Origin of the sequence: Flavihumibacter rivuli (assembly GCF_018595685.2) — a bacterium.
In the GTDB taxonomy this organism is placed as follows: domain Bacteria; phylum Bacteroidota; class Bacteroidia; order Chitinophagales; family Chitinophagaceae; genus Flavihumibacter; species Flavihumibacter rivuli.
This window is the reverse complement of record NZ_CP092334.1, coordinates 2,858,234-3,088,919: the sequence shown is the minus strand read 5'-3', so window position 1 is coordinate 3,088,919 and position 230,686 is coordinate 2,858,234. Positions and strand designations below refer to the sequence as shown.

The 230,686-nt window shown below is 47.4% G+C and carries 196 protein-coding genes and 1 pseudogene (2 of these 197 cut by a window edge); 109 read left to right on the top strand and 88 right to left on the bottom strand.

Annotation, left to right across the window (positions count from 1 at the left end; all coding sequences use genetic code 11):
* From KJS94_RS13150 to uvrB, 7 genes are all read right to left on the bottom strand, one after another.
* A protein-coding gene (locus KJS94_RS13150; RefSeq protein ID WP_214447943.1) for a 1-phosphofructokinase family hexose kinase crosses the window boundary here: on the bottom strand, positions 1–176 show its start. The gene continues 754 nt to the left of window position 1, outside the view; the window shows 176 of its 930 coding nt (coding positions 1–176); its start codon is at positions 174–176; its stop codon lies off the left edge, out of view.
* A 5-nt stretch (positions 177–181) separates the two neighbouring features.
* A complete protein-coding gene (locus KJS94_RS13145; protein ID WP_214447942.1) occupies positions 182–835 on the bottom strand; it encodes a DsbA family protein in 654 nt (217 codons plus the stop codon).
* A gap of 66 nt (positions 836–901) precedes the next feature.
* Positions 902–1,654: a sterol desaturase family protein gene (locus tag KJS94_RS13140; RefSeq protein ID WP_214447941.1), complete on the bottom strand. Its 753-nt coding sequence runs from the start codon at positions 1,652–1,654 to the stop codon at positions 902–904.
* A gap of 86 nt (positions 1,655–1,740) precedes the next feature.
* Positions 1,741–4,572, bottom strand: a complete 2,832-nt coding sequence (gene polA, locus KJS94_RS13135) for a DNA polymerase I (protein ID WP_214447940.1) — start codon at positions 4,570–4,572, stop codon at positions 1,741–1,743.
* A 720-nt stretch (positions 4,573–5,292) separates the two neighbouring features.
* Positions 5,293–6,468, bottom strand: coding sequence for an ATP-binding protein (locus tag KJS94_RS13130; protein ID WP_214447939.1), 1,176 nt, complete (start codon positions 6,466–6,468; stop codon positions 5,293–5,295).
* A gap of 266 nt (positions 6,469–6,734) precedes the next feature.
* Entirely contained in the window at positions 6,735–7,478 is a 744-nt protein-coding gene (locus tag KJS94_RS13125; RefSeq protein WP_214447938.1) for a ParA family protein, read from the bottom strand.
* A gap of 15 nt (positions 7,479–7,493) precedes the next feature.
* Positions 7,494–9,533 (bottom strand): excinuclease ABC subunit UvrB, encoded by a 2,040-nt coding sequence (gene uvrB, locus KJS94_RS13120; RefSeq protein WP_214447937.1) that lies wholly within the window; start codon positions 9,531–9,533, stop codon positions 7,494–7,496.
* A gap of 132 nt (positions 9,534–9,665) precedes the next feature.
* On the opposite strand from uvrB, the gene KJS94_RS13115 reads away from it, so the two are divergent.
* Positions 9,666–9,986: a DUF3817 domain-containing protein gene (locus tag KJS94_RS13115; RefSeq protein WP_214447936.1), complete on the top strand. Its 321-nt coding sequence runs from the start codon at positions 9,666–9,668 to the stop codon at positions 9,984–9,986.
* A gap of 19 nt (positions 9,987–10,005) precedes the next feature.
* On the opposite strand, the gene KJS94_RS13110 is transcribed toward KJS94_RS13115, so the two are convergent.
* A complete protein-coding gene (locus KJS94_RS13110) occupies positions 10,006–10,458 on the bottom strand; it encodes a methylglyoxal synthase (protein WP_214447935.1) in 453 nt (150 codons plus the stop codon).
* A gap of 132 nt (positions 10,459–10,590) precedes the next feature.
* Here KJS94_RS13110 and KJS94_RS13105 point away from each other — a divergent pair, with 132 nt between their 5' ends.
* Positions 10,591–11,220, top strand: coding sequence for a T9SS type A sorting domain-containing protein (locus tag KJS94_RS13105; RefSeq protein WP_214447934.1), 630 nt, complete (start codon positions 10,591–10,593; stop codon positions 11,218–11,220).
* A gap of 241 nt (positions 11,221–11,461) precedes the next feature.
* Here the strand turns inward: KJS94_RS13105 and KJS94_RS13100 are convergent, their stop codons facing one another.
* Positions 11,462–11,755 carry a hypothetical protein gene (locus KJS94_RS13100; RefSeq protein WP_214447933.1) on the bottom strand — a complete coding sequence of 98 codons (294 nt, stop codon included), beginning with the start codon at positions 11,753–11,755 and terminating at the stop codon, positions 11,462–11,464.
* Between the two features lie 99 nt (positions 11,756–11,854).
* Positions 11,855–12,370 carry a GNAT family N-acetyltransferase gene (locus KJS94_RS13095; protein ID WP_214447932.1) on the bottom strand — a complete coding sequence of 172 codons (516 nt, stop codon included), beginning with the start codon at positions 12,368–12,370 and terminating at the stop codon, positions 11,855–11,857.
* A gap of 433 nt (positions 12,371–12,803) precedes the next feature.
* On the opposite strand from KJS94_RS13095, the gene KJS94_RS13090 reads away from it, so the two are divergent.
* From KJS94_RS13090 to KJS94_RS13075, 4 genes are read left to right on the top strand one after another with little or no spacing between them, the layout of a single operon-like run.
* Complete coding sequence (locus KJS94_RS13090) at positions 12,804–13,244, top strand: thioredoxin family protein (protein ID WP_239804164.1); 441 nt, start codon at positions 12,804–12,806, stop codon at positions 13,242–13,244.
* Complete coding sequence (locus tag KJS94_RS13085) at positions 13,231–14,196, top strand: FAD:protein FMN transferase (RefSeq protein WP_214447931.1); 966 nt, start codon at positions 13,231–13,233, stop codon at positions 14,194–14,196. Before KJS94_RS13090 ends, KJS94_RS13085 begins: the two co-directional genes overlap by 14 nt.
* Positions 14,187–14,417, top strand: coding sequence for a DUF4266 domain-containing protein (locus tag KJS94_RS13080; protein ID WP_214447930.1), 231 nt, complete (start codon positions 14,187–14,189; stop codon positions 14,415–14,417). Before KJS94_RS13085 ends, KJS94_RS13080 begins: the two co-directional genes overlap by 10 nt.
* A gap of 18 nt (positions 14,418–14,435) precedes the next feature.
* Complete coding sequence (locus tag KJS94_RS13075; protein ID WP_214447929.1) at positions 14,436–15,644, top strand: DUF3570 domain-containing protein; 1,209 nt, start codon at positions 14,436–14,438, stop codon at positions 15,642–15,644.
* Between the two features lie 66 nt (positions 15,645–15,710).
* Here the strand turns inward: KJS94_RS13075 and mqnC are convergent, their stop codons facing one another.
* Positions 15,711–16,835 (bottom strand): cyclic dehypoxanthinyl futalosine synthase, encoded by a 1,125-nt coding sequence (mqnC, locus tag KJS94_RS13070; RefSeq protein ID WP_214447928.1) that lies wholly within the window; start codon positions 16,833–16,835, stop codon positions 15,711–15,713.
* A gap of 193 nt (positions 16,836–17,028) precedes the next feature.
* Here mqnC and KJS94_RS13065 point away from each other — a divergent pair, with 193 nt between their 5' ends.
* Positions 17,029–18,237: an aspartyl protease family protein gene (locus KJS94_RS13065; RefSeq protein ID WP_214447927.1), complete on the top strand. Its 1,209-nt coding sequence runs from the start codon at positions 17,029–17,031 to the stop codon at positions 18,235–18,237.
* A 67-nt stretch (positions 18,238–18,304) separates the two neighbouring features.
* Positions 18,305–19,606 carry a M16 family metallopeptidase gene (locus tag KJS94_RS13060; RefSeq protein ID WP_214447926.1) on the top strand — a complete coding sequence of 434 codons (1,302 nt, stop codon included), beginning with the start codon at positions 18,305–18,307 and terminating at the stop codon, positions 19,604–19,606.
* A gap of 555 nt (positions 19,607–20,161) precedes the next feature.
* Here KJS94_RS13060 and KJS94_RS13055 read toward each other — a convergent pair.
* Positions 20,162–22,387 (bottom strand): multiheme c-type cytochrome, encoded by a 2,226-nt coding sequence (locus tag KJS94_RS13055; protein WP_214447925.1) that lies wholly within the window; start codon positions 22,385–22,387, stop codon positions 20,162–20,164.
* Positions 22,388–22,620: 233 nt separating this feature from the next.
* Here KJS94_RS13055 and KJS94_RS13050 point away from each other — a divergent pair, with 233 nt between their 5' ends.
* The 3 genes from KJS94_RS13050 to KJS94_RS13040 all read left to right on the top strand — a co-directional run bounded on the left by KJS94_RS13050 (position 22,621) and on the right by KJS94_RS13040 (position 27,252).
* Positions 22,621–23,913, top strand: coding sequence for a helix-turn-helix domain-containing protein (locus KJS94_RS13050; RefSeq protein ID WP_214447924.1), 1,293 nt, complete (start codon positions 22,621–22,623; stop codon positions 23,911–23,913).
* Positions 23,914–24,180: 267 nt separating this feature from the next.
* Positions 24,181–25,737: an arylsulfatase gene (locus KJS94_RS13045; RefSeq protein WP_214447923.1), complete on the top strand. Its 1,557-nt coding sequence runs from the start codon at positions 24,181–24,183 to the stop codon at positions 25,735–25,737.
* 234 nt (positions 25,738–25,971) lie between these two features.
* Positions 25,972–27,252 (top strand): M16 family metallopeptidase, encoded by a 1,281-nt coding sequence (locus KJS94_RS13040; protein WP_214447922.1) that lies wholly within the window; start codon positions 25,972–25,974, stop codon positions 27,250–27,252.
* A gap of 69 nt (positions 27,253–27,321) precedes the next feature.
* On the opposite strand, the gene KJS94_RS13035 is transcribed toward KJS94_RS13040, so the two are convergent.
* A complete protein-coding gene (locus tag KJS94_RS13035; protein ID WP_214447921.1) occupies positions 27,322–27,930 on the bottom strand; it encodes a hypothetical protein in 609 nt (202 codons plus the stop codon).
* Between the two features lie 243 nt (positions 27,931–28,173).
* Here KJS94_RS13035 and KJS94_RS13030 point away from each other — a divergent pair, with 243 nt between their 5' ends.
* The 17 genes from KJS94_RS13030 to KJS94_RS12950 all read left to right on the top strand — a co-directional run bounded on the left by KJS94_RS13030 (position 28,174) and on the right by KJS94_RS12950 (position 46,023).
* Positions 28,174–28,905, top strand: a complete 732-nt coding sequence (locus tag KJS94_RS13030; RefSeq protein ID WP_214447920.1) for a porin family protein — start codon at positions 28,174–28,176, stop codon at positions 28,903–28,905.
* A gap of 74 nt (positions 28,906–28,979) precedes the next feature.
* The gene (locus KJS94_RS13025) at positions 28,980–30,104 is read left to right on the top strand and encodes a BamA/TamA family outer membrane protein (protein ID WP_239804163.1); all 1,125 of its coding nucleotides are present in this window, start codon (positions 28,980–28,982) and stop codon (positions 30,102–30,104) included.
* A gap of 243 nt (positions 30,105–30,347) precedes the next feature.
* Positions 30,348–32,546, top strand: coding sequence for a hypothetical protein (locus tag KJS94_RS13020; RefSeq protein ID WP_214447918.1), 2,199 nt, complete (start codon positions 30,348–30,350; stop codon positions 32,544–32,546).
* Between the two features lie 10 nt (positions 32,547–32,556).
* Positions 32,557–33,351, top strand: coding sequence for a bestrophin-like domain (locus KJS94_RS13015; protein WP_214447917.1), 795 nt, complete (start codon positions 32,557–32,559; stop codon positions 33,349–33,351).
* Positions 33,352–33,545: 194 nt separating this feature from the next.
* Entirely contained in the window at positions 33,546–34,202 is a 657-nt protein-coding gene (locus KJS94_RS13010; protein ID WP_214447916.1) for an acyloxyacyl hydrolase, read from the top strand.
* A 41-nt stretch (positions 34,203–34,243) separates the two neighbouring features.
* Positions 34,244–34,726 carry a hypothetical protein gene (locus tag KJS94_RS13005; RefSeq protein ID WP_214447915.1) on the top strand — a complete coding sequence of 161 codons (483 nt, stop codon included), beginning with the start codon at positions 34,244–34,246 and terminating at the stop codon, positions 34,724–34,726.
* Between the two features lie 22 nt (positions 34,727–34,748).
* Complete coding sequence (locus KJS94_RS13000; RefSeq protein ID WP_214447914.1) at positions 34,749–35,402, top strand: DUF4136 domain-containing protein; 654 nt, start codon at positions 34,749–34,751, stop codon at positions 35,400–35,402.
* A 5-nt stretch (positions 35,403–35,407) separates the two neighbouring features.
* Positions 35,408–36,016: a hypothetical protein gene (locus KJS94_RS12995; RefSeq protein WP_239804162.1), complete on the top strand. Its 609-nt coding sequence runs from the start codon at positions 35,408–35,410 to the stop codon at positions 36,014–36,016.
* 74 nt (positions 36,017–36,090) lie between these two features.
* Positions 36,091–36,576, top strand: a complete 486-nt coding sequence (locus KJS94_RS12990) for a DUF4251 domain-containing protein (protein ID WP_214447912.1) — start codon at positions 36,091–36,093, stop codon at positions 36,574–36,576.
* Positions 36,577–36,851: 275 nt separating this feature from the next.
* Complete coding sequence (locus tag KJS94_RS12985; protein WP_214447911.1) at positions 36,852–37,625, top strand: hypothetical protein; 774 nt, start codon at positions 36,852–36,854, stop codon at positions 37,623–37,625.
* A gap of 20 nt (positions 37,626–37,645) precedes the next feature.
* Positions 37,646–38,926, top strand: coding sequence for a BamA/TamA family outer membrane protein (locus KJS94_RS12980; protein WP_214447910.1), 1,281 nt, complete (start codon positions 37,646–37,648; stop codon positions 38,924–38,926).
* 39 nt (positions 38,927–38,965) lie between these two features.
* A complete protein-coding gene (locus KJS94_RS12975) occupies positions 38,966–40,069 on the top strand; it encodes an AI-2E family transporter (protein ID WP_214447909.1) in 1,104 nt (367 codons plus the stop codon).
* 27 nt (positions 40,070–40,096) lie between these two features.
* Complete coding sequence (locus KJS94_RS12970; RefSeq protein ID WP_214447908.1) at positions 40,097–40,792, top strand: LOG family protein; 696 nt, start codon at positions 40,097–40,099, stop codon at positions 40,790–40,792.
* A gap of 214 nt (positions 40,793–41,006) precedes the next feature.
* Positions 41,007–42,602 carry a tetratricopeptide repeat protein gene (locus KJS94_RS12965; protein WP_214447907.1) on the top strand — a complete coding sequence of 532 codons (1,596 nt, stop codon included), beginning with the start codon at positions 41,007–41,009 and terminating at the stop codon, positions 42,600–42,602.
* A 252-nt stretch (positions 42,603–42,854) separates the two neighbouring features.
* Positions 42,855–43,463, top strand: a complete 609-nt coding sequence (locus KJS94_RS12960; protein ID WP_214447906.1) for a hypothetical protein — start codon at positions 42,855–42,857, stop codon at positions 43,461–43,463.
* An 83-nt stretch (positions 43,464–43,546) separates the two neighbouring features.
* A complete protein-coding gene (locus KJS94_RS12955) occupies positions 43,547–43,891 on the top strand; it encodes a phage holin family protein (protein WP_214447905.1) in 345 nt (114 codons plus the stop codon).
* A 152-nt stretch (positions 43,892–44,043) separates the two neighbouring features.
* On the top strand, positions 44,044–46,023 hold the full coding sequence (locus tag KJS94_RS12950) for an alpha-ketoacid dehydrogenase subunit alpha/beta (protein ID WP_214447904.1): 1,980 nt from the start codon (positions 44,044–44,046) through the stop codon (positions 46,021–46,023).
* Positions 46,024–46,026: 3 nt separating this feature from the next.
* On the opposite strand, the gene KJS94_RS12945 is transcribed toward KJS94_RS12950, so the two are convergent.
* On the bottom strand, positions 46,027–47,766 hold the full coding sequence (locus tag KJS94_RS12945; protein WP_214447903.1) for an ABC transporter ATP-binding protein: 1,740 nt from the start codon (positions 47,764–47,766) through the stop codon (positions 46,027–46,029).
* Positions 47,766–48,959, bottom strand: coding sequence for a dipeptidase (locus tag KJS94_RS12940; protein ID WP_214447902.1), 1,194 nt, complete (start codon positions 48,957–48,959; stop codon positions 47,766–47,768). The genes KJS94_RS12945 and KJS94_RS12940 overlap by 1 nt, the downstream gene beginning before the upstream one ends.
* Before the next feature lie 256 nt (positions 48,960–49,215).
* Here KJS94_RS12940 and KJS94_RS12935 point away from each other — a divergent pair, with 256 nt between their 5' ends.
* The gene (locus tag KJS94_RS12935; RefSeq protein ID WP_214447901.1) at positions 49,216–49,422 is read left to right on the top strand and encodes a YgaP family membrane protein; all 207 of its coding nucleotides are present in this window, start codon (positions 49,216–49,218) and stop codon (positions 49,420–49,422) included.
* A gap of 63 nt (positions 49,423–49,485) precedes the next feature.
* Here KJS94_RS12935 and KJS94_RS12930 read toward each other — a convergent pair whose 3' ends face one another.
* The 9 genes from KJS94_RS12930 to purN all read right to left on the bottom strand — a co-directional run bounded on the left by KJS94_RS12930 (position 49,486) and on the right by purN (position 58,695).
* Positions 49,486–50,028, bottom strand: a complete 543-nt coding sequence (locus tag KJS94_RS12930) for a DUF8685 domain-containing protein (RefSeq protein WP_214447900.1) — start codon at positions 50,026–50,028, stop codon at positions 49,486–49,488.
* 42 nt (positions 50,029–50,070) lie between these two features.
* A complete protein-coding gene (locus tag KJS94_RS12925; RefSeq protein WP_214447899.1) occupies positions 50,071–51,594 on the bottom strand; it encodes a serine hydrolase in 1,524 nt (507 codons plus the stop codon).
* A 117-nt stretch (positions 51,595–51,711) separates the two neighbouring features.
* A complete protein-coding gene (locus KJS94_RS12920) occupies positions 51,712–52,881 on the bottom strand; it encodes a hypothetical protein (protein ID WP_214447898.1) in 1,170 nt (389 codons plus the stop codon).
* Complete coding sequence (locus KJS94_RS12915; protein ID WP_214447897.1) at positions 52,871–53,581, bottom strand: ABC transporter ATP-binding protein; 711 nt, start codon at positions 53,579–53,581, stop codon at positions 52,871–52,873. The genes KJS94_RS12920 and KJS94_RS12915 overlap by 11 nt, the downstream gene beginning before the upstream one ends.
* A 3-nt stretch (positions 53,582–53,584) precedes the next feature.
* Positions 53,585–54,799 (bottom strand): ABC transporter permease, encoded by a 1,215-nt coding sequence (locus KJS94_RS12910; protein ID WP_214447896.1) that lies wholly within the window; start codon positions 54,797–54,799, stop codon positions 53,585–53,587.
* A 1-nt stretch (position 54,800) separates the two neighbouring features.
* Entirely contained in the window at positions 54,801–56,021 is a 1,221-nt protein-coding gene (locus KJS94_RS12905; RefSeq protein WP_214447895.1) for an ABC transporter permease, read from the bottom strand.
* A complete protein-coding gene (locus KJS94_RS12900) occupies positions 56,018–56,764 on the bottom strand; it encodes an outer membrane lipoprotein-sorting protein (RefSeq protein WP_239804161.1) in 747 nt (248 codons plus the stop codon). The genes KJS94_RS12905 and KJS94_RS12900 overlap by 4 nt, the downstream gene beginning before the upstream one ends.
* Positions 56,765–56,887: 123 nt before the next feature.
* Positions 56,888–57,664, bottom strand: a complete 777-nt coding sequence (locus KJS94_RS12895) for a peptidase associated/transthyretin-like domain-containing protein (protein WP_214447894.1) — start codon at positions 57,662–57,664, stop codon at positions 56,888–56,890.
* A 59-nt stretch (positions 57,665–57,723) separates the two neighbouring features.
* The gene (gene purN / locus KJS94_RS12890; protein WP_239804160.1) at positions 57,724–58,695 is read right to left on the bottom strand and encodes a phosphoribosylglycinamide formyltransferase; all 972 of its coding nucleotides are present in this window, start codon (positions 58,693–58,695) and stop codon (positions 57,724–57,726) included.
* A gap of 19 nt (positions 58,696–58,714) precedes the next feature.
* Here purN and KJS94_RS12885 point away from each other — a divergent pair, with 19 nt between their 5' ends.
* The 16 genes from KJS94_RS12885 (at position 58,715) to KJS94_RS12810 (ending at position 75,457) form a co-directional block, all read left to right on the top strand.
* Positions 58,715–59,035, top strand: a complete 321-nt coding sequence (locus tag KJS94_RS12885) for a hypothetical protein (RefSeq protein ID WP_214447893.1) — start codon at positions 58,715–58,717, stop codon at positions 59,033–59,035.
* Positions 59,032–60,279: a c-type cytochrome gene (locus KJS94_RS12880; protein WP_214447892.1), complete on the top strand. Its 1,248-nt coding sequence runs from the start codon at positions 59,032–59,034 to the stop codon at positions 60,277–60,279. Before KJS94_RS12885 ends, KJS94_RS12880 begins: the two co-directional genes overlap by 4 nt.
* Before the next feature lie 95 nt (positions 60,280–60,374).
* Entirely contained in the window at positions 60,375–63,518 is a 3,144-nt protein-coding gene (locus tag KJS94_RS12875) for a TAT-variant-translocated molybdopterin oxidoreductase (protein ID WP_214447891.1), read from the top strand.
* A 95-nt stretch (positions 63,519–63,613) separates the two neighbouring features.
* Positions 63,614–65,059, top strand: coding sequence for an NrfD/PsrC family molybdoenzyme membrane anchor subunit (gene nrfD / locus KJS94_RS12870; protein WP_214447890.1), 1,446 nt, complete (start codon positions 63,614–63,616; stop codon positions 65,057–65,059).
* A 56-nt stretch (positions 65,060–65,115) separates the two neighbouring features.
* Entirely contained in the window at positions 65,116–65,691 is a 576-nt protein-coding gene (locus tag KJS94_RS12865) for a DUF3341 domain-containing protein (protein ID WP_214447889.1), read from the top strand.
* A 39-nt stretch (positions 65,692–65,730) separates the two neighbouring features.
* Complete coding sequence (locus KJS94_RS12860) at positions 65,731–66,366, top strand: c-type cytochrome (protein WP_214447888.1); 636 nt, start codon at positions 65,731–65,733, stop codon at positions 66,364–66,366.
* Between the two features lie 42 nt (positions 66,367–66,408).
* The gene (locus tag KJS94_RS12855) at positions 66,409–67,626 is read left to right on the top strand and encodes a quinol:cytochrome C oxidoreductase (RefSeq protein WP_214447887.1); all 1,218 of its coding nucleotides are present in this window, start codon (positions 66,409–66,411) and stop codon (positions 67,624–67,626) included.
* Positions 67,627–67,698: 72 nt separating this feature from the next.
* Entirely contained in the window at positions 67,699–68,763 is a 1,065-nt protein-coding gene (locus KJS94_RS12850) for a cytochrome c oxidase subunit II (protein WP_214447886.1), read from the top strand.
* 49 nt (positions 68,764–68,812) lie between these two features.
* Complete coding sequence (locus KJS94_RS12845; RefSeq protein ID WP_214447885.1) at positions 68,813–70,633, top strand: cytochrome c oxidase subunit I; 1,821 nt, start codon at positions 68,813–68,815, stop codon at positions 70,631–70,633.
* Positions 70,634–70,789: 156 nt separating this feature from the next.
* Positions 70,790–71,692: a heme o synthase gene (gene cyoE, locus KJS94_RS12840; RefSeq protein ID WP_214447884.1), complete on the top strand. Its 903-nt coding sequence runs from the start codon at positions 70,790–70,792 to the stop codon at positions 71,690–71,692.
* A 56-nt stretch (positions 71,693–71,748) separates the two neighbouring features.
* Complete coding sequence (locus tag KJS94_RS12835) at positions 71,749–72,315, top strand: cytochrome c oxidase subunit 3 (RefSeq protein WP_214447883.1); 567 nt, start codon at positions 71,749–71,751, stop codon at positions 72,313–72,315.
* Between the two features lie 75 nt (positions 72,316–72,390).
* The gene (locus tag KJS94_RS12830) at positions 72,391–73,062 is read left to right on the top strand and encodes a cytochrome c oxidase subunit 3 (RefSeq protein WP_214447882.1); all 672 of its coding nucleotides are present in this window, start codon (positions 72,391–72,393) and stop codon (positions 73,060–73,062) included.
* An 18-nt stretch (positions 73,063–73,080) separates the two neighbouring features.
* The gene (locus tag KJS94_RS12825) at positions 73,081–73,551 is read left to right on the top strand and encodes a cytochrome C oxidase subunit IV family protein (protein ID WP_214447881.1); all 471 of its coding nucleotides are present in this window, start codon (positions 73,081–73,083) and stop codon (positions 73,549–73,551) included.
* A 93-nt stretch (positions 73,552–73,644) separates the two neighbouring features.
* On the top strand, positions 73,645–74,364 hold the full coding sequence (locus KJS94_RS12820; RefSeq protein WP_214447880.1) for an SCO family protein: 720 nt from the start codon (positions 73,645–73,647) through the stop codon (positions 74,362–74,364).
* Positions 74,365–74,374: 10 nt separating this feature from the next.
* Positions 74,375–74,920: a DUF420 domain-containing protein gene (locus KJS94_RS12815; protein ID WP_214447879.1), complete on the top strand. Its 546-nt coding sequence runs from the start codon at positions 74,375–74,377 to the stop codon at positions 74,918–74,920.
* A 63-nt stretch (positions 74,921–74,983) separates the two neighbouring features.
* A complete protein-coding gene (locus KJS94_RS12810) occupies positions 74,984–75,457 on the top strand; it encodes a hypothetical protein (RefSeq protein ID WP_214447878.1) in 474 nt (157 codons plus the stop codon).
* A 138-nt stretch (positions 75,458–75,595) separates the two neighbouring features.
* Here the strand turns inward: KJS94_RS12810 and KJS94_RS12805 are convergent, their stop codons facing one another.
* From KJS94_RS12805 to trmB, 3 genes are read right to left on the bottom strand one after another with little or no spacing between them, the layout of a single operon-like run.
* Positions 75,596–75,997 carry an MGMT family protein gene (locus KJS94_RS12805; RefSeq protein WP_214447877.1) on the bottom strand — a complete coding sequence of 134 codons (402 nt, stop codon included), beginning with the start codon at positions 75,995–75,997 and terminating at the stop codon, positions 75,596–75,598.
* Complete coding sequence (locus tag KJS94_RS12800; protein ID WP_214447876.1) at positions 75,963–76,184, bottom strand: C1orf53 family protein; 222 nt, start codon at positions 76,182–76,184, stop codon at positions 75,963–75,965. Before KJS94_RS12800 ends, KJS94_RS12805 begins: the two co-directional genes overlap by 35 nt.
* Positions 76,165–76,875: a tRNA (guanosine(46)-N7)-methyltransferase TrmB gene (gene trmB, locus KJS94_RS12795; protein WP_214447875.1), complete on the bottom strand. Its 711-nt coding sequence runs from the start codon at positions 76,873–76,875 to the stop codon at positions 76,165–76,167. The genes KJS94_RS12800 and trmB overlap by 20 nt, the downstream gene beginning before the upstream one ends.
* Before the next feature lie 192 nt (positions 76,876–77,067).
* Between trmB and KJS94_RS12790 the strand changes: the two genes are divergently transcribed.
* The 3 genes from KJS94_RS12790 (at position 77,068) to KJS94_RS12780 (ending at position 80,154) form a co-directional block, all read left to right on the top strand.
* Positions 77,068–78,168, top strand: a complete 1,101-nt coding sequence (locus KJS94_RS12790) for an alkaline phosphatase family protein (RefSeq protein WP_214447874.1) — start codon at positions 77,068–77,070, stop codon at positions 78,166–78,168.
* 951 nt (positions 78,169–79,119) lie between these two features.
* A complete protein-coding gene (locus KJS94_RS12785; protein WP_214447873.1) occupies positions 79,120–79,587 on the top strand; it encodes an Lrp/AsnC ligand binding domain-containing protein in 468 nt (155 codons plus the stop codon).
* Between the two features lie 147 nt (positions 79,588–79,734).
* Positions 79,735–80,154, top strand: a complete 420-nt coding sequence (locus tag KJS94_RS12780; RefSeq protein WP_214447872.1) for a hypothetical protein — start codon at positions 79,735–79,737, stop codon at positions 80,152–80,154.
* A 77-nt stretch (positions 80,155–80,231) separates the two neighbouring features.
* Here KJS94_RS12780 and KJS94_RS12775 read toward each other — a convergent pair whose 3' ends face one another.
* From KJS94_RS12775 to KJS94_RS12765, 3 genes are read right to left on the bottom strand one after another with little or no spacing between them, the layout of a single operon-like run.
* On the bottom strand, positions 80,232–81,314 hold the full coding sequence (locus KJS94_RS12775) for an ABC transporter permease (protein ID WP_214447871.1): 1,083 nt from the start codon (positions 81,312–81,314) through the stop codon (positions 80,232–80,234).
* A gap of 31 nt (positions 81,315–81,345) precedes the next feature.
* Positions 81,346–82,488 carry a glycosyltransferase gene (locus tag KJS94_RS12770; protein ID WP_214447870.1) on the bottom strand — a complete coding sequence of 381 codons (1,143 nt, stop codon included), beginning with the start codon at positions 82,486–82,488 and terminating at the stop codon, positions 81,346–81,348.
* Positions 82,485–83,300: an alpha/beta fold hydrolase gene (locus tag KJS94_RS12765; protein WP_214447869.1), complete on the bottom strand. Its 816-nt coding sequence runs from the start codon at positions 83,298–83,300 to the stop codon at positions 82,485–82,487. The genes KJS94_RS12770 and KJS94_RS12765 overlap by 4 nt, the downstream gene beginning before the upstream one ends.
* A 154-nt stretch (positions 83,301–83,454) precedes the next feature.
* Here KJS94_RS12765 and KJS94_RS12760 point away from each other — a divergent pair, with 154 nt between their 5' ends.
* The 3 genes from KJS94_RS12760 (at position 83,455) to KJS94_RS12750 (ending at position 86,247) form a co-directional block, all read left to right on the top strand.
* Complete coding sequence (locus KJS94_RS12760; RefSeq protein WP_214447868.1) at positions 83,455–83,895, top strand: MarR family winged helix-turn-helix transcriptional regulator; 441 nt, start codon at positions 83,455–83,457, stop codon at positions 83,893–83,895.
* 40 nt (positions 83,896–83,935) lie between these two features.
* Positions 83,936–85,732, top strand: a complete 1,797-nt coding sequence (locus KJS94_RS12755; RefSeq protein ID WP_214447867.1) for an acyl-CoA dehydrogenase FadE — start codon at positions 83,936–83,938, stop codon at positions 85,730–85,732.
* A 101-nt stretch (positions 85,733–85,833) separates the two neighbouring features.
* Entirely contained in the window at positions 85,834–86,247 is a 414-nt protein-coding gene (locus KJS94_RS12750; RefSeq protein ID WP_214447866.1) for a Dabb family protein, read from the top strand.
* A gap of 12 nt (positions 86,248–86,259) precedes the next feature.
* Here KJS94_RS12750 and pgl read toward each other — a convergent pair whose 3' ends face one another.
* From pgl to gnd, 3 genes are read right to left on the bottom strand one after another with little or no spacing between them, the layout of a single operon-like run.
* Positions 86,260–86,991, bottom strand: coding sequence for a 6-phosphogluconolactonase (gene pgl, locus KJS94_RS12745; RefSeq protein ID WP_239804159.1), 732 nt, complete (start codon positions 86,989–86,991; stop codon positions 86,260–86,262).
* Positions 86,992–87,045: 54 nt separating this feature from the next.
* Positions 87,046–88,563, bottom strand: a complete 1,518-nt coding sequence (zwf, locus tag KJS94_RS12740) for a glucose-6-phosphate dehydrogenase (RefSeq protein WP_214447865.1) — start codon at positions 88,561–88,563, stop codon at positions 87,046–87,048.
* 39 nt (positions 88,564–88,602) lie between these two features.
* Positions 88,603–90,012 carry an NADP-dependent phosphogluconate dehydrogenase gene (gene gnd / locus KJS94_RS12735; protein WP_214447864.1) on the bottom strand — a complete coding sequence of 470 codons (1,410 nt, stop codon included), beginning with the start codon at positions 90,010–90,012 and terminating at the stop codon, positions 88,603–88,605.
* Between the two features lie 171 nt (positions 90,013–90,183).
* On the opposite strand from gnd, the gene KJS94_RS12730 reads away from it, so the two are divergent.
* On the top strand, positions 90,184–91,413 hold the full coding sequence (locus KJS94_RS12730) for a TCR/Tet family MFS transporter (protein ID WP_214447863.1): 1,230 nt from the start codon (positions 90,184–90,186) through the stop codon (positions 91,411–91,413).
* Positions 91,414–91,588: 175 nt separating this feature from the next.
* Positions 91,589–91,900, top strand: coding sequence for an RNA-binding regulator (gene rbp / locus KJS94_RS12725; RefSeq protein WP_214447862.1), 312 nt, complete (start codon positions 91,589–91,591; stop codon positions 91,898–91,900).
* A gap of 256 nt (positions 91,901–92,156) precedes the next feature.
* On the opposite strand, the gene KJS94_RS12720 is transcribed toward rbp, so the two are convergent.
* Positions 92,157–94,307 carry a S9 family peptidase gene (locus tag KJS94_RS12720; protein ID WP_214447861.1) on the bottom strand — a complete coding sequence of 717 codons (2,151 nt, stop codon included), beginning with the start codon at positions 94,305–94,307 and terminating at the stop codon, positions 92,157–92,159.
* Between the two features lie 213 nt (positions 94,308–94,520).
* Between KJS94_RS12720 and KJS94_RS12715 the strand changes: the two genes are divergently transcribed.
* Both KJS94_RS12715 and KJS94_RS12710 read left to right on the top strand, forming a co-directional pair.
* On the top strand, positions 94,521–94,874 hold the full coding sequence (locus KJS94_RS12715; protein ID WP_214447860.1) for a carboxymuconolactone decarboxylase family protein: 354 nt from the start codon (positions 94,521–94,523) through the stop codon (positions 94,872–94,874).
* A 146-nt stretch (positions 94,875–95,020) separates the two neighbouring features.
* A complete protein-coding gene (locus KJS94_RS12710; protein WP_214447859.1) occupies positions 95,021–96,379 on the top strand; it encodes a Gfo/Idh/MocA family protein in 1,359 nt (452 codons plus the stop codon).
* Positions 96,380–96,509: 130 nt separating this feature from the next.
* Here the strand turns inward: KJS94_RS12710 and KJS94_RS12705 are convergent, their stop codons facing one another.
* Positions 96,510–97,532 (bottom strand): LacI family DNA-binding transcriptional regulator, encoded by a 1,023-nt coding sequence (locus tag KJS94_RS12705; RefSeq protein ID WP_214447858.1) that lies wholly within the window; start codon positions 97,530–97,532, stop codon positions 96,510–96,512.
* A 497-nt stretch (positions 97,533–98,029) separates the two neighbouring features.
* Here KJS94_RS12705 and KJS94_RS12700 point away from each other — a divergent pair, with 497 nt between their 5' ends.
* The 4 genes from KJS94_RS12700 to KJS94_RS12685 are packed head-to-tail and all read left to right on the top strand — an operon-like array spanning position 98,030 to position 104,452.
* Entirely contained in the window at positions 98,030–101,218 is a 3,189-nt protein-coding gene (locus KJS94_RS12700; protein ID WP_214447857.1) for a SusC/RagA family TonB-linked outer membrane protein, read from the top strand.
* Between the two features lie 14 nt (positions 101,219–101,232).
* Positions 101,233–102,726, top strand: a complete 1,494-nt coding sequence (locus KJS94_RS12695) for a RagB/SusD family nutrient uptake outer membrane protein (RefSeq protein WP_214447856.1) — start codon at positions 101,233–101,235, stop codon at positions 102,724–102,726.
* Between the two features lie 19 nt (positions 102,727–102,745).
* Positions 102,746–103,435 carry a fasciclin domain-containing protein gene (locus tag KJS94_RS12690; RefSeq protein WP_214447855.1) on the top strand — a complete coding sequence of 230 codons (690 nt, stop codon included), beginning with the start codon at positions 102,746–102,748 and terminating at the stop codon, positions 103,433–103,435.
* A 12-nt stretch (positions 103,436–103,447) separates the two neighbouring features.
* Positions 103,448–104,452 carry a hypothetical protein gene (locus KJS94_RS12685; RefSeq protein WP_214447854.1) on the top strand — a complete coding sequence of 335 codons (1,005 nt, stop codon included), beginning with the start codon at positions 103,448–103,450 and terminating at the stop codon, positions 104,450–104,452.
* A gap of 128 nt (positions 104,453–104,580) precedes the next feature.
* Here KJS94_RS12685 and KJS94_RS12680 read toward each other — a convergent pair whose 3' ends face one another.
* Positions 104,581–106,362 carry an adenylate/guanylate cyclase domain-containing protein gene (locus tag KJS94_RS12680; RefSeq protein ID WP_214447853.1) on the bottom strand — a complete coding sequence of 594 codons (1,782 nt, stop codon included), beginning with the start codon at positions 106,360–106,362 and terminating at the stop codon, positions 104,581–104,583.
* Between the two features lie 9 nt (positions 106,363–106,371).
* Complete coding sequence (locus KJS94_RS12675) at positions 106,372–106,749, bottom strand: hypothetical protein (protein WP_214447852.1); 378 nt, start codon at positions 106,747–106,749, stop codon at positions 106,372–106,374.
* 217 nt (positions 106,750–106,966) lie between these two features.
* Here KJS94_RS12675 and KJS94_RS12670 point away from each other — a divergent pair, with 217 nt between their 5' ends.
* Positions 106,967–107,392 (top strand): DoxX family membrane protein, encoded by a 426-nt coding sequence (locus KJS94_RS12670; RefSeq protein WP_214447851.1) that lies wholly within the window; start codon positions 106,967–106,969, stop codon positions 107,390–107,392.
* Between the two features lie 28 nt (positions 107,393–107,420).
* On the opposite strand, the gene KJS94_RS12665 is transcribed toward KJS94_RS12670, so the two are convergent.
* The 8 genes from KJS94_RS12665 to KJS94_RS12630 form a co-directional block, all read right to left on the bottom strand.
* Complete coding sequence (locus tag KJS94_RS12665) at positions 107,421–107,978, bottom strand: pyridoxamine 5'-phosphate oxidase family protein (protein ID WP_214447850.1); 558 nt, start codon at positions 107,976–107,978, stop codon at positions 107,421–107,423.
* A 9-nt stretch (positions 107,979–107,987) separates the two neighbouring features.
* Complete coding sequence (locus KJS94_RS12660) at positions 107,988–108,266, bottom strand: hypothetical protein (protein WP_214447849.1); 279 nt, start codon at positions 108,264–108,266, stop codon at positions 107,988–107,990.
* Between the two features lie 27 nt (positions 108,267–108,293).
* Positions 108,294–108,959, bottom strand: coding sequence for a hypothetical protein (locus KJS94_RS12655; protein WP_214447848.1), 666 nt, complete (start codon positions 108,957–108,959; stop codon positions 108,294–108,296).
* A gap of 169 nt (positions 108,960–109,128) precedes the next feature.
* Complete coding sequence (locus KJS94_RS12650) at positions 109,129–110,061, bottom strand: hypothetical protein (protein WP_214447847.1); 933 nt, start codon at positions 110,059–110,061, stop codon at positions 109,129–109,131.
* Positions 110,062–110,541: 480 nt separating this feature from the next.
* On the bottom strand, positions 110,542–112,008 hold the full coding sequence (locus tag KJS94_RS12645; RefSeq protein WP_214447846.1) for a serine hydrolase domain-containing protein: 1,467 nt from the start codon (positions 112,006–112,008) through the stop codon (positions 110,542–110,544).
* Positions 112,009–112,085: 77 nt separating this feature from the next.
* On the bottom strand, positions 112,086–113,468 hold the full coding sequence (locus tag KJS94_RS12640; RefSeq protein WP_214447845.1) for a serine hydrolase: 1,383 nt from the start codon (positions 113,466–113,468) through the stop codon (positions 112,086–112,088).
* 48 nt (positions 113,469–113,516) lie between these two features.
* Positions 113,517–114,989, bottom strand: coding sequence for a serine hydrolase domain-containing protein (locus KJS94_RS12635; RefSeq protein WP_214447844.1), 1,473 nt, complete (start codon positions 114,987–114,989; stop codon positions 113,517–113,519).
* Between the two features lie 235 nt (positions 114,990–115,224).
* Positions 115,225–116,046 carry a helix-turn-helix domain-containing protein gene (locus KJS94_RS12630; RefSeq protein WP_214447843.1) on the bottom strand — a complete coding sequence of 274 codons (822 nt, stop codon included), beginning with the start codon at positions 116,044–116,046 and terminating at the stop codon, positions 115,225–115,227.
* A gap of 359 nt (positions 116,047–116,405) precedes the next feature.
* Between KJS94_RS12630 and KJS94_RS12625 the strand changes: the two genes are divergently transcribed.
* Positions 116,406–116,945: a DUF2975 domain-containing protein gene (locus tag KJS94_RS12625; RefSeq protein WP_214447842.1), complete on the top strand. Its 540-nt coding sequence runs from the start codon at positions 116,406–116,408 to the stop codon at positions 116,943–116,945.
* Positions 116,946–116,948: 3 nt separating this feature from the next.
* On the top strand, positions 116,949–117,167 hold the full coding sequence (locus KJS94_RS12620; protein WP_214447841.1) for a helix-turn-helix domain-containing protein: 219 nt from the start codon (positions 116,949–116,951) through the stop codon (positions 117,165–117,167).
* Between the two features lie 109 nt (positions 117,168–117,276).
* Here KJS94_RS12620 and KJS94_RS12615 read toward each other — a convergent pair whose 3' ends face one another.
* From KJS94_RS12615 to KJS94_RS12570, 10 genes are all read right to left on the bottom strand, one after another.
* Positions 117,277–119,046, bottom strand: a complete 1,770-nt coding sequence (locus KJS94_RS12615; RefSeq protein ID WP_214447840.1) for a WG repeat-containing protein — start codon at positions 119,044–119,046, stop codon at positions 117,277–117,279.
* Between the two features lie 179 nt (positions 119,047–119,225).
* Positions 119,226–120,467: a DUF418 domain-containing protein gene (locus KJS94_RS12610; RefSeq protein WP_214447839.1), complete on the bottom strand. Its 1,242-nt coding sequence runs from the start codon at positions 120,465–120,467 to the stop codon at positions 119,226–119,228.
* Positions 120,468–120,582: 115 nt separating this feature from the next.
* A complete protein-coding gene (locus tag KJS94_RS12605) occupies positions 120,583–121,203 on the bottom strand; it encodes a hypothetical protein (protein WP_214447838.1) in 621 nt (206 codons plus the stop codon).
* A 227-nt stretch (positions 121,204–121,430) separates the two neighbouring features.
* Positions 121,431–121,874 carry a DUF4864 domain-containing protein gene (locus KJS94_RS12600; RefSeq protein ID WP_214447837.1) on the bottom strand — a complete coding sequence of 148 codons (444 nt, stop codon included), beginning with the start codon at positions 121,872–121,874 and terminating at the stop codon, positions 121,431–121,433.
* 68 nt (positions 121,875–121,942) lie between these two features.
* Positions 121,943–122,539 (bottom strand): Crp/Fnr family transcriptional regulator, encoded by a 597-nt coding sequence (locus KJS94_RS12595; RefSeq protein WP_214447836.1) that lies wholly within the window; start codon positions 122,537–122,539, stop codon positions 121,943–121,945.
* Between the two features lie 134 nt (positions 122,540–122,673).
* Complete coding sequence (locus KJS94_RS12590; protein WP_214447835.1) at positions 122,674–123,768, bottom strand: DUF695 domain-containing protein; 1,095 nt, start codon at positions 123,766–123,768, stop codon at positions 122,674–122,676.
* A 143-nt stretch (positions 123,769–123,911) separates the two neighbouring features.
* Positions 123,912–124,619 carry a hypothetical protein gene (locus KJS94_RS12585; protein WP_214447834.1) on the bottom strand — a complete coding sequence of 236 codons (708 nt, stop codon included), beginning with the start codon at positions 124,617–124,619 and terminating at the stop codon, positions 123,912–123,914.
* 303 nt (positions 124,620–124,922) lie between these two features.
* Entirely contained in the window at positions 124,923–125,459 is a 537-nt protein-coding gene (locus KJS94_RS12580; RefSeq protein ID WP_239804158.1) for a DapH/DapD/GlmU-related protein, read from the bottom strand.
* 259 nt (positions 125,460–125,718) lie between these two features.
* Positions 125,719–126,159, bottom strand: a complete 441-nt coding sequence (locus KJS94_RS12575; protein ID WP_214447832.1) for a GNAT family N-acetyltransferase — start codon at positions 126,157–126,159, stop codon at positions 125,719–125,721.
* A gap of 1,292 nt (positions 126,160–127,451) precedes the next feature.
* Entirely contained in the window at positions 127,452–130,025 is a 2,574-nt protein-coding gene (locus tag KJS94_RS12570; protein WP_214447831.1) for a hypothetical protein, read from the bottom strand.
* A gap of 1,160 nt (positions 130,026–131,185) precedes the next feature.
* Here KJS94_RS12570 and KJS94_RS12565 point away from each other — a divergent pair.
* Positions 131,186–131,341 (top strand): lmo0937 family membrane protein, encoded by a 156-nt coding sequence (locus KJS94_RS12565; protein ID WP_214447830.1) that lies wholly within the window; start codon positions 131,186–131,188, stop codon positions 131,339–131,341.
* A gap of 257 nt (positions 131,342–131,598) precedes the next feature.
* Here the strand turns inward: KJS94_RS12565 and KJS94_RS12560 are convergent, their stop codons facing one another.
* From KJS94_RS12560 to KJS94_RS12545, 4 genes are all read right to left on the bottom strand, one after another.
* Positions 131,599–132,405: an SDR family NAD(P)-dependent oxidoreductase gene (locus KJS94_RS12560; protein ID WP_214447829.1), complete on the bottom strand. Its 807-nt coding sequence runs from the start codon at positions 132,403–132,405 to the stop codon at positions 131,599–131,601.
* Positions 132,406–132,687: 282 nt separating this feature from the next.
* Complete coding sequence (locus tag KJS94_RS12555) at positions 132,688–133,266, bottom strand: Crp/Fnr family transcriptional regulator (protein ID WP_214447828.1); 579 nt, start codon at positions 133,264–133,266, stop codon at positions 132,688–132,690.
* Between the two features lie 774 nt (positions 133,267–134,040).
* Positions 134,041–134,742, bottom strand: coding sequence for a VIT1/CCC1 transporter family protein (locus KJS94_RS12550; RefSeq protein ID WP_214447827.1), 702 nt, complete (start codon positions 134,740–134,742; stop codon positions 134,041–134,043).
* 676 nt (positions 134,743–135,418) lie between these two features.
* Positions 135,419–136,783, bottom strand: coding sequence for a vanadium-dependent haloperoxidase (locus KJS94_RS12545; protein WP_214447826.1), 1,365 nt, complete (start codon positions 136,781–136,783; stop codon positions 135,419–135,421).
* A 254-nt stretch (positions 136,784–137,037) separates the two neighbouring features.
* Between KJS94_RS12545 and KJS94_RS12540 the strand changes: the two genes are divergently transcribed.
* Positions 137,038–138,207, top strand: coding sequence for a sensor histidine kinase (locus tag KJS94_RS12540; RefSeq protein WP_214447825.1), 1,170 nt, complete (start codon positions 137,038–137,040; stop codon positions 138,205–138,207).
* Positions 138,200–138,934, top strand: coding sequence for a LytR/AlgR family response regulator transcription factor (locus KJS94_RS12535; RefSeq protein ID WP_214447824.1), 735 nt, complete (start codon positions 138,200–138,202; stop codon positions 138,932–138,934). Before KJS94_RS12540 ends, KJS94_RS12535 begins: the two co-directional genes overlap by 8 nt.
* A 291-nt stretch (positions 138,935–139,225) precedes the next feature.
* Here KJS94_RS12535 and uraH read toward each other — a convergent pair whose 3' ends face one another.
* The 6 genes from uraH to KJS94_RS12505 all read right to left on the bottom strand — a co-directional run bounded on the left by uraH (position 139,226) and on the right by KJS94_RS12505 (position 145,881).
* Positions 139,226–139,636: a hydroxyisourate hydrolase gene (gene uraH / locus KJS94_RS12530; protein WP_214447823.1), complete on the bottom strand. Its 411-nt coding sequence runs from the start codon at positions 139,634–139,636 to the stop codon at positions 139,226–139,228.
* Positions 139,637–139,928: 292 nt separating this feature from the next.
* Positions 139,929–140,330 (bottom strand): hypothetical protein, encoded by a 402-nt coding sequence (locus KJS94_RS12525; RefSeq protein WP_214447822.1) that lies wholly within the window; start codon positions 140,328–140,330, stop codon positions 139,929–139,931.
* A 106-nt stretch (positions 140,331–140,436) separates the two neighbouring features.
* Complete coding sequence (locus KJS94_RS12520) at positions 140,437–141,828, bottom strand: MBL fold metallo-hydrolase (RefSeq protein WP_214447821.1); 1,392 nt, start codon at positions 141,826–141,828, stop codon at positions 140,437–140,439.
* Positions 141,829–141,839: 11 nt separating this feature from the next.
* Positions 141,840–143,759, bottom strand: coding sequence for a gluzincin family metallopeptidase (locus KJS94_RS12515; RefSeq protein WP_214447820.1), 1,920 nt, complete (start codon positions 143,757–143,759; stop codon positions 141,840–141,842).
* Between the two features lie 10 nt (positions 143,760–143,769).
* Complete coding sequence (locus KJS94_RS12510; RefSeq protein ID WP_214447819.1) at positions 143,770–145,065, bottom strand: patatin-like phospholipase family protein; 1,296 nt, start codon at positions 145,063–145,065, stop codon at positions 143,770–143,772.
* A 63-nt stretch (positions 145,066–145,128) separates the two neighbouring features.
* A complete protein-coding gene (locus KJS94_RS12505) occupies positions 145,129–145,881 on the bottom strand; it encodes a hypothetical protein (RefSeq protein WP_214447818.1) in 753 nt (250 codons plus the stop codon).
* Positions 145,882–146,142: 261 nt separating this feature from the next.
* Between KJS94_RS12505 and KJS94_RS12500 the strand changes: the two genes are divergently transcribed.
* Positions 146,143–147,312: an SIR2 family protein gene (locus tag KJS94_RS12500; RefSeq protein WP_214447817.1), complete on the top strand. Its 1,170-nt coding sequence runs from the start codon at positions 146,143–146,145 to the stop codon at positions 147,310–147,312.
* A 42-nt stretch (positions 147,313–147,354) separates the two neighbouring features.
* On the opposite strand, the gene KJS94_RS12495 is transcribed toward KJS94_RS12500, so the two are convergent.
* The 10 genes from KJS94_RS12495 to KJS94_RS12450 all read right to left on the bottom strand — a co-directional run bounded on the left by KJS94_RS12495 (position 147,355) and on the right by KJS94_RS12450 (position 160,083).
* Positions 147,355–148,917: a hypothetical protein gene (locus tag KJS94_RS12495; RefSeq protein WP_214447816.1), complete on the bottom strand. Its 1,563-nt coding sequence runs from the start codon at positions 148,915–148,917 to the stop codon at positions 147,355–147,357.
* Positions 148,918–148,925: 8 nt separating this feature from the next.
* The gene (locus KJS94_RS12490) at positions 148,926–149,123 is read right to left on the bottom strand and encodes a hypothetical protein (RefSeq protein ID WP_214447815.1); all 198 of its coding nucleotides are present in this window, start codon (positions 149,121–149,123) and stop codon (positions 148,926–148,928) included.
* A 114-nt stretch (positions 149,124–149,237) separates the two neighbouring features.
* Positions 149,238–152,090: a type I restriction endonuclease subunit R gene (locus tag KJS94_RS12485; protein ID WP_214447814.1), complete on the bottom strand. Its 2,853-nt coding sequence runs from the start codon at positions 152,088–152,090 to the stop codon at positions 149,238–149,240.
* 43 nt (positions 152,091–152,133) lie between these two features.
* Positions 152,134–153,330: a restriction endonuclease subunit S gene (locus tag KJS94_RS12480; RefSeq protein ID WP_214447813.1), complete on the bottom strand. Its 1,197-nt coding sequence runs from the start codon at positions 153,328–153,330 to the stop codon at positions 152,134–152,136.
* 316 nt (positions 153,331–153,646) lie between these two features.
* Entirely contained in the window at positions 153,647–154,495 is an 849-nt protein-coding gene (locus KJS94_RS12475; RefSeq protein ID WP_214447812.1) for a type I restriction-modification system subunit M, read from the bottom strand.
* A 91-nt stretch (positions 154,496–154,586) separates the two neighbouring features.
* Entirely contained in the window at positions 154,587–155,312 is a 726-nt protein-coding gene (istB, locus tag KJS94_RS12470) for an IS21-like element helper ATPase IstB (protein WP_214449553.1), read from the bottom strand.
* Positions 155,313–155,336: 24 nt separating this feature from the next.
* Positions 155,337–156,884 (bottom strand): IS21 family transposase, encoded by a 1,548-nt coding sequence (gene istA, locus KJS94_RS12465; RefSeq protein ID WP_214449552.1) that lies wholly within the window; start codon positions 156,882–156,884, stop codon positions 155,337–155,339.
* Between the two features lie 271 nt (positions 156,885–157,155).
* On the bottom strand, positions 157,156–157,944 hold the full coding sequence (locus KJS94_RS12460) for an N-6 DNA methylase (RefSeq protein ID WP_214448994.1): 789 nt from the start codon (positions 157,942–157,944) through the stop codon (positions 157,156–157,158).
* 580 nt (positions 157,945–158,524) lie between these two features.
* On the bottom strand, positions 158,525–159,136 hold the full coding sequence (locus KJS94_RS12455) for a hypothetical protein (protein ID WP_214448993.1): 612 nt from the start codon (positions 159,134–159,136) through the stop codon (positions 158,525–158,527).
* A complete protein-coding gene (locus KJS94_RS12450; protein ID WP_214448992.1) occupies positions 159,133–160,083 on the bottom strand; it encodes a hypothetical protein in 951 nt (316 codons plus the stop codon). Before KJS94_RS12450 ends, KJS94_RS12455 begins: the two co-directional genes overlap by 4 nt.
* A gap of 501 nt (positions 160,084–160,584) precedes the next feature.
* Between KJS94_RS12450 and KJS94_RS12445 the strand changes: the two genes are divergently transcribed.
* Complete coding sequence (locus tag KJS94_RS12445; RefSeq protein WP_214448991.1) at positions 160,585–161,544, top strand: helix-turn-helix transcriptional regulator; 960 nt, start codon at positions 160,585–160,587, stop codon at positions 161,542–161,544.
* A gap of 19 nt (positions 161,545–161,563) precedes the next feature.
* On the opposite strand, the gene KJS94_RS12440 is transcribed toward KJS94_RS12445, so the two are convergent.
* The gene (locus KJS94_RS12440; protein WP_214448990.1) at positions 161,564–161,809 is read right to left on the bottom strand and encodes a helix-turn-helix domain-containing protein; all 246 of its coding nucleotides are present in this window, start codon (positions 161,807–161,809) and stop codon (positions 161,564–161,566) included.
* A gap of 335 nt (positions 161,810–162,144) precedes the next feature.
* Between KJS94_RS12440 and KJS94_RS12435 the strand changes: the two genes are divergently transcribed.
* The 5 genes from KJS94_RS12435 (at position 162,145) to KJS94_RS12415 (ending at position 170,007) form a co-directional block, all read left to right on the top strand.
* The gene (locus KJS94_RS12435; protein WP_214448989.1) at positions 162,145–162,714 is read left to right on the top strand and encodes an RNA polymerase sigma factor; all 570 of its coding nucleotides are present in this window, start codon (positions 162,145–162,147) and stop codon (positions 162,712–162,714) included.
* A 60-nt stretch (positions 162,715–162,774) separates the two neighbouring features.
* Positions 162,775–163,965 (top strand): FecR family protein, encoded by a 1,191-nt coding sequence (locus tag KJS94_RS12430; protein ID WP_214448988.1) that lies wholly within the window; start codon positions 162,775–162,777, stop codon positions 163,963–163,965.
* A gap of 182 nt (positions 163,966–164,147) precedes the next feature.
* Complete coding sequence (locus KJS94_RS12425; protein ID WP_214448987.1) at positions 164,148–167,348, top strand: SusC/RagA family TonB-linked outer membrane protein; 3,201 nt, start codon at positions 164,148–164,150, stop codon at positions 167,346–167,348.
* Between the two features lie 10 nt (positions 167,349–167,358).
* Positions 167,359–168,699: a RagB/SusD family nutrient uptake outer membrane protein gene (locus KJS94_RS12420; protein ID WP_214448986.1), complete on the top strand. Its 1,341-nt coding sequence runs from the start codon at positions 167,359–167,361 to the stop codon at positions 168,697–168,699.
* A gap of 15 nt (positions 168,700–168,714) precedes the next feature.
* Positions 168,715–170,007, top strand: coding sequence for a TlpA family protein disulfide reductase (locus tag KJS94_RS12415; protein ID WP_214448985.1), 1,293 nt, complete (start codon positions 168,715–168,717; stop codon positions 170,005–170,007).
* A gap of 37 nt (positions 170,008–170,044) precedes the next feature.
* Here the strand turns inward: KJS94_RS12415 and KJS94_RS12410 are convergent, their stop codons facing one another.
* The gene (locus tag KJS94_RS12410; protein WP_214448984.1) at positions 170,045–170,317 is read right to left on the bottom strand and encodes a hypothetical protein; all 273 of its coding nucleotides are present in this window, start codon (positions 170,315–170,317) and stop codon (positions 170,045–170,047) included.
* 39 nt (positions 170,318–170,356) lie between these two features.
* Positions 170,357–170,803 (bottom strand): MauE/DoxX family redox-associated membrane protein, encoded by a 447-nt coding sequence (locus tag KJS94_RS12405; protein WP_214448983.1) that lies wholly within the window; start codon positions 170,801–170,803, stop codon positions 170,357–170,359.
* Positions 170,804–171,054: 251 nt separating this feature from the next.
* Between KJS94_RS12405 and KJS94_RS12400 the strand changes: the two genes are divergently transcribed.
* From KJS94_RS12400 to KJS94_RS12325, 16 genes and pseudogenes are all read left to right on the top strand, one after another.
* A complete protein-coding gene (locus KJS94_RS12400) occupies positions 171,055–171,537 on the top strand; it encodes a hypothetical protein (RefSeq protein WP_214448982.1) in 483 nt (160 codons plus the stop codon).
* Positions 171,538–171,616: 79 nt separating this feature from the next.
* Positions 171,617–171,937 carry a LytR/AlgR family response regulator transcription factor gene (locus tag KJS94_RS12395; protein WP_214448981.1) on the top strand — a complete coding sequence of 107 codons (321 nt, stop codon included), beginning with the start codon at positions 171,617–171,619 and terminating at the stop codon, positions 171,935–171,937.
* 453 nt (positions 171,938–172,390) lie between these two features.
* Complete coding sequence (locus KJS94_RS12390; protein ID WP_214448980.1) at positions 172,391–172,957, top strand: hypothetical protein; 567 nt, start codon at positions 172,391–172,393, stop codon at positions 172,955–172,957.
* A gap of 2 nt (positions 172,958–172,959) precedes the next feature.
* On the top strand, positions 172,960–173,376 hold the full coding sequence (locus KJS94_RS12385) for a DUF5675 family protein (protein ID WP_214448979.1): 417 nt from the start codon (positions 172,960–172,962) through the stop codon (positions 173,374–173,376).
* A gap of 12 nt (positions 173,377–173,388) precedes the next feature.
* Positions 173,389–173,616 (top strand): hypothetical protein, encoded by a 228-nt coding sequence (locus KJS94_RS12380; protein ID WP_239804157.1) that lies wholly within the window; start codon positions 173,389–173,391, stop codon positions 173,614–173,616.
* Positions 173,617–174,234: 618 nt separating this feature from the next.
* Positions 174,235–175,335: a hypothetical protein gene (locus tag KJS94_RS12375; protein WP_214448978.1), complete on the top strand. Its 1,101-nt coding sequence runs from the start codon at positions 174,235–174,237 to the stop codon at positions 175,333–175,335.
* A 351-nt stretch (positions 175,336–175,686) separates the two neighbouring features.
* Complete coding sequence (locus KJS94_RS12370) at positions 175,687–176,667, top strand: hypothetical protein (RefSeq protein WP_214448977.1); 981 nt, start codon at positions 175,687–175,689, stop codon at positions 176,665–176,667.
* 335 nt (positions 176,668–177,002) lie between these two features.
* Complete coding sequence (locus KJS94_RS12365; RefSeq protein WP_214448976.1) at positions 177,003–178,133, top strand: hypothetical protein; 1,131 nt, start codon at positions 177,003–177,005, stop codon at positions 178,131–178,133.
* Between the two features lie 76 nt (positions 178,134–178,209).
* Positions 178,210–180,756 carry a hypothetical protein gene (locus KJS94_RS12360; RefSeq protein ID WP_214448975.1) on the top strand — a complete coding sequence of 849 codons (2,547 nt, stop codon included), beginning with the start codon at positions 178,210–178,212 and terminating at the stop codon, positions 180,754–180,756.
* Positions 180,757–180,761: 5 nt separating this feature from the next.
* On the top strand, positions 180,762–181,850 hold the full coding sequence (locus KJS94_RS12355) for a DUF928 domain-containing protein (RefSeq protein WP_214448974.1): 1,089 nt from the start codon (positions 180,762–180,764) through the stop codon (positions 181,848–181,850).
* Positions 181,851–181,852: 2 nt separating this feature from the next.
* On the top strand, positions 181,853–182,374 hold the full coding sequence (locus KJS94_RS12350; protein ID WP_214448973.1) for a hypothetical protein: 522 nt from the start codon (positions 181,853–181,855) through the stop codon (positions 182,372–182,374).
* The gene (locus KJS94_RS12345) at positions 182,371–189,303 is read left to right on the top strand and encodes a PA14 domain-containing protein (RefSeq protein WP_239804156.1); all 6,933 of its coding nucleotides are present in this window, start codon (positions 182,371–182,373) and stop codon (positions 189,301–189,303) included. The genes KJS94_RS12350 and KJS94_RS12345 overlap by 4 nt, the downstream gene beginning before the upstream one ends.
* A gap of 17 nt (positions 189,304–189,320) precedes the next feature.
* Positions 189,321–190,091 (top strand): hypothetical protein, encoded by a 771-nt coding sequence (locus KJS94_RS12340; RefSeq protein WP_214448971.1) that lies wholly within the window; start codon positions 189,321–189,323, stop codon positions 190,089–190,091.
* A 29-nt stretch (positions 190,092–190,120) separates the two neighbouring features.
* Positions 190,121–200,074 carry an RHS repeat-associated core domain-containing protein gene (locus tag KJS94_RS12335; protein ID WP_214448970.1) on the top strand — a complete coding sequence of 3,318 codons (9,954 nt, stop codon included), beginning with the start codon at positions 190,121–190,123 and terminating at the stop codon, positions 200,072–200,074.
* Positions 200,058–200,519 (top strand): hypothetical protein, encoded by a 462-nt coding sequence (locus tag KJS94_RS12330; RefSeq protein ID WP_214448969.1) that lies wholly within the window; start codon positions 200,058–200,060, stop codon positions 200,517–200,519. The genes KJS94_RS12335 and KJS94_RS12330 overlap by 17 nt, the downstream gene beginning before the upstream one ends.
* A 152-nt stretch (positions 200,520–200,671) precedes the next feature.
* Positions 200,672–201,074: pseudogene (locus KJS94_RS12325) on the top strand (transposase); the annotation flags it as partial.
* 548 nt (positions 201,075–201,622) lie between these two features.
* On the opposite strand, the gene KJS94_RS12320 reads toward KJS94_RS12325, so the two are convergent.
* From KJS94_RS12320 to KJS94_RS12305, 4 genes are all read right to left on the bottom strand, one after another.
* Positions 201,623–202,027, bottom strand: coding sequence for a (deoxy)nucleoside triphosphate pyrophosphohydrolase (locus KJS94_RS12320; protein WP_214448967.1), 405 nt, complete (start codon positions 202,025–202,027; stop codon positions 201,623–201,625).
* A complete protein-coding gene (locus tag KJS94_RS12315; RefSeq protein ID WP_214448966.1) occupies positions 202,014–202,892 on the bottom strand; it encodes a YDG/SRA domain-containing protein in 879 nt (292 codons plus the stop codon). The genes KJS94_RS12320 and KJS94_RS12315 overlap by 14 nt, the downstream gene beginning before the upstream one ends.
* 229 nt (positions 202,893–203,121) lie before the next feature.
* Positions 203,122–203,994 carry a GIY-YIG nuclease family protein gene (locus KJS94_RS12310; RefSeq protein WP_214448965.1) on the bottom strand — a complete coding sequence of 291 codons (873 nt, stop codon included), beginning with the start codon at positions 203,992–203,994 and terminating at the stop codon, positions 203,122–203,124.
* Between the two features lie 229 nt (positions 203,995–204,223).
* Positions 204,224–205,459 carry a hypothetical protein gene (locus tag KJS94_RS12305; protein ID WP_214448964.1) on the bottom strand — a complete coding sequence of 412 codons (1,236 nt, stop codon included), beginning with the start codon at positions 205,457–205,459 and terminating at the stop codon, positions 204,224–204,226.
* A 351-nt stretch (positions 205,460–205,810) separates the two neighbouring features.
* Between KJS94_RS12305 and KJS94_RS12300 the strand changes: the two genes are divergently transcribed.
* Positions 205,811–206,848, top strand: coding sequence for a 2-oxoacid:ferredoxin oxidoreductase subunit beta (locus KJS94_RS12300; RefSeq protein ID WP_214448963.1), 1,038 nt, complete (start codon positions 205,811–205,813; stop codon positions 206,846–206,848).
* Positions 206,849–206,949: 101 nt separating this feature from the next.
* Here the strand turns inward: KJS94_RS12300 and KJS94_RS12295 are convergent, their stop codons facing one another.
* Positions 206,950–207,561: an L-threonylcarbamoyladenylate synthase gene (locus KJS94_RS12295; protein ID WP_214448962.1), complete on the bottom strand. Its 612-nt coding sequence runs from the start codon at positions 207,559–207,561 to the stop codon at positions 206,950–206,952.
* Between the two features lie 93 nt (positions 207,562–207,654).
* Positions 207,655–209,058, bottom strand: coding sequence for an OmpA family protein (locus KJS94_RS12290; RefSeq protein WP_214448961.1), 1,404 nt, complete (start codon positions 209,056–209,058; stop codon positions 207,655–207,657).
* A 256-nt stretch (positions 209,059–209,314) separates the two neighbouring features.
* Here KJS94_RS12290 and KJS94_RS12285 point away from each other — a divergent pair, with 256 nt between their 5' ends.
* Positions 209,315–210,184 carry a cupin-like domain-containing protein gene (locus KJS94_RS12285; RefSeq protein ID WP_214448960.1) on the top strand — a complete coding sequence of 290 codons (870 nt, stop codon included), beginning with the start codon at positions 209,315–209,317 and terminating at the stop codon, positions 210,182–210,184.
* Between the two features lie 1,301 nt (positions 210,185–211,485).
* Here KJS94_RS12285 and rnhB read toward each other — a convergent pair.
* Positions 211,486–212,091 (bottom strand): ribonuclease HII, encoded by a 606-nt coding sequence (rnhB, locus tag KJS94_RS12280; protein ID WP_214448959.1) that lies wholly within the window; start codon positions 212,089–212,091, stop codon positions 211,486–211,488.
* Between the two features lie 64 nt (positions 212,092–212,155).
* Here rnhB and KJS94_RS12275 point away from each other — a divergent pair, with 64 nt between their 5' ends.
* The 13 genes from KJS94_RS12275 (at position 212,156) to KJS94_RS12215 (ending at position 224,937) form a co-directional block, all read left to right on the top strand.
* The gene (locus KJS94_RS12275) at positions 212,156–212,791 is read left to right on the top strand and encodes a Crp/Fnr family transcriptional regulator (RefSeq protein ID WP_214448958.1); all 636 of its coding nucleotides are present in this window, start codon (positions 212,156–212,158) and stop codon (positions 212,789–212,791) included.
* Positions 212,792–213,519: 728 nt separating this feature from the next.
* Positions 213,520–214,935 (top strand): MBL fold metallo-hydrolase, encoded by a 1,416-nt coding sequence (locus KJS94_RS12270; RefSeq protein WP_214448957.1) that lies wholly within the window; start codon positions 213,520–213,522, stop codon positions 214,933–214,935.
* A gap of 24 nt (positions 214,936–214,959) precedes the next feature.
* Positions 214,960–215,244, top strand: a complete 285-nt coding sequence (locus tag KJS94_RS12265) for a rhodanese-like domain-containing protein (protein WP_239804155.1) — start codon at positions 214,960–214,962, stop codon at positions 215,242–215,244.
* 2 nt (positions 215,245–215,246) lie between these two features.
* The gene (locus tag KJS94_RS12260) at positions 215,247–215,555 is read left to right on the top strand and encodes a rhodanese-like domain-containing protein (RefSeq protein ID WP_214448956.1); all 309 of its coding nucleotides are present in this window, start codon (positions 215,247–215,249) and stop codon (positions 215,553–215,555) included.
* Positions 215,556–215,560: 5 nt separating this feature from the next.
* Positions 215,561–215,809: a hypothetical protein gene (locus tag KJS94_RS12255; RefSeq protein WP_214448955.1), complete on the top strand. Its 249-nt coding sequence runs from the start codon at positions 215,561–215,563 to the stop codon at positions 215,807–215,809.
* Positions 215,810–215,820: 11 nt separating this feature from the next.
* Positions 215,821–216,117: a thioredoxin gene (gene trxA / locus KJS94_RS12250; RefSeq protein ID WP_214448954.1), complete on the top strand. Its 297-nt coding sequence runs from the start codon at positions 215,821–215,823 to the stop codon at positions 216,115–216,117.
* A gap of 27 nt (positions 216,118–216,144) precedes the next feature.
* On the top strand, positions 216,145–216,714 hold the full coding sequence (locus KJS94_RS12245; RefSeq protein WP_214448953.1) for a YeeE/YedE family protein: 570 nt from the start codon (positions 216,145–216,147) through the stop codon (positions 216,712–216,714).
* Between the two features lie 14 nt (positions 216,715–216,728).
* Positions 216,729–217,253, top strand: a complete 525-nt coding sequence (locus KJS94_RS12240) for a DUF6691 family protein (RefSeq protein WP_214448952.1) — start codon at positions 216,729–216,731, stop codon at positions 217,251–217,253.
* Positions 217,254–217,258: 5 nt separating this feature from the next.
* Entirely contained in the window at positions 217,259–218,506 is a 1,248-nt protein-coding gene (locus KJS94_RS12235) for an MFS transporter (protein ID WP_214448951.1), read from the top strand.
* Positions 218,507–218,910: 404 nt separating this feature from the next.
* Entirely contained in the window at positions 218,911–220,110 is a 1,200-nt protein-coding gene (locus tag KJS94_RS12230; protein ID WP_214448950.1) for an NAD(P)/FAD-dependent oxidoreductase, read from the top strand.
* Positions 220,111–220,162: 52 nt separating this feature from the next.
* Positions 220,163–220,993, top strand: coding sequence for a universal stress protein (locus tag KJS94_RS12225; protein ID WP_214448949.1), 831 nt, complete (start codon positions 220,163–220,165; stop codon positions 220,991–220,993).
* 521 nt (positions 220,994–221,514) lie between these two features.
* Positions 221,515–222,588 carry a COX15/CtaA family protein gene (locus KJS94_RS12220; protein ID WP_214448948.1) on the top strand — a complete coding sequence of 358 codons (1,074 nt, stop codon included), beginning with the start codon at positions 221,515–221,517 and terminating at the stop codon, positions 222,586–222,588.
* A gap of 90 nt (positions 222,589–222,678) precedes the next feature.
* Positions 222,679–224,937, top strand: coding sequence for a patatin-like phospholipase family protein (locus KJS94_RS12215; protein ID WP_214448947.1), 2,259 nt, complete (start codon positions 222,679–222,681; stop codon positions 224,935–224,937).
* Positions 224,938–224,962: 25 nt separating this feature from the next.
* Here KJS94_RS12215 and KJS94_RS12210 read toward each other — a convergent pair whose 3' ends face one another.
* On the bottom strand, positions 224,963–225,868 hold the full coding sequence (locus KJS94_RS12210; protein WP_214448946.1) for a diacylglycerol/lipid kinase family protein: 906 nt from the start codon (positions 225,866–225,868) through the stop codon (positions 224,963–224,965).
* Between the two features lie 61 nt (positions 225,869–225,929).
* A complete protein-coding gene (locus tag KJS94_RS12205; protein ID WP_214448945.1) occupies positions 225,930–226,973 on the bottom strand; it encodes a 3-oxoacyl-ACP synthase III family protein in 1,044 nt (347 codons plus the stop codon).
* A 185-nt stretch (positions 226,974–227,158) separates the two neighbouring features.
* On the opposite strand from KJS94_RS12205, the gene KJS94_RS12200 reads away from it, so the two are divergent.
* Together KJS94_RS12200 and KJS94_RS12195 are read left to right on the top strand one after the other, a co-directional pair.
* The gene (locus KJS94_RS12200; protein ID WP_214448944.1) at positions 227,159–227,470 is read left to right on the top strand and encodes a DUF2752 domain-containing protein; all 312 of its coding nucleotides are present in this window, start codon (positions 227,159–227,161) and stop codon (positions 227,468–227,470) included.
* Positions 227,442–227,795 (top strand): TM2 domain-containing protein, encoded by a 354-nt coding sequence (locus tag KJS94_RS12195; RefSeq protein ID WP_214448943.1) that lies wholly within the window; start codon positions 227,442–227,444, stop codon positions 227,793–227,795. Before KJS94_RS12200 ends, KJS94_RS12195 begins: the two co-directional genes overlap by 29 nt.
* Positions 227,796–227,870: 75 nt before the next feature.
* Here KJS94_RS12195 and KJS94_RS12190 read toward each other — a convergent pair whose 3' ends face one another.
* The gene (locus tag KJS94_RS12190) at positions 227,871–228,854 is read right to left on the bottom strand and encodes an alpha/beta hydrolase (RefSeq protein ID WP_214448942.1); all 984 of its coding nucleotides are present in this window, start codon (positions 228,852–228,854) and stop codon (positions 227,871–227,873) included.
* An 84-nt stretch (positions 228,855–228,938) separates the two neighbouring features.
* Between KJS94_RS12190 and KJS94_RS12185 the strand changes: the two genes are divergently transcribed.
* The 4 genes in view from KJS94_RS12185 to KJS94_RS12170 are tightly spaced (at most 43 nt apart) and all read left to right on the top strand, a layout consistent with a single transcriptional unit that may run on beyond the window.
* Entirely contained in the window at positions 228,939–229,163 is a 225-nt protein-coding gene (locus KJS94_RS12185; protein WP_214448941.1) for a DUF2905 domain-containing protein, read from the top strand.
* A gap of 9 nt (positions 229,164–229,172) precedes the next feature.
* A complete protein-coding gene (locus KJS94_RS12180) occupies positions 229,173–229,463 on the top strand; it encodes a hypothetical protein (protein ID WP_214448940.1) in 291 nt (96 codons plus the stop codon).
* Positions 229,464–229,467: 4 nt separating this feature from the next.
* Positions 229,468–230,598: a glutathionylspermidine synthase family protein gene (locus KJS94_RS12175; RefSeq protein WP_214448939.1), complete on the top strand. Its 1,131-nt coding sequence runs from the start codon at positions 229,468–229,470 to the stop codon at positions 230,596–230,598.
* Positions 230,599–230,641: 43 nt separating this feature from the next.
* A protein-coding gene (locus KJS94_RS12170; RefSeq protein WP_214448938.1) for an acyltransferase family protein crosses the window boundary here: on the top strand, positions 230,642–230,686 show its 5' portion. The gene runs 1,083 nt beyond the window's last position; 45 of the gene's 1,128 nt are visible here — the first part of the coding sequence; it begins with the start codon at positions 230,642–230,644; the stop codon falls past the right edge of the window.

Below are 230,686 nucleotides of genomic sequence, written 5' to 3'. Positions count from 1 at the left end.
CTGGTGAAAAGCGCCAGGGTAGGGGCACCCAATTCCTGCAAGGCTTTACTGACATTGATCCCCCCTCCGCCGGCCTCCACCACCATTTCTGTGCACCGCAATTTTTTCTCGGGAATGAGCTGCTCAGTAGAGGTGCTCTTATCAACGGCTGGGTTGGGGGTAATTGTCAGGATCATGACGATCAGTTTTTATTGATGTCTGCCAATACGGCTTCAATGCGTTGTACCATGGTCTCCAGATCGGAATAACCGCGGGAAAGAAGGTAAAACTTGCTATCACTTACTTGCATCAATACACAGGGATAACCGGTCACCTGTAATTGCTTGCACAGCGCAAAATCGTAATAGGCCTTCTCTTTATAGGTGTCACTCTTCAGTTTTTCATAAAACTCTTCTGCCGGGATCGCATATTTCTCCAATAAGTGACGATAGGCTTCATTATCGCAAAGGTCCCGGCCTTCATAGTGCAGTGCATACTGCAGGTCGGCCGCGAATTCCACCTGCCTGTCAGGATAGTATTCCCGGAAAACGCAAAGGGCAATAGCCGGCTTTTCCGAATTCGGGTACCAATCGCTCATGTCGGGGTTGAAAATATGCCAGAGATAATCCTGGCCGAAGGTTACGCCAGTCATTTCCTCAACGGTCTTATAGGCTTCGCTGATATAGCCGGCCATCACACCGATATGCCTGGGACTTTCCGGCAGGATCATCCCCCCTGATAAAACCTCAAAAGCCATCCGGTCACTGTATAATTCAGAAATTTTGCTGATCACAGGGCTAAAACCATAGCACCAGCCACAATAGGCATCATAACAGTAATAAAGCGTTGGAGTCATGCTGCAAAGTAAATGCATTCTGCAGGATCGGCGTCCTTTGACCATCCGGACCTGTGACAGCTGGTTTTACTTAGCCTTTACCTCATCGAACCTTTGGTCATAATCGTTCCTGATGGTTCCCATGATGCGGTCCCAGATCAGGAAATACAGGCCATAATTGCCTTTGAAGTATTGGTGGTGCTGGTTATGGTTCACGGAGGTATTGATCCATTTTCCCAGCCAATGCCTGCTGAAGCCCCTGGGGTAAAGCTCATAGCCCAGGTGGCCATAGACATTATAAGTGATCATGAACAGGAAGAAAAGGGGAAGGTGGTATTGGTGAATAGGAATGGTGAAGAGGAAAACCGGCACAATACCAGCCTCCACGATGGCTTCCAGCGGATGGAAGGCATAGGCCGCCCATGGACTGGGATTCGTGGACTTATGATGGGTAAGATGCAAGATCCTGAACAGCCGGGGATGATGCATCAGCCGGTGTGTCCAATAGAAATAGGTATCGTGCATGAACAACATGATGGGGAAGGCCAGGAAGAAATAGGGCCAGCCATATTTTTCAATATCTGTGTAAAAGGTGGTATGCGGCCCGATCACAGGGTTGCGGATCAGAAGGATGGGTACAAAAGCAAAAATGGATATGGTGATGATGGAAAAGCCGATCTCCCTGAGGTAGTCCTTGCTGACCGGGAACCTTTTCTGGATCTTTTTAGGGGATAGCCTGGTACGTAATAGTACATAACCGAGCAGGAAGGCAATGCCGGCGATGATGAAATACCTGCCCCCGATCAATTGGGCCACTTTGAAGTACTGTTGCCAATCCATAGTCGATGCAATTGCCCTAAAGTTACAAAGGACCCCAATTGATCGTGGTCATAAAAAATGCCGGGCTAAACCGACATTCCAATAGTTTAATGTGCTTCCAGCCAATTGTCACCCATTCCGACCTCCGCGATGACCGGCACTTCATTGGGCAATGGTAAAGCCGATTGCATGCAGTCGAGGATCAGGGGTTTGAGGGAATCCACCTCTTCTTTCAATGCATCAAAGACCAATTCATCATGCACCTGCAGGATCATTTTACTCCTTAATTTTTCCCTCTTGATCGCAGCATGGAGACTGGCCATGGCCAGTTTGATCATATCGGCAGCAGTACCCTGTATCGGTGAATTGATCGCGTTTCTTTCTGCAAATCCCCTGACCGTAAAGTTGCTCGAGTTGATATCCCTGAGCCATCGCTTCCTCCCCATCAGGGTCTCCACATACCCACGTTCACGGGCAAAATTGACCATATTGTCCATATAGCTGGTGATGCCGCTGAACTCTTTCTTATAATTATCGATGATCTCCTTGGCTTCTGTCCGGCTGATGCCCAGGTTATCGGCAAGCCCGAAAGCGCCCTGTCCATAGATGATGCCGAAATTCACGCTCTTGGCCTTGTACCGCTGCTCTTTGGTTACTTCCTCCTCCGGTACACCATACACTTTGGCGGCAGTTGCTGTATGGATATCCTTTCCACTGCGGAAGGCCTCACACATATTCTTGTCCCCGCTGATGGCCGCTACAATCCTAAGTTCTATCTGGGAATAGTCCGCAGAAAGCAGGATATGCTGCCCATCCCGTGGAACGAATGCTTTCCTGATCTCCCTGCCCCTTTCTGTCCGGACAGGTATGTTCTGGAGGTTAGGGTTATTGCTGGATAGCCTGCCTGTAACGGCTATGGCCTGCCCATAGGAAGTGTGTACCCTTCCAGTCTTTCGGTTGATCATTTGGGGCAGCGCGTCAACGTAGGTGGATTTCAGCTTGGTCAGTTCCCTGTAGGCGAGGATATCGTCCACGATCGGGTTTTGTTGGGCCAGTTTCAGCAGAACATCTTCCCCGGTTGCATATTGGCCGGTCTTTGTCTTTTTAGCTTTGGGATCGAGCTGAAGCTTTTCAAACAGGACTTCTCCCAGTTGTTTGGGGGACGCCAGGTTGAAGCGGACCCCTGCCTGCTGGTATACCCTTTCTTCTGCTGCTTTGGCATCCCTTTCCAGCTGTTTAGAATATTCATTCAGGAAGTCAACATCAACTTTTACCCCTTCAAACTCCATGTCGGCCAGCACTTTTACCAGGGGGTTCTCTACTTTTTCAAAAACCTTTTCTACTTCCAGCTGCTTCAGCATGGGTTCAAAGACCTGCTTCAACTGGAGGGTGATATCAGCATCCTCTGCAGCGTAATCCTTGATCTTTTCCAGTTCCACATCCCGCATATTGCCCTGGTTCTTCCCCTTCTTACCAATCAGTTCCTCGATATGCACGGGTTCGTAGCCCAGGTATTTGGCACTCAGCAGGTCCATTCCCCTCTTCCCTTCGGGCTCAATTACATAATGGGCCAACATGGTATCGAAAATACTTCCGGCGAGTTCCACCCCATACCATTTCAGGACGAGCAGGTCATATTTGATATTCTGGCCGATCCAGCGTTTGTTCTTATCACTGAACAGGGGACCAAGCTGGGTGAGGATCTTTTTGGTTTGTACCTGGTCTGCCGGACAGGGGATATAATAGGCTTCGTGTGCCCTGGAAGCAAAGCTCAGGCCTACGAGTTCGGCGTCATTGGCATCCAGGTTGGTGGTTTCGGTATCGAAACAGATCTCGGGGGCTTCAGCCAGTTTCCTTACCAGGGCTTCAATGGCATCTTCACCCTGGATCAATTCATAATGATGGGAGGTATTGGCAATATTTTTATCAACAGACAGGAATTTTTCCTGCGAATCGTCATTTTCAGCTGGCTTCGCCAATTTGCTGGCGGGGGTGTCGACAGCATTACCAAAGAGGTCGGTCTGGACACCCTGTGGGGCAGATTTCGTAGCATTCGGGGACAGGATCTCTTCGCCAAGGATTCTTTTGGCAACCGTCCGGAATTCCAGTTCGGTGAAAACTTCCTTTAAGGCATCCTTATTCCACTCCTTGAGCCTGAAGTCCTCTTCGTGGAATTCTACCGGGACGGCAGTGATGATGGTGGCCAATTTCTTGGAAACCATGGCCGATTCCTTACCATTCCTTACCTTTTCACCGAGCGCTCCCTTGATCTGATCTGCATTTTCCAGGATGTTTTCGAGGGTGCCGTATTCGGCCAATAGTTTGGCGGCGGTCTTTTCCCCTACACCGGGTATGCCGGGGATATTGTCAACCGCGTCCCCCATCAGGCCCAGCATATCGATCACCTGGTCCACTGATTTGATATTCCATTTATTACATACCTCTTCAGGGCCGAGGATCTCAACATCCCCTCCCTGGTAACCAGGCTTGTAGATCTTAACCTTATCGGATACTAGTTGACCGTAATCCTTGTCCGGGGTAACCATAAACACCTCATAACCAGCAGCTTCTGCTTGTTTACTAAGGGCACCAATGACATCATCAGCTTCATAACCATCTACTTCCACCACCGGGATATTGAAACCCCTGATGATTCTTTTGATATCAGGTAAGGCAAGGATAAGGTCTTCAGGCGCTTCCTGCCGGTTGGCCTTGTAGTCAGTAAAGTCGATATGGCGTTCTGTGGGTGCTTCGGTATCAAAGCAAACCGCCATATGGGTCGGTTTCTGGTTATTGATCAGGTCCAGGAGTGTGTTGGTAAATCCGAATTGGGCATTGGTATTCCTGCCCTGTGAAGTAATGCGCGGGTTGCGGATCAAAGCATAGTAAGCCCTGAAAACCAAGGCCATAGCATCCAATAGAAAAAGGCGTTTATCCATGTGACGAAGGTAGGAAATTGAAAAGGGTCAAATATAAAATGAAGCCACCAGGAAATGAATTCCGCTAAAAAACTCTTCCCGTATCAAAGATCATGAAGGAAGAAAAGGATGGTTGAAATGAAGGGCCTGGTTAAAAGAATAAAACTACCGCTATCGAAAAGCAGCACCGGGTTATAAATATGAATTCTGGCTGATGCCCAACAAGTGTCTGAAAATCAAAGCCGTCCAAAAGGTCCACAGGAAAATTGATTCCGGGAAGTGAAAAATTATCAGCCCGTTAATTTCCGGCCTTCATGAAAAAGATATGAAAATCGGGAACTGGGTCTTAAAGCCTTCCAAAATTCAAAATCGCCGGAATTAGACGGGTAGGATTGAATGCCATTACAACATACCAAAACTGTAAAATTGGATTGTACCAATTTTGAAAATCCCCAAAATTCAGGCAGAGCCCAAATCCAAGAAACTTCGTGTAAAAATGCTAAATGATCCGAATCGGTAAAAACTGCTAAAAAATCAAATCACCGTATTCAGGAGGGTCAAAATTCAAAAAAGCTGAAAATTGGCAAAAAACATCATTTCAATTGATGCGGAAATCTGGATTTAGCAATACTAAAAAAAAGTAATAACATTAAATAAATATATAATATGAAATGCTAAAACTTTTCACAATAAATAATATTAAAACGTGAAAATCTAAAATAAAAAATTAAAAATTCACAATTATATGATGCTTTCAATCTGGTCCAGGAATTCAGTCAGGCCTATGCAGTTGATGGAGGGCTCGGGTTTTGATAGGGGGCCTTTTGGTACGATCACCCAGCCTTGATGGAGGTTCAGGTCGCTCATTCCAACATAGAAACCCCTTGACAGGCTTGGTTTTGAGGAGAATTTAATGTCGATGGCCATTACCGGTTTGTTCCCTTCGGACAGGACCAGGTCGCATTCCGCCCCATGATGGGTGCGGTAATAGGAGAGGTTAAGGTGTTGGGGCAGCACAGCAGCAATTTGCTCCACCACATAACCTTCCCAGGAAGCCCCTACTGCAATGTTCATGGGAAGCTGGTCCTGGCCGGCAATACGGTTCATGGCATGAAGAATACCGCTGTCGCGGATATACACTTTGGGGGCTTTGACCAGTCTTTTGGCGCTATTGAGGGTCCAGGAGGGAAGTTGCCGTACCAGCATGGCTGCTTCCAGGATCTCCAGGTAACGTTTTACGGTTGGGCTGCTTACTCCAAGGGAACGTGCATAGGTTTCAGCATTCCATACTGCCCCGTTATTGGCCGCCAGCATCTGCCAGAAATTCCTCATCACGCGTTCCGAGATATTGACCCCGGAGATCCTCGAAAGGTCCTTTTCCACATAATCCCTTACCAGTTCCACCAGGAAACGTTGTCCATTGGCTTCATTTTTAGCGGTGAGGGAAAGGGGGAAGCCTCCCCTGAACCAATGCCGCTGCATACTGATCTTGCCATTGCGGGCCTCCCTGAAGTGCAGGGGGGTAAGCTCCAGAAAGGCAAACTGTCCAGCCTGTTCAGGGGGCAAGGCCTTTTTCAACCAGGCCGGTGAGACGGACCCGGTGAGGATAAACCTTCCCGGCCGCTTATCCTGTCCAATGATCTCCGCCATGGAGGGAATTAATGCAGGCAGGCGCTCAATTCCTTCGATTATGACACAATTGTTGACATACTGTTCCAGCAGGAAGGCCGGATCATGGGATAAGAGCCTAAGGTCATTTTCTTCCCTCAGGTCAAAAAATACCGGCGGATAAACCAGGTTCCTGGATAGCTGCCTGGTAAAAGTAGATTTACCAACCTGCCTTGGTCCTGATAGCACAAGCACTGGAAATTCCTGCAAAAGCAAACTGGTATCATGTAAGGAGCTTCTCCTGATCAAAGAAAAGAATTTTAGTAATAGCGAAAATAGTAATTTTTATTTTAAAAATTCACGTATAAAAAGAATCATATGAGCAGATCATTTCTCCCCAAATCCTTTTCAGTCAATGGCTACGTTGAAACGCATACAGACTTTAAAAAATGCGTAGTGCAAAATTCTGGATTCCTGATTTGCTAATTCCGGGACGGGACAGGGCACAGGTAAAGGGGGGCGGTTCATCTAGAGGCAGCCCGTCCATCAATGGAGTGAATTGATAATCAATAGGTTTATTCTAAAACACCCTCTTTGATCTCTTCCCAGAGGTCAGCATAGCATTGGGCGGCATAGCTGGATGGGGCAAAGGCGTGTACCGGGGCCTGGTGCTGGCCCATCTTTTCCACGTCGGAGAGGTAAGGAATGTAGTTGGAAAAGAACTTCTTGTCCCTGTAAAGTTCTTCCATGATCTCATGGTGCATATTCTTCCTGAGGTCCACCATGGTAAAAAAGCACATCAGTTTGGAAAGTTCCAGCTCCTTATCCTTGAAATAATCTTTTACGATCTGGTAGGTCCGGACTGAAAGCGTAGTGGGGATGGTTGGCATCAGCACGATGTCAACAGCATAAAAAATATTCTCTGAAAGGGTCGAAAATCCGGGAGGCACATCAATAAAGACAAAGTCGTACTCCGCTTCCAGTTGTTTCAGAATAGATTTGAACCTCCTTTTGGAGGTCCGCATTTCTTCCATGATCAGGTCAAGGTTGCGGGCGGTTAGGTCAGCCGGGATGATGGAGATATTCTCATATTCAGTAGCCATGATCACCTCATCAAGGTTGATCTGGTCGCTGAATAATTTGGAGCTTCCGGCTTTGATGCCGGGTTGTACATTGTAATAGAAGGAAGCGGATCCCTGGGGGTCCAGGTCCCAGATCAGCACCTTGTAACCATCCTGCGCCGCCAGGTAGGCAAAATTGACACTGGAGGCGGTTTTTCCAACACCTCCCTTCAGGTTATAGAGTGCAATGGAAATCATATGATGAAAAATAATCTATTTCTTCATTTCTTCCAATTCCTTTTGCATCCTGAACATCTCATCCCTTAGGCGGGCAGCTTCCATGAAGTCAAGGTCACGGGCCGCCTTTTCCATTGCTTTCCTGGTCTGGTTAATGGCTTTTTCCATTTGCGGGATGGTCTGGTAATTCGCCTGTTCCTCTGCAGCAACCGGCACCAGTTCTTCATCCGGCGCAACGGCATGAGGGTTCTTCACATCATAACCCTTGATATCCAGGACGGAGGTCTGGGCCATTACCTGTTCTATGGACTTCTTAACTGTCTTTGGGGTAATATTATGTTCCTTATTGAAGGCGATCTGTTTTTCCCGGCGGCGGTTGGTTTCGTCAATGGTCCTTTGCATGCTTTCCGTCATCCTGTCTGCATAAAAGATGACCAGGCCATCTACATTCCTTGCGGCCCTTCCTGCGGTCTGGGTAAGTGATTTCTCATTACGCAGAAAACCTTCCTTGTCTGCATCGAGGATAGCGACCAGGGAAACCTCGGGCAGGTCAAGGCCTTCCCGCAACAGGTTAACCCCAACCAGTACATCAATTTCTCCCAGCCTTAGTTGGCGAAGGATCTCTACCCGGTCAAGGGTGTCTACTTCGCTGTGGATATACTTGGACTTGATATTGATGCGGGCCAGGTATTTGTCCATCTCTTCAGCCATTCGTTTGGTGAGGGTGGTTACGAGGACGCGGTCGCCCTTTTTCACCCTTTTGTCGATTTCCCCCAGCAGGTCATCGATCTGGTTGTAGCTGGGCCGGATTTCAATCGGGGGATCAAGGAGGCCTGTTGGCCTTACCACCTGTTCCACTACTACCCCGCCGGTCTGCTCCAGTTCATAGTCCCCCGGGGTGGCTGAAACATAGATCACCTGGTTCAGCATGGATTCAAATTCATGGAAGTTCAGGGGCCGGTTGTCCAAGGCAGAGGGAAGGCGAAAGCCAAAGTCGACGAGGGTGAGTTTCCTGCTCCTGTCGCCGCCGTACATTCCGCTTACCTGTGGAATGGTCTGGTGGCTTTCATCAATGACACAGAGGAAGTCCTTGGGGAAATAGTCCAGCAAACAGAAGGGACGGGTCCCCGGCTGCCTGCGGTCAAAGAAACGGGAGTAGTTTTCCACGCCATTGCAATAGCCCAGCTCCCGGATCATTTCAAGGTCATAGTTGACGCGCTCGTTGAGCCGCTGGGCTTCTATGAAACGACCCTGCGCCTTGAAATAGTCAACCTGTGCGGCCAGTTCGTCCTGGATCTCGTAGAGGACCTGCTGCATCATATCTTTCGGTGCCAGATAGAGGTTGGCCGGGAAGATCGCCGCATTATCCAGTTTCCCGATCCGTTTTCCACTGGTAATGTCAAAGCTTTCAATGGTTTCAATATCATCGCCGAAGAAGGTAATGCGATACCCAATATCGAGATAGGGTAGGTTGATGTCAACAGTGTCCCCCTTTACCCTGAATGTACCGCGGGCAAAGTCCGTCTGGGTGCGGGTATACAAAGAGTTGACCAGGGCATGCAGGAAACCCTGCCTGGAGATGGTCTGTCCTTCGTGAATACGAACGATACCGTTCTCAAATTCGGTCGGGTTTCCCATACCGTAAATGCAGCTGACAGAAGCCACCACAATGATATCCCGCCTTCCACTCAGGAGTTGTGAGGTTGCCTGGAGCCTGAGTTTATCCAGTTCTTCGTTAATGGACAGGTCCTTTTCAATATAGGTGTCCGAAACCGGCATATAGGCCTCCGGCTGGTAGTAATCATAATAGGAAACGAAGTAGCCAACGGCATTATCCGGGAAGAACTGCCTGAACTCCCCATACAGCTGGGCTACCAGTGTCTTATTATGGGTGAGTACCAGTGTAGGCCGCTGGACATTCTGGATCACATTGGCGATGGTAAAGGTCTTGCCGCTACCTGTAACCCCAAGCAGGGTCTGGTGTTTTTCACCATTACGGATACCCTCTGTCAACTGACGAATGGCACCCGGCTGGTCACCGGCCGGTGGGAAGGGCGCATGAATGGAAAATGGCATGGTGCAATTTAGCAAAAGGGCAATAGCCTTGTTTGAAAACGGCCCGGTTTAACAAAGTTGAATGGAAATACCCTGCGATTCATTTGGATAACATGTTAGCGGGGTCGAATTTTGCCATTCAAATTCACAGCTATGGCAGGTCCCACGAAAACATTGAACTGGTTGAGTAAAATCGGCATTGCGGAAGGCGTTTCCTTCCTTCTTCTGTTAGGGATCGCCATGCCGTTGAAATATAAGGCGGGCATACCGGAGGCTGTAAAGTTCACCGGCTGGATCCATGGTGTCCTTTTCGTGGCCTATGTGTACCTGGTCTATATGGCTGCCCAGGAGAGGAAATGGCCCATCAGCAGGAGCTTCCAGGCCTTTATAGCCGCATTGTTACCTTTTGGGACCTTCATTTTTGACCGCAGCCTCAAGGCGGAAATTGCGAAGGCAGAACAGGCTCAACAATAGTAAGACTAGTATACCAGGACTAGTCTATTTTCCTTTTGAGGTAGCCGGAGTAGTCAGGGATATTTACCGAATAGGGCTGGTTCAACAGCGGAGAAGTGAGGATGAAATCTGCCGTTGACCGGTCACAGGCAACCGGGCAGTTCCATGCGATGGCCACCCTCAACAATGCCTTGACATCACTATCATGGGGCTGGGCTTCCATGGGATCCCAAAAGAAGATCAGGATATCGATCTCCCCGGAAGCGATCATCGCCCCTATCTGCTGGTCGCCGCCCAAAGGGCCACTCAATAGTTTTTTTACCGGACGGTCAAGCTGGTCTTCCAGCAGGCGGCCGGTGGTGCCCGTCGCCAATAGTTCATGCTTTGCCAGGATCACCTTGTTAAACTCTGCCCATTCGATCAGGTCTTTCTTCTTGTTATCATGTGCCACCATGGCAATCCTTTTCCTGGCTGATAGTTCTCTGCTCGGCATTTGCGGATGATTTGTCCTAAAGGTCAATTTAAAAAAGGATTAACAGGCCTCTGCCAATATGATTTTTTAGGGAGCGTTATCTTTCGGCACAATACTTGTTCACATGTTTTCCACATTTCCCGGACCAAGACCATGACAGTACTAACCCAGAACCTGCTATGGGCGGGGCTTTTCCTATTCAGGGGGGCTTTCGCACAGGCAATACCTTCACCATTCCCTTCGCCGCAGTTGCTGGCAGCTGCCTCGGGGGCGATAATGATCAAGCTTGAGCCGCCTGAACAGGGCAGGGGCAAGCTCACCCTTCGCTGGAAGATAGCATCGGCAAACCCCTTGGGGTATATTGCTATTGAAAGGGCTACCACCACGGATGGGCCCTATGAGTCTTTGGCGGTGATCCGGATGGATAACCAGTTGGGCAGTTTTTTGGATGAGCAGCCCATCAAAGGCAAGAGTGTTTACCGCATCAAATGGTTAACGGAAGGGGGCTATACCCATTACTCCCGTCCGGTACAAACTGTGCTGGCCGGCGACCTGAGTTACCGTTTCTATCCTAACCCCGTTGATAATATGCTGATCATCCGTGCAGAGGAGAGAATGGAAATGGTGATCACTGATAATCAGGGCAAGCCACGCTTTACCCTTCCTGTACAACCTGGCTTACAAACCCTGGATGTTTCCTCCCTGGAAAAAGGGTTTTACCTACTTACCCTCACGCAGCGCGAAACGGGCAGGGTGATCACCGAGAAACTGGTAAAGAACTGACTTACGTAGTTTTACTCGATTTTAAAAAACACTTGCGTATGTAAGTGAAAACCTCTAATATTGTATTGGTTTTTCATAGGATATTGGATTTTAAAAACGGGGTTGAATGTCTATTCAGACCCCTTTTTTTATGCCCTAAACTTCCCAACTACAGGAGCAATTCGAATTCTTTATAACAGAAAGCCCCGCTAAGTATTGACCAGCGGGGCTTTCTGTTATGTATAGGTTGACCTTGGAACTATCAGGTGAGCCTGGCAGGGAGCGTGGGCCGGCTTCCTCTCCTGTTGAAATATTGAATGAACCAGGTAATCGTAAAGGTGGGAATGAAGTCGGTGAAGGGTAATATTTCTTCCACCAGACTAAAGACGCCACCCAGCGCGCCCTTCCAACCACCGAACATCCTGAAGAAGACGAGGGCGGAAACAGGAGCCCAGACCAGGTCGCCGAATTCACCCAAAAATGGAATGGCATAGGTGAAATAGCCAATGGCATCCATCAGCAGGCAAGGCAGGAGCGGTATTTGTCGGTTATTCATTTTCTTGATTTCCGATGGCAGACGGTAAAACAACCGGCAAGGTTGTATAGGCATTACCTGGATTCGCGAAGACAAAGTCTTTCATGGGAGCAAACTGCATCACTTCCCCAGGAATTCATGCTTGGCTATGCGGTAGTAATAGCCTGGTTTATCATGGAAAAGCGCAGATTTCCAGTAATGCAGGCCAAGTTTCTCCAGTACTTTGATTGAAGGTTTGTTGGCTACCAAAACCCGCCCGATGATCTCTTCCAATCCGAGTGTGTTGAAGCCGTAGTCGAGGCAAGCCCTTGCGGTTTCTGTTGCAAAACCCTGGTTCCAGTATTTCTTGAAGAACCGGAAACCAATATCTGTTTCCTTTTCTTCCGGGTGGTATTTCAGTCCGCACCAGCCAAGGAAATTACCGCTGTTTGTTTCAATAACGGCCCACCTGCCGTAGCCAAATTTCTGGTATTGGTCATATTCTTCGATGAACCGACGGGCTGCTGCTTCAGATGCAAAGGGCTCATCACCTGTGAACAACAATACCTCCGGGTCATTATTCAATTCAAATAAAGCTGCGGCATCATCTGGACCTAATTCCCGGAGTATGCATCTATTGGTCGATATAACAGGCATGCCAAGTATGGGGTATTTGGTTTTAAGGCTGTAGTGCCATTCCTAAAGATAATTCCCGGGAGGTCATTTCCAAAATCATTCCCTACTATCATTGGACCAGGCTGGTAAAGGTTATTTGAATAAGAGGTGATGCAGGAGTACAACCCATGGCTATAATGCCTTCATTGCCTGTAATAGCCGCTGACCCCATGTCACCAGGCGCAGCGATGGATTCGGTAAAAAGGAGGTAAGCCAAAGTTGACAAGTAACTGATCCAATGGTTTTATAGCGTCCGGAACTGGATTATTGCAAGCTGTAAATTTCATTGTTTTGATGGTGTATCCGGGATTTTTACCGGTTTAACAGTTAATTGACACTGGTAAATCAGATGTTAATGTGACAAAAGTCATATAGCTACAGGTTATAATAGGCCTACATTCGGAAAAACGTTTCTATGCTAAGGTTATTGATGGTTCTGGCCCTTTCGGCAAATGCCTGGGGAATCAGTAGTGGATGGGAAACGGACTTTGCGAAGGCCAAGGCCCGGGCAAATACGGAGCAAAAGCTCATCCTGCTCAACTTTTCGGGATCAGACTGGTGCATACCCTGCATCCGGTTGAAGAAGGAGGTTTTCAACGACTCCCTTTTCCTGCAGTATGCCGATGAGCATCTTTTGTTGGTCAATGCAGATTTCCCCCGTTCCAAAAAGAACCAGTTGCCTAAAGGGCTGGAAGACCAGAATAATCAACTCGCCGAGCACTTCAATCCCAAAGGAAGTTTTCCCCTAACGATACTAATGGATGCCAATGAAAAGATCCTGAAGGTTTGGGAAGGAAATCCTGACCTGTCACCAGAAACATTCATCAATCAAATCAAGGCCTATGATAGCCACTGATCATTTTGCAACGATCTCGCCACAAGTACATCGCAGGGTCTTGAAATTAATGGGCAATCGGTTTGAGATCACCGTTATCCTGAAGGACCCGAGGGATGCAGCCTTCCTCATTGATGCAGCGGTAAATGAGATCCGGCGGATAGAAAAATTGCTGACAACCTTTAACGAAGAAAGCCAGACCAACCTGATCAATCGGAATGCGGGCATAAGACCGGTGAAGGTTTACCCGGAAGTGTTCCAGCTGATCCAAAGGGCGCAAAGGATTTCAACAATCACCCAGGGCGCTTTTGACTTAAGTTATGGATCAATTGATAAGAGCCTATGGAATTTTGACCTCGGCATGAAGTCATTGCCCGATCCCGAATCCGCCCGTGAAGCGGTCAGGCTGATCAACTACCAGCATATCATTCTTGATGAGGCGGAAGGAACAGTATTCCTGAAAGAAAAGGGTATGAGGATTGGATTTGGGGGAATCGGTAAAGGTTACGCTGCCGATCGGGCCAAGCAGATCCTTTTGAATAGCGGGGTGAAAAGTGGAGTAGTGAATGCTGCCGGCGACCTGACTGCCTGGGGTAATTTACCGGATGGTAGTCCCTGGACCATTGGGATAGCTGATCCCGATGCTTCGAGCCAGCCCTTTTCAGCCTTAAACATTTCGGATATGTCGGTGGCAACTTCGGGCAACTATGAAAAGTTTGTGACCATCGATGGCAAAAAATATTCACATACCATCGATCCGCGCACAGGAATGCCCGTACATGGAATAAAGAGTGTTACCATCATCAGCCCAATTGCAGAATTGGCAGATGCCCTCGCAACACCGGTAATGGTAATGGGCGTGCAGGTTGGTTTAGACCTGGTCAATCAGTTGGCCAAGGTTGCCTGTATCATCATAGATGAGCAGGATAATATCTATACAAGCGATAATATAATCCTTAGCAAATGCAGCTAATCAAATCAAGGTCGGTTGGGGTGGCCCTAGTACTGTTCATGATTACCCAATCCTTTTCCTGCACGGCAGTGAAGGAATTCCAGAAAACAAGATTGAATGACGGGGAAATGGTCCTTGGAAACAGGAAGGTGGAAAAGACAGAACTCAGTTTCCAGGGTTACCGCGAAGGAGCTTCTGGTGCAAATGCCGGTAAGTCAGGCGGAGGATGTGGATGTAATTAATGAATCAATCAGGGATCAATGCGAAAATTAAGTTTAACCGTTATCGGGTTATACCTCGGTATACTCGCTGCATTTTCACAGGTAAAATCACCAGGAACCGATTCCCTTTACAAGAAGAGAAAGCTCCAATTGGATGAGGTGAACCTTGTTTCCAGTTACTACCACCAGGATGGCAATAATGCTGCTACCACTGGTGGAACAGGTTCGGAGAAACTCAGCGATTTTTCCAATGCCATTGAGGTGAAACTCATCAATTGGGACAAAAAGGGAAGAAAGCAAAACTGGACAGGTGAAATTGGTATTGACCATTATACTTCGGCTTCTTCTGATAAGATCGACCCCAAAACATTGAGTTCTGCTTCCTCTGCCGATACAAGGGTTTATCCATCATTAGGTTGGTCCAGGGAGAATGAGAAGAAGCGCACGACATTTGGTTTCGGGGTATCCTCGTCAACAGAATTCGACTATCAATCCTTTGGCCTGAATGCACATTTTGAGAAGCAGACGAAGGATAAGAGCGGGGAGTTCGGGGCAAGGGCCCAGGTCTATCTTGACAAGCTGAAATTAATTTACCCGGTTGAGCTAAGGGATACACCTGGCGGTGGCGAGGATGGCAACCATGGCTATGGGCGAAGTAGCCGAAACAGCATGAGCGGGTCCTTATCCTGGAGCCAGATCGTCAACCAGCGATTGCAGGTGATGTTCCTGCTGGACCTTGTCTACCAAACAGGTTATCTTGGCTTGCCCTTTCATCGGGTTTATTTCAATGACGGAACGGTGCATGTAGAAAATCTTCCTGACACCAGGTTTAAGTTGCCGCTTGGTTTCCGGGCCAATTATTTCCTGGGCGACAAGATCATCCTCAGGTCGTATTACCGTTTCTACAAGGACAATTGGGGGATCACTTCGCATACCATTAACCTGGAAACCCCGGTTAAGCTAACACCCTTCTTTTCCATCAGTCCCTTCTACAGGTACTATAGCCAATCGGCCGTAGAATATTTTGCCCCTTACCTTGGTCATGATGGTTCGAAGGAGTATTATACAAGTAATTATGACCTTTCGAAGTTCACCAGTCATTTCTTTGGGGCTGGATTCAGGATCACACCCATGAATGGATTGTTTGGCTGGAAGCATTTCAATATGCTGGAAATAAGGTATGGGCATTACAGCAGGAGTACTAACCTGAACTCCGATATCATTTCCTTAAACCTGAAGTATAAATAGGCGGGAAGAAACCGGGGAATATCGAATAGGGGCATTCGTCCTATTCCATATTTCCCTTGTATCTTATCAATAGTTGATCACCTGCTCTTCAATATTGGCCGGGATCTCCCTGAATTCATATTGCTGGTTGCGTAGTTGTGGTTCAAACCCGGCTTCCCTGATGGCATCCTGGATGCCTTTGTAGGTGAATCGGTGGGGTGCACCGGCGGCGCTTACCACGTTCTCTTCGATCATGATGCTGCCAAAATCATTGGCTCCCGCATGCAGGCAGAGTTGTGCCGTTTCCTTACCAACAGTCAACCAGCTCGCCTGGATATTCTTCACATTCGGCAGCATGATGCGGCTCAAAGCGATCATCCGGACATATTCTTCCGGGGTAGTAATGTTGTGCACTCCCCTGATGCGGGCCAATAGGGTATCAACGTCCTGGAAGGTCCAGGGGATGAAGGCGATAAAACCTTTTGCATGTTCGGGTTTCTTTGCCTGTACTTCGCGAAGCTTGACCAGGTGTTCGAAACGTTCCTCGATGGTTTCCACGTGGCCAAACATCATGGTGGCTGAGGTGGTCAGGTCAAGCTTATGGGCCTCATGCATGATATCGAGCCATTCCTGTGCACCACATTTCCCCTTACTGATCAGCCTCCTTACCCGGTCAACCAGGATCTCTGCACCAGGTCCGGGCAGGGAATCCATGCCAGCTTCCTTCAACGCTTTCAACACTTCGTGATGGGTGCTTTTTTCAAGCTTGGTGATATGGGCCACTTCGGGGGGACCAAGGGCATGGAGTTTCAGTTTAGGGAAGAGCTGCTTCAACTGCTTGAAAAGGTCAACATAATAGGCCAGTCCCAAGCCGGGATGGTGGCCGCCCTGCAATAACAGCTGCTCGCCTCCATAACGGAAGGTCTCTTCGATCTTGCGTTTATAGGTTTCTATGTCAGTGACGTAGGCTTCTTCATGACCAGGAATGCGATAGAAGTTGCAAAACTTGCAGTTGGCAATACAAACATTGGTGGTGTTCATGTTACGGTCAATGATCCATGTTACCTTACCATGGGGAACCTGGATCTTCCGCAGTTCATTGGCAATTTGCATTAGCTCGGCCAATGGGGCATTATGGTATAGGAATACCCCTTCCTCTACACTCAGGAATTCAAAATTCATGGCCTTGCGGTAGAGCTCTGATAATTGCATGGAGAAAGATTTTCTAATTGGGAAACAAAATTAGGATTTGAAAGTTGCATCTCGTGGGTTTATTTCGACAGTTGGGTATTGGTGCTGAACCTATATGAGGATTTGTTGTAACTTATATGACAAACGGCTTGAATCCTGTGCTGATATGGATTAAATTGAATATGCTTAACTGTTGTTTGCAAAAGAACCGACCTTGAGAAAAAAGCTCTACACCCGCCTCTTACTCCTTGTCCTTTTAGCCGGTTATTTCCAGAATGTCCGGAGTCAGGAGTATTTCTCCCAGCCATCATCCAGGCAATTGGCCAGGATACCATTCAAGTTGTATAGCGGAGGTGTAGTATTGCTGAGGGCAACACTCGATCAATTGCCCGACACACTCAATTTCATTCTTGACACCGGTAGCGGGGGCATTTCCCTTGACTCCACCACAGTGGAGAGCCTCGGCATCAAAACAGAAGCGTCCGATCGGACCATCCGCGGCATAGCCGGCCTGAAGCAGGTGAGGTTCGCCAATAACCATAGCCTCAATTTTACCGGCCTGCGGGTGGATAGCCTGAATTTCCATATCAATGACTATGATATCCTTTCCAGTGTTTATGGGGAACATATCGATGGTATCATCGGCTACAGTTTCCTTTCCAGGTATATTGTCAAGCTCGACTATGATAGCCTGATCATGACAGTCAGCACCAGGGGTGCTATCAAATATCCAAAGGGGGGCTACCTGATCAGGCCCAACCTTGCGACCATCCCCGTAACCACGAACAGGATGACTGAAAGCCGGACCATTACCAACAGGTTCTTTTTTGACACTGGTGCCGGTCTCTGTTTACTGTTCAACAGTGATTTCGTGGAAGACAGTACCGTATTCAGTTCCAGGAAGAAGATGTATACCACACAGGCAGAAGGGTTAGGCGGGAAGACCTATATGAAACTTACCACCACCAAGGAATTCCGGATAGGACCGTATAAGTTCAGGAAAGTGCCTACCTATATCTTCGATGACGAGTTCAATGTAACCTCCTACCCCTATCTGGGCGGGCTGGTAGGAAATGATATCCTGCGAAGGTTCAATGTGATCTTCAATTATGAAAGAAGGGATATCTACCTCATGCCCAATAAGCATTTCAGGGAAGATTTTGATTATTCCTATACCGGCCTTGGTTTTTACCAGATCAATGGCAGTGTGGTGATCACCGATATCATGCAAGGATCTCCGGCTGCTGAGTCCGGCTTTAAGGAAGGGGATGTGATCCTGGCCATCAATAATGTGGTGGGAAAAGGTATCCAGACCTACCGGAATATGCTCCAGACCCCGGGCGAGCGCCTTAAGTTCCTGATCCAACGGGAGGGTAAACTCTATGAGGTGTACATGCGTGTGGGCTCCATCCTTAAGAAATAGCTAGGTTATTATTTGCCCGCTTGTCTGTTACTTTGCAGTGGCCACCAATTGGTGCCGTTTAGAAATTATGATCCAGTTCAATCGATTTGTGCTTCCCAATGGCCTGAAGGTATTGGTCCATGAAGACCCATCCACCCCGATGGCGGTAGTGAATGTGTTGTATGATGTAGGGGCGAGGGATGAGGATCCCGGCCGTACCGGCTTTGCCCACCTTTTCGAGCACCTGATGTTTGGCGGTAGCATCAATATCCCGGAATATGATGAACCCTTGCAGCGCGCTGGTGGGGAGAATAATGCTTATACCACCAATGACCTGACCAATTATTACTGTCAGTTACCTGCTGATAACCTTGAAACAGCCTTCTGGCTGGAGAGTGACAGAATGCTGAGCCTTGCTTTCAGCGAGAAGAGCCTGGAGGTACAACGTAAGGTTGTTTGCGAGGAGTTCAAGGAACACTACCTGAACAAGCCTTATGGGGATATCTGGTTCAAGATGAGGGAAATGGCCTATGAACAACATCCTTACCGCTGGATGACCATCGGGAAGGAATTGTCGCATATTGAAGAAGCCACTTTGCAGGATGTAAAGGCTTTCTTCAGTAAGCATTATACACCAGTGAATGCCATCCTGGTGGTTGCGGGCAATGTGCAGACTGAAAAGGTAAGGGAACTGGCCATGAAATGGTTCGGCGATATCCCATCCGGAAACAGGTATGAGCGAAAACTGACGGCCGAGCCCGAGCAACAGGAGGCAAAGCGGATGGACATTACCGCCGATGTTCCGGTAGATGCCTTCATCAAGACCTGGCATATGCCATCGAGACTTGACCCTGATTATTACACCGTTGACCTTATTACGGATATCCTGGGTAGTGGCGCATCTTCCAGGCTATACCAGGCGCTGGTTAAGGAACAGCAGCTATTCACAAATATTGATTGTTATCATTTCGGTTCTTCTGATCCCGGATTGGTGGTGATAGATGGTAAGCTGGTAAAAGGCGTAAGTCCGGAGCAGGCGGAAGCCGCAGTAGAAGCCCAGTTGGCGGCATTGAAAGAGAACGGTATTGCTGAGCAGGAACTGCAAAAAGTGATCAACAAAACGGAGAGCACCATGGCCTTCGAGGACATGAGCCTCATGAACCGTGCGGCCAGTCTCGCTTATTATGAATTATTAGGGGATGCCAACCTGATGAATACAGAATTCAGCAAGTACCAGGCCGTAACAGTTGAAGGCATCAAAGAAGTGAGCCGCAGGATCTTTGATGAGCAAAAGAGCCATACCCTTTACTATCGTGCCAGCAATAAACCCAGTTCCGTTTTGGTGGAAGCGGGGGATGAGGAGGAGGAGGAAGAAGAGGAGGAGATGTGAAGATCTGCCTTCGCTGAAGCTTCGGCAGACGCGGTGTGGAGATGTGATTGACCAATCTGTGGTGAAGCTACGGTGGACGAGGGGGAAATTCTACATCAGCAGGGTCTCCTGCAAATAGCTCTGATGAAAAGCTCATAAACCTCAGCAGGGTCTCCTGAAAGGGACCCTGATGAATAGTTGGATGGAGGTTCATCGGGGTCCTCTACGAGAGACCCCGCTGGGGTATAAAATAGATGTGGGTACACCGTAACCTCTACAAGAGACCTCGCTGGGGTATAAAATATTATCATTTAAACCTCAGCAGGGTCTCCTGAAAGGGACCCTGATGAATAGTCGGATGGAGGTTCATCGGGGTCCTCTACGAGAGACCCCGATGGGGTTAAAATAGATGTGGGTACACCGTAACCTCTACGGGAGACCCCGCTGGGGTATAAAATATTATCATTCGGAACTCATGTACTCCATCAGGGTTTGCTGCAAAGGACCCCATACTTGTTCACCTCGGCAGCGTTTCCGGTACACACGAATTTACCAGAAACAATCCCCAACCATTTTTTATAAGGATAGCTGCTGGAAGAGGGCCTGGTAGTTGGGATTGGCCGGGTCGAGTCTTTTCAGTTGCCTTGCTTTTTCGGTTGCACCTGCCCTGTTACCTTGTTGCAGGTAGAAAACGCTGAGCGCATATAATATGTCGGTGTTGGCCGGGTCGAAGGACAGTCCTAGTTTGAACAACTCTTCCGCCTCATGCAGTTTTTTCCTTTGTTGCTGGAAGAGGGCATAGTTGTAATAGAGGCGGCTATTTCTTGACTTCAGGTCCACTGCCTTCCTGAAGCATTTTTCAGCCAGGTCCGGCTGGTTCATTTCTGAGTACAGCAAGGCCAGGGAGTAGGCAATATGATCACTGCGCGGCTCAGTTTGTTGTGCGGCCAGTAATTGTTGGAGCGCTTCTTCATTTTTCCCATTCTGATTGAGCAGGGAGGCGAGGTTCACCCTGGCATAGCTGAGTTGATTATCCTTCTGGATAGCGCGGCGATAGAATTTTTCAGCCATCAGCAGGTCGTTAAAGCGACGATAGAAATCACCGGCCTGGGCATTTCCCTGTGCGAAGTCTGTCTGGTAGAGGACCATTTGCTGCCACTCATTCTTTGCAGCATTGTAGGCTTCGTAATAACCGGAAGGAATATCATTGGTGGAAACACCGCAAAACAATTCTGCTGCAGCAATCCTTACGGCCCTTACCTTGTCTTTCAGCAGGGGTGCTGCAGTGCCTACCCATTCTGATGGTGGATGGTTGGCCAGTCCTTTGAGTGCCCTGAACCTGACCATGGCCACACTATCATCCAGGTATTCCCTTAGAATGCCGGCAATGTTTGCAGAAGGAAGGGCAGCCAGGTATTCCAATGCGGTGGCGCGGATGATATCGGGACAGGCTGTATCACCAAGCAACTTAGTGAGGTGCGCTTCACTGGCTGCGTCCATCCTGCTACCAGGGATAAGGTCTTCTGAAAAATGGTATTTCCTTTTCGGGCCATAATGCTGTGCGATCTTTTCGGCTGCCCATGAGGGTGAGCTATCCTGGTGGCAGCTGTTGCAGGTATTAGGAGTTCCATATTGTGCCGAGAGGTCGGGCCTGGGAATCCTGAAACTATGGTCGTGCCGCAGGTCATTACCCATATAGGTCTTGGCGGGCATATGGCAGCTCACGCAATTGACAGACTGGATGGAAGGGGCATGGAAGCTATGTGCCTGTGTATTGTATTGCTGGGGGGAATGGCATTGCGAGCAAACCTTACTGCCATCGAATTTCAGTGCCCCGCTATGGGGGTTATGACAGTTGGTGCAGGTTACACCATGATTGAACATCTTACTTTGCAGGAAGGAGGCATAATTGAAATCCTCGTCATCCATCTGGCCATCGGCATGGAAATATTCTGTAGTAGGCAATTCCGGAATGAAATCATCCAGGTATTCCTTGCCTGCAATGGGATTACCGGTGATCTCCGATCTTCGGCCATGGCAATTACCGCAATTGTTCACTTGCAATGTTTGCCTGCTACCCGCTGTAAGTGCTAATAGGGAGCCATTGGTCCGTTTACCCTTTTTGAAGTCTTCTCCCGAAACATAATCAATGTGTAGCTTACCTGGACCATGGCAGGATTCGCAGGAAACATTCTCCTCATTGAAAGTAGTTTGGTAGCTATCCTTTTCGGGATCATAGCCTTTTTTCAGGTTGGTGCTATGGCAGCCGGAACACATAGTGTTCCAGTTTTGGCCATTGCCCGTCCAGTGCAGCCAATCCCCGGCGGGAAAGCGTTGGCCGGCATATTGGTGGAACCATTTTTCCTTTTTGGTGTCCCAGCTCGCCCTTGTCACCTGCATCCTTCCAGATGGAAATTCAACCAGGTATTGTTGAAGGGGCGCATACCCAAAGGTGTATCTGATCTCAAAATCCTGGTATTTTCCATCCTCTCCTTCCGTATGAATAAAGTATTTTCCATCCTTCCTGAAAAAGCGGGACCTCACCCCATCGGCTTCAAGGGAGGCGTTGTTGAAATCCCCGAGAACTGTGCTATCATTAGCTGGCTGCATGGCCTTAAAGTGGTGGGATCCCAACCATTGCTGGTGTTCCTGTTGGTGGCAGGTTTGGCAGGTTGGGGAACCTACATATTCATTTACTGCAGCGGTTAGTTCTTTGGGTTGTCCGCCCGGGCTGCATTGCTGTACTACCAATACACCAATGCCAATGAGGGAAATGAGGAGTATGGAAATGCCTGTTCGCATGGTTAGGGTTAAATGTTGGATCAGCCGGTCAGCGACGGTTCCAGGATGCTGCTATTGGTTGCCAAAAGAATTATGAACGGTAAAATTCACTAAAGACAAATTTAATTATGCTGGTAATCAAAAAATTATAAATAATGATCCTATAGTAAATATAAGGTTAAGGACGAAAGGTTGGAATATTAAGGTTAAATTCAACAAGAGAATTACCCTTAACCAACCTGCTATCCTTTCTAATGAGTTTTTCAATAGGGAATGTTATCAATTTTGTGTTCCTGGCCATTGGAAGTTTCCTGCCCCTGTTGTTGATGATCGTTTTGCTCAGCAATGGCAAATGGCGCTTTATTCCCAACAGGCTATTGGCTTTATACCTATTTGGTATGGCAAATGCCTGTGGCATGACCTTTATACAGCAGTCTGGATTGATATACTATGTCCCATGGTTATTTCGGCTGCCCAGTCCTTTTTATTACTTCATGTTTCCTGCCGGCTTCCTGTATGTTCGGATGCTGCTTAGTGACAGGAATAAATTGTCCTGGTACGATTGGCTTCATTTTGCACCCGGCGTGCTGCATTTCTTTGAAATGCTTCCCTTCTACCTGAAGGACAGGGAGTACAAGTTATGGCACATAAGTGAGGTCCTGAAGAACCCATTTGGTTCTTTCCTGCATAATGAAGGATGGCTTCCCAATTACCTGCATAATATCATCAGGGGAACAATGGGAATCCTTTATGGACTTGCCATCCTGGTGTTATTGGTAAGATTCAGGCGGCAAAACCCGGAAATGAAAAGGTTATATCCCAGCTATGCCAAATGGCTCTGGACCTTTGGCCTGATGATGACCCTGTTTGGTTGTGTTTTTACCTGGACCCTAACCTTCAAGGGCTGGACCAATCCAAGCCACCAGGTGATCATCCTTACGATCGTTTATTCTTCTACGCAGATCATTGCCGGTATTGTGCTGTTCATGAATCCGTCCTTTTTGTATGGGATGCCGAAGATCAGCAGCCATTTGGCTAAAGTGGAAGCCGGCAACCTGGTAACAGGTGCTTTGGATGCTTCAATAGGCCATGAATCTAAATCGGCTGAGGTCACTGATGCAGTCAATAGTTCCGAAGCTACGCTAAATGGGCAGGCTAATGGCATTGCCAGCTTAACAGAGCTGGATACCATCTACCAGGTTTACAGGGAGCAGATCGAAACGTTCATGCAGGAAAAGAAACCTTACCTGCAACCCAATTATAAGATCGCCGACCTGGCCAGGGACCTGAAAATGCCCCAACATCACATTACCATTGTGTTGAACCGGGTCATGCAAACACGGTTCAATGATTTTATCAACCGGTACCGTATAGAAGAGATCAGGAAGGCCATAGCAAGTCATGGCCTTACCCATAGCCTGGAAGGCTTTGCTGCCAATGCGGGCTTTGCCAACAGGTCAACCTTCATAAGGGCTGTTGAAAGGATAACCGGCCAAACCCCATCCCGTTACTTTCTTTCAAAGGATCCTATACAAGAGGAGCTATGACCTGAAGGTCAATCATTTCTGTAAGCCGGCCTTATCATTCTTTGTGGCAATTCATTGAAATGCGCCATCTGCGATTTTGCGCCATTCGATCGGTGGAAGATATTTGGTTAAGTAGCAAGAGGGCAGGTATTAGGATCTTAACCAATTTGCATCATCCCAAATCAAGCATCCTTCCTTCAAGGGTAAAGCATCCTTAGCTGGATAATTTCTTCTACCCACCCAATTTGGTTTCAAGGCTAAGAATGGTTCCTAATCAAAAACAACAATATGAGAGTCCTGATTTTTTCACTGGTTTTATTCCTTACAGGTTACCTGCAGGCGCAGAACAAGCCGAACATCGTGGTGATCTGGGCAGATGACCTTGGGGTAAGTAATGTGAGTGCATATCATCGCGGCATGCTGAAGCCGAATACCCCCAATATCGACCGGATAGCGAAAGAGGGGGCATTAATGACAGATGCCTATGCGCAGCAGAGCTGTACCGCGGGAAGGGCCTCCTTCATCATGGGCCAGCATCCCTTCCGTACCGGCTTGCTCACCATCGGGATGCCGGGAGCCAAGGAGGGGATCAGGGAGACCGATATGACCATTGCAGACATGCTCAAGAATTATGGGTATGCCACAGCCCAGATCGGGAAGAACCATTTGGGGGACAGGAATGAGTTCCTGCCCACTGTCCATGGATTCGACAGGTTCTTTGGCAACCTCTACCATTTGAATTCTGAAGAGGAACCCGAGGACCCTGAATACCCCAAGGATCCTGCCTTCCACCAGAAGTTTGGTCCGAGAGGGGTATTGGAAACCTATGCGTCTGCTACTGAGAACGCTACCTTTGACCCGAGATGGGGCAAGGTGGGCAAGCAAACGGTGAAGGACCATGGTCCCCTGACCATTGAGAAAATGAAGACAGTTGAAATGGACCTACTGGATCGTTCCCTGCAATTCATGGAAGAGCAGGTAAAGTCCGGCAAGCCCTTCTTCCTTTGGCATAACAGTACCCGGATGCATGTTTGGACCCATCTGGCCCAGAAATGGGTAAGCAGCTCCAACGGTGGTGGTTTGTATGGCGATGGTGTTATGGAACTGGATTATGTTGTAGGGAAGTTACTGGACAAGCTGGACCAACTGGGCATCGCCAATAATACTATTGTTGTGTTTAGCACGGATAATGGAGCCGAGATGATGAGTTGGCCGGATGGTGGTATTACCCCATTCAAGGGTGAGAAAGGAACTACTTTCGAAGGGGGCTTCCGGGTTCCCCACCTGGTGCGCTGGCCCGGCAAGATACCGGCAGGTAGTGTGATCAATGGGATCTTTAGTCATGAGGACTGGCTCCCGACCTTTGCGGCCATCCTTGGTGAGCCCAATATAGTGGAGAAAGCGAAGGCTGGTTATAAGGCCAACGGAAAAACATTCAAGGTCCACCTCGACGGCTACAACCAATTGGATATGCTCCTGGGAAAGGATAATGCTGGCAAAAGGAAGGAGATCTTCTATTTTGATGCAGGAGGCAACCTGAATGCATTGCGGTACAATGACTGGAAGCTGCATTTTTCCCTGGTGGAAGGTAACCTTGCCACTGCCTATAGGAAGTCCCCCAGTTGGCCCCTCATTATTAACCTGCGGCAGGATCCTTATGAAAGGGCTCCCTTTGAAAGCGGGATGTACCTGCGTTGGCAAGGCGAGAAGATGTGGACCATGGTACCAGCACAATCCATTGTCGCCAGTTTCATCTCATCTTTTAAAGAATTCCCACCGGCTAAAAGCGGTAGCCTTAGTGTAGACGCTGTCCTGAGGCAAATGACCACAGCACCCAGTAACTAGTTGTTTCAGGCTGGGCAGGACATGCTTCCCCTATAGCCCGGCGCTCCTTAAACCAGTGGCCTTTAACAAGGTCACTGGTTTTTTATTGCACTAATCCCTTCTACAGGGGGTGAGGTGGGAATGTTATACCTTTGACCGTTCCGGGAAGGAAAATGGAAGGCCCGATTGGAATGGCCTATTGCACTCCCGGTTATTTAGATGGAGAAATAAATCGGAAAGAGGAAAAACATGACAATGGTTAACAGGACAATACAGCCAGCTATCAAGGATGCGGTTGATTTTGATTTGAAGCTGAAGCCCTATGATAAATATGTACTTCGTAATGGGGTAGAGGTATATGCAGTGAATGCAGGAGCTGAGGAAGTGATCCAATTGGAACTGGTGTTCTATGCTGGCAATTGGTTTGAACAGAAGCATATGCTTGCACCTGCCTGTAATTTCCTGCTGAAGAATGGTACCAGCAAGTATTCCGCCTTTGAGATCAATGAGTTCTTTGAATATTACGGGGCTTCATTGGGTAGGGCTTGTTACAATGAAACCGCTTCGGTTACCCTTCACTCCCTGAGCAAGCACCTTCCTGCCTTACTACCCAGGATAACAGACCTGCTGACCGATGCGGTCTTTCCGGAGGACGAGCTGAAAGTCTACAAGCAGAACAGCAAGCAAAGACTGGAGGTTAACCTGAAGAAAGGTGAATTTGTGGCCAACCGTTTGATCGACGAATACCTGTATGGCTTTGACCATCCTTATGGCAAGTATAGCAGGGCTGAAGATATTGATGCCATTACGAGGGAAGACCTGGTGGCCTTTTATGACCGCTACTACCGCGAGGGTATTTGCAGGATCTTTGTAGCCGGAAAGTTGCCAGCTAACCTGGAAGGCTTGCTTGATGAGGCTTTTGGAACGCTACCCATTAAAGGTGGAGAGCCGGTGCTGCCATTGTACCCGATGCTGAGTGCCACGGAAAAGCACCAACGGATCACCAATGATCCCAATGGAGTACAGGGTGCGATCAGGATGGCCCGTCATTTTCCCAACCGCCATCATCCCGATTTTACCGGGGCGATGGTATTGAATACTGTTTTCGGCGGTTATTTTGGATCGCGGTTGATGAGCAATATCAGGGAGGATAAGGGCTATACCTATGGCATTTACAGTTACCTGCAGAACCATATCCATGCCTGTTCCTGGATGATCAGCACGGAGGCCGGAAAGGATGTTAGTGAAGCAGCCATAGAGGAAGTGAAAAAGGAAATGGCGAGGCTTCGTAATGAAATGATCAGTGAGGAAGAGTTACTGCTGGTAAGGAATTATATGATGGGAAGCATTCTTGGTGACCTCGATGGTCCCTTCCATATCATCGGTCGCTGGAAGAACATTATCCTGAATGGTCTTGATGAAAATTACTTCTACCGTTCTATCAATACCATCAGGCATATCACACCAAGGGACCTTCAGGCACTTGCGGAACAATACCTGCAGCCGAAGGATTTTTACGAGCTGGTGGTGATCTGATCCAAACGAATATCAAAAAGGGAGCAAGCATTAGCAAAAGGCTATTACTTGCTCCCTTTTATCATTAGATCATTTCAGGAAGCCTTCACTTTTCATTTTATCCTTGATCACGGTAACGATCTCGTTGATCGCCTTGTCTACCTTTGACGGGTTCACTGTTGACGTGATACCAGTCCAGATCAGCTTATCCTGCTTAAGGGAGTAAACATTCGTCTCAACGTTGTAGATCTTATCGGTGGTGTAATACCCGGGGGAATAAAAAGCATTCCAACTGCTGTAATAGTAAGGCCCAAACCCGCCATAGTAGCCCGGGTAACTAGCCGTTCCGGGAACATAGCTGGTTTCCTTTTCAATATTGACCAGCCTCATGACAATGGCACCATCGAAACCGTCGGCAAGGAGTTTGTCCTTGAAGGAGTTGGCCTTATCCTGTGTTAAGTCTTTTTCAATATAGTAGTTGTAGGAAGCCACTCCCTTTCCACCCATGCCAGCCACCAGCTGGTCTTCCAACACCCTGCGGCTGGTTTCATTCTTCAATAGTCCCACAACTAATACCTTGTTGTAGCTATCCGGGGTAATAGTAGTGCCCGGGTCACGCCAGCTTTTAACGATTTGGGTGGATGGTCCGCAGGAAATGATACTGAAAATGACCATCATGGTCAGCATAAGTCTTACCATAGGTAAAATGTTTTGTAGGGAAAGTGAATGTATTTTAATTTAAATATAAAACTAATATAATTAGCGTTGATATAAAAAGCTTTGCAGTTATAAAGCTGGATCCAACCAGTTGTTTTTGTTTGCCTTCACCCGGCGGTGGTTGGTAGCCATCCGATCCTTGGCATTTAACGGTAACATGAAATGGGCGAATGGCTGGTTGTTACTTTTATGGACGGGGAGGATTCAAAGTCACCTCAAATCAGTATGCGGGAGAAAATGTGCAATTACAGGAAAAGGGCAGGGTTGATGGCCATAGGGTTCTTCCTTATGGTGCCAGCTGTGAATGCACAAGTGATCCTTAGCATTTTGTTTGGTGATAAGTTGAATTCGGATGAACTGCTTTTTGGCATTCATGCTAATTATTCCTGGAATAACCTGACCGGTACCCATCCTTCGGATGCTTCCAGCAACCTGAACCTTGGGCTCTTTTTTACCTATAAGTTCAATGACCACTGGATGGGTAATATTGAGGCCATGGCCAAATACCAACGGGGTGCCAAGGGACTGGCAGTTTACCCCAGTGGTGATGAATCTACGGACCAACTGTTTGCGGAAGGAACTGTCGAGAGAAGGATATCCTATGTAGGGTTGCCGATGACGGTTCAGTATATGACCCGATCCGGTTTTTTTGCCGAGACCGGCCCGCAGGTACTCATCCGCACCAAGGCCCATGACCAGTTTGAGGTGGACAGGCCTGAAGGAGAATTAAGCCTGGAAAAAGATATTGAGGACAATACGAGTCGATGGGATTTTTCCTGGATCGCAGGATTGGGGTACAGGATCGGTAAATCGAAGCTAACGGCATTGGGTATACGCTATAACATTGGACTGACTGATTTGATGAAATTGGAGGACGGTAGCCAGCAACATCGGCAGTTTTGCATTTATACCAATATTCCGGTTGGCCGGGGAAAGATGAAATCCAATAAGAAGTGAACATTGGCCGGACAGATCGATACAAGTGGATGGAAGCTATAAAGGTGCTGGCAGGGTTGCCTGCTATTCTTTGTATGCTTGTACTATGCCATTTGACGATTGATTCGCAAGCGCAGCAAGGAAAAAAAGTAAGCTTAAGGGATTCCCTTGATGGTAAACTGGACCTGAGCGATTTCATCATAGATGCACATGGTTTTGTTCCGGTACCAACCATCATAACAGAGCCAGCCCTGGGGGGATTTGGGGGCGCGCTGGCAGCAGTCATCCTGAAGAAGCGCCCACCACAGGTGAAGAAGGACGGTAGCCTCCAAATGACCCAACCGGATATTACGGCAGCTGTAGCGGGATATACTGCCAATGGTTCCTGGTTTGTGGGAGGTGCACAGGTGGGGACCTGGATGCGCCAAAAGATCAAGTATCGTTTCATCGCAGCCTATGCGGACATGAACCTGGTCTTTTACAGGAATTTTGAAAACATTGGTGAAAGGGAATTCCATTTCAACTTTGAGATGCTTCCCATCCACCTGCAGGGGATCAGGCAGATCGGTGAGTCGAAATGGTATGTTGGACTGCAGTACACCTTCCTCAAGACCAAAGTTGGGATGGAACTGCAGAGGGACAGCCTTCCTGAATTTGTAAAGCCGATCGAAGCTGAGAACATCACCAGCTTACTGGGTGCAACGATAGAGTATGATAGCAGGGATAATATTTTCACGCCCAATAAAGGCCTAAAGGCACATGTCCATTATAACCTGGCCAGTGAGATCTGGGGGAGTGACCTTGATTTTTCGAGATTGAATGGTTTTCTATTCTGGTACCTGCAACCCAGGCAAAATTGGGTTAGCGGCTTGAGGGTGGATATGGAAAAGGCATTTGGCGATCCGCCATTTTACTTCCTGCCATTTGTAATGCTGCGGGGAGTTCCGGCAATCCGCTACCAGGGCGAAACCACCGTTGTCACAGAATTAGAACAGCGGCTGGATTTCAACAGAAGATGGAGTGCTGTCTTATTCGGGGGATTTGGTAAGGCCTTCAATGCCTCCGGTAAATCGGGCGATAGTCCATTGGTTTGGTCATATGGTAGCGGCTTCCGTTACCTGGTTGCCCGGAAGTTCAAAGTAAGGATGGGTGTTGATGTGGCGAGGGGTCCGGAAAACTGGGCATATTATATAGTATTTGGCAGTAATTGGATCAAATAATGCAGTCGGATCAGAATTAAATGAATAGCAGTTGGGTGGATTTTCCCTGTTTTTTCTTAGATTGTAGATCACATCCGTCTTCTTTTGGAAATACAATCAGAAAAGGCCTGGTAAAAGCTTGATCAGCTGTAGCAAGATAGTTTCAGGAAAGCCATAGCGGCTTGTCCTACTTTTTCATCAATCAAGTTGTACTCCATGACCAGGATTTCGAGATGTATTTTTCTTTCCTCACTATTTTGTCTTTTGACCCTTTGGGTTGCTGCGCAATGGCCCAGGGAAATTGCTTTAAAGGATGGTGGCAAGATCACCATCTACCAGCCACAGCCAGAAAGTTTGAATGGGAATAAGCTCAGCGGAAGGGCGGCTGTTTCTATAAAGAAAACGAGTAAGGATGAACCTATTTTCGGTGCGGTTTGGTCGGAAGGGATACTTTCCACGGACATGAATAGCCGAACCGCCATCCTTGAATCCATCAAGATCACCCGTTCGAAGTTTCCGGGAATTGAAAACGAGGATGACCTCAAAAAACTTGCTTCCTTATTGGAGCAGGAAGTTCCCAAATGGCAGTTGGAGATAACCCTTGATGATATCAATACCTCTATTGCCCGGGAGAATAAGCAGGCACAGGATGATTTCAAGACCAATCCGCCAACCATTCTGTATAGTAATGAAGCCTCGCAACTGGTCCTGATAGATGGTAAGCCAGAGATCAAGAAGGATAAGGATATGGATATGGAGAAGGTGATGAATACCCCCTTCCTTATCGTAAAGGCTCCGGAGGACAGGAAGTATTATTTATTCAATGCTGGATTTTGGTACCGGTCGGATGATGTATTGAATGGGTACACCTACACCACGAGCCTGCCAAAGCATGTCAAATCATTGGATGAACAGATCCGCAAACAGATGAAGGAAAATTCCTCTGCCCAGCCGAAGGACACCAAAACAAAGGAAGAAGATAAACCGGTAAAGATCATTGTGAGTACAGAGCCTGCGGAGTTGGTCCAGACCAAAGGAGAGCCACAATACAAGTCGATTGAAGGAACCGGATTGCTATATGTTGCCAATACCCCCAACGATCTATTCAAGGACATCAATACCCAAAAGAATTATGTTCTGCTTGCTGGACGATGGTATGCTGCTGCTACCATGAAGGGTTCATGGGAATATATCCCGGCAGATAAATTGCCCGCTGATTTTGCAAAGATACCTGAAGGCTCTGAGAAAGATGGTGTTTTGGTAAGTGTTGCAGGAACAAAGGCTGCAGAAGAAGCGGTAATGGATGCACAGATACCCCAGACAGCAAAGGTTGACCGTAAGACCGCAACAACCAAGGTTGAATATGACGGTGAGCCGAGGTTTGAGCGGATCGAAGGCACCAGTATTGAGTTGGCAGTGAATACCTCTAATACAGTGATGCGGGCAAACGGGAAGTATTTTGCCGTGGAGAATGGAATCTGGTTCGAATCAACCAGTGCCAAAGGTCCCTGGAGGGTATCAACAGAAAGGCCAACGGATGTAGACAAGATCCCGCCCAGCAGCCAGGCGTACAATACCAAGTATGTATATATCTATGATACTACTCCTGAGTATGTGTATGTGGGTTATACCCCAAGTTACTTGAATTGCTATGTCTACGGACCAACCATCATTTATGGTACAGGTTGGTACTACCGGCCCTGGTATGGAAGTTATTACTACCCTCGTCCTGTTACATGGGGCTTTGGCATGAGTTACAACCCATGGACCGGGTGGAGCATGAACTTTGGGTTTAGTACAGGATGGTTCCATATGGGCTTTAGTTCCGGTGGTATGTATATGGGTTTTGGTTATTCAGGTTGGTTTGGACCTCCTATGTACAGGCCTCCATATCGTCCTCCCTATTGGGGTGGCGGTTATTATGGCGGAAGGGGGAATAATTATGGTAATGTCAATATAAATATTGGCGAGATCAATATTAATAAAGGCCAGACCAATAATCTCTATAACCGCAGGCCGGGAGTATCCACAAGGGATGTGAATCGCCGACCGGGCGGCAGTTCAATTAATAATTCAACAGCAAAGCCAGGAGTTAGCACAAGGCCATCAACACCAGGTGCCAATACTAAATTGCCCCAGAGTAGGCCAACACCACGTCCAAGTACAACCGAGAAGAACAATGTCATTTCGGACAGGGATGGAAATATCATGCGGAAGGATGATAAAGGGAATTGGTCCACCAGGGATAACCAGACCAACCAATGGAAGCCTGCTGACCAGAATAGGGTAAACAATGTCCAGCGTGACCAGATGAACAGGGATCGCTCCAACATGCGCTATAATAATTACCAAAGGGATGTTCCGAACCGATCCTATCAACCGTCCACCAGGCCTTCACCATCAACCCGTCCTGCCCAGCGACCGGCGGCTCGTCCCGCGGGAGGTATAAAAAGGGGCCGTTAAAAACACAGCTATGAGTTGCTTAGTAGTTTTTTTCTTTCTGCCGACATGGGCGATCAGCCTGGCCCTCATTGTGCTCATGTTGACAGCCATTTATGCAGGCTTCCGTATTGGCAGTTACAGAAGGAATCGATCACCTAAGCCTGTTGAGGATACGGGTTCCGGAAGCCAGGTGAGTGCCTTATTTGGCTTAAGTGCCTTCATTCTTGGTTTTACCTTTAGTATGGCATCTGCCAGGTATGAGTCCAGGCGAAGTATCATGGTGGATGAGGTGAATAATATCGGTACCGCCTATTTGAGGACAGACCTTTACCCTGATTCCATTGGAAGGAAAATGAAGGGATTGTTCAGGGACTATGTTGATGAGCGGATAAATTATTGGGAAAACTCAAGAAGGGATACTGCTCTGATGAATGCCAGTATTAACCGTTCCAACAAGATTGCGATGGAGATCTGGAAGATGGTCATGGATTATTCCCGGCAACCCAATGGATTTGTACCGACCAGTCAGATGACACCGGCGATGAATGCGGTGATCGATATTGTGACCAAAAGAAACCAGACTTACCTGAATATAGTTCCGGAAATAATAGTTGGAATGCTCTTCATGCTAACCATATGTAGTGCATTCCTGTCTGGCTATTCGAATAAGGGTACGGGAGTTGACTGGACGGTTGCTATTGGATTCAGTTTGTTGTCATCCCTGGTCATTTACATTACCCTGGACCTTGACCGGTCGAAAAGGGGTGTGATTACGTTAAAGGAGCAGCACCAGCTGATGGTAGACTTTCGGAAGAGTATTGAATAGGGTTAGAACAGGAAGTTTTTTCGTGTAGCAAAGAGGTAGGCATTTACAGTTTACCCACCTGGATTTAACGGTTCAATACTTCCGTCCTGCCTTATTGAAAAGCTACTGGTTTAACTTGGCATCCTGGTTGGGTTCCTCGATTGGAATTTTGCTCTGACAGGTAGTAGCTTAATATTTAAACGAAACCCCCTTATATGAAACGTTTACTAGCAAGTTTTGCATTTTTGTTTGGTACCCTGATGTTGGTACAGGCACAAGAATTTAGGTTGAATGCCTATGCCGGTTATGTATTTGATGACCGGGTAGATTCCTATTACAGCAATACCAGCTATTTTGATGGCACCATCAATGGCGGCCTCTTATGGGGCGCCGGACTGGAATATAAGCCGAGCAAGTACCAGGGTATAGAACTGTTGTATATGCGCCAGGATACCGATGCTCCGACAACCTATTATGACAATGGAATCAGTCCGGGGGTAAAGAGCAAGACATTTGATTTTTCCGCCAACTGGATCATGTTGGGAACCACCAGGTACATGGTCAATAATCCCAAGATCGAACCCTATTTCGGGGGTGGACTGGGTGTGGGCATCATGAATGTTAGCAATCCTACCAGTGGTAGTAGTGAAAGTTCCACCAAGTTTGCCTGGCATATAAAGGGTGGTCTCAATTTCTGGGCTTCCGAAAAAGTAGGGATCAAATTGCAGGCAAACCTGATGTCGGCTGTGCAGGCTGTGGGTGGTGGACTGTATTTCGGCACAGGTGGTGGAGGTGCCGGTGTAAGCAGCTATTCTTCCATGCTTCAATTTGGCCTGGGTGGTGGACTGGTATTCCGCTTCCCTAAGAAGTAATCATAAAACTTATTAATCATTGAATCATTAATCATTTTCAGATGAAAAAGTACATTATCCCTGTTTTTGTATTGCTTGGAGCATTTGTGACCAGTGTTAAAGCCCAAAGCAAAGATGAGTTGGCATTATTGAAAGATTACCTGAAAGTGGAGAAGAAGGACCTTGTCAGGCAGTATATGGCCCTAAGTGCAGAAGAGGACACTAAGTTCTGGCCCATCTATGATGCCTATACGGCAGACCGTGGAAAGATAGCCGGGGAGCGGATCAGCACCATTGAAGACTATGCAAAAGCCTATACCAACCTGACCGATGAGCAGGCCGATGGCCTGGTAAAGCGGATCATGAAGAATGACCAGGCCAACCAAAAAGTGATGAACAAATATTATTCAAAAGTTAAAAAGGCCCTGGGTGCCACAAAGGCCGCTCAATGGTTGCAATTAGAGTATTACCTCCAAACCATTGTACGCGCTGAGATCCAGGATGCCATTCCCTTTATCGGGGAGATCGAGCGCAAGAAGAATTGATTAAAAAATAAAACCGAGGGTTATGAAACACATCAAGGCTACCTGTGGATTACTGGTATTGCTGTTGTTCGGAATGATGTGGTCGGCTTGTTCTCCGTCCATGCCAGATTATATAGAAGATTATGACCTGGTATATACCAAGGAGGAGAAGGGGTACGATTTCAGTAAGGTGAATACCTATTTCCTCCCTGATACGGTGGTGCATGTTACAGAGGATGGGGAAACTAGTAACCACACCTATGATGATCTCATCATTTCCAGGATAAAGGCGAACCTTGATGCATTAGGATGGCAGCAATTACCTGTTGATGGAGAAGTGGCTGCAGATGTGGTAGTATTGCCAACAGCATTTAAAACCACCTATGGCAGTTGTGTTTCATTTCCCTGGTATGGATGGTGGGGCTGGTGGGATCCCTGGTATCCCGGTTATTATCCACCCAGTTGGGGTGCCGGCTGGGGTTGGGGGTATCCTTCGGACATCATCTGTAGCTCCTACCAAACTGGTACGCTTACAGTGGCCATTACCGATCCTACTAAAGCGGCTAACAACACCCTACCCGTAGTGTGGATAGGAATACTTAATGGCCTTTTGGAGGGATCTGCGAGTAATATCCAGTCCAGGTTAGAAAAGAATATAGACCAGATGTTCATTCAATCACCCTACCTAAAGCAATAAGCACTATGAAAAAGCTATTTATTCTATGCTGTTTATTGTCTTTTGGCATGGCAGGACTAAATCAATTGAGCGCTCAGGGCGTTGGGGAATTTTCCTACCAGGTATCCTTTCCTACCGGAAGCTTTAAGGATTTTGTAGGCAAAACAAGTTTTGTTGGGTTTTCAGGAATGGGACGTGGCTACCTGAAGAATGAACAACTGTCGATAGGGGGAAGCTTCAGTTGGTTTTATTTTCCCGATAAGAAAGGGAAGCAGACCGTAGAGTTGGGGGATGATGGTGGGGTGTATACCGGTAATTTATCCAACTATACCAATATCTATGGATTGCTGGCCATCGTGCAATATGATTTCAAGAAGCGGAAAGAACCTGTGGTTCCATTTGTCCGTGCGGGCATTGGTGGGGCCTACCAGAACCAGCGCCAGGATATTGGGTTATATGCCTTTCAATCAGATGGGGTACAGTTCATGATGAATGGTGAAGTGGGCGTTCGATTGAATTATGGCTATAATGGTCTGGTGATAGCCGCTACTTACCATAGCCTTCCTGCAGCAGGTGATATCAAGGCTACCAGCTTTTTTGGTTTGAAGCTAGGCTTCAGTTCTTCGAAGTATTAATACCCTGCCTGTTGACCCGGGCAGGTGTTGAATAATATGATGCTTATTTAAAAACTGAATTGGGTAATAAAAGTATGATCACTAGACTAAAGGCCATGATAATGCTTCTTGCCTTACTCTCCATTGTTGTCAATGGTTATAGCCAGGAGGAAAAGAAGGATAAGAAGGAAGTTGTCCTCCAGCAGCTGGGGGAAAAGAAATTTACGTTTGTAGCCCAGTCCATGCGACCCATGCGGGGCGGTACCCGACAACTTACCACTCAATATGAAGTAAAGGTTACCGCAGATACTGTTGATAGTTTCCTTCCTTATGCAGGCAGGGCCCAGTCAGTGTCCATGAATCCATCAGAGCAGGGCCTGACCTTTAAATCTACCAATTTTGATTATGTCAAGGAGGAAGGCAAGAAGGGAAGGATAACCATTACCATTTCATTCAAGGATGTATCAGATCCGCGCAAGATGATATTCACGATCTACGCGGATGGTATTACCAGCTTGCAGGTAACCTGTAACAACAGGGATCCCATATCATTTGATGGCTACTTGCGGGGAAGCCAATAGTCCTTTCAGGCTTTTTGGGCTTTATAAGTAAATAGCGAAACCCATATTTCTATGAATGCCAGCCAAAGATGGTAGAGGAATGCCAAGGGCTTTGTCCATTGATGAATGACCTTTTAGGATTATACCGTATAATATAGGTATACTGACCTGGATCAGGTTGGAATTCCATTATACATTGTACTTTAACCACAGCGGAATACAACAGGTTCGTTCCCTGGTAATGATACCTGAACCATTACCACCTGGTTCAATTAACCTTCAAAATGACGAATCGCATGAAAAAGAAAGCCCTTCAAGTTTTACCCCTGTTTGTGGCATTATGCCTGCTCTTCATTCAGCATGCCTATACACAGGACAGCCTGGTCTTGGCAAAGCCTGCGCCAAAGAATTACAAGAATGTTATCCGTTATAACCTTTCCGGTCCCCTGATGTTTGGGTCCAAGTACATGGTTTTTGGCTATGAGCGGGTTTTATCCCCCAAGCGCAGCTTCTCCGTTAACGTAGGCAGGGCAAATTTGCCCAAGCTTGTGTCCATCACCACCGACAGTTTTGCGGTGGAATCAGACAGGAAGAATTCAGGCTTTAATATTTCTTTTGACTACCGTTTCTATCTCGCCAGGGAGAATAAGTATAATGCGCCAAGGGGCCTGTATATAGGGCCCTATTATTCCTTTAATAATTTCAAGCGGGATAATGACTGGAAATACCGCAATGCTACCAATGATAAGCAGGTCATCACAAATACCAATTTTAATATCCATACCATTGGCTTTGAACTAGGCTACCAGTTTGTGTTCTGGAACAGGTTAACCCTTGACCTTGTGATGGTGGGCCCGGGCTTTGGGTATTACGACCTGACCACCAAGATAGATGGCAACCTCACCGAGGCAGAGAAAGAACAGTTAAGACAGGCAGTTTCTGATGTGCTTTCGCAGAAGTTCCCAGGGATGGATTTTGTTTTTGACGACAAAGAACTCAACTCAAATGGGGCGCTGCGAACATGGACCTTCGGTTACCGGTACATGTTCCAGATAGGTTTCCGTTTTTAAGAAAAGTAAACTACCAGCTATTGAGACTGACCATGAGGCATCTTTTAACGCTGATCCTATTGATGTATTCCATAGCGCTCAATGCCCAGGATTCGGTTCAATTGGTAAGGCAAGGGGATTGTGACCAAAAGGACCTGCCTGATGTGATCAGGGATTGGCGGAATAAGCCACCCAAGCAACGAAAAGAAAAGAACAGTTCCCTTTTATTGGTTCCGGTCATTGCTTCCAATCCGGCAACCGGGTTTCAGTTTGGGGCAGCGGGACAATATGTATTCAAGGGGAAACAGCCCAAGGACCTGTATTCTTCCATATCAGGAAATGCAACGGTAACCTCAAAAGGTCAGACCATGCTGCAGTTGAAGAACAATATCTATCTCAAGAACAATAAAATATTCCTGAGTGGCGATTGGCGTTTGTTTTTATTTTCCCAATCTACTTATGGATTGGGAACCAATACGCCCGAAGGTGGTATCCTGAAATACCAATATGGCGTAAATGGCACAGAGGTTTCCGATGATTCGCTGGTCCAGCCCATGAAGTTCAATCATTTCAGGTTCTACCAGTCCATTTACTGGAAAGTATCAGGACATTTTTATATGGGTTTTGGCTACAACCTGGATAAATTCAGCAAGATCAATGACCTGAAACTGGATACTGTCAGGCCACTTTATACCAGTCATTATTCCTATAGCAAACGATATGGGTTCAGTACAACCAGTTATAAATTGGCTGGGTTAAATGTCAATTTGATGATTGATACAAGGGACAATATGATCAACCCTTACAAGGGCATCTATGCTAACCTGATCTACCGGCTAAACCCGGAATTCCTGGGTAGCGAATTAACGGCCAACGTCCTGAGTGTTGAGTGGAGGAGTTACCATAGCTTATCAAAAACAAAACCCAGGAAACTGATCGGATTCTGGTTGCTGGGAACCTTTACTGAGGCGGGAAGGCTTCCCTATATGGTTTTACCGGCGCTTGGTTATGACCAGCGAGGCCGGAGTGGCCGGGGATATACCCAGGGACGATATCGCGGCCAGAATATGTTGTACCTGGAATCAGAATACCGGTTCCCTATCTCTCCTTGCAGTGGTGTATTAGGAGGTGTGCTGTTTGCCAATGTTACAACGAGCGACAGGCCGGATAAGAATGAGCGGTTATTCGATTACATGGCACCGGGTTATGGTTTTGGACTCAGGATGATGGTTGACAAGCATTCCCGGACCAACCTGCAGGTGGATTTTGGCTTTGGCAAGAAATCAGCCGGAATCTATTTCGGTGCTGCAGAAACATTCTAACCAGTTCATACCATACCTAAACCAAACCCAACCAACCAAATGGAACCTCACCAAACAAAGAAAGAACTTGGATTCATTGAGAAGATACTTGCCCTTTTGCTGGTACTGCTCATCCTTTATATGACCTATTCAGTAATAGGTGTATTTGCGGGGGTATTCACCTTTGCGATCATTTTTGCCGTTTCCTTCTATGGTTTATTTGAAAAGCTTGCCGGGACAAAGGGACGCAGAAGGAAGTTGATCGCTTTCCTGTACGGATTACTCCTTGTGTCTGTTATTGCCGTTCCCATGATCCTGCTGATCGATAAGATGGGAGATACGGTTCACAAGGCGCAATACTGGGTCACCAATGTGAGTCCCAAAACAGTGGAGCCGCTTCCGGATTGGGTAAAGAATATCCCACTTGCGGGAAGGAAGATCGACCTATTCTGGACCGAGTTCTCGGCAGATCCTGATGCTTATATCGGGAATCACCGGGAAAGTATCAAAGCCATATTCCAGAAAATAATCTCAGGCGGGCTTGGTTTGCTGGGAACAAGCCTGGAGTTGGTCCTCGGTATCATTATTTCCGCAATATTATTGTTCAGGGGATCGCAGGTCTTGAAACCTATTTATGCCATATTGGAAAAACTGGCTTCTCCGGAAACCGCTGTCGAACTGGTGGATTCAGCCGGGAAGGCCATCAGGGGGGTAGCCATAGGGGTGATGGGTACTGCATTCATTGAAGCCATCCTGGCATGGGTGGGCTATTCCATTGCAGGTATTGGGGCAGCGCCTGCCCTTGCAGCATTAACCTTTCTTTTCGCGGTAGTCCAATTGGGGCCGGTCCTGGTATTGATACCGGTGGTGATCTGGCTCGGTAATACTGGCCAAACAGGGTGGATGATCTTCATGATCATCTATGGGTTGGTGGTATTGATGGGTGTTGACAATGTATTAAAGCCAATACTGATTGGAAAGAGTGGTAAGATGCCCATACTGGTCCTTTTCCTGGGGGTCGTTGGGGGCATGTCGCTTTGGGGTTTTACCGGTATGTTCAAGGGTGCAATCGTTGTTGCGCTGACTTATACCCTGTTCAAGCACTGGACAGAGAAACCTGGTACTACTAAGTTGGTCAATGAGGAAGGAGCAGCGGTTAGCTGAAATTATCCAAGTTAAAATCATATCAAGATGGCAAATGACAAAGGATTTCTGGAAAGGGGTCGGTCCCTTTCCGATGAGATCAGGGATTCACATAAGGTAATGTCGGATCTATGGCAGGGCATTACCGCATTCGAGGGATTGAACAATTGTGTTACAGTTTATGGGTCAGCCAGGTTTAGGGAGGGACATCCTTATTATGAATTGGCCAGATCAATGGGTGCGGCCCTTGCTGCGAATGGCTTTGCGGTAATGACCGGAGGAGGTCCCGGGGTAATGGAGGCGGCCAACAGGGGCGCAAAGGAAGCTGGTGGGGTATCGGTTGGGTGTAATATCCATCTGCCTTATGAGCAAAAGCCGAATCCCTACATCGACAAACTGGTATCCTTTGAATTCTTCTTTACCCGCAAGGTCATCCTGAGAAAGAACTCCATAGGTTATGTGCTGATGCCCGGGGGATTTGGGACCATGGATGAGATCTTCGAAGTGTTGACCCTGATCCAAACCGGAAAGCTTCCCAACCGGCCAATAGTTTGTTTAGGCAAGCATTACTGGCGGCACCTGGGCACGTTCATCCGGGATACCATGATTGATGTTGGAACGATCTCGGAAACTGACCTTGACCTTGCCCTGGTAACGGATGATATTGGGGAAGCGGTTGCTTACCTGAAGGAAAGGGTTATTATGCCCACCTACAAGTCTTCCCCGCAAGAGGATTATTATTAGGGTCAAATATTCAGGTCGTCCTGTTTAACCTCCCTTTCGAAGAGTGGAATTTGTGAAAGTTTAGTAAATTGTTAAAGGCGAAAGAGACATGCCTTAAGGAAACCAGTTTGGTTGGCCATAGGCATATTTCCCAGGTGCTACCATCATTTCCCCCGGAAAATACCAGTAAGGAAACCATGGTTTCAAAGGCAAAGGTAAACGGACCGACTTCAACATGGAAACTATTAATGACCATCAATCAATAAGGCTTCAACTTGAGCGAATCCTCAGATTTGGGGAGTTCAGGAAGTCGCCAATATTGTCGAGGTTCCTTCGGTATATTGTCGAAGCGGTGATAGAAGGCAAAAGCGAGTCACTGAAAGAATATACCATTGCTACCAATGTCTTAAGGCGGGGAAAGGAATTCAATCCCCAGTTTGATGCTGCTGTCAGGATACATGCCGTTCGGTTAAGAAAGGCCCTGAGGGCTTACTATGACCAGGAAGGTGTAAATGATCCCATAATCATCGAGGTGCCTACGGGTGGGTATATCCCCAATTTTATAACCTTGCGTGATCAGGGTATTTCTTTCTCCAGACAACCTATCGAAGGGGACCTTTCAGCATTATGTGGAAATGTGACCACGGTTGCGGTACTCCCTTTCAAGTCATTGGGTGAAATGGCCAATAAGGAATACCTGGTAGATGGATTTTGTGAGAAATTAAGTGCGGAGTTGTCTGCATTCCAGGACATATCAGTAATTGCCTACTATTCTTCCAATCGATATAAAAATGCATCAAAGGATTTGAGGGAAATTGCACGGGAGCTCGGTACTACACATCTTATAACCGGCACTATCCTTCAGGATGGAGATGATATCTTTATTTCAGCCAACCTGGTTGATGGATTGAAAGGAACCCAGCTCTGGTCGAGAACCTATGAGCATAGCATTGCAAATGAAAAGATTAATGTAGTATTTAACGATATCATCAGCACTGTCATTCCATTGCTGGGTGGTTATTATGGGCTACTGAACAGGAGTATGGTGTTGGCTACCCACCCTGATCCGGGTATCGACAACCAATCCGTCCAGGCAGTTTTCTGGTACTATCACTACATGGTCCAATATAAGGAGCAGATTTACCACCAGGCAGTGAACAGTTTACAACAAGCGCTTAAGGTCAATCCCCATTTTGCCATGGGATGGGCCATTCTGGCGCATCTCTATGTTGATGGACCGATATATGGGTATAAAACAGTAGAAAACCCATTTGGTGAAGCTTTGAAATTTGCCTCTATAGCGCTGGAAATAGATCCTATGTGCCAACATGGGCACCTTGCAAAGGCTTGGGCGCTTAACTTCTTCAAGTCAATTGAGGAAGCCAACGAGCATTATGAGAAAGCACTGTCCATAAATCCCAGCAATTCATTCTTTCAGGGAGCCTCCAGTTTTGGTCTGCTTTGCCTGGGAAAATATGAACGCAGTATCGAATTGTACCACAATTCAGTAAGGCTCAACCCCTTTCATCCCTGGTGGGTAAAATTGACAGCTGCATGCTACTACCTTCATAAGGATGAATATGAAATTGCCCTTGACTTTTTAGAAAAGATCCAGATCCAGGACCTTATTTGGGTGCCGGTTTTCCGGATAGCAGTAATGGGGCATATGAATATGATGGAAGAAGCAAGTGATGAATACCGCAAGAATGAACACTTATTGAAAAACTCTGCTGAACTGATCAGATTTGTTATTCCAGCTACATTCCGTGATCCGAAGCTTTCCAATAAAATCCTGGAAGGGGTGAATAGGACCGGATTGATCAAAGTTTAAGGGTGTTTACCCTTGCCTTTTCTTTTTCCGTTGAGCCCCTGTTGTTTAACAGTAAAATCCCTGTATGCAGGTTGTTCCAGGATAATCTTTACCCTTCTATTGTTACCTTAACAGTAGTAATCCTAATGGTTATTGTTGCAGGGGAAATGGATTTGTTTTTGGCATAGTCATCTGTTAGGCCAATTCCTAAAAGAACCCCTTTATGGATCAAGAAGTCAATAAGAAATATTTATTCTAATTAATACCATGTATATGAAAAGGATCACAATGTTTTTCGCAGTTCTCCTTGTATTGGCAAGCGCTTGCGGGCCGTCAACCAAAGTAACCAAGAGTTGGAGGGATCCGGGTTCCACCGTGAATTTTGATGCATTGAAAAAAGTACTGGTCATCTCACTTGTCCAGAATGAAACTTCCAGGAGGGTGGTGGAAGACGCATTGGCCGCAAGGTTGAAAGGAAAGGGAGTGGCGTCCTACACCCTAAACAATCTTCCATCTTCTAAGGAAAGTGAAGACGCAGTAATAAATGCACTTAAGGCACAGGGATTTGATGCAGTAGTGGTAACCAGGCTGGTGGATATTGAAAAAGAAACCAGTTACGTTCCGGGTACTACCTATCCTTCCTATTATGGCCGTTTCGGAGGCTATTATGGATATGCTTATGGAGCCTATGGCTCACCAGGTTATTATACAGAGGATAAAGTGTACAGTGTAGAAACCAATATCTACACCCTGAACCCGGATAAGTTGGTTTACTCCTGCGTAACTCAAACCACCAACCCTTCCAAGCTGGAAAAAACAATAAATGAAATTGCCCAGATCGTACATGACAGAATGGTACAGGATGGGCTGATCGCCAAGTAAATGAGAGAGGGCTGCTAATTTGCAGCCCTTTTTTATGATCTTACCCGTGGTAAAATTTTCTTACCTTAAAGAAAAAAGCCATCATGAATTTTCTAGTGCGTTTACTGATCTCTGCAATAGTTGCGTTTGGTTTATCCTATTTATTGCCCGGTGTACATATCGATTCCTTCTCCACTGCACTGATCGTTGCCATCGTACTGGCCTTATTGAATACCTTGCTAAAGCCACTCCTGGTGCTACTGACCTTTCCCATTTCCATCATTACCCTCGGACTTTTCCTGCTCGTGATCAATGCCTTGATCATTATGCTGGGGACAAAGCTGGTAGAAGGGTTCAAGGTGGATGGTTTTTGGTGGGCCATGCTTTTCAGTATCTTATTGTCGGTAACGACCTCCATCCTCCATAGCAGTACCAGGGAAAATTCCTAGGACTTGCGGATGATGATGCAGATCATTAGCCGGACTGACCCCGGCTACTGTATTCCTATTGTCCGCGTAATAATTTTGAACCGTTTACCATTTTGCCGGAAACCAAAAGTTTAATGGCTTTCGGTTATCTTCGACTACCTAACTTACTTGCCATGTTTTTCGACAGAAAATCACTATCCAATGAACAATTGGTAGAGATATACCAACAGATCCTGCTACCCCGGATGATCGAGGAGAAAATGCTGGTCCTGCTTCGACAGGGAAAGATCAGCAAATGGTTCAGCGGTATTGGCCAGGAAGCCATAGCAGTTGGCGCCACCCTTGCCTTGCAGCAGGATGAGTGGATCATGCCCCTGCATCGTAACCTTGGGGTCTTTACCAGCAGGAATATGCCCTTACACAAACTGTTCATGCAATGGCAGGGAAATAAGGATGGCTACAGCAAAGGCAGGGAAAGAAGCTTCCATTTCGGTTCACCTGAACACCATATCTGCGGAATGATCTCCCATCTTGGCCCCCAGTTGGCCATAGCGGATGGGGTGGCCCTGGCCTATAAACTGAAAGATGAATCAAAAGTCTCCCTTGCTTTTACCGGCGATGGCGGAACCAGTGAAGGTGATTTCCATGAGGCACTGAATACAGCAGCCGTATGGGACCTTCCGGTCATCTTCATCATTGAGAACAATGGCTATGGCCTTAGTACGCCCGTGAATGAGCAATACCGCTGTGAAAGCCTGGTTGACCGCGCCCGTGGCTATGGCATGGAAGGGGTAAGGATCGATGGCAATAATGTACTGGCCGTTTATGATACCATCAAAGGGGTTAGGGACTATTGTATTGCCAACCAGAAACCCTACCTGGTGGAATGCATGACTTTCAGGATGCGGGGACATGAGGAAGCCAGCGGCACCAAGTATGTACCCCAGCATTTGTTTGAGGAATGGGCTCAGAAGGATCCCGTCAAGAAATTTGAGGAATACCTGGTTTTGCAGGAAGTACTGACCTATTCCGAGATCGAGCAGATCAGGACGGGGATCAGGCAGAGGATCGAATCGGAATTGCAGGTAGCCTATGATGCGGCACCGATCCTGCCTGATGTACAGGAAGAATTGAAGGATGTATATGCCCCTGTAAGCGAAAATTTTTCCAGTCCCTCAGGGCAGCCAACCAAAGAGCTAAGGCTGATCGATGCCATTAAGGAAGGAATGGACCTCTCCATGGAGCGGCATCCCAACCTGGTGTTGATGGGCCAGGATATTGCAGAGTACGGAGGTGCGTTCAAGATCACTGAAGGGATGGTGGAAAAATATGGCAAGTCAAGGGTAAGGAACACGCCATTATGCGAAAGTGCCATCCTTGGCAGTGCGCTGGGCCTTTCACTGGAAGGGTTTAAGAGCATGGTGGAAATGCAGTTTGCAGATTTCGTGAGTGTTGGCCTGAACCAGATCGTGAATAACCTGGCCAAACTGCACTATCGCTGGGGAAAGAATGCGGATGTGGTGGTGAGGATGCCAACCGGGGCAGGTGTGGGAGCCGGACCTTTCCATAGCCAGAGCAATGAAGCCTGGTTTGTGCATACACCCGGATTGAAGGTCGTTTATCCTTCTACACCAGAGGATGCCAAAGGCCTGCTGATCGCTTCCTTTAATGATCCCAACCCCGTGATGTTCTTCGAGCACAAGGCCTTGTACCGAAGCGTCAGCGGACCGGTACCAGAAGGATATTATGAGATCCCGATCGGAAAGGCAAGGCAGGTCAGGGAAGGGGATGCCCTGAGTATCATTACCTATGGTGCCGGGGTGCACTGGGCGGAAGAATACGCCAATGCCCATCCGGAGATCAGTCTGGATATTCTTGACCTCAGGACGCTGTTGCCGCTTGATTATGATGCGATCAAAAATTCGGTTATGCGTACGGGTAAGGTTATCCTCTTGCATGAAGATACCCTTATTGGTGGCATCGGTGGGGAGATCAGTGCCTGGATCAGTGAGCATTGCTTTGAGTGGCTGGATGCTCCGATCATGCGTTGTGCTTCACTGGATACCCCGGTTCCCTTCAATATTGAACTGGAGAAACAGTTCCTGGCCAAATCAAGGCTCGGATCGACCATCCAAAAGATATTGCAGTACTGATGCTCATCTTTCACCAACCTGCTGGCGCCACATCGCATAGTAAAGTCCTTTTGCCTGCAGGAGTTGGTCATGTTGGCCCTGCTCCACTATCTTCCCCTTTTCCAGTACATAGATCGTATCGGCATGCATGATTGTGGAAAGCCGGTGGGCGATGAGGATGGTCATTTGCTTTTTTTCGGCAGAGATCTTCCTGATGGTGTCGGTGATCTCTTCTTCGGTAATGGAATCAAGGGCCGAGGTAGCTTCGTCGAAGATCAATAAGCGTGGTTTCCGGAGCAAGGCCCTCGCAATGGCTAAACGCTGGCGTTCACCTCCCGATACTTTCTTGCCGCCTTCTCCCAATACAGAGTCTAATCCTTTGGGTGAGTTCCTGACCAGGTCAATGCAGGAAGCATGTTCCAGGGCCTGCATGATCTCTTCGTCAGTGGCATCGTCCTTTACAAAAAGCATATTGTCGCGGATGGTTCCTGAGAACATCTGGGTCTCCTGTGTTACAAACCCCATCTGCCTCCTGACCCGATTGTACCGGATGTTGCGGACAGAAATAGTATCAATAAGGATATCCCCTTCGCTTGGGGTATACAAACCTACCAGTAATTTGACAAGGGTTGATTTGCCTGAACCTGAAGGACCCACAAAGGCAATGGTTTCACCTATTTCTGTACAGAATGAAATATCCTCAACGGCATTGGCCCTGGCGCCCTTGTGCCTGAAGCTGACCTTTTGGAATTCAAGTTTTTCGATCTCGGCTATTTCAATAGGCTCTTCAGGCCTGAATTCTGGTTCTTTCAACATCAACTCATTGAATACCTGTAAGGATGCTTCAGCCTCCCGGTATTGCAGGATGATATTGCCCAGGTCCTGTAAAGGACCAATGATACCGGTTGAAATGAACTGCATGGAGATCAACTCACCTGGCGAGAGGATATTGCGAAAGATGAGCCAAAGCAGGATAAAAAGGATCGACTGCTTCAACAGGTTTAGGATGGTTCCCTGTAGAAAAGAAAGGGTCCTTACTTTTTTCGTCTTCTCCAATTCCAGGTCATATATCTTCTGTGTGAACTCCCTTAGTCTCCTGATCTCAGGATAGGTGAGCCCAAGGCTTTTCACCAGTTCTATGTTTCTCAGGGATTCTGTGATCGAACCACCAAGAATATTGTTCTGACGGACAACAGACCGCTGTAAGGTCTTTATTTTCTTGCTCAGCAGGCTGGTAAGCCCGCCCAGCAATACCACACCCAGAAGGAATACAGGTATAAGGGCCCAATGCTTGGTGACGGCATACCAAACCAGGAAGGCGATACCTACCAAACTGGAGAAGAGGATATTGATAAAGGAGTTGATGAATCGTTCTGTATCATTCTTTACCTTCTGCAGTTTGGAAACTGTTTCCCCGCTGCTCTGGTCTTCAAACCCCTGGTAAGGTAAGCGTAATGTCTGGCGTATCCCGTCATTGAAGATCTGCATCCCGAATTTCTGGACGATCAGCCTTACCACGTAATCCTTGAGGGTTGCGGCAAGGCGGGAAAGCATGGCGATACCGATTGCAAGCAGCAGCAATTTTATCACCCCATTGATGCGTTCGGCCTCATCAATTTCCTTTGGGTTGATGGCATAATTGTCGACAACCTTACCAAAAATGATAGGGTCATATAATGCCAAGACCTGTGCAGTGGCTGCAAAGAATAGTGCCAGCAATAACAGCCAGCGATAAGGTTTAAGGTATTGCCAGAGTATCTTCATCAGTTTGGACTAACTGCTTTGTATAGCCGAAGGAAATTCTCCCCCATGATCTTGGCTACTTCTTTTTTGCTGTAGCCCCTGGCCAGCAGGGCCTCGGTGACCCTGGGCATATCCTCTACCCCTTCCAGTCCCTGCGGGGCAGATTCTATGCCATCGAAATCGGAACCGATGCCTACATGGTCGATCCCGGCAATGGCAACGATATGGTCAATATGGTCCAGCAGCTGGTCAAGACCTGGCCTTAGCGCCTGTACTTCGGGAGCATATTTGCGGAAGATCCATTCGTCAGCATTATGTCCTGACCACTGCAGGGCCAGCAGTGAGTCTTTTTCAGCCTTGTATTTGGTAATGATCCCTTCCTTCTTTTTGTTATAGGTGCTGTCCACGAATCCCGAGTAGAAATTCACATGGATCACGCCGCCATTCTTCGCGATGGCCTTGATCTGGTCATCTGTCAGGTTCCTGGGGACAGGGCAGATCTTATGGCAACAGCTATGGGAAACAATAACAGGTTTGGAGCTTACGGCCAGTGCATCATAGAAGGTACGAACCCCAACATGGCTAAGGTCGACCATCATGCCCAACTCATTCATTCTCCTGACGATCTGCCTGCCCTGTTCATTCAGTCCCTTTTGGCTGATGGGAGTGGGCTTGCCCTGGTCGAGATAGGTCTCATCCCAGGCTGAACTGGCCCATGAAGTGGAATTGTTCCAGGTGAGGGTAAGGTAACGCGCCCCGCGTTGGTACAGGCTATCCAAAAGATCCAGCCGGTCCTCGATCATGTGTCCGCCTTCCACGCCTTTCATGGCACCGATCTTGCCAGCCTTGATGGCCTTTTTCAGGTCCGCGTAGCTATTCACCGCCATGATCCTGTCGGGGTTGCGGGCAACAATGGCATCCAATGAATCCATTTCCCTGACGGCCCTGTTGAAGGCCGTTCCCTTGCCAAATGTTTCGTCGCAGAAAATCGAAAAGATCTGGATATCTACCCCGCCTTTCCTGAAGCGGTTGAGGTCGCTATGGGTCTTGCCATAGAGATCGGTATCGAAGCTCATCCCATTCATGGATGCGGTAGAGATCACGTCGTTATGTGTATCCACCACTACCAGTTTATCGTGGAAGCTGCGTTGGGCATGGGTGGCAACCGGACTAAAAGAAAACATCAGGGCTATTAATCCTAGGGAAAGTCTCATGGGCCTTTTTTTGCTGAATTTAATTATATTCAATGGTAATCTGGCAATTAGGAGTGTCCATGAATGGTGGCAGATCAGTTTAATGTCTGACCATTGTCAGGTGATTTGTAAGTAGCAACAACTACCTTGCTCCTCAAATTCTGCTGATGTCCGCGAAATGGAAAAAGTTGTTGCTGGCATGTGTTATCTGCATTGGATTGGCCTGGGCCATCGCGGAACTGATCAGGTTGTTCAACAAAACCTAAAATAGACCATTATGAAAAAGAACATGGGCAACACAGACAAGATCATCCGTCTTATCCTGGCTGCAGTATTTGCTTACCTGTATTTTTCCGGTACGGTGACGGGTACATTGGGATTGGTTTTGGTGGTACTGGGTGCTGTCTTTGTGCTGACCAGCCTGGTGGGATTCTGTCCTTTGTATACCTTGCTGGGCATCAATACCTGCGCGGCGAAGAAGTAGTTCAGTTGTTTTTTTGCCACTAAGGCACCAAGACTCGAAGGTGCACAAAGGCGGTAATTACATTCAAGACTCGCTTCCCTTTTCCCCCACGAACCAATGTTCCTTGTCGCGGAACAAGACGTTAAAGGTGGTCAGGGTGCCGTAGATCCTGGTGATGTATTGTTGCAGGTTCACCTTTTCCTCATCACTCAATTGTTTGTGGGCATTGATCTGTTGTTCCATAACGCGGAGCCGGTCGCGTAGCATGACGATCTTGTGGAAGAACACATCAATTGGCACCTCTTTGGTTTTTAGGCTCTCATCACCGGGTTTCAGGATCATGGTACCCCCTTTCCATCTGTCCCCAAGGGCAACCACTTCGCTAAAGCCTCCCCATAGGCGAAGGATCTTCAGCAGGGACTGCTCCACTTCGGAGTGGGTTTCAATTTCGGCAGAAACATTTTCGGGAATGATCTCTTCAAGATTGGTGTCATTCTTATCCACTTCTTTCAAACCATGGTGGATAAAGGAGATCAGGTAGGTCGCATATTTAATGCCAACGATAACACCTGGTCCGTATTGCGTATGCTGCAAGCGAGTGCCAATGCCAAGGGTAAGTTGATCCATAGCGGGAAATTAATTAGCTATTTTGTTAGGATTAAAGGTTAATTATTGCCTGATGAATTCATAAGGGGTGAATTCAATAAATGAGGAAACGGTCATGGTGACCGACTTCACCTTTCCATTTTCAATAGTGAAAGGCCAAACCCTAACACCATATAGGGGGTCGTTGAAACTGGCAAGCATCCTGTTCCCGCCCATGGGTTCAAGAGTGGCATAACGTCCTTTGTGGTATTCAAACCTGGCAATAAGCTTATCATTTTCCTTGCTGATGGTCATTTTCCCATAAACATCGTGCTGGTAAATCCCGGCAAATGCATCCATGGATGCAGCCATAGGGATCTTCATGGCCACCGTATCCCTTCTTTCTTTAAGTGTTTTGGCCCTTCTGGTTTCCCCTTCTTCCTGCATGTTCATGGCAAAGCCATTGTAGTTGCGGTAAGGGAGGCCAAGGCAGGCATCCAATAGTTCAGCCTTCATCGCTTCGAAGAAGCCATTGTAATCCGTGTTGGTCAAAACAATGATGCCAATCTTTTCTTCGGGCACCAATGTTACAGCAGTAACAAAACCATTCACCCCGCCGGTATGTTCCACCAGGAGTTTTCCTTCATAATCGTTAAGGAACCATCCCAGGCCGTATAGGGCAAAATGGGTCCTGTTAAATGGGTGTTGGTTGTTCCCCATAATGGAATGGGGGAGACGGGTACTGGCAATGGCTGCGGGATCGATAATTTTCTTGCCATCCAGTTCACCATCGTTCAGTAATGCCTTTGCCCAGCGGCTCATATCATATGCAGAAGAAAAGATATTTCCCGCCGGGGCCATATTGTCCAACCTCCCGTATGGGACCTTCTTAAGCTTCCCCTCAACGATGGTATGCGCCTTTGCGGTATTCCTTGCCGTATCAATCTGGTTGGTTACTGCCAGGGTATTGTACATGCCCAGGGGCTTGAATATCCTGCTGTCCAGGAAGGAAGCCCATGATTGTCCACTGGCTTTTTCAATTACTTCGCCGGCCACTGCGAATGCAGCATTTGTATAACCCCATTTGGAGCGAAGGCCATACATGGGTTTGAGTTTCCCAAACTTTTCCTTGACCTGCTTATAGGTCAGGTCAGAATCGAAATACATAAAATCACCCTGGAAGGTCTCGAAGCCTAACCGGTGACTGAGCAGGTCGCGGACCATAGCCTCTTTGGCCACCCAGGGGTCGTACATGGTAAAATCCGGTACCCACTTTTGCACTTTATCATCAAGGGACAATTTCTTATCTGTTTCTAACATGGCCATGGCTGTTCCGGTGAAGGCCTTGGTATTACTGCCGATACCGAAACGGGTGTGTTCATTCACTTTCTGGTTCCCGCCCTGCTCCAATACCCCATAGCCTTTCATGACCCAGACACTGTCGCCTTTGATAACGGCAATGGATACCCCGGGAATTTGCCACTGCTGCATGGCCCGGGTTACATAGGTGTCGAGACTGTCTTTGATGAAGGAAGGCTGGGCGCTGGCAAAATGGGAAAAACCAACTACCAGCAGCATAGAAAGTGATAAGGTCAGGCGCTTGAACATAAGCATGGTTTAGGATTAAAAGGTACTAAAAATCCGCAACAGGTATGGGCTGCCTTGATAGAAGGCAATCCATGTTGACATTGCTTACCAAATCGATGATGGGAGATGGGAAGGAGATTAAAAATTCCATTTGACCCTTAGGTATAGCGCATTGCCAAGCGTTTTGAATTCATCCTGGTTGCCAAAGAAGTGCTGGCTGAAGAAGGCCAGTTCCCAGTTCTCAGCAACTGAATATTGAAGACTGGGATAGACCAAAAGGAAATTCGTCCCCCCTGGCGCATACATGATACCTAATGTACCGGTAAGTAAGGGATTAAAGACCTTCATAGCCTGGAGGAAGGAAGTATGCCTGAAAGGCAGGAGGCTTTTTGCCGTTGGATTGAGTAGTAATCCCCCGCCGAATGCATTGAACCGGTTATCGCCACTGCTGTTGAGCAGGTAGGAAAGGGAGAAGTACCAACCCTTTTCCAGCGTATAATCGAGACCGGTAGTGAAGCTCAGTGTGCCAATGGTGTCGGTAAAATTACTTGCCGGGTGGAAATAGGAGGCTTCCCCTTTAAACCCGAGCTGGCCGATACTACCTGCCCAGCCGCTACCGATCACCCAATCATCCACATAGCGCCCGCCCAGGAATTGCCAGTCGTACCCCCTCAGGTTGAAGCGGTATTTCAATGCGGTCACTTGGTTCTTCCAGTCCTTGCCAGCTTTCCATGCCAGTTCCAGCGACTTCATCTCCTTTACATTGTATTGCATCCTTATCGCATCACTACCGGGTCTTTCCTCATAGTCGAAGTCGAGGTAATTGAAAGTGTTGAACAGGTCATTGGGGTTCCAGATGGTATGGATGCCCCAGTTGATCCTTTGCCGGCCAAGGGTGATGTCCCATTTCCCCTGGTGCCAGTTCAGGTTAAGCCGGTCGATATTGGTGTGCCACACGAATTCTTTTTCATTGATGGGAACAAAGGAAAGGTCCATCAGGCCATCGTCCACATCAAGGGTCTGTGCGAGTCCAGGGGTCTTGCTGACCTGGCTGCCGGCAAAAAATCGGTTACGCATCTCCGTTTTAAAACTGAAGTTACCCGGCAGTTTCAATGAAAAATTGATTCGGTTATGGAAGAGGTTCAGCCATTCTACTGAGTCCATTGAATTGAGAAAGGAAACGGAGGGCATGTTCTTAATATAGCCATGGAGCTCGGCTTTTACCTTAGGGGATGGTTGATCCTGTGCCCATACCGATAGGCAAAGGCATAGGTATAGCAACACTATCGGGAGTACCCTATTCACCATGCCGGAGTGGGGTTTGGTTGGTGTCTGAGTCAATTTGCCCGTCGACCAGGGTGATCACCCTCCTGGCCCGCTGGATGACCCTTTGGTCATGGGTGGAGAATACGAAGGTCATTTCTTCTTCCTGGTTCAGCTTTTCCATGATATCGAGCAGGTTGGCCGCCGATCTGGAATCAAGGTTGGCTGTGGGCTCGTCGGCCAATACGAACTGGGGTTTGGATGCCAATGCCCGCGCAACGGCCACCCTTTGCTGTTGCCCGCCTGACAATTCACCCGGCTTGACATCGGCTTTTTCCGGTAGGCCCACTTCCGTTAATAGTTGTTGCACCCTGGCATCCCGATCGGCTTTCTTCACTTTGAGCAGCAGCATGATGAACTCTATATTCTCTTTAGCCGTCAGAACAGGGATGAGGTTGAAGGATTGGAATACGAATCCGATATTATGCAGCCGGAAGTCGATCAGTTCATTGGCCTTGAGCCGGGTGATGTCCACGCCATTGATGATGACCTGCCCGGTCGTGGGTTCATCCAGCCCGCCGATCATGTTGAGGAGCGTGGTTTTTCCAGATCCGGATGGACCAACCAATGCCACAAATTCCCCTTTCTCAATATGCAGGTGGATATTGTTCACCGCCTTGATGGTAACAGGCCCCTGTTGGTAAACTTTTGACACATTATGTGCATCGATCACGGTCATGTTCATGGCTCAAATTTTTCTGATGGCAGTCGCCGGGTTTAACTGTAAGGCTTTCCAGGCGGGATAGATGGCAGCAATAATGGTTGCTCCCAGCGCCATCGCCCCAACCTGCCAGTAGTATATTGATTCCAGCTGCGGATATACTTTTGTTCCATAGCCATATAGGGCCAGGCCTTCCGCAAACCTTTCCAGGCTTATTCCGCTCCTGCCTGTGAGGTAAACCGTAACCCATGCCAGGGGCAGGCCTGCCATACAGCCAAGGATGGTCATCAGGATGGTCTCGGTGATGATCATGCGAAAGACCTTCGATTTGTTCAGGCCAATGGCCATCAGTACGCCAAGCTCCCTGACCCTTTCCAGCACAGCCATCAGCATGGTGTTTACGATGCCGAAAACCAATGCGACCAGGATGATCCCAATAATGATCATCATGTACTGTCCAAATGAGTCGATCATCAGCCTTAGTTCAGGCGATAACTGTTTCCAGGTTTCTGTCTTGTTTCCCGGGGATGCCTGTTGTATTAGCCTGGCAGTTTGGTCAAGGAATGCATTGTCCTTCAGCAGCACTGCTATTTCGTGTACCTGTCCCCGTAAGGTTGCGAGAGAGTCCAGTTCCTTTTGTTTGACATAAACATTGTTTTCCTCCATGGAGCTGTTGGCAGCAGTATAGATTCCGCAGATCCTGAAAGCAGATGCCGTGAGCTCCCCTTTTGTATCCTGGAAGGTAAGTACCAGTTTGCTGTTGAGTTCGAGATGTAATTTGGCCGCAAGCTTTTTCCCTATCAGCAGCTGGCTGTGGGTGGAAGTATCGAAATACCTTCCGGTAGCGGTCCTTACAGCCAGGCCTGTAACGGCGTTTTCTGCGGCAGGGTCAATACCATATATGCTCACGCCTGAGGAAGTATATGCCGAAGAGGCCATTGCGGTAATGATCATGCGTCTGGAAATGGCCCCGATCGCAGGTTCCCGGGAGAAGATGGAATCCAGTTTGGTAACATCCCTTACGGTGAACTCAGGCTCATCCAGTTCCCTGAATTGGGGATGGTGAAGCTGGATATGGGAGAGTTGTTGGGAAATGGCAGTCCGGATCTGTTCATTGGTCATGCCCCGGAAAAAGGCCAGGATAAAGATGCCCGCCCACAAGCCGATCATGACGGACCCGATGATGGTCAGGCTTCGCAAGGGGTTGCGCCAAATATTCCTCCAGGCAATTACTACCAGCATATCAGCTTCTTAAGGCATTCATGAGTTTCATCCTGAAAATTTTATAGAGGGGATAAACTGCTATCAATAGTGTGATGACCATCACCACCCTTGCCTGGGAAAAGAAAACGGAAGGGGCTGTTGATACAGGGATGATCGGTTCAAATCCATAATTCTCATAAATGGTCGCTAATTCGCCACCCAGCCGGATCGGGTGGCTGAGAAAATAGAATAGAACGGGGAGGCTGGCCAGGCTTCCGGTGACCACACCGATGAGGGTGATCATGACGATTTCGAGTAAAACGATGAAGGCCAACTGGTGTTTCTTCATGCCAATGGCGAGCATGATACCGAATTCATGTTGCCTTTCCGCCAGCATCATGAGGATGGTGCTGAAGATCCCGAAACTGATCACGAGGTAGAGCACCATGAGGGTGATCTTGTGCCCGCTGCCATCAGCAGTGATCATCTGGTCCAGCTCGGGCATCATTTCCTTCCAATCCATCAGCTCATATTGCCCGGGATCGATCTTTGCTGCCAGCCTTGATTTGATGGCCGCCAGTTCTTTTTGGTCGCTGATGATGAGTGCCCACGAACTTAACTGCCCATCCAGGCTGAAGAAGACAGCGGCCTGGTCGAGGGGCATATAGACCATTACCTTATCGAGCTCAGGAGAGCCCATTTCTACAATGCCAAGGATAGGGAAGAGCCCATTGGCACTGGAAGCCTGGTATCCTTGGCTCAGGAGGATGAGACTATCGCCAACGCCTAAGCGAAGTTTACGTGCAAGTCCGGATCCAATGATCACCCCTTTATCTTCAGGACGCAGGTATCTTCCCGCCGAGATCTTTTGTTCCAGGTTGGTGACCTGGTTTTCCTTTTTGGGGTCTATGCCAAGAACCATTACACCGGCGGTATTCTCACCGGTAGAGGCGAGGGCAAAGTTTTCGATCCTGGGTACCACGGCGGTAATGCCTTCCATGCCTGCAACCTGTTTGACCCAGCTGGTATCGGCATTAAATACATTCTCGATGCTTTTTTCCTGCCAGTAGCCCTTCTTGTGAATCTGCAGGTAGCCGGAAGAGAAGGCTACCACATTTCGGATCATGTTATCATACACGCCTTCCAGCATGGCCCACATGAAAGTGGAAAGGATAACGGCAAAACTCACTGAAGCAATGGTGATCCAGGTCCTCCTGGCATTGCGCCAGATATTTCGCCAGGCCATGCGCAGGTAGATCATTGCAATAGCTTCATGTTTTCGATGGTGAAAAATTGGTCGGCGATGGCTTTGTCAAAAAGGATATCCTTGTAGACCATGATGGTCTTCTGGCCCTTCCTGGTCAATGGGGTCATTTCCAGCCTGGCAGGCAGGATCCTTCCTCCCATGGTCTTGATCTCGCTGCTGGTCATCAGGTTAATGAGCTTCCCATTTTCATCATAGTATTCAGCCTTCAGCTGGATATAATCTTTTTTATCGATCCAGGTGATGATCTTTCCCCACACCACTGCGGCCTGGGGTTTGGGTATTAACTGGATCTTGTGGCAGGAGCGCTCCAGGATCACTTCCTCCCCAATGAAACTGTGGGTATAGTCTTCCAGGATGGAGAACTCCTTGACCAGGTCGTCATTGGTAAAATCAGTGCCCATCCAGCTTTGGCTCATCATGCTGGGCGGCAGTTTGATATTCCTTTCGATGGTGGGGATATAATTCCAGACTTCCTTTCCCCGTTTCAGGTAAACAGTACCCTTGTCTTTTACCGGTGCTTCAATACTGATCATGGCCAATTGGTTGCCCTTGGTCCAGGACCGTAGTTCCAGCTCCCTGCTCCAGGAGGGGCGGATAATTTTAATGGTGAGGTTGGCATAGGAAGTATTGCCCCTCATGTTCAGGTCTGCCTTCCTGATCACTTCGGTTGCAGATTCCTGTGGGGTCATTGCCAATAGGGACAAAAGCACCCGGAGCAATAGGAAACTGGTAATCATTCCACCAAACTCCGAAAATTACCACTCAGAAGCAAGGGTAGAGGTCAGTAGTCCAACTGATTATGGTCAACATTGGATGTAGCCATCCCAATAGGGTAACCTTACACTTAAGGATGTCCAGTATCAGAAGGGCTCAAAGAGTTCCTCTTTCCGTGCGCCCAGCCTGCCACCCAGTGCTTTGATGCGCTGGTATTCCAGTCCTGCCTTTTTGATGTATTCGAGGAATTCATACTCCGAAGCATACACCGCGAACTCATAGGGAGGACGATAGTAGTACATGAAGGAATCGAGGTCATTTCCTACGAGACCGGTGATCTTGCGCACTTTGGGCTTGGTAAATCTTTGGGCAACGAACTTATCCTGTTCTTCCAGGATCAGCCTTTCCTGGAAAGCCAGCATGCTGCGGTTGCGCCGGAAGCGGAAGACATTGATCAGTTCATCCAGGTCGAAGCCCACCCCAAAATTACCGGAGGCGGGAGGGGAAGAAGAGAATCCGATACCGGGTTTCTTGAAGTCGAAGACCTTTGCATAGTCCTTCCGGTTCTGGATGGAGTCCATTTTGTAATTGCGGGGCATCACACTAACCTCCCTTAGGGTGGTGATGTTCACATGAAGGGATATATCGAACTGTGAAGGGGTGGTGATGGTATTTACCGCGTATTTGGGCGTGGCCTTACCGAGGTAGGAAAAATAGATACTGTCCCTTTCATCCACTACAATGCTGTACCGGCCCAGGGAATCGGTTATGGTCCCTTTGCCGGAATGGGTCAACACACTCACCGAGGCGAGGGGGAAGATGCGGTTCATTTCGTAGACGGTACCGCTGACCCTGACCTGGGCGGAAGCAAACAGGCAGGAGAACAGCATAAGGGCAAGCAGCCAGATTGGTTTGGGCATCATAACGCTTAGGGTACAAGGGTACAACCAAAATCGGAAAGCGGGAAGCCTGTTAAGGATATTTAACGAAGGACCTGCGCCTTTACCACTTCCTCTACTACCCTGGGGTAATGGGCATGTTCCAGTTCATGGATCCTGGCGGCCAGGGTTTCAGGTGTATCACCTTCAAGTACCGGGCAGGTGGCCTGGAAAATGGTTCCGCCATGGTCGTATTGTTCATCCACATAATGGATGGTGATGCCGCTTTCCTTTTCACCTGCTTCGATAACGGCCGTATGGACATGGTTCCCGTACATCCCCTTCCCGCCATATTTCGGCAGTAGGGCCGGGTGGATATTGATGATGCGGTTAGGGTAAGCGGCGATCAGGGCCGAGGGTACCTTCCAGAGAAAACCTGCCAGGACAATGAAATCGATCCCTTGCTGCTGCAATTCGGTCACATAGGCATCACCCCTGAAAAACTGCTCCTTCTCGATGACCAGGCTTGGCACCTTGTGGTTGGCCGCCCTGGTCAGTACAAAGGCTTCGGGCTTATTGCTGACCACCAGGCTTACCCTAATAGCCGGATTCCCGGCAAAATGTTCCATGAGTTGCTGGGCATTGGTGCCGGAACCGGAGGCAAATATGGCCAGTTGAACGGGTTGGGAAGGAAGGGGACTTGTGTTGACAAGTGTTGACATGATCGAAGACTGAGGCTTTTCTGTTTGATTTTCAATGATATTATCTGATCGGTGGGTGGCGGCAACTGCAGTGGCCGGGTTAAGTCCCATGCGGCTACCCATCCTCTGCAGGTAGTTCCTGAAAAACCGGAACTGTCCAAAGGGTACGCTGACCAGGAGCACCATCAACGGCCAGATGAGTGTCAATAATATTATATAGGTCACCACCCACAGAACGCCTTTCTCCATGCCCAAAAAGTTCATGAGCTTTTTTCCTGCCAGGCCTGTCAGGCTTCCGCCGATGGCGAAAGTGCAGAGTACGAGGAAAAGCTGGGTGGGACTTACCTTCCATTTTCGCTGGAGCTTTTCAAACATGCGGCAAACCTAGGGAGGATTGGGGAGAACTAAGCAAAGCGGGGATGAAAATATGGGGGAGAAGGATTGGAAGGCCTTCATACGTTGGTTGGACATCAATATTCCGGCGCTTGCCCTGAAAGCATTTAAGGCAGGGCCTTTGGGGCTGTTAAACCCTTTAACAAAACTGTTTACAAATGGCACAAAAACGCCATCCGAAAAATTACACAATTCGCTGAAATGCAAGCCCAATGCGGCTAAAAAAAATTTCAGGATGTTGATATTTTGTCAATATCGTGTCATATTTTTGCAGCCGACTTGGGATATTTTTCCATTACCAACAGACATTTCCAGCTTATGATTCACTATAGATCGAATGCGAAGAGATTTGTAATCAGTATCCTTTTCCTCACTGTATTTTGTTTCGGTACGAATGTTTGGGCCCAGGATGGTAAGGCACTTTTCCAGCAAAACTGTGCTTCCTGTCATGCGGTAAACAAGAATTTGACCGGTCCGGCGCTTGCCGGGATCGAGGAAAGGGTTCCCGACAAGAAGCTGTTGTATGCCTGGATCCGTAACAACCAGGCCGTCCTGCAGACGGGCAACAAGTATTTCAACGACCTGTACAACCAGTACAACAAGGCGGCGATGAACCTGTTCCCCAACCTGACCGATGGGGAAATTGCAGCGATCATTACTTACGTTAATAAAGCTGCTAGCGAGGCTGCTGCTCCTCCCAAGGAAGAGGGCGGCGCTAAAGCAGAAGCCCAAGGCAGTGACAATTCCCTGCTCTACGGTATCCTGACGCTGGTGCTGGCCGTTATCGTGCTGATCCTGTTGCAGGTGAACTCCAACCTGAAGCGCCTGACCGACGAGAAGGAAGGTATCCCCTCTTATGAGCCCGTTCCTTTCTGGAGGAATAAGGCCTATATCGCCCTGTTCGCGGTAGTACTGTTCATCATCGGTGGTTATTTCACCATCCAGGGCGCGATCGGACTTGGACGTTCCAAGGACTACCAGCCTGAACAACCTATCTATTATTCCCACAAAGTACATGCCGGCACCAACCAGATCAACTGTCTGTATTGCCATGGTGGTGCACAGGAAGGCAAGCATGCGAATATCCCCTCCCTCAATACCTGTATGAACTGCCATATGGCGATCAACGAGTATGCCGGTGAGAAACTGTACCGTGAAGACGGTACCGAGGTTAACGGAACCGAAGAGATCAAGAAGCTTTACAAGTATACCGGTTGGGATCCCCAGGCCAAGAAATATACTGGTGAAGCCAAGCCGATCGAGTGGGTAAAGATCCACAACCTTCCTGACCATGTTTATTTCAACCACGCCCAGCACGTAAAGGCCGGTAAGGTGGCTTGTCAAACCTGTCATGGCCCGATCCAGGAAATGGGTGAAGTATACCAGTTCTCTGACCTGAGCATGGGATGGTGCGTTAACTGTCACCGCGAAAGCAAGGTGCAGTTCACCGACAACAAGTTCTACAGCATTTATGAGAAGTTCCATAACGATCTGAAGAGTGGCAAGATGGATAGCGTAACCGTAGAGAAGATCGGTGGTACAGAATGTCAGAAGTGTCACTATTAATCAAGATGCGGCCCTGGTCGCAGCCTGAATAAGCAATAGCAATAAAAACCATTTTTCATAACTAAAATCAATTCCCCTTCAGGGGTTTGGATTATATGGAGCAAAAAAAGTACTGGCAAAGTTTCGGCGAGTTGAACAACTCAGAAGCACATCAAAAGAACGCACAGGACGAGTTTAAGGAAGAGCTGCCGTTTGAGAATTTTGATGCCCAAGGCTTAACAGATGCCAAAACTCCTCGTAGGGACTTTTTGAAATACCTGGGTTTCAGCACCGCTGCTGCCGCAGTAGCTGCCAGCTGTGAAACCCCTGTAAAGAAGGCTATCCCCTTCGTTAACCGTCCCGCAGATATTACTCCGGGTGTGGCTGAATACTATGCAACAACTTATGTTGCCGGTGGTGAAGCCATTCCAGTTGTAGCCAAGGTTCGTGATGGCCGCCCCATCAAGATCGAGGGTAACGAACTGTCCAGCTTTACTAAAGGCGGTACTTCAGCAAGGGTACAGGCTTCTGTCCTGGACCTTTATGATACAGCCCGTTTGCGCTATCCCCTGGCAGATGGTAAGGAAGTTTCCACTTTCGATGCTTTCGATAAAATGGTGGGTGATGCGCTGAATGGCCTGGGTGGTGCTCCTGTAGTACTGCTGACCGGTACAATAAACTCCCCTTCCTCTAAACAAGTAATCAGCGAATTCCTCGCTAAATATCCCAATAGCCGCCACGTTCAATACGATGCGGTATCTTATACCGGCTTGTTGCTGGCCAACGAAGCCTCTTATGGCAAGCGCGCCATTCCTTCCTATCATTTCGATAAGGCAAAAGTAGTGGTGAGCCTTGGTGCTGATTTCCTCGGTACCTGGTTGAACCCCGTTGAATTCGGTAAGGCTTATTCCAAGGGTCGTAAGGTTAATCCTTCCAACCTCAACATGAGCAAGCACTACCAGTTCGAAAGCATGCTGAGCCTTACCGGCTCAAACGCTGACGAGCGTTTCACGCACCGTCCTTCCGAGACCGGCGCTGTTGCAGCTGCACTGTTGGGTGCTCTGAATGGCCAGGGCGTTAGCGGTGTGAGCGGTGATAAGCTGAAGAAAGGAATTGAAAAAGTTGCCAAGGACCTGGCAGCCCATAAGGGTCAGGCACTGGTTGTTAGCGGAAGCAACGACGTGAATGTGCAGATCCTTGTTAATGCGATCAATGAGGCCATCGGTGCCAATGGTACTACCATCAACTGGGCTGAAACCCTGCAGGTAAAGGCCGGTATCGATGCTGAAATGGCTACCCTGGTAGCTGATATGAATGCCGGTAAGATCGGAGCCCTGCTGGTTGCCGATGTTAACCCTGCATACGATTACCATGATGCTGAGCAGTTCAAGGCCGGCTTGAAGAAAGTGAAGGTATCTGTGTCTTTCAATGAGAAGAAAGACGAGACCACTGAACTGTGTAAGTATGTACTTCCCTCCAACAATTTCCTGGAGAGCTGGGGAGATGCTGAACCTAAGTCTGGCTATATCAGCCTGATCCAGCCAACCATCGCTCCGCTGTTCAAGACACGCCAGTGGCAGGAAAGCCTGCTGAAGTGGAGTGGCAATACCGCAACATTCGCTGATTACCATAAGAATTTCTGGACCGCTAAACTGGGCAGCAATGATACCTACCTGAAGGCCCTTCAGGACGGTGTGATCGAACCTGCTACCCCTGCAGTTGGTGGAGCCTCCTTCAATGCAGGAGTTGTAGCCCAGGCTGCTGCTGCTGTTGCCGGTGCCAAGAAAGGTGGTAAGGTTGAAGTGGTGTTGTACCAGAAAGTTGCCATCGGTGATGGTCGCCAGGCCAATAACCCCTGGTTGCAGGAAATGCCGGATCCCATTACCCGTGCTACCTGGGACAACTATGTGATGATGTCCCCTTCCCTGGGTAAGGAATTGTTTGGTATCGACCTTACCAACAGTACCCAGGCTGATGAATACGAGGCATTCCCCAAGAAGCCTGCGGTTAAGGTGAAGGTTGGCAATAAGAAGGAAGTGGAACTTCCGGTGTTGCTGATCCCCGGCATGAACCATGATACTATCGCCATTGCGGTTGGTTACGGACGTTCAGAGCATATTGGTAAAGCTGCTGCAGGTGTAGGACAGAATGTATTCCACCTGGCCAGCTTCAACGGAACTACCGTGATCCGCCATGCTGATGCTACAGTAGAAAAATCAGAGAACAGTGCCTTCAAGATCGCCACAACCCAGACCCATAGCAGCTATGAAGGTCGTCATGAGGTGATCAAGGAATTGTCACTGGCAGAATATACCAAGAACCCCAAGCAGATCCTGGAAGCTCGTGCCAAGGAACTGGCACCATGGGGTGGACTAGAGAATTACGAGAAGGATGGAACCATCTATCCTGTGTTTGACAAGCCCGGTATCAAGTGGGGTATGAGCATCGACCTGAACAGCTGTTACGGTTGCGGTGCCTGTGTGGTGGCTTGTAATGCTGAAAATAACGTGTCCGTTGTAGGTAAGTCTGAAGTGCTCCGTGCACACGATATGCACTGGTTGCGTATCGACCGTTACTTCACCGGTAATGTAGAAGATCCTGAAAGCATCCAGACCGTGTTCCAGCCGATGCTGTGCCAGCACTGCGATAACGCTCCTTGTGAGAACGTTTGTCCGGTAGCAGCTACCAACCACAGCTCTGAAGGCTTGAACCAGATGACCTACAACCGTTGTATCGGTACCAGGTATTGCGCTAACAACTGTCCATATAAGGTACGTCGTTTCAACTGGGCTGACTACACCGGAGCTGACAGCTTCAAGGGTAACCAGGATGAGGCCAGCGATGTGATCATGATGATGAACGATGACCTGACCCGCATGGTGCTGAACCCGGATGTTACGGTTCGTAGCCGTGGTGTGATCGAGAAGTGTTCCTTCTGCGTACAGCGTCTGCAGGAAGGTAAGCTGAAGGCCAAGAAAGAAGGCCGTCCGCTCGAGAATGGTGATGTGAAGACTGCTTGCCAGCAGGCTTGTGCCGCCGATGCCATCGTGTTCGGTAACGTTAACGACAGCAAGAGCGCTATCAGCGAGGCCCGCAAGACAAACGAAACCCGTTTGTTCTATGTACAGGAGCAGATCCACGTATTGCCGAATGTTAGCTACCTGGCCAAGGTGCGCAACACAGAAGTGATCAGCGCCCATGCCGGTGAAGAGCATCATGAAGCTGCACCAGCTGCTGAAGCCCATGGTGAGAAGCACTAATAAGGTGTTTGAAAGAACAGAAGAATAGGAAGAATAAAGAAACTAAAACCAACAAGCCGGAGGGGTGAAACCCGAAAGCTAAATGCTAATACGATATGGCATCATTAAGATACGAATCGCAAGTAAGGCAACCACTGGTAACGGGAGCCAAGTCTTACCACCAGGTAACAGAGGACATCGTTCGCCCTATTGAGATGAAGCCCACCCGTTTGTGGAAGATCGGCTTTACAATTTCAGTTGCATTGTTGTTGTTCGGTGTGTATTCTGTATATCGTGAAGTAGTTTACGGTATCGGGGAATGGAACCTGAACAAGACGATCGGTTGGGGTTGGGATATCACCAACTTCGTATGGTGGGTAGGTATCGGTCACGCGGGTACCCTGATCTCAGCGATCCTTTTGCTGTTCCGCCAGGGATGGCGTACTGGTGTGAACCGTGCAGCAGAAGCGATGACCATCTTCGCGGTAATGTGTGCCGGCCAGTTCCCCATCTTCCACATGGGACGTGTTTGGATGGCCTTCTTCGTTCTGCCTTATCCCAACAGCCGTGGTCCTTTGTGGGTGAACTTCAACTCACCACTGTTGTGGGACGTATTCGCGATCTCTACTTACTTTACTGTATCACTGTTGTTCTGGTATTCTGGTCTGATCCCTGACCTGGCTACCGTTCGTGACCGTGCAAAGGAAAAGTGGCGCAAGCACCTCTATGGTGTGCTGGCATTCGGCTGGACCGGCTCTACCAAGCACTGGCAGCGTCATGAAGCCCTTTCACTGGTGTTGGCTGGTTTGAGTACCCCACTGGTACTTTCTGTACACACCATCGTATCCTTTGACTTCGCTACCTCAGTAATCCCCGGATGGCATACCACCATCTTCCCGCCCTACTTCGTTGCGGGTGCGATCTTCTCGGGTTTTGCGATGGTACAAACCCTGCTGATCATTACCCGTAAGGTGCTGAACCTGGAAGATTATATCACCATGGAGCACATTGAAGTGATGAACAAAGTAATTGTACTGACCGGTTCTATCGTAGGTATCGCCTATATCACCGAGCTGTTCATCTCCTGGTATGGCCAGAACCCTTACGAAATGGCTGCGTTCAAGAACCGTTACGACCTCAGCACTCCATATGCATGGAGCTACTGGCTGATGATGAGCTGTAACGTGATCGCTCCCCAGTTCTTCTGGTTCAGGAAACTGAGAAGGAACCTGTTGTTCACCTTCTTCATGAGTATCATCGTAAACGTAGGTATGTGGTTCGAGCGTTTCGTGATCATCGTTACCTCTATTTACCGTGACTATATCCCAAGTAGCTGGAGTACTTATTATGCTCCTACCATCTGGGAAGTTGGATTCTACCTTGGAACCTTCGGCCTGTTCTTTACCTGTTACTTCCTGTTCTCCAAATACTTCCCGGTTATCGCTATCGCTGAGATCAAGCATATCCTGAAGAAGAATGGTGAGAGCTATAAGGATGACATGGAAAAAGAAGAGCAGTCAACCGTTGAGCATTTTGCCCACGAGCATGCACATGCTCACTAATTGAGGAAGCGTCCAGTAGAGAGGTAATTAATTTAGAATTCAGAATTTTTTTAAATATGGCAGTTAAAAAGTTTGTTGTAGGCTGTTTTGATGACGAAAAGGTTCTTTTTCCAGCTGTGAAAAAGGTTCGCAAGGCTGGTTACAAGATCCACGATGTCTATACACCATTCCCTATCCATGGCCTGGACCAGGCTATGGGATTGCGTGACACCAGTCTGCATACCGCAGGTTTCATTTATGGAATTACCGGTACCACTACAGCCCTGACCTTCATGAGCTGGGTGTTTACCAAGGATTGGCCCCTGAACATTGGTGGTAAGCCTCACTTCCCGCTGCCTGCGTTCATTCCCATCACCTTTGAATTGACCGTTCTTTTCTCAGCGGTGGGTATGGTACTGACCTTTTGTTACCTCTGCCAATTGGCTCCCTTTGTTAAGAAACATCATTTCCATTTAAGGGCAACCGATGACCTGTTTGTCATGGCCATCGAGTTGACCGGTAAGACCAATGAGGCTGATGTTAAGGCTTTCCTGGAAAATGCAGGTGCAAAGGAGATCAATGTACAGGAAGCCGAGACCGGCTGGTGGCTGGGACGCTACGATAAAGAGCAAGCCCTTTACCAAACCAAATAAGGAAATAAGTTTAGGAAAATCAGAAAGATCCATCGAGCAATGAATAAGATATCCATCATAGCTGTGTTAATCGGTGCTGCAAGCATTACCGCCTGCAGTGAAGTAAAGCGCGAGCCAGGTAAGGTCTATATGCCTGATATGGCCTATAGCCGTGCAGTAGAAACTTATAATGACAACCGCCAGCTCCAGGAGCAAGGTATCAATTACACTGCCAAGCCAGTTGCCGGTACTGTTAGTCGTGATGAAGAAGTGATCTACAAGATGCTGGCCGATACTACCGGTAGCTATGTAACTTCTTCCAGCCTGAAGAACCCGCTTCCGCTCCTGGATTCTGCGCAGACCGTAGAAGCAGAGCGTATTTACCTGATCAACTGTGGTATTTGCCACGGAGCAAAGCTTGATGGTAACGGACCGCTGTACAAAGGCGGTGATGGCCCATACCCTGCAAAGCCAGCTACCCTTGTTGGTGACCCGCTTTACGAAGCAATGAGTGAAGGAACCATGTTCCACTCTATCACTTATGGTAAGAACCTGATGGGAGCTTATGCCAGCCAGGTTACCCCTAAGCAGCGCTGGATGATCGTTCATTATATCAAAGCCAAGCAGCGTGAGGCCAAAGGCGGATCAGCTCCTGCACCAGCAGCAGCCGATTCAACTGCCACTGCTAAAAAATAATACAAGAGACAACCAATTTGACCAAACGATAAATTTTTGAGAATGTCTTTCAGAGAGCAATTTGAAATACCTGCGAAGTACAAGATGTGGTCGATGATCCTGATGGGGGTAGGATTGGTTTCCATCCTTGCCGGCTACTTCTTATATGGTGCCGGTGATGAACACCACCAGGCCCGTTTCTGGGGAACCATGCTGTTCAACAGCGTATTCTTCCTGTTGGTGGTCAACGCATCCATGTTCTTTATCTGTGCTACTACCCTGGCTATGGGTGGTTGGCAAATGGCCTTCCGCCGTGTGCCGGAAGCCATTTCAACCGCTGTAATTCCCCTGGGTATTATCGCCCTGGTAGTATTGCTGGCCCTCGTTCTTGGTCACCAGCACCATATCTACCATTGGCTTACTCCTGGTGATGACAAGATCCTCTTGGGTAAATCAGGTTTCCTGAACCCTACATTCTTTATAGTTTGGACTGTCCTGACCATCGGTTTGTGGATCATCCTGGGTGCTAAAATGCGTAGCCTGAGCCGTGAGCTGGATGAGAAGGGACCTTTGACAGTAGAAGAAGGCCGCAAATACATCTTCAAGAATACCATCTGGGGTTCTTTGTTCCTGGTATGGTTTGCCCTGACCGTTGCTTCTGTAACCCCCTGGTTGTGGCTGATGAGTATCGATGCGCACTGGTATTCTACCATGTATAGCTGGTACACCTTTGCTTCTTCCTTCGTGGCAGGTATGTCACTGGTTACCCTGTTTGTTATCTACCTGAAGAATAAGGGTTACCTGGAACTCGTTAACCAGGAGCACCTGCATGACCTTGGTAAGTTCATGTTCGCCTTCTCCGTATTCTGGACCTACCTGTGGTTCAGCCAGTACATGCTGATTTGGTATGCGAATATCCCTGAAGAAACCGTTTATTTCAAGCATCGCGTACAGGGTCCTTACCGTGGTATTTTCTTCCTGAACTTGATCGTTAACTTCCTGGCTCCATTATTGATCCTGATGAGGAGGAGCAGTAAGCGTAACTATACTTTGCTGGTATTCATGGCCGTACTGATCATCTTTGGTCACTGGGTAGATTTCTACCAAATGGTTATGGCCAGCGTAAGCAAGGAGCATGTTGAACTCAACCTCTTTGATTTCGGTGTGGCTGCTGGATTCATTGGAATCATTATGTGGTCAGCTGGCAATGCACTGAGCAAGCATTCGCTGATCGCCAAGAACCACCCCTTCTTCAAGGAGAGTGTTATTCACCATACTTAAAAGGGATAACCTTAAACAAAAGCTGAAAGAACGCGCATTCATTTAAAACTTTGTATAAACACGGTATAAGACATGTCAACTTTATTAATCATAGCGATCCTGTTGTTGGGTTTTATCGTGGTCTTCCAGATCGCCAAAGCCAGCGAGTATGTATCGGTGTTGAAAGGTGAAAAGAAAACTTTTGAGCAAAATAACCGCATCAATGGTTTTCTGCTGATCGCTTTCCTCGTGTTGGGACTGATCGGTGTTTATTTCTGTAATGAATTGTACAAGGGCAAGATCCTCGGGGAGGCTGCTTCTGACCATGGTGAGAAGATCGACACTATGTTGTACATCACCCTGGCCATAACAGGATTTGTATTCTTCGTTACCCAAATCATGTTGTTTGTTTTCGCTTTCAAATACCAGTATTCTGAAAAGCGTAAGGCATATTACTTCCCTCATGATAACAAACTGGAGATCATCTGGACTGTAGTTCCTGCCATTTCCCTGACCGTGTTGGTTGGCTTTGGCTTGTACTACTGGTTCAAGATTACCGGAGATGCTCCCCAGAATGCTACTGTGGTTGAGATCACTGGTAAGCAGTTTGGTTGGATCTATCGTTACCCAGGTAAGGATAACGTATTTGGTAAGAAGTACTATAAGAATATTGACGAAGGTAAATTGAACCAGCTGGGTCTTATCTGGGATGATAAAGCAGCCCATGATGATATCGTTACCAACGAGGCGCTCTATATGGTTGTTGGTAAGCCGGTGAAGCTGGTGATCAATAGCCGCGATGTAGTGCATGACGTAGGCCTGGTTCACTTCCGTATGAAGATGGATGCTGTTCCCGGAACACCTACCACTATGTGGTTCACTCCGAAGTACACTACCGCTGAGATGAAGGAGAAGACCGGTAACCCTGATTTTGAGTATGAGATCTCCTGCGACCAGATGTGTGGTAAGGGTCACTTCTCTATGAAGGGTATCGTGAAAGTTGTAAGCCCTGCGGAGTATGCGCTTTGGATGGCCAAGCAGAAAGCGAACTATGTAATGGTGTTCCCTGATAAGGATCCCATGGCCAAGCCTGCAGCAGACAGCACCCAAAAGGTGGCCACTACTGAGAAGGCTGAAAAAATGATCGCACAGAACTAAAGATTAATTGAGTTAAGGATAAAGGTTCCGTATTAATAAAAAATTTCACATGAGCACAGAAGCTTTGCACGGACATGCTGAGGTGATTACGACACATGAGGTTCATCATGATGAGCATCATGGACATCACCACCAAGAGACATTCATCACTAAGTATGTTTTCAGCCAGGACCACAAGATGATCGCCAAGCAGTTCCTGATCACAGGTATGATCTGGGCAATCATTGGTGGTTTGTTCTCGGTACTGTTCCGTTTGCAGTTGGGTTATCCTGACCAGACCTTCCCTATCCTGGAAGACTTGTTAGGTAAATGGGCGAAGGGCGGTAAGCTTCAGCCAGAATTCTATTATGCATTGGTGACCATGCACGGTACCGTGTTGGTATTCTTTGTACTGACTGCCGGTCTGAGTGGTACCTTCTCGAACTTCCTCATTCCGCTGCAGGTTGGTGCCCGTGATATGGCTTCGCCCTTCATGAACATGCTGAGCTATTGGTTCTTCTTCCTTGCCAGCGTGGTGATGGTATCTTCCCTGTTTGTACAAACTGGTCCTGCCAGTGGTGGTTGGACTTCTTATCCCCCGCTGAGTGCGTTGGGTGATGCTTCTGAAGGCTCCAAGATCGGTATGGACCTTTGGTTGATCTCCATGGCCCTTTTCGTTGTGAGTTCACTGTTGGGTGGTCTGAACTATATCTCCACCATCCTGAACATGCGTACGAAGGGTATGAGTATGACCAGGATGCCGCTGACCATCTGGGCGTTCTTCTTCACAGCTGTATTGGGCGTTCTTTCATTCCCCGTACTGTTCTCTGGTTTCATCCTGCTGTTGTTTGACCGTCATGCCGGAACCAGCTTCTACCTGTCTGATATTTTCGTGGCTTCAACCCAGAAGGCCCTGCCTAACGAAGGTGGTAGTGCCATCCTGTACCAGCACCTGTTCTGGTTCCTGGGTCACCCTGAAGTATATATCATCCTGCTGCCTGCGATGGGTATGGTATCAGAGATCATGTCTACCAACGCCCGTAAGCCGATCTTCGGTTATATGGCGATGTTGGGTTCATTGTTCGCGATCGCTGTACTGGCCTTCCTGGTATGGGCACACCACATGTTCGTAACCGGTCTGAATCCATTCCTTGGTTCATTCTTCGTGTTGCTGACCCTGTTGATCGCCGTACCTTCGGCTATCAAGGTCTTCAACTGGCTGACCACCCTTTGGAGGGGTAACCTTCGCTTTACGCCTGGTATGCTTTTCTCAATCGGTTTTGTGAGCCTCTTCATTTCCGGTGGTTTGACCGGTATCTTCCTGGGTAACTCAACCCTGGATATCCACCTGCACGATACTTATTTCGTAATCGCGCACTTCCACATTGTAATGGGTGTGGCTTCCTTCTTCGGTATGTTTGCCGGTGTGTACCACTGGTTCCCCAAGATGTATGGTCGCTACATGAACAATACCCTTGCCTATATCCACTTCTGGATAACATTGGTGGGTGCTTACCTGATCTTCTGGCCAATGCACTATGAAGGTCTGGCTGGTATGCCCCGTCGTTACCTGGATTTCAGTGGCTGGGCTTCTTTCAACCAGTTCGGTGGACTGAACAAATTCATCTCTATCGTAACCATGATCGTGTTTGCGGTTCAGTTGCTGTTCGTGTTCAACTTCATCTACTCTATTTTCAAGGGTAGGAGGGTAAGGACACAGAATCCATGGGGTTCTACCACCCTCGAGTGGACTACACCAATCCGTCCTGGTCACGGTAACTGGGATGGAGAGATCCCTGAAGTTCATCGCTGGCCTTATGACTATGGTAAGGATGGCCGTGAGTTCATCCCCCAAACAGAGCCGGTTGGCGCCAATGAAAGCGCACACTAATCAGGGGCGATACTGTAAAAAGTAAATGAACATAAAATGCCCTGATACCCGGGTAAATTCGGGAGATCGGGGCGTTTTTTTAGGATAACAGATTTTTGTTCAAAAATGCCGGTTTGGGGGAATGGAAACATTCATCATTCCGGCGAAAAAGGATCCATGCAGCAAAAAGATAAGCAATCATCCGCGGAGGGCAATGCGAAACCAGGCAGGGTGAGGGATTATATGCTGTTGGTGAAGTTCTCTTTGACAATATTGGTGGTTTTTTCGGCGGTGATCAGTTACCTGCTGGCGCCTAAGGTGGTGGAATACAGTTGGCCAATGATCGGTTGGTTGTTTCTTGGAGGTTTCCTCGTAACAGGAAGCGCCAATACCATCAACCAGGTGGTAGAAAAGGATACTGACGCCAAGATGAAGCGGACGGCTAAACGTCCGATAGCATCCGGAAGGATGTCGGTTACGGAAGGTTGGGCTTTTGCAGTGGTTACCGGATTATCCGGGGTGTTGATCCTGGGTGTTTTCTTTAACTGGTTAAGTGCCCTTCTTGCGGCTTTCAGCCTGTTCTTATATGCCTTCATTTATACGCCGCTGAAAAAGATCAATTCGATCTCGGTATTGGTAGGTGCGGTTCCTGGTGCGTTACCTTGTCTAATTGGGTACGCGGCAGGAAATGATGCCATTGACTGGGGTGGATGGGCCTTGTTCGCCATCCAGTTCTTTTGGCAATTCCCGCATTTCTGGGCGATAGCCTGGATCTCCCATAAGGACTATGAAACGGCAGGTTTTAAACTCTTGCCTTCGGTGACGGGGCCGACCAAATACTCAGCCATGCAGTCGATCATTTATTCGCTGCTGTTGATCCCGGTAGGTACATTCCCTTACTTCCTGGGAATGACCGGATGGGTAAGCCTGTTGATCGTATTGGTAGCCAACCTATACATGGTGTATCTATCGGTACGTTTGTACAGGGAAATGGAGGTTAAGGCGGCAAGGAGGGTGATGTTCGGGAGTTATCTCCATCTGGCAATCGTTTTCTTGGCCCTGTTGGCTGATAAAGTTTGATGGATTGCTACAGGTAATCCTGGCTCCAGAAGTCAGGATCGTAAAACTGAATCAATATGGATATGAGTGTAAGTGAACAGAGAAAAAGGATTCATCCCAGCAAGTTTACCTTGTGGGTGGGCATTGGCAGCATCATCATGATGTTTGCCGGCTTGACCAGTGCCTATATCGTTAAGCGGACACTCCCTAACTGGACCACTTTTGAGATGCCGGTATTGTTCTGGTATTCAACGGCGGTGATGTTGGTCAGCAGCCTGACCATGCAGATAGCCCTGAGGGCATTCAAGCAGCGGGAGAGGAATAAATACAAGCTCTTTCTGACCATAACTGCCGTATTGGGTGTAGGATTTGTGGTGATGCAGTTCCTTGGTTTCAAACAAATATGGAATACCGGGATCACTTTCTCCGGTGCCGGTGCCGGCCAGTTCCTGTACATCATTGCAGGGCTGCACGGTTTGCACGTATTGGGTGGGGTATTGGCCCTGTTGATCATGTTTGCCAAGGCCTTCAGCCCGGTAAACCGTAATTACAGTTCCGTACCGGTGGAGGTGATGAGTACTTACTGGCATTTTGTAGATGTACTCTGGATCTATTTATTCGTGTTTTTTATGTGGCTGCAATAGCCTGAATTTTTAACAATAACTGTACAGATTACCCTTTCTAGAATTAAATTTGCGAATCAACTTTAAACACTGAACATGGCACAAGCAGTTCCTGCAGAACAAAAATGGTGGAGTGGCGGTAAAAGCCCCTTCAACGTGGAGTATGGCAAGCTGATGATGTGGTATTTCCTGATGAGTGATGCGTTCACCTTTGGTGCGTTCCTGATCTCTTACGGCACCATCCGTTTCGCTTCCAATTCATGGCCTGACCCCAACCAAGTATTCCAGTCTTTCCCAGGTTTAGGTAACGGTCTTCCGCTCATGTTCGTGAGCTTGATGACCTTCATCCTGATCATCAGTTCGGTAACAATGGTTCTGGCAGTTCAAGCCGGCCATGCGATGGATAAGAAAGGTGTGGTTAAGAACCTTGTTTGGACCATCATCGGTGGTCTCGCCTTCCTGAGCTGCCAGGCATGGGAATGGACACACCTGCATCATGAAGGTGCCTGGTGGGGAAGCAATCCGTTCCTGAATGCTGATGGAACCAAGGCTTCTACCAACTTTACCAATTTCTTCTTTACCATTACCGGTTTCCATGGTTTCCACGTATTGAGTGGTGTGGTGATCAATATCATCATGCTGATCATGACCCTGAACGATGTATTCGAGCGCCGTGGTCACTACCTGATGATCGAGAAGGCTGGTTTGTACTGGCACTTCGTGGACCTGGTATGGGTATTCGTATTCACCGTATTCTATCTTGTTTAATCCAATTAAGACATTACCATGCATCAAGATAACAACACCGAAATCACCTTCCATCATGAATATGACAGGGAGGCTAGCAGGAAGGAAGTAATCAAGGTAACCGTCATTCTTTCTGTGATCACATTGATAGAATTGGCCCTTGGTTTCATGCTCTACCTGAATCATGGAAGCTGGGGTGGATTTATGGTTCATTTCGTAAAGGGAGTGATCCTGATCCTTATGATGGCCAAAGCCTTTTATATCGTGGCTTATTTCATGCACCTCAAGCATGAGCTGAAGAACATGATCATGACCATTGTGGTTCCTTTACTGCTCTTCGTTTGGTTCATCATTGCCTTCCTAGCTGACGGCAACTCTTACAGGAACCTTAAGAACACTTATGATCCCTACCACATGGAGCAAAGCCAGAAGAAGGTTGAGAAGCCTGCCCACGGTTCCGGCGAACATGAGGAGCATAAGGATGCCAAGAAAGAAGGTGCGATGGAATAATGAGGCATTAAGATCCTGCGATATTTATTTTTCAATATTGACAACCATCGTCATCAGACGATGGTTTTTTTCTAGGTACTAAATCGATCCGTCTTGAATAAGAAAGCATTATTGGGGCTCTGTTTGGCTGTGTTATTGCCACTGGTCAGTTACCTGCTGGTAAAGTCATATAGTGAAGAAGCGGTTGATATGCCCCGCCGCTATTATGTGGACACGGTGATCACCAAGGTGGTGGATGGTAAGGAGATGATCGATACCGTTTGGCATAAGGTGGCCGACTTTAACCTGGTTAACCAATTGGGTGATACGGTAAGCATGGCCGATGTGCCGGGTAAGGTGATCGTGGCAGATTTCTTTTTCACCAGCTGTCCATCCATCTGCCCAACGCTGACCCGCAACATGAAGAGGCTGCAGGATGCATTGAAGTTGAAGGACGAGACCAGGCGCATTGATACCACTTTCGTCCAGTTCCTTTCCTTTTCGGTTGACCCTCAGCGGGATTCTTCTGCAAGGATAAAATCCTATGCCGACCGTTATGGAGTGAACCATGACGTTTGGTGGATGTTAACTGGAGAGAAGAAAACCATTTACGACTGGGCCATCAATGAAGTGAAGCTGGCCGTTGTGGATGGGGAAGGAGTCGACTCCAATTTTATCCATACAGAGAAGTTCGTCCTGCTGGATAAGGACAGGGTGGTCCGTGGATATTACAATGGCCTCGACAGTATGGAAATGCGGAGGCTGGCTGAAGATATCGTGTTGATCATGTTGGAGAAGGACAAGAAAAAGAAGCGTAACCTATTCAGGAAGTAAAAGAAATAGCATGTTGCAAGCAGTTATCAAGAAGAATGACAAGCAGGCTCGTCTACTCATCGGTGTGGTGTCCTTTGTGGTTTTTGCAGCTGTAGTGGTTTTGTCAAGGGTGAAGCTGGAGGTTGACCTTGGATTTGATGTGCATCTTTTTGCAAAGATCAATGCCATCATCAATAGTTTCGTGAGTGTGCTGCTGGTTGCGGCATTGGTAGTGGTGAAGCAGGGCAAGTATGAATTGCACAAGCGACTGATGATGAGTGCCATGTTCCTGTCCCTGCTTTTCCTGGTTTCCTATATTGCCCACCACTTGTTTGCAGGGGATACAAAATTTTTGGGCGAAGGCATCATCAGGCCGATCTATTACTTCATTCTTATCACCCATATTTTCCTGGCAGCGATCATCCTGCCCTTCATCCTCTTTACAGCCTACAGGGGCCTTACAGCTGAGTGGCCTTTGCATCGCAGGATCGCCAAGATCACCTGGCCCATCTGGTTTTATGTGGCTGTAACAGGCGTAGTGGTGTACCTGATGATCAGTCCCTATTACGGCCAATAAGCGAGGGTATTGGGGCTGCATATGAAAACAGTTTGGTAACTTTCCGCCGCTTAAGCGACCCATATGAATATGCAGCAATCTCCCTTCAGGGCCATGCAGTCACTCTACAATAACCTGCTTTGGATCCAGGTTGGCTTTGGTATCGCATCCCTGGTGCTGGTACTGACTGGTCTGGTAAAACCACTGGCCAGTATCCAATTGGACAGGCTATTACAGGTGATAGCTGTGCTGGTATCCTTTGCTGCAGTGATCATAGGGATTCAGGTATTCCGCCGCCGGCTGGAGGCTGTATTGGCTGCCAATCCGGGACCTGTTGAAAAAGTGGCGCAGTACCGTTCGGCAGCTACTTTCCAATGGACCTTGCTCACTATTGCGGTGGTGGTGTCGATCATCGGGTATTTACTTACAGCTAACTGGTCCTTCCTGGCACTTGCCTTAACCTTACTGGTTGTATATGGCGGACTGAATCCTTTCAAGAGCAAGGTCCGCCTTCAATTGCGTTTGAGCGACAGCGATATGGCGCAGTTGGGTGGGTGAGCGTTTCTGAGGGAGGCCACGAAGACCCCCACAACAATGCTGTTGGGGCAGGCGAAGACACGAAGGAACACGAAGTGCCGTTGATCTTAGTGAAACTTAGCGCCTTAGTGTCTTAGTGGCAAAAAAATCATGTAATTATTACCAATTATCCAACTCCGTTGCGGGGTCCCAGAAATGTTTCTGGAAGTCGATGATCGTATCGTTCTTCACCTTTATCCCTTCTTTCGCCAATAATTCTTCCATCAGGGTAGGTGTAGCAAAATGCGCCCTGCCACTTAACTGGCCATTGCGGTTAACGACGCGGTGCGCGGGAATTTTTCGGGAAGAACTAAAGGAGCCGTTCAGTGCCCAGCCCACCATCCTTGCACTCAATCCTGAGCCCAGGCATTTGGCAATAGCGCCATAGGAAGTGACCCTTCCTTTCGGGATCTGTTCCACCACCTGGTACACCTGTTCAAAAAAGGAAGGCTCTTCCTTACCTGATGGCTGGATCTTCTTAATGGGGTTATTGGCCTTCGTGGTTGTTTTTCGACTGGGCATCGCGGTCGGCTTTTTGTTCCCGGAGCAGCGCCTGCCTTTCTTCCGGGACATTAATATAGTCAAAAGGGCAATGCCTGCAACCATTGCCGCAGCATACCCCCTTTTCGCGGTGGTATTTTTCTGTTAGTACAATAAAGCCGTCTTCGTTGTAATAAAAATCAAGGCCTTCAATCAGTTGCTTCTTCATGTTGTTTAACCAGTTCTTGCAGGATCTGGTCCTTATCCTGCAATGTTTGCGCCGGTAGGCGAAATGCTACATAATGAATACGGTTGCTGCCGGCAATATCCAATCCTTCGTAATGGGTTTTGATCTGTAGTTCAGGGCTTACCGATTTCTGGCCGTATACATCAGCAGATTGAGCAACAAGCTCAAGGCCATAAAGTTCGAGAACCATCAGGGTAAATTGGTATAATACAGGGGAGTCAGTCTTCAGGTTAATGATCCCACCCGGGCGGAGAAACTGTTGGTAGAGCCGCAGGAACTTGGGGTGGGTCAGTCTTTTTTTGGCCCTTGACTTACGCAATTGGGGATCGGGAAAGGTAAGCCAGATCTCTTCCACTTCGCCGGGTGCGAAATAGGTCGCGATCCGGTCAATCTGGGTGCGGAGGAAGGCCGCATTCCTGCGGTTGGCAGCAATACACTGTTTGGCCCCCACATAGAGCCTGTTGCCCTTCACGTCAACACCAATGAAATTCCGGTCAGGGTACATGGCAGAGAGCCCCACCGTGTATTCCCCTTTCCCACATGCCAATTCCAGGGTAATGGGGTGGTTATTGCCGAAATGCTCCTGCCATTTGCCGGGCATGCCTTCGGGATATTGTAAAACGTTGGGAAAGCCTTTAATGGCTTCGAAACGTACCAGTTTTTTTTGGCCCATGGCCGCAAAACTAGGGAATATCAGGTACCGAATGCCTAAAAATGAAAAGCCACTTGCAAAGCTGGGCTTGGGATGGCCATGGTAGTTGGAGGGTTGTACTGTTACTGATCTGTCAACTTCCGGTTAACTAATTTTAAATGGCTGTCGGCGAAGGCAATATGAACTATTTTGCTTGCCCAAACCAACAGGCAAATGAAACCATTACTAAAAGGGTTGCTCCTCCTCACTGGCTGGATCAGCGTCAACCAGCAGGCCAATGCCCAAAAGAAGATCGAGAACCTTATCCTGGTAACTACAGATGGATTAAGGTGGCAGGAAGTGTTCACCGGGATGGACAGTGCCCTGGCCAATGACAAGTCATTTAACCAGGGGGATAGTGCCGGCATTTACGCCAGGTATTGGGATGCCGATCCCCGCCAACGCAGGCAGAAGCTGATGCCTTTCTTTTGGTCGGTGATAGCGCAAAAGGGGCAATTATACGGTAACCGCCAGCTGGGGACGAAGGTGAATAATGCCAACCCGCACTGGTTTTCCTATCCCGGTTACAGCGAGTTGCTGACAGGGTATGGCGATGAGCAGATCAACAGCAATTCCTTCCCGCCCAACCCCCATACCACCTTGCTGGAATTCCTGAACCGGCAGCCGGCCTATAAGAACAAGGTGGCTGTATTCGGGGCCTGGGAGGCCTTTGACCGGATCGTTAATGAAAAGCGTTCAGGCATCCCCGTTATTAATGCCTTTGATACGGTGGCGGGACCCAAACTCAGTGCAGCGCAACAGACCATCAACCGGATGTTACTGGATTCCTATCGCCCCTTTGGTAATGGGGAATGCCTGGATGTATTCACCCATTATGCTGCTATGGAGCATATGAAATTGCAGGCGCCAAGGGTTTGTTTCATCGCCTATGGTGAAACAGACGAATGGGCGCATGAAGGCCATTACCGGGATTACCTCCATGCCGCCCACCAGGTGGATAAATGGATCGGTGACCTCTGGAACTGGGTGCAGTCAGACCCGCGTTACCGGAACAAGACCGCCATCCTGATCACGACCGACCATGGCCGTGGCGATGCCGTTAAGCAGGAATGGACCAGTCATGGCAGCAAGATCAAAGGAGCCAGTGAAACCTGGTTTGCCCTGTTGGCGCCCAACCTGAAAGCAAAGGGGGAGGTGACAAAAGATATGCAGGTATACCAGCAGCAGCTTGCGCAAACCATGGCCAGGTTGCTGGGATTAAAGTACGAGGCGAGTCATCCCATTGCTCCTTTGGTAGATGCCGTATGGGAATAAAAAATTAGCCGTGGAAATAGCAAGAGGGGAAGCTTTAGCATTGGCCTGGCGCTTCCCCTCTTTATTTCAAGACTTGATTTAGTAATTCTCGAGCATCATGGAACCGATCCTGTTGTTCCATTCACTACTGAAGCAGGTGGCAATGCCTATAATGGACCTCCCAGGAAAAGGACCTGGATTCATACCATTGCAAGAGGATGGAGGAATGGAGATGAATCAAAAAGGCCCTTCCAGATAGAAGGGCCTGCTACAACTGTAACACACACATGAGAAAAGCGATGTAGTTGATGCAGGCGGTATCACAATAGGCGGCTCATCGTTGCTTGCTGCATGAACATAAAAATCCCACCATAGGCGGGATTTTCGGTTGGTTAGCTGTAGGGGGAGGAGTCGAACCTCCACGGGGCAGTTAGCTATAGCACAAAGATTAGTGGTCAACCCTGGTCGGCCTTACCAATGGTAGAGTCGGCTCTATGCTACGTTTGTCCTGTGATCCCCACCCCCGAGACGAGAGGGCATGTCTGCCAAAAGTTTCATCACCCCACAGTGTAAAAGAATCTGCTTGTCAGGTATTGGTTGCCGCTGCTTGTTTTGAGCCACCCGGTTTCCACCAGGCTGTTCGGTTAACGGTAACCCTTCCGTGACTAAAAATGCTGCTGTAGGGGGAGGAGTCGAACCTCCACGGGGCGGTTAGCTGATCACAAAAACATTCGGCCTTACCAGAAGTACGGACGGATCTACGATCGGTTTATCCCGGCTTCCCCACCCCCGAGACGAGAGGGCATGTCTGCCAAAATTTCATCACCCCACAGTGTTTTAAGAACTTTGATAGTGCAAACATAAAGCAAAGGGGCGATTCGTTGCAAATATTTCAAGTTAATTTTAAAAACTATTGAAATTGTTCAATAATTATTATATTGCAATTGAAAACGTCAAAAAACAATACTGTTTATGGCCGGGAAATTGAATTTGGACAAACTTGATTACCAGATCATCCATGAAATGATGGATAATGCGGAAACCTCATACGCAGACCTGGGTAAAAAACTATTCGTATCAGGGGGTACCATCCATGTCCGCATCAAGAAATTGCAGGAAATGGGCATTGTGAAAGGTACAAAACTTAATGTTGACCTTAAATTGCTGGGCTATGATGTGATCGCCTTTATTGGTATCTACCTGGAGAAGAGCTCCCTATACGATACTGTAGCAAAGGAATTGATGAAGATCCCCGAGATCGTGCGCCTGAACTATACCACCGGTAACTATAGCATCTTTGCCGAGATCGTTTGTAAGGATATTGCCCAATTGCGCAATGTATTGCATGACCAATTGCAGAAGATCAAGGGTATTGAACGAACCGAGACCTTTATCTCCCTTGATGAAAGCCTGAACAGGAATGTATTGGTCCAGCCCTGATAGGACTGCCTGTTCACCTGCTACTATTATTCGCCGATGATTGTGGAATGGCCAGGCTGTCGATGGGTTGGAATGGGGAACAATTGTTGGGGTTGACAAGGGGAAAAATTATCTTTAGAACATTAATCGCATTTTTAACTTTACCGAATGAAACGCAAATTCCTGGGATATTTCCTGTTGGCTGCACTTGGCTTGATAACGATTCCATCCTGTTCAGGTGGAGGTGGGGGTGATCCTGAGCCCCCGGCTGAAGCGGACCTGGTAGTTGTCACAACACCTGTAATCAATGGGCAAACCGAGAGTCCGGCACCGGGACCCAATTTCCCATTGGCCGTATCCATTACGTCAACCATGCCGCCCCAGGGCGTAAAGATCGATGTCGTGGCCACACCCGATGGCAGTTCAACTGCTTTCTTTACCGAGTCGAAGACCACCAGCACCCCTGCGAATAATTTTACCATTACCAATACGCCCTCGGGACAGGTTTGTCGGGTAACCGTTACCGTTACATCCGTTTCCAAGCCTACCAATAAGAAGACCGGGTTTTACCTGTACTCCAGGAAATAAAGTAGATGATGGGTCATGAATGGATGAAGGGGTTTGTCCATTCGATGATGATAGAAAATAACAATCACTACATCCATTCATGACCGCACATCCAATGCATCCCTGATGCCATTCCCCAACAAATTAAAGGCAAGGACCAACAGCATAATGGCAAAGCCTGGCGCCAGTGCCAGCATAGGGTTTTGCGTGATGATGAAATTGTAATTGTCCTTGATCATCCCACCCCAACTGGGTTGCGGGGGTTGAACTCCCACGCCGAGGAAACTCAGTCCGGCTTCGATCACAATGGCGGATGCGAAATTGGCCGCTGCCACTACCAATATTGGTCCCATGATATTGGGCAGGATATGCCTGAGCAGGATGCGCCAATCGCTGTAACCCAACACCCTTGCGGCATCCACATATTCCAGGTTGCGGATGGAAAGGAGTTGTCCCCTTACGATGCGTGCCACATTTACCCACATGGTGAGACCTACGGCAACGAACACCTGCCAATAGCCCTTGCCCAGTACCAGTGTAATGGCAAAGACCAGCAGCAGGGTAGGTATGCTCCAGACCACGTTGATGAACCACATGATCCAGTCGTCATACTTCCCTCCATAATACCCTGCGGTAGCACCCAACAGTATCCCAATGGTGAGGGAAAGCAATACCGCAATGGCGCCCACCCCAAGACTTACCCTAACGCCCACCAATAAGCGACTGAGCATATCCCGTCCATACTTGTCGGTACCCAGGTAAAAGGTTTGGGTGGTGAAATAAGATTCAACAGGCATTTGGAGGGAACTTAGAGGCATCCTTACCGGTTCGGTCAGGCCCTCATCAATGTATTTGTCCAGGATGAGCAGATTGTCCTTAACGCTATAACCCTGGATGGGAATATAGCGGAACGCGTCTTCCTTCCCATTCAGTAAAGTTTTCAACCAGCCTGCGGGGGTGGGTTGGGGAGATTTTGGCTCGAGGAAGAATTGTTGTTGGTAGCCGGGCTTCCTGCCGCCGATCTCCACGATCATGCGGTTGGCATCCGGACTTCCATCCGGTGCCAGCAGGTAGGCAAAAACGGCAATGAACAGGGCGATGGCAATGACCAGCATGCCAAAGACAGCCCCTTTGTTACGAAGGAGCTTTCGGCCAATACCTATTGTTGTGGTTTCACCCATTGGCTAAAAATACTGATTCCTTCCTTGCCTGCTAGGAGACCTTTCTTCCTTTCCATTCATAACTGCCCCATTGGCCAAAACTTCCCGCCAATACCGTGTACAATACATGAAAGGGTTGCATGAGGGGAAACCATAACATTAGCCTTTCCATGCTGAAGAATCCGGCAACGGTTATCATAAAGGGCAATTCGGCGAGTGTCTTTACGAGCAGCAGGCCAATGGCCATTACCAGGGCATTGGTGGAGAAGAAGGCGGTGATGATCACGCTGAGCAGGCCGATGTTGAGCAGGTACACCAGTATGAGGACCAGCAGCACATTACGGTCATCATAATGCCTGGCCTTGCTGGCCCAGCGGATGCGCTGTCGGAGAAAGGAACGCAGGTCGGGTTGAACCGGTGTGGAGACGATCGCGCCTGGTGATTTCAGGAAGCGGACCTTTCCAGGATAGGCTTTGGCGATCTTGTACATGAGCAACATGTCATCGCCGGAGGCAATATGGTTGATCCCTTCAAAGCCATTTACCTTTTGGAAGGCTTCCCTGGTATAGGCCAGGTTTGCGCCATTGCACATGGCATGGACACCCTTGAATACAGAAGCCCCGGTGATGCCTTGGAGGCTGATGAAATCAAGTTGCTGGAAAATACCGAGGAAACTATTGTTACCGGTCAGGCGCACCGGTGCAGCAATGAACTGTGCACCTGATAGTTCGTGTAATTGGGCTATTTCCCGCAGCCACCCTCGACTTGCGGTGCAATCAGCATCAGTGGTAACAATTAATTTGCCGCCGGACATGGTTATGCCGGTAGCAATGGCCAGTTTTTTATAGGCGTTGACCTGCTGGCCCTGCAGTACCTCAGCCAGGCGGATGCAGCGGATGCCCTTACCGGCGTAGGATTCCACGATGGCAACGGTGTCATCTGTGGAATGGTCATCGATCACGATGATCTCCCGAAGGGAGGCAGGATAATCCTGTTCCAAGAGTGATTCAATACAGCTCCTGATGTTGGCGCTTTCATTCCTGGCAGGCACCAAAACGGTGATGGAGGTAACCGGCTGGTTGGCAATATTGTTGTTCGCGTTATTGGACAGTGATTTCCAGGCTTTGTGGTAATAGGCGATCAGGAAGGCATAGGCCACCAGTAACACTAACAGTATGGCATAAACGTAGATCATGGTTGTTCAAGGGATTGGAATGATGCTGCAATAATAGTGCAAAAGTTGGGCCTGAGCAGGCGGTGTCCGGCTTCCAGTACGAGCAGGTTCGCATTCTTGCCAATGCCTTGCATGAAACGTTTACCCGGACCTGTAACAATGATCCTGTCGTGCTTTCCAAAAACCAGCAACAAGGGGATCTGTTGCAGGTTGAGTTTCTCCCTTATTGCATTAAGGTCTGGTTTGAACCGGCGCATCAGGGTCCAGCGTTCATAGAGTTGCTTTCTTGCTAAAGGGTCATCAAGGTAATGGTGCGCGAATTTATAGATGCTCTGGTTCAGCAATCCTGCTTTGCGGGCAAGGGTCATGCCATTGAAGAACCATTGCGGATGGTGCATGGTGAATTTAAAAAATCGGTTACCCATCGACGTTTGGGTGGCCAGCCAGTACCATTTGTTCACTTTCAGTCCATCCGGCGCGATCAACAATAAGCCTTCCAGTTTCTGGCTGAAATGTTCCGCATAGGCCAGTGCCAGCCTGCCGCCCATGCTGTAACCTGCGAGTACGAATTTCCCGCTGGCAAATCCACCTGCTTCCAACAAGGTGGTGATGAGGGAATCCAGGTCCCCCGGGTGGAATTGGCCTTCCAGCCATTGGGTATGTCCGTGCAGGGGAAGGTCGGGGCAGATCAGGGTATGGGACTCCCGGAAGGCAGCACCCAGGTCTTCAAAGCTTTTCCCGTTCTCCCCGTAACCATGGAGGCAGACCATCGGTACAGGACCGGACCCGAAGCGGTGGTAATGGATGGTATGTTGGTGGAGGCTGACGGTCATTGGAAAGGTTGAAGATAGATAATCAAATGGTTAGGCGTCAATAGGCAACAATGAACTGCCCTGGCGCTTTAAAATGCAATAGCCGGCTTGTGAAAATAATATTTGCGAATTTTCAACCCATTTAATATATTTGAATAGTTGTTTAACTAACTATATGCCAAACAACCAATTTAAGAGAGGGGAATTATACAGTTTTATTACCGGTAAGGCATCGACGGCCATAGCCCGCAGGCTGCAGAAGAAATTCAATTCAGCCGGGCTCAACCTGACGATTGAGCAATGGAGTGTTTTGTACCATTTATGGAAGCAGGATGGCATCAGCCAGCAGGAATTGTGCAATGCCACATTCCGCGACAAGCCGAGCATCACGAGGCTGGTGGACAACCTGGAGCGACTCAAGTTGGTGAAGCGGGTTTCTTCCAAGGAAGACCGGCGCATGAACCTGATCTACCTGACCAGCGAGGCCAGGAAGATGCAGGACGAATCGATGGACCTGGCAGAGGATACGCTGAATGAAGCATTGAAAGGTGTGCCCGAAGACCAGGTGGAGATCTGTAAGGCAGTGTTGCAGATCGTTTATGATAACCTTAAGTAGGACTATTCATTCATCATTGAAACCATATAAAAAAAACGCCATGAGCAGCGCAGCGCAACAACAGGGAATTGCCCTCAAAGGAGGGGAGTGGTTGATCAAGGAAAGCTCACCTTTTGAGACCTTTATCCCGGAAGACTACAACGAAGAGCAACAAATGGTGAAGGACATGTGTGCCACCTTCCTCGACACCGAAGTGCTTCCCATTATTGAACGTATCGACAAACTTGAACCCGGCCTGATGCCATCTTTGGTGGAGAAAGCCGGTGAGCAGGGATTGCTGGGAACATCCATCCCCGAAGAGTTCGGTGGTCTCGGAAAGGACTTCATCACTTCCACCCTGGTGAACGAAGCGCTGGGTGGCGGATTCTCTTTTTCTGTTGCCATTGCCGCCCATACGGGTATTGGTACCCTGCCTATCCTGTATTTCGGAACGCCTGAACAGAAAGCAAAATACATTCCCAAGCTGGCCTCGGGTGAGTGGAAAGGTGCCTATGGCCTGACCGAGCCGAACAGTGGAAGTGATGCGTTGGGTGCGAAGACCACGGCCAAGCTCAGTGAGGATGGCAAACATTACATCCTTAACGGACAGAAATGCTGGATCACCAATGGTGGTTTTGCAGATGTATATACCGTATTCGCCAAGGTAGATGGTGACAAGTTCACCGGCTTCATTGTAGAGCGCGGCATGGAAGGATTTACCCAGGGTTCGGAAGAACATAAGATGGGTATCAAGGGTTCTTCAACAGTCCAGCTCTATTTCCAGGACTGTAAGGTTCCGGTGGAGAATGTTTTGGGTGAGATCGGCAAGGGCCATGTCATTGCCTTCAATATCCTGAACATCGGTCGACTGAAACTTTGTGCTGCGGCATTGGGTGGATCCAAGCGTTCCCTGAACACTGCCATCGTGTATGCCAATACCCGTGAGCAGTTCAAGCAGCCCATCAGTAATTTCGGCGCGATCAAGAACAAACTGGCGGAAATGGCCATCCAGGTGTGGGTATGCGAAAGTGCCCTCTACCGTGCGGCTAAGTGGATCGATAACAAGGAAATTGAATTGCTGAACAGCGGCAAGCCCTTTAATGAAGCCCTGTTGGGTGCAGCGGAAGAATATGCCATCGAGTGCGCCATGCTGAAAGTATATGGTAGTGAGATGCTGGATTTTGTAGTGGATGAAGGGGTGCAGATCCATGGTGGTAACGGTTTCAGCGACGAGTACGTGATCTCCAAGGCCTATCGCGACAGCCGTATCAACAGGATCTACGAGGGAACCAACGAGATCAATCGTTTGTTAACGGTTGACATGGTGTTGAAGCGTGCCATGAAGGGCAAGCTTGACCTGATGGGTCCTGCCATGAATGTGATGAAGGAATTGATGAGCATCCCGGATTTTGGCAGCGGCGATGACCAGCCATTCGATAAGGAGAGAAAGGCCATTAATAATTTCAAGAAGGCCATCCTGATGACTGCAGGTGGTGCGGTGCAGAAGTTGATGATGAAGATCGAGAGTGAGCAGGAGATCCTGATGAATATTGCTGATATGGCCATCGAGACCTATAATGCGGAAAGTGCGTTGCTGCGCGCCATGAAGCTGGTTGACCAGAAGGGTGAGGCTGCCTGCCAGTTCGAACTGGATGTGGTGCGCAGCTACCTCTATGATGCGGCCGATAAGATCAATAAGTATGGTAAGGATGCCATCAACGCTTTTGCTGAAGGGGATGAGCAGCGCATGATGTTGCTGGGCCTGAAGCGCTTCACCAAGGTTGACCCGTTCAACAGTAAGGAAGCCAGGCGCAGGATCGCTGCCCGCCTGATCAGTGAAAACAAATATCCACTGTAGTTTTTAGTTACATTGTCTGACAAACCCGGCGTTTATACGCCGGGTTTTTTGTTGTTCGCCAATCATTTTGTAACTTCTGAGCCCAATTTTAAAACAACCAAATGGAAACCCAAACACGTCGGGAGTTCATTTCCGAAACCGGTAAGGCAACAATGGCTGGATTAGGAGCATTCTCAGCCGCCACCTGGGACAAAAAGATCCACAACATGTTCATTCACCACGTTTATTTCTGGCTAAAGCGTCCGGGCAATGCGGATGATAAGAAAGCCTTGGTAGAAGGCCTGAGGAAGTTATCAGCTGTTTCCACCATTCGCACTTTCCAGATCGGCGAGCCCGCTAAAACAAGGAGGGAAGTTATCGACAGCAGTTATGATATCTCCTGGCTGGTGCTGTTTGATAATGCCGCAGACCAGGACAGTTACCAGGTAGACCCCATCCACCTCAAATTCGTAGAGGAGTGCAAGCTCCTCTGGGAAAAGGTGGTGGTCTATGATACCGTGGAAGTGAAGCCTTAAGGCTCAGGGTTCCTATCCATCCAACAGCGATGCAGCCGCCTGGTCCACCATCCAGATGGTTTCCCCATGCGCCGCATTGATCACTTGCGAGGGATAGATGGTTGGATTGGGTTCACCCTGTAATACCTGCTTCAATGCCGGTGCCTTTGCCGTACCTGTAGTCAGGAAAAGGATGCAGGAAGCATTGTTGGCAATGGTCCTCGTCAGGGTTATCCTGAACATATCCTGTTGCTTCAGGAAGAAGGCGGTACACCATTTTTCAGTTTCATAGATCACTTCTGTTCCCGGGAAAAGGGAAAGGGTGTGTCCATCGTCACCCATGCCTAATATGACCAGGTCGAAGCTATGCTGCTTCCCGTCAAAATAGTGGTGCAAGATCTTCTCATAGGCTTCTGCACTCTCACGGGGATCAATATCCGAACGCATGATATGGATTTGCTCCTTCGGTACGGGAACATGATCGAGCAAAGTGTCGAAGGCCATCTTAGCGTTGTTGCGCTCATCTTCGAAAGGAACATAGCGTTCATCCCCCCAGAAAATATGCAGTTTGTTCCAGTCGATCTGCTCTTTGTAAGGAGAAGCAGCCAATATCTGGTGCAGTCTTTTCGGCGTACTGCCGCCTGAAAGGGCCAGCGTAAAACGGTCCTGCTGTTTCAAAACATCGGTAATGCGGTCAGCGATGAATTTTGCCGCAGCCTGGGCTACCGCTTCTGCATCTGCATATTTGTGGAGGATCGAAGCCATCTTGGTGTTCTTTCTAAATGTTTGTAAGCGTTTGTTCCGACGATACCATCACCATTATTCCTGGTGAGGGGCCGGAAGGGTCACCCAGTTCCTGCCATCGCGGGCAATAAGGGCTTCCGCATCTTCAGGACCCCAGCTGCCCGGACCATAGTTCGGGAAGTCAACCGGTTCACGGTTCTCCCATGCGTCAAGGATAGGCATGATCACTTTCCATGCGGCTTCCACCTGGTCTTCACGCATGAACAAAGTGGCATTGCCTTCCATTACATCGAGCAGGAGGGTTTCATAAGCTTCCGGTTCATGTTCTTCGTAGGCATCATTATAACTGAAGATCATGTCAACAGGGCTCAGGGTGAGGTCCTGGCCGGGACGCTTGCTCTGGAACCGCAGCCTGATATCCATGTCTGGAGCGATGCTGATGGTCAGGCGGTTGGCCCTCCATGTTTCAGCGGCTTCGGGCGGGAAAGCATAGCTGGGTGCAGCTTTGAACTGCACCGTAATGATGGTTTCCTTCTCATGCATCCTTTTGCCGGTGCGCACATAGAAGGGCACATCCTGCCAGCGCCAGTTGTCGATATAGAACTTGACCGCCGCGAATGTATCCACCGGTGAATCGGGTGCTACATTCTTTTCTTCCCTATAGCCGTTCACTTCCGTCCCTTTCATCCAGCCATGGCTGTATTGTCCGCGTACGGCGTATTGGTGAACCTCTTCTTTGGAGATCTTGCGGATGGCGTGCAGCACATCAACCTTTTTGTTACGGATCTCATCGGCATCAAAACTCACAGGCGCTTCCATGGCCACCATGCAAAGCAACTGGAGGATATGGTTCTGCACCATATCGCGCAGGGCTCCTGACTTCTCATAGAAATCGCCCCTTCCTTCCACGCCAACGGTCTCGGCAGCGGTGATCTGGATATGGTCGATATAGTTCCTGTTCCAGATGGGCTCGAAGAGGGCATTGGCAAAGCGAAGGGCGAGGATATTCTGGACCGTTTCTTTTCCAAGGTAGTGGTCGATGCGGTAGATCTGTTTCTCATCGAACATGCTGGCGAGCAGCTTGTTCAGTTCGTTGGCGCTTTCGAGATCATGGCCAAAAGGCTTTTCCACCACCACGCGGGTGCACTTGGTGTCGTGGCAGATATTCAGGGGACCCAGCTTGCTGACGATGCCGGGAACCAGCTGCGGAGCCACGGCCAGGTAGAAGATCACATTGGGGTGTTCGCCATAGGCCGCTTCTTTTTCCTTCACGATCTCGGCGATCTTCTGGTATTCTTCTTCTTTCTCAGCATCCATCTGCAGGTAGGCAACGCGCTGTGCGAAAGCTTCCCAGCCACCGGCCTCGTCGGCCTTGCGGCGACTAAACTGCTGGATACCATTGAAGAGATGGGTGCGATAGCTGTCCTGGTCGTATGGCCTGCGGCCGATCCCTACGATATCGAATTTCTCCGGCATCCAGTTATCCATATAGAGATTGTAAAGTGCTGGAGCCAGTTTCCTATGGTTAAGGTCGCCACTTCCCCCGAAGATGAAGATGAGGGAAGAAGGTGGACGTTTATGATGTTGAGACATTACCGGTTGTGCGTTTGGTGTTTGATGTTGATTGCAAAATTAGCCCCATTGGGTATGAAACTTACCCTCCCTGTCCGTTCTTTCGTAGGTATGGGCACCGAAATAATCGCGCTGTGCCTGCAGGAGGTTGAGCGGCAACCTTCCGGTGGTGTAGGCATCGTAGTAGGTGAGGGCGTTCATCAGGCATCCAGCGGGATAGCCATTCAGGGCAGCCTGCGCCACTACGTTGCGAAGCCCGTCGATATTGGCTTTCACGAGACAGGAAAGCTTTTCATCGAGCAGGAGGTTGGGGATCTGGGGGTTGCGTTGGTAGGCTTCATAGAAGGTCTCCAGCAAGGTGGAGCGGATGATGCATCCCCCGCGCCATACCTTAACGGCATTCTGTATGGGGATATCCATTTCCAGGTCCTTAGAGGCAGTATGCAGCATGGCCAGGCCTTGCACATAGCTCATGATGATACCGGCAAAGAGAGCCTGACGGGTATGCTGGATGAGGGAATCCTTGTCGGCAATGGTTTTGGCATGGCTGGACTTGAGGGCATCGGCTTCCATTCGTTGTGATTTAAGGGCCGAGAGATTGCGCATGGTCACGGCCATGTCGATGGTCGGGATGGCAACGCCCATATCCATGGCGATCTGGGAGGTCCATTTACCCGTTCCTTTGGCACCGGCCTTGTCCAGGATCATGTCTACCAGGTGCGCATCGGTGAGTTCATCTTTCTGCCTGAAGATATCGGCAGTGATCTCCACCAGGTAAGAGCGCAGTTCAGCATTGTTCCAATCCGTGAAGAGCAGGTGCAGTTCTTCGTTGGTAAGACCGGCACCGCGATGGAGGATATCATAGGCTTCGCAGATCATCTGCATGATCGCATATTCGATGCCGTTATGGACCATCTTTACAAAGTGTCCGGCAGCGCCCTTGCCCATGTAATCCACACAGGCTTCTTCATTCACTTTAGCGGCGATGGATTGGAGCACAGGCTTGAGGTGATCCCAGGCAGTGAGGTCGCCACCCGGCATCATGCTCGGACCGCGGCGGGCGCCTTCTTCCCCGCCAGAAACACCGATACCGATGAAATGCAGGCCCTTGGGCTGCAGGTATTGGTAGCGGCGGAGGGTGTCGGTATAATAGGTATTGCCCCCATCGATAATGATATCACCAGGTTCTACCAGGGGCAGCAATTTTTCGATCACATCGTCTACAGGTTTGCCGGCGGGCACCAGCATCATGATGCGGCGTGGGGTGCTGAGGCTTTTCACCATTTCTTCCAGGCTGTTCACGCCTTTTACCACGGTGCCGGGGGAGGCAGTCTTTTCCAGATCGGCAGTCTTTTGCGGATCCATATCGAAACCGATGGCCTTGAAACCATGGTCGGCAACATTCAGCAACAGGTTGCGGCCCATTACGCCGAGTCCAACCATGCCAAAGTCAAAAAGTTGATTATCCATTTCGATTGCTTGGGTAGGCCGCAAAGGTAGTGACTATTGCGTTGTGGCGGGAGTGGAAAACACTAGCGTTCGTTAGTTGGATTCGGTCAATTGCATATTATTAACGGTCCTTCTTCAAATAATGGGTTGAATTCTGGCTGGCCCGGACTTACTTTGCAGATATTTTAATATATGTCGGCAAGCAAGAAGGCAGCGTTAGGTTTTATTTTCATCACATTAGTGGTAGACGTGATAGGTTGGGGGATCATCATTCCGGTTGTACCCAAGCTGATCTCCGAGTTGATCCATGGGACCAACAGTGATGCTTCGCGCTACAGTGGCTGGTTGGGTTTTGCCTATGCCATCATGCAGTTCGTATGTGCCCCTATCCTGGGTAACCTGAGCGACCGCTATGGCAGGCGTCCCATTTTGCTGCTTTCGCTTTTGGGCTTCGGCATTGACTACCTCTTCGTTGCCTATGCCCCTACCATTGCCTGGTTATTTGTGGGCAGGATGATCGCGGGATTGTTTGGCGCCAGCATCACCACCGCTTCTGCCTATATTGCCGATATCAGCACCCCTGAGAACCGTGCCCAGAATTTCGGGATGATCGGTGCGGCCTTTGGACTGGGTTTCATCATAGGTCCCGTGATTGGGGGATTATTGGGGCAGTATGGGGTAAGGGTACCCTTCCTTTTCGCAGCCGGCCTCTGTTTCCTGAATGCCCTGTATGGTTACTTTATTCTTCCTGAATCGCTTCCGGTGGAGAACCGCAGGAAGTTTGAGTGGAAGCGGGCAAATCCTATGGGCTCCCTTGTTCAATTGAAGAAGTATCCCGCGGTTTCGGAGCTGGTCATTTCATTGGCATTGGTGTATATCGCGGCCCATGCGGTGCAAAGCACCTGGACCTACTATAATATTGAGAAGTTCGGTTGGAATGAGAAGTTGATCGGTTATTCGCTTGGCTTCATTGGACTGATGGTGGCGTTAGTACAGGGCGGCCTGATCAGGGTCGCCATCCCCAGGTTGGGCAATGAACGCAGTGTGTACCTGGGATTGCTGCTCTATAGCATTGGCTTTCTCTTGTATGGATTGGCCACCGAAACCTGGATGATGTTTGCCTTTACGATCGTGTATTGCCTGGGAGGAATTGCGGGACCTGCCATCCAGGGGATCATTTCTTCCAGCGTGCCACCGAATGAGCAGGGGGAATTACAGGGAGCGCTGACCAGCCTGATGAGCGCCACCTCGATCGTCGGTCCACCAGTCATGACCAACCTTTTCTCCTATTTCACCGGGACAGCGGCTCCATTCAAGTTTGCAGGCGCCCCGTTTGTGATGGCGGCGATCCTGGTTTTGATCAGTTCTTGGCTGGCTTACAGGAGTTTACACACCAATCCGAGGTTCCATCCCAAAGCTTAATGTGCATTTAACAATAAACAATTGGTAGGGGAGGGGAATACCCCTACCTTTGCGCCGTTATTTGAGTTGAAGGTCCTGGCTTTGGATCGAGTTATTCTGCTACGCATTTTCTGCTATCTGGTAATCTCCCGCCCGTATCGAGTCGCTCAGTATTTTTTATTTTTTATCAAGTGTTATGAACATTTACGTTTCCAATTTGAGCTTCAATGTTGAAGACGAAGACCTGCGTGGTTTTTTTGAAGAGTATGGCGAAGTAACTTCCGCCCGTGTAATCATGGACAAATTCACCAACAAGAGCCGTGGTTTCGGTTTTGTTGAGATGTCTGATGATGCTGCTGCCCAGAAGGCAATCGCTGAACTGGATGGTGGTATGGTAGAAGGCCGTGCTATCCGCGTATCTGTTGCCAAGCCTCGCGAAGAGCGCAGCAGCAGCAACAGCAATGGTGGTGGTCGTCGTTCTTTCAGCAACAGCAACAACCGCTGGTAAGCTCATTGAACTGATTGAAAGATCAGCCAAAAAAATTGAGGCCATCCCAATCGGGGTGGCCTCTTCATTTCTGCCATTTTTTCACCCGCGTCGGACTCGAATCCGACCCGAATCCGACCCGAATCCGACCCGTCTCCGACCCGGGTCCGACCCGTCTCCGACCATGCCGGAAAATTCGGGTGATAAAACGGAGAATTTCAGGTTTGGGAAACTTGGCACGGGTAATTGAAAGAAATAGTCATGACAAAATGTATGGTTATTTGGTCATGTATCTTTCGAAGAATTCCCAGGTCCGGAGCATTTGGTCCATCCTTTGGCGGTTGTTGCCGCTGCGGGTGATCTCATGGGTGGCACCCGGATGGCGGACATATTCTACCGGCCGGCCCAATACTTTCAGGCTCTTGTACATCTGCTCACTCTGGATGACACCTGTACGCAGGTCGTTTTCGCCGTGAAAAATGATATAAGGTGTTGTGATGTTCTGGACATAGCTGATGGGTGATTCCCTTTCAAGGATGTCCAGCACCTGTTTTTCCCAGGGATAGCCGCCAAAATAATTGGGTACGAGTCTCCAGGCGTTGCCTTCGCCAAAGAAGGTGCGCAGGTCGTAAACGCCGCGCTGGCTGCAGGCCGCAGCAAAGCGCTTGTCATGGCCTAGGATATAACCGATCAAGTATCCTGCATAGGACCCGCCGGTTACGAATAAACGGGATGGATCAGCCCAGCCTTCTGCTACGGTCTTGTCGAGGGCAGAGAGTACATCGGTCATCGGGCCGTTACCCCAATCATTAACGTTGGCCTTGAGGAAATCGTACCCATAGCCTCCTGAACCCCTTGGGTTGCTGTACACCACCCCGTAGCCCTTGCTGCACCAGAACTGGAATTCATGCCACATGCTGCTTTCGCCAGGGCCCCACATGGCGGAAGGACCTCCATGGATCTCGAGCAAGAGGGGATACTTCTTACCGGGGGTATAGTTGGCTGGTTTCATCACCCAGTATTCAACGGTCAGTCCCTTCTCATTCGTAAACGTATGCTTTTCGGGAAGTACAATATTCTTCTGCTTCACCCAGTCGAAGTTGAATGCTGACAGGCGTTTCTCATTTTTCGCATAACCATCAGCGCTATAGAGGTCGAAGGGATCGCTCACCATGGTCTTTACATATACCATCTTGTTATTTACTACATCGAAGCTGCCGATGCCTTCATCAACGGAACCGAGGGTTTCGAGCTTTTTGGTCTTGATATCGTAACGCAACACTATCGAACCACCATTGCTTTGTGCTGCTGCATATAGTACATCATCACCCATGAAAGTGAGATTGGACCTGTTGCGATCGTATGGGATATTGATGAAATCTTTCTCAGTTCCGTTGGCCGGAATCAACCCGATTGATGGAATGGTAACAAAGCCTACCGGGCCATGGGAAAAGGCGATCCACTTACCAGTGGCGGAAACCACGGCATTCCCATAGTTGTAATCCTTCTTCTGCAAGAGGGGAGTGAACCCTGAACCATCTGTATTGACGCGATAAATGGCACTGGCCAATACCCGGTCGGGGTGGGTATTGAAATCTGATTCGCCTTCCACCAGCAACTGGGTATTGCTGAGGAACTGGGGATTACTAAAGCTGTTGATGCCTTTCGTTACCTGCCTCGGCTGTGAACCGGCCTGCGCAGGCACTATGAACACATGGCTGATGGTCATCTCACCATTGGTGGAAGATTCTTCCTGGAACTGCAGCCTGTTGATCACTTTCGCCCGCTTGTCCTTTTCATTTTGCTGGAGCCAGGCACGGGCTTCTGCTATCCCGCCATCGGGATCGGGCGTTGCACTGCTGTTCCTGAGCTGGTCTTTGGGCTCGATGCCGGGTCTTTCGGTTGACCATGAGGGTGGTATCAAACCCGGATTAAGGGAAGAATCATTGGCCAGTTCCCGCCAGTTGATCGCGGAAACGAAGGCGATCGATTTCCCATCAGGACTCCACCTGGGATTGCCTGCACCGTACTTGTAGCGGGTAAGCTGGAGTGGCTCTCCTCCTTTAAGGGAGAGGAGGAAGATCTGTGGCCTTCCATCCACTTGCCGCACAAAAGCCAGCTGGCTGCCGTCCGGGCTGAGGGCAGGCTGTGCCGCACCTTCCTTTGCGGCTGTGAGTTGGCGGGGGGCAGCGCTGCCATCTGTCGGGACTGTCCAGAGCTGCGTCTGGTACTGGTATTCCCATTTTTTGTCTGCTTCGGGTTCAATACTGGTGAGGGTAAAGAAGGCTGAAGCGCCATCGGGGGATAGCTGGACATTACCCGGCTGTTTGATGCGGAGCATGTCTGAAACCTTAACCGGTTCTTTCCCACCCTGGCCGTAGCTAAGGGCGCTGCAAACCAGGAAGGAGAGGAATAATGATGTTCTCATAGCAATGTTTTGGTCTCCGAATTTACGGATTATCGACCCGTTATGCCCCCTGGCAATTATTATTCGGCCTGGTACCGGATGAATGAGGAGTTGTTGCAAGCTCCCGGGAATCCATAAAATGTTCAACAAATGCTTCCCCCAGAACATTGGAAGATCTTCCAACTGGTCCCAATTAATAGGGGTTCTTTACTTTTGGCCATAAACATTATTGACATGAGTAAACTGATAGAAGAATTCAATGACTACCGTGCCAGGATGAACGAAGTGATCCTGAGCAAGAATAACCTGGTGATGAAGCGCCTATGGAACCTGGACACCAATACCTATGATGATGGCGCCCTCGACAAGAAGACCAAGGAGATGCTCGGCCTGGTGGCCAGCATGGTATTGCGTTGTGATGATTGCATCAAGTATCATCTTGGTAAAAGCCATGAGCTGGGCGTGACTACCGAACAGATGTACGAGATTTTTGCGGTGGCCAATATCGTTGGTGGTACCATCGTGATTCCGCATACACGCAGGGCAGCGGAATATTGGGAAGAACTTTGTGCCACTGCAGGATCCTGATTTTCCTCAAACGTTTGCATGCGCCAATGCTGGCAGGGAAAGATTAAGTTTGACCAGGCATCTTCCAACAGGATGCGGGATCGGGAAAGGACATCCGCCCCGGATCCCAATCGCATAAATAAGGCTCCTGAATAAAAACACTGACAATGAAAAGAAGAAATTTCGTTCGCAATGTAGCCCTGGCCGGTTCAGGCCTGGCCATCGCTCCCTCCGTGAATATCCTGGCCAATAAGCCCGCCGATGCAAAGGTGAAACTGGGTTTTATTGGTGTAGGACTCCGCGGCCAGAATCACCTTGACAATGCCATCCGCCGCACGGATGTTGAACTGGTGGCCATTTGCGATATCGATAACCGGATGCTGGAATCCAGCAGGAAGATCGTTGAAGGCCAAGGTAAGAAGTGGCCCAAAGTGTATACGGGAAGTCCTTATGCCTATCGGGAGATGCTGGCCAAGGAAAAGCTGGATGGGGTGATCATTTCCACGCCATGGGAATGGCATGCCCCCATGATCATCGATTCGCTCAATGCTGGTATCAGGTATGTGGGATCGGAAGTGATGCTGGGTATCACCCTGCAGGACCATTGGGATGTAGTGAAAGCTGCTGAACGAACCAGGGGCAATGTGATGATGCTGGAGAATGTTTGTTACCGTCGTGATGTTTTGGCTATCCTCAATATGGTACGCCAGGGAATGTTCGGGGAATTGATCCATCTGCAGGGCGGCTACCAGCACGATCTCCGTGCGGTGAAGTTCAATGATGGCAAGAATGCTTATGGTGGCGGGGCAGAGTTTGGTGAGAAGGGTTTCTCGGAAGCCGCCTGGCGGACCAACCATTCGGTTCATCGTAACGGTGACCTATACCCGACGCATGGCATCGGGCCCGTGGCGGAAATGCTGAACATCAATTATGGTAACCGCTTCGTATCCCTGAACTGTTTTGCGTCAAAAGCAAGGGGTTTGCATGAGTATGTGACCAAGATTGGCGGTGCCAATCATCCCAATACCAAGGTGGAGTTCAAACTGGGTGATGTGGTAACGACGCAGATCAGGTGTGCCAATGGGGAGACCATCCTGCTGCAACACGATACCAACCTGCCAAGGCCTTATTCACTGGGCTTCCGGGTGCAGGGAACCAATGGTATCTGGATGGACCTGAACAGGTCGATCTACCTGGAAGGCGTAAGCCCTAAAGCACATGTTTGGGAAGAAGCGAAAGCTTATCTCGACAAATATGACCACCCGCTGTGGAAGCGTTGGGGCAAGGGTACGGAGAATGCCGGTCATGGTGGCATGGACTTCTTTGTACTGCATGCATTCATTGAATCCATCAAGCGCAACAAGCCTACGCCGATGGATGTGTATGATGCAGCTGCATGGAGTGCCATCACCCCGCTGAGTGAACAGAGCGTTGAATTGGGGAATGAAACGGTAGAGTTCCCTGATTTCACAGGTGGACAGTGGATGTACAGGAAAAATGAATTTGCGATCACCGACGAATACTAAAAGGAAAGGGCCTGCGTTTAATAGACCAGTAATCAATAGAAAGGAAATAGTAAAAGCGGAACAGTTACGAAAGACAGGATCTAAATGGTTAAGGCTAACGAAAAAGGCGCCCCGAAAGAGGCGCCTTTTCTTATGTCTTTTTATGGATGACCAATTCCCCCTGGATAAGAATGTTTTGGAATGGCAGTTGTTCTTCTTCGCCTGCATTCAATCGATGGAGCAGTAATTCGGCAGCTTTCGCTCCCTGCTTTTGCGGATATTGTTCGATTGACGCCATTGGCGGGTTATCGAGGTATCGGGTGATGGGTAAGTTGGCATAACTGACAAAGAAGATGTCCTTATTGTTCTTTCGTTTGTTGGCCTTGGCATATTGGATCGCATCCAGGGCTACATAATCATTGATGGCCAGGATCGCAGTCGGGGGCTGCCTCAGGCTCATCAGCGATTCCATCGCCTTCCATGTTCCTTCCCTGGTAAGGTCGCAATAGGCTACCAGGGTTAGGTCGATCTTCAGGCGCTTTTTCTCATGCACCTTCATATAGGTATCCGTCCGTTCCTTGGAGGATTTCATTTCTTCCGGGCCATTGATGATACCGATCCGGCGATGCCCTTTTTCCATCAGGTAGGAGATGGCATGGAAAGTGCCATCGGGCATATCGAAAGCCACCTTATCGAATTCATTGGAAGCTGGAACCCTGTCAAAGAAAACCACAGGAATCTGGTATTTCTCCATGGCCCTGAAATGATCGAGGTTCTTGGTGTGCTTGGAAAGGGAAACGATGATGCCATCCACGCGCTGGTTCTTGAATGCGGTCAGGATGGCCTTTTCGCGTTCCACATCATCGTGCGACTGACCAATGAGTACATTGTATTTGTGTGCATTGGCCACTTCCTCAATACCGCTAATGGCTCCCGCAAAAAAGTCCTCAATTAGGTAAGGCAGGATCACCCCTATGGTAAATGTCTTCCTTTGCTTGAAGAATATAGCGGTCTGGTTGGGCTCATAACCCAGGTCCTCTGCCAGTTTGCGCACCCTCATTTTTGTCCGCAGCCCTATGCTGGGATGGTCATGCAATGCCCTTGATACAGTGGAAACGGATATGTTCAACTGCTGTGCTATTTCCTTTATGGTAGGTAACTTCTTTAACGACATAGATCAACCATTTACCTTTCTTCCTTTAAGGTTTTCAAGGACCGTAGTTTCCTTTCAAAATACTTATGGTATAAATAATAGGGATAGCAAGTTATATAGAACAACTACCCGATATCACCCTGTTAATATCGCATAATTACCGTTTTTACTGCTGTTAAAAATTGCGCAATCGATTGATATTATTGACCAGCTTCATTTTTTCACCATTGACCTGTATCATTCACCATTGAATTTTTCCATTGGTTAAACACATTTCTGTTGTTCATAAAAGGAAGACTTAAGAACAATTTTCCCATCACCAAAAATGCTTCGAACCTAAACACCACATTTCTGCTTTCAATGTCGAGATATTGAAAAAATTGCGCAAACGTTTGACTTGAAATATCAAACGTTTGCATAGCTGTGTTTCAGTTCTGGAGCGGTTTCTACGCTAGTTATTGTGTTAAAAAATCTTGATTTTTATTTCAGTTCAAGAATCAAAAACCAAACCTAACAACATGCTTATGCGTAGATCGCCATCATTGATGTTCATCGGCCTTCTGCTGCTGCTGCTCTTTCCTGTCAGTACACTCCTGGCACAGGACCGTGTGGTAACAGGAATAGTACTGGAGCAAAAGAACGGTCAACCATTGGAAGGGGCAACCATCTCCCTCAAAGGAGGATCGGCTTCCACCCTTACCGATGCTTCGGGACGTTTTCAATTGTCCCTGCCGGGAGGCAAACAGGTCCTTACCATTTCCTTTGTCGAGTATGAACCGCAGGTCATTACTGTTGGTGAAACACAGCAGAGTATCAGTGTGCGACTGATCGAGAAAGGAGGCCGCCAATTGAATGATGTGGTGGTGGTAGGTTACCAGAAACAATCACTCAAGAAGACCACGAGTTCCGTGCAGGTGGTATCAGGCAAATCCATTGAGAACATGCCTGCACCAAGTTTCGAGCAGCTCCTGCAGGGAAAGGTTTCCGGTGTGAACATCCAGAATTTTTCCGGCGAACCCGGTGTGCGCAACACCTTTACCGTGCGCGGTAACTCCACCATTGTGACCGACCTGAACGGTGGATTGGATGATGCGAGGACGCTGAGTACGCCACTCTATGTAATTGATGGAATTCCCATTTCCGTTACTGACCTGGAGAGCACTTCCAGCACGGGTACGAACTACCTGGCAGGCATTAACATCAACGATATTGAAAGTATTGTGGTGCAGAAGGATGCTGCCGCTACTGCCGTATGGGGATCAAGGGGCGCCAATGGCGTGATCGTAATCAAGACCAAGCGCGGCCGTACCGGTAAGCCACAGCTGCGATTTTCTTTCTACACCGGCCTGACCAAGAAGCCTGAACTGATGCGGACGGTAGCAGGTGCTGAAGAACGCTGGCAGAAGCTGGGACTGATGCGGGATTATGGTACTTACCAGAACCTCGCCAATATTCCCCAGGTATTGTCTGATAGTTTGAACCCGGCCTTCAATAATGCCACCGACTGGCAGGATCTCTTTTACCAGGATGGTAAGGTGAACAATGCCGATATGAGTGTGTCGGCGGGAAATGAGACTGTAAACTATCGCCTCGGCATCAACTATTATGATGAAGAAGGGATCATCCGCCAGACCGGCTTCAAGCGTTTTTCGATCAGGGGAAATTTCGATTTCAGGGTGAGCAAGAAATTCAACATCAACCTGAACCTTTCTGCTACGCGCCTCGACCGCAAGCGCGGACTGGGAAGGGGAAGGAATGATATCGTTCCCATCAATGCCGCTACCATGCCGGCATCCTTCTATGCCCTTACCGATGAGGATAAGGCATTCTATTATGGCGGTTATGACAAGCAGAAGGACAAGAACCAATCTGATGCCTTTACCGCCTATGTACAGGCCAATTACGATATCGTAAGGGGATTGCAGTACTCTTTCCAGGGATCACTCAGTTCCACTGCCGATCGCAGGAACAGGTTCCAGCCCAAGGAGATCACGCCCGATGGCAGGTCCTATGCCGCTTCCTTCCAGAACAATTATTTCCAGTACTACCTGGCCAACGTGCTCACCGGAAGCAAGACCCTGGGCAAGGGCCATAATTTTGGGGTGGTATTGACACAGAGTTTCCAGCTGGATGACAAGCAGGGTAGCAGCCTCGAAGGGTTCAATGTACCCGATGAGAACATCCAGGTGGTTTCGGGTGTGCCCCAACGTGACCTATATGGTTATTCCTATGCACAGCAATCAGGGTTGCTTTCTTTCATGGGCCAGTTGTCCTATGACTACAAGCAGAAGTATATCCTGAACGCCTCCTGGAGGGCAGATGCTTCTTCCCGATTCGGCCAGGATTCCAAATGGGGTTATTTCCCCTCCGTATCGGCAGCCTATATCCTGTCGGAGGAAAAGTTCATGGAGCGCTTCAACTGGATCGATCTCTTCAAGATCAGGGGAAGCTATGGTCTGTCCGGGACCATGCCGGAGGATTTCTATGCGCCTTTCAACGTATGGAATGTAAACCAGGGAACCTATAACGGTATTGTGATGGCGACTCCTTCCTTCAATAAGCCATTGACACTGCCCAACCTTACCTGGAACAAATCGAACCAGTTGAACATTGGCTTCGACCTATTCATGTTTAATAATCGGGTGAACATCACCGTTGATGCCTATCGCAGGAACTCGCTGAACCCCATCCTGAACCTGCCCTTCCCATTCTATACTGGTTACACTTCGCAGACCTACAATGCGCCGTTGAATATCCTGAACGAAGGGGTTGACCTGCAGATCCAGACCCGCAACCTTCCCAGGAACAGTGCGGTGCAGTGGACCACGAACCTGAACATGTCCTTCAACAAGAACAGGATCGCTTCACTGCCCAATGGTAACAGGACCTTCTACTCCAGCTCTTACAACTATAACCAGGAGCTGATCTTCGCCGTAGGCCAGCCGATCTATACCTGGGCGCAGATGCAGTACAACGGTGTGTACAACCGTATGGGTGAGATCCCGGTGAATCCCTTGACCGGCCAACGCCTCACCTATTTCAAAACCTATTACCCGGTACAGCCCGGATTCCCCATATGGACCGATGTGAACCAGGACTGGGATGTATGGAGTGATGAAGACAAGGGTGAAGCGAAAGGTGACCTCGTTGCCACAGGTGATCCCAATCCAAAAGTGGTTGGTGGCTTGTACAATGAATTCACCTGGAAAGGATTCTCCCTGGGTATCCTCTGCACCTACACCTTCGGAAGGGATATCATCAATAACCATTTGTCCTCGCAATTCCAGAACGTGTGGAACTTCGGAGACATCAACAATTTTGCGTCGCAGCGCTTGCCAGACCTTTCCCAATTCAACTATTGGGTGCCCACCATGGCGGGCAAGGACAAGACCGGTTCAGCAGACTTCCCCAGCCTGAATCCTTATGGCCCGAACTACTACCAGTTCCTTCCCTTCAGCACTTTGTGGAATGAGAACGGCAGTTATTTCAAGATCAGGAATATCAGCATGGGCTACAACTTCAACCCTTCTTTATTGAAGCGTATTGGTCTGCAGGGCGCAAGGATCTACAGCATCGTGGACAATATCTACACTTTCCAGCAGGCGAGTGTCCCGGATGCAGAACTGGTGAGTCCGCAGGGAGAATACCGTGGTACCGCCTATCCACTGCCCCGCAAGTACACCTTAGGATTTGAAGTGACCTTCTAACAAAAACTTGAACAATGAAAATGTATCATCCCACAATATTTGGAACGGCAAGGTTGAAGTTGCTCCTCATTGGTGCAGCCATCGCCAGCCTTGGCCTTGGTTCCTGCACGAAGTATATCAACCTGGAGCCAGAAGATGCCACTTATGACCAGGTATTCTGGACCAGTGGCGAGAACGTGGAGAAGGCCATCAGCGGTGCTTATGGACAGATCCGTAATGCCTTCCAGCAGGACCGCAGCTATTTCGTTTTTGGTGACCTGCCGGCAGATGAGTTCTGGCTGGATGCCGGCACCTTCTGGAATTACCAGGACCTGCTTTACCAACGGCGTTTCCGTTTCAGTTATGCGCCTTACCTGGAACAGACCGTACACAACTGGACCAGGTTCTACACCATTGTTAACCAGACCCACCTGATCGTTGAGAATACTGCCAGGATTGGTGTGGACGAGTTCGATGGCGGATGGGAAGAGAAGAACAGGTTGCTGGGAGAGGGACATTTCCTTCGCGCCTTCACCTATTTCTACATCAATAAGGTTTGGGGTGATCCCATTCTTACTAAGGAATCCCTGAAAGACCCCACCAAAGTGGAACCTATTGGTCGTTCCCCTGAAGCCGCTGTGCTGGATTACTGTATCGAAGACCTGAAGAAGGCTTCTGCCTTGTTGCCCTTCAATGCCGAAACAGGATTGGACAAGTCCCGTGCCGATAAGGGTGCAGCCTGGGCATTGCTGGCGCAGGTTTATGCCTGGAAGCAGGATTATGCCAATGCCGAGAAGTACTGTGATAGTGTGATCCAATCCAACCAGTATGCACTCGAGGCAGGCGAAAACTTCAGCGCCATCTTCCAGGGGAATTCCAATGAGACCATCCTGGAGTTGTTCATGAAGTTCGATGCCAACAACAAAGAAGCTACCGCCGATTTCTTTGGCGACTTCCTTCATGACCCCATCGTACGCAATAAGGCGCCATGGGAAGCATGGGAGTTGAATGGCGACCGTATCTACACCCTCTATGATTCTACCGTAGATAAAAGGTTCCATCAAACTGTTGGCTTGATCGAAACAGGTTATCCAGCGCTGGTGAAGTATGCTAATGTGAACTATTTCGATCCATCCCGTCCAACGGTTTATGTGGTAGACAATAATCTTGTATTGATCAGGCTAGCGGATATCCTCTTGTTGAAAGCAGAAGCCGCTTTCAAGAATGGAAACGAAGGTGTGGCCCTGCAGTACCTGAACCAGGTGAAGGAAAGGGCAGGACTGGAGCCGGTTGCATTGACAGGGGAAGCCCTTTATTATGAACTGATCGATGAACGTTACCGCGAACTCTACGGAGAAGGCGTGCTTGCCTTTGACATGATCAGGATGGGCAAACTGGCAGAACTCTTCCCCGATGCCTATTCAGCGGAGCGCATCAGCAAGAAGGGCTACTACTGGCCATTGGATATGCGTACCCTCCTGCCACAGGACCCATTGCTCACGCAGAACGAATGGTGGAAAAATCATTGATCAAAATTAATAACCAGCTATGTTGCGAATAAAGAATACAATCATAATAATGGTGTTGGCCGCGGTGACCTTCGTGTCCTGCAAGCGCGATGAATATTTCATCGGCGGCTCCACCCATAGTGCGAAGGTGGACATGACCACTTACGATTACCTGAAAAGCCATCCACAGGGACTTTTCGATACACTGTTGCTATTGGTGGACAAGGCAGGAGTGAAGGAGAAGATCAATAAACCCGGGATCACCTTTTTCGCGCCAACCGATTATGCCGTGAACAGTTACCTCTCCAAGCGGGTAAAGGAGGAACAGAATATCGACCCATTCCGGCAGTGGACCATCGACTCCATGATCAAGTATGAATTGCCCAAGTTTGCGGATTCAATCGATACCTACATTATTGCTGAAGAGTTGGGTTACGACAAGCTAACTAAGAATGGTAAGAAGTACAATACCATGCATCCGGGTACACAGTCTGTGGTTTCCTATGAAGAAACAAGGGATCCCAGCCTTGGCTATAACCCCAATGTAAGTACCATTCCCAGGATCGTTTACTACACCTTGTTGTTTGAGGATATCCCACCGCCCATTGTAGCTCCCGAGATCCCCAGTGAGCAGGGTAAACGTGAGCGGGTGCAGACCTCGGGCATCCAGAGCAATACAGGAACGATCATGGTGTTAAACAATGCGCATTCCCTGTTCTTCAGGAAATAAAAACCCATTAACATGACCAGAATATTATTTCAATATGCGGCTGCCCTGGTATTGGGCTGCCTGGGCCTGACCGGCTGTAAAAAATTACCAGATGGGTTTTTAAGTCCCATCATCCGTTATGAAGAAGATCCCATCATCATCCAGAAGGGCAGGGTGAAAGTGAGTTCCGCCCTGAACTATGATGGTTCCACCAAACCTGCCAATGTTAAGTTGGTGCATGTTTACAACAGGGAAACAGGAGCCATAGTGGACAGCCTGTTCATGAAGGAATATACCATCAAGGGATGGACCGGACTTTATGATCCCAAGACCGATACCACGCTGGAACTGATCGCTGCCAAGCAGGCCGATATGGTGGTAACGCCGATCAGGATCAACCCGGTTAGCGGACAATTGGAAGCCAATTTTACGACCATCTACCTGCCTACCGGAAAGTATGAATTTGACCTGGAGATCAGCAATGGCGCGGGCACAAGCTTGTATGAGCGGATCGGGAAGTTCGATCTCGTAGATGCCAAACCCTACGAAGCCCATCCGGAGATCGGTACGCCCTATAACCGGATGATCAGGGTTGGTAACGAATCCAGCGGTACCAACCTGTTCAATGTGAATGTGGTGATCAAGAGGATAGCCGATGCGCCTAATAAGGTGATCGTTAAGTTCATTGACAAGAAGGGTGCCATCTTTAACCCTAAGGCCGGCGAGATCCAGCGCCGACCCAATACAGGCAATAACCCTACCCCGCCCTATTTGCAGACCCTGCAGGATTATTCATTAAAGACAGAGTTGTTTGATGACCGCATGGAGTTTTCTTACGGGGTGGTGCCATTCCCGCTGAGTTCATTGGGAAATGGTTTCAATATCTACTACCGGATTCCCACACAGTATTTTTCGCATGATAACCAGGCCACTTACCCTGATGGTTCTTTTTCGGCCAACCCCAGGTTTGTTTTCAGGGCCTTTGTTCCCGGTTCCTATGAAATTTTATTCAGCTTCCCCGATGTGACGCGGAAATAGTTCTTATTGCAGTCGTTGTTTTGGTTAACTGCCCTGGTATTTTACCGGGGCAGTATTTTTTATGAAAGTATAGGAGCAGAAATTGCAAGGACCTGACCATATCTGCTGGTCATGATGGATATTCGATGTTAGAGGAGATAATACATTTTCACCGGACCATGGTTCTTGATCTCTATTTCACCACGGTATTCGCAAGGGAATTCATTCCTGATCTTCTGGTAGGTGGATTCGGAGAGGTTGATCTTTCCCGCAATGGACATGGATTCCATGCGCGAGGCAATATTGACCGTATCGCCCCAGATATCGTATTGCCATTTTTTGATGCCCACAATGCCTGCCACTACGGGACCGGTATGGATGCCTATCCTTAATTCAAAATGATGGATGCCATCATTTGCCGATAGTTCTACACTTGCCAGGGTCATCATTTCCTTTGCCGCCATGATCACTTTCCTTACATGGTCAGGATCGGAAATTGGCAATCCGCCTGCGCACATGTAGGAGTCACCAATGGTCTTGATCTTTTCGAGCCCAAACTTACTCGTGATCTCATCAAATTTCTTATAGTAGAAATCGATGCTTTGCACCAGTTGCTCCGCTTCAACCTTTTCCGCTGCCCGGGTGAACTGGACGAAATCGGTGAACAGTACTGTGACCTCGTTAAACTTTACGGCATTCACTTTCCCGTTCGCTTTCAGTTCCTGCGCAATGGAAGCAGGAAGGATATTGAGCAGCAAGCCTTCCGACCTTTTCTTCTCCTTTGATATCCTTAAATAGGCTTTGTAAGAATAGAGCAGGAAGGCAATGGTAAGGACCAGGATCACGGCCATTGAGAACATCCTGACCAATTGGGTCTTTTTCTGTTGGTTCAGCAGGTCGACCTCTGCCTGCTTCCTGGACACTTCATAGGTGGTGCGCAGGTCAGCCATCCGTTGAATACCGTTGATATCGTTGACGCTGTCACGATAAAGGATGGATTGCTTGTAATAGGCGAAGGCAGCTGCGGTATTTCCTGATTGCTCATAGATTTCGGAGAGCTTCAGGCTGGCTTTGCTGATCATATCTTTCAGTCCGTATTGCCTGGCCATCAACAGGCTCCGGTCGGCGTAGCCAATCGCCCTTGGCAGCTCCTTTTTCTCATTATAGATGTCGGCCATGGTCAGGAGGTATTCGCTGATGGGCAGGTAGGTTCCCATTCCCTCCAGTAAGCTGATGGCTTCATTGATCTGTTGTTCCGCCAGTTGGTTCTGGCCCTTTTGGGCATAAGCCATTCCCATGCTCCCCAGTACATATGCCTTTCCGACCTTATGCTGGATCTTATCGAAGATGGTGCCTGCTTCTTTCAGGTAGGTGAGGGCAGAATCATTGCGACCACGTTTGATGTATTCATCACTTGCATTGAAAATAGCAGAACCAAGTGCGGTGGAGTCCTTCAGTTTCCTGAGCGCGCTGATGGATCTGTTATAGTAATAGATCGCATTGTTATGGTCATTAGCAGAAGAATATACATCGGCGATGGATCCGTACACCATGGATTCGCCAAGGATGTAGTTGGCCTTTTGCGCGGCTTCCAGGCTTTTGAAATAGGCTGCCTGTGCATCACTCAGGCCACCCAGCAATCTCAACTTGTTGCCTTTTTGGAGGTAACCACGATGCAGGTAGAGCTGGTTACCCGAGGAATCGGCCAGCCTGATCAATTCATCGGCATAACGAAGGGCCAGCTTCAGGTTACTCGTTTCATTGAACGCAAGGTCCCTGAGCAGTTCAAGCCTTGCATTGCCCTGAACGGTTCCATGCCTGTAAATGATGGCGAGGCTGTCCGCTATTTTCTGGTCCTGCCCATGTATGTTTTGAATGAACAGCAAAAGCGGGCCCAGCAGTAAGGCCAATGCTTTCGACTGAAGGGTCATGGTGATGGATTAGGAGTTCATTTGGAGTTTGGGGTCTTCTTCGTGCGTCCTTGAATCACCCGGAATCTTGAATTGGATCTTATAATTCAGGCGCGCTCCCTTTCCTGGGGATTGGCCAACGATATGGCCAACAATTACATCCCCCTGCTTTTGGGGCGGGGCAGCAAAAAAATTTACCGAGTTATTGTATTTGGGATTGGTCCCGGGAGGAGAATACTCCACACCAACTAATTCTGATAAACCGCTATCTTCATCAAGTTCCCAGATCACCTGATCATCCGGATCAACATCAGTGGTCAGATTACTGTTGCCGGGATTATGGCCCTGGTTATCCCGAAGCTTTAAATTCAAGGATTGCCCATTACGGCTGACATAAATGGTAGGCATGGTGTAAGGTTTAATGGTGAAGGAAGGAGGGCAGGATCTCTTATTAAATTTAAGCATAATACTTCAAAAAAGGGTAAATGGGTATTGGAATTTTACTCCTGTTGACTAATCTGGTAATATGATGCAGATCATGTTGAATAGCCTGTTCCTCTGACCGGTATCAGGCCGGAAAACTTTGGGGGCGATTAGTTTTGGTCTCTTTCCAAAACAACTGGTTATGGCAAATTACAGGACCCTTACCATCAGCAAGCCATCATTGGTGGCCTTAAGAAGCAGTATCGGCGTGATCTATATCTGGTTCGGCATGCTGAAGTTCTTCCAGGGCATGAGCCCGGCCGAGCAATTGGCCATCAATACGATCCACGAGTTGTGTTTCGGTGTCCTGCCAGCCAGGGTGAGCCTTTTATTACTGGCCGGTTGGGAAACCGTATTGGGACTGCTCCTGGTAAGTGGGCTATGGAAGAAACAAGTGATCATTGCCCTGGTCGTGCATATGGTTTGTACGTTCACGCCATTACTGTTCTTCCCGCAACTTTCCTTCAGCCATGCGCCTTATGGCTTCACGCTGGTAGGGCAATACATCATGAAGAATATCGTGATCCTCGCGGCTGCCTGGGTATTGTGGCAGACCAGTGATCAATAGTTGGGGGAAGCGGTCCTTTCTTTTAATACTATTCGTTCTTCAGTCCAAGGTCGGTGGGTAACCCATCCAGGCTGACGAGGTTCTTTTCCTGTACATAATCCTTCAGACCTTCTTCCCCCTTTTGTTCTGCCCATTCAAAATGAATATCGCGGTCACCAACGAAGTCGAATTGCGGGACACCGAAACCGCAGGATGATTGAACGAGGTCGATATCGGCAATGATCAGCTGGCGGGTGCTGGGGTAGATGGTAAAATGGGGGGAATAGGTTTCCCATTCGGGTGTGCCGGGCAGGATGGCCTTTCCCTTGCCATAGAGTCGAAGGATCAGGGGCTTCTTGCCAAAAGAACAGAACATAAAGGTGATGCGCCCATTCTCCAGGGTATGGGCCGAGGTTTCATTGCCACTGCTGATGAGGTCCATATAACCCACCTGTTTGTCGTTCAGGATCCGGAAGGCATCCAATCCCTTGGGGGAAAGGTTGACCCTGCCATCCGCGCTCAGTGGGGCGGTGGCTACAAAGAAGATATGCTGTTCCCGGATGAATTCGGCCTGGTTCGGTTGGATAGAAGTATGGAATTTGCCCATGGATAAAGTTTAGGAATGAAACAATTCAATGAATGCATCAGAGATTACCGCGCGGCCATTAGGGACCTGGTCGCGAATGGCGCATTGGGCAATGAAGGTAAGGATTCCTTCTTTTTCTTCGGCTGATCGGTTGTAGGCAGTCAACCATTGATCAGCGGTTGGCAGGAAAATAATGGCCACACAATCGCCGCCACCGAATTCAAAATCCAGTTTGATCTCCCCTTTATCATCCCGATAAATCACATAGCCGCCACGGCCCATGTTATGGTAATGCAATTGCCTGTTCATAGGCCATTTTGAAAGGTTATGAGCAGATCACAGGTACAGTTCTTCCTTGTTCTTAGGCGTGATGATCTTTACCTGCTCCTTGCGTCTTTCCTGCAAGGTAATAGGTTGTTTCAATTTGTGGGTGAATCGTTCAGAGAGGGTGCTGTTGACCTTTTTAGGTTCGCCATTTTCATCACATTCATCCATGTCCTTATAGAAATTGATGATGCCTGTAGAAATATTATAATCGAACCTCGACCATTGTTCACAGTCCTTGCCGTACAGACTGGTATAGCCAATGAGTTCGAAACGGCCGTTCTGGAAACGGTACTTATCGGTATGGCCCCATTTCCAGCTGCTGCCGCCGTTATGCGCGATGAGCAGGATCCCGTTACTGATATCAACAGCTTCGAAGGGATCACCCATCATGCCGCCTTCGTTGCTTTTGTATACGGCCTGGCTGGACCGTTGCCAGATCACCCAATCATTACCCTGGCGTTTGAAGATGATCAGTTCGCGGTCGATGCCATCCTGGACATTCCCCGGTTGAAGGGGTTTGGTGTTGTATACTTCTACCAGTTCCTCTATGCCGTCCTTATCGAGGTCGCCTTTTACATCCTGTACCAGTTGGTAGCTGGCAGGCAGGCCTTTTGTCTGAGCGAGACAGGGGAAGAAGGAGAGTGCTGATAAGAGGAGGAGGATGGTCTTGGGCATATGGTGGAAGATGATTGATGCTGGTATGAAGATAAGCTATGATGGAGGGTAGTTCAAATTTGCGATTTTTTTGTAACGCAAAGTTCGCAAAGAGACCGCGAAGGACGCAAAGAATAGTTAGGCTTTGCGCTCTTTGCGTTATGCTCTCTTTATTCCGAATATACCATTATCAATCCGTCCTATCGCCCTTTATCACTTTTCTTTCCTGTTGCGGTGCGGGCCGGTTCTCCCGGCGTTCCAGGACCTTGATGATCACTTTGGCCATTTCGAGTGCGGGACCACCGATACCCAATCGCTGGGCATTGGAATTGGCCGGGGCAATGACGGTGCTGGCAGGATAGAAAAGCGCATAATGCTCTTCGTTAGTCGATGTTTTTTCCGGTTGGGGAACGTAGACCTGAATCCTGGTTTTCTGGTAACCTGCCGGGTAGTAACGGACATAGTAGCCATCCGGCTGGCGTTGCCATTGGTGGAGGGCATAATCGGGCCGGTGGATGGTAGATGGGATCCGCAGTACCGCCAACTGTTCATAGGCTGCATAAGACCAGGTGCCCAGTTCAAACAACCTGCGGATATCGCTGCCAGAGGCGGTGTTGGGTACCATGGAAGCGACTGTCCTGACAATGCCCATAGTGCCGCCATTCAGTTCAAAGATCTGCTTTGACGTGAGGAGTTGCCTTCCCGTTGATTGTACCGGTGCCGAAAGTGAATTGAATTCTACCTTATTGACAATGGCCCAAAGCAGCAGCTGGATGTTCTGCTGGTCGAGCCCTTCGGTTTGCTGGGAACGTTTCAGGACCGACTGGATGATGTCCATTCTTGGTCCGGTAAGGTTCACCTGGCCATAGGCATCTCGGCTACCCGGATCGGGTGTGCCGGGTTGGAGGCAATAGGACCTGAACTCGCCTTCGTAGAATCCGGGTTCCAGGTAATAAGCGCCGTCTTCTGTTTGGGGCTGTTCCAGTATGGACAATGGTGGGGTAGAATCGGGCAGGTTGAAAGCACTGGTGGTGGCCAATGGTTGCGGGGCCTGGTTCCGTGAAGGGCTGCAGGAGCAGAGCACCAACAGGAAACTAATACTGCCGAGTAGATATGTTGACATGGGGTACGGGTTTTGGGTTCAACAATAACTCTACCCCAAGTTTGGAATTTTTGTTGGTGTTTGAAAGTAATGGCCTAGTAAAGCTTTGTTAATTCAGGGAACAGGAAATGTATAATCATTGCCTGTTCCAGAGTAGGTGGGTTGTTAGCTATTGGGGAATTATCCAGTTCGACAGGTCCCTGCCTGTTGTTTCGTTTGGCTTTACCTGAGCTGGCAGGCGAATGAAGGAAAACAAGAATAATATCCACAGCTTGAGGTTCATCTTATTTGATTTGATGTTCTTTATAGTATTTCTGGTTTTTCGCTCCTGACTTGAATTTGTTCCATTATAAAGGTTTCAGCTCCTTTGCTTTTCTTGCCGGCATTTACCGTTCTGTTGAATGAAGTACCATTTCATTTTGCCATGCATTATTAAAGCTGCATTTGGATGGAAGGGTCACTAATCCTTCTATGGCAACGATTGCGGATGGGAGCATTTCATCATGGTTTGATGCCTTTGTGAAAGGTTTTCACATCTGCATTGCCTATTCGTTTTCCTTTATCGGTTATGGGATAGGGATTATGATCAATGACCAGTTCCTGATCGGCAGATTTAGGATTGGGAAAGCTGATCACACTTGTTGGGCTAGATTCTACCCTATAGCTCCCATCTTTTTGCAGGTACATAACTTCCGGCAATTCACCGAGTGATTGGATCATCAGTTCCCCATTTTCCTCAAAGACCCTGACAGTCCGGCGGTAATAATTATAGGATCTTGCGAATTCCGAAATTTTGGAGGTGCGGGCAAGGTAATAGGTGCCGCTGATGCGTTCTGCCTCCCCGGCATCAACCTTTGATTTTTCCAGTTTTACTTCAGGAAAGCTTGGTGGTGGAGGTTGGGCGGGTAATCCAAGGAGGTGCCTGCTAATGGCATTGTTCAAGGCCATGGCATGTTGGGTCATGCCATAACTATTGCTGAGCACAATGACTGTAGCATCAAGTTTGGGTATATAGCACCAAGCTCCCGTGTACCCTGATAGTCCACCGAAGTTCCTTAATATTTCATGATCCCCCAATTTGGACAGCATGATCATGTACCCCATCTGATCGGACTTGTTCTTCTTCGCTTCCTCCCTGCTGGTCATCAGTGCATAACTTTCCCGACTGATCAATGTTCCATTGGCAATTGCCCTGCAAAACCGGAACACCTCCTCAGCCGTACTATACAACCTGATCACCGGATCATAAGAGAATAGGGAATAGGTTAGCTGTTTGTATTCCTTGCTTTGCGGATCGTAAGCGTATCCATTGGTGAAGTGGGAAATGACCTTTCCCGGCTCCAGGCTACCGGTATTTTTCAGTTGCAGCGGAGCAAGGAATTCATCAAGGATGTTGGCATAGGGACGTCCATCCACTTTTTCCAGTATGGCACCGAGAATGCTGATATTGGAAATGGACCAGTCGAACCCGGAGCCTGGCTCCTGGGTCAGCGGCATGTCAATAAACCTGGCCATGGCTTCATCCCTCGACTTGGGCATATATAAGGTACTGGCAAATGGGTCGCCCAGGTAATGATAATCCATGATGCCGGAGGTACAGGTGAGCAGTTGTTTGATGGTGATGTCCTTGTAATGTTCAGGAAGGGTCGGGAGGTACTTGGATATCTTATCGTCCAGGCTGAACTTTTTGTTTTCTACAAACTTCATGACCACGGCACTGAGCAAATTGCCGTCCGGTCCCTGTACAAAGTATTTGGTTTCTGTACTGGCGGGTACATTAAAGCCCGGATGGGCCAACCCATAACCTTTGTTATGAATGATCTTATCCCCTTTGGCTACCAGGATGGTCGCCCCAAGGAATTCTGTTTGGCTGGTAATGCGTTGGATGACGGTATCCAAGCCAGGGAAATCCTGTGCCGATAGCTGAAAGAAGGGGACTATGAATAGTAGTAATAATAATTGTTTCATAATAGTGATATTTTTTATGTTGTTGGTTAGTATAAGATGCTTTCAACAACCCATGTAAATTGCTCCTCTGGAAGACCTTACTTCCTAAGTTCAAAGCGCTGTCCCTGCCATTCAAACCAAGCTTTGGCTACCTTGCCATTTTCATCGAATGCGAACTCCAATTTTTGGTCATCACGGATATCCAGGAAAAAGAGACGGTCGGATTCGGGCCTTAGCAGTATATCCTTGTTGCGTTTTACGTATAGTTGGTCACCTTTTCGAAAAACGTTGATCCTCATGCGGCCTTGATTTAAATAGGAGCCTACATAGCGATCCAGAAGGGCAGGATCCAGTTTTACCTCTTTGGGGATATAAGGAAAGGCTACTGCTTCCTCATTTACCAAGGACATTAGTTGTTGTGAAAGGCCTTCGGAATAGTATCCATTATTCGACAGTACAATTATGGTGACATCTGAAGGAATGTAATGGGTATAATAGTTGAAGTATCCCGGCCATGAGCCTCCATGGTGATAGCGGTGGCCAAAACGGGAAGAGTCAATCCTGAGGCCATAGCCATAATACATGTTTTGTATGGAGTCTATAATGGCTTGCGGGGAAAGCATTTGTTGCTGGAGTTCAGGCTTCAGCAGTTTATCCTGCTTCAAGGCCCGGTCCCATTTTAACAGGTCGCCAGTGGTTGAATTGACTACCCCATCACCCTGAAGACCATCCATATAATACACAAAACTTGCTTCCGGTATGCTGTCGGGCAGCAGATATCTTTTAAGGCTATCTGACCATTGATAACCGTAAGCATAATTGGGGATCGTTTCCCCCGAACGCCTGGTATTGTAGATCCTTGTTCTCGTCATTTGCAACGGTGAGAAGATCTTTTCCTGCATAAATTCGGCAAAAGGTTTCCCTGTGACTTTTTCAATGATGGAAGCCAGCAATACGTATCCCGTATTGCTATACCTGTATCGCTTACCGGGCTGGAATAGCACGGCTGGTTTTTCAGCAGCAAGTAAGCGGATCAGATCTAGGTTGAAGGCAATTTTAGAATGATCCCATTTTGCTTCCATCAATGGTTCATAGGGAGGCAGTCCGGAAGTGTGGGTGAGTAAATGCTGAAGGGTAATGTTGGAATAGGGAAGTTCAGGGAAAAACTTCCTAAGTGTGTCCTGCAGGGATAGTTTCTTGTCTTGTTGCAATAGCAGGATGCCCATGGCCGTAAATTGCTTGGAAATCGACCCCAGTTCAAACATAGTTTGCTCATCCAAAGGTTTTTTGGTGGCCAGGTCGCTGTATCCAAATGATTTTTTGTACAGCACTTTACCTTCCCTCGCAATCAATACGTTTCCATTGAAATGATGAATGGCTGTCTTTGCCTGCATGAAGCTATCTAGTAGTGAAGGATTAAAATCCTGTGCCGGTAATTGCCAGGCAAATGTGGCTAACAGAAATGTCAGGAAGGGCTTCATAGTAATTTCATATAAGTAGGTAATGAATGGGAAGCTTTTTATTCGTATTTAATCTATCAGGCTTTTGTGAAAGGTCCTTGCATCAGCATCGCCGATCCTTTCCCCAACCTCTTCTACGGGCTGGCCATCATACTCCCTCACGATACTTTTTATTTTCCCATTGTCAAATACAAATCTTAGGCTTGCCTGGGGCAAGGCTCCTACGATACGATAACTACCGTCCTTTTGTTTCAATAATGGGCTGGGCAATTCGCCCAATTGCTGAATCATCAATTGATCATTCTCAATAAATACCCTTATCGTTCTCTTGTATAATGCAAACGAAGCCGGCCCTTTATTGCCCCCTTTCAACTGGCGCCTTAAATGAAATGTGCCTGTTAAAAGTGTCATTGAATCTTTCGGCACCGCGATGGATGCATAGTTGAGGTCTTTCGGGACCTTGAATGGGAAGGTCGGTACCTTAACAATATTGTGCAGGATCATACCGCCAATCTGGTCTGCCTCCTGAACATTTCCTGTGTTGGAGAATACAATGATGGTAATATCCTCTGCGGGCACATAGCTAAAATAACTGCTGTAGCCGGGCAGGGCGCCGTTAAAATGGTAGATGTCTTTTCCACTAAACTCTGATAGCAGGATAAGGTATCCAAAACGGATATTCTTGTTTCTTTTTGCTTCTTCCTTACTGGTCATCAGGGCGAAGCTTTCCTTGCTGATGAGCCTGGCGTTTTTTAATCCTTTCCACATTTCAAACCAGTCGCCCGCCGTACTATAGATCCTCAGGGAAGGATCATAGTTAAGAACGCTTTGGTAGGCAGGGTAGAGCTCTTGTCTTTCCAGTTGGTACATGTATCCCGGTGCGAAATGATCAATGCTTTTGACCGGGTCTATCACCGCAGTGGAGTTGATCTTCAACGGGGCAATAAACTCTTTCAGTATGTCACGATAGGGCTTCCCAGCAACTTCTTCCAGCAGCATGGTCAGGATCAGGAAGTTGGAAATGGACCATTCAAACCTGGTGCCGGGTGGGTGGGAGAGCGGCAGGTCGATGAACCGTGCCATTACTTCGTCGGTGGTATGGGGCTGGCCCAGGCTACCATCATACCTGTCGCCAAGGTAATGGTAGTCGGGAATCCCGGAAGTACAGGTCAGGAGATGCCTTATGGTAATAGCTTCATAAGCGGATGGGAGCTTTGGCAGGTAGCGGAGCACCTTATCATCCAGACTGAACTTCTTTTGTTCAACATAATGCATCACGATACCAGCAAGTAGGGTACCGTTTGGACCAACGATAAAGTATCGGGTATCAGTTGTCGCCGGCACTTTAAAACCAATATGCGCATAACCATAACCTTTATGGTGGATGATCTCATCACCTTTTGCTACCAGGACTGTTGCGCCTGCAATACGTACACTATCTACGGCAGCTTTTACGAGACTGTCTACATTGTCTTTGGTGATTTGTGCGTAGTTGGAAACATAGGCACATAGGAGTGCCAGGAAACAAAGGAAAGGTTTCATTGAAAAAATAGGATGAGGTTTAATGGAATGGTATTCGGTATATCGTTATCTACTTGATTTCAGGTAGAACGTTAGGATCAATCGCAGATCTCGCTTGTGGCATATTGATCAGCATCGGGAACCGGGATTTTCAAGGTTATTTCCTACAGGCACTCTGCCCGGTTATTTTCCTGGGTGAAAATAGAGCAAGGCAAAAGAAAACCTTTGTAAAAAACCGCCAAATATGTAGAATGGATCAGGTCCCGTAAAAGAACTTCTCATAATCGGTTTTCCCTTTGTAATAATCGGAAGGGGTTTTGCCGGTGATGCTTTTGAAGTCTTTGGTAAAGTGTGCCGGATCAAAATAGCCTGTCTCATTCAGGATATCCTGCCAGCTCATGGGTTTATCTTGCTCAATGAGTTTGGTAACGGCATTGATGCGGGCGATGCGCATGAAGGCTTTGGGGTTTACACCGATGTAGGCCGTGAAGTAACGCTGCAGGCTTCGGTCCGACATGCCGATGCTCTTGCAGATGCGGGGAAGGGTAATGGTGGCATGTTCATTCCTGATCAGGCGGGCAGCTTCTTCTATGGCAGTTAAGGAGTCGGTCGCTTCCATCCACAAGTTTTCCTGCAGGTAGTGCTCCAGGATACTGATCCTGTCTTCATTGGTATCGACCTTTTCCAGGTCGCGGCGCAGGGAAGCATGCCAAACGGCATAGTCTTTCAAATACGAGATGGAATTGGCGAATTGGGTCATGGGTTGGCGGAAGAGCCGGTAGATACCGGTCGGGGCCATCTGGATGCCTATGGCATTGATGGTGCCGGAGATGGTGGAGGAGTAGCGTTTGGAGAACTGCCCCATGATCAGGTCGCCTTCGCAGTTGAATAGTTTTCCATTCGGGAGGATGGCCGTTTGCGGTGTGCCCCCGAAATCAATGATCAGGGATTGCATGATGGAGGGCATGGGCTTGTCCTCGAGCACCATGCCCGGTGGCAGGTTGCCCTTTGCAATGAAAAAACGTTCCAGTACTGTAGTGGGGATTTTCCTTGGTAGTACTGCTTCAAATGAATGCATGGGGAGCTAAAGGTTTTTAGGGGGTCAGTTTTGTACCCAATTCCGCTAGTGGTTACTATTGAAAATACGGATGAATTGCGAAGAAATCAAGGGGGGAGGCCACGAAGTCTCGAAGACTCTAAGCTCCACTAAGACGCCTTAGTGTTCCTTCGAGGCTTCGAGTCTTTGTGGCCCTAAAACCCGCCTTTATACCCCAGCAGGGTCTCCTGAAACGGACCCTGATGAATAGTAGGATGAAAGTTCATCGGGGTCCTCTACGAGAGACCCCGCTGAGGTTATAGTAGAATATTTCATTAAAAATTTATTGAAAAACAATAAATATATATTTATATTCGTGTTGTAAATCGAAAAGCACTAAAATGAAAACAAGTACGAAACAGGTATTGACCCTGATGAAGGTATTGTCATGGGTAGCCTTTATTGGTTTCTGTATTAAAACGGGTTCCTTATTGGTATCCTTTGCCGTGAGCCAGTGGGTGAACCCGGTTGCGGCCCGCGACCTCTACCTCGGGCTTGACCTTTCCGCCCTGAGGGCCATGAGTGAGGTCCAGTATATTGCCATGGTGGCAACGGTAGTACTCCTCACTGCCCTGCAGGCCTGGATGCTTTACCAGGTGATCAATGTCTTCCTCAAGGTCGACCTCGACCATCCTTTCGGGGAGCCATTGGCCAGGCTGGTGGCACGGATCAGCTATGTTGCCATGGCGATCGGGGTATTGTCATTATTGGCTACCAGGTACAATGAGTCCCTGGTGCAAAAAGGAATACCATCTCCCGGACTGGATGCCTTCATTGGATCGGGTGGCGTATTCCTGGTCTTCGGTGGAATCCTCTTTGTCATTACCCTGGTGATCAGGAGGGGAATGGAAATTCAAATGGAAAACGACCTAACCGTATAAGTTATGCCCATAGTTGTGAACCTCGATGTGATGATGGCGAAAAGGAAGATGTCGTTGAATGAATTGTCGGAGAAAGTGGGACTGACCCTGGCCAACCTTTCCATCCTGAAGACAGGGAAGGCGAAGGCCATTCGCTTCAGTACATTGGAAGCGATCTGTAAGGCACTGAACTGCCAGCCTGCGGATATATTGGAATATGTGGAAGATGAGCAGAAGAGATGATGGGCCACGAAGACTCTAAGGCACAAAGAAACACAAAGACGTCTTTGTGCAACTTAGTGTCTTCGTGTCTTTGTGGCCCACTACCCCCATGCCATTACTTCCCCAACATTTATTCCTCTTCAAGAACCGGTAGTCCGCGTTCGGTAAGACGGCTTTTCAGGGTATAGAATCCGGCCTTGTCGGATGCCGTGACCATTTCTACGATACCATTGCTAAAATTACCAGCCGACCGGAACTGCGCCGGGATCCTTAATACGCCGGTTTTGTCAATCATTCCCCAGCCTGTTGCCAATCGAACTGCTGCAAAGCCATTGTGAAAAGAGTTGGCTTCGCTAAACACAGGCGGGATCACCATCTTCCCGGAAGGATCGATATAGCCATATTTCCCATCCTGTTTTACGATAGCCAATCCTTCAGAAAAGTTGGCAGCGTAGTCATATTTGCAGGGAATGACCTTTTGCCCACTGATATCAATATAGCCCCATTTGCCTCCTGATTTTACCAGGATCCTGTTGTCCCTGTAGATATGGGTAGAACTCTCAATGGTCGGGTCGAACCTTCCCAATTCCTTGCCGGTCTGGTCGATCATTTTGTAAACAGAACCTTCTTTTACAAATGCCACATAATTATAAAACTGCTCTGCATCGTTGTATTTCATGGGGATCACCAGCTCCCCGTTCCCATCGATGAAGCCATATTTGTTGCCATCACTGACCATTGCCCGACCATTGCTGAAACTGCTGGCAAAGGCATAGGGTAGTGGTTTCCTGTATTTGCCCGCATCATCAATAATATAGAGGGAAGCACTACTGGCTACAATGGCCATACCTTTTGAAAATGCAGGAAGGGAATAGACAGGCTTTCCCTGTTCATCCTTTTTTACACTCCACCTGAAATTGGATACGGGTTGACCGGATCGGTCAATGAAAAAGTATTCCATATTACTGGCAACTATGGCCTTTCCCGATTTGGGATCGAAATCAAAGGCGTGATCGTACTGTGGCTGGATGAGCATCTTACCCGTAGAATCAATGAACCCCCATTTGCCATCTTTTTTGACCCTTGCCAATCCCCCGGAAAACATGTAGGCATCTTCATAAATAGGGCGGATCAGTTCATGGCCGGTTTTATCAATAAAGCCCCATTCACCTTTGTCCAGTTCTACCAATGCCAGGTTATTGTCCCTGAATGGATAGATGGTTTGGTACTTGATCCTGGTTATGGCCTTTCCTGTGGTATCTATAAGTCCTTGCCTGGATTTTTTGTAAACGACAGCCACTCCTTTCTGGAAAGCCTGCACCCCATCGAGATCGAAGGACTTCACTTCCTTTCCCTGCCTGTTGAGCAAGACCCATTCTTCTTTCTTTTTGGCCCAGGCAAACCCATTACTGAAATTACCGGCATAGTCATATTGTAAAGGGGAGATCTCATTCCCCTCACGGTTGATATAGCCAAACTTCCCATTCAGGTAAACCCTTGCCCTGCCATCGTAGAAATCATCGGTCAAATCATAACGGGGTTGCACCAGTTCTTCCCCATTCTCGTTGATGAAGCCCCATTTTTTATTCCTGTTGACCGCCGCCACATTGCCCTTGTAATCCAATACGAAGTCGTAAAAGCTTCCAATGATCTTGCCCTCCCTATCCATAAAAGCATATTTGCCCTGGTGACGGATCCGGAGCTTGAACATTTGAGGCGGACCGAAATAGTCATAGCCTTTTTGGGTAGCAAGGGAATAAAATGGCCCGGAAAAATCATAGTCATCTTCTGGTAAATCATCCAGATCATATTCCTGTGCTGTAGTTAGGACAGGAGAAAGGATCAGGACATGCAGGAATAGCAGGCATAGGCGAATGCCAGGGCGGAGCGCTTTCATCATTGACTTAACCATTAATTACCGGAAAAGTACAAGTTTATACTATATTCTTCGCTTCTTTCCTGCTTCAGGGAGGCCACGAAGGCACCAAGGCCCGAAGGAACACGAAGACGTCTTAGTGCAACTTCGTGTCTTCGTGTCTTTGTGGCCCCAACAATAAATACCCAATCCTTCCCGCTCCATCAAAAACTCACTGCCTTACGCAAGGGAATCTTTTTCCCATAGGTCAGTTGTCGCCAGATCCATTCCATGGGACCGAAATTGAAACGGCTGAACCACCAGTTGCTGAAGATGACCTGGAAGAGATAGATCAGTAATCCTATCGGGAGGTAAAGGGATGGACCAATATTCCCGCCCAGTCCTAAACCAACGCCATAGAAAATGGAAATCCCCAGGACCGTTTGCATGAGGTAATTCGTGAGGGCCATCCTGCCCATGGGGGCGAGGAAACGCAGGATACTGGTATCCTTGTGTTTGATCCAATGCAGGCAGACAATGGAGGTATAGGCAAGACAGAGCGGGACAACGCTCAGGGCAAAAAAGACAGTATGTGCCAGTCCAACCGGATTGGGAATATGTGGTTGGAAGATCTCAAAATAGGTACAGCAGAACGCCGCTGGTATGCCTATGATCAGTCCCCATTTGCGCAGGAGCCTGAATATCCTGGTATAGCTTTCCAAATGCAGGTGGATCATTTTCCTTCCGGCATAGAAACCGAGGATGAACATGCCGAATACCTTGGGTAGGCGGTTGGTGTCCAGCAGGTAGGCAATCCGGTACAAATAGCCCGAAGCTTTCCAGTTGCTCCATTCTGCCCATCCTGCACCGTCGTTGTAGAGGTATTTGGCATAAGCATCTGTTGTTGGCAGCCCGGTTCGCTTGTCCACTTCCCTTGCCAGCATCTCGAAATATGCTCCGTTCTTGTAGTGAAAGGCAATGCTAAAAATATCGAAAATGATGGGCGATAGGACCAGCGCTGCGGACAGGATCAGCAGTTTCCTATCGGGCCAGTTGCGGAACAGTGGTAAGAAGAATCCCAGCACTGCGTACAAGGTAAGGATATCGCCGTCCCAAAGGAATCGTAAATGCAGGATGCCGATGATCAGCAGAATGAATAACCTGCGGTAGAAAATGCGATGTGCATCAAGTCCCTTCTTTTCATTGCCCAGGAACTGGATCGCGAAACCAATCCCGAACAACAAGGAGAAAAGGCTGAAGAATTTCCCGTTGATAAAGGTGAACTCCAGTAAGGCCAATGCCCCATCGGCCGGCCAGGTGGGAAGCGATTGACGGTCGGTATCGGTCAGGAAGCCCCAACCGGTAAAACCGAATAGATTGTCCATCAAAACCCCGAAGAGCGCAAAGCCCCTGAGGACATCCAGGATATCCGCTCTTTGCTGGGAGGGAATGGGATTGGCTTCCATGTTGGGAATAAGGTTTTGGTTCCTGATTTAATTGGGGAGGGCAGGGATTGGATGGATTGATCAGAAAGGATCAAGCCAGGCTTCACTAGTATTCCTTTAAAATAGTATAATATTCCTAAAGGGCCGTTCTGGATGGACCGGCATTTACCTGGTCCAGTCTTTTGCTCACCAGCAGGAAGGTAATGGGGGAAAGTACTGCATAACCCAGGATACCGATATTCCTGACCTGCATGTTGTCCAGTACAACACCTAATAAGCCAAGAAAGGATAAGAATGCAGCAATGGTCAATACCCATTTCAGGGTTGGGTGTTTCCCATCACGACTGAAGACCGGTATTAAAAATACCAGGGCCAGGGGGAAGAAAAGGTCCCAGGCCAGGATATCCAGGGCATAGACCAGGGAAGGCCATTGAAAGGATAGCCATTGCGAGATGCCCGGTAAGTTTTGCATAATGGGATGGTCCGCGATCGTGAGTACCACAAAATGAACAGCGCAAGTGGTACCCGTCATAAGCGCCATGAATACAACTGCCAATAGGCTGTAGACCTTATCGGCTGCGGGAGTGATGGTATGTAAGGCTGCCACACTGACCAGCATCAATAACGCGATGAGGATGGTCAGCAATTCCATGAGTGTGAAATAGGGATCGGCTATGACGGCCTCTTTGGAAGGAAGGGATGCCAGTCCTATGGCGGTGATGACGGCATAGATGATTCCCGTGAGGAATACTGCCATGGATGCGCGTTTGGCTAATGTATTTGCCGGTTGGACTTTAGCTTCTCTTTGCATGGTTGGAGCGATGCAATGGTTAGGGTAATGGAAGATACGAAGAAACAGACCCTTATGGGGTAAGAATACTTGATATGGCCACAAAGTCACCAAGACACGAAGAAGCACGAAGGCGTCTTGGTGTTCTTTTGTGTCTTAGAGTCTTCGTGGCCCCACCAACCATTGTACTACTTTTAGTTTGGGGATTTGCTTACTATTTGGGGAATATCATTGACGATCATCCAGTCATCCTGCTTTTTGATGAGACTGTAATAGTTGGTGAAGACGGTCTTTTCCCCTTCCAGTTTCACTTTGACGATAGCGGCGTTCCCATGGACGTCGATCAGCGAGAAGGAAACCGTTCTTTTGTTCCCGCCTGCCTTACCGTTCCTGATCATTTCCAGGTATTGGGCTTTGGGAAGGATGGTAGTGGTCCCACTGTTGTTGTAATTGTGAAGGACCACCCTGAATTCAGGATCCAGGAATTTTTCGGCAGCTTCGGTATTGCTGTTGTCAAGAGCTGCGGCATACGCTGTGATAAGCGTTTCGATTTTTTGATTGTCCATTTCGTTTTTGTTTTGCGCATTAATGGTGAGTGCTGTGACCATCATTAATACCGGTAATAGAATCCTTTTCATGTCCTGCGATTTGCAGACACAAAGTTGGTATGACCCAAAAACGAATTCTGTGACTTAAATCAAAAAGTTCAGCGGGAGCTGCGGTTGCGGATCCTGCTGAGTGTTTCCCTTCGTATCCCGAGGAAGGACGCGACATACTGGAGTGAAACACGTTGAATGATCTCTGGTGATTTTTGCAGCAGGAATTTGTAGCGCTCCTCCGGATCGTAGAGCGTATACATTTCTTTCCATTCATTCTCTTCCACTATCATGCCTTCCAGAATGGCACGGCCTACCGCCTGTAGTTCTGTGGATTTTTCATAAATGCCGATAAGGCTGTCCTTGTATAGCCTTGCAGTAATGGAATCTTCCAGGGCCTGTAAATAGGTATGGGACGGCGTGACGGTAGTAAGGCTTTTCATATTGGTGAGGCAGATGCCTTCGAGGTAAATGCCTGTTGTGATATCTTCCCCGTCCTTGTTGGAAAAAGCCCTGAAGGAACCTTTGTAGATGAAATCTATATGCCGGCAGATCTTGCCTTCTTCAACGATGTATTCGCCTTTCTTGCATGCCTTCACCGTCAGGATATTTTCTATCAGTTCCCATGTTTCATCCCTGAAGGAAGCATAGGAACGGATATGTTCCTTATATGCTTTGTAGATGAGCGAAGGATCAGGCATTTTCATAGTGCAATTTATGGCTTATTGAGAAAACGGGGTTTGGGCCACAAAGGCACCAAGACTCCAAGGAACACAAAGACGTCTTAGTGCAACTTAGTGTCTTCGCGCCTTCGTGGCCCTAAAAAGATCAAAGTTTTTCCTCAGCCCTGACGGAAATTTTCAACGGTTTGCCAGTACTTGTCCTTGTGGATGGAGAAGGAAAGATCCAGTGCGCCCTCATATTTTTTAACCAGCCGGTGCAGCACGGTGGAAGGCTTGCGAAACTCCTTGCAGGCCATGTAGATGGTGCGTTTGTTGTTACCCGTTTGCCTTCCCAGGTTGAGGTAGCCCTGGTAATCGCGGAGTTCCTCCATCATTTCCTCTTCGAATTGGTTAAGGAGTTCATAGGTTGACTTATCCGGCAGGCCGTTGTTATCATCACCATTGTAATTGATCTCCACTATCAGCATCCAGGGATGGGAAGCCTTGCTATCCCATTCCATGAGGCTTGAATTGACCACAGCGATCATGGTCCAGCCATTCTGGTAGGTCCCTTCAAGGGTGGAATAGCTATCGTTTTCGGTGTTGTGCCTTACCCCTTCGTATTTCTCCACGAATTCCTTCTCCCGCCAGTTGAGGTAGTCCTTGAGCTTGCTCACGGGGATCAATTCCTTTTCCGCGGTCTCCCTGCCCATAACCTTCAGGTTATCAATTTCCGTAACGGCATTCAGTTCCCCCAGGTAGTTGTCGAGGAAAAGGTAGATGCCATGGGTGATGGTGGATTCGTCTTCTTTACTGTACTGGTCGTAGACCATCACGATATCCACTTCATCCGGATAGTCGGGATGGTCGATGGCGTAGAAGGAAAGGTTACTGTGGTCATAGGTATAGCCATTCATGTCGATCCTTACATTGGCAATATCCATGGCCGGCTTCAGCGCGGTGAATTTCCAGTTGGGCAGTTCCGGTGCATCGGCAACCAACTCTTCAATAAAGGCGATATCCTTGATCACCCCTTCGGGGGTGAGGATCAGTTCCGCCCTTTCCTTGTCCAGCATCCCTGCCAGGAAATAGATATCGGGCTTGAGCTCATCGAGTTTCTGGCTGAGTTGGTCGAAGAAGCCGGTCTCGGGATCCTTGCCGGATTTGATGATATGGTAAAAAGATTGCTGGTTGTCGAGGAACCAGGACCAGAACTCCTGGTTGGACCTGATGGGGGCTTGTTTTTTACGGAAAAGGTTCTTGAGGAAATTCATGGACGAAAGATAGGATGAATCGGGTTATCGTAAAAGAGGGAAAATCGGTGGGGGATGGGCCACGAAGACACGAAGACTCGAAGAAGCACGAAGCCGTCTTAGTGTAACTTAGTGTCTTCGTGCCTTCGTGGCCCCTAGGAAAATCAATTTATCGCAACGCCCACCACAAATCCCAGCCAGGGCTTGTTGTTGTAGATCCATATCTTCCTGTCGCTGTTCAGCAGGTAATCGAATCCGACTGCCAACCCAAAGCTGACGAAGCTGGTCTCGATGAATCCCGCAAAGCCCCCCTGAAGGATCATCCCATTATAGTCATTTCCGGTCCTGTTGTTGGTCGTAAAGGGATTGACAGGTGTTGTTCCCGGCCCTGCGAAGAAGCCGAAATCATAGCCCAGGCTGGATAATTTTTGGTAAGGCCTGCCTAGGGGATCCTTTTTGCTGGTGATCTTGTAGTTGTCAAACCGCCAACCCGCGTAGATGGCAATGTTCAGGTCGGTGGTCAGTTGCGGGGGTAATCCATTTACTGATGGACGGTATTTCAACAGAACAGAAGTAATATCAATGTCAAGGCTTTGCTTTTTGAACTTCAATGGAGTGGTTAGCAGGCTGTCGGGATCTTTTAACTTGATAGAGAGGAATTGCTCTTTAGCAGGTTTTTTATTTACCTGTTCATAGAGGTCGATCTTTTCTTCCGAGATATCTGCATAAACATCCTTTGATTTGTTGTCCGGGTAGAATTTATAGTAGCCACTGTTAAAGCCGTGTTTAGAGACTTTATCTACCGTACCGCATGCTGTTAACAAGGCCATACAGGTAGCTGAGATGAGAAAATAGAGTAAGCATTTTTTCATGGTGGCCCGCTTATTAAATGTAAGGAAATTCAGGGAAGCACACATAAAGGACGACCAAAACAATTTAAACCCCAGCAGGGTCTCCCGTAGGGGACCCTGATGAATAGTGGGATGAAAATTTATCGGGGTATAGGCCACTAAGACACCAAGACTCGAAGGAACACCAAGACGACTTGGTGCAACTTAGTGTCTTGGTGTCTTCGTGGCCCAACTTAAATAATAGGTAAGAGGTTCATCGGGCTTGCCCACGACCGCGCTCGCTTGGGTAGGGAATTTCATCATTAAAATAGGAAAGTAAAACCTTCATCCAATCGACTTAATCACCTTCGCCGGGATACCACCCACGATGGTATTGGCGGGAACATCCTTGTTCACCACCGCGCCTGCTGCGACGATCGAATTTTCACCGATGGTCACACCGGGCAGGATACTTGCACCAGCGCCGATCCAGGCATTCCTGCAGATACGAACGGATTGAAGATCGAGGTCCTTCCGCCTGCTGGGATCAACAGGATGGTTTTCGGTAATGAGGTTGACCTTCGGACCGATCTGCACATCGTCTTCAATGGTGATGCCACCCAGGTCGAGGAAGGTACAGGCATGGTTGATGAATACCCGCTTACCCAACCTGATTTGACGGCCAAAATTGGTGTAGAAGGGCACAAAGACCACCGTACTCGGGTCAATGGGGGTTCCGGTTATCGTTCCCAGTAAATCCCGCGTTTGCTTAATACCGGTAGAATTGTTCAGCTGCGGCACTAATGCCAGTGTCCGCGAGACCTGCTCCCATAATGCGGGCATACGCGGATCATCATTGCGGATGATACCGCCTTTAAGCATGTCGGTGAATAAATCATTGTGTGGGTGCATAGGAACAAAGCGTTAAGGTAAGAAGAATTTTGTCCCTAAAGTGCCGGGCTAAACCCCAGCAGGGTCTCCCGTAGGGGACCCTGATGAATAGTGGGATGGAAGTTTATAGCGGTATAGGCCACTAAGACTCCCACAACAATACTGTTGGGGCAGGCGAAGACTCGAAGGAGCACTAAGACGTCTTAGTGCAACTTAGTGTCTTGGTGTCTTTGTGGCCCCACTAACAATGCTATTCCTCCAATACCAGGTAAACAAATGCTTCCCCTTCTGACCCACCCCTGGATCTTGCTGAGAATCCTTTTCTTTGATAAAACTCCAGCGCAGCCTCGTTCTTTACCAGGCATTTGAGCCCGATAGGGTAACCGGTATGGTCAATAGCCGCATTCAGTAATGCTGTGCCCACACCGTGATGGTGGTATTCCCTGGCTACATACAAGTGATGGATAAATCGGTCAGGCAGCCAGACTGAAATAAAGCCAATAATTTTATCATCTGCCATGGCCACCAGGATATATTCCCCTTCTGTCTCTTGATCAAAGTCTGGCAAAGTATACTGCGTAGGATCTGCCCAGGTAAAGGTCTGCTGCCTTGTTTCCAGGAAGAGGTTCCGTAATGCATCCAGGTGTTGTTCCTTGGCTATTTCAATTTTAATGGCTAATGGATCTTTCATTAGATGATGATGAGTTGACAGGGCTTCATGTTAGTGGAAAACCACCATTCCGTTCATCGACCCTGCCCAACCGGTGAAAATAGGGACAAATACGGATTTTGTCTCGATGTTGTTTATAATCATCTATTTCGTATCAATCACTATTTTTTGTAACGCACCGCGCCCGCCGAAGCAAAGCGAAGGCGGGAAGAACGCGAAGGAGGTTTTACTTTTGAGGGGTTTTTGAGAACGCAAAGCATTGGCTGCGCCAATGTAAACCCATCTTTTCCGGTAGTTGTTTGTTGCAAGGTAATTGTATCCTTCGCCGCTGTTGTGTGTTATCAGCAACAGCTCCTAAGGATAACCAATGGAAACGTTGATTTATAATTTGGAATTTTACCTTACACCTCAGCGGGGTCTCTCGAAGGGGGCTCCGATGGGGATCGGAAGGACAACTATAATAGGATTATTTATCCTGGAATCCTTAGGAAGTATCCCCTGTCGGCATAATCTGGAACTGAAAGTTTCCATAACTGTCCACAGATAAGGCATTCATAAATTTGATACCTGCTGTTTGTTGATGGTGAATTTTGGCAATCTTTCATTTTAATGCTTTTATCGTTGGCAATTTTCTTTGTCAGCTCCAAATCGAAGACTTCAAAGTCATGTTGCGTAGGGAAGGATCTTATCTCCCTGTTAAAACAACTGTCACACATTCTCGTATATCATGATTGGTTATTGGATTTTAATTGGGATTACAGCTGGCTTATAAGAAAACTAGCTTTTTAACCTATTGGTGTGTCTCACAGAATACCCAGGTGGACATTACTTTTCTTTTGGAATATATGTATAAAAGGCGAAATAATTTATGCATCCAACAGCTAAGCTCATCTTCCAACTACCCGTTGGTCATAAGACACAACGGGGGCGACAGGGGTGTTAAAACTTTTCGCCCCATGGTGATACTCTTCAAGAGTCCCTGATGAATTTTCATCCCACTATTCATCAGGGTCCCCTGCGGGAGACCCTGCTGAGGTGGAGATGTTGGTGCACAGTAGTCCTTTCAGGAGCCCCAGCTGGGGTAGGGGAGAGTACGTTATAATTGAAGGCGTAAAGCTTTGGCGCAGCCAAAACGTTGCGCTCTTGAATATCCCTCAAATGCCTGACCGCGTCTGGCTACCTTCTCTTTGCTTCGTCGGGCACGGTGCGTCTTTGCGAATCTTGGCGTCTTTGCGTGAAGCAACCCCTTTTTCTGCCTTGGGGTTAGAATAGTTCGCCAATGAAAAACCCCGGCGCTTCACTGGGGTCATTCATTAGTTCTCCATTTCCCTCCTTTCCCTTTCCTCCTGCTCCGCTTCCATTTCCAGTTTCTTCTCCCTCAGGTTCCAGGGATAATTGTATTTCACTTCTATGGCTCCTTTCATTTCATAGGTATCTTTTCGGCCCTTACTATCGGTGATGGTCAGTCGCACATCGTACTTGCCGGGTTTGGCGGTCTCGTAGTCGATGATGGGATTCTCTTCGGTGGAACTGCCCTGGATGGAGCCGGGGAATTCCCAATACCATTTGGCACCCTCCCGACGGATGGCCGAATGGTCATAGAAGAAGACCTTGCGCTCATCACTCTCGCCCGAAGGCAGGCTGCGCTTGTTCAGGGCGATCAGTGCCCTGGGCTGGAAATCCTCCACCAGGTCGGTCTCCCAGATGCCACGGTAAGTACCGATCCTGATCTTCGCCTTATCGTAATTCAGGCTGATGAAATTGACCGGTGTATAAGGCAATCCTGTTCCTACCTTCACCCATTTGCCGGTACGGGCACTGCGATAGAAGACCCCGGGATCTGCCCCCAGATAGATGCCGCCTTCTGTCCCGCGCTGGAAGGCCGCGGTCAGCAATTCATTCACCGGCAGTTCGGCGGAATGGTAATCCTGCCAGCTCTGGCCACCATCGCGGGTCTCCATCACCTTCCGCTTGTTCTGGTAGCCACCGATCACCAACCAGGCATGCTGTGGGTCACGGTCGTCGATAGCGATATCATTAAAGGGATATTTCACGGCAATGCTGTCCTTGGGTGTCCGTTCTGTCCAGTTCTTCCCGCCATCTTCGCTGAGATATACCTGTGAAGGTTTCTGGCCAATGGCATAGAGCACGTTCGGGTAACTAACACTGATCCTTACCCGCTTTCCATAGGCCTTGGTGGGGAAGGTCAGCAGGGTATCCACCGTTCTGGCATTGTCGCGGCTCATCACCACCCTGCAGGTATCATAGCGCCAGTGCGGCTTGTCCTCATCGATGGCATAGAGGGTGTACACATCATTGGGATGGAACTCCACGTTGCGGTTGGGGATATAGCCGAACTTGATGGGCGACTTGACAGAACTGGCCTCATCGCGCAGGTGCGTAGGACGCTTCACGATATAATGGTCATAGGGCGTGGCATAGACATAACGGTCATCGAATGGGTTCACGCTGGCGGTCATGGCATCACCGCCGCCATAATGGTACCAGTCCTTGCCATAGAGTTTTTGGTCATAGATCATGGTGCCGCTATGGTCCACGCCAACAGCCATCACATCGGTCTTGAAGGAAGTGCTGAAGCCCCAGAGGTCCTGGCCGCTGAAGCCTTCCATCCTTGTCTGTTGGCGCGTCTGCAGGTCCACATGGTTGAGCCCGCCATCATTGGCCAGCCACACATCATTGCCGATCACTTTAGCGGTCTGGATATCCCCATGGATGCCATACTGTCCCTGTTTGCGCAGGAATGTCCAGGTCTTGCCGGCATCCTTGCTGAACACGGCGCCGGAGGCGGCCATCACCATGGTCTGCGGATCGCGGTCCGACAAGCCAAAGGCAGTTGCCCAGCCCACCTGCTGGAAAGAAGCCTGCCAGAAGGAGTTATCGGTATAGTTGAAATCATAGCGCTCCTTGTCCTCATCCGCGCTGTACATATGGAAGAGGGAATAGTGTGCATCGATATAACGATAGTTCTTCTCCTGTTGGATGGTCTTGAAACTTTTACCGGCATCCTCGCTCACCAGAAAGGCGCCCACCATCTGCTTCTTCTCTTCCTGCTTCACGGATGTCTTCACCTGCGCATCGCCGAAGATGAGCAGGTAGAGCTTGTCGGGCGAAGCCTTGGAAACGGCGGCCGTAATATCATGGAGCCTCGTGAGGCGAGAAGGGTCGGGCAGTCCGGTGGTAGAAGGTGAATAGGTCTTCCCGCCATCTTCGGAGCGCAGGATCACGAAGGTCTTGGGATCCTTCTTATAAGCGCCACCGGTATAGACGATGCGGTTATTGGTGGGATGGAACTCGATGAACTGTGCCTGCCATCCGGGTAGGACAGCCGTCCAGGCCGTACCGCCATCGAGGGTTTGGTAGAGCGTATCGCCGGCAGTGGCGACTACCTGCTGTGGATTGGCTGGCGCCACGCTGAGTAGGGTGCGGTCATCGTTCCATTTCTCGCGGTCGGCGCAGGGCAGTTTGTGCAGGAGGTTGAGTTGGGTGAAAGCCCAGTGCTCACCGCCGTCGGTGCTTTTGATGATGCCCACGGTAGTGGCGGCATAGACGATGGCGGGATTGCTGGCAGCGATCTGGATCTTCTTCACGTTCTCTACGGGCAGGTCGAGACTGGTATTGCGCCAGGACTTGCCCTTGTCCTTGCTGAGCCAGATGCCGCTGCTCATGCCGCCCATGATGAGGCGGTTGGGTTGGGAGGGATGCACATCGATGCTGCGCATCACGCCCAGTCCGGGTGCGCCGGTCTCACCCGTGGTCTTGTGGATGGAAAAAGGTCCCAGGGGTTTCCAGGGCGATTGCTTCAGCTGTGCGGTCAGGGCCTGACCGGCCAGCAATAGGGCCAGCGTCAAAAAATGGCGTGTAGTCATGGCAGTGTTTAGTAGGTATTCAACGGTACAACCTTCACTGGAAGAACCCTGCTGTCTCCTACTTTGGTGCGAAGCAGCTGGTGGCCCATCCGGAAGGACTGCCATAAACATACACCCGCTAATGACCTGCTGGTACATGCAAACGATTGCCCGAAATCAGGGATGTCCATGACCTGCTATTGCATCATCGGGATATAGGATAAGTATACCGAGAGTATACCATGAGTATACCATGAGTATACCATGAGTATAGGATGAGCGAAGGATGAGTATAGATTTGATGCAAGAAATACCTGCACGCCTTTTTCACCTCAGCAGGGTCTGCTGAAAGGGCTGCCGTGTACCCACATCTTCACCTCAGCAGGGTCTCCCGCAGGGGACCCTGATGAATAGAAGGGAGAAAATTCATCGGGGACTCTCGAAGAGTACCAATATGGGTTGAAAGATTTAACGCCCCCCCCGTCGCCCCCTCTGTATCTTATGACCAACGGGTAATTGGAAGATGAGCTTAGTTGTTGGATGCAAAAATTGTTTTGCCTTTTATACATCGGGGTCCCCTGCGGGAGACCCCGCTGGGGTTAAAATAGATATGGGTACACCGATCACCCCAGCAGGGTCTGCTGAAAGGGCTGCCGTGTACCCACATCTTCACCTCAGCAGGGTCTCCCGCAGGGGACCCTGATGAATAGAAGGGAGAAAATTCATCGGGGACTCTTCAAGAGTACCAGTATGGGTGGAAAGATTTAACGCCCCCCCGTCGCCCCCGTTGTGTTTGATGACCAACGGGTAATTGGAAGATGAGCTTAGCTGTTGAATGCAAAAATTGTTTTGCCTTTTATACATCGGGGTCCCCTGCGGGAGACCCCGCTGGGGTTAAAATAGATATGGGTACACCGATCACCCCAGCAGGGTCTGCTGAAAGTGCTGCCGTGTACCCACATCTTCACCTCAGCAGGGTCTCCCGCAGGGGACCCTGATGAATAGCAGGATGGATATACATTGGGAGACGCTTGAAGAGCACCACAATGGTGTTAAATGGAATTGTAGAACAATAGTGATAACAATCATCACACCCAATGAACCTGCTCATGGGTTAGCATTCTAAAGAAGTGTAGCTTGGTATAGTCAGTTGTTGATTCATAACCATTAAAACAAGTAATATGGGAAATCTACTTTATCTGGTAGCCGTAATACTCATTATCGGCTGGGCAGTTGGTTTTTTTGCCTTTAATGCAGGTGCAGTTATCCATATTCTACTGGTAATTGCATTAATTGCCATTATACTAAGGATTATCCAGGGCAGAAAACCGATCTAGGTAGTTGAATTGCAAGGTTTTCATCATCATGTTAAAGGCCTGTGCTTTTGATGCTTTTCATGTTGGATCAATTTTTCCCTAACTACCCGGACCTGCTAATGTCAATGAAAGGAGCATAAGCCTTTCATGGGGCCGACAATTGCATTAACCTCGGACACCCGTTACACAGATGGTAAGGATCGTTCAATGGATCAATCACCATTGAACGATCCCTGAATGGTTTATCCAGCCAGCAGTTATTTGCCTATTCGGTGCTGCTAGCGCTGGTGCTGTGTAAAGCCACCCATGACCTTTTTCATGATCTTTATTTTTGCCGACCTCGGGACGGTAGCTAAACTGTACACCAGGACTTTAGAGAGAAGGCCCGGGACGACATTATTGGTCCTGCCAAGTGCCTTGAGGATGGGAACGCCAATTTTTTCGGGTGCCAGGGAATTGCCCATCTTCATGTTGGCCCGATGAGCGAAGCCGCTGTCCACAGGGCCGGGCGCTGCTGCCAGCACATCTACCTGAAAAGGCTTTAGCTCTACTGCCAACGCTTCAGCAAAGCTTTGGATATAGGCTTTGGTGGCGGCATAGTGGGCGGCATAGGGAACCCCCTGGAAAGCGACCAGTGAACTCAGGAAGATGATCCCTCCCCTTTTTTGCTGTTTGAATTGTTGGGCAAAATAATGGGTGAGGGACAGCACCGCTTCACAGTTTACCCGAAGCATATTGATCTCCGTGAACAAGGAGGCATCAACAAAAAGCCCTGAAGTCCCGAAACCGGCATTGTTGACCAGCAAGCCAATGGGCAGGCCCCGGGAGGCCTGGATGATCTTATCTATGCCACCGGCTTCCGCCAGGTCGGCGACCACCGGGATCACCTGAACCTGATGGCGGCTGAGTTGCTTTTTCGCCTGCAGTAAGCGTTCTTCCTGGCGGCCATTGATGATCAGGTTGATGCCGGAGGCTGCCAGTTGATGGGCCAGTTCCAAACCGATGCCCGATGAGGCCCCGGTCACGATGGCCCATTCCCCATAGTTGCTTTTTAACCTCGCTTTTTCTTTAGCCGTCAATGTCATAGTACTGCTGTTTTTAATTGATGAATAGGTTTAGGTAATGAAAGGAAGATCTTGCCGCTACCTGCAATGCAAAGCATTTTCAATCATCCCTGGTGCAATGCTTCAGGTTCCCTTTCTTGATCAAGAAGGGGAGAAGCTTTTGTCATTGGTGTTGATATAGGATGATCCTTAGTTGCTGACCGCTATTCCCGGAAGGCCGCTTGCGCTACAGGTCACTAATGGTTGATGTCCTTTCATTGGACAAATGTCAGCAGTTGCTATTGCCCAAACGATAACATTTGTTTAGGGTTTTTCCCGGTCGGCTTTTTTCAGCCTGCTCAGGTGTACCGGGGTAATGCCGAGGTAAGAAGCGATCATATGCTGTGGTACCCGGTTGTGGATGTTGGGGAAGACATCGGTGATGGAGTCATATCTTTCTTTGGGCGTTCGGGCATAGAGGTTTTTGATGCGGTTGTCCTGGTAGATGAAGTAGAACTCGGCGATCAGTCGGCCTAGCCTATCGCCTTGTTGGAGGTTCTGGTAGCCCCACTCAATAGCGGCCCTGGGTAGCACCACGACCTCGGTTGCTTCTTCCGTTTGCAATTGGTAAGGCGAAGGGGTTTTTAACAGGAAGGCGGAATAATCGGCGATGAACTGGTTTTCGAGGGCAAAGTGGATGGTGTTTTCCACGCCCTCATTATCGGTGATCAGTACCCTGACCAGTCCCTGGTTGATAAAGAAGATCTCGTTGGGGACAATGTTGGGCCTGCTGATGATGGCCGAGCGTTTGAATTGTTTGATGGTACAGAAATGCAGAAAGTCCTCCAACTCCCTGTCGGAAATATCGATCATCTGTTGTATGACCTGCGTGAGCTGTTGCATATGCGTTTTAATGAACCCGGTATGAGTGAAACAGGCAGCTCATTAGGATGGTAATAAACAGCCCTGTCAAATAAAATTAGGGCAAAATACGGCTACTTTCTGCCCCAGCGCTGGCTATCATATACTCCATCGGGGTCTTCCGCAATTGCTACCGAGTACCTACATCTTCACCTCAGCAGGGTCTCCCGGAGGGGACCCTGATGAATGGTAGGAGAGAAATTCACCGAGACTTTAGCAGAGAACTCCTATTAGTAGATAAGATTTACTATCCCCCTTCGCCCCAGTTGTGTTTGGTGACCAACGGGTAGTTGGAAGATGAGCTTAGCTGTTGGATGCATTAACTATTTCGCCTTGTATACATCGGGGTCCCCTTCGGGAGACCCCGCTGGGGGTATAAATAGTTGTGGGTACACGGTAGCCCCTTCGGGAGACCCCGCTGGGGTAAAATAGATGTGGGTTCACCTCAGCAGGGTCTCCCGGAGGGGACCCTGATGGAAATGGACGAAATACATTTTAATATAGATCAACTAGGTCTCCCGATGCCGGCAATGATAGGTAGATGGGATTATGCAAGATGGTTTCCCACTGGCGTAGCTAATGTTGTACATACCCACAATATAAAGCCGCACTAGAAAAACGTAAAAGTCACCCAGCGTATACAAGGAGGAAAGGATGAGCGAGGGATGAGTATAGCATTGATGAAGGAAATTCCCAAACACCTTTGCCTATTACCCGCGATGCCTTTCCCGGGCAATACAGGTTGTGCCTAGTCAATTACAAACTAACCCCGAATAAATAACCTACTACAGCTGTTAACACCATGGCGATTGTTCCCCAAAATGTTACGCGGAGAATGGCCTTGGGAATGCTTGAACCACCGGTCTTTGCTGCCACTGCTCCCAGAATGGATAAAAAAAGAAGGGATAATCCGTATAAGTAATATTCCATATTTTGAACGGGGAGAAAAAATGCTCCTAAAAGGGGCATTATGCCACCGCCTACAAATGCTGATCCTGAAGCAATTGCTGCTTGTATCGGCTTGGCTTGATTTAGTTCATTAATTCCCAGTTCGTCCCTGACGTGTGCTCCCAAAGCGTCTACCTCTGTCAGTTCTTTTGCCACAATCATGGCCGTTTCCTTTTTAAGTCCCCTTTTCTCATAGATCTCTGCAAGTCGTTGGACTTCTGTTTCCGGCATGGATTTGAGTTCGGCTTTTTCTCTTTCTATGTCGGATTTTTCTACATCGGTTTGGGAGCTAACCGAGACATATTCTCCCGCCGCCATTGAAAGAGCGCCTGCCACTAACCCTGCCACTGTCGCTAAAACAATAGGTTCCCTTGTGGTACTGGCAGTGGCAATACCTATTGCCAGGCTGGCAATGGAGATGATTCCGTCATTGGCACCTAAAACAGCTGCTCTTAACCAATTGCTTCGGTGGATAAAATGACTGGAGAGATAATTGTCCAGGTTGTTCATGGTCCGTTATTTATATGGCACTAAAGGTGGGGGCTAATGCTGGGCTGGTGACCCGGATGCTGTCAGCCGGGAAAAGAAGCCCGGTCGGTAACCTTAGCTTAAAGTTAACGATTATGGCTGAATGTATCAGCTTCGGCCGGCGCTTAAGGTGCTACCGATTTGGGACAGATGGTTATTCCATCAGCCAGCATGGGAGAGAACGCATTGGTGTGCGTTCGAAGAACTTCCACCCAGCTATTTTCGCATACCCATCCGGGCATTGAGGATTGATCGCCATCGCGATCATGGATGAGGTGAAATATCCATACATTCACCAGCTATGCTCATCTTCCAACTACCGGTTGGTCATCAAACACAACGGGGGCGACGGGGGATAGTACAGCTCATCACGCCAGCGGGCGTGGTCGCAAATGACTCCTGATGAATTTCTCTCCTACTATTCATCAGGGTCCCCTGCGGGAGACCCTGCTGAGGGGAAAATGTGGGTACACGGTAGCCCGAAGGGGACTCCGTTGAGCAAAGACCCGGTTCCGCAGCATCCCCGAATTCAAAAGTGTGCAGCTGTCTATTGACCTGGAATAACAAAGCGATGCTTCCATTATCAGGAAAGCATCGCCAGTTTTTCTAGTGCAGGTAAGAGGTAGGTGCAACAGGAGGTTTATTCCTTCCACAAGGTTTATAATTTCTTAAAAGGCAATTGATCTACCATATTGCCTACCAGTCGTCCCTGGTTGATACCGGCATCCCCGGCAAACCTGAAGGTAGTGCCGCCGCTGACCCTGGCCTGTACAATGTCTTCCAGCATCTGGTCAAAGGACGTATAGGTCCACTCGCCATGGGTAGCTTTATGGATGTCGTCCACAAAGGAATAGTTGGTGCCAAAATAATTTTCCAGGATGGCGACTGAAGAAGCCGTCGCAGACATTTCATCGGGATAGGAAGGTGTTTGCGGCGTATTGGGCAGCGAACTCCAGGTGCCCTGGCCCAGTACATTCCTGATATAGGTAACCGGCCTGAGCAGTGAATAATGAAACTTTGATTTGAAGACAGCGATGATGGCATCGGAGCCGGCAATGGTTTGCTTGGCATACAGGGTGGCTGCGTCTTCCAGGTTCAGTCCTTCCTTCACCATGATCTGTGTAGAAATCCTCAGCATATGGGCAAGCGGGTTGTAATTCGGCGCGATGTCCCTCCAATTGTTGAATTGATTTGTTTCGTCGGTGCTAATGTTATTCCGGGACGTTGCGGTTTCTAAAGCGGCCTGGTAAAAAGCAGATCCGGGATCGGTGGAATAGGCGGGAGGCGGAGGGGCCAAAACGGTATTGGCAATATTCGGGATATAAGTATTTAGATTGCCCTGGCAGGCGCCGGCTACAGGGAGGAAGAATGGCGGTGTGGGCACCCAATTGCCCGGTCCGCCCAATGGTGTATACGGCGGACAGACCGCTAGACTTCCATCAGCATTCAGTGTGCCGTCGGTTTTGCTCCACTCGTAAATAAGGTCCGCTACGTAGCTACCGAATTCCCTGGAGAACTGTAGTCGTTCCGGACTGGCCTCCGACTGGAAGCGGGTATTGAAAGTGGATTCCAAAGCCTGCACGGCGGATAGGTTGGGAGCAGGGTAGTTCTCCATGATCTTCGAGGCTATCCTGGCAATGGCTGCATTGGCCGCGGCTGGCCAGTAATAGTCTTTTTTCTTGTCTACCATTATGGTGTTACCCGTAAAGTAGTGATACATGCTTTGGTAGGAAGGCATGCCCGGTACTACCGATTCGTAAAGCGCCATGCCGCTGTAAGAAAAAATGCGGAGCGATTGAGGGGAAAAATAGGGCTTGGTCCTGGAGATTTCTGTTAGCAGCATGAACCATTCAGTGGCCACCTCTGCCGGGTATTGTTTGGTATGCGGAAGCGCACTTGACTGGTTCTTGGCAGGAAGCACCACCACTTCGTCTGCCACCCCTTTCCTGCATGCCTGGTTAGCGACTGCAAAAATGGCAAGCAGCCCGATCAGGGCCAGCTTTGGCAAGTTGATCTTTTTCATAATTTTTTGATTAGGTTTAATGGTTAGCCTAAAACTACTCATCGGCAGGGGCATTTTTAATGAAATGCGGCTGAGGGCAGAACGGTTAAGGCAAACCGCTGCTTAAGCACGATGAATTGTAGGAAATCAGCTATTTCATCCCATTCCCGACTGTTGGTCTGCGACAAAATTGATTGGTCGTGCTTTGGATACTTCTGGTCGCAATATTTCCGAATGCGTGATTTATCATTTAAATTTAGAAGAGAAACTTACCTATGACGATCCAGGAGTTCATTTTTTCGGAGGACAAGAAGGTTCGCCTGAAACAACACCTGCTGTTTTGGGGAATTTGGTATCCCTACATTACCCTCACGCATGCCGCCTTCCCGTTCGGCTATCCGGAAATGGCCTATTTCAAGAATCCTGTCTACACCTGTACGGAAAGTTTCTTTGTGGTCTTGGCACAGGTTCCCCTGACCTATGGAATACTCTACTTTGTACTGCCCAGGTTCATTTTAAGGAAGAAATACTTGCTGGGCCTATTCTGGATCATTGTGCTCTGGTTTGCCGGCGGAGCGCTGAACCTCTATTTTTTGGGCAAGGTACTTCCGCAATTGCTGGCATTTTTATTACCGGCCAAATACCAGCCCCTTGCCCCACGCAGCGAAGGGGTATCCTTCTTTATGGCCGTCATTGCTACCAACAAAGGAGCTTTTACCATTGCCGCCAGTGCGCTGATGCTGAAATTTGGCAAACACTGGTATCACAAGGAACACCGTAACCTGCAGTTGCAAAAGGAGAATACCGAATCGCAGCTGAGGCTGCTGACCGCGCAGGTGCATCCGCATTTTTTATTCAATACACTGAACAATATTTACTCGCAAACACAGGTGGAATCCCCCAAAGGCTCTAAAATGATCATGGGGCTTTCGGATATCCTCCGGTATGTGTTGTACGAGGGACAAAAACCATTGGTACCCTTAAGCCAGGAATTGCAGTTGGTGAACGAATATATCAACCTGGAAAAGATCCGCTATGGCAACAGGCTGGAGGTGCATGTGTTGATGCCGGAAACCCCGGGGGATATCTATATTGCCCCTTTGTTGTTGCTGCCATTTGTCGAGAATTGTTTTAAGCATGGTACCAGCAACATATTGGAGAATCCCTGGATCAACCTGACCATTGAGTTGAAGGATACCACGCTGGTGATGAAGTTGATGAATGGGAAAGCGCCGCTAAAGACGAACGACCGGAACCAGTCCGGTATTGGCATCAATAACGTAAGGCAACGGCTTGATCTTTTATACAAGCAGCAATACGAGCTGCAGATCAGGGATGAAGAAGAGGTATTTGTGGTGGACTTGCGGGTCGACCTGATCAGGATCAGGAATAAGCAGGAGGAGGAAGCCTTGACGCCCATTCACCCAAATATGGTGTATGCCTAACGGAAACCAGCTACCGATCAAATGCATCATTGTGGATGATGAACCCATGGCAAGGGATGTGGTGAGGCGGTATGTACAAATGGTCCCCACGCTGAAGCTGGTTGGTGAATTTGGCAACGCCATTGATGCCACCATTTTCCTGCAGGAGCAATCAGTGGACATTATTTTCCTGGACATCAAAATGCCGCAACTCACCGGGACAGAATTTGTGAGAAGCCTGCACACGGTACCCAAGATCATCTTCACTACGGCACATAAGGAATATGCACATGAAGGCTTTGAGCTGGATGTGACCGATTACCTACTGAAGCCCATCCGGTTTGACCGTTTCCTAAGGGCGGTAAATAAAGCCTTCCCGCAAAAGCAACAGGAAATCCAGTCTGCTGCTGCCGTGGCCGCTGAGGAAGGCAAGCCGGCCAATTCCTTCATTTACCTTCGGTTGGACCGCAAGATGAAGAAAGTGCTGCTGGATGATATCCTGTATATTGAAAGCAACAGGGATTATGTAAAAGTGTTTACCGAAAAAGACATCATCATCACCCGGCAAACCATTGCCTCCGTAGAGGCCATGCTGTCGGAAAGCCAGTTCATCCGCGTGCATCGTTCCTACATCGTGTCCCTGAGTAAGTTAAAGTCCTTCACGGCGGAAACCGTGGAGATCGGCAACAAAGAATTACCCATCGGCAAATTGTACCGCAATAATTTCTTAAAACTCCAGGGCAGTTGATTGCTGGTTGGTTATGCTTGTTGAAGTAAATCAACAAGCATAACCAATTAAATAGGGGCAAGAATAACTAGAGAAGCCAAAAAACTTCTAGCGTTCTTCCCACCTTCGCTTCGCTTCGGCGGGCGCGGTGCCTTACAAATGAAATCGAAAATTGGCGTAGCCAATACTTTGCGTCCTCAAAAACTCCTCAAAAGCATAACCTTCTTAGCGTCCTTTGCGTATTCTTCGCGCTCTTTGCGTTACAAAAAACCATTGGCGCAGCCAATAGGTTTCACTCTTAATGTCCTTCCATCAATTACCCCTATAAGTAGAATACCCAAACGGCGAAAGTGTCAGCGGAACATGGTAATGGGAGCTTCCCCGGATCGCGAACACCACTTCGATAAAAGGATAGAAGCTCTCCCATTTCCTGCGTTCGAAATATTCCCTGGTCAGGAAGACCAATTTATAAGTGCCGTCATTGTTGCCCCCTGTGGGAAGGAAGTCCTTGATGCGTCCATTCCCATCAGTCTTTTGCTCACTGATCTTTTTCCATGACCCCGCCAGTGAGTCATAGCGTTCCAGCCGGATGGTCACACCCGTGGCCGGACTGCCACTAGAAATGTCGAGGATATGGGTGGACAACTGGTAGGACTTGTCCTGCGCCTGGAGGGAGAACTGGCAGGCAAGGATAACGCTAAATAGTAGAATGAGTTTTTTCATGCCCAATTAACAGGAGGAGCCGGAGTTGGTTGAGGGTGGGCTGTTAAGGGTGTGCTAATGTGTGTGGCAAATGTTAGGAAAGGATAGTTGATCCGCAATTTTCTTTTAATATTCTTTCTACTTCTCAACTGAGAATTTACTAACTGAAATAAACCGCCGATCTTGTACCAGTAGCTCAGCTATACAAAAGGGGGGCAACATGTGCCTGAGTAACAGTTGAAAAATCATCCTGGAAATAGTTAGGGCCAAACTGAACTCAATAAAAGGGAGCAATTTGGCCCGGAATCTACTGTTACTCAAATGGCCCAGGTTCAAACACAATATCCGGACAAGGCCAGGGAAGCTCTACTTCCACACAAACTTGGGGTCCAAATGGTAAGGGGTTACATAGTTTCACTGAGATATGACATTCATGAGGAATGATAGGAGAGAGTGGTCCATGATGGTTGGGTTTTTCTCTTGATATTACGAGTACATCATTAATCTGCTCGTTTTTGGATTGCCCTCCTTTAATTTCTATACGTTTAATGTTTTTGCCAACATCCTCCTGGTTTTTACCAGTTAGGTTGCTGATTTGCTTAACAACGGCATCAATTGACTGATTGATGGCTTTGAGCTTTTTTTCGTTGTAATGAATCTTAAGTTGACTTTCAAAAGCATGCTCATATTGACCTTGTTGGGGATTCTCTTTCATTAGAAAAGGTTTATTTGGTTTAAAAAAAGTTTAGATAGAATGATTTTTCCCATTTATGAATAAGGTAAAAATTACATTTCCATTTATAGCTGAGTTTTTATTCCATCTATGTGTATATAGTATATTCTACATAATTGTTAGTGTTGTCTACTTTAGGTTTTCCTTCTACCATTTTCCAACCAGATTTACCCTTTCCTTTTGTAGGTTGACAATCATCCTCAAATCCATTCTTATCCATCACCATCACCCTGTTATTGGTTTTTTCCTTAAGCTTATTCAGTAAGTTTTTTGCGGGCATTCGCCATCCGTTTTGCTTGGTGATATGGCCATCAGTTCTATCCACTGGAATCATGGCTACCAATTCCGGATGACACATTTTCTCTATGGCCTCCACAAGGCTGGCATTGTGGCTTCCATGATGACCAACCTTATACAATACAGTATTCTCAAGAAGTTGATTGATACTGAATTTGGCATTCTTCCCTTTCCATTTTATTTCTTTCCATGATAGCCAGTTCCCGGTTTGGGCATCACCAACAAACAGCAATACCTTACCTGACTGTACAAGCTCAAATGCTAGTACGAGACTGCTGTTGTTGGTATAGGTATCCATATAAATAGCTAATCGATTGGCTTGCTCCAGCCAATCATCTTCAATCTGCCTGCTGGGATCATTGTTATAGAGTTGCCTGACTTTAGGGTCTATTTCCCTTGTTATCCGCTTATAGGTTTTATTAAAGGGGAAGTCAGATTCCTCCGGCTGGTCGATTCCCTTTATTTTATTCTTGACTGCGGATAGCAATTGCTTTGTTCCTGCTTCTGCCAGTTGTAGCCGGTGATCATAGCTTTCCTTACTGCTTGCGCTTATATCATACAGCAAGTCTGGATTCCTGGGTGGTCCCAGGACATAAACATTGACGCTATTCTTGTTGAGATTGGGTAAGATCAACCTGTCTCCGGGTTCCAGATATTTAACGGGTTTTGTACCTATTTCCTTCAATACTTTTATGCCTTCGGCCGGTACTGCGGGGGCTGCCCCTAATAAGCCATAAAAGTCAAGCAATTCTGTGGCAATATTCAGTTGCTTACTTTTGCCGATCTTTTTCGACTCGCTTACCACTTCCAACAAACCCAGTACTATTTTTTTATGTTCCTTGTTTATTTTCCTGGCTGCTGCATCCTTTGGATCATCTAACCAGGATAGCCATACCTGGTCAATGTTGCCCTCAAATATTTCTTTAGCATGCACAAAGCCTGACAAGTGGTCATTGTGCTGATGGGTACCAACTACCACATCAATCTTTTCGCCATTCAGTTCTTCTGTAATATGACTAGCAATCTTTTGTAATCTTTCTTTAGATGCCGTTGAATTTCTAAAAGATCCACAATCGATCAATACCCTGCTTTGTGTTTGTCCTTCCTTAAATTGCAGATAAAAGCAATCCCCAAGTTCTCCGACCCTGTACATTCTTATGGATACACTAAGTTTCTGGGACATAGTAATAGCTTTTAGTGTGAGTGGAAGTGTAGTTTCTCGAAGTTTATTTTTGGCGACTGTTGTTCTTGTGCATAGGTGTCATCTGACGCAAAGCTGAAGTCTTCGGAATTGCCTGTCTGATAATTCATCTGTTTCGCAAATCGGTAGCTGCTTTCAATATTTTTGAGAATAACGTATTCTATTTCATAGTTTTTGGACATATTGATGACTACAGTACAACCACCCCTGAAGATCTCGCCCGATAAAGAACCCGTTGTTATCCTAAAGGTTTGAACCAGTGTAATCAATACCTGTTCTTGAATTGTACCGTCTCTTCCTACCCGATAGGCTGGTCTTACTTTGTGGACCTGGATCTTCGGGACCTCATTGCTCTTGATAACCTCATCGTTATAGATGAATTCAAGAGTCTTATTGGTAAGACCATGGTTTTGAAGGATTTTCCCCCATTCTAAGGGATCTTTTGTCCAACTGCCTTGCATAAGTAGCCGATAAAATGCGGCCTGTATCTCTAAGGTTTTTGTATATAGAAGTTCCCGATCACTTGGTTCCTTGATTCCGATGTCAACCAGCTCTCTTATTTGGGGTTTTAGAGTATTTACAATTTCGCGCCACATATCATTGTCTTTCTCTCCTAACCTAAAACCTGATTTAGCCCATTTGAGACTTTCTACTGAAAGGGTATTTACCCTATCCGGATAGATTCCCCAAGCTTTGAATGCCTCGATCAAGGCTAGCCTATAGCCATTTTTATCTTGTGGCGAGCTGTCCAGGTCTGCGGTAATGAGTGCCCTCAAGTAATCACCGTAGGTAATGTCAACCGGTGGACAATAATCCAAAGCCCTAATGCAGATATAGAGCAAATGTTTGGCAATAGAGCAAGCTTCTGCAGCAAGTCGTTTTACGAGGTCGGGATGAATGGCACCCTTTTGCAGAACACCTGTTCCGTTACTGGCTATTCTAAGCAGGTCAGCAGTTTGCCAATGATAAAGCCTTAGAAAGGCATCAAAAATAGTGGCTACTAATATGGCTCCTCGGTCATGTGGTTCCGTGGATTTTTTGTATTTCAGCGGATCTGGCTTAAATCTTTCCCATTTGTTGGTTTTAGGATTGATCGCCCCGATAGCACCTCTTAAGGCTCCCCTGCTATTGTCCAATGCATTGCCAAATTGCGTGGCGAGCTCTCCCAAGTAGGAGAATTCACTGAGGTTTCCTTTGGTTTCTGCTATTTGATGTTCAACTAGGTTCGTAATGGTAAACCTTTGGAGCAAGGCCACAATGTCTGCAAATCCTTCATGAAAACCTCCTACATCTGGATTAGTGTCCTCTATGAAACGTGGATGAATGGAATCCAGCAGGGCATGGGTTAGCTCATGGGCTACTATATCAGGCGAGAGACAGGCAAATATGGCGCCACCTGGTAATCCATTATAATAACTGTCCTTTGGAGCTTCAAAATATCCGAATAGGATGGCTTTTTTTTCAGGGTCATAGTAGGCATTAGCGCCTCTGAATGCATGGGGATAAATTCTAAGCCGGCGAACAAATTCTGCGCCTTTTCCTCCATGTATTAACTTCGGATTATAATTTCTAGGTCGCCAAAGTATTTTTCTTCCTAAACTATGTTCAAAGTGCTCCAGGGTTTTCATGGATATCGTATACACGAATTGCTGATGAAACTTGGGATTACCTTCACTAGGCGGTAAGCCATTTTGGGCCAATACCTCAATGGAGTCCAGATCCACTGGCTCATACCAGCAATTACTGGCGGGATCAATATCTATCACTTCGAAATATTCGCCTACTGGACCTTTCCCAATCTCTTCCCACCTTATAGCATAGGTGATCTCATTGATTTGGGCTGTATTTAGTTGGATGGAGAATCCTGGGTCCAGGGAATAGCCTCTCAACATCCTGAAGGAAGGTTTACTCATGGCGCTGGTTTTATAAACTTGGACAATATAGCTTTACCTGTAGTTCTGTAAGTGCGGCTGCATGTGCGCTAAGGGCTTCTACTTCTGCATGCGTCAGCTTTTTGAGATTTGTTGTAACATTTCTTGCCAACTTTACTTGTTCCTGTGTGGGATATTGATTCCTGATGCCTTCGAGATCAACCCTGTTACTGATATGATCCTTTATTAGGTTCCTGTACTTTTTTATTTGATCTATCCATTCTAAAGGGATTTCATGTGCCGCAATTACCCTGGGATTGATGATCTTGTTTTCTAAATTATCAAGGAAGCCTTCTATACATCTTTCCAGATCCCACCCTAATGAAATATACCCAATCTCGCTTATGCCAGATTGTTGTTGATCATACACATCCTCTTTTAGCTGGAAGCGTTTGATCCTTTCCATGAATACATTGGATGTTCTTATGAGTAGACTGATCGTATTTTTATAGAGGTCTTCAAATGGTAGTTTGTTGCCAGCATCACTGATGACTATGATATCTGCCCTAAACAGGCTTCTGGGGTGGGTTAACTTATGGGAACCCTGGTTGTCAAAAACCCCTCCATCAACAATGATGGGCGCAGAAGAGCCTAGCTCTTTTCCGTTCTCTATGAAGGTTTTATCAATGGAAACAGGGGTGAAGGCAAAAGGAACGCAACTGGACGCCATTACTGCCCTGGATATGGGGAAACTGTCTGGAAGAAACCTCGCTTGCATTTCCCTGGTGTAATAGCTTTCTCCCATATATGGCTTGGAGAATACAAAAGGTCTGGCCGTTTGTAGATTGGTTGCACCGATCGCTAATAGTGGCCGCTTTTCACTCAGGTCTTTCAGGGTTTTATTCCCATACAGGAATTCATCATATACCCCTTCAATTATTTTGCTTACAGGAAAAATGGTGAATTGATTACTGATCAAATACCATATGGCCAGGCCTAAAATCACTGGAAATAGAAGGGTATGTACTTTTATGAAGGTCCATACGGCTAGGGCAAGTATAATGAGTGCCACAATAATGAGCCGTAGGAAGGGCCATGATAAAAAGACGGAGCGGATCACATCCTTACTGGTGAGAATGGTGTACATTTTGTTCTCGAAGTCCGGATAGTTGTCCTCATTGAGGCAGTAGAATGCTCCGATAATGCTACCTCCGGAAATGGTTGACATTTTTTCTATGCCTTGCAGCTTACCCATTTCCTGCAGTTTTCGCAGGGTTCCTAAATGATAGGCGGCTGCCCGATACCCTCCACCCGATAGGGCCAGTCCCCTGATGATGCTTTTGTCCATGGCTAGATTCTATTCTCTAAGGATTAATTTTTCTGCAGAAGTCCATTGTGAAATTTACCTGGATCAGCTTTTAAATGGTTGCAGATCAACAATCACCTCTTCATGAACTAGGGCTTGGCTCTTCTTACCACCCCTTATGGACTTGACGGGAGTTGCCGTTTTGTCCCGTACAACCAGTTCAAAATCAAACATTACCCTAGGTGTCATATACTGCCTTCTTTGAACCCCCTTGTTGTCAAAATCACCCCTAAGTGCAGTATAACTCTGAACAATGGCGCCAAGGGGCTTGTCTTCCACATCCTTCAGGTATTTGCCTACCAATGATCCTAGCTGACTAAGTGCATCAAGGAATAGGGTAGCACCACTGGCATTTTTGGCCAGCTTTTCAAGTGTTTTCACTACTCCCTTATAGTCCTCATCGCTTTTTACCGATGTTAATATTTTAGCTACGTCCCGCAAAGACTGCTTGCATTTAATGATGGAACAAGCCATATGAATTTGCCTGGGTGCTGTTTTGTTGTCAGTGGAGGGTTCCCAGTAAAATAATGTTTTGTTGATGGGAAGGTGTTCTTTGTCTCCGATCCTTGGAAATCCTTGCAGATCAATTCCACCGATAAGTTGGTTGTTGGCATCGCTAACCACCATTACAAGGCAGTATAGCTTTGCGTTACCAGGAAAGGGAAATACCGGTGTGGTACCATTCTCTTTGATAAAGGGTGGTAGCATTCTTAATTCTATCCCAGTTAATTCACCGGCTGTCGGAATTTCACCGGTTATCATTTTTTGTTTACCTGCTTTTGGCTGGCGGTTAACCATGATCCCCCAATAGGTAGAACTGTCGTCAACTAGTTTTAATGCCATAACTAATGGTTTAGAAGGTTAATGTCTTTTAAATGGTCGATGGAAATTGCAAGGTAGGATTGTGGGTAAGCTTTGAATAACCATAGCAAACTAGTTGAAAAAAGATCTGTAAGTAGGGGTCTTTTTCCCATTAGCAGGGCGGGAAAATTCCCCTATTCAAAAGGCGCTGAAAAACTTAGATTCCTTTTCTAAATGCTGAATCATAAACTATCAAGTATGAAAAAAACGGTTGTTTTTACAGGGGCTGGTGTATCTGCAACCTTCGGGTATCCGCTGACCAGGGATTTGCTACCCATCATTGTAAATAAGATCAACAGCGGAACCTTATTTAACAATATTGAAAGGAATAGAAGGGTTGCGCACAAGTATCGGGAAATGCTAAAGCAGTTGTTGGTATCGCTGTCACCCGGAATCAAAGATTATTTTGGTAAGAATGTCCCGATGGATGTCTTGGTCAAAGAATTACCAATGGTTACTGAGCTATTGTCAATGGTTGACCAATTGATCAATACCAATCACTGCATTGTTGATTGGAATAATGAAATACCCGGTCTCCTGCAGATTCCCAAACAGTTAAATGACCGGTGGGATATGTCAAATCTGAAAACAATATTTGAATGGGCAATCATTGACTCTATAAATCGTTCAAGAAAGTATGTGCTACCCAAGAAGATGGATGATTTTGTGAAATGGATCAGAAAGGAAAATAAAGGGGGAAGCCATTTTGTTTCCCTGGTTTCTACCAATTATGATGTTTCATTGGAGTGGGAATTGCTGAATTACGATGATACCTATAATGCTGACCGGGAAATTGACTATGGTGTTTCCTGGCGGGATCCTGTAGATGAAAAAGATATCATCTATAATAGACCTTCTAAGCCCCTATTTAAGATTTTCAAGTTACATGGGTCTACAGATTGGTTAAAATGCAAACGGTGTGGATTTCTCTATATCAACCCCACTGTCGAGATTATCGATTTGATTCATCAGAATAGGAAGACCAATATCAATAAATGCCATTGTGATTATTGGCCGCTTCATCCTGTTCTGGTAACCATGTCATATGCCAGAAGGATGGATGAACCTAATTTGCATGAAATTTGGCGGAATGCATTCGAAGAGTTACGAGTGGCAGATAATTGGATCATCATTGGTTACTCTCTCCCGCCGGAGGATTTTAATATTAGATCAATGTTTTTAAGGGCTTTAACAGGTAGGACTACAAAGCCCAATATTACTGTAGTTCAAAAAGGGGATGGAAGTAAAATTTACTTTGATCGGTTTTTTGGAAGGGGCAACTATGAATATTTGTGCGGTGGTTTTGAGGAATCAGTAGAATCGCTGATTGCAATTAATAAAAAGACGCGCCGTAATAGAGGTTCATGATATTATTAGTATCTCCAATGGTAAGGATAGAACCTGAAAGGGTTATTCAAATACTGTTATAAGATACTTGAAAAACGCCCTACCACCCTTAAATTGGAAGAATTCATGTCCTTGGTGTTTGTTTTTAAGTATGGCATCTTTAAGGGCATCATGAGCAAAATTATAATGGACAATTGTTTCAAGAGCCAAGTCGCTCGACGGAATACTAGTAGCATCGAAAATTATTTCAAATAATACAAATTCACCAATTATACATCGACAGTTCCATATATATTTAGGAAGATTTCTGGAAAGTATTCTATTCTTGTAATTATCCGAAAGCGGTGCTTTGGAAACATTATTTCTTTTGAAATCTTCACTTGGAATGAGCTGAAGATCCCACTCTATATCATAGTGGAATGTACTGCCAAATGAAATACTCAAAAGCGAATCCAGGCCACAAACTATTGGCTCTATATCATCAAAGGATACTTTTATATCTGGGTATACAGGTAATATTAGTGAGCTTATAGTTGTTTGTATATCATCATCTTCAGGTTTGTCTTTTTCCCAGTCTGTTTTTATTTTATTATTCTCTAATAGAACTACATAGGAATAGGGGCCAACTTGGTCATCATGTGCATAGAGGACTTTTAGCTTGTCTGAGTGCCAGGTTATTTCCTTACGTGGGGGTTTTAATGGACACTTTTCAATTTTATGACCAACAACAGTTATTGCATGACCAACTGTACTTGGTTCATGCTGGGAATTAGAGTTAACTTGATTTTCCTCATCGGGGATTTCAATCGTCATGATTAAAGGTATGCCCAGTCCACTATAAGCTTGGACCAATTGTTTAACATATCTTGAGCTATTTGAAGAATTTATTGTTGAGGATATAATTCTTGTCTCTGGCTGCAGGCCACTTTTGGCTATGACAGTGCACATTTCACTAATCAACAAACCTTCTTTGTTTGGAAGTAATCTGTTTCCGTTGTGTGAAATGATTCCTGCATCTTTAGTAATTTCACCGGGTGTCCTTAATTTGATGAAATAGTTTTCCGCGGCCTTATGTAGCATTGCCCATATAGAAATGGTTGCGCAAGCGCTAAGGGTGGTATCTTGTTCCTGAAAGGCTAATGCCATTATGGGTAATTCCAGGCCTAAAAGATTTGCTTTATAGGGCCTTGTACCCCAATAGCTGCGCTTATTTGTCTTGTTGCTACTATAGGTTTTTAGGATAGTAAAACCAATTACATAGTTGGGAATTGGTTTTACTACCAGATAGCCCAGATAATCCCTTTTTAGCTTTCTCTTACATTCTGTATTTGAAAATGCTTTTAATAATGTGGATTTTCCATATCTGGGATCGGAAGAGAAGAAATGTAGTCGCTTACAGATTTTTTCGTAATTCTTATGGCAGTCTGAATAGTACGAACTGTAATCATTTAAAAAATCTGCACTTGTATATTGCTGCTCAACTACAATATGAGATACCCTTAATCTTTTCAAATATCGACAACAATAGTTGAAAAGAGGTTTTTCCTTGATTTCTGCAATATCTGTTTCAATATTAGCTAGCAGGCATGCAAATCTATGTTCAGAAAATGCGTAAACCTTGTGCATAGCGCTTCCTAAATACGAACTCTAATTGCATTTAGGTCTTTCCAGGATATTTTCTTCCGTTTTTCAGCTTCCTCTTGTGCCGATTTGGTGTCCTTTATTCTATTTTTTACCATATTACTGGTAAAATCAACTTGAGCAACTTTGAGTTTATTGCCTACAAGGATTTTCCTTTTGATTGCAGCTTCTGTTAAAGACTTTTTGGACATGAGGGGCAAAGTTACTTTAATTATTGCAAGGTCTGCTTGGCCTGGTATTTTTGGCAAAATATTAAAAAAACATCGAATGTTAATGCCAAGGCATGCTTTTTTTTATATTTTTCATTACTCCCCAACCCCCGTTATATACGTCTCCACAAAATCCTTTAGCCGCTGAAGTACGCGATCCAGAATGGTCTTTCTTTCCAGGATCCTGGGCTTTTCTTCCAGCAGGTTGATGATGGCATCTGGTTGGGGATCTATCTGGGTGAAGAGGTACTCGCCCAGGACTTCCCTAAACTGCTCCGGCCGCAGCTTCTCTTCAGTACATATCTTGCGGAAAGCGTCTTCTTTCTCCTGGTCCACAAAAGAGATAAAGGCTTGGGGGATATCATCGGTATCTTCCACCAGTGGTAAGGCCTCCTCTATGAAGCGCTCAATTAATTCTTTCTTACTTCTCAACGTGATCTCCCCGGCCATTACATCCATCACCTGCTTGCGTAGCTTTTGCTGCTGCTCTGCATTGGTCCCTTTTAGTTTGGCTAGCAATTTCAGGATATAGGCCACATTGATCTCATCGCGGTGGATCAGCTCCAATTCAAAATCCACATCTTCCAGGATCGATACCTTTTCTTTTCTGGTTCCCCGTGATACTGAATCATAGATGTCGAGGTACTTGCTCTTATAATCTTCAAAGGCCTGGGGACTGATATGCAATTCCTCAAAATTGAAATCCGCATAGCTCTCCATCACATTCCTGATCCGCATGATCTCCCGGAAGGCTTGCACAAACTGAAGCTGGGCTTCTTCATCCGGCAATTCATCCACACTCTGTACGGTGGGTACCAACTGGTATAAGCGGCCCAAGGCCTGGTTCATCCTGGCTACCTGGTTCTCATATGGCGGTAATACTACCTCTTCAATGGCTTCTTTATTGCTAAACAGGGTTATGGCCTCATCGGTCGCCGCTTTCAGGTTACGGAAGCAGAGGATATTACCCTGACTTTTGGTCTCATTCAATACCCGGTTGGTCCTGCTAAAGGCCTGGATCAACCCATGAAACCTCAGGTTTTTATCTACATAAAGGGTATTCAGGTGCTTGCTGTCGAAGCCGGTCAGGAACATATTCACCACCAGCAGGATATCCACCTCCCGGTTCTTTACCCTCCTGGCCAGTTCCTTATAATAATTATAAAAGCTCTGACTGTCCTTGGTGCTGTATTTGGTGCCGTACATGTCATTGTAATCGGCTATGAATTCATCCAGCTTATCCCGACTGTGTTTGTTGATGCCACCCTTGCCATCGGCGAATATGTCCTGGTCATCGGGAATAAAACCGTTTGCGTCCTTGTCGTCTTCATTGGCCGTAAAGGAGAATATGGTGGCAATGCGCAAGTCATGATCACCCGCTGCTTTTTTCTTTCGGAACAGCTCATAATACTTGATGAGCGTTTCTACATTGCTGATGGCGAAGATGGCCGTAAACTCCCGGTTACGGGTTTTGGCATTGTGGTTGGCTATGATGTAATCGGTAATCTTTTCCAGCCGCCGCGGATCTTCCAGTAAACCCGCTGTGTCTATATCTTCTACCTTAATATCCATCCTGGTCTTGCTCTGCTCGTTGTGCTGGTATTTCCCGATATACTCCACCGAGAACCGCAAAACATTCTCATCCCGGATCGCATCGGTGATCACATACTTATGCAGACAGTCACTGAAGAGGTCCTTGGTGGTTCTGTTCCCTTCTACTCCCTTTGCAGCATTGTCGGCAAATATGGGTGTGCCCGTGAACCCAAAGAGCTGGGCAGCCTCGAAAAACTTCCGGATGCGTTGGTGGGTTTCCCCAAACTGGCTGCGGTGACATTCATCAAAGATGAATACCATGCGTTGCTGGCGCAGGTGTTCTAACCGCTCCAGGTATTGCGATTTGCTGATGGCGGTGTTCAGCTTCTGTATGGTGGTAACGATCAGCGGGGTGTCATCGGCCAGTTGTTTCACCAGCATTTGGGTATTGTTGGTGCCGTCCACTGAACCGGAAGAGAATGCGTTGAACTCCTTGGTGGTTTGATAGTCAAGATCGTTGCGGTCTACCACAAAGACCACCTTATGCACCATGGGCAGCTTGGTCAGGATCTGTGATGCCTTGAAACTGGTAAGGGTCTTGCCCGAACCTGTGGTATGCCAGATATAGCCGTTCTTGGTACCGGTCTTCACCCGCTCTATGATCTTCTCCACTGCGTAATACTGGTAAGGCCTCAATACCATCAGGCATTTATCGCTCTGGTGCAGCACCACATACTTGCAGATCATCTTGCTGATATGACAGGGCTCCAGGAAGGCCTGGGTAAATTCCTGCAGCTGGCTGATGCGTCGGTTCTGCTCGTCGGTCCAGAAAAAGGTCTGCTTGAAACTCTGGTTGCGGTTGTTGGCGTAGAACTTGGTGTTTACGCCATTGCTGATCACAAAGATCTGGATATAGTTGTACAGCGCATAACCGCTCCAATAGGAGTGGCGCTGGTTACGATTGGTCTGGTTAAATGCTTCTTTTAATTCCAGGCCCCTCCGCTTGAGTTCTATCTGTACCAGGGGAAGGCCATTGATGAGAAGGGTTACATCATAGCGATTGGTATAGCTACCCTCCATGGTTACCTGGGTACATACCTGGAATCTGTTCTGGCACCAATGTTCCACATTCAGGAATTCAATATAGGTAGTGGTGCCATCCTCCCGTTGTAAGGCCATTTTGTCGCGCAGGATCTGCGCACGGTCAAAGACATTGCCTCTATTAAGGTGATTGAGCACCTGTAAGAATTCCTTGGTGCTGAGCTTTATTTTATTGTGTTCCTCTAGTTCAGCTTGCAGGTTGGCCAGCATATCGGCCTCATGCCGGATTTGAACGGCACGATAGCCCATGCCCTGTAATTGGTTAACTAGATTGGCTTCCAGGATAGCTTCCGGCTGGGTAGCGATAGTGGTCATGATAAGGTTCTTTCGGGTAAAGGTTTATTGAGGCTAAATTATACTAAACGAACATCTGCTGCAATAGGCCCTTCTTCCATTTCCGGGCTTTATCTAACTCGATGCTCACCAGGTTGAGCTTGTCGTCTAGGGCTGAGAGAAAGGATGCGATTTTTTGTTGTTCTTTATTACATGGAACTAGTATTGGTTCACATGAAACAATTTCGGAGTTTAAATTTATTTGGGTCCCTGGTTGACCATAACGATACCAATTTTCTTTTATGAAATCTAAATAGTAGAATAAAAATTCTTTTTCTGCTTGAAGATCTTCAAATACAACAAATCCATCATGAATACAGACTTCAAAAGTTGTATAAATTGGTTTTCCAATTGTTGCGGAAATACTCATGATAATATTGCCGGAGGGTACAAGTCTGCTTTTTGCTATACCTTCTTTAGATAGGTACTGTTCTGTTTTGGTCAAGAATTTATTAGATTTAGTAACGTCAGATATTCTGACCCATCCAATATTACTTTCAGAATTGAACCACTTTGGAGATGAAATAGGCCTAGGTGATGCTCCTCTCTTTATAACAGAAATTTCCCCCAAATTTTTCTCTTCCCAATCCGGAAACTTCCCACCCTTATCCGGTTTGAACCGGATTTCCTGGTTAAAGAATTTTTGCATCACTCCCTTTTTGTATTGCTCCAGTAACTTCTTTTTCCTGCTGAGTTGCTGGATCTTTTCATCCACTGCGGTGAGAAAGGAAGCGATCTTTTGTTGCTCGGGGTGGGAGGGGTAGAAAAATGATTCTTTTGAAACTAGACTCCACTCTGCTCTGGGCATTTTTGAACCAGAGGTTACGTTCATTAAATCACTAAATCGTTTTGCTTGTAATAGGTAGTACAAGAACCTGTTTGTAATTTTTGTGCCACGTAATACCCAAATTTCTGATGAACAAACCCCTTCAAAGTTTGGCTGGTGAAATTTTCGCAAGTATGGTCTTAGCTTGCCAAAAAGAACATCTCCCTTGTTGAACTTATTTTTTATGCTTTTCTGCTCTTTTGAGGAGAAAGTATTTAATAAAATGCCCGTATCCTGATCTAAGCTTTCAAGTTCGATACAAGGGTAATCTATTTTACTTTTATCAGGATTATACTTATCACTTGCTCGTTCTGAAATATTTTCAAATTCTTCGCTAATCCAATTATTCGTGAATTCTTGAAAGCGAATTACAGGAATATTCTTAGATCTTACCATAATTACATTTTATTTAGAATACGGTTATGCTAAATGAAAGGAGGAAATAATAGATTAAATCCTTTTATTATTTCGTTTTGTTAAGCTCTCCATTTTATCGTTCAACAATCATCCTATAGTTCCTTTTTTTAAAGGTCATCTGGTATTCATTTTAATGAATAATCTTTGTTCTCCCTTCATGCTTTCTATCCTCATTTCTACCTTTTAAACATTATGTATTTCTCAATAACTCTGTAACCGCTTAGCAGCTGCTTCAAAAGTTGATCATTTGTGAACAGCCTACTTTTAATAATTCATATTGTTAAGCACTAGGCCTTTAAAATGGTGATGCAATACCTAACTCCTTACAATACTTTGCTATGGTCTTATCCGTATCCTTCATTTTCCCTTCCAGCGCCTGCAGTTCTTTTGCTATAGTACCGAGGTCAATTCGCTCTTCCTGCTCAAACGTATCCACATAACGCGGAATATTCAGGTTGTAATCATTGGCTGCCACCTGTTCAAGGCTGGCCACCTTGGCGTATTTGTCTATATCCTTCCTGTCATTATAGGCTTGCAGGATCTTGTCCACATGCACATCACTCAGGTAGTTCTGGTTCCCGGCTTTTTCAAAGTCCTGGCTTGCATCAATGAAAAGTATATTGTCGGGGTGCTCACGACAGATCTTGTACACCAGGATACAAGTGGGGATGCCGGTTCCATAGAAGATATTGGCTGGTAAGCCGATCACGGCATCCAGGTAATTCTTGTCTTCTATCAGGTAACGACGGATATGTCCCTCGGCAGCTCCCCTGAACAACACGCCATGGGGCGCGACCATGGCCATTACCCCATTATCATCCAGGTGCGCAATCATGTGCTGGATAAAGGCGTAGTCTGCCTTGGAGCTGGGAGCCAATTTCCCATACTGACTGAAACGATCATCGCTCAGGTGCAGGGGATTGGCGCTCCACTTGGCGCTAAATGGGGGATTGCTGACGATGGCCTCGAACTTCATACCCAGGTGCTGGGGATTTTCAAGGGTGTCTTCCTGGCGGATACTGAATTTCTTATAATGCACCCCATGCAGGATCATGTTCATCCTGGCCAGGTTATAGGTAGTGCGGTTCAGTTCCTGCCCGTAGATATAAATTCCGCTGATATTGACCCCCGTATTCCGGGGCAAACTGACCCCACCCTTGATAGTTAGCTGAGGTACTGTAAGACAAAGAGCGGTGGGTTGCTATTCAAATTTAAATAGGCTATAGTTTTTCCGGTTATTTTTTTCTCCTCAGTGATTCCCCTTTCAGGTCTATGCGATGTGCGCTGGCTGTCAATCTGTCCATTATGGCATCCGCTACGGTAGGTTCATTGATGTATTCATACCAGGCGCTTACAGGTAGCTGTGAGGTAACAATAGTGGATCTTCTCCCATGGCGTTCTTCCAGGATTTGTAAAAGGGCCAGCTTGATGTCCTGCTGCATGGGTTGTAAGCCAAAGTCATCGAGTATGATCAGCGACTGGCGTTCCAGGTGGTTCAATAGTTTCAAGTAAGTACCGTCCAGTTTGGACAGGGTTATTTTCTCTATAAAACGATTCATGCTCAGGTAAATGGTCTTGTGTCCCTGTAAACATGCCTGGTGGCCGAGAGCGCAGGCGAGGTAGGATTTTCCACAGCCTGTCGCCCCTGTTACCAGGATATTGTCCCCGTTTTTCAGGTACTGCCCTTCGAGCAGTGTAGTGAGCTGCTGCTTGGTCAGGTTCCTTGCTGCGGAGCAGTTGATCTGTTCCGGTATGGCCTGCAGCCTTAGCTTAGCCAGTTTAAGATAGTAGGCTGTCTTTTCCTGGCGGCGGTAGAGCTGTTCATGCTGGAGCAGGTGTGCCACCAGTTCATGTGATTCCAGTTGCTGATGCAAGGGCAGCTCCAGTTGTTGCTGGTAAGTTTGGGCCATACCCATTAAACGGAGCTCTTTCATCTGTTCCAATGTGGATGTTGTGTTCATTGCTAATGATAGGTTTTAATGTGCTTATTGATATTGTTGGGGACCTCGGATATTGGTATGGGATGGCAGTGGGGTGTCATTGGGTATGCGGACCTGTTTATCCTTACCGCAATGCAGGATGTTCTTGATCATCGTGTAATTAATGCGCATACCCGTCAGTGCCAGTTGGCAGGCTGCTTCCAGGCGTTGCGACCCGTACCGTTTTTCCAGCATCAGCATGCCATAACAGGACTTGTAGTTCTGCTCCATGTAAACACTGTTGCCTAGTATTTTCTCTGCCACACTGCCCACACAGGGGCCTATACGGTAAGCCTTACTTAGCAAGCCTTCCTGCGTCCAGCCCTTCCTGGCTGCCATGGCCTGGTGGTTGGGTGGCATGTGTTCCCCAAGGGTGGTGTATCCCCTGCCGTTGACACTGCGTGGATGCCAGGCAATGCGTTGGTGGTCATGGTAGATCTCTACGGAGCGGTGGTCATACCAGACCTTGACCTTCTGGCCTGCATATTGCCAGGGCACGCTGTAGTACAAGCCGTCTTCCCGCAGTTGTATATGGTAGTTGCGCTGTACGGTCAGTACGGTTCCTTTTTTAAGGCAAAGGGGGGCTGAAGGAAGGGTTTTTAGAAGGGGCTGCTCTTCTGCCAGGAAGAGATCCTGTCTGCTGAAAGAGGATCCCTTGTAAGGAAGTTTGTTCAGGCGCTCCAACTGCTGAAGAAAATGATGATTGAGCTCGGCAAGGGAGTGGAAGGTATGTTTGCGCAAGGGGGCATATACATTCTGGTATACAATACGCACCGCCTTCTCCACCATGGCCTTGTCCCGCGGCTCATAGGGTCGCGTAGCACTAAAAGTGGTGCCATAATGCTCGCTCAGTTGGTAACAGAGATCCGTAAAGACAGGCTCGTATTTATCGGAACGGGTAACAGCAGTGCTGAGGTTATCACAGAGAATGGTCTGGGGGCTGCCACCAAAATACCGCAGCATCTGGTTGCAGCACTCCAAAAAATCGGCCGTCTTCTGGCTGGGAACGGCATAACAGAAGATCAGTCCGCTGAAGGGCAGCGTAGCTACAAATACTTCACAGCTGATCCGCTCTTTAGATGTGCTATCAATGTAATACTGCTTCTTGCCGGCGAAGTCGATCATGATCTGTTCGGCCGCCCGGTATTCCAGGTGCATGGAGACATCCTTATTGCGCAAAAATGCCTTCAGGTAGTAGCAGTACTGGCTGTACTCATAACCATCCGGGTGTTGTTCGCGATACTCCCGCCACAGCAGCAGGCGGGTAACGCCCGGCCTCGCCAGTTCCTGCTCAATGCCTTCAAAATGCAACAGCAGGCACTGGTAGGCTTTGCTTTTATAGGTAGAACTATCCTGGTTATACAGGGCTGCGGCAAGTTCTTTATCGTTATCCAACAGGGGATTGCACTCATTGGCTTGCCCGCGGCGCAGGTATCCCCTGATGGTATTACGGGCAATCCCGGTAAGCCGGGCAATCGCCTTGATGGATTTGCCTTGCTGATGAAGGGATAATACTTGTTTTAACTGGTCCATTTTTATCGGATTGGCTGCCATCCCGTTCTATTTTAGGGGGGCAATGCTACAACAGCAACCAACAACCGATCTTGTAACAGTAGCTCAGCTATGCAAAAGGGGGGTCAACATGTGCCGGAATGACAGTGGAAAAATCATGTTGTAAACAGGGCGGGCAAACCGGAATTGACCCAAAAAGGGGGTCAATTTGCCCCGGAATCCCCATCAACTAAACACCAGGAAGGGGGTCAGCTTGGTCCGGAATCGGGGGGTCAATTTGAAACGGAATGAGGGGGTCAGATTGATCCGGAATCTACACGTAGAAATACCCCACGTCCTTTACCTGACGGGCTACCCGTAATAGGAGGGAACCGGACCCGCAGGTGGGATCGTACACGCTTTTGATCCGGCGCTTACCCTGACTAACGATCCGGGCCAGGATGGTGCTGACCTGCTGGGGGGTGTAGAATTCACCGGCTTTCTTTCCTGCTCCGCTGGCAAACTGGCCAATGAGGTATTCATAGGCATCTCCCAGGATATCGCCTTTGGCATCATCGATCCTAAAATTGATCTTATCGAGATGACTCAGTACTTTGCTGATCAGGGTGTTCTTTTCCTTTTCGGTCCGGCCCAGCTTGGTGCTGCTAAGGTCCAGGTCCTCGAAAAGGTTATCGAAATCGTCCTGGCTCTCCGTACCCATAGTGCTCTGTTCGATATTGCGGAGGATCCGCTGCAGGTCATCCAGGATAAAGCTTCCACTGGCTTCCCCATCAGCATTCTCGATCAGGCTATTGCCTTTGGCCGCTATATGGCTAAACAGTTCGGAAGGCTTTAGGAAGTAGCCCAGTTTCAATAGGGCCTCTTCCTTTACCGCTGCCAGGATAGCCTTACCATCCCGGCTGTTTTCTTTGATCTGTTCATACCGGATGCCATCCTGTTTCAGCATATCGTTGGCATACTGGTGCATACGTTCGCTGAGGTATTTATAGAATATAAAGCCCAGGATATAATCGCGGAACTCATCGGCATTCATTTTCCCGCGCAGGGTATTGGCTATGTTCCAGAGCTGGGCTTCCAGTTGTTTCTTTTGTTCTTCGGACATGGGTAAAACGTACTAAAGGTTAATGTGGCAAGGTAGGGTATGGATCAATCAAAAATCAAGGTCAAAAATAAATTGAAGCCTTAAAATATTGAAAAGCAGCCTCTTCCCCAAACCTTCCTAAAGCAAAACAGCTGTTTCGATAGACCGATACAGCTGCTTTAATCCTATGTGTTATGGCATTGCTTTAAGATGCTACCTTAAAACTGAATTTCACGGCCATGGCTATTTGTCCGTTGCACGTTTCAGGAGCAGGATATTCCGGTTGTTAACCTTTGACATTATCCAGCAAATTATTGGGATTGATCACAGGCAGTACAAAATGCTGAAATGCAGTACCCTGGAGCCTGGTTATCAGGAGACCTCTTACGGTTGAATAGGTAACAGATGATACGGCATTGCCCAATGCTGGGCCCAGCTCTATTAAGTTGTTTTATCGGGTTGGGTAAATTTACCTAGCTTGTTTAGCCGTTAAATTAAAATTAGGTAATAGCATATGATCTGCAATAAACTTTAGTTTTATAGTAATGTCAGGTAACGGATTATAGTAAAAGAAGTTAAACAAAAATGCCAAGGAATATTACTATGATGTTTGATTGATAAATAATACAGTAAACCGTTTTACTATCATCATTAGCGTTAAGAAAAATTCAATAATTAGGAAAAAGGAAATTCCATTTGTAAGGTACAGAAATGAATCTTTTAATAAGTTATACTGTTCCCATTTATTTACAAGATGGATGATTTTTGTAGGATGAAGTTGGGTTAATAATACAAATAATATTGCTGCGATTGATAAAACGATTGCAAACCCAATATTAATAAATAAGTGATTCGTCAATTCTATCCTTGCAGTAGTTTTTTTTCTTTCTTCCAGTTTAATGTTTTCAATATCTATTTTTTGATTTTCTTGAATTAAAGATAAAACCAGTGTCAACAAACTAAATAAAAGTCCTGAAAAAATTGACAGACAAGTTAAAGTGATGTTTACATAATCTTTATCAAATCTTAATCCTATTAGGCAAATTCCAATTGATAGCAAAATTGGAATAGCAATAAAAACAAACTTATCGGATCTTGGAATTTCTGTTTTGTTATAAAATTGCTTCTTTTCATAATGGTAAAAGGTAGTCAAGTGTTGATTAAACATACTTGCCATTTCAATTCTATCAAATAATTTAGAAAACCATTTCATACGTATGGTATTAAATCGTTTTTAAGGATATCTAATGCTTCTTCCATGATTTCTTTGAAGTCTGGCAACTTGGTGTTTTCGTCAATTTTTACTTTATCTGTAATATCATAGGCCGCTGAAAATTCCGATGGTTTAGTGAGATTCATAGTTCTTTTTCTGCCTGCAATAACCACATCTGCATATGCTTCGTTATACTCAAATCCATCTATTTGAACATTTTCAATAAATGATGCATCATCATATTTAAGGCTTTCTTTTATTCCCCAAAAACCATTTTTGGCTTTAATCGCTAATTCCATTTCATATTGCTCTTTCGAAAATTTATCACCTTTGACAACATTTTCTGCGTTTTTATGCAGGCCATGTTTTATGAATCGAATACTTTTTACAAAACCATCATTGATTTGCTTTTCAAATAGACTTGCTACTGATAGAGGGTTAAATTTGACAGAAGTGTTATTTGATTTTTCTGATGTAAACTCTCTAAAACACTCTTCAAAAACTTCTTTAAATCCGTATTGTCTGTAACTCTGCGCAAGAAAAAGAATATCCTTTGGGTTGGTTTGGTTAATGTATATTAAAAGGAAATATGGTAAGCAATGATACTGGTCCTTTGAAACGGTTCCCACAGTTTTTACTTGACTTCCTGCCAATTCGTCAATTGATGTTTGTGGGCCGTTATGGCCCTTCATTATTGTACAAATGAAAATGTTATCTTTTTCGCTTAGTTTTAAGATATCTTTTAAGTATAATATTCGGTCTTGTGATTTGGTTTTGAAAACTTTTTGAGAGTCAATTGATTTTATGAATTCTGTTATAATTGGCTTTATTTTATTAGTCCCAAATACATCTAAAATAGATTTTTCAGTTTTCTTATATTTCTCAGTAAACTTTATTTTGTAACAATTAAGGCAAATAGCAATGTTTTCCTTTTTTTTAGTTTCCATTATTTGTATTATGAATTTATATCGAATAGTTTGAATTTATTTTGGTCTTTTATGGCTTTTTTTATTTCAGTTAAGTTTGCTATGAATCTATAATTTTACTAAGTTGATTCGTGTTTGAGACTTATGTAAAACTTCAATCTGTGATTGAGTCTGAGTTTTAATAATTTCAAATTATTATTGTATACTTTAGTAGATTATAAATGGTTTTCTTATTACTAGTAAGCTTACGCTATTCGTTAATATGAATTGTTATTGTATTCAGATTTTCTTTTAGTCATATGGGTACGCTTTTTTAAACCCACCAGTTTTAATGCTAATATAATATTCCTTTTTCAGTGAATATTTATAGATTATTAAAGGAACACTATATTCTGTTATTTTAATATTGTATTCATACACACAGCTTATTGAAATATTCAATATCTACTTTTATAAATAGTAGTTTAACCTTTCCTCACCCCCATTTCCCGTTAAAACACCCATTATTCTACCCACCAAATTTTGTATTTTACCGTACTGCATGTAACGGAAATGACCGACCTCTATCATAAGGCCCTGGGTAAGCTATTGTTCTACCCTTACGATGATTACCATATCAAGGGGCCTTATCTTGCTGGTAGTGAGGTTAAGCAGACAGATGTATTCCTGGGAACCGTCAGGCTACAATCCTGGACTTGTGAAGAGTTCTCCCTGGAGCACCGGTGGTTCAATTTTTCCGCTGATGCCATTCTGGAAGCTATTGTGGCAGAGCAGGGCCTTCGGCTGGAGATCCTTCTTTCCGGTAACCTGGAAATGGCATGGGGCAGCCTGGATTGGAGACCCCTCCAGGCAGGACAGTATTGGTTTTCAAATTTTTCCGCCACCAGGTTACAGTTTCAACCTTCCTCAGCTCCTCAAATATTGGTGGTTTATTTGCCAGAAAGTTGGTATGACCAGCTGGCTGCCAACGGCCCCTTTTTCCAGGAAAACCAGTTTTATGCCCTTGTGCCAGAGATGCTAACAGTATTGGATGATCTTATGCACCATGATTATACCCCTAATCTGCACCGGATATTCTATGAAAAATGTTGCCGCGACCTCCTTTTTCATCACCTGTTGATATATGGCCCCAAGCCCATACTGCCGGAGAATGAACCCGTTCCGGCCTTTGTTTTGGAAGCTGATGCCATCATTTCCGCTGATCTTACCCGCCATTACCGGATCGAAGAACTGGCCCAGATGGTAGGGACTAATACCACCTACCTGAAAAAGGCCTTCAAACAGTACTTTAAACAGGGGGTATTTGACCGGCTCCAGGAATTGAGGCTTCAGCAAGCCAGGGAACAACTATTGCAGACCAATATGAGCATTAAGGATATTGCCATGGAGGCAGGTTACCAGCATGTGGCGAATTTTACCAATGCTTTTCGTAAACGTTTTGGTATGTCACCAAGTAAATGGAGGGGAGAGAAGGGAATGTAGTTAATATCAATATTGAGCTTTATTCATCCACATAGCCATGCTTAAAATCCATCAATTCACCCAGTTGAATTTTTAAGCCGGAACAAAGCTTTATTAAGCTATCTATTTCAAAATTGACCTGTCCTTTTTCAAACTTACTGATCCAACTATAGTCTATACCAGTGATTGCATCGAGCTGCCTGTAGCTAAGTTTTTTTCTAAGCCTGTGTTTTTTAAACTGTGCACCAATACTCTTTCTAATAGCTATATATTGATTTTCAGACATGCCACTTTTCTCAACTTGAAAAGTGGACCTATTTGAAAAATTTAGTGTGGTATTATAATACTACATTGGAAAAATTGGTTAATTTAGTTGTTGTTGAATTTGATAATTCAACCATTATTTTTGCGAATCCTTCAAAGAAATTGAAGCTTTCGCTTTGAGTCTCGTTACTGAAACCTCGGAAATTTCATGACCATGAGACGATAAGTGAAGAGCTCACGTTTAGGCGTGGGCTCCCTTATTCGTGGTCGGGCCTCCGAGGGCCTCAGTAACGGTAAGTGGAGACCCACGTTCTTTTTTCCACTTAGGACTCTTCTCCTTTTTAAAAACCTTCGATCATGGCGGAAGAGCTTCCTTATTCTTATGATGAAATGGCGGCAGATTTCAGGGCCGGAAAGGAATCGGCTTATGATCATTTTTTCCGCCAATACCACGCACCGCTTTGCTATATGGCCTATAGGATCCTCCAGGATCAACAGGCGGCTGAAGATGTGGTACAGGACTGCTTTCTCAAGCTATGGCTCCAGCGCCATCAGATGCAAGATACCCGCCAGGTAGTGGCTTATCTCTATACTACTGTCCGCAATGCGGCTATTGATGCCCAACGGAAAGGCAATGTCAGGGATAGGAATGAAGCGGCTTATGCTAACCTTACCGACTCACCGGTAAGCCTGGCCGATGACCACTTACTTATTGAGGCCGAAACACTTCGACGCCTATATAGTAGTATAGACCAACTTCCTCCCAGGATCCGCGAAGTGGTAGAACTTCATTTCCTGCAGGATAAGTCCTATCGGGAGATCAGTGAACTGCTGCAGACCAGCCCGGAAACCATCCGGAAGCAAAAGGCAAGGGCGCTAGCCATTCTCAAACAATTATTGATGTTTTGCCTATTTTTTTCCCGCTAGGATACCCGTTTTTTCACCCTACTTCGTCATAGTGTCAGAAACGCTTGGTAAATTAAGGGTATGGAACAGCAAGGAAATCAGCATCCATGGTCAAACCAGGACCAGGCCCATCGGGTCGCTTACCTGGTGGCGGGTTTTATCCGGAAAGACCTGTCACCTGCTGAACGCGATGAACTTGATGAATGGCTATTGGAAGATGCTGCTAACCTGAGACTGTTCGAACATTTGACCGATGAAAATGAATTGGGTAATACGTTATCCTGGTTCCAACAGCTGGATACTGAAAAGAAACTAGCCGAAAGTAAGGCCGATCCTCGCTTTCATCAACCAGTACTGGCGAAGCAACCTACCTACTGGCCCTATTGGATGGCAGCAGCTGTGATAGTAGTGATGCTTGCTTTCTGGTGGTTGCAAACTCGCATGGCTATGCCAAAGGATCCGGAAATGGGAAATATAGCAACTACGGAAATTCCACCTGGTTCCGCACAGGCTGTATTGGTAATGGAAAACGGTAAAAAAGTCAATCTGAATGAAACTGCAAAGGATACCATCCTTGAGCATGGCGTTCAGGTAAAGCGATCTTTCGGGGAATTGGTGTATCCTTCCCAACCCCAGGCAATGACCATGGCCATGCATCGGTTGATTGTACCCCGTAAAGGAATGTATAAGGCTGTACTGCCAGATGGTACCAGGGTTTGGTTGAATGCCTCTTCTAGTCTGAGTTACCCCAACCAGTTCGCAGGGAAGGAAAGAAGGGTAGAGCTAACCGGGGAAGGTTATTTTGAAGTAGTGAGTGATCCGGCCAGACCATTTATAGTTCGAACAGGAGAGGAGGAGACCACGGTGTTGGGTACCCGATTTAATATCAGGGCCTATGAAACCGGTAAGCAGGTCACCAGCCTGGTGGAAGGAAAAGTTAAGCTGAATAAAGGGACCATTAGTAAGGTATTGATTCCAGGCCAGCAGGCCAGTTTTGACCAGGATCATTGGGCGGTCAATAGCTATGACCAGGAACAGCTTTTAGGATGGATCAACGATATTTTCCTGTTCAGGAATACCCCGGTAAAAGACGTGATGGAGGAATTGGCGCGTTGGTACGATATCGAACCGGTCTTTAAGGATAAATTGGATTTTCATTTGAACGCTACCATACCTCGCCATTTACCACTCACCAAACTCTTGTCCGTACTCGAGAAAACAGGCCATGGGCATTATCGCCTCGAAGGCCGAACCATCATTATTACTCGTTAGGTGCCATAGATAAAAATGGCCAGCAGCGCGGCAACGCTGTTGGCCGGTGTCTGGGTTAACCCAACAAGTAAATCGCCAGACTAACCATTGTTTAACCCAAACAAAGCAAATGTATGCAACTGCTATTGTATGGCAATGGCCGTGCCATGCGGCCTTGCGGTCGAAACCAAAACCTTCTTGCTATGAAACTCCTGGGCATCCTGCTATTTGTCGTCTGCCTTGACCTGCATGCTAACCTGCATGCACAGGAGATCAGGCTTCGCTTTAACCAGGCTAAGCTGGAAACCGTCTTGCGGTCAGTAGAACAGCAAAGCCAATACCGCTTTATTTATAGTTCTGAGGCTATGGCCAAAACCAACCCGGTAACGATTGACCTGGTCACCTCGGATATTCACCAGGTGCTGAAAATCTGTTTAACCAACCAGCCTCTCAGTTTTACCCTTGAGGAGTCGATCATCATTTTGAAGTACCTGGAAAAACCAACGACCGTACCGCAGCAGTCACCACCTTTCCAGGGGCTGCTGCTGGACGAGCAAGGCCAACCTGTTGTTGGGGCAACCATTACGGTAAAAGGCACTGATCGCTCTGCCATGTCCGATGAAAAAGGGCAGTTTTCTCTTGTTGTGTCGCAACCCGGTGATGTTTTGGTCATCACCAGTGTTGCATTTGAAACCCTGGAGTGGCCGGTAAAGGGCCGCTCCGGTTTCACCTTTCGCTTACAGAAGAAAGTATCCGACCTGGATGAGGCGGTGGTGAAGGGGTATTATAAATCCACGAAGAGATTAAATACAGGGTCTGTTTCCACAATAACAGCCAAAGTACTAGAGTCGCAGCCAGTATCCAATCCGCTCAGTGCAATACAAGGAAGGGCAACAGGAGTATATATTAATACTCAGAATGGTCTTCCGGGTGGTAATATTACTGTACAGATTAGGGGCCAGAATTCGTTAAATGCAGGTAATGAACCATTATACGTGGTGGATGGGGTCCCATTCGTATCAGCTCCTTTGAATCAGGGTGCTTCAATCATGACAACAGATGCTGTTGGTGCAATTAGCCCATTAAATAGCATCAACCCAAAGGATATAGAAAGTATTCAAATTCTTAAGGATGCTGATGCTACTGCAATTTATGGGGCAAGAGGTTCAAATGGAGTTGTTCTGATTACCACAAAGAAAGCTAGCTCGGGGAAGTTGAGATTGTCAGTTGATTTACAACATGGCTTCAGTGAAGTAGCACAGATTCCTCAACTGCTATCATTGAAGGATTATCTTATGTTAAGGCGTGAGGCCTTTCGCAATGACGGTATAACACCCACGGCAAGTAATGCCCCTGATTTAGTAAGATGGGATACCTCTAAAGGAGTCAATTGGGCCGACTATTATCTTGGAAACAGGGCTTCGCTTACAAACGGTCAGTTAAGTTTGACAGGAGGTAATAACCATTCCAACTTTCAGTTGAGTGGTCATTATAGAACGGAGGGGTCCGTTTTGCCAGGAAATAACACATTTGAACGTTATGGTGCAAATTTCCGCTATCATTTTAACACACCTGGTAATAAATTTTACGCTGATTACTCAGGCACTTATTCAAATACATTTAGCGATCAGCTTGCTATCAGTGGTACTTCAACTGTGAGTCTTGCGCCAAATATTCAGCTGTATAATCAAGATGGTTCATATTCCTGGCAAGGAATAAGTGGTAATCTACATCCTATTGCAATGTTGAATTTGAGATCTAAATCAGCTACAGAGTTTTTTCAAAACAATATTCAAATGGGAGCAAAACTTACCAAAAATATAATGGTCAAGTTAAACGCGGGGCTTTCCCGAATGGATTTGAACCAGAGGGTACTTTACCCGAAATCTGCGTTAAATCCGGCATTTTCAAGTGCTGGTTATGCAAATTTCGGAGACTTCAGTACAAAAACTATTATCCTTGAGCCTCAGCTAGATTTTTCAAAAGGCTTTAATTGGATAGATGTTAACGCAACCCTTGGAGGTTCATGGCAGCATTCAAATACAGAGGGCTTAACCATAATGGCATCTGAGTATACTAATGATTATTTATTGGAGAACCCAGGGGCAGCCGGCAAACAATACTATTATCCTAGTGAGGCAAAATATAAATATGCCTCAGTATTTGCGCGGTTCAATGCGAATATCAGAGATAGGTACCTTATCAATATCGTTGGTCGAAGGGATGGATCATCAAGATTTGGACCTGGAAAACAATATGGAAACTTCGGTGCAATTGGAATAGGTTGGCTATTTAGTAATACGCAATTGGTTAAGAATGAACTGCGCTGGTTAAATTATGGAAAAATCAGGGCTAGCTATGGCTTGATTGGTAATGATCAGATCGGCGACTACAGTTACCTGGAAACATATAGTAATCTGGAAGAGTACCAGGGAATTATCGGGTTAAATCCAGACAGGTTTGCAAATGCCTTATTTGGCTGGGAAACCAACAGGAAGTTGGAGATAGCTGCAGAACTTGGTTTTTTTCAAAATAGAGTAAATGCAACTATCGCCTGGTATAGAAATATTAGTAATAATCAGTTATTGGAATATCCAATCCCATTTTTAAGCGGTCCTTTTGGTTCTGTTCAGGCAAATCAGGATGCTTCCATTGAGAACAGTGGGGTTGAAATAGACGCTAGTGTCGTACTGATCAGAAAGCAGAACCTTCAATGGTCAATTAACGGTAATATTACTTTTTTAAGGAATAGGCTATTAGAGTATCCTGCTCTTGAAAATTCCAGTTTTTCCTATCGGTATCAAATTGGAAAGGATGTTTCCATCATACGAGGTTTTGATTATGATGGTATAGATCCCAACACAGGTTTGCCAGTCTATATTGATTACAACAAGGACGGTTTAATTCGGGACTTTGATGATTATTCGATCATAGGAAAAAATACCCCTGCCAATTATGGCGGTTTTGGTTCCACCTTAAGCTGGAAAGGACTCCAATTTGATCTATTTTTTCAATTTGCAAGCAAACAGGAGAGAGGTTTACCTCCAAGTTTTGGAACTATGGCGAATCGCCCTACTAGGGTTCTTGAAAGGTGGCAAAATCCAGGTGACATTACAGACGTTCCCCTTGCTTCAACACGTAGAAGAGTTGAAATTACCAGGTTAGGAGTTTCTGATGCTGTATGGTATAATGCTTCATATGTAAGGTTTAAAAACTTATCTATTGGCTATCAATGGGAAGATGATTGGTTCAAGAAACTTAGGATCCAGCGATGTAAGGTTTATTTTGATGCGCAGAATATTTTTTCCTGGTTTAAGAATGACTACCTGTTTGATCCAGAAACCAGTAATACAGGTATTGCTCCGCTAAGGTCTTTTGTAATGGGTGTTCAATTAAACTTTTAAAGAGAACAGTATGCGATTACCAAAAATAATTGTAGGAATATTTCTTGTAGCCCATATAATGGGCTGTGAAAAAATGGTTGAAGTTGCTCCTCCGAAGTATGAGTTAACCGGGGATATGATCTTTTCAAATAGAGAGAATGCTGAGGCTTATTTGGCGAATGTATATACTAAAGCTGCTCAAGCGGCATTCCCATATGTCTCGAACCCTATGAATTTGTACTGTGATGATATTGTATATAACGGTAACAATGCTTCACTCCTTGAGTTTTATCAGGGATTGGTTAATCCTATAAACTTAATAAATGAAAATCAATGGAAGTCAATTTTTGCGACTATCTACTATGCAAATAATTGGCTTAATGCTGAAGGAAAATTGAGTGCTATTCCATTAGATGTAAGAAATCAAATAACTGGTGAGTTACTTACTTTGAGGGCCAAAAGTTATTTTGACTTAATGGTCCTATATGGAGAAGTTCCATTGGTACTGACAGCCGATTTTAACCAATCTGCTAAATTGAATAATGCTGATTCAGCTGTTTTAGTTTCCCAGATGTATAAAGATCTATTCTCCGCAATGCCCTATCTTAATGGTAATTATCCCTCATCTGACAGGGTTCGTATTAATAAGTTTGTTGCGCAAGCCTATTTAGCCCGGCTAGCTTTATATAATAAGGAGTGGGAACTGGCATATAATTACTCAGATTCAATCATAAACAGTGGATTGTATTCTTTGGAAAAGCTTGATAGGGTTTTCAAAGTTGGTAGTGATGAGACATTGTTTTGCTATTGGAACAAGGCTGGATATACGGATTATGGTTTGTCATATGTGACCGATCCAGGTGTCGTTCCCGAGTACTCAATTTCTGAAAATCTTTTGAAAGAGTTTGGATCTGATGATTTAAGATCTAAAATATGGTTGAATGATGATATTCAGAACCAATTGAAAACACCCTTTAAATATAGGAATAGATCTGAGGTTGTTAATGGAGAGAGCGAATACTTAGTTGATATTCGATTGTCGGAGATTTATTTAATAAGAGCTGAGGCGAGTGCAAATTTGGGCAACCTAACTCTGGCTTTGAAAGATTTAAATGAAGTTAGAAGACGTGCAGGTTGTGAAAGTTTGCCTGCTATTGTTTCATACAGCGAATTCCTTGAGCAGCTTTTATTAGAAAGACGAAGGGAGCTTTTTACTGAAGGTTATTTGCGATTTTATGATTTGAAACGGAATGGTAAGATGGATTCATTGCTTGGTTACAAACCTAGCTGGAAGGCACATTGTGTCCGCTTGCCATTTCCCTACAATGAAATTCTCAATAATGCTAATCTAAGGCAAAATCCAGGATATTAATTAATACTAGAAGCAATGTGGAAATTATTTATATCTGGCATTTTACTGATGCCAGTGACATTATTTTGTCAAAGTAAACAATTAGGTATCGGTGATAAATTGCCGCCGATAAATGTAAAAGTTTTAAAGAATGGAAAACTGGAAGTCAAGCCTATTTCTGTATACTATGAGAAGGGGGGAATGATCCTTAGTTTTTGGGCAACCTGGTGTTCTTCATGTATTCATAGTATAAAAAAGATTAACGGACAAATCAAGAGTTCTTCCTCAACTGTCAATATTCTTCCAATAACTTACGAGGATGCTTCTACTGTTGATAGGTTTGTTAAGGTGAATCCGATCCTTAAGACCTTAGACCTTGAGTATTCAGTAGAGGATAATGCCCTTATGGGTAAACTTATTGAATTTAAGAAGCTTCCACATGAGGTATGGGTTGATAGAAATGGTATCATAAAGGCTATTACAGGTACGGAAGCAGTTTCATCTCAAAGCCTTGCTCTGCTATCTAAGGGAGAGGACATTAATGTAGTAATGAAGACGGATAACTTGAAATACCGTTTTGGTGATACCTTACCATCAACTAACGGATTTTTAGCTCGTTCAATATTAACTGGCTATCAGGGCAGCCTTCCAAACTGGATAGGAAGCTCAATGCCTTTGCTATATAAAGGGGCTAAGGCCAGCTTTTTTTGTGGAAATAACCAGCCTGTTTTAAGCTTATACTATGCTGGTTTTAATGATGGCTCAGGAGTTCCAGTAGATACATCCAGGATTATTTTAGAAGTTAAGGATAAGTATAAATTGTTTCCACAATTATTTTCTGATGATCAGGATATGGATTTATTGAAGGATTATATGTATTGTTATGAATTAAGGTCCCCGTTCCCAATGGAAGCTAAGGAATTGGGTAAGATGATTATTGATGATTTGAATAGATTCTTTCCATATAAAGGGGAAGTTAGAAAGGCATATAGTAAGTGCCTGGTTCTGAAATTAATTGATTCAAAACGATTAAAAGCAGTAGCTCCTTCTGACGCACCGTTACAAGCTAAATTCAAAAAAGGGCAACTTATTGTAGCAAAGAATATTACTGCAGATTTACTTGTGAAATATTTGGACGATATGCTTTATCCTTTGCGAGTAGTGAATGGGGTTGATTGTTTGAATTCATTTGATATTGAATTTGGGGAAGTGGTTCCAACTGAGAGGAGTTTATGGGTTGCTAATATCAACAAGAGTTTGGAAAAAAATGGGTTATTGCTAATAGAGGAAGATGTATTGGTTGATAAGCTTTATATTACCGATAAATAAGAGCTGGCAAGACCAGCTCTTATTTTAAGGTTATTGATCAAGGTTTACTGATGTAGTTACTTGTTGGAACACCATCATCGTACCCTCTGGCGCAAATTTTGTTGCCAGGGGATGGACAGCCAAATTGTGCCCTTGCTTCACTTTCAGTTCCAAGGAATGTTACAGCTGGAACAAGCTCTGCTGTACCAGCTGAGTTGTATTTATGCCATTCAAGTTCCATTTGATTGTCGGAAGTCTTATCCGGCAAGCTGAATGCGCTCATTACAATGGCAATGGTCAGGGCTCCCAGTCCCAATAGTTGCTTTTTCATAAAAGAAAAGTTTAATTAGATATAATTGCCTACTATCTTCTAGGGGTGTTCGGCTCCTTCCCCTTCTTGTCTAGGCCTCGACAAATAGTATCCTATTCCAGCCAATATGAGGAATAGTATATTGAAAACCAGGTGGTTTTTCCAGGATAAACTGCTGATCACGCCACCACAGCTGCAGGGTAGCTCCTCCTCTGCCAATAACATGATGCCTATATAATTCGTAAATAAGGCCATTAATGCAAATGAGGCCAGCAAAGCGATCCTTTGATAGGTTGGACTTAATAAACCCCCAACTATGATAAGTTCTGCTATAGGGATAAGATAGGGCAGGATTTTGGCATAGGGTTGCAGTAAATGGGAGTGTTCAAGGGTATTCAGAAACCGATCTTGATCCAATAGTTTGCTAATACCAGTATACGCAAATAGAAGAATGAGAAGAGCGGCTATGATGGTTACCAGCTTACTATGGTTTTGCTGCTTTCTCACAGCATAAAGTTCTTCACTGTTGCCAATTTTGTATTGGCTATTCAGAAAAAAAAGTTATCCGTTTGGATAATTATCTAAATGATGTTTTTGCATTTTTCTTCTGGTTTATCCATCATTTCCCGTTACCTAAAAAACTTATTCGTCCCTCCCTTGCACTCGTTCATGCTACTGTGCATATTGTTCATGCCATTTCATTTGGTTATTCCCTTCCTGCTTGCCTATCCTTGTTGGGAACCTTTAATTGTTTTTCTATGGCAAATTTTCCCGATCTCTCGCCTGGTACTTTTGGCCAACCGGTTTCCCCTCGTAAGCAAAGGAGACTTGCCAAATTGAAAGCCTGTCTGCGCTTTGCCCGCTTCGCAATGGGTGATCCCCATTTTCGCCCTTACTATACCGCGGCAGCCCGTAAGCCCTGCCTGCCTTTCAACATGGCCTTCCTCGATGCCTATTATGCTCCGGCCATCCCCAGGATCGATATCACCGGCTATACCGGTCAGCCTGGTGATACGTTGCGCATCTTCGCCACGGATAACCTGATGGTCTATTCGGTTCGGGTATGGATCTACGATAGGCATGGCTTGCTGCTGGAAACTGGTGAGGCTATCCTGCCCCCGGATCGTAAGGATTGGGTTTACACGGTTTCCGCAGCCAATCGCTGCATCGAAGAGACTTCCATCAAGGTGATGGCCATGGACCTGCCGGGTAACCAAACGTATAAATCCGTTCTCGTATAGTCGCCAATTCGGGTGTTTTAACGGTTGTGGAGGGATGGGGATTTGGCTAATTTACTGACTCCTACAAAGCAATCTGGCTATGGCACAGCAGGACTTGTTCATTCCCTTTCAAAATCGATTAAGGCGGATCTCTACGGCTGATATCATCCTGGTGGAAGCTGCCCGTAATTACTGTCGTATCAGGACCAAGCAGCAGCATTACCTGGTGCAGAAGACCATCTGTGATATGGCCACCCTGCTAAGCCAGGCTGATTTCTGCCGGGTACACCGCAAGTACATCATCTCCCTACGGCACATCACTTTTATTGAACGCAATTATGTGATGCTGGGCGATACCGAAATACCCATTGGCAGCACCTTCCACAAGGATTTTCTCAATAGGCTCACGATTCTTTTATAAACGATCGATCCCTGGAAAACCAACCCGGAGCCCGTCGCTCGGCAGGCGGGGAGGAGCGACCCCCACTGCCTGTTCCGTACTGTTTTCCCGGTTTGTTTCGATAGGTCGATTCCCAACGGAGAGGCATAGGGCATGAGCTAATGCTATACCCATCCCCTGGTAGCGCCAATGCGCGGGATCGGGTACCCTACCCTGAGTATACCGTGAGTATACAATGAGTATACAACGAGTATAGGATGAGTATAGGATGAGCGAAGGATGAGTATAGGTTTGTGATTCGAAAACCTGGTACAACTATACAGGGGAAAGTCCTGATCCTGGGAAAACCAGGCAGCTTACCCGCCTGATCTCGGGCTTGTTGTTCACTTCACTTCGCTTATGCTTCAAACCCTATCGTTAAGCCTGCGGGATCTTCGACCGGTTCACAAAATCTAAACCTTTAAAAAATCAGTTATGGCTAGAAACAGAAGCAATATCCTGGTAAGGGGCTTCAGTGGCGCCGTCGGCAGGCAACTGGTCCTGAGGACCAGGGGCGACCAGACCTATCTCGCCAACCGCCCCAGTATCAACCGCAATCGGGTACCCACGAATGACCAGCAGGAGGTAAGGCTGAAATTCAAGGATGCCGTTACCTATGCCAAAGCGGCCATCCAGGATCCGGCCCTCAAGCTCGATTATGCAGCCGTGGCCAGGCCTGGGCAGTCTGCCTTCAATGTGGCATTCAGTGATGCCTACCTGCCACCGGAACTCAACAACCTCCGTACCGATGCCTACTCCGGCGACCCCGGCGATAAGATCACGGTCAGGGCAACCGATAATTTTTTCGTCGACAAGGTTACCGTTGCCATCATCGCCCTGAATGGGACGGTGATCGAGGAAGGCGAGGCCACCCCTGATGCCAATGGGCTCGACTTTACCTACACCGCCACGCAATCCAATGCGGTGTTGCAGGGTAGCAAGGTCAGGGTAACGGCCGAAGACCTTCCTCGCAACCGGACGGTGCTGGAGGTAACGCTCTGATCATGGAGCTCTTGCTACAGCGTTCGTACCAGGCCCAGGGTACCAACGGCAGGATCTTGTATATGGGCAAGCACCTGGTCTATACCATTGAGCTTCCCTGGCGGCATAATATCCGGATGCATTCCTGCATTCCGGAAGGCCGCTACCGCCTGCAATTCCGCTACAGCGAAAGGCACAAACTGCACCTGATGGTGACGGGTGTTCCGGACAGGACACTCATACTGATCCATAAGGCCAATGATGCGGAGCGGGAATTGCGGGGCTGTATAGCGCCGGTCACGCGGCTAACGGGCCAGGGCAAGGGCGAAGCATCGGCCAGGGCATTTGCCCGTTTGATGCGCCTCGTTTTTAATGTCCCTACCCATGAAGAACCCATCTGGCTGGTGGTGGAAAAGCTACCGGCCGATTGTTCACTTTAAAATGCAATACGTATGAAACAACAGGAAATTGACAGGCTCTCGCTCATGGGTCGTGCCAATGCCCCCACGCCTGCGCTCTTCGTGAAGCTGCGCAATATCGGGCTGGTATTGGCCGCCATCAGCGGCGCCTTGCTGACCTCACCGGTAGCCCTACCTGCGGTGGTCACAACCATCGCTGGTTATATCGGCGTAGCCGGCACCGTAGCCTCGGCCATCAGCCAGCTCACGGTAAAAGGCTAACCACACCTACGGTTCGTTTTGGTTATTGGTTAATGTGTACCCCCGGCCATTCCTGGTCGGGGGTTTTTGTTGGGTATTTTTACCTCAGCGGGGTCTCTCGTAGAGGACCCCGATGCCCTTACACCTCAGCGGGGTCTCCCGAAGGGGACCCCGATGAACCACATCCTGCAATAAATCAGGGTCCCCTCAGGGAGACCCTGCTGAAGATAGAAGATGTAGTAAGAGACCCTGCTGGGGTAAGATAGGGAGGAGACCCCACCCCGTAAACCTCAGCGGAGTCTCTCGCAGAGGACCCCGATGAACCAACCTCCTGCAATACGTCAGGGTCCCCTTCAGGAGACCCTGCTGGGGAGAAGCTGGAGAATACCTTGCTGGGTGAGATAATTTTTTAATACCCTCCTATTACTTAATTGCAATGGTAAAAATTACTAACTATTAGGTATAAACGTAAATATTTGTTAACGATTTTAAAAATACCGTGAAAACACGGTAGCACTATTTGAGAAAAATTTGTTGCATTGCATTCTGTCATTTGGTTCTTCATTCTTACTAAGAAAACTGTTTTATTGTTAATAAACCAAAACTATTCGTGCTGCTATGCGATGTAAACTGTGTTTAATGTTTGCATTAATTTTTATCAATGGGTTATTGAATAGCTTAAGTGCCCAACTAACCCCAGTTGGAAATAATGTTTACTTTAACAATTCTGGAAATGTTGGGATAGGAACCAGTAATCCGGGGGAGAAACTATCCGTTATCGGAAATATCTTTCTCGGTGGGACTACTCCAAAGATCAGAATGAACGACCGCGCAGTTTTTCAAATGCCCATGGTAGGAGAAACCGATTATGTAAGAACGGTTATTGGACAGAATATTCAGTGGGACAATACAGACAAGAAGTGGCAGATTATCGACAAAGTGTATAATGACTTTGCCATGCTGAGATTAGGGTCGAATGCTGACATCGCTTTTTATAACAAACCTATCAACGCTGAGTCTTCAGATCTTTCCAACCAGCAGTTGGAGAATTTTAGACGATTCACTATAAATATAAATGGAAACGTTGGTATTGGAACAAGTAACCCGGAATACAAACTGTCTGTAATAGGAGATATTTATGGAAGCGGTTATCTTAGGGTGGGATCAATGCCTTCTTCCCCGAATTGGCAGTTTACTGTTTTAGGACAGCGTGCAATAGGGGCTGTCGAAGCCTCCAATAATAGAGCCGCCTATTTGTATGCTGCAAATGATATTTATGGAGTAACTGCATTTGATTTTAACACCGGTACACCATTGCCATTGGTACTCAATTTAGGAACCAATCATACTCTGATCAGTCCTTATGGCGGTAATGTAGGAATTGGTACGACAACACCACAATCCAAATTGGCAGTTAATGGAGATATAACGGCAAAAAAGGTCAGGGTTTCCATTGATGGCTGGCCAGATTATGTTTTTGATAGTTCCTATGCGCTTCGCCCCATTGTTGAAGTGGAATCATTTATTAAGAAGAATAAACATTTGCCTGATGTTCCCTCTGCTGCTGAAGTTGTGAAGAACGGATTAGATGTTGGCGAGGTCCAGGCTACTTTATTAAAAAAGATAGAAGAATTGAGCATGTATATCATTGAGCTGAATCATAAAAATGGTAAGCTGAATGATCAGGTGAAAAGCCTGGAAGAGAAGCTGAACAATCTTGAAAGACAAATCCTAGACTAGTGAGTTTAAATTATTATAGCATAATATCATGAATGGCTGAAGATTTTTTAAAATCAACTGCGATAATGTAAAGCCCTCTGAATTACTTTTATGAATTACTCTAGTTTTCCAAGATGTAAGATATTTTTTACTGCCAGTCTTTTAGGAATAGCAACTCTAGGAGCAAAAGCTCAGGATTGGGGGGTTGGCAATTCCAGAACCGAGAACCGAAATGATGCTGGTCTCAGGGGAGATGCTGGTGCAAAATCCGGATTTTTCCAGGCAGAATTTCCCGTTAATTTCCCTGGTGGATCAAATGGTTTGTGGCATTTGTTAGATGTCAGGCATAGTAACCAAAGTAACAATTATGCCATGCAGTTTGCAGGTAGTTTCTATGATCAGCAACTTTGGTTTAGGAAGACCAATAATGATCCTGCCCAGCAATGGAGCAAGGTTTTATTACAACCTTCCGGTCAGCTTTATTCACCTGCAGGTAGTAGCCTTGAATTACTTAGTTTGGCTAATAGCAATGGTAGTAGTACAAGCTACTTAAAAACACTTCTCTATAGGCATACTACTGGAACTGGTCCTGGTAATACTGCTACCAGGTTACAATCGCTTACTGATGGAACTAATCATGGTTATGTTGATTTCAATCCTGTTAATGGACTGGGTGGCATGGCTTTGGGTACCAACGGCAACGAATTATTAAGACTCCAGCCCAATGGTTACCTTGGTATCGGAGCCTCGAATCCACTTGAAAAGATACAGATTGGCCAAAAGATGGTTATCCATGATGGAGGCGAGAAGGTATACGGTTATAATTGGTATTTCAGTGTAACAAGACCCAAGAGAATCACAGATGGGTATAGTTCATGGATGACCTTTTATGAAGACGGTTCTATTAGTTTTCGATCTGCAGACTATGGACCGGCGAATTCAGATTTTGCTGTTATCAGACAAGGGTTGACCATTAAGAATGATGGGACTGTAGGGGTAGGTACGCCTGATACAAAAGGTTACCAGTTGGCCGTAGCCGGATCCATGATAGCTGAAAAGGTAAAAGTTAAACTACAAGGAAGTTGGCCGGATTATGTTTTCGATAGTTCCTATACCCTTCGCCCAATTACTGAACTGGAAACCTATATTAAGAAGCATAAGCACTTGCCGGATATTCCTTCCGCATCTGAGGTAGCCGATAAGGGATTGGATGTTGGGGAGAACCAGTCCTTTTTACTCAAGAAAATTGAAGAATTGAGTTTGTACATTATTGAACTGAATAAGCAGAACGAGCAGTTGAAGCATAGCATGCGTGTGTTGGAAGAGAAATTTTACAAACGTTCCACTGAATGATAATTGAATCGTCCAATTGAAAGCATCTACTTTATTGATTGAATAAGCCTAAGTTGTAGCCTTGCGATTTTCCCTTGAAGAAATAGAGTCAATCAATAATTCTGATTGTTCGGATTCTTTATAAAGGAGATGAATGGGTGGATTGGTACAAGTGTAATACACTTGAGAATGTGGATAACTTTTTCCAAGAAATACACATTATGGGTATTGACAATGCAAAAATGTGAAATTACATTTGATCTACACAAGAACTAACGTTAATATATATACGAGAAAATGATATTGTGAGACGGCTAATTGCTTGGCAAAGAATGTAACCAAAGTTTCAATATATCATGAAACAACTGCTTATAGGCTTGTTTATCCTTTGGGTAAACAACAGGGTTCTTGCGCAAAATACATTCCCATCTACCGGTAATGCCGGCATTGGTACTGCTACTCCTACTGCTAATTTGCAGGTCGTATCAATTGATTGGGATAAGATATTATTGGATGCCAGTGGGACCAATGGCTTATCCCGACTAACGATTAGAAATAGTGGTCATTATCTTTATGTCGGTACAATTGGTAGTAGTTTCACCTCAAATGGTCACATGAAAACCAATGGTGCATTCTACACCTTCGATGGGGCTGGCGGGATTAGTATCGCTGCTGCCAATTCAAGCGGTGGTGCCATCAGATTTTATACTGGAGGAATTGCCGATGCTAATCAAAGGGTCATGATTGACCAAAATGGCAGATTGTTTGCTTACATGTTACAAAGGCCCGGTGTCATTCGCGATGAAGTGCTTACTATTGATCCTTCTACTAGCGAGATCCAGGTTACACCATTACAGCCTTCACGCCTAAGATTTGTTGATACAAGAAGTACTGCTACACTACCATCTACCTATAATTCAAGTTTTCAAACCCATTTTAAGTCCACCGGTGCGGTTGGGTTGACTTTTACCGGTTCTTCTTTTGCTTCTGTGATGGGTATCAGGGGTTGGTCAGATAACTCTGGAGGTAAGGCGCATGAATTGGCGTTTACCGATAATAACCAATTCTATGTGCGGTCTGGCTTTTCTGACACCTGGGAGAACTGGCGTCGGGTACTCACTGAAGATGTTAATGGTAATGTGGGAATTGGAACAATAACACCACAGGCAAAGCTTGCCGTAAATGGTGATTTGTTTGCAAAAAAGGTTAGGGTTACGCAAAGTGGCTGGCCTGATTATGTTTTTGGTGATAATTACCCGCTGACCCCTTTAAGCCAGGTAGAACGCTTTATCAAACAATACCGGCATTTGCCGGGTGTTCCCTCTGCCAGCAAGGTGGAACAGCAGGGGCTTGACCTTGGTGACAATCAGGCCCTGCTGCTTAAAAAAATTGAAGAGTTGACGCTTTACCTGATAGAACTCAACAAACTAGTTGAGCAACAGAACAATAGGATAAAGGAGCTCGAGCTTAAACAGAAAGGTCGTTGAATAAGTGAGAATGCTTTGCTTATGCAGCATTTCTAAGGCTCAACAGGGCAAAATTTAACGCTCACAATATTGTATAATGATATCAAGAACCCTCATAAAAGGATTCCTTTTATGGCCACTGTGCTTTTTTGTTGCTGGCCAAATGGCGAATGCCCAGGATGCTGCCGGTTCGCACCCAAAGCTACCCCCCGTTCCATCCTCATTCCCTGATTGGTTGAATAGGGTGATAGCTGATTCCCTGAACCATAAGTATGCAAATGGCAGGGGGGACCTGGATATTGATGCGGTAGCCTTGTCTTTGGAAAATTGGCGCAATATTCCTGCATTGGGCTCCCTTTCAAATACTACATTAAAGAATTTTGGCAATTATGTCAATGGTCATTTTGGTAAGAAGGGCCTGGATAAGATTAACAGGTTAGCCGGCATTGATACTGGATCATGGCAGCCACAGTCCTATATCACGGACAAAATCAAAGGTTTCTATGCCTTGCAGAACCCATTTCCCGTAACCAGGGAATCCTTGCGACATCCTGTCTCTTTGAAGATGGAGAAGGCCTCTTATTCCTTTCATAATAATGCCGCTAATCTTGGTCAGTCAAATTTCCAGCATGTTGACCTGAAAGGTGGCCTCACTGCTTTTGGTATTCCCTTTCAATCGGCTTATTCCAACTTATCAGAATACCAGCGCCCATTTGATTTGAATAGCATGCTTCAGTTAAAGTTCAATAAGACGGCATTAACCAATATGTTCAAGGATCAATTATTGACTAACTATAAACTGGATAAACTTTTATTGAATGATCTGGATATAAGTGCTTATGCAAGGAAGTTTTACCAGGCTAGTCTTCAGCTGCAATGGGAGAGATTTAGTGGTGAAGGAATCGCTGAATTAAGGTCCGTTCTGGAACGGGATATTTCTTTTGAAGAGTTATTATACCTCGATAGAGTCCAGTTAATGAACAGGATTTTACCTGATTCCAGGATTCGCCAGATACAGGATGAATTGAATGCAGCCAGACTGCAATTGGACAATGGTAGTTTGATTGCTGAGACTCGTGACAGCCTCAGCTTGCTGATCCTATCCAAAGAACGCTATCTGAGGAATGCTGATTCCCTGCTGATGGCTTTGGACAGTACAAAGAAGGGTTTGTTGCAACAAGGATTTTCAATTGATAGATTGACCAAATCAAAAGATGAATTGGCTGGGCAGGTTAATGCGGAATTGAACAATCCAGCCTTCCTGAATGATGCAGCAAGAAATCACCTTCCGGTAACCGGCCTTCAGAAATTTTTCAGCCTTTTGCAGCAATTTAACCTGGGTAGTTTTGGTTCATCCGCCACCGGCTCCAATCTGGTGAATCAGTTTTTTAATGGTATTGAATTGTCGGGGATCAAGAAACGCACAGTATTCGCAGGTGGATTGGGAAATGTTAAGGAGTTCGGCTTTTTTAAGGATGCAGGATTGCAATCTGCCTTAGCATTACCTGCTGGTTTTTCCCAATTCTTATCCCTGGGAAAAAGATCAGGGAATGAGGGGAATGCAACCAACCTAACGATCAGCAATGGGAATACCAACCCTGTTGATCGTAATGGATTTCAAATGCCTGGCCTGCAAAGGAACATATTCACGGGAGGCTTATCCCGACAGTTTTCTTTAGGGGAACAGTTTCGGGTATCGGCAAGTTTTGCCAAATCATCTACCCAGTTCAGAAATGAATTCAGCACCCAAACAGGAGGGCTGGATGCGTACAAGCCGGCCTTGGCAGAATTTTTCAATGATTTCTGGTCACAGGTATCGGCTGAGCTGTCTTATAGCGGCAGCAGCCGGCAAATCAACATGGAGCATGGCGCCCATGTAAAATATAGCGGAATTGGTTTTAATAATGCCACTTCAGTCAATGTAACCAGGGGTACAATTAATTATGGTGGGTTTATTCGCAAGCAGTGGGCTAAGAATAAGATCAACTTCAGGCTAAGGTTCGACAATAGAGCAGTGAATAGGACTCCTGATGGCGGTGCCAAATGGTTGAATTATCAGCATGATGCTGAACTGGGCCTGAAATTAAAGAAGGCTAACCGGATCCAGGTTCGATATGGAAGCTTCCAAACCTATAGTTCGGGTGATAGTTTGGGGAAATCCCTGCTTTATGGAACAGTCAGATTTGGCGTACAGGCAGTTAACCGCTGGAAGGCTTTTGGCAGGTCCATCTCATCCAATCTTTCGGTCAATTACCAATCTATTCGTTCCGGTACCACTGGTTCAAGAATGGTTAACCTGCAACTGATGGAATCCATGCCTTTGAAGCGCAATGTGCTATCCCTTGTGTTACTGTATAATAAGGAGATCGCAGAGAATCGATTGGTCGGTGACCTGTTTTCAGGTGACCTTGCTATCAGTTATGCACTTTCGAAGCGGATCAGTGCATCTTCTTCGGTCACGTATTTGGACAATCAGCTTTTTGCCAGGCAAATTGGTATAAAACAAAGCATCAATGCCAATATTGCCCAACGGTTTTCCCTTTCAGCATATGTGGATGCCAGGCATGATCTCATTCCTGTTGCCATGCCATTATTATACGCTGCTTCAAGGGCTGAATTGACCATTCATTATCATCTGAAATAGTATCTATGAGAATTATTCTGACAATTGGTTGCTTATTGATGAGTGGACTGCTTATGGCACAGGTCAGCTTTCAGTTCCTTCCGGAGATCCACGGCAGGAATGTGGATGGATTATTGGCCGTAAAAATGACAAATTTTTATGGTGAAAGGAAGACGGCGGTACTGCAAGTGGTAGTGAATGAAGAAAAAACAGGTAAGGTCCTTAACATTACTACACAACCCTTTGAATTAATGCCGGGCCTTAGTGGTTTGCCCATTGATGCCATGCGGTCTGCCATGATTCAGTTCGGTAATTCACCATTGGCTGCAATGGTTCGGCAGTCCGGGGTTTTTGGTTCCGGGGAATATGAATTCTGTTTCTCCCTCAAGGATGGAACCAAGGGCGGTTCTGAAGAATTACTGGGAGAGCAATGCTTTGATCAATTCATTGAACCCTTATCTCCACTGCTATTGGTGGAGCCATATGATGCGGCGCAGTTATGTGATAAGCGACCCATGTTGCAATGGCAGCCCAGTCTTCCCCTGGTGCCTGGTACCCAATATAAGCTGACATTGGTGGAAGTTCTGCCCGGACAAACACCTGTTGAAGCTATTCGCATGAATATTCCATTGATTAATCAACCGGGTATTGTAAACCCCATTTTGTTCTTTCCCCCCAATGCTAGAGACCTGGTAGAAGGTAAGAACTATGCCTGGCAGGTTGATGCCTACAAGAATGGTTTTGTGATCAACAGGTCTGAGATCTGGCAGTTTAAACTGGAATGCCCCAAGGAGGAACCTCCCGTGCCTGCTGATGGTTATCGATCCATTGAAGATTTGGCAAAAGGAAATTTTTACCTGGCAACAGGAAAGATCCTGTTTAGCATGAACAACCCCTATGCTCCCTTCTTACTCAAGTATTCTATTGAATCACTGACAGAACCTGAACAGGAGATCAATAAATTACCCAAAATAATGGTGGGGAAAGGTGATAACAAGATTCAGATCGATCTGGAAGAACATCCTTCATTCAAAAGTGGCCACCAATACATATTAACGGTGGAATTGCCTGGTGGGACACTTAAAAAACTAAGGTTTACGTACAACGAAAAATGATAATGAGAACAGTTGTGATAGCAATATTGATGCTAGGGCTAGGTTGCAGGACAGACAATAATGCAGCAGCCATCAATTATTATACAACTAATAAGAAGCATCTAGAAAAGAATATAGTTGACGAGACGGGTAATTATGCTGCCGCTGTTATTCCAACTTCACTTTTGAATGACCGGCAGGATATAAGGCTCCAGTATGAGGATAGTCTGGTTTACATCCGAATGGTGCATTCAGGGAAGAATATTGGGCGAGATAAATCAGCATACTACTATGGCATTGATAATTCATTTCGGATTGCCATAGGAGCGGATACGGTATTGCCGGAACTGGTAATACCGGTGGCAAATGGTATGGCAAATCGCCTCGAATATATTATCGGGATTGACCCTTATACTTTGCCAACAGGTTCAGATACCCTTAGTGTATACTGGTTATTGCCCGATGCCAATGAGAAAGGTATTTCCTTTCAGTTTAGTAAAAGAATGATTGATCAATTGAACACCAATAATTCGACCCGGCTATGATTTGGAAAGATTGTTATCGTAAACCCGTTGCTGCTTTTTTTCTTGGGGTAATGGCACTTCAACAACTGTTGCCACTCAGCGCCATGGCCCTGACCTCCGGTCCCACACAACCTGAATCAAAAGCTTTTCAACAAGCCGGGGTTTCGGATATGGTGGATCTTTTTTCTGGTGACTTCAAATACAATATTCCGCTAATGGATGTTGATGGTTACCCAATTAATTTAAACTACCAATCCGGGGTTGGTATGGATGATGAAGCCAGCTGGGTAGGCCTTGGCTGGAACCTGAATGTTGGTGCCATCAACCGTCAGTTACGCGGCATTCCGGATGATTTTAATGGTGCAGATAAGGTATTGACAGAACATTACACTAAGCCGAAGATCACTGTTGGGGGAAGGGTTACCGCAAAGGTTGAAATCAAGGGTAAGGCAGGCAGTAAAGCCGGTGGTTCTGGGTCTTTCTCCTTAGGAGTGTTTAATGATAATTATAATGGTATAGGCGCTGAGATAGGATTCAATGCCGGCCTCTCCTTTAGCGCTACCAATAGTGGATTGATGACAATGGGGCTTGGACTAGGGGTTAATTCCAACACTTCCAGCGGTGTGGATGTCAATCCTTCTTTGTCCTTATCTGCCCGGATCCATGCAAGTGCCAACACTACAGTTGTACCAGGCATTTCCGGGAGCCTGGGTTACAATACGAGGGCAGGTTTGAAGGAGTTGACCCTGGCTAGTAGTTTTAGTTTAAGTGGTCAGGATGGGGATAAAAAATGGGGGTATGATCTGGGGCAATCCGGCTCTACTATCTCTTATAACACGGATCCCCTGATGCCAAGGATCCAGATCCCTTACAGGACTTCAAATGGCAATTTTAGCTTTGATGTTGGTGGTGCTGCATGGTTGATTTTTGCTGGCGGTGGAGGCACCGGCTATCGAACAGTGAGAGAAGTTAAGTCGAGATTCATGAGTAATCCTGCATTCGGGTTCCTGTATGCAGATCGTGGAAAGAACCAGCCACAGGCCATGATGGATTTTATCCGTGAAAAGGAAAACCCGATTACCCCAGACCTCCCTAACCTGGCGGTCCCGGTTCATACGCCAGACCTGTTTACCTATACCAACCAGAAAGCCAGTGGTCAGTTCAGGTTGTATCGTGGGGGTACCGGTGTATTATTCGACAACCAGGCTGTTGATGAATCTACGTCTAAATCATTAGGGTTCGATGCAGGTTTTGGCGCTTTTGGCCATGGTGGGGTAACATATAATGAGCAGATGGTCAGGTCGGCAACAAGAAAGTGGACGAGAGACAATGATTATAATAGTAAGGCAGATTTTCAATCTCCTGATGATCCCAGGAATGATGCTGTCTTTTTTAAGCAGGTAGGGGAGAAAAACCTGGAAGATGCTAACATGGTTAGCGCATTGAGAGCGGAGGCGCCCATCGCAGTGGGTATTACTGGAAAACGTGCTTTAAGCAGTTTTGTTTCCAATAGCAGGCAAAATGCAACTATATCCTCAAGTATAACCAAAACAGGGAAACAGGTAAAAAGATCATCTGTATCCTATTTAACAGCTGCTGAGGCTCAAAAGCAATACGCCGCTATCAAAACATTTCCTTTTAATGACAAGAGTAATTTTGCTATTCCGGGCTGTCACCAGCCATCTGCTGCCGAGCAAGTTGCCAGATGGGACCTGCAGGTTAGAAAGGCCCATCATATTGGTACGGTAAACGTAACAGGTGATGATGGATCAAGGATGGAGTATGGCTTACCAGTCTACAATGTTAAACAGGAAGAATATTCTTTCGCGGTTAAACCAAATTACAATGACGCCTCGGTTAGGGATAAAAATATTGTGTTCCCTAATTGGGTAAATACCTTCCCATACCAGCTTTACAGGAGTAATCTGAATACCGACCTTAAATCAACAGATCATTATTTTCACAAGGAGACTACCCCTGCTTATGCTACCAGTTTTTTATTGACTGCCATTTATTCGCCCGATTATGTTGATGTGACTGGTGATGGTATTACCGAAGATGACCTGGGCACTGCCATCAAGTTTAATTATTCCAAGTTACCTTCCACTTACAAATGGAGGTCCCCTTTAAAAGGAGCTATACTCAACAAGGGCTTGCTGGCAGACCCGGATGATGATAAAGCCAGTTTTGTATATGGCGAAAAAGAAATATGGTACCTGCATTCTATTGAAACGAAGACCAAGATCGCCTATTTTATTACCCAGGACAGGGCCGATGCTTTAGGCGTGAATGATGTGAGAGGTCAGTCCCTCAATACCTCCCTGAAACAGAAAGCCCTTAAAGAGATCAGGCTATACTCTAAGGCCGATGTAACAAAACCCATTAAGACTGTTGTATTAGAGCATTCTTATTCACTCTGCAGGAACGTAGAGAATTTCGACAATGCGGTTAATGATCCCCACAAGGGTAAACTTACTTTGGAAAAGGTGTACTTCACCTATGGTAATTCCAAAAAGGGAAGCCATTTCCCCTATGTATTCAAGTACAATAATACAGGTCAGGAAGGCACCCAATATCCTGATGTGGTGAACTTTGATTACCTGAGTGCAGACCGCTGGGGAACTTACAAGCCGCGCTTGGCCAACCAGGGTTCTACGGCTTTCTCTGGCTTTCGGAATGATGAGTTCCCCTATGTTTTACAGGATAATGCTGCCAACGCAGACCAATGGGCAGCTACCTGGCTATTGAGTAAAATTGAATTGCCATCGGGGGGGGAAATAAGTGTTGACTATGAAGCAGACCGGTACACCTATGTTCAGGATAAGAGAGCTATGAAAATGATCCGGATTACCGGTTTGATCAATAGCGGCACCGGAACCACCAATGACCTTAACAGCGCAACTGGCGTGGTATTGGATATGCCTTATCCTACCGGTGTGCCCGGTGACCTGCTGGTATGGTTCAAGAAGAATTATCTCAATAGCTCTGATTATTTGTACTCCAGGGCATTCATCAATGTATCAGACGATCCACAATCCTCTAATGAAGCATTGTATGATAATGTGGCATCCTATAGTAGGGTGGTAGGAATAGTGAATGTTTCTGGAAAGCTGGGCGTTAAGCTGGAGATGATCAATAATTCCGGGGTTCAGGTTACGCCAATTATTCATTCCGCATGGCAGAAAATGCGCATGGAATATCCCCGTTATGCCTATCCTGGCTATAGGAACAGGGTGAGTGATGAGTCCGCATCAAAGGCGCTGGAGGCCGCTATTGGCGCCATTGTCAATTCAGCAAAAAATTTGGGTGAACTGAAGGAAAATTTCAATAAGAAGGCCAAGAGGAAGGGCTTTTGTTCAAAGGTGATCTTGGAGAAAAGTTTTGCCAAAATTGCCATCGGTCCTCAGGAATCCAAGTATGGCGGAGGGTCAAGGGTAAAGAAGATCAGGATCAGCGACAAGTGGCAGACGATGGTTGGGGCACAAAATGGCATCACCAGTAGCTACGGCCAGGAGTATGCATATACAGATGCTTTGAGCGGTACAGGCAACGCTGTCAGTACAGGGGTAGCGAGTTATGAACCGTCTGTAGGAGGGGATGAGAACCCAATGCGCTTGCCTATTCCTTATACCGAAAAGATAAAAGGGGCGATCAACAACTACTTCAATATGGAAGAACCATTTGGGGAGTATTTGTTCCCATCAGCATCTGTTGGCTATTCAAAAGTGACCGTAAGGGCACTAAATGCAAACGGTGAGGTAGACCTGGCTAACCAGACGGGCTACACGGTAAGTGAGTTCTTCACAGCAAGGGAGTTTCCTGTGATTACCAAACGGACGCCATTATTAAAGGTTAACAAGGGGCCCACAAAGAATTTTAATCCGATAAGTGGTAACGCTATCCATGAATCGATCTTTTCTCAGGGTTATAGTATTGAGTTGAATGATATGCATGGAAAGGCGAGGGCGGAGAAAACTTACAACAGCAGCGGTGCATTGATTGCCTCTGTTGAATACGAATATGCAACTTCTCCATTGAATACCGGCCAGTATAAACTCAGGAATACGGTGTCCGTATTCAAGGAAGATGGCTCCATTGCACCAAACCAGATCATCGGCCGGGAAATAGAAATGTTTGCAGATATGAGGGAGCAGGAAACCATCAACGAAGGAATGGCCATTCATTTTGGGTTTGATTTAATACCCTTTCCGCTATCGGGCACCCTTCCTGTTCCACATTTCCCAGGAAAGATTAATTCTGAATACCGTCTGTTTAGATCCGCAGCCACTATCAAAGTAGTTCAATACTATGGCTTCCCGGTTAAAGTGCATAAAATGCAGGATGGGGCTACCATTTCAGTTGAAAACATCCTCTATGATGGAACCACCGGCGAGGCTTTGTTGACCAAAACGATCAACGAATTCAAGAAGCCGGTCTATTCGTTTAACCTTCCCGCCTATTTTGTAGAATCTTATATGGGGGGTGCATACAGGAACCTCGGTTCAATTGTCTCCTTTTCAACCAATAGTACAGGGGTAGTCAGTTCTCCCTATTTAGGGGTGTTATTTCCAGGCGATGAGTTAGTGGATGAACAGGGTACCCGTTTATGGATGGTTAAGACAAGTGAAGCTCAGACTGATTACAACCCTTCAATTGGTGTATTAAGAACAGTAGATCGAAGTGGAAACCTGGTTAAAAATTACAATGGGAAGGCAAGAATCATTCGTTCAGCTTACCGGAATCAACTATTGCCATCGGCAACATTCATTGTTACATTGGAAAATCCAATTGTCAACAATAACCTGCAATTACTTTCTAACGTAAGCCTGAAGAAGTTTAAAGTATTATCAGCCAATGCTACCGAGTATGCTCAAACCTGGGGACAACCAGTTACTTGTGCTACTTGTCCTCCTGGATATACACTATCTCAGGATGGTACCAGATGTGAACAAAACTCTATTCAGAACACTTCTCAATGTTTTACTTTCTGTAAAGGAGGATTCAATTCTGCCTATGGTATTGAGGGCGCCTTGATACAGGAAAGCACTTCTTCTCCTTTAGTGAATGTAAAGTCTAATTATTGGGGTGGCGATTGCTTTATTGCCCAGGCCATCACTGGTTTTACAGATGCCAAGGCTACGTCCCCAAAGATCAATAATAAACCTGTTATTAAGGAAGAAAAGCCTGCTCAGGATTCTGTTAAGAAATTAATGGATAAGCAGCTGGAGGATAAGGTTAATCAGGGAAAAGCAAATGCCGATGACATCCAGTCGGTCGCGTTACCCAGTACGGCCTGTACCCGTTATGATTATACCAGTACTTCTACCCCTACTGGCTCTTGTGGCCCATTGGTTAGAGCAGGTGTTTGGCTTTGTTTAGGAACAACTAATTATGCCGGCTACCCTCTAAGGGAGTGGTTTGGTTTTGAGAAGTGCATCAATTTCCCAGAGACAAAGACCTACTATATTGGTTACGCAGTGGATAATCGGATGAAGATTTACATCGATGGTCAATTGTGGAAAAGCTTGGATACTTACAACCAGAGCACTTTCAAATATTGGTATGTATCACCAATTACCCTCACTGCTGAAAAGCACACCATAAGAGTGGAAATGTATAATGATGATGGTCCGTCCACTATGGCACTTGAAGTTTATAATAATACATATGACCAATTGTTGAATGCAAACTTTAACACATCCGTTCTGTTTTCGACGAACGATATCATCAATAGTGATACCTATAGTTTCCGAACCATAAATGGTGTAGAAGTGCCGCGTTATACCTGTGCAAATGGAAGTAAGCCTGATTTGTGCAATGGAAATAAATGCACCATTAATGTTAACCAGGTTCGCAATCCATATGTTACCGGAGACTTGGGTAATTGGAGGCCAAAGGAAGCCAAGGTTTACCAGGTGTCCAGGAAAAGCGAAGAGGACTTCAATCCGGGTGGAAAAGGACTGGATTTGAGTAATGGAGGCTATTTCACAGATTTTATTCCCTACCATTACCGATCAGCCAGTACTGGTTCCTGGGGGAAGAATAACAGCCACCAGAATTGGGTAACAGCATCCACTGTTACCATGGTTGATAAGTATGGCCAGGAACTGGAGAATCGTGATGCCCTGGGCAGATTTAGCGCTGCAAAGTTTGCCTTTAGAGGTAGCCTTCCTGCTGTTGTATCATCCAATGCTTATCATGGTGATATTGCCTATAATAGTTTCGAAGATGAAGGATTCAGATCTGGCTGTCTTACTGATACTGATGCAGCTTGTGCAAGCAAGCAATGGGTATTAACGGATGGCAATAATCCCAATCTTTCCGGTTACCTGAATTCTTCCAAAGCACATACAGGAAAGTATAGCCTGCAACTTCCATCCAATGGCTTAACCCTTTCTACGCAATATGGTATAAAGGATGTTAGCAAGACTACCCTAAGTACCAATACCAATGGTGAGTTCATCAGGACCCCTGGTAAGGGGTACTTCGCAGAGGGATTCAATCCTACACCGGGAAAGAAGTTTATGGTATCACTATGGGTGAAGGATGCATCTGCTGCCAATAATGTACCTGTTCAATTTATTGTCAATGATCAGTATAGCCAACCGGTACTGCTTAAAGTGAAGGCGGTTGTGGAAGGATGGAAATTGATTGAAGGGGAATTGAACAACCTGGAATCATATGGTACCGCCTCGCAGTTGAAGTTTATGCTAAGGCCATCTACTGGCAACGTATTGATCGATGACCTGCGCATTCATCCGTATGATAGCCAGGTGAAAACCTACGCTTATGATGAACAGTCCCTGCGTTTGATGGCGGAATTGGATGAAAATAATTTTGCAAGTTTCTATGAATATGATGATGAAGGATCCTTGGTACGGGTAAAGAAGGAAACCGAGAAAGGTATCATTACAATTAAGGAAACAAGATCTTCTTACAGGAAAAATTAAGGCCAAAAGCAAATTTTATGAGAAAACTATTGCTAGGATCATGTTGCTTATTATTGGCCACTATTGGCTTCTCTTATCGCAATAAGGTGATGACATGGTGGGGTTCAACTTTCGCTTCCAAAACTACGGAAAGGGGTATGAGTGATCGTGAAGTCCAGGAAGGTATAGCTGAAATGACCAGGATAATATCTAGATTTCGGCTTACCGATAGTATAGTGAGTTTTTCTGCCCAGATCTTGGTAGAGGACAAGGCTGACAGCTCAAGTTCCATAACTCCTTATAATTTTTGCGGCTCTGTCAGCTCTTTTTGGTTGAAGATGGGTAACGTACAAATGATAAACAATAAGGATGGTTATCTCTATATCGACCAGGAAGCTGCTAAGATGCTTGTAGGTCATAGCAGGGAGGTTAAGATTATGGGAAATGACCAGCTGGAACTAATGAGTCAGATTGTCAGGGAAGAAGGGTTTTCCTTCAGTAAGGAGGTGGATGATAAAGGATTTATCCATTATAAGTTGTTCAATCCTGATCACCTTTCCTGTAAAGAGTTTCTTATTGAGTTTGATCCGGCTTCCCAATTGCTGAAAAAGATGAAGGTGGTTTATCCGGATATTTCACAGGATAATGACCCCGCATTCGATAAGACCATAGAGTTGAATTTTACCAGCTGGTCCGCGAATGCCAACTGTAATTGGCGTATGGAGGATTTCGTTGTTCAACAGAATGGCGAATGGAAGGGAAAGGGTGTCTACAAAGAATTTGATATTATTCAACTAGGCAATCAATAATAAGATTTTACATCATAATATTCACGGCAATGAAATTCCGCTATCCTGGTTTGTTAATGGTGTTTATTGCTTTCCTGATCAATATATCTGGCGCTTGGGCCGGAGTGGAACCCTATAGCAATCACCTGAAAGGTCAGCTAAAAAAAGGTGACACATTGATTGTGAAAGATGAAAAGTTTCGCAATCCCTTGTTCAATTGGTCAACCATCAGGAACAAGTCTGTATATAATGTTATTAACTTAAAGATACACCAGGATAGTAGCTATGCCCTGACCAAGACCTTTACCTATAAAGTGGGTTTGAAGGTAGAGTATTATTCACAGCCTGATCAGTATAGCCCCATTTCGGTTAACAATGTTTGGTTGACTGTTGATTATAAGCCGGACTCCGGAGCTGTTTATAAGGCTATGGATACCTATCAGTTCAAAAATGGCTATTATGTAAAGATCACTATAGATAGTATCAGCTCTCCTGAGTTAGGCGACAAGGTCCCTTCCGTTTTTGAATTGGAAAGTCAGGTGATCGTTGACCGACAGTATGAATTTAAGCCTGCCGAAAAGATCAAGGCCAAGGGATGGATGAAGCAGGATAATTCCCTTCAAAACAAGAACAACACAGATCTTTTTGCAAGTACTTTAAGCAGCGGCACTTCTGCTATCGTTAATGCTCAGCTTAACCTGGCTTGGGACCAGATCCCGGGTGCAGAGGAGTACGATGTGGAATATGCTGTATTCGATACTGATACACCGGAAGGTGGGATGGTAAATGGTCTTAAGAATGGTTCTATTACCAATCCTACGCCTGAGACCATGGAGTCGCTATTCCGCAACAATGCCACACGCATCACCACCAATGAGAATACCTATAAAGTATCCCTGGTTTTTAATGCTGACCTCATATTTGTCAGGATCAGGCAAGTAGCCTACCAGCAGGATGGCGAATTGACCGTCCGTCAGGAAGGCGAATGGGACTATAGGGATAATAGCAATGTATTTACGATTTGGGATATTTCAGGTTTATGGCATGAATCCAATCTTAACTGGCAGTACACCGGCACCTTTGTGGAAGATGGAAAAAAGAAGGAAGTAGTTTCTTATTTTGATGGGAGTCTGCGCAGTCGTCAGGTGGTTACCTTGAACAATAGCAATGCTACTGCCCTTGTACAGGAAACAGTGTATGATGAATTTGGTCGCCCTGCAATCAATATTCTACCTGCACCCGTAAAGGATCAGACCACCTTGCGATTTTTCCCTTCGTTTAACCAGGCTGCTACAGGAGGTGGGAATGTTCCGTATAATTATACTCATTTAAATCCTAGTGGTAATCCACAGGTTTGTTCCCCTGTGCCATTTGCACTCAGCAATACGTCCGGTGCCGGAAAGTATTATTCACCTGGTAATGATTTTAGTGCTGCCGGCCAGTCACTGTTTAACAAATATATTCCGGATGCAGAGGGATTTCCATTTAGCGTAACCCAGTACACCCGCGATAATTCCGGTAGGGTAGCTGTCCAGGGGGGCGTAGGTCCGGTATTCCAGCCCGGTACTACTACGGAGGGTTTGAATAGGGCCACTAATTATTACTATGGAAAACCCGAACAATGGGAGTTGGACAGGCTTTTTGGAAATGATGTTGGGTATGCGGAACACTATCAGAAGAATATGGTCAGGGATGCCAATGGTCAATATAGTGTAAGTTATATCAATGCATCAGGTAAAACTATTGCCACTGCCCTGGCTGGTGAAGCACCGGCAAACCTGGAAGCCCTGAGCAGCAAAGGCAGTCCAAGGACACAAACCATGCATTTGCTTACGCCCTCAAGGTTCAGGTATGATCCTGTAGCTATGAAGCTTTCAGCTGCTACCACTTACATGACCGCTACTCCGGGTTCTGTAAGCTTTAGCTACGATATTGAACAATTGATCTACAAATACACCAGTGTAAACACCCAGATTTGTAGTAATTGTTATTATTTGTTGACCATTTCCATCAAGGACGAATGTGGAAATGTTGTAACGGAACAGGTCAAGGATCTTCCCATAGGCGCTACAGAGGCTAACTGTAGTCTGACCAATAACAGGACCGGCTCATTTGCCTACAATATCACTGCGCCTGGTACCTATTATATTAGTTTCGACCTGGCACTTGATCTTAATACCATTGAACGGTATACTGATACCTATATCAATCAGCGGAAGAATAACAACGATCTGAAAACCGAGTTCGATTTTGTGCTGGAGAATCTTCCATTGAATGAGGTTTTACCATGCTTTTCAGAATGTAAGACTTGTGCAAAGGACCTAGGAACAAAGGAAAATTTTGTTGCCAGGATCCGTCAGAAATTAATGGCTGATGGTATTGTATTCAATGGAAATGATGAATCAACTTTTACTGCATATGCCAATGGCTTGTACGATCAGCTACTGGCCAATTGCCAGGCGCTAGCGGTGACCTGTATTGAATCACCCTGTGACAACCTGAAGCGCATGATGCTGGAGGATGTTTCACCGGGTGGGCAGTATGCTTTGTTCGATCAGAGTTCTGGCTCTCCACTGGAGCAGGAGCTTAATGTTATTTGGTTAAACTGGAGGACAGAGTTTCCAACTACCCAGTCTCCTACAAGTGAAGCTTATCTGCAATCCAGGATCGACCTGGAGGATGGTACAGTTATATATCCTTACGACAACAGCTTTACCCTACAGCAGTTGGTTCAATACTGGAAAGATGAATGGGCGGAGAAGTTCCTTAAGTACCATCCTGAATATTGCAAACTTGAATTCTGCAACAACCATCAGTCCTATTATACATGGGATGCCAAAGTGGAAGCAATTGAAAAGGCCCAGGATATCAATACTTTGCCAAATGCTTCAGGACTTTCCTACCAGCGCAATGATCCTGATTGGTTGCTTCAGGCAGATCCTTTCTTTGCATTGGGTGCGCCAGGTGCCGGCTACAGATCCCAGTTTCAGGAGGATCTTGAACAGTATAGTCAAAAAGTACTTAAGATACCAGGGACCACCGCGGTAAACAAAAGCATTACCGCTTACATAGATTTCACTTTGTATTGTTCTGATCCTGCCGGCAACACACAGTCAGGTGATCCAATGAATGCCTGGAATACCTGTGCCCCTGTAGAGAGCTGCAGGGTTCTGGATAAGGAGTGGCAGTTGTATAAGGATATGTACCTGTCTCAAAAAGAAAAGTATTATGACCTGGTGCGGAAGAATACTACTTGCGCCAATGTATGTGAGGTAGGTGACCCAGTGCTATATGGTTTGCCTGGTGCTTGTCCGCCTGCTAATGACTTTATTTTTGAGAAGCAGATCCTCAGTGAGCAATCTGCTCTTTGCCCTGGACAGCAAGCTGTACTGCTAACCTATAGGAATGGGAAATACTCTTTGAGGTCTGTAACTATTTCAGTTTATTATCCGCTTTCGGCAGCGGAGATCAGTAATCTGAACCTTCCTCAAAGTTTCACATTTGCGCCTGGCGAGGCCCAAAAACAGTTTTGCCTGCCTGTATCTATTCCGGTTCAGGGTTTGAAAGTAAGTGCCGTTGTATGTGGCACAGCTGGAACGCCACCATCACTTTCTTGTCCCGGTGTTGCCGGTGAGTTACGTTTACTGTCGGGTGGCAGGCAGATTGCCACCAATGTTTTTGAAGAAACGAATACCGCTACCAACCAGCGACATACCTACTATATTGTTCCGGGACAGGCTTCGGTGGTGCCACAGGATAATCAGTATTGTACAAATGGAACCGTTACGGCCAAACAGTTTTATACCTGTTACAAAGTGTATTTGCCAGGTGTGGCGATACCCATTCAATATGATAATGTTTGGGTGATCAGGTGTACCCTTGATTTATGCAGCGGGACTACCAATACCCTTTATGTAAGTGGTAACCCCTCAACAAATGTTTATACAGATGCTAATGGCACTTATTATGTATACCCGAATACTACTTCTAACCAAATCCTTACTACTACTTATTGTACCAATGCTACCAGGTCCTGGGTGTCCTGCCTGTTTATCAATTTGAATGGCTCCCAGACGACTACAATATATAATGCCACCGTATTTTATTGTCAGAATGTTAATCAAGATCCTTGTCAGTACGCCCCGATTTTCGATGTAAATGACCGTGTAAACTTTACAACCTTTATATATAGTTACCAGGAGACTGGATGTTCAGGATTTAACCAATCCTTTGAAGTGTATGATGGCATGGGAACCAGTTATCCCGGGTTTACTCCATATTGTTATTATCCCAATGCCACAGGTAACTGGGTTTATTATGAATGTGTGAAGTTCAGGATAGATGGACAGATTTTCACTTATAACGATACTTGGGTTTGGGAATGCTACCAATACTATAACAATTGTGGTGGCGGCGGTGGCGGTGGCGGTGGTTGTGAATACCTCCAAACTTCAACTTATCGTACTGTTAAGAAAAGCAAGGATATCAATGCTTTGATTATTGATCCTTGTCAGGTAACCGTTTCTCTATATAGTCAGAAGCAAGCTGATGAACAACTGGTCACAGAGTTTGGCAATACGAATGTATACCTTGTCAAAACAGATTTAGCCAAAACTGAATCACAAAGAAAATCACCTGCTGCCAGGAAGTATTTCACGAAGTGGGAGTATAAGGACTTCTTCTATATTCAACTGGATAGTGGGGTATTCCGTAACTATCACAAAGTATGGATAGCTAAAGCAGACTGGAGCCAGTTTCCTTCTTCTATTCCAAAATCTGTTGGCCGTAGGGAGCCCCGCCTGGGACCTAATGTTAAGAAAGTTGATCCTTCCAATAAAATTAATAGAACCGTAACTGGGGCTAGCTATTCTGTCGCCTCAAGTTGTTATCCTTCTACTGACTTTTTCCTTAATGAAGAAAACAGGTATGTATCCAACCCGACCTGTAATACAGAGCTGTTTGATCTTTATGTATCAAGACCGGCCGGTGCGGTAACTGTTGATGTTAAACTATGGGTCGATCTGATCCAATACTATGAACAAGGGCCAATGGTTAGCACCCTTGAGGTGACAATACCTGCCGGTTCCAATCAGGCTTTTGTTGCGACCTTAGAATATACCCCATACAATCCCTACCAGTATTGTCCGGAGGCTACTTACCAATATAGTATAGCAAGCCTGGAACCTGTATGCCTTACTCCTGCCGGTAACTGCCCACCTGCCTTACGCTACAAAAAGGCAAGGGTATTGCCCTATGCTGAAGGAGGTGGTACTGGCTTTACCGAATCCGACTTGCAACAGGAGCAACTGGCCAACGAAGCAAAGGTGGTGGAGTTGATCAAGACCAACTGTGAGGGTCAGGCGGATACCTGGATGGCCCAATTGGCGGATTGCCTTTCCGGTTATCCGCAGGCCACCAAAGACCTGTTGCGGCAAAGACTGATCGAGGTCTGCATCAAGGGGGGTGACAAATCCAGGTTATTTGGCTCTAGCACTACACCTGATGGCACCACCACAGCCGCTGGCTTCAATTCATTTGAACAGGTGATCAGGCAGGTATTGGGTATTTCTTCCCTGTCCATGACCTGCAATCCCTGGCTGATCGATGCGCCGGTTCCATTTAACCAGCCTCAGCAAAATGTGGAGAAATTGATCAGCAATACCAATGAAGCCATCTGTGCACGCCTGACCACCCTGGAGAACCAGCGATTGGCCAGTGCACCGGGCAAGACCCTCTATCAGTACCTGGTGGACACCTATGGAACAGCCATGAAGCTCAGTTTTGCTGAGTTGGAAGCCCTTAGGAAATCCTGTAACAATTGCCGCTTCCTGCTGGAAAAAGACCTGGTCATTCCAGTGTTCATGGAACCGGGAGCCAAGGGCTGTATCAACAAAGCAGAATATGACGCTGCCCTGGCTGCATTGAATGGTGCTATGGCCCCCAATACTTTGGCAAGCAGTCATCCCAATTACGAGACCATCCTGTCCAATTTCCTTAACCATAGATTTGGCCTGGCATTGCCCTATTACCGCTATAAGGAATTTGCCGACCAATTGGCGGGTAATCCCAATGCCATTCTTTGTAATGAGCCGCCCTACACTTCCGTAGAAGGACCCGATCCTTATGGTTGCCTGATGGATATGGTCACCACTGCCGTAATGAACGGCCGCAACCAATATATGGAGTACATCAGTGAGGTGCGCCGTGAGTTCCAGGTGAACTATATCAACACCTGTTCCCTTGCCAAGAGCAGGCTGTCGGCTACGGGCAACCAGCATTACTACCACTATACCCTGTATTACTATGACCAGGCCGGTAACCTGGTAAGAACGGTTCCGCCACAAGGGGTTAAGCCCTTGGAGAACGCAGAGGAACTGGACAAGGTAAGTCTATACAGGGATTACCAGGCTTCCCTGGCAGCCTATACAGGCCCGCTCGCCAACACAGATAAGAATGCCTCATTGCTTAGCCTCAGCCAGGTGCTTGGCGGTACGGGTAACCATGCCGTGGAGCTATGGTTATACAATAATCAACCCAACCAGGGCAGGATCATTACCGGTACACCGGATAATGGATTCCTCTACAACACCTGCGTCAATGGCAATCGTCTGAATATTGATATCTATAAGTATACCTTACCCCAGGCTGGCGCCCTGGAGCTGCAGGCTTCCAACCACCTGACGGTTGACCTTAGCGGCCTAACCCTTACCAACTGGCTGCATATTGTGCTGCAGGGTAACACCTTGTTGTCCGGTAACCTGCAAGTGTATGTCAATGGATCTTTGAGGTCTGCCATTGCCGGCGCTCCCGATGCCGGTTGCGGCTTTGAGTTGACGGCAGCCAACCCGATCGTGCTACCGGAAGAGCTGGGGGCCTTAAAACACATGCGTTTATATACCCGCTTGCTCTCTGCAGGTGAGATATCCGGTAATTACGCGAATGGCAGCATGGGTATCGACCCGGCCAATGCTGGTGGCCTGTATTATTGGGCCAGGTTCAATACGCCAGCGGAAGGATCCTATACTACGAATGATGACTTCAGTACTGTTGAAAGCCGTTACCAGCCGGTGTACCCGACGCATTTGATGACCACGAATTATGTCTACAACAGTACGGGCCAGGTGGTGGAACAAAAATCACCGGATGGCGGCAGGTCAAAGTTCTGGTACGACTGGCTGGGAAGGCTGGTGGCTTCACAGAATGAAGAGCAACTGAACCCGGCTGCCAGTGGTGCGCAGTCCAACCGCTATAGTTATACGAGATACGATGCCCTCGGCAGGATCACGGAGGTAGGGGAAAAGCTGGGTGCCACCCTCCCCGCTGCCGGCTACCTGGACCAGTCGGCCATCAATAGCTTCCTGGCGGCCGGTAGCAACCAACAGATCACCCAGACCTATTACGACGTACAGCCGGCGGCTGTCAATGGGCTTTCCGCTGTCCCGGTACTGAAGCACCTGCGCAAGCGGGTAGCCGTTTCCGCCTACCGTGCCACAGCTGGCGGACCAGTACAGAGCGCCAGCTACTACAGCTATGACCTGATGGGCAACGTCAGGAACCTCTGGCAGCAGGTGCCGGGCCTGGGCCTAAAACGCATCGACTATGAATACGACCTGGCCAGCGGCAAGGTGAACTTCGTGGCCTATCAGGCGGGCAGCGTGGACCAGTTCTTCCACCAGTACGCCTATGATGTGGAGAACCGCTTAACGGAAGTCAGGACAGGCATCAACGCCCTGCTGCAACCACAGGGTGGCAGCACGCTGATCAATGGCAAGACCGATGCCCGCTATTTCTATTACCCGCATGGCCCGCTGGCGCGCATGGAGCTGAGTGACCCCATCGTGCAGGGGGTGGATTACAGCTACACACTACAGGGCTGGCTGAAAGGCATCAACGGCTACCAGCTTTCGGCCCTGGGGGATATGAACCAGGACGGTAAGGACAACAATGCGGCTCCGCGGGATGTGATGGCCTTCAGCCTGGGTTACTACCAGGGTGATTTCAAGGGGGTAGGCAGCGGCGCCAATGCCTTCGCCACGACGCTGACTACAGATATCAACAACCCGGCACATACGGGTCACAGCCTGTTCAACGGCAATATCCGCTACATGACCCTGGCGGTGCAGCAGCTGGACAACGGTAGCGGGGTGCGGGGCTATACCTACCGCTACGACCAGCTGAACCGGCTGGTGCAGCGCCGCCACCAAACCAATGTTACGGCGAACTGGCTGCCCGGCCTGGGCAATGGCTACGCCGAACGCTTTGTGTATGACGCCAATGGTAACCTCCAGACCAGCTACCGCTGGAAGAAGGACGGTGTGCAGATCGATGAGCTGGACGGCAACTTTGAATACCTCCGTACCAGTGGCCAGAAGGGCTATTACAAGACCACCTCACCATTGCCCCCGGACGTATGGGAGCTGACCAACCGCATGGCCAGTGTGACCGACAGCAAGGGCAGCTTCGGTACGGCCATCGGCGACATGGCCAACCAGACCCAATTAGACAACTACCAGTACGACCGGATCGGTAACCTGATCCGCGACCAGCAGGAAAACCTCAGCAGCATCAGCTGGACGGTCTATGGTAAGATCGCTTCCATCCGCAAGACGGACAACAGCGAGATCACCTACCAGTATGATCCTACAGGCAACAGGATAGCCAAGACAGCGGGTGGGGTGACCACCTGGTATGTGCGGGATGCGCAGGGCAATACCATGGCGGTGTATACAGACAAGGAAGAGGGCCAGTCGGGCCTGTACTGGCAGGAGCAGCACCTGTACGGCTCCTCCCGCTTGGGGATGTACACGCCAAAGCTTAATATTGCTACCGCCGGCAGCAATACGGTATGGGGTATCACCGGCAGGAAGCTCTTTGAATTAAGCAACCACCTGGGCAATGTGCTGGCCACGGTATCGGATAAACGCATCGGCGTGGACCCCGGTGGCGACGGTACGGTTGATTACTACACCGCTGAAGTGCTGAGCGCACAGGATTACTATTCCTTCGGCTGGCAGACCAATGACAACAAGTTCCTGCTGGGCGGTGCGAAGGTGTATAGGTATGGGTTTAATGGGAAGGAGAATGACAATGAGGTGAAGGGTGAGGGGAATCAGCAGGATTATGGGATGAGGATTTATGATCCAAGAATAAGCAGGTTTTTATCCGTGGATCCAATTACTGCAAAATACCCTGAACTAACGCCTTATCAGTTTGCAAGCAATAGCCCAATATGGGCAATTGATTTAGATGGCTTAGAGGGTTTAATTGCAACAGGAATGCCACTAGGAAATTCAGGGCATGGACATGGGATGATTGTTTCTCCTGAAATGGCTAGGAAAATAAACCAAGAGCATCCTGAAGTTGCGCGAGGCTTGGTAGTAGGTCTTGCAGTTGCTGTGGATGTGTTTATTACAAAAGGGTGGGTAACAAGAACGCTGTTTGCTTCACAAGTTTTTGGTGCTGCTGAACACAATAGAGCGACAACTCCAGAGGGAAGAACTGCACAAAACCAGCGATCAAGAGAAGCAATTGCAGATGCAATATTTACATATGGCGCTGGAAAAATATTAGGTGTCACCTTTAATGTAGGTACTTCTGTCATTAGTAAGTTAGCAAGAAATCGCTTCAACTTTGCAAGGAATTATTACAAGTCGGCTGGTTATAATGAAGAAAGGACTCTTTCTCATACCAAGGGCATTGATTTATCTCAGAAAGTTTATGAGGAGACATATAAAAAGGGTACCGTCCTTGAACAATGGACCTATATTGATGATACAGGAAAACCTATAATGGGTGATTACTTTGCATTGCCCGGAGCCGATCCCAATAAATTAGGAATACCTTTAACAAGCAGGGTTAAAACTACTGTAGTGCTTACAGAAGATACCAAGTTTTTGAGGTCAACAGCTGGTGATATAGAAAATTGGAATAAGCCTGGTGAGATTTTGAAAGGTGGAGAAACGCAATTGTTCCAAACTAATGTAAAGTATGAGATTAAAAAGTAAGAATTTTTTTATGAGGCTGACGGAAATAAATATGACGAGCATTGAGTTTATAATTGCAAAAGTTCAAAAATGTGGTTATGAATGCAATTCCGTATTAAATTCTTTTCAAGGTATAATTGAAGATCAGACAATTAGCGATACGTACAATAAAATAATTGTCCGAGATGTTTCTGATAGTATTAACACGATAGTTTTCGACTGCCGGGAGAATAAGATTGAAGCCATTAGTTTCATCGGTAATATTAAAATCAGTCCAAAGGAGCTTTTTGAAAAGTTTAAGCAGTATCGAGAAGCCTATTCAATTAGAGATGACTTATACTTTTACTTCTTCAATGAGAACCGTCAGTTCGGACCTGTCAAAATATCATTTTTTGAACCTACTCATAAACAATTACAGGGTAGTAGTGAAACTAAATATTTAGCTAATCTTACTTTAAGTTGGTAAAATAATTTTATATTGTAAAGTGTATCCATATTTATATTCAAAATGTACTTGACATTTTGTGAGTACCTATTTAGTACAGACAGTTTAAAAATGGAGAATTCTATCAATTTTAAACTGTTCAAATTTTAAGGACAAGATTTACAGGAAGTTAGATTGTTGCAATCCTTAAGAAACAGGAAAGCGGTTTTCCAACCCGTGAGATTTGCCGGGAACACGGTATATCAGAAGCCACATTTTACAATTGGAAAAGCAAGTATGGTGGCATGGAGGTCAGTGACGTTGAACGCATGAAGGATCTGGAAGAAGAGAATGCAAGGTTGAAAAAGATGTATGCTGACCTCGCCCTGGACAACCAGATACTCAAAGACCTTTTCACAAAAAAGGTTGGGCCCTGCCACAAAAAGGCAACTGACAGAATAGATTATGCATGAGCAAAATATTTCTGTGAACAGGGCCTGTAAGATCGTTTCCTTTCCACTCTCCCAGTTTTGTTATACCAGTAAAATGAATGAGCAGGATGTAGTAGATGCATTGCAGGAAATTGCCTTTATCCATTCTTCTGAACCGGCCAATCTTTGCCTTACGGATGAACAGGACATCAACTAATCAGTAGCAAACCATTTTGAAAAGTCTATCCAGTTTATAGGGGGTTAAGACTCTTGGAATCTATAGCTATTATTAGTAAAGTTAGACGGTTTTGCGATGTGGTGGCATTCCGTGCCCCGTCGGTTTAAATTTATTACTAAAGTTCAATAGTATTACAATCACTCAGCAATTATTCATCAGACACCATATTGCAAAACCGATGTTATCCGCTGTGTCTCGTCCTGCGCCAGAAGGGAGAATTGGCGCAGGCAAGGATAACGCTAAATAGTAGGATGAGTTTTTTCATGCCCTATTAACAGGAAGGGCCGGTGTTAGTTGAGGGTGGGCTGTTAAGGGTGTGCTAATGTGTGGGTATTTTGATTAGAACGACGCTCAGTATTCAGTACATGATCATTGCATTTTGGACTTGTTTAAATAATAATAATTAATAGTGGATTTGTTAATTCAATGATCCTGGAGAATACCATATAAAACAAAAAAGTGAGAATTTCATTTGATTAATGATATTCTTTCAAACCTCTAATATTTAACTCCTTTGCTATTGGAATGTCGGCAGGAGCAAGATTCCATTTTGTTATTTCTGAAACACTCACCCATTCAAATTTGTCATGATCTGTTAATTGAAAACTTGCACCAATGAATTTGCACCTATAAGCAATAAGTTCAATGGTAAAATTGCCATAGTCATGATGACTAGTAATAAAATAATCTTTCACTTCAATCTTCATTCCGAGCTCCTCAAAAAGCTCACGGCAAAGTGATATTTCATTAGTTTCGCCTTCTTCTATTTTTCCTCCAGGAAACTCCCAGTAGCCTCCCAATGCTTTCTCAGGCTTTCTTCTGCAAATGAAAACCTTGTTATCATTGAAAATTATACCACAAACAACTTTAATAATATCCATGACTCTTCCTATGATATTCTAAGTTTGATTTATTCAGCTTATGTTTCGGATTAATTTTTAATGAGCCAGATTCACAGCCAATCAAAGATAGATTATCTAATATGGAAAAAGTTCCTTTATCAAACATTACGTGATGATTTGGGCAAAGACAAATCAGATTATCAGAATTATCGGCACCATCATGAGGTTTGCCTAAAGGTCTTATATGGGCTCCTTCAGCGTATCTTCCGGATTTTGTAATAATTGTATTTCCACAAACTTGACATTCATAGTTATATAACTTCTTAATTTCATGAGCAATTTTCGTATCTCTAATTATTCTTAGTACAGTACCCGATTTTCTCTTTTTATCTCTTGTTTTGTAGTCAAGTTCGATTTCTTCTGGTGTTTTTCTTTGGGGGTTTTGTCCACAATATTCTAGTCGAAAACGGCAAATCTTGTATCCGCTCTTTCCTTTTTCCTCCCAAGCATCAACTACACTATAGAGTCCTGCGTAGGTATAACCGCTTTTTGGTGAAAAGGCTGACTTATGATTAAAGCCACGTATTACTCTAACAGGTAATCCTTCGTTCATGCTTTTCAAAAGACCAGCATTTCCTCGATTATCCCAGGTTTGGTCTTCAATTTGTTTTCCTGTGTTTTGATCATTTCCGCCTGCACCGGTATATATTATTTCATCTCCTTCATCCAAGTCATCCTCATAACCACCAGATAATACAATAGCAGCAGCCCCTTCCCTTCCATTTCCATCAATGCCAGCAGCCCAGTTTCTGTGGAAGCTTGTTAGCATCATTTCCTTTCTTCCTTCAAACCATTGTCCCTCAGAAATGCCTTTAATTTCTCCGAAAATTATTTCTCTAGCCATTTAATTTATAAGGTTAATATTACGCATAACGTTGAAGCATTTGCGATGGCATAGCAATAGCGAACTGTCAGCCAGGAGCAAATGCTAAATTGAATAAACGATGTTGAATATAACAACTGATAATCAATTGCGTAATGTCTGCTGATACCAAAGCTGAAAATGATTTTCACCCGATTGTTCCAACGATGAGCCATGCTATTGCAAATGCACTTTTTGTAGGCAGCAAAATTCAACTTTCAGAAACTTCGGTTATTGTCTCAACTCTATAAATTTCGTCTATCGTTTTATTGTCTTTGTCTTTCCACTCTGTCCACCCATTTGCTCTACGTCCTAAGACGGCTGCTGCCGCTGAACTTGGTGAACCAAATACAAAGTCTTCTGCAAAAACTAATACTCCGTTTTCTGCTACGAGAATTTTGTCGTCAATTAATTTCTTTCTCATGCCTGTTACCCAAGTACCGGCTGTTTTTGTTTCTTCTTTGTTTGCTTTTGATCCTTTTATAACAACAAAGCCGTCGTCAATCATTTCTCCTTGAGCTGTGGCGTCTTTTCCTTTACAATAAAGCAGTTCTCTTTTCTTTGTAGAGGATTTCCTAATCTCTTCAAATATTGGAAAGCCCAACGTTGAAAGAAGAATTTTTATAGTTTCGAAGTTGTCGAGCAGGTCAGCTTCCATGCTCTCGGTAATATATGGTTTTGCAGGTGTAGCCAAATTATCTGTATCGTAGCGACCAATTTCATTTGCAGTCTTGATACAAATGTGTTCTAAAAACTTGACATGAGATTTTGTAAACGTATTTGATTTTGAAGTGACAACAATAGCATAATTCCAAAAGTCCTTTGATTTGTTATGCGTCTTTAGTCTTTCAAAACAGTCTTCGGTCTCACCGATGTAGGAAATTGGTTTAGCTTTATCCTCATTCACTCCAAACAGAAAGTAAATTCCGTATTTCCTTACTTCTGGTCTCACTCCACATTCTGTCAACTTACTCCGTGGAATAAGGACAGCAACTATCATCCGGTTTGTCAAGTCAGCAATTTTGATGCTTGTAGGGTTACCGTCTGGTAAGAATATTTGAATTGTCTGTGGTCTCTGTGTCATGTTTGAAGTGTCAAAATTGGTTGCCTATAACGATAAAGCATTGGCGATGTGGCGGTATTCTGTGTTTCGTATGCCCGGTGCTGCTGCTGATTAAATGTATAAATGTTCATTGACTGTTTTATTGCTCAATAGCGTTTGGTCATGCTGAAACAAATGCTGAATAGCGATTAATTGCCGATTGTTTATTGGTCGACCCGCCATATGCGCCAATGCAATGTTGGCTGTAGCACTATTCATATTTTATAGCTATGATTTCAGCAATACGACGTATTAAGTACAAATAAGGCACCAGCAGATGATTGTTTCTCTTTGTCGGCAAGATTACCTTATTTTCTCTGCTTTCTCTTATGTGAACAAGTACATTTCTTATTCTGTCAATCTTGTCCACGATATCTTTCATTATAGTTTTTGATGGATTTTCTGATTCTTCTTCGTTTTTAACTAAAGCTGATATTTTGAAGCCGCCATCAAAAACTAGATCTTGTGAGAAGTACTTGTGATTACACTTGATTTCTATCTTTATATCATCATAATCGCAATAATCAATTATAAGCTTCTCTAACTTTTGTTTGTCGTCATTTGCTTTGAAATAGTTTTTAAACTCTTCAATGATTTGTCGGCTGTAGTGACTTGAATTATTTAAAACATCTGGGTTCTTTACGATGTTACTAAGTTTACGTTTAAGTTCTTCATTAAGATTGTAGTAGGAACAGTATTCTAAAATTTGATAGTAAAAGATATATTTAAGTCTGACAGAAGTAGTTTCATTTGCTATATGGAGCAGGTCAAGAATGACTGGCTCAACCTTTCTAACATTCAGAACCTTTGGAAACTCATTTGTTTCCGAATGACATGGTAAGGCAAACTTTTCTTTTTCCTTATCAATATCGAAAATTAATATGGTAGGTGTTCTGCGGTCATAATAACGCATGTAAAAATTCAGATGCTTTGCAAGACCGATAAAATCATTATGAATTTTTGAGAAGTCTCCTTTTATAAAAAAATTCGTAGGAGTTTTGTCTTTGAAGAATCTTTTCATGCTCTCCGACTGTGCTTCCTGTTTGAAATAGTCGCTGTACATTCCGAGGTTTCTGTAGTCAGTGTCGGATTTGACCTGCATAACTCTAAAACCAATTGCAATTAGTTTCAATGCTTCAGTAGGTCTGTCGAAACCTGCTTCAAATTCTAAAGAGTTATAATGAAACTTAAACTTCCTGTCCAAATATTTATTTTCTGGTGGAATTACACCGAAAATGAATTCAATTGAGTTTAAGTCTTTATGGTATAAAGCTGAAAATTCCGCTGGCAGTTCAACATTTTCAATGGCTTTGAAATCTGTGGCTTTGTCAAAACGACAAATGAAGGTGTCGTCGCCCCAAAGATTTTCAAGATTGATGTGGTCAGTTTCTTCTTTTTTTTTAATGTCCTTATTGGCGGACAGAAATTTTTCTAAGCTATTTGCCATGTAGTTTAAGTGTTACAGCTAATGCGTAAATAGATGATAGCTAAATACGGCGATTATACTGTTATTGAATTATTTTTCAATAAATTAGTCTTGCACAAATAAAATAATGGAAAAACTAATTTGCAACTACAATAACCATCTTTATCATTCCTGGCTCGGTACATTAACAAAAGATTAGTTCAATTCATCTTCATATTTGTCAAGCTCGAAACTATAATACTTACATTCTTGTCTAGATAGCGATCTCTTCCTTATTTCACAAACCTCTCCATAATTACCCTCATACTCCCCCCTTTATTTCCTCTCCACCATTGCCCCAATTCTGGTAACTTTGCCTGTTATTTGTCGATTATGAGTACCACTACTACCGCCCCCATACCCGCCTTAACCGCCAAGGACTTCGCGACCGACCAGGAAGTGCGCTGGTGCCCGGGCTGCGGCGACTATTCCATCCTGGCCCAGGTGCAGAAAGTGATGCCGGGACTGGGCATCCCCAGGGAAAACATTGTCATCATTTCCGGGATCGGCTGCAGCAGCCGCTTCCCCTACTATATGAATACCTATGGCATGCACTCCATCCACGGCCGTGCAACCGCCATAGCCAGCGGCCTCAAAGCCACCCGCCCGGAACTGAGTGTATGGATCGTGACGGGCGACGGTGACGGCCTCAGCATCGGGGGTAACCATACCATCCACCTGCTGCGCCGCAACTTCGACGTCAATATCCTGCTCTTCAATAACCAGATCTATGGGCTGACCAAGGGCCAGTATTCGCCTACTTCCGAAGAACAGAAGGTGACCAAAAGTACCCCCTTCGGCAGTATCGATCACCCCTTCAACCCCCTGGCCCTGGCCATGGGCGCTGACGCTACCTTCATCGCCCGTAGCATGGACCGCGACCCCAAGCACCTGCAGGACATGCTGGTCCGCAGCCATGCCCATAAGGGCGCGTCCTTCCTGGAGATCTACCAGAACTGTAACATCTTCAACGACGGGGCCTTCGAGATCTTCACCGAGAAAGCCTCCAAACCCGAACAGGCACTCTTCCTGGAACAGGGCAAGCCGCTGCTCTTCGGGGCCAATAAGGACAAGGGCATCAAGCTGGATGGACTGAAACCGGTGATCGTTGACCTGAACGCCGGCGCCAGCGCGGATGATTGCTGGATCCACGACGAGCGCGATTTCTACAAGGCGCAGCTCCTCGTGCGCATGTTCGACGACCCGAGGGTGGAAGGGCATATGCCGCGTCCTTTCGGGGTGTTCTTCGAAACGGACAGGGCCTGCTATGAGGATGTAATGGCGATGCAGATCGAAGAGACGATTGCGCTGAAAGGCAAAGGCGACCTTGACAAATTGTTGAGGGGGAATGAGATTTGGACGATTAATTAGTTGGGGCCACGAAGGCACAAAGACTCAAAGGGGGCACGAAGATCCTAGGACCTTCGTGCCCTCTTCGTGTCTTCGAGTCTTAGTGGCGAAAAAAAAAGAACCTACTCCTCCATCCACTCACCAGCACCTTGACGTGTAACCACCGGCGGGTCTTGCGTGCAGTCCACGATGGTCGACGGCACCCAGCCACCGATCCCGCCATCCACCACCAGGTCCACCAGTTTATGGAAATTATCATGCATCAATTCCGGTTCGGTATACTCCTCCACCATATCCCCCGGTAGGGAAGCACTCAGGATAGGCCTCCCCAATTCCTTCACGATCGTCCGGGCGATCTCGTTGTCCGGTACCCGCAAACCAATGGTGTCCTTCTTGCTCTTTAAAAGTTTCGGTACCTCCTTGCTCGCCGGCAGGATGAAGGTATAAGGCCCCGGCAGGTGGCTCTTCAGCATCCGGTACAGTGGGGTGGAGATGCTCTTGGTGTACTGGCTCATATCGCTCAGGTCGTAACAGATAAAGGAGAGCTGGGCCTTCTGCGGGTCCACCCCCTTGATGCGGCAGATCCGATCGATGGCCTTGGGCTGGAAGATATCGCAACCAATACCATAGATGGTGTCGGTAGGGTAGATGATGATCCCGCCTTTCTCCAGGGTGTCCACAACGGTGCGGATGGCCCGGGGCTGGGGATTATCGGGATGGACATGAACGAGCATGACCGAAGGTAAGAAAACCGGGGCGTTAAACAGAAAGGCCCTATGCCATCAACGACAGCATAGGGCCTTGTAGGTTCATGGGTTCTTCTTGTCTTACTGGCTCACCTTGAATTCCACGCGCCTGTTCTTCGCGCGGCCTTCCTTGGTGGCATTGTCGTCGATGGGTTGGTCGGGACCATAACCCACTGCGCTCATGCGGTCTTCAGTAACCCCCTTCTTCACGAGATAGGCTCTCACGGCTTCTGCACGCTTCTGGCTGAGGGTGCGGTTGGTCTCGGCCTTGCCTGTATTGTCGGTATGGCCGCCGATCTCCAGTTTCAGCTGCGGGTATTGCTCGGTCAGGATGCGGGCAGCTTTGTCCAGCTCTTTCTTCGCCCCTGCGGTCAGGGTGGCACTGCCGGTGGCGAACTGCACATTGCTGGCATTGAACTTGGACGCTTCCAAGGTAGGACAGCCACCATTGTTCGGATCGCCGGCGATATCGGGACAGCGGTCTTCATTGTCATTCACGCCATCATTGTCGCGGTCGGGGATGGGACAGCCATTGTACTGGGCCGTGCCGGGTTCGTTCGGGCACTTGTCTTCTTCGTCATTGATGCCATCCTTATCGGTATCGGGGATGGGACAGCCGCCATACTTGGCGATGCCGGGAACATCCTTACACTTGTCGTCCTCGTCGTTGATGCCATCCTTGTCGGTATCTGGAATGGGACAACCGCCATAGCGGGTCAGTCCGGGAACATCCTTGCACTTGTCTTCTTCATCGTTCACGCCATCTTTATCAGTATCGGGAATGGGGCATCCCTGGTAACGGGCCAGTCCCACCACACCCGGGCATTGGTCATCCTTGTCCAGCACGCCATCGCCATCGGAATCGGGCAGCACATGCTTGCCGAAGAGCCTGAACTTGAGGCCGGCCTGGATATTCTGGTTATAGTATTTGCCCACGTTATTGGGATTGCCGGTACCGTCCATATTGGTGAGGCCATGGATATAGCGGGCATAAGGGGTCAACTTGCCATGGGGGAAGAGTTCGATGCCGCCGGAGAGGCTGGTGCTGAAGCTTTCCACATCATTGGTGCCCCAGTTGTTGTTGTCGTCATTCACATTCAACAGGAAGTCGAACTGAGGCCCGAGGGTGAAGGCGAGTTTCTTGCCTGCATGGATCTTGAACAGGACGGGAAGGGAAAGGTAGCCGACATTGGAGTTCTTGAGCAGGGCAGTAGCGGCGTCGGTTTCGTAGCGCAGGCTATTGTACATGAGTTGGGGTTCCAGGCTCACCACCTTGCCGAGGGGGATATTGACCCAGCCGCCGGCGCCCCAGCCGACCTTCATGTTATAGTCGAGGTTACTGTTATCGGTGATCCTGAATTTGCTGAAGTTGGCGGCACCCAGTAACCCGCCGCTCACCGTGTAATGGTCCTTCACGATCTTAATCTCCTGTGCCCGGCCGGCAAGGGCCAGCAGCAGCGAGAAAGCAAGCATTCCCTTTTTCATATAGCTTGGTTTTGGTAATAAAATATTATGATACTTCATAATGTATGCCAAGGTAACAAAATATATTATAAAATAGATTAATGCTATTGGGTGGCTTGAAAGGCAGAAGCGAGGCTGGTAGAGCAGGGATGCGGGTTAAGAAGGGGGGTAGAAGGGAAGGAGCTTACACCGATTGTCGGGTCGTATTGATTTTAACAGGGGCTGGCGTTGTTAACAAAAAATTCATCCTAGTTTTGCACAGCTCAAAATTTTGACCATGCAATTGAGACCCGTAGATGTAGTGGATCAAATTACTGGTGAGGCATTTAGTAAGCACTACTATGAACCTGGTAAACCCCTCGTGATCCGGAACATGGCCAAGGACTGGCCGGCGTTCAGGAAATGGGATTGGGATTACTTCAAGCAGATCGTAGGCCAGGTAGAGGTAGGTGTATACAATAACGTGAAGAGTGATGCCTACACGCCCATCAATAAGGCGGATGACTATATGTTGTTCGGCGACTACCTCGACAAGGTGAAGCAGGGTCCAGTTGAGCTAAGGATCTTCCTCTTCAATCTCTTTACCCATGCGCCGCAGCTGACGCAGGATTTCACCTGGCCTGACCAACTGATGAAGGGATTCGTGAAGCGCTTCCCCATGTTGTTCGTGGGGGGAGAAGGTTCGGTGACGCATATGCATTTCGATATCGACATGTCGCATATCCTGCACACCCAGTTCATGGGTCGCAAGCGGGTATTGCTCTTCCCTTTTGAAGAACAGCACAAGCTCTACCGCAAGCCCTGGGAAGTGTTGAGCATGGCGAATTTTGAGAAGTATTACGAACCCGGTAAGAGCAAGATCGATTACGAGAAGTTCCCTGCCCTGAAGGATGCGCAGGGGTATGATATCATCCTGGAGCATGGTGATACCCTCTTCATGCCGGCCGGTTACTGGCACCATATGGAATACCTCGACAGTGGCTTTGCCATGAGCCTTCGCGCCATGCAGCGCTCGATGGGCGGCAAGCTGAAAGGGGTATGGAACCTTTTTGGCATGCGGAACATCGATACCCTCATGAAGAAGACCGCGCCGGAGTGGTGGTACAACTACAAGAAAGATAAGACCTTCGAAGCGGCGGGTCATTGAGATATACGAAAAATGGCGGGTTCAAAAAAATCATTTGAATTTTTTTGATAATTTCTTGTTTTATCATCAAACAGGACCTAATTTAGGCTTAGGAAAACGTTAAGGTATCTGTTCTGAAGGTGTTGGTTTCCTGTCTGATCTCTCCTTTCTGCATTCATTCCAATTCCTGTTGAAGGCTTTACACCGATCATCCCCCTGACAAACTGTTCCGTTAATTTACTTGATCTCCTTATTGACAACATTGGATTATTGAAAACCCAAATACACTAACCTCTTTCTTTTTGTGGTTTCAGAGGTAAGCACAGGCCGGCGATCTCCATCGCTGGCATTTTTTTTGGCGGGTGCATTGCGTGTGATGATTAACGTTAGTTGCTCGCATGGAATATGATGACGCTAGATTCGTTGGGCTTCACGCAAAGGCGCAACGCCTGCCTTAGCTTTTGCTAAGGCAGGTAAAGGGACGCAAAGCCGCAAAGGGCGGGTTATGGCTTTTGAGGGGTTTTTAAGAGCGCAACGCTTTGGCTGCGCCAAAGGAATACTTTCTTGAAGATCTCGTTAAAATAGCTGTTGGTGGTATCACACAACAGCAGCCTTCGAAAGTGTATGCAGTTGTGTATGAATTGTATCACGTCACCCTCGTTGTCCCTTATGACCAACGGGTAAAAATAGGATGAGTTTAAATTGGCGCAGCCAATGCGTTGCGTCGCATAGTACCTCAAATGAAGTTCGTCCCTTGGCTTCTTCCCGCCTTCGCTTTGTAATAGCGTGCGCGTTGCGCCTTTGCGTTCCTTCGCGCCTTTGCGTGAATCCGCTAAATACCTTTGCGTGAATCCAATCAATGCCTTTAGTATACAGAATAGGCCTCTGGTGAAAACACATCCTTTCGATTATCAAGGGATGAGTTTAAATTGGCAGAGCCAATGCGTTGCGTCCGCATGATTCCTCAAATGAAGTCCGTCCCTTCGCTTCTTCCCGCCCTCGCTTTATAATAGCGTGCGCGTTGCGCCTTTGCGGTCCTTGGCGCCTTTGCGTGAATCCGCTAAATACCTTTGCGTGAATCCAATCAATGCCTTTAGTATACAGAATAGGCCTCTGGTGAAAACACATCCTTTCGATTATCAAGGGATGAGTTTAAATTGGCAGAGCCAATGCGTTGCGTCCGCATGATTCCTCAAATGAAGTCCGTCCCTTCGCTTCTTCCCGCCCTCGCTTTATAATAGCGTGCGCGTTGCGCCTTTGCGGTCCTTGGCGCCTTTGCGTGAATCCGTTATTTCGCCCTTGCGTGAGACAACCACGGTGTGTTATAAAAACAGCTTCCCCTGTTTCGGTACAATATCGAAACTCCTTCGATGATGCTCGCACAACCCGAACTCCTCGATCGCCCTTCTATGCGAAGGCGTACCATAGCCCTTGTTATTGATCCAATCGTACTGTGGGAAGGAATCGTGGAGTTGGTCCATCCATGCATCACGATAGGTTTTCGCAAGGATGCTGGCGGCGGCGATGGACGCATAGGTGGCATCACCCTTGATGATGCACTGGTGCGGGATATCCTTATAAGCCTTGAAGCGGTTGCCATCGATCAGCAACAAGCCAGCCTTCACAGAGAGCTGGTCCAGCGCCCGGTGCATGGCCAGGAAGGAAGCCTGCAGGATATTGATGCGGTCGATCTCCTCCACACTCACCGAAGCCACCGCCCAGGCCACTGCCTTCTCCTCGATCACCCATCGGAGCTCATCGCGTTGCGACGCCTTCAATTGCTTGGAGTCGTTTAACAACGGGTGCTTGAACTTACGGGGAAGGATAACCGCAGCAGCGTACACGGGGCCTGCATAGCATCCCCGGCCTGCCTCGTCGCAGCCGGCTTCGATCAGTTGGTCCTGGTACCAGGCTTTCAGTTTCGCCATCGGCCCCAAATGTAATACTAAAGCATTTGCCTAATTTTGTATCTTATCCAAACAAGCATCCAACATGTCCTCTACCATACTTGCCGAACATTTCCCCGATTTTGAAAAAGGCCTCCAGGACGACCTGCTGGCGCATAGTGAGTTCAAGAGTTTCCGTGCGGGCGACCAGCTGATGCGGACCGGGCAGTATTTCCGCAACACCATGCTGATCGTGGATGGACTGGTGAAAGTATACCGCGAAGACGACCAGGGCAATGAGTTCTTCATGTATTACCTGCAGCCCGGACAGGCCTGTGCGCTCAGCATGGTCTGCGCCACCAAGCAGGAGACCAGCCAGATCATGGCCAAGGCCGTGAAGGATACCGAAGTGATCGCCGTGCCCCTGCAGTACATGGAAGAATGGATGGGTAAGTACAAGAGCTGGTACCATTTCGTCCTGGAGACCTATCGTTCCCGCTTTGAGGAACTGTTGGTCACCATCGACCATATTGCCTTCCGCGCCATGGACGAACGCCTCGAATTCTACCTCAAGAAACACCGCGACACCCTCAAGTCGAACACCATCAACCTCAGTCACCAGGAAATCGCAGATGAGCTGAATTCCTCCCGCGAAGTGATCTCCCGCCTCCTCAAGAAAATGGAGCAGATGGGCAAGGTCAGGCTGCACCGCAATGCGGTGGAGATTATTAATCTGAAATAGGTTGATAGTATTTTTTTTTCATTACCCCAGCAGGGTCTCCCGTAGGGGACCCTGATGAATAGTAGGATGGGGTTCATCGGGGTCCTCTGCGAGAGACCCCGCTGAGGAGTAGAGAAATGAGACCCCGCTGAGGTTATGTGTGTGATCATTCGATGCACTTCTCACCCCATCAGGGTCTTCTGAAAGGGACCCTGATGAATAGTAGGATGAGGTTCATCGGGGTCCTCTGCGAGAGACCCCGCTGAGGAGTAAAGAAATGAGACCCCGCTGAGGTTATGTGTGTGATCATTCGATGCACTTCCCACCCCATCAGGGTCTCCTGCAAGGGACCCTGATGAATAGTAGGATGAGGTTCATCGGGGTCCTCTGCGAGAGACCCCGCTGAGGAGTAGAGAAATGAGACCCCGCTGAGGTTTTGTGTGCGATCATTCGATGCACTTCTCACCCCATCAGGTGCTCTATTACTCCTTTACCCCAGCAGGGTCTCCCGTAGGGGACCCTGATGAATAGTAGGATGTAGTTCATCGGGGTCCCCTTCGGGAGACCCCGCTGAGGTGTAATGAAATAAGACCCCGCTGAGGTGAAAAACAAAGGCCTCCCCAATCCCCTCTTCCCTACTGTAAATCACCGCCTTCCCGTGGCGTTGATAATGTGACAAAAGTCATAGATGGCGGATGAACTTTGCATCAAATTTGCACATACAAATAACAACAGTAAAAACGAGCGTCATGAAAATAGAACAGATCTACACCGGTTGTCTGGCACAGGGTGCCTATTACATCGAAAGCGAAGGGGAAGCAGTGGTGATCGATCCGCTGCGCGAAGTGGAACCTTATATCCAACGTGCAGAGAAGGACAAGGCGAAGATCAAGTATGTGCTGGAAACGCACTTCCATGCCGACTTCGTGAGTGGTCACCTCGACCTGTCGAAGAAGACCGGTGCCCCGATCGTGTATGGTCCCAATGCCAATCCCAGTTTCGATGCGCATATCGCGACGGATGGCGAAGAGCTGAAAGTTGGTAAGCTTACCTTCAAGGTTTTGCATACCCCCGGCCATACCATGGAAAGTACCTGTTACCTGTTGAAAGATGAGAACGGTAAGGATATTGGCCTCTTCTCCGGCGATACCCTGTTCATCGGCGATGTTGGTCGTCCCGACCTGGCACAGAAGGCCGCGCACATGACACAGGAGCAATTGGCCGAGACCCTTTTTGATTCCCTGCGCAACAAGATCATGCCCTTGAGTGATGATATCATTGTGTATCCGGCTCACGGTGCCGGTTCCGCTTGTGGTAAGAACATGAGCAAGGAAACAACCGATACCCTGGGTCACCAGAAGGAAACCAACTATGCCCTGCGTGCCAATATGACGAAGGAAGAATTTGTGAAGGAAGTGACCACCGGCCTGATGCCGCCTCCTGCTTACTTCCCGCTGAACGTGATGATGAACAAGCAGGGTTATGACAGCATTGATGAAGTGCTGAAGCGTGGCCAGCATGCCCTGAGCCCCGAGGCTTTCGAGGCAGCAGCCAATGAGACCGGCGCGCTCATCATCGATACCCGCGATCCGCAAACCTTCGCCAAAGGCTTCGTTCCCAATTCCATCAATATCGGTATCGACGGCAGCTTCGCCCCATGGGTAGGTGCCCTGATCCCCGATGTGAAGCAACAACTCCTGATCGTAGCTGAACCCGATCGCGTAGAAGAAGTGGTTACCCGTTTGGCACGTGTTGGTTACGACTTCACCATCGGCTACCTCGAAGGTGGGTTTGAGAACTGGAAGCAGTCCGGTAAGGAAGTGGACAGCATCACCTCAATCACTGCCGAAGAACTGGCCGAACGCCTGAAGAAGGGGGAAGGCGAGGTACTGGATGTGCGCAAGAAGAGTGAATACCTGAGCGAGCACGTGGTGGATGCGGAGAACGCACCCCTGGATTTTGTGAATGAAAGCATGCTGCAGGTAGATAAGAACAAGACCTACTTCGTTCATTGTGCAGGCGGCTACCGCTCCATGATCTTCAACTCCATCCTGAGGGCACGTGGTTACGATAACCTGGTGGATGTGAAGGGTGGCTTCAAAGCCATCAAGGATAGCGGCCTCTTTAAGGTGAGCGACTATGTATGTCCTTCTACCTTGCTCTAATGAATAACAGTTAAAAGAATTACCATGAAGACAATAAATGAGTTGCTGACGGAACCCACTGCTACGGTGGTGGATGTGCGGAATGACTGGGAATATGAAATGGAACACTATCCCGGTGCCATCAATATTCCATTGGACCAGATCATGAACAGGATCGATGAGTTCCAGCAACTGGGCAAGCCGATCGTATTGTATTGCCGCTCCAGTAACCGTTCCGGCCTGGCCCAAATGATACTGCAACAGGCAGGTGTAACCGAAACCTACAATGGTGGTGCCCTGTCTGCTTTACCTAAACCTGTAATGCATTAATTATGTTTGGATGGATCAAGAGACTGTTGGGTGGTACACCGGTCGACTTTAAGGAGCTGGTGGGCAAGGGAGCCGTGATCGTTGATGTGCGGACACCGGGTGAATTCGGTTCTGGTCATATCAACCAATCGGTGAATATTCCCCTCGACACCCTGAAGCAGAACATTACCAAGTTGAGGAACATGCAGGTGCCGGTGATCGCCGTATGCCGTTCGGGCAACCGCAGTAGCATGGCTGTCGCCCAGCTGAAGCAGGCCGGCATCGAAGCCTATAATGGCGGTGCATGGACCAGTTTACAAAACAGATTATAACACACATGTTAAGGACAATAACGACAGGATGGAATTTCATGAGATGGTTAAGGTTGGGCGTCGGTGCCTACGCGCTGGCGTCGGCCTATACCGGATCGGATAAGTTGTTGGCCGCGGCCGGGGGCTTCCTCTTCCTGACAGCACTGTTCAATATCGGTTGCTGTGGAAGTGGTGCCTGTTATACCACGCCGCCGGTTAAACGCAGTAAGGCTGCTGATACCGATGAAATAGTTTTTGAAGAAGTGAAACCCTAAATTGAGTTTGTATGGCAAGTTTCCAGGACATGATCAATTCGGAAAAACCGGTGCTGGTTGATTTCTTTGCAGAATGGTGCGGCCCCTGTAAGATGATGGCCCCCATCCTGAAGGAAGTGAAGGCCTCATTGGGGGATTCCGTCAGCATCATCAAGGTGGATGTGGACAAGAATCCTGCCGCAGCGCAGCAATTCCAGATCCAGGGGGTGCCCACCCTAATGGTCTTCCAGCGCGGACAGGTCAAATGGCGCCAGAGTGGGGTAGTGCCCGCGAAGCAATTGCAACAAGTATTGCAGAATATTCACTGATCAACACAAACAAACAAATAGTAGCATATGAGTTTTATTGAATGGCTCAAACAACCCTGGCCCTGGTATGTAGCAGGCCCCCTGATCGGGTTAACGGTTCCCACATTGTTGTTGCTGGGAAATAAGTCTTTTGGCATCTCCTCCTCATTGCGTCACGTATGTGCGGCTTGCCTGCCAGCCAAGATCCCCTTCTTCCAATATGATTGGAAAAAGGAAGTCTGGAACCTCTTCTTCGTTTTCGGGATCTTCCTGGGGGGGATCCTGACAACCCTGCTGTTGTCGAACCCCAACCCCATCGAAGTGCATCCCAACCTGGTGAATGAACTCGCAGGGTATGGTATCAATGACTACAGCGGTCTCGTGCCCAGGGATGTGTTCAACTGGACAGCACTGTTCACCCTTCGTGGTTTCCTCATGATGGTGGTGGGTGGTTTCATGGTGGGCTTCGGTACCCGTTATGCCGGTGGTTGTACTTCGGGACATGCTATCATGGGCATCTCTAACCTGCAGTGGCCTTCCGTAGTAGCTACCTGTTGTTTCATGGCCGGTGGTTTCCTGATGGCCAATGTGATCCTTCCCTTCATTTTAAGACTCTAAAAGCAGCTAAGATTATGTCGACCAATACAAGTTTTGTACAACCACAAACACAACAGGAGAACACCGATTTTGAAGTGCGTTCCCTGGATACCATGTGCATCAACGAATCACATGTAAAGGAGCCCTGGTATGCCAATGTGAAATACCTGGTCGTTGGTATCCTCTTCGGTATCGTATTCATCAAGGCAGAGATCATTTCATGGTTCCGTATCCAGGAAATGTTCCGCCTGCAAAGCTTCCACATGTATGGTGTGATCGGCTCTGCGGTTGCGGTGGGTATGCTCTCTGTCTTCCTGATCAAGAAGTTCAACATCAAGACCCTCCAGGGCGAGAAGGTTGAGTTCCATGACAAGAAATTCAACAAGGGACAGATCTATGGCGGCCTGACCTTCGGCCTGGGCTGGGCCATCACCGGTGCCTGTCCTGGTCCGCTCTTCGCACAGATCGGCTCCGGCGCTACCGTGATCATCGTCACCCTGTTGAGTGCCATTGCCGGTACCTGGGTGTATGGTAAATTCAGGGACAGGTTACCCCACTAAGCAAAATGAAAACCGATCTTCAGCAAGGACTGGGTCAGAACTGGAAGCAGTTCAGTTTATTGGTGCTGGTGAATGCATTCGTCGGCGCCATGGTGGGACTTGAACGTGCGGTGATGCCCGGCTTTGCGGAGCATATTTTTGGGAAGCAGGGCCAGGTGGTCCTGCTTTCATTCATCATGGCCTTCGGTACCAGTAAGGCCCTGGCCAACCTGATGATGGGCATGTTGAGCGAACGCTTCACGCGCAAGCACCTGCTCTTACTGGGATGGATAGCCGCAATTCCCGTTCCCTTCTTATTGATGTATGCAGAACACTGGGGATTGGTGATCCTGGCCAATATCTTTTTGGGCCTCAACCAGGGACTGGCATGGTCATCCACCGTGGTGATGAAGATCGACCTGGTAGGGGAGAAGAACCGCGGTCTCGCCATGGGCATCAATGAATTCGCGGGTTATGCCGCAGTTGGACTTGCAGCCTACCTGGCTACTTCACTCGCTTCCAACTATGGCTTTCGTGCAGCACCTTTCGTACCGGGCATTCTCTTCTCAATAGCAGGTTTATTGGTCAGCTGGATCTGGGTAAAGGATACGCATCACCACGTGCAAAAGGAGACCCAGCTCAGCAAGCGACCCCTGCTCGATAATGTCTGGAAAGCGACCAGCTACCAGCATCCTACCATTGGCACAGTGACCATCAATGGATTGATGAACAACCTCAATGATGGAGTGATCTGGGGCCTGTTGCCGGTGTTGTTGGCCACCAAAGGTTATAGTCTTACCGAGACCGGCGTGCTGGCAGGATTGTACCCTGCTATCTGGGGCTTCGGCCAGCTCTTCACCGGCAGGATGGGCGATACGCATTGCAAGAAACAACTGATCACGACAGGCATGTTGCTGCAAGCTCTTGCCCTGGCGATGCTGGTCTTCACCAGCCAGTATTACCTGCTTGCTGTGAGCATGGTATTGATGGGAATAGGAACCGCCCTTGTCTATCCCAATTTCCTTTCCTCCATCGCCGAACAAATGCATCCGCAGCAGCGCGCGAAGGCCCTCGGCATCTTCCGCTTCTGGCGCGATTCCGGTTATGTGATCGGCGCCCTCATGGCCGCCCTGCTCACCAGCTTCTTCGGCCTCAGCGCCACCCTTTTACTCGTTGCCTTCCTCACCGCCGGTGCGGGACTGATGGCGCATTCCAGGATGTGTTGTACGAATAAGCAGTTTTGGGGCGATACAACTTGTTTGGAAGTTTATTAATGAATGAAGGATGTGGTCACCCCCTCCGCTGCGCTACGAGGGCACGGTGTGGATATGTGATCTTTACGCTAACCATTAGATTGTAGGGCATCCTCTTCGCTGACCTAGGCAGATGTAGGTGTTATTACCCAACTATTTTTCATTGATTGAATTATTGATGATCCTGGTTTCGATTCCCCCAGCCCCGTTAGGGTCTCCTTATTTGTGCGGCAACAAAAACTCCAGAATCCCACTGGTTGGCGAGAGTGCCACATGTCCACATGTCCACATGTTCACACGTCCACATGCTCTCTTCTTCCCTGTCCAAAATCACCCCACCCCCTGCCCAACCTCATGCTCTTTTGTGATACCTGTCACGCATGCCCCCTCGGGGCCTTGGTACTTTTAGGTACAAATTTTATCATATGTCCCAGCATTTTCAGATCCTGATCATTGGCGGTGGTAATGCCGGTATTTCTGTAGCGGCACAACTATTGCTGAAGCGACCAGGATTACAAATAGCGATCATAGAACCTTCTGACCGTCATTACTACCAGCCGGCCTGGTCATTGGTGGGCGGCGGAACCTTTGATATCCACAAGACCGTTCGCGCGGAGAGTTCGGTGATCCCCCAAGGGGTGACCTGGATCAAAGAAGCGGCAGAGACACTAGAGCCGGAGAAGAATACCGTGATCACGCGTGAAGGCAATACGTATACCTACGACCAGCTGATCGCTGCGCCGGGTATCCAGTTGAACTGGCACCTGGTGAAAGGCCTCAAGGAAACCCTTGGCCGCAATGGCGTGACCAGCAACTATTCCTTCGATTATGCACCTTATACCTGGGAACTGATCCAGAAACTGCAGCCCGGCCAGACCGCCATCTTCACCAGTCCGGGTACCCCGGTAAAATGTGGTGGCGCACCGCAGAAGATCATGTACCTGGCGGCTGACTACCTGAAACGCAAGGGATGGACCGGCAAGGTCAATATCCTGTTCGATACGGCAGGCGGGGTGATCTTTGGGATCAAGAAGTATGCGGTAGAGCTACAGAAGAAAGTGGATGAATACCAGATCAAGACCAATTTCAAGCATGACCTGATCGCGATCGATGGCGAGAAGAAAGAAGCGACCTTCAAGGTGACCGATGCTGAAGGCGTGAGCCATGAAGTCGTGCATCAATTCGATATGATCCATGTGGTGCCGCCGCAGAGCGCCCCTGACTTCATCCGCAAGAGCCCGTTGGCCAATGAGGCAGGATGGATCGATGTGGACAAGCATACCCTGCAGCACAACAAATACCCGAATGTTTTCGCACTGGGCGATGCCACCAGTACGCCCAATGCCAAGACCGGCGCGGCCGTACGCAAGCAGGCCCCGGTGCTGGTAAAGAACCTGCTCGATTTCATCGATGGCAAGCAGCTTTCAGGAAATTATAATGGTTATGGCAGCTGTCCGCTCATCGTGGGTTATGGCAAACTGATCCTGGCGGAGTTCGATTATGACAATAATCCAACGGAGACCTTCCCCTTCGACCAGGCTAAACCAAGGTGGTCCATGTGGGCGTTGAAGAAATATGTGTTACCCTGGCTGTACTGGCATAAAATTTTAAAGGGAACGGCCTGATAATCTGTGTATCTTTCGGACTCGAAATGCCAAAGAACATAACCCTATCATTATGGCAAATATTCTTGTTCCGTTTGATTTTTCACCCAATGCGGTTACTGCCCTGGACCAGGCATTATTGATCGCTGCTACGCATAATTATTCCATCGAAGTACTGCATATCATGAATATGAGTGCGGCGCTGGTCTATCCGCCCCATTGGGAAGTAGACCCGCACGCCATTGATGAGCGTAAGGTGACCGCCCAATTGGTCGATGCGGTGGAAGCGCGCATGAAGACAGTTGTTCCCGGCAAGACCATCGAGACCAGCTACAGTGTACGTCACAGTGTGATGGTGAATGGCGGAATCATCAACCATGTGTTGCAGAACAATTGCGACCTGATCGTGATGGGTACCCATGGTGCCACCAATGCAGTGGAGCGTTTCTGGGGAAGCAATACCTCTACCATGATCAACCATGCCCTGTTCCCGGTGCTGGCGATCCCGCCCCATTGGCAACCGGTGGCGATCAGGGAGATCATTGCTGCAGTGACCCTGAAGGAACTGAAGAAGCGCATTCCTGCTGTGCAACAATGGTCGGCCTGGATGGGATCCGATTGTGAAGTGGTGACCGTGAGCACCCTGCCGGAAGTGGATAAGGAGAAAGTGGAGGAGGCCATGAAGGCATTCCCGGAGGTGAAGACCACCCTGATCCCGAAGAAGAATGATATCCCCATGTGGCGCAACCTGGTGCAGTTCTCCGCCGACCGCAAGGATGCGGTACTGGCGATGTTCGTGCACGAGCGTACGGTGCTGGAAAAATTGTTCAATTACAGTGTCACTTCCCGTGTAGCAGATGGGGTGCATATTCCTTTATTGGCTATTCCAGCAGAACATAAGTAGTTACATATAATTTCTCACCTCAGCAGGGTCTCCCGCAGGGGACCCTGATGAATAGTAGGATAATAGTTCATCGGGGTCCTCTACGAGAGACCCCGCTGAGGTAGAAATGTGGGCAAAGCCCGCAAAGTTTTCTCCTTCCACAAAGCGCCCCCACCCAATTTTCTTCCTATAGATCTGAAAGAATTTTACATCATACTTTTTAGACTGGTATCATTGCACTGCTATTCCTTTGGCGTAGCCAAAGCTTTGCGTTCTTAAAAACCCCTCAAAAGCAAAAAATCCTCCTTTGCGGCCTTTGCGTTACCCCATGCGTTGCGTCTTCGCGGTCGTTGCGGCTTTGCGTGAAGCTGCTCACCCAATCATAATCTTCTGAAAGGAGCCGAGACGAATAGTAGGAGGATAGTTCATCGGGGTCCTCTTCGAGAGACCCCGCTGAGGTATAAATGTGGGCAGAGATCGCAAAGTTTTCTCCTTCCACAAAGCGCCCCCACCAAGCACCAATCCCCTAACTTTGCCGCGCTATGGAACCACTGCATACTCAGAAAGGCAATAAGGCGGTAGCCACCTGGTTATTGATCGGTGTTGGGATGATCATTGTACAGGTTGTTTTAGGCGGTATTACCCGGTTGACCGGCTCCGGGTTGTCCATCACGGAATGGGATGTTGTTACCGGTGCCCTCCCGCCCCTGAATGAAGCCGGCTGGATGCAGGAATTCCAGAAATACCAGCAGACCCCCCAATACCGATTGCTCAATACCGATTTCTCGCTGGGCGATTTCAAATTCATCTTTTTCTGGGAATGGTTCCACCGCGTTTGGGCCCGCCTGATCGGGATCGTCTTCCTGGTAGGCTTCGTTTACCTCATTGCGAAGAAGTACCTCCGCCGCGATATGGTGAACCCCATGCTCATCCTCTTCCTGCTCGGCGGACTGCAGGGTGCCATTGGCTGGATCATGGTGGCCAGCGGACTGGTAGGGGATGCGGTATATGTGAAACCCACCCGTTTGGCTTTGCATTTCATTTTCGCCTTAGGACTGCTTTGCTATACCTTCTGGTTTGCCCTCCAATTGCTGGTGCCGCCTGCAGAGCGCAAAGGCGAACCCAGACTGGCCCGGTTCACGGCCATCCTCATCGGCTTGCTGGGTATCCAGTTGATCTATGGAGCCTTGATGGCCGGCCATAAAGCAGCCACTGCCGCCCCTACCTGGCCCAGTATCAACGGTTCTTTCCTGCCAGAAGGATTGTTCCGCGACCAGCCCTGGCTGATCAATTTCATCGACAACACCACCACCATCCATTTTGTCCACCGCAACCTGGCCTATATCATCACCATCCTCATTCTTGTTGGCTATAGGTACATCCTGCGCAGCAACCCGACCGGCTGGCTGAAGAAATACCAACGCCTGCCTTTGGTATTGGTGGTCATCCAGGTGATGCTGGGTATCCTTTCGGTGTTGATGAGTCCCGGTATCGTCCCCAATCGCTGGGGCAGTTTTGAGTGGATGGCGCAACTGCACCAGGTGGTCGCCATGTTCCTGCTCTTAGCCCTTGTGTTTCAGTTATATCTATTGGGAAGAAACAAGCAGCAGGCATAATTTCGGTTTTGTCTTATCGTTATAAGGAAGGGCACAACTTTTGCCTCAACAAACTGTTGAGGAATTGTCCCTCATTTCATTCAGCCTGCCATGAAGCAAACCTTGAAAACCATATTCTATTCCTTCCCGGTTCAGCTGGTATTGCTTCACCTGAAGAAATTCCAGATCCTGCTGATCTTCTGGCTGGTGCTGTTCGGCGCGGTGAACGGCTCCTTCATGCAGGCCTTTGGGGTGGATTCCCTCTACCTGGCCCCGGAATACCTGGGTGAGGTGAGCGCCATGAGTGCAGGTATCGTGGGGATTGCCATTGGTATCTTCATCATGAGCTGGAACATCACCACCTTCATCCTGTTCAGCCGTCATTTCCGTTTCCTGGCCACCACCACCCGGCCCTTCCTGAAGTATTGCATCAACAATGCCATCATCCCGCTGGTCTTCCTCTTCTTCTACCTTGTGAAGGCGGTGCGGTTCGACCTGCATAGGGAATTACTCGGGACAGCAGAGATCGTGGTGCTGGTCAGTGGCTTCCTGGTCGGCTTTCTCTTCATCGTTTTTGTTTCCTTCGCCTATTTCTTCGGGGCAGACCTTACCATTGCCCGGCGGATGATCAGCCTGGATTCGGTGCCCATGGCCTATCAGAAAGGCGTAAGGCCGCATATCGTCTTGAACAGCGGGGGCAGCAGGCTCATCAAAGTGACCTCTTATCTCAATGGCCCTTTTTCAGTAAGGACCGTACGGGATGTCACCCATTACAGCAAGGAATTCCTGGAGAGTATTTTCAGTCGCCACCATTTTGCAGCAGTGCTGTCGATCTTCATTGCTTTTGTGTTCCTGATGGTCATTGGTTACCTGCTGGATTATCCCATCTTCCAGCTGCCGGCGGCGGCAAGCATCACCATCTTCTTTGCCATCCTGGTGGCTGTTGCCGGGGCCTTCTCCTATTTCCTGCAAAGCTGGAGCATGCCCTTCCTGGTGGTGTTGGTCATCTTCCTCAATATCCTTTACCGGACCGGGGTGATCGATCCCAGCAATAAGGCCTATGGACTGGATTACAGTGCAACAACCCCAAGGGCCAACTATTCGCCGGAAGAAGTGCAATCCTTGTGTAGCCCTGAACGGATGGAGCAGGACAAGCAGGCAATGCTGGCGGTGCTGGAGAAATGGAAGGCGAGGCAGAAGGAAGAGAAACCCTATCTCTACATGGTTTGTGTGAGCGGCGGTGGAACCCGGAGTGCCACTTTCACGCTGGGGGTCTTGCAGAAACTGGATAGCGTTTGCGGGGGCGACCTGATGCGGAAGGTGTTCATGATCAATGGCGCATCCGGCGGCATGCTGGGCGCAGCCTATTACAGGGAACTGACCTTGCAGAAAGAGCAGGGTTTTATCACCGACATCCGCGACCCGGCCTATATCGAGGACATATCGAAGGACCTGCTGAATCCCACCTTCTCTTCCTTTGTGGCCCGCGACCTGGCGGCGCCAGCTCAGAAGTTTGAAGTAGGGAAGTATTCCTATGTAAAGGACCGTGCCTATTCCTTCGAACAGAAGCTGAATGAGAATACGCGCTTCCTGATGGACAAGGAACTCAGTGATGTCGCGAAAGATGAACGCGAAGCAAGGGTGCCACTGATGCTTTTCAATTCGGTGATCACGCGCGATGGCCGGAAGATGATCCTGAGCACCCTGCCGGTGAGTTACCTGATGAAGCCCCATGCGCCGGGTACGGAGAACATGCATATCGAACCCGATGCGGTTGATTTCGCGGCCCTGTTCCGCGAACAGGACCCGATGAATCTTCGGTTACTCACGGCCCTGCGGATGAATGCGACCTTCCCTTATGTGTTGCCGAATGTATGGCTGCCCTCCACACCGGTGATCGATGTGATGGATGCCGGTCTGCGCGATAATTTCGGGTTGGAAACCTCCCTGCGGATGATGCATGTGTTCCGCGACTGGATCAAGGCCAATACCAAAGGAGTGGTGTTGCTGCAGATCCGTGACAGGAAAGGTGGTGCATGGGATTTCCCCTTTGAGTCCAAGAATATCTCTGAGCTGGTGACCAAACCCTTGCTCCTGCTGCAATACAACTGGTACAAGATGCAGGAATACAACCAGGGTGACCTGCAGGCGCTGACAGAAACAGCATTAGAAGGCAACCTCACAAAACTCACCTTCCAATATATCCCTGCCAGGGAAGAAGCAAAGGCGGCGCTGAACTTCCACCTCACCAGGAGGGAGAAACTCGATATCATCGCAGCCCTGGATAATGCCGACAATAAAGCATCTATTAAGGCTTTCCAGTCGTTTACAAATGCTTCCAAAGAGAAGCAAATGCTTACAGAGCGTTGACCTGCTTATTTCCGATTGAAATCATTTATTGACGTTCCGGCTGGATGAGTTGAAAACAGCGGGGCAGGATCCTGATGTGCAACTGGTCCACGGATTCCCTGGGTTCACCATCGATGTGCAGGGGTGCGCCGTCCTTATTCCTGATCTTGAGTTTATCGGTCTGGAAATACTGGATGGTGCGGGTTGGCCCGGGATGGGTCCCGGTCAGCTTTCCCCCGCTCACCTGCTGGATCAGCGCAAAGGGAAGGATGGCCTTGTTCATCTTAGGCACCACTACGATATCGAGCAGGCCGTCGTTCAGGCTTGCCCTGGGTGCGATGGTGAACTGGTTGCCGAACTGGTTGGAATTGGCAATGCTGATGAAGAAGGCATCGGTCAGGATCACTTCATCACCCACCACTAGCTCAAAGCGGTAAGGGGTGGCGGTGAAATAATTCTTGAGGGTCTGCTGGGTATAGGTGAGCAATCCGCGTGTGGGCTGCTGCGCGAAATCATGGGCCACTTTGGCATCGAAGCCAAGGCCGCAGAGCATGCAGGCAAACTGGTCGTTGACCATGAAGGCATCAATGAACCTTGCCTTGCCGGTGAAGGCCAATTCCAGTGCTTTGCTGATATCCTTGGGGATGCCTGCCGAAAAAGCCAGTCCATTTCCTGAACCCATTGGGATGATACCGAAGCGTACACCGGTATCGGCCAGTTGGTGGGTGACCAGGTTGACCGTGCCATCGCCACCACAGATAATGATATCTGTATAGCCTTCCTCGCTGATCTTATGGCGAACGAATTCGTAATCACCGCTGGCAACAGTTGGCAATACAATGGCATAGCAGCCGTATTGCCGTGCAGCAGCCATCACCTTATCCTCCAGCGAGGCTTTGGATTGGGTACCCGCGATCGGGTTGACCAGGAATATGAATTTCTTATCCGGCATGGAGCCAAAGGTAGGATTAGCCCGATGGATTAAACAATAAATTACCCAGGATCATTAGGGCTTACCAACGCAGCAATGCACTGGCCCAGGTAAATCCACTGCCGAATGCGGCCAGGCAAACGAGATCGCCTTCCCTGATCTTTCCCTTTTCCCAGGCTTCGCAGAGGGCGATGGGTACTGATGCAGCCGTGGTATTGCCGTATTGCTGGATATTGTTGTACACCTGGTCATCACTTAAGCCCAGTTTTTGCTGCACGAATTGGGCGATGCGCAGGTTGGCCTGGTGGGGGATCAGCATATTGATGTCTGCAGGTTGGAGTCCATTGGCTTCCAGGGCTTCCATGATCACTTCCGGGAATTTCACCACGGCCTTCTTGAATACGGAAGGTCCGTCCATGAAGGGGAAGTTCTGCGCAGTATCGATCATGGCATGGCTCATGAACATCTGGCCTATTTCGGCTTCATCGAAGCTGGCATAGTTGCCCCAATGGTTGGCATGGGTGCCGGGATTGTACATGGCCAGGATCTCGGCGCTTTCGCCATCGCTGTGCAGGTGGGTGCTCAGGATGCCCTGGCCCTCCTTTTCAGTGGGCTGCAATACTACAGCCCCTGCGCCATCCCCAAAGATCACAGCCACATTACGGCCACGGGTAGAGAAATCGAGCCCGAAGGAATGCTTCTCACTGCCGATCACCAGGATATTCTTGTACATGCCGGTGCGGATGAACTGGTCGCCTACCGATAAGGCATAAACGAAACCGCTGCACTGGTTGCGGATATCGAGGGCGCCGATCTCTTTCATCTTCATGGCCCTTTGTACCAATACCCCGCAGCCGGGGAAATAATAATCAGGGGAGAGTGTAGCGAAGATGATGAAGTCGATGTCCTGGGGAGTGATGCCGGCCCTTTCGATCGCTATTTTTGCGGCTTCCACTGCCATGGTAGTAGTGGTCTCGCCGGTCCGGTCGGCATAGCGCCTTTCCTTGATTCCGGTCCGTTCCTGGATCCACTCATCACTGGTATCCATATACTTGGTGAGGTCATTGTTGGTCACCACATTGTTAGGGACATACATCCCGATCCCGGTAATCCTGGAACGAATCATAGCAAGCTGTTTAGTCTTCAAAAATAGGGAAAACCGAAAATTATGCAGGAAGTGAAACAGTTTCAGATGATTCGTTTTTGACTCAGTACAGCGCTGCCTGCATTTTTATGGGGAAAGTGAAGGGCAGTTAAGAATCCCCACTAACCCAATGCGGGCATCTCGGCAAAATCCGTTAATTTAATCCCATGCAATGGCTAAGGCGAAACAATGAATGGATCATCTGGCTGGCAGCACTGGTAGTGCTGGCTTTTGGTATTGATGACCAACCCGGGGAGACCAGCCTCTGTTTTTTCAACTGGCTGGGCTGGGAGCATTGTCCCGGCTGCGGACTGGGCAGGAGCATGCATGCGGCCATGGTCGGTGAATGGAAAAGGTCATGGGACTTGCATTGGTTCGGGATACCTGCTATATTCACGATCGTTTACCGGATCCTCACATTATTAAAACCAACATTTCAAACCAACCTGAATGAACAACCTGTTAATGAGTATTCCTGACCTGCAACCAGAAGAACTGGGAGGAATCAATGACCTGATCAAAGACATGAGTATTGAGCAACAACAACAATTCATCTTACTCTACAGCGGCAAGCGCAAGAAGCCCCAGGAGATCCTACTGCTGACCTGCCTGGGATTTGTAGTGGTAGCGGGCATCCAGCGCATCGTGATCGGCCAGATCGGGATGGGCATCCTTTACCTGTTCACCGGCGGCCTCTGCCTGATCGGGACCATTATTGATGTGGTGAATTATAAGAAACTGGCGAACGATTACAACCTCACCCAAATGTATGAGGCGGCAAGGATGGTCGGCCTGCAGCGATAATCATCATAAGGAGATAACTGACAAAAAAAAACTGCACCCCGCAAGAGGTGCAGTTTTTTTATCCTGCTTCACGGATCATTGAGTGATCCTTCCGATGAATTTTTCGATCTCCTTCTCCACCCCGGCTGCGTCCTTCGACTTGAAGGGAGACCCAATGACATGGTCGCCTGTATTGGGCATGGGCACCTCGAATTTCCTGTCGGCGGGCGTTCCCAATTGCTTGAACATTTCCTGCATGGCGGAAACCTTCACCACCGGGTCCTGGTGGGCTTCATCCTTGTAATAATACAGGACCAGCGTGGGCTGTTTCACCCTGGCGAAGGTTTCAGGTGTCATGGCCGTTTCCAGGTATTCTTCCAGTGCCACCACGGCTTCGAGCCGGTAAGGGCGGTTCCAGTATTGGACATAGGTGGGACGGGTATCGTCACTATAACGGTAAAGGCTACCCGTAACGAGCTTGGCGATCTGCAGTCCCCATGGATTGTTCAGCAGCCAGGCATTGGGATCATTGATGGCGATATTAGGCGACAGCAATACCAGCGCAAATACATCACTTGGATAGGTGGCGGCCAGCTGCAGGGCATTGGAGCCACCGGTGGAAGTTCCCATCAGGATCACTTTCTTGCCGATCCTTTTCCCGATGGCCAGTGCTTCCTTTGCTGACTCCCAGTAATTATCCGGTGTCAGGTTCACCAGGGCATCCGTGGTATCGATGCCGTGCTCTGCCAGCCTGGCCAGGTAGAGGTTGCAGCCAAACTGCTTCGCAATATTGGTATGGGTAGGCGCTCCTTCGAATTGGGAAGCCGAGAAACCATGCAGGTAAACGATGGCATATTCCGTTTGCTCCCTGGTGCTGTCATTGGCCCAAACGATCCTGGCCTCATTGTCGGGACGCAGTTTATGCGCAGCCTCCATCGTCTTGATATGGTTTTCCAGTTCCGTTGCAGATGCCGGAACTTCCGGTAATGCAGGGTCATAGACAGGGGTGGAGGGGTTGGGGCCGGCTATATAGGCGATGCCCAATACAACCGGGATAGCAAGCAACCATTTTTTTTGCATAGTCATCTATATTTTCGTTTGTCCAGGGAAGACAGATCAACCCTACAAGCTACGATTTGTTGACCGGAAAAACTAACTGCAACCATGTCACCTTCCACCGCAAAGATCATCATAGCCGCCGGCCTCCTGCTGGTCATCGTTGGGCTCATTGCCTATTTTTTCGGCGATAAGTTCCATTGGATCGGCAGGTTACCGGGCGATATCAGGATAGAAAAGGAGCATTTCCGTTTCTATTTCCCAATCACCACCATGATCCTCGCCAGTGTATTGGTGAGCGTCCTTTTGCGTATCCTCAATAAATTGTTTTAATTAGCCGATATGAAACATTCCCATAAGATCCTCCTGGGTCTTACCATTCTATTGGCTGCGGCCTGTAATGAGGAGGAGCAGCAAGATGAATGGATCTATGGCGAGACCAATGCCAGTGATACGACGGTACATGGCCATACCTATCGTATGTACCGCGGGCTCTATTATCCCGTGATCAATGGCCTGATCTCCCCCAGTACCTACCGGGGCGATGTGATGAACAATATTAATACACCTGGGTATACCCCAAAGAAGGTAGGCGGCTTTGGCAGTTCAGGTTTCAGGTATTACGGGGGATAAGCACATGAAAAGAGAATTGATCGAGCCCAGGCCGGGATGGCAGGACAAGGTTAGCGCACAGGGATTCCTTTACCATTCCCTCGAATCCCCTTATTGGGAGGAGTCGGCCTGCTATGCCTTTACCGCTGCTGAAGTGGACCAGCTGGAAGCCGCTACCAATGAGCTTTTCGGCATGTGCCTGGAGGCGGTGGAATTGGTGATGAAGGAGAAGCGCTATGCCCAGTTCCGGATACCCGAATGGGTGGCACCACTGATCGAATATAGCTGGAAAGAAGATATGCCTTCTATCTACGGCCGCTTTGACCTGGCTTTCCGCGATGGCCAGGTGAAATTGCTGGAGTTCAATGCCGATACTCCCACTTCACTACTGGAAGCGAGCGTGGTGCAATGGTTTTGGTTGAAGGATGTGTTCCCGGCCATGGACCAGTTCAATGCCATCCATGAAAGACTGGTGAAGCATTGGGAAGTGATCAAGCCTTACCTCGCATCACCCGCCATCCATTTCGCCTGCATGCCCGATGCGGTGGAGGATTACATGAATGTGGCCTACCTGATGGATACGGCTGAGCAGGCAGGTTTGCAGCCGCAGTTGCTCTATATCCCCAATATCGGCTACGATGCGGAAAGGCGGCAGTTCCTGGGGGTAAAGGATGAACCCATCCATACCCTCTTCAAGCTCTATCCATATGAGTTCATGGTGCAGGAAGAATATGGCCAGGCCTTGTTGCCCTCAAAGGAAAATACCTGGTGGATAGAACCGGCCTGGAAGATGATCCTTTCCAATAAATCGCTGCTACCCCTGCTCTGGGAAATGTATCCCGGCCATCCCTTGTTGCTGGAAGCCTCCTGGCAGCCCATTGGCGGCGATTTTGTGAAGAAGCCCATCTTCTCCAGGGAGGGTGCCAACCTTACCGTTGTGAGGGATGGTCAATTGCTGGAAGGGACAGGTGGCGAATATGGCCGGGAGGGTTTTGTCTTCCAGCGCTATTTCGAACTGCCTGTCTTTGATGGCATGCGTCCTGTTATCGGCTCCTGGGTGATCGGCGGGGAAGCAGCCGGGATCGGCATCAGGGAAACGGAGGGCTATGTTACCGGCAATACCAGCAGGTTCGTACCGCATTACTTCAGGCCCTGAGTTGATGGATTTCTATTTAAATTAGGGAATCCAATCTAACTGCATGAGCCAACCGAATACCCAACGATTTCTTGCCCTTGATGTATTC

Coding starts and splice junctions, on each gene's coding strand:
- KJS94_RS12520 (WP_214447821.1), bottom strand. CDS start 141,828: ATGTCCCAGAAACTTAGTGTATCCATAAGAATGTACAGGGTCGGAGAA.
- KJS94_RS12350 (WP_214448973.1), top strand. CDS start 181,853: ATGAGAACAGTTGTGATAGCAATATTGATGCTAGGGCTAGGTTGCAGG.
- KJS94_RS12490 (WP_214447815.1), bottom strand. CDS start 149,123: ATGTCCAAAAAGTCTTTAACAGAAGCTGCAATCAAAAGGAAAATCCTT.
- rbp (WP_214447862.1), top strand. CDS start 91,589: ATGAACATTTACGTTTCCAATTTGAGCTTCAATGTTGAAGACGAAGAC.
- KJS94_RS12750 (WP_214447866.1), top strand. CDS start 85,834: ATGGAAACCCAAACACGTCGGGAGTTCATTTCCGAAACCGGTAAGGCA.
- KJS94_RS13010 (WP_214447916.1), top strand. CDS start 33,546: ATGAAACGTTTACTAGCAAGTTTTGCATTTTTGTTTGGTACCCTGATG.
- KJS94_RS12195 (WP_214448943.1), top strand. CDS start 227,442: ATGAACAACCTGTTAATGAGTATTCCTGACCTGCAACCAGAAGAACTG.
- KJS94_RS12955 (WP_214447905.1), top strand. CDS start 43,547: ATGAATTTTCTAGTGCGTTTACTGATCTCTGCAATAGTTGCGTTTGGT.
- mqnC (WP_214447928.1), bottom strand. CDS start 16,835: ATGCAATTATCAGAGCTCTACCGCAAGGCCATGAATTTTGAATTCCTG.
- rnhB (WP_214448959.1), bottom strand. CDS start 212,091: ATGGCGAAACTGAAAGCCTGGTACCAGGACCAACTGATCGAAGCCGGC.
- KJS94_RS13080 (WP_214447930.1), top strand. CDS start 14,187: ATGCAGCTAATCAAATCAAGGTCGGTTGGGGTGGCCCTAGTACTGTTC.
- KJS94_RS13110 (WP_214447935.1), bottom strand. CDS start 10,458: ATGCCGAGCAGAGAACTATCAGCCAGGAAAAGGATTGCCATGGTGGCA.
- KJS94_RS13095 (WP_214447932.1), bottom strand. CDS start 12,370: ATGCCTGTTATATCGACCAATAGATGCATACTCCGGGAATTAGGTCCA.
- KJS94_RS12205 (WP_214448945.1), bottom strand. CDS start 226,973: ATGATTCGTTCCAGGATTACCGGGATCGGGATGTATGTCCCTAACAAT.
- KJS94_RS13040 (WP_214447922.1), top strand. CDS start 25,972: ATGGTTAACAGGACAATACAGCCAGCTATCAAGGATGCGGTTGATTTT.
- KJS94_RS12435 (WP_214448989.1), top strand. CDS start 162,145: ATGGCGGAAGAGCTTCCTTATTCTTATGATGAAATGGCGGCAGATTTC.
- KJS94_RS12975 (WP_214447909.1), top strand. CDS start 38,966: ATGGAACCTCACCAAACAAAGAAAGAACTTGGATTCATTGAGAAGATA.
- KJS94_RS12730 (WP_214447863.1), top strand. CDS start 90,184: ATGTCGGCAAGCAAGAAGGCAGCGTTAGGTTTTATTTTCATCACATTA.
- KJS94_RS12355 (WP_214448974.1), top strand. CDS start 180,762: ATGAGAATTATTCTGACAATTGGTTGCTTATTGATGAGTGGACTGCTT.
- KJS94_RS12210 (WP_214448946.1), bottom strand. CDS start 225,868: ATGCCGGATAAGAAATTCATATTCCTGGTCAACCCGATCGCGGGTACC.
- KJS94_RS12685 (WP_214447854.1), top strand. CDS start 103,448: ATGACCAGAATATTATTTCAATATGCGGCTGCCCTGGTATTGGGCTGC.
- KJS94_RS12675 (WP_214447852.1), bottom strand. CDS start 106,749: ATGCCTACCATTTATGTCAGCCGTAATGGGCAATCCTTGAATTTAAAG.
- KJS94_RS12830 (WP_214447882.1), top strand. CDS start 72,391: ATGGCACAAGCAGTTCCTGCAGAACAAAAATGGTGGAGTGGCGGTAAA.
- KJS94_RS12340 (WP_214448971.1), top strand. CDS start 189,321: ATGAGAAAACTATTGCTAGGATCATGTTGCTTATTATTGGCCACTATT.
- KJS94_RS12915 (WP_214447897.1), bottom strand. CDS start 53,581: ATGAACATGACCGTGATCGATGCACATAATGTGTCAAAAGTTTACCAA.
- KJS94_RS12360 (WP_214448975.1), top strand. CDS start 178,210: ATGATATCAAGAACCCTCATAAAAGGATTCCTTTTATGGCCACTGTGC.
- KJS94_RS12385 (WP_214448979.1), top strand. CDS start 172,960: ATGGAGCTCTTGCTACAGCGTTCGTACCAGGCCCAGGGTACCAACGGC.
- KJS94_RS12570 (WP_214447831.1), bottom strand. CDS start 130,025: ATGACTACACGCCATTTTTTGACGCTGGCCCTATTGCTGGCCGGTCAG.
- KJS94_RS13100 (WP_214447933.1), bottom strand. CDS start 11,755: ATGAATAACCGACAAATACCGCTCCTGCCTTGCCTGCTGATGGATGCC.
- KJS94_RS12690 (WP_214447855.1), top strand. CDS start 102,746: ATGTTGCGAATAAAGAATACAATCATAATAATGGTGTTGGCCGCGGTG.
- KJS94_RS12715 (WP_214447860.1), top strand. CDS start 94,521: ATGAGTAAACTGATAGAAGAATTCAATGACTACCGTGCCAGGATGAAC.
- KJS94_RS12625 (WP_214447842.1), top strand. CDS start 116,406: ATGAAAACAAGTACGAAACAGGTATTGACCCTGATGAAGGTATTGTCA.
- trxA (WP_214448954.1), top strand. CDS start 215,821: ATGGCAAGTTTCCAGGACATGATCAATTCGGAAAAACCGGTGCTGGTT.
- KJS94_RS12535 (WP_214447824.1), top strand. CDS start 138,200: ATGCCTAACGGAAACCAGCTACCGATCAAATGCATCATTGTGGATGAT.
- KJS94_RS12310 (WP_214448965.1), bottom strand. CDS start 203,994: ATGACACAGAGACCACAGACAATTCAAATATTCTTACCAGACGGTAAC.
- KJS94_RS12660 (WP_214447849.1), bottom strand. CDS start 108,266: ATGAACAGGCAATTGCATTACCATAACATGGGCCGTGGCGGCTATGTG.
- KJS94_RS13045 (WP_214447923.1), top strand. CDS start 24,181: ATGAGAGTCCTGATTTTTTCACTGGTTTTATTCCTTACAGGTTACCTG.
- KJS94_RS12865 (WP_214447889.1), top strand. CDS start 65,116: ATGGCAGTTAAAAAGTTTGTTGTAGGCTGTTTTGATGACGAAAAGGTT.
- KJS94_RS12990 (WP_214447912.1), top strand. CDS start 36,091: ATGATCACTAGACTAAAGGCCATGATAATGCTTCTTGCCTTACTCTCC.
- KJS94_RS12200 (WP_214448944.1), top strand. CDS start 227,159: ATGCAATGGCTAAGGCGAAACAATGAATGGATCATCTGGCTGGCAGCA.
- KJS94_RS12965 (WP_214447907.1), top strand. CDS start 41,007: ATGGAAACTATTAATGACCATCAATCAATAAGGCTTCAACTTGAGCGA.
- KJS94_RS13055 (WP_214447925.1), bottom strand. CDS start 22,387: ATGCGAACAGGCATTTCCATACTCCTCATTTCCCTCATTGGCATTGGT.
- KJS94_RS12270 (WP_214448957.1), top strand. CDS start 213,520: ATGAAAATAGAACAGATCTACACCGGTTGTCTGGCACAGGGTGCCTAT.
- KJS94_RS12950 (WP_214447904.1), top strand. CDS start 44,044: ATGTTTTTCGACAGAAAATCACTATCCAATGAACAATTGGTAGAGATA.
- KJS94_RS12260 (WP_214448956.1), top strand. CDS start 215,247: ATGTTTGGATGGATCAAGAGACTGTTGGGTGGTACACCGGTCGACTTT.
- KJS94_RS12290 (WP_214448961.1), bottom strand. CDS start 209,058: ATGAAAAAGGGAATGCTTGCTTTCTCGCTGCTGCTGGCCCTTGCCGGC.
- pgl (WP_239804159.1), bottom strand. CDS start 86,991: ATGGCTTCGATCCTCCACAAATATGCAGATGCAGAAGCGGTAGCCCAG.
- KJS94_RS12780 (WP_214447872.1), top strand. CDS start 79,735: ATGAAACGCAAATTCCTGGGATATTTCCTGTTGGCTGCACTTGGCTTG.
- KJS94_RS12190 (WP_214448942.1), bottom strand. CDS start 228,854: ATGCAAAAAAAATGGTTGCTTGCTATCCCGGTTGTATTGGGCATCGCC.
- KJS94_RS13050 (WP_214447924.1), top strand. CDS start 22,621: ATGAGTTTTTCAATAGGGAATGTTATCAATTTTGTGTTCCTGGCCATT.
- KJS94_RS12930 (WP_214447900.1), bottom strand. CDS start 50,028: ATGGATCAACTTACCCTTGGCATTGGCACTCGCTTGCAGCATACGCAA.
- KJS94_RS12285 (WP_214448960.1), top strand. CDS start 209,315: ATGCAATTGAGACCCGTAGATGTAGTGGATCAAATTACTGGTGAGGCA.
- KJS94_RS12550 (WP_214447827.1), bottom strand. CDS start 134,742: ATGAACAACCTGGACAATTATCTCTCCAGTCATTTTATCCACCGAAGC.
- KJS94_RS12245 (WP_214448953.1), top strand. CDS start 216,145: ATGAGTTTTATTGAATGGCTCAAACAACCCTGGCCCTGGTATGTAGCA.
- KJS94_RS12845 (WP_214447885.1), top strand. CDS start 68,813: ATGAGCACAGAAGCTTTGCACGGACATGCTGAGGTGATTACGACACAT.
- KJS94_RS12315 (WP_214448966.1), bottom strand. CDS start 202,892: ATGGCTAGAGAAATAATTTTCGGAGAAATTAAAGGCATTTCTGAGGGA.
- KJS94_RS13105 (WP_214447934.1), top strand. CDS start 10,591: ATGACAGTACTAACCCAGAACCTGCTATGGGCGGGGCTTTTCCTATTC.
- KJS94_RS12555 (WP_214447828.1), bottom strand. CDS start 133,266: ATGCAACAGCTCACGCAGGTCATACAACAGATGATCGATATTTCCGAC.
- KJS94_RS12380 (WP_239804157.1), top strand. CDS start 173,389: ATGAAACAACAGGAAATTGACAGGCTCTCGCTCATGGGTCGTGCCAAT.
- KJS94_RS12650 (WP_214447847.1), bottom strand. CDS start 110,061: ATGTCAACATATCTACTCGGCAGTATTAGTTTCCTGTTGGTGCTCTGC.
- KJS94_RS12800 (WP_214447876.1), bottom strand. CDS start 76,184: ATGAAGAAGCAACTGATTGAAGGCCTTGATTTTTATTACAACGAAGAC.
- KJS94_RS12320 (WP_214448967.1), bottom strand. CDS start 202,027: ATGGATATTATTAAAGTTGTTTGTGGTATAATTTTCAATGATAACAAG.
- KJS94_RS12300 (WP_214448963.1), top strand. CDS start 205,811: ATGAGTACCACTACTACCGCCCCCATACCCGCCTTAACCGCCAAGGAC.
- KJS94_RS12410 (WP_214448984.1), bottom strand. CDS start 170,317: ATGAAAAAGCAACTATTGGGACTGGGAGCCCTGACCATTGCCATTGTA.
- KJS94_RS12240 (WP_214448952.1), top strand. CDS start 216,729: ATGTCGACCAATACAAGTTTTGTACAACCACAAACACAACAGGAGAAC.
- KJS94_RS13000 (WP_214447914.1), top strand. CDS start 34,749: ATGAAACACATCAAGGCTACCTGTGGATTACTGGTATTGCTGTTGTTC.
- KJS94_RS12815 (WP_214447879.1), top strand. CDS start 74,375: ATGTTGCAAGCAGTTATCAAGAAGAATGACAAGCAGGCTCGTCTACTC.
- nrfD (WP_214447890.1), top strand. CDS start 63,614: ATGGCATCATTAAGATACGAATCGCAAGTAAGGCAACCACTGGTAACG.
- KJS94_RS12710 (WP_214447859.1), top strand. CDS start 95,021: ATGAAAAGAAGAAATTTCGTTCGCAATGTAGCCCTGGCCGGTTCAGGC.
- KJS94_RS12995 (WP_239804162.1), top strand. CDS start 35,408: ATGAAAAAGCTATTTATTCTATGCTGTTTATTGTCTTTTGGCATGGCA.
- KJS94_RS12430 (WP_214448988.1), top strand. CDS start 162,775: ATGGAACAGCAAGGAAATCAGCATCCATGGTCAAACCAGGACCAGGCC.
- cyoE (WP_214447884.1), top strand. CDS start 70,790: ATGCAGCAAAAAGATAAGCAATCATCCGCGGAGGGCAATGCGAAACCA.
- KJS94_RS12895 (WP_214447894.1), bottom strand. CDS start 57,664: ATGATGCCCAAACCAATCTGGCTGCTTGCCCTTATGCTGTTCTCCTGC.
- KJS94_RS12835 (WP_214447883.1), top strand. CDS start 71,749: ATGGATATGAGTGTAAGTGAACAGAGAAAAAGGATTCATCCCAGCAAG.
- uvrB (WP_214447937.1), bottom strand. CDS start 9,533: ATGCCATTTTCCATTCATGCGCCCTTCCCACCGGCCGGTGACCAGCCG.
- KJS94_RS13060 (WP_214447926.1), top strand. CDS start 18,305: ATGATCCAGTTCAATCGATTTGTGCTTCCCAATGGCCTGAAGGTATTG.
- KJS94_RS12215 (WP_214448947.1), top strand. CDS start 222,679: ATGAAGCAAACCTTGAAAACCATATTCTATTCCTTCCCGGTTCAGCTG.
- KJS94_RS12605 (WP_214447838.1), bottom strand. CDS start 121,203: ATGGCAGTATTCCTCACGGGAATCATCTATGCCGTCATCACCGCCATA.
- KJS94_RS12615 (WP_214447840.1), bottom strand. CDS start 119,046: ATGATGAAAGCGCTCCGCCCTGGCATTCGCCTATGCCTGCTATTCCTG.
- KJS94_RS12850 (WP_214447886.1), top strand. CDS start 67,699: ATGTCAACTTTATTAATCATAGCGATCCTGTTGTTGGGTTTTATCGTG.
- KJS94_RS12985 (WP_214447911.1), top strand. CDS start 36,852: ATGAAAAAGAAAGCCCTTCAAGTTTTACCCCTGTTTGTGGCATTATGC.
- KJS94_RS12855 (WP_214447887.1), top strand. CDS start 66,409: ATGTCTTTCAGAGAGCAATTTGAAATACCTGCGAAGTACAAGATGTGG.
- KJS94_RS12330 (WP_214448969.1), top strand. CDS start 200,058: ATGAGATTAAAAAGTAAGAATTTTTTTATGAGGCTGACGGAAATAAAT.
- KJS94_RS12390 (WP_214448980.1), top strand. CDS start 172,391: ATGGCTAGAAACAGAAGCAATATCCTGGTAAGGGGCTTCAGTGGCGCC.
- KJS94_RS12515 (WP_214447820.1), bottom strand. CDS start 143,759: ATGAGTAAACCTTCCTTCAGGATGTTGAGAGGCTATTCCCTGGACCCA.
- KJS94_RS12805 (WP_214447877.1), bottom strand. CDS start 75,997: ATGCCCAGTCGAAAAACAACCACGAAGGCCAATAACCCCATTAAGAAG.
- KJS94_RS12175 (WP_214448939.1), top strand. CDS start 229,468: ATGAAAAGAGAATTGATCGAGCCCAGGCCGGGATGGCAGGACAAGGTT.
- KJS94_RS12500 (WP_214447817.1), top strand. CDS start 146,143: ATGAAAAAAACGGTTGTTTTTACAGGGGCTGGTGTATCTGCAACCTTC.
- KJS94_RS13075 (WP_214447929.1), top strand. CDS start 14,436: ATGCGAAAATTAAGTTTAACCGTTATCGGGTTATACCTCGGTATACTC.
- gnd (WP_214447864.1), bottom strand. CDS start 90,012: ATGGATAATCAACTTTTTGACTTTGGCATGGTTGGACTCGGCGTAATG.
- KJS94_RS12810 (WP_214447878.1), top strand. CDS start 74,984: ATGAATATGCAGCAATCTCCCTTCAGGGCCATGCAGTCACTCTACAAT.
- KJS94_RS12585 (WP_214447834.1), bottom strand. CDS start 124,619: ATGAAAAAATGCTTACTCTATTTTCTCATCTCAGCTACCTGTATGGCC.
- polA (WP_214447940.1), bottom strand. CDS start 4,572: ATGGATAAACGCCTTTTTCTATTGGATGCTATGGCCTTGGTTTTCAGG.
- KJS94_RS12860 (WP_214447888.1), top strand. CDS start 65,731: ATGAATAAGATATCCATCATAGCTGTGTTAATCGGTGCTGCAAGCATT.
- KJS94_RS12235 (WP_214448951.1), top strand. CDS start 217,259: ATGAAAACCGATCTTCAGCAAGGACTGGGTCAGAACTGGAAGCAGTTC.
- KJS94_RS12415 (WP_214448985.1), top strand. CDS start 168,715: ATGTGGAAATTATTTATATCTGGCATTTTACTGATGCCAGTGACATTA.
- KJS94_RS13115 (WP_214447936.1), top strand. CDS start 9,666: ATGGCAGGTCCCACGAAAACATTGAACTGGTTGAGTAAAATCGGCATT.
- KJS94_RS12305 (WP_214448964.1), bottom strand. CDS start 205,459: ATGGCAAATAGCTTAGAAAAATTTCTGTCCGCCAATAAGGACATTAAA.
- uraH (WP_214447823.1), bottom strand. CDS start 139,636: ATGAAAAAACTCATTCTACTATTTAGCGTTATCCTTGCCTGCCAGTTC.
- KJS94_RS12960 (WP_214447906.1), top strand. CDS start 42,855: ATGAAAAGGATCACAATGTTTTTCGCAGTTCTCCTTGTATTGGCAAGC.
- KJS94_RS13090 (WP_239804164.1), top strand. CDS start 12,804: ATGCTAAGGTTATTGATGGTTCTGGCCCTTTCGGCAAATGCCTGGGGA.
- KJS94_RS12945 (WP_214447903.1), bottom strand. CDS start 47,766: ATGAAGATACTCTGGCAATACCTTAAACCTTATCGCTGGCTGTTATTG.
- KJS94_RS12785 (WP_214447873.1), top strand. CDS start 79,120: ATGGCCGGGAAATTGAATTTGGACAAACTTGATTACCAGATCATCCAT.
- KJS94_RS12905 (WP_214447895.1), bottom strand. CDS start 56,021: ATGATCTACCTGCGCATGGCCTGGCGAAATATCTGGCGCAATGCCAGG.
- KJS94_RS12265 (WP_239804155.1), top strand. CDS start 214,960: ATGAAGACAATAAATGAGTTGCTGACGGAACCCACTGCTACGGTGGTG.
- KJS94_RS12875 (WP_214447891.1), top strand. CDS start 60,375: ATGGAGCAAAAAAAGTACTGGCAAAGTTTCGGCGAGTTGAACAACTCA.
- trmB (WP_214447875.1), bottom strand. CDS start 76,875: ATGGGCCAAAAAAAACTGGTACGTTTCGAAGCCATTAAAGGCTTTCCC.
- KJS94_RS12910 (WP_214447896.1), bottom strand. CDS start 54,799: ATGCTGGTAGTAATTGCCTGGAGGAATATTTGGCGCAACCCCTTGCGA.
- KJS94_RS12275 (WP_214448958.1), top strand. CDS start 212,156: ATGTCCTCTACCATACTTGCCGAACATTTCCCCGATTTTGAAAAAGGC.
- KJS94_RS12590 (WP_214447835.1), bottom strand. CDS start 123,768: ATGAATTTCCTCAAGAACCTTTTCCGTAAAAAACAAGCCCCCATCAGG.
- KJS94_RS12220 (WP_214448948.1), top strand. CDS start 221,515: ATGGAACCACTGCATACTCAGAAAGGCAATAAGGCGGTAGCCACCTGG.
- KJS94_RS12575 (WP_214447832.1), bottom strand. CDS start 126,159: ATGAAAGATCCATTAGCCATTAAAATTGAAATAGCCAAGGAACAACAC.
- KJS94_RS12665 (WP_214447850.1), bottom strand. CDS start 107,978: ATGGGCAAATTCCATACTTCTATCCAACCGAACCAGGCCGAATTCATC.
- KJS94_RS12680 (WP_214447853.1), bottom strand. CDS start 106,362: ATGACCCTTCAGTCGAAAGCATTGGCCTTACTGCTGGGCCCGCTTTTG.
- KJS94_RS12935 (WP_214447901.1), top strand. CDS start 49,216: ATGAAAAAGAACATGGGCAACACAGACAAGATCATCCGTCTTATCCTG.
- KJS94_RS12335 (WP_214448970.1), top strand. CDS start 190,121: ATGAAATTCCGCTATCCTGGTTTGTTAATGGTGTTTATTGCTTTCCTG.
- KJS94_RS12600 (WP_214447837.1), bottom strand. CDS start 121,874: ATGAAAAGGATTCTATTACCGGTATTAATGATGGTCACAGCACTCACC.
- KJS94_RS12455 (WP_214448993.1), bottom strand. CDS start 159,136: ATGAAATGGTTTTCTAAATTATTTGATAGAATTGAAATGGCAAGTATG.
- KJS94_RS12375 (WP_214448978.1), top strand. CDS start 174,235: ATGTTTGCATTAATTTTTATCAATGGGTTATTGAATAGCTTAAGTGCC.
- KJS94_RS13145 (WP_214447942.1), bottom strand. CDS start 835: ATGACTCCAACGCTTTATTACTGTTATGATGCCTATTGTGGCTGGTGC.
- KJS94_RS12225 (WP_214448949.1), top strand. CDS start 220,163: ATGGCAAATATTCTTGTTCCGTTTGATTTTTCACCCAATGCGGTTACT.
- KJS94_RS13085 (WP_214447931.1), top strand. CDS start 13,231: ATGATAGCCACTGATCATTTTGCAACGATCTCGCCACAAGTACATCGC.
- KJS94_RS12230 (WP_214448950.1), top strand. CDS start 218,911: ATGTCCCAGCATTTTCAGATCCTGATCATTGGCGGTGGTAATGCCGGT.
- KJS94_RS12760 (WP_214447868.1), top strand. CDS start 83,455: ATGCCAAACAACCAATTTAAGAGAGGGGAATTATACAGTTTTATTACC.
- KJS94_RS12560 (WP_214447829.1), bottom strand. CDS start 132,405: ATGACATTGACGGCTAAAGAAAAAGCGAGGTTAAAAAGCAACTATGGG.
- purN (WP_239804160.1), bottom strand. CDS start 58,695: ATGTTTGAAAAGCTCCAGCGAAAATGGAAGGTAAGTCCCACCCAGCTT.
- KJS94_RS12635 (WP_214447844.1), bottom strand. CDS start 114,989: ATGAAACCTTTCCTTTGTTTCCTGGCACTCCTATGTGCCTATGTTTCC.
- KJS94_RS12460 (WP_214448994.1), bottom strand. CDS start 157,944: ATGTCCGAAGAACAAAAGAAACAACTGGAAGCCCAGCTCTGGAACATA.
- KJS94_RS13035 (WP_214447921.1), bottom strand. CDS start 27,930: ATGGTAAGACTTATGCTGACCATGATGGTCATTTTCAGTATCATTTCC.
- KJS94_RS12485 (WP_214447814.1), bottom strand. CDS start 152,090: ATGACCACTATCGCTACCCAGCCGGAAGCTATCCTGGAAGCCAATCTA.
- KJS94_RS12640 (WP_214447845.1), bottom strand. CDS start 113,468: ATGAAGCCCTTCCTGACATTTCTGTTAGCCACATTTGCCTGGCAATTA.
- KJS94_RS12440 (WP_214448990.1), bottom strand. CDS start 161,809: ATGTCTGAAAATCAATATATAGCTATTAGAAAGAGTATTGGTGCACAG.
- KJS94_RS12540 (WP_214447825.1), top strand. CDS start 137,038: ATGACGATCCAGGAGTTCATTTTTTCGGAGGACAAGAAGGTTCGCCTG.
- istA (WP_214449552.1), bottom strand. CDS start 156,884: ATGGCAGCCAATCCGATAAAAATGGACCAGTTAAAACAAGTATTATCC.
- KJS94_RS12670 (WP_214447851.1), top strand. CDS start 106,967: ATGGCAAATTACAGGACCCTTACCATCAGCAAGCCATCATTGGTGGCC.
- KJS94_RS12370 (WP_214448977.1), top strand. CDS start 175,687: ATGCAGTTTGCAGGTAGTTTCTATGATCAGCAACTTTGGTTTAGGAAG.
- KJS94_RS12880 (WP_214447892.1), top strand. CDS start 59,032: ATGATTCACTATAGATCGAATGCGAAGAGATTTGTAATCAGTATCCTT.
- KJS94_RS12630 (WP_214447843.1), bottom strand. CDS start 116,046: ATGCATTCATTTGAAGCAGTACTACCAAGGAAAATCCCCACTACAGTA.
- istB (WP_214449553.1), bottom strand. CDS start 155,312: ATGAACACAACATCCACATTGGAACAGATGAAAGAGCTCCGTTTAATG.
- KJS94_RS12610 (WP_214447839.1), bottom strand. CDS start 120,467: ATGGAAGCCAATCCCATTCCCTCCCAGCAAAGAGCGGATATCCTGGAT.
- KJS94_RS12525 (WP_214447822.1), bottom strand. CDS start 140,330: ATGAAAGAGAATCCCCAACAAGGTCAATATGAGCATGCTTTTGAAAGT.
- KJS94_RS12765 (WP_214447869.1), bottom strand. CDS start 83,300: ATGACCGTCAGCCTCCACCAACATACCATCCATTACCACCGCTTCGGG.
- KJS94_RS12645 (WP_214447846.1), bottom strand. CDS start 112,008: ATGAAACAATTATTATTACTACTATTCATAGTCCCCTTCTTTCAGCTA.
- KJS94_RS13015 (WP_214447917.1), top strand. CDS start 32,557: ATGAGTTGCTTAGTAGTTTTTTTCTTTCTGCCGACATGGGCGATCAGC.
- KJS94_RS13030 (WP_214447920.1), top strand. CDS start 28,174: ATGCGGGAGAAAATGTGCAATTACAGGAAAAGGGCAGGGTTGATGGCC.
- KJS94_RS12770 (WP_214447870.1), bottom strand. CDS start 82,488: ATGATCTACGTTTATGCCATACTGTTAGTGTTACTGGTGGCCTATGCC.
- KJS94_RS12755 (WP_214447867.1), top strand. CDS start 83,936: ATGAGCAGCGCAGCGCAACAACAGGGAATTGCCCTCAAAGGAGGGGAG.
- KJS94_RS12620 (WP_214447841.1), top strand. CDS start 116,949: ATGCCCATAGTTGTGAACCTCGATGTGATGATGGCGAAAAGGAAGATG.
- zwf (WP_214447865.1), bottom strand. CDS start 88,563: ATGTCTCAACATCATAAACGTCCACCTTCTTCCCTCATCTTCATCTTC.
- KJS94_RS12365 (WP_214448976.1), top strand. CDS start 177,003: ATGAAACAACTGCTTATAGGCTTGTTTATCCTTTGGGTAAACAACAGG.
- KJS94_RS12790 (WP_214447874.1), top strand. CDS start 77,068: ATGAAACCATTACTAAAAGGGTTGCTCCTCCTCACTGGCTGGATCAGC.
- KJS94_RS12705 (WP_214447858.1), bottom strand. CDS start 97,532: ATGTCGTTAAAGAAGTTACCTACCATAAAGGAAATAGCACAGCAGTTG.
- KJS94_RS12255 (WP_214448955.1), top strand. CDS start 215,561: ATGTTAAGGACAATAACGACAGGATGGAATTTCATGAGATGGTTAAGG.
- KJS94_RS12565 (WP_214447830.1), top strand. CDS start 131,186: ATGGGAAATCTACTTTATCTGGTAGCCGTAATACTCATTATCGGCTGG.
- KJS94_RS12825 (WP_214447881.1), top strand. CDS start 73,081: ATGCATCAAGATAACAACACCGAAATCACCTTCCATCATGAATATGAC.
- KJS94_RS12420 (WP_214448986.1), top strand. CDS start 167,359: ATGCGATTACCAAAAATAATTGTAGGAATATTTCTTGTAGCCCATATA.
- KJS94_RS12940 (WP_214447902.1), bottom strand. CDS start 48,959: ATGAGACTTTCCCTAGGATTAATAGCCCTGATGTTTTCTTTTAGTCCG.
- KJS94_RS12545 (WP_214447826.1), bottom strand. CDS start 136,783: ATGAAAAAGATCAACTTGCCAAAGCTGGCCCTGATCGGGCTGCTTGCC.
- KJS94_RS12400 (WP_214448982.1), top strand. CDS start 171,055: ATGGCAAATTTTCCCGATCTCTCGCCTGGTACTTTTGGCCAACCGGTT.
- KJS94_RS12180 (WP_214448940.1), top strand. CDS start 229,173: ATGAAACATTCCCATAAGATCCTCCTGGGTCTTACCATTCTATTGGCT.
- KJS94_RS12655 (WP_214447848.1), bottom strand. CDS start 108,959: ATGCCCAAGACCATCCTCCTCCTCTTATCAGCACTCTCCTTCTTCCCC.
- KJS94_RS12185 (WP_214448941.1), top strand. CDS start 228,939: ATGTCACCTTCCACCGCAAAGATCATCATAGCCGCCGGCCTCCTGCTG.
- KJS94_RS12925 (WP_214447899.1), bottom strand. CDS start 51,594: ATGTTCAAGCGCCTGACCTTATCACTTTCTATGCTGCTGGTAGTTGGT.
- KJS94_RS12480 (WP_214447813.1), bottom strand. CDS start 153,330: ATGGTAAGATCTAAGAATATTCCTGTAATTCGCTTTCAAGAATTCACG.
- KJS94_RS12495 (WP_214447816.1), bottom strand. CDS start 148,917: ATGCACAAGGTTTACGCATTTTCTGAACATAGATTTGCATGCCTGCTA.
- KJS94_RS13140 (WP_214447941.1), bottom strand. CDS start 1,654: ATGGATTGGCAACAGTACTTCAAAGTGGCCCAATTGATCGGGGGCAGG.
- KJS94_RS12595 (WP_214447836.1), bottom strand. CDS start 122,539: ATGAAAATGCCTGATCCTTCGCTCATCTACAAAGCATATAAGGAACAT.
- KJS94_RS12920 (WP_214447898.1), bottom strand. CDS start 52,881: ATGGTGAATAGGGTACTCCCGATAGTGTTGCTATACCTATGCCTTTGC.
- KJS94_RS12505 (WP_214447818.1), bottom strand. CDS start 145,881: ATGGTTAACCGCCAGCCAAAAGCAGGTAAACAAAAAATGATAACCGGT.
- KJS94_RS12970 (WP_214447908.1), top strand. CDS start 40,097: ATGGCAAATGACAAAGGATTTCTGGAAAGGGGTCGGTCCCTTTCCGAT.
- KJS94_RS12295 (WP_214448962.1), bottom strand. CDS start 207,561: ATGCTCGTTCATGTCCATCCCGATAATCCCCAGCCCCGGGCCATCCGC.
- KJS94_RS12510 (WP_214447819.1), bottom strand. CDS start 145,065: ATGGACAAAAGCATCATCAGGGGACTGGCCCTATCGGGTGGAGGGTAT.
- KJS94_RS13005 (WP_214447915.1), top strand. CDS start 34,244: ATGAAAAAGTACATTATCCCTGTTTTTGTATTGCTTGGAGCATTTGTG.
- KJS94_RS12720 (WP_214447861.1), bottom strand. CDS start 94,307: ATGAGAACATCATTATTCCTCTCCTTCCTGGTTTGCAGCGCCCTTAGC.
- KJS94_RS12775 (WP_214447871.1), bottom strand. CDS start 81,314: ATGGGTGAAACCACAACAATAGGTATTGGCCGAAAGCTCCTTCGTAAC.
- KJS94_RS12700 (WP_214447857.1), top strand. CDS start 98,030: ATGCTTATGCGTAGATCGCCATCATTGATGTTCATCGGCCTTCTGCTG.
- KJS94_RS12450 (WP_214448992.1), bottom strand. CDS start 160,083: ATGGAAACTAAAAAAAAGGAAAACATTGCTATTTGCCTTAATTGTTAC.
- KJS94_RS13125 (WP_214447938.1), bottom strand. CDS start 7,478: ATGATTTCCATTGCACTCTATAACCTGAAGGGAGGTGTTGGAAAAACC.
- KJS94_RS12395 (WP_214448981.1), top strand. CDS start 171,617: ATGGCACAGCAGGACTTGTTCATTCCCTTTCAAAATCGATTAAGGCGG.
- KJS94_RS12900 (WP_239804161.1), bottom strand. CDS start 56,764: ATGATTACCAGTTTCCTATTGCTCCGGGTGCTTTTGTCCCTATTGGCA.
- KJS94_RS13025 (WP_239804163.1), top strand. CDS start 28,980: ATGCTTGTACTATGCCATTTGACGATTGATTCGCAAGCGCAGCAAGGA.
- KJS94_RS12695 (WP_214447856.1), top strand. CDS start 101,233: ATGAAAATGTATCATCCCACAATATTTGGAACGGCAAGGTTGAAGTTG.
- KJS94_RS12425 (WP_214448987.1), top strand. CDS start 164,148: ATGAAACTCCTGGGCATCCTGCTATTTGTCGTCTGCCTTGACCTGCAT.
- KJS94_RS12345 (WP_239804156.1), top strand. CDS start 182,371: ATGATTTGGAAAGATTGTTATCGTAAACCCGTTGCTGCTTTTTTTCTT.
- KJS94_RS12580 (WP_239804158.1), bottom strand. CDS start 125,459: ATGCTTAAAGGCGGTATCATCCGCAATGATGATCCGCGTATGCCCGCA.